189 protein-coding genes, 7 pseudogenes and 1 CRISPR repeat array (1 of these 197 running past the window's edge) are annotated in these 230,192 nt (G+C 68.7%); of the genes and pseudogenes, 79 read left to right on the top strand and 117 right to left on the bottom strand.

What is annotated here, in order from left to right; translation table 11 throughout:
- Positions 1-125: 125 nt before the first annotated feature.
- A pseudogene (locus DS837_RS15280) lies at positions 126-335 on the top strand (ATP-binding protein); the annotation flags it as partial.
- Between the two features lie 1,067 nt (positions 336-1,402).
- Here the strand turns inward: DS837_RS15280 and DS837_RS15285 are convergent.
- Both DS837_RS15285 and DS837_RS15290 read right to left on the bottom strand, forming a co-directional pair.
- Entirely contained in the window at positions 1,403-2,314 is a 912-nt protein-coding gene (locus tag DS837_RS15285; RefSeq protein ID WP_170295870.1) for a ParB/RepB/Spo0J family partition protein, read from the bottom strand.
- On the bottom strand, positions 2,304-3,578 hold the full coding sequence (locus DS837_RS15290; RefSeq protein ID WP_247889943.1) for an AAA family ATPase: 1,275 nt from the start codon (positions 3,576-3,578) through the stop codon (positions 2,304-2,306). Before DS837_RS15290 ends, DS837_RS15285 begins: the two co-directional genes overlap by 11 nt.
- A 322-nt stretch (positions 3,579-3,900) precedes the next feature.
- Between DS837_RS15290 and DS837_RS15295 the strand changes: the two genes are divergently transcribed.
- The 4 genes from DS837_RS15295 to cas2 all read left to right on the top strand — a co-directional run bounded on the left by DS837_RS15295 (position 3,901) and on the right by cas2 (position 11,740).
- Positions 3,901-6,960 (top strand): class I SAM-dependent DNA methyltransferase, encoded by a 3,060-nt coding sequence (locus DS837_RS15295; RefSeq protein ID WP_211102245.1) that lies wholly within the window; start codon positions 3,901-3,903, stop codon positions 6,958-6,960.
- Between the two features lie 244 nt (positions 6,961-7,204).
- Entirely contained in the window at positions 7,205-10,429 is a 3,225-nt protein-coding gene (cas9, locus tag DS837_RS15300) for a type II CRISPR RNA-guided endonuclease Cas9 (RefSeq protein WP_149165549.1), read from the top strand.
- Positions 10,426-11,376, top strand: coding sequence for a type II CRISPR-associated endonuclease Cas1 (cas1, locus tag DS837_RS15305; protein ID WP_149165550.1), 951 nt, complete (start codon positions 10,426-10,428; stop codon positions 11,374-11,376). Before cas9 ends, cas1 begins: the two co-directional genes overlap by 4 nt.
- A 64-nt stretch (positions 11,377-11,440) precedes the next feature.
- A complete protein-coding gene (gene cas2, locus DS837_RS15310) occupies positions 11,441-11,740 on the top strand; it encodes a CRISPR-associated endonuclease Cas2 (RefSeq protein ID WP_247889944.1) in 300 nt (99 codons plus the stop codon).
- 74 nt (positions 11,741-11,814) lie between these two features.
- Positions 11,815-12,312: direct repeats of the CRISPR family, unit length 36 nt; unit sequence AGTGTAGCCGATGGGAAACTGAGGTCCAGCCGCAAC.
- Between the two features lie 267 nt (positions 12,313-12,579).
- Here the strand turns inward: cas2 and DS837_RS15315 are convergent.
- The 5 genes from DS837_RS15315 to DS837_RS15335 all read right to left on the bottom strand — a co-directional run bounded on the left by DS837_RS15315 (position 12,580) and on the right by DS837_RS15335 (position 18,350).
- A complete protein-coding gene (locus DS837_RS15315; RefSeq protein WP_149165551.1) occupies positions 12,580-14,217 on the bottom strand; it encodes an aldehyde dehydrogenase (NADP(+)) in 1,638 nt (545 codons plus the stop codon).
- A 93-nt stretch (positions 14,218-14,310) separates the two neighbouring features.
- The gene (locus DS837_RS15320) at positions 14,311-15,813 is read right to left on the bottom strand and encodes a tripartite tricarboxylate transporter permease (RefSeq protein ID WP_149165552.1); all 1,503 of its coding nucleotides are present in this window, start codon (positions 15,811-15,813) and stop codon (positions 14,311-14,313) included.
- Entirely contained in the window at positions 15,807-16,292 is a 486-nt protein-coding gene (locus DS837_RS15325) for a tripartite tricarboxylate transporter TctB family protein (RefSeq protein ID WP_149165553.1), read from the bottom strand. Before DS837_RS15325 ends, DS837_RS15320 begins: the two co-directional genes overlap by 7 nt.
- A 55-nt stretch (positions 16,293-16,347) precedes the next feature.
- Positions 16,348-17,310, bottom strand: a complete 963-nt coding sequence (locus tag DS837_RS15330) for a tripartite tricarboxylate transporter substrate binding protein (protein ID WP_149165554.1) — start codon at positions 17,308-17,310, stop codon at positions 16,348-16,350.
- A gap of 50 nt (positions 17,311-17,360) precedes the next feature.
- Positions 17,361-18,350, bottom strand: coding sequence for a Bug family tripartite tricarboxylate transporter substrate binding protein (locus DS837_RS15335; RefSeq protein ID WP_149165555.1), 990 nt, complete (start codon positions 18,348-18,350; stop codon positions 17,361-17,363).
- 191 nt (positions 18,351-18,541) lie between these two features.
- On the opposite strand from DS837_RS15335, the gene DS837_RS15340 reads away from it, so the two are divergent.
- The 4 genes from DS837_RS15340 (at position 18,542) to DS837_RS15355 (ending at position 22,245) form a co-directional block, all read left to right on the top strand.
- Positions 18,542-19,456: a dihydrodipicolinate synthase family protein gene (locus DS837_RS15340; protein ID WP_149165556.1), complete on the top strand. Its 915-nt coding sequence runs from the start codon at positions 18,542-18,544 to the stop codon at positions 19,454-19,456.
- Between the two features lie 218 nt (positions 19,457-19,674).
- Complete coding sequence (locus tag DS837_RS15345; RefSeq protein ID WP_149165557.1) at positions 19,675-20,481, top strand: IclR family transcriptional regulator; 807 nt, start codon at positions 19,675-19,677, stop codon at positions 20,479-20,481.
- 148 nt (positions 20,482-20,629) lie between these two features.
- Entirely contained in the window at positions 20,630-21,628 is a 999-nt protein-coding gene (locus DS837_RS15350; RefSeq protein ID WP_149165558.1) for a dihydroxyacetone kinase subunit DhaK, read from the top strand.
- Positions 21,629-21,630: 2 nt separating this feature from the next.
- Positions 21,631-22,245, top strand: coding sequence for a DAK2 domain-containing protein (locus DS837_RS15355; protein ID WP_149165559.1), 615 nt, complete (start codon positions 21,631-21,633; stop codon positions 22,243-22,245).
- Positions 22,246-22,673: 428 nt separating this feature from the next.
- Here the strand turns inward: DS837_RS15355 and DS837_RS15360 are convergent, their stop codons facing one another.
- From DS837_RS15360 to DS837_RS15395, 8 genes are all read right to left on the bottom strand, one after another.
- Positions 22,674-23,837, bottom strand: a complete 1,164-nt coding sequence (locus DS837_RS15360; RefSeq protein WP_149165560.1) for an iron-containing alcohol dehydrogenase — start codon at positions 23,835-23,837, stop codon at positions 22,674-22,676.
- A 27-nt stretch (positions 23,838-23,864) separates the two neighbouring features.
- Positions 23,865-25,325 (bottom strand): aldehyde dehydrogenase family protein, encoded by a 1,461-nt coding sequence (locus DS837_RS15365; protein WP_149165561.1) that lies wholly within the window; start codon positions 25,323-25,325, stop codon positions 23,865-23,867.
- Positions 25,326-25,395: 70 nt separating this feature from the next.
- On the bottom strand, positions 25,396-26,121 hold the full coding sequence (locus DS837_RS15370; protein WP_149165562.1) for an ABC transporter ATP-binding protein: 726 nt from the start codon (positions 26,119-26,121) through the stop codon (positions 25,396-25,398).
- Positions 26,115-27,941, bottom strand: a complete 1,827-nt coding sequence (locus DS837_RS15375; protein ID WP_149165563.1) for a branched-chain amino acid ABC transporter ATP-binding protein/permease — start codon at positions 27,939-27,941, stop codon at positions 26,115-26,117. Before DS837_RS15375 ends, DS837_RS15370 begins: the two co-directional genes overlap by 7 nt.
- Entirely contained in the window at positions 27,938-28,834 is an 897-nt protein-coding gene (locus DS837_RS15380; protein WP_149165564.1) for a branched-chain amino acid ABC transporter permease, read from the bottom strand. The genes DS837_RS15375 and DS837_RS15380 overlap by 4 nt, the downstream gene beginning before the upstream one ends.
- 32 nt (positions 28,835-28,866) lie before the next feature.
- Positions 28,867-30,114: an ABC transporter substrate-binding protein gene (locus tag DS837_RS15385; protein WP_149165565.1), complete on the bottom strand. Its 1,248-nt coding sequence runs from the start codon at positions 30,112-30,114 to the stop codon at positions 28,867-28,869.
- Positions 30,111-30,455, bottom strand: coding sequence for an AtuA-related protein (locus DS837_RS15390; protein ID WP_149165566.1), 345 nt, complete (start codon positions 30,453-30,455; stop codon positions 30,111-30,113). Before DS837_RS15390 ends, DS837_RS15385 begins: the two co-directional genes overlap by 4 nt.
- Before the next feature lie 3 nt (positions 30,456-30,458).
- Complete coding sequence (locus DS837_RS15395; RefSeq protein WP_149165567.1) at positions 30,459-31,793, bottom strand: acyclic terpene utilization AtuA family protein; 1,335 nt, start codon at positions 31,791-31,793, stop codon at positions 30,459-30,461.
- A 252-nt stretch (positions 31,794-32,045) separates the two neighbouring features.
- Here DS837_RS15395 and DS837_RS15400 point away from each other — a divergent pair, with 252 nt between their 5' ends.
- From DS837_RS15400 to DS837_RS15410, 3 genes are all read left to right on the top strand, one after another.
- The gene (locus DS837_RS15400) at positions 32,046-32,960 is read left to right on the top strand and encodes a LysR family transcriptional regulator (protein ID WP_149165568.1); all 915 of its coding nucleotides are present in this window, start codon (positions 32,046-32,048) and stop codon (positions 32,958-32,960) included.
- A gap of 406 nt (positions 32,961-33,366) precedes the next feature.
- Complete coding sequence (locus tag DS837_RS15405; protein WP_149165569.1) at positions 33,367-34,362, top strand: AAA family ATPase; 996 nt, start codon at positions 33,367-33,369, stop codon at positions 34,360-34,362.
- Positions 34,352-35,200: a ParB/RepB/Spo0J family partition protein gene (locus DS837_RS15410; RefSeq protein WP_149165570.1), complete on the top strand. Its 849-nt coding sequence runs from the start codon at positions 34,352-34,354 to the stop codon at positions 35,198-35,200. Before DS837_RS15405 ends, DS837_RS15410 begins: the two co-directional genes overlap by 11 nt.
- 88 nt (positions 35,201-35,288) lie before the next feature.
- Here the strand turns inward: DS837_RS15410 and DS837_RS15415 are convergent, their stop codons facing one another.
- Positions 35,289-36,587, bottom strand: a complete 1,299-nt coding sequence (locus DS837_RS15415; RefSeq protein ID WP_149165571.1) for a plasmid replication protein — start codon at positions 36,585-36,587, stop codon at positions 35,289-35,291.
- 683 nt (positions 36,588-37,270) lie between these two features.
- Between DS837_RS15415 and DS837_RS15420 the strand changes: the two genes are divergently transcribed.
- Both DS837_RS15420 and DS837_RS15425 read left to right on the top strand, forming a co-directional pair.
- Positions 37,271-38,068: a helix-turn-helix domain-containing protein gene (locus tag DS837_RS15420; protein WP_149165572.1), complete on the top strand. Its 798-nt coding sequence runs from the start codon at positions 37,271-37,273 to the stop codon at positions 38,066-38,068.
- A 10-nt stretch (positions 38,069-38,078) separates the two neighbouring features.
- Positions 38,079-38,678 (top strand): hypothetical protein, encoded by a 600-nt coding sequence (locus tag DS837_RS15425; RefSeq protein ID WP_149165573.1) that lies wholly within the window; start codon positions 38,079-38,081, stop codon positions 38,676-38,678.
- Between the two features lie 179 nt (positions 38,679-38,857).
- Here DS837_RS15425 and DS837_RS15430 read toward each other — a convergent pair whose 3' ends face one another.
- The 5 genes from DS837_RS15430 to DS837_RS15450 all read right to left on the bottom strand — a co-directional run bounded on the left by DS837_RS15430 (position 38,858) and on the right by DS837_RS15450 (position 43,344).
- Positions 38,858-39,829 carry a carbon-nitrogen hydrolase family protein gene (locus tag DS837_RS15430; protein ID WP_149165574.1) on the bottom strand — a complete coding sequence of 324 codons (972 nt, stop codon included), beginning with the start codon at positions 39,827-39,829 and terminating at the stop codon, positions 38,858-38,860.
- Complete coding sequence (locus DS837_RS15435) at positions 39,826-40,560, bottom strand: flavin reductase family protein (protein WP_345772117.1); 735 nt, start codon at positions 40,558-40,560, stop codon at positions 39,826-39,828. The genes DS837_RS15430 and DS837_RS15435 overlap by 4 nt, the downstream gene beginning before the upstream one ends.
- A 71-nt stretch (positions 40,561-40,631) precedes the next feature.
- Positions 40,632-41,690, bottom strand: coding sequence for an ABC transporter substrate-binding protein (locus tag DS837_RS15440; protein ID WP_247889945.1), 1,059 nt, complete (start codon positions 41,688-41,690; stop codon positions 40,632-40,634).
- A complete protein-coding gene (locus tag DS837_RS15445) occupies positions 41,687-42,529 on the bottom strand; it encodes an ABC transporter ATP-binding protein (protein WP_149165576.1) in 843 nt (280 codons plus the stop codon). Before DS837_RS15445 ends, DS837_RS15440 begins: the two co-directional genes overlap by 4 nt.
- A gap of 17 nt (positions 42,530-42,546) precedes the next feature.
- Complete coding sequence (locus DS837_RS15450; protein WP_247889946.1) at positions 42,547-43,344, bottom strand: ABC transporter permease; 798 nt, start codon at positions 43,342-43,344, stop codon at positions 42,547-42,549.
- Between the two features lie 337 nt (positions 43,345-43,681).
- On the opposite strand from DS837_RS15450, the gene DS837_RS15455 reads away from it, so the two are divergent.
- From DS837_RS15455 to DS837_RS15475, 5 genes are all read left to right on the top strand, one after another.
- Positions 43,682-44,431, top strand: a complete 750-nt coding sequence (locus tag DS837_RS15455; RefSeq protein ID WP_211102248.1) for a TrmB family transcriptional regulator — start codon at positions 43,682-43,684, stop codon at positions 44,429-44,431.
- Between the two features lie 212 nt (positions 44,432-44,643).
- Positions 44,644-45,096 (top strand): c-type cytochrome, encoded by a 453-nt coding sequence (locus DS837_RS15460; RefSeq protein WP_114859234.1) that lies wholly within the window; start codon positions 44,644-44,646, stop codon positions 45,094-45,096.
- Between the two features lie 16 nt (positions 45,097-45,112).
- A complete protein-coding gene (locus DS837_RS15465) occupies positions 45,113-46,465 on the top strand; it encodes a cbb3-type cytochrome c oxidase subunit I (protein ID WP_149165579.1) in 1,353 nt (450 codons plus the stop codon).
- 76 nt (positions 46,466-46,541) lie between these two features.
- A complete protein-coding gene (locus DS837_RS15470) occupies positions 46,542-47,354 on the top strand; it encodes a CbbQ/NirQ/NorQ/GpvN family protein (RefSeq protein WP_149165580.1) in 813 nt (270 codons plus the stop codon).
- Positions 47,355-47,380: 26 nt separating this feature from the next.
- A complete protein-coding gene (locus DS837_RS15475) occupies positions 47,381-49,288 on the top strand; it encodes a nitric oxide reductase activation protein NorD (RefSeq protein ID WP_149165581.1) in 1,908 nt (635 codons plus the stop codon).
- Between the two features lie 4 nt (positions 49,289-49,292).
- Here the strand turns inward: DS837_RS15475 and DS837_RS15480 are convergent, their stop codons facing one another.
- On the bottom strand, positions 49,293-50,195 hold the full coding sequence (locus DS837_RS15480) for a ferritin-like domain-containing protein (RefSeq protein ID WP_149165582.1): 903 nt from the start codon (positions 50,193-50,195) through the stop codon (positions 49,293-49,295).
- Between the two features lie 228 nt (positions 50,196-50,423).
- Between DS837_RS15480 and DS837_RS15485 the strand changes: the two genes are divergently transcribed.
- The 10 genes from DS837_RS15485 (at position 50,424) to DS837_RS15530 (ending at position 61,471) form a co-directional block, all read left to right on the top strand.
- Complete coding sequence (locus DS837_RS15485; protein WP_247889947.1) at positions 50,424-52,691, top strand: NosR/NirI family protein; 2,268 nt, start codon at positions 50,424-50,426, stop codon at positions 52,689-52,691.
- Positions 52,692-52,743: 52 nt separating this feature from the next.
- Positions 52,744-54,687 (top strand): TAT-dependent nitrous-oxide reductase, encoded by a 1,944-nt coding sequence (nosZ, locus tag DS837_RS15490; RefSeq protein ID WP_149165584.1) that lies wholly within the window; start codon positions 52,744-52,746, stop codon positions 54,685-54,687.
- Between the two features lie 91 nt (positions 54,688-54,778).
- The gene (locus DS837_RS15495; protein ID WP_149165585.1) at positions 54,779-56,146 is read left to right on the top strand and encodes a nitrous oxide reductase family maturation protein NosD; all 1,368 of its coding nucleotides are present in this window, start codon (positions 54,779-54,781) and stop codon (positions 56,144-56,146) included.
- On the top strand, positions 56,143-57,012 hold the full coding sequence (locus tag DS837_RS15500) for an ABC transporter ATP-binding protein (protein WP_149165586.1): 870 nt from the start codon (positions 56,143-56,145) through the stop codon (positions 57,010-57,012). The genes DS837_RS15495 and DS837_RS15500 overlap by 4 nt, the downstream gene beginning before the upstream one ends.
- Positions 57,009-57,839, top strand: a complete 831-nt coding sequence (locus DS837_RS15505) for an ABC transporter permease (RefSeq protein WP_040137444.1) — start codon at positions 57,009-57,011, stop codon at positions 57,837-57,839. Before DS837_RS15500 ends, DS837_RS15505 begins: the two co-directional genes overlap by 4 nt.
- Positions 57,839-58,426 carry a nitrous oxide reductase accessory protein NosL gene (locus DS837_RS15510; RefSeq protein WP_149165587.1) on the top strand — a complete coding sequence of 196 codons (588 nt, stop codon included), beginning with the start codon at positions 57,839-57,841 and terminating at the stop codon, positions 58,424-58,426. Before DS837_RS15505 ends, DS837_RS15510 begins: the two co-directional genes overlap by 1 nt.
- A complete protein-coding gene (locus DS837_RS15515) occupies positions 58,423-59,409 on the top strand; it encodes an FAD:protein FMN transferase (protein WP_149165588.1) in 987 nt (328 codons plus the stop codon). Before DS837_RS15510 ends, DS837_RS15515 begins: the two co-directional genes overlap by 4 nt.
- 27 nt (positions 59,410-59,436) lie before the next feature.
- On the top strand, positions 59,437-59,649 hold the full coding sequence (locus tag DS837_RS15520) for a twin-arginine translocase TatA/TatE family subunit (RefSeq protein WP_149165589.1): 213 nt from the start codon (positions 59,437-59,439) through the stop codon (positions 59,647-59,649).
- 22 nt (positions 59,650-59,671) lie between these two features.
- The gene (locus tag DS837_RS15525; protein WP_149165590.1) at positions 59,672-60,382 is read left to right on the top strand and encodes a cyclic nucleotide-binding domain-containing protein; all 711 of its coding nucleotides are present in this window, start codon (positions 59,672-59,674) and stop codon (positions 60,380-60,382) included.
- 39 nt (positions 60,383-60,421) lie between these two features.
- On the top strand, positions 60,422-61,471 hold the full coding sequence (locus DS837_RS15530; RefSeq protein WP_247889948.1) for an NnrS family protein: 1,050 nt from the start codon (positions 60,422-60,424) through the stop codon (positions 61,469-61,471).
- A 172-nt stretch (positions 61,472-61,643) separates the two neighbouring features.
- On the opposite strand, the gene DS837_RS15535 is transcribed toward DS837_RS15530, so the two are convergent.
- The 5 genes from DS837_RS15535 to DS837_RS15555 form a co-directional block, all read right to left on the bottom strand.
- Positions 61,644-62,012: a c-type cytochrome gene (locus DS837_RS15535; protein ID WP_149165591.1), complete on the bottom strand. Its 369-nt coding sequence runs from the start codon at positions 62,010-62,012 to the stop codon at positions 61,644-61,646.
- Between the two features lie 83 nt (positions 62,013-62,095).
- Complete coding sequence (gene ubiV, locus DS837_RS15540; protein WP_149165592.1) at positions 62,096-63,004, bottom strand: ubiquinone anaerobic biosynthesis protein UbiV; 909 nt, start codon at positions 63,002-63,004, stop codon at positions 62,096-62,098.
- Positions 63,005-63,016: 12 nt separating this feature from the next.
- Complete coding sequence (gene ubiU, locus DS837_RS15545; RefSeq protein ID WP_149165593.1) at positions 63,017-64,015, bottom strand: ubiquinone anaerobic biosynthesis protein UbiU; 999 nt, start codon at positions 64,013-64,015, stop codon at positions 63,017-63,019.
- 4 nt (positions 64,016-64,019) lie between these two features.
- Positions 64,020-64,649 carry a ubiquinone anaerobic biosynthesis accessory factor UbiT gene (ubiT, locus tag DS837_RS15550; protein WP_247889949.1) on the bottom strand — a complete coding sequence of 210 codons (630 nt, stop codon included), beginning with the start codon at positions 64,647-64,649 and terminating at the stop codon, positions 64,020-64,022.
- Between the two features lie 149 nt (positions 64,650-64,798).
- Entirely contained in the window at positions 64,799-65,311 is a 513-nt protein-coding gene (locus DS837_RS15555; RefSeq protein ID WP_149165595.1) for a DUF2249 domain-containing protein, read from the bottom strand.
- A gap of 206 nt (positions 65,312-65,517) precedes the next feature.
- Between DS837_RS15555 and DS837_RS15560 the strand changes: the two genes are divergently transcribed.
- From DS837_RS15560 to DS837_RS15570, 3 genes and pseudogenes are all read left to right on the top strand, one after another.
- On the top strand, positions 65,518-66,258 hold the full coding sequence (locus tag DS837_RS15560) for a Crp/Fnr family transcriptional regulator (protein WP_149165596.1): 741 nt from the start codon (positions 65,518-65,520) through the stop codon (positions 66,256-66,258).
- Between the two features lie 71 nt (positions 66,259-66,329).
- The gene (locus DS837_RS15565) at positions 66,330-66,566 is read left to right on the top strand and encodes a DUF1858 domain-containing protein (RefSeq protein ID WP_149165597.1); all 237 of its coding nucleotides are present in this window, start codon (positions 66,330-66,332) and stop codon (positions 66,564-66,566) included.
- Positions 66,567-66,717: 151 nt separating this feature from the next.
- A pseudogene (locus DS837_RS15570) lies at positions 66,718-67,134 on the top strand (IS6 family transposase); the annotation flags it as partial.
- Positions 67,135-67,279: 145 nt separating this feature from the next.
- Here the strand turns inward: DS837_RS15570 and DS837_RS15575 are convergent.
- The 7 genes and pseudogenes from DS837_RS15575 to DS837_RS15610 form a co-directional block, all read right to left on the bottom strand.
- Positions 67,280-67,764 (bottom strand): annotated as a pseudogene (locus DS837_RS15575) (transposase); the annotation flags it as partial.
- A 165-nt stretch (positions 67,765-67,929) separates the two neighbouring features.
- On the bottom strand, positions 67,930-68,895 hold the full coding sequence (locus tag DS837_RS15580) for an MBL fold metallo-hydrolase (protein WP_149165599.1): 966 nt from the start codon (positions 68,893-68,895) through the stop codon (positions 67,930-67,932).
- Between the two features lie 92 nt (positions 68,896-68,987).
- On the bottom strand, positions 68,988-69,812 hold the full coding sequence (locus DS837_RS15585; RefSeq protein WP_149165600.1) for an alpha/beta fold hydrolase: 825 nt from the start codon (positions 69,810-69,812) through the stop codon (positions 68,988-68,990).
- A 257-nt stretch (positions 69,813-70,069) separates the two neighbouring features.
- The gene (locus DS837_RS15590; RefSeq protein WP_149165601.1) at positions 70,070-70,369 is read right to left on the bottom strand and encodes a tautomerase family protein; all 300 of its coding nucleotides are present in this window, start codon (positions 70,367-70,369) and stop codon (positions 70,070-70,072) included.
- A gap of 38 nt (positions 70,370-70,407) precedes the next feature.
- Positions 70,408-71,403: a zinc-dependent alcohol dehydrogenase family protein gene (locus DS837_RS15595; protein WP_247889950.1), complete on the bottom strand. Its 996-nt coding sequence runs from the start codon at positions 71,401-71,403 to the stop codon at positions 70,408-70,410.
- 152 nt (positions 71,404-71,555) lie between these two features.
- A complete protein-coding gene (locus DS837_RS15600) occupies positions 71,556-74,384 on the bottom strand; it encodes an ATP-binding protein (RefSeq protein WP_211102251.1) in 2,829 nt (942 codons plus the stop codon).
- Between the two features lie 635 nt (positions 74,385-75,019).
- Positions 75,020-75,724, bottom strand: a pseudogene (locus DS837_RS15610) (IS6 family transposase); the annotation flags it as partial.
- Between the two features lie 521 nt (positions 75,725-76,245).
- Here DS837_RS15610 and DS837_RS33325 point away from each other — a divergent pair.
- A pseudogene (locus DS837_RS33325) lies at positions 76,246-76,302 on the top strand (hypothetical protein); the annotation flags it as partial.
- A gap of 23 nt (positions 76,303-76,325) precedes the next feature.
- Here DS837_RS33325 and DS837_RS15620 read toward each other — a convergent pair.
- Positions 76,326-76,505: pseudogene (locus DS837_RS15620) on the bottom strand (ISKra4-like element ISAzba1 family transposase); the annotation flags it as partial.
- A gap of 232 nt (positions 76,506-76,737) precedes the next feature.
- Between DS837_RS15620 and DS837_RS15625 the strand changes: the two are divergent.
- Positions 76,738-80,583, top strand: a complete 3,846-nt coding sequence (locus DS837_RS15625) for an ATP-binding protein (RefSeq protein WP_170295873.1) — start codon at positions 76,738-76,740, stop codon at positions 80,581-80,583.
- Between the two features lie 5 nt (positions 80,584-80,588).
- Here the strand turns inward: DS837_RS15625 and DS837_RS15630 are convergent, their stop codons facing one another.
- Positions 80,589-82,304 (bottom strand): tetratricopeptide repeat protein, encoded by a 1,716-nt coding sequence (locus DS837_RS15630; RefSeq protein WP_211102253.1) that lies wholly within the window; start codon positions 82,302-82,304, stop codon positions 80,589-80,591.
- A gap of 255 nt (positions 82,305-82,559) precedes the next feature.
- Between DS837_RS15630 and DS837_RS15635 the strand changes: the two genes are divergently transcribed.
- From DS837_RS15635 to DS837_RS15645, 3 genes are all read left to right on the top strand, one after another.
- Positions 82,560-83,681, top strand: a complete 1,122-nt coding sequence (locus tag DS837_RS15635) for a class I SAM-dependent methyltransferase (protein WP_211102255.1) — start codon at positions 82,560-82,562, stop codon at positions 83,679-83,681.
- 46 nt (positions 83,682-83,727) lie between these two features.
- Positions 83,728-83,958, top strand: coding sequence for a DUF1127 domain-containing protein (locus DS837_RS15640; protein WP_170295874.1), 231 nt, complete (start codon positions 83,728-83,730; stop codon positions 83,956-83,958).
- A 152-nt stretch (positions 83,959-84,110) separates the two neighbouring features.
- Complete coding sequence (locus tag DS837_RS15645) at positions 84,111-84,806, top strand: IS6 family transposase (RefSeq protein ID WP_149165606.1); 696 nt, start codon at positions 84,111-84,113, stop codon at positions 84,804-84,806.
- A gap of 24 nt (positions 84,807-84,830) precedes the next feature.
- Here the strand turns inward: DS837_RS15645 and DS837_RS15650 are convergent, their stop codons facing one another.
- The 3 genes from DS837_RS15650 to DS837_RS15660 form a co-directional block, all read right to left on the bottom strand.
- On the bottom strand, positions 84,831-85,163 hold the full coding sequence (locus DS837_RS15650; protein ID WP_149165607.1) for a P-loop NTPase fold protein: 333 nt from the start codon (positions 85,161-85,163) through the stop codon (positions 84,831-84,833).
- Positions 85,164-85,250: 87 nt separating this feature from the next.
- Positions 85,251-85,667: a type II toxin-antitoxin system VapC family toxin gene (locus DS837_RS15655; RefSeq protein ID WP_149165608.1), complete on the bottom strand. Its 417-nt coding sequence runs from the start codon at positions 85,665-85,667 to the stop codon at positions 85,251-85,253.
- The gene (locus tag DS837_RS15660) at positions 85,667-85,948 is read right to left on the bottom strand and encodes a type II toxin-antitoxin system Phd/YefM family antitoxin (RefSeq protein WP_345772118.1); all 282 of its coding nucleotides are present in this window, start codon (positions 85,946-85,948) and stop codon (positions 85,667-85,669) included. Before DS837_RS15660 ends, DS837_RS15655 begins: the two co-directional genes overlap by 1 nt.
- 132 nt (positions 85,949-86,080) lie before the next feature.
- On the opposite strand from DS837_RS15660, the pseudogene DS837_RS15665 reads away from it, so the two are divergent.
- The 3 genes and pseudogenes from DS837_RS15665 to DS837_RS15675 all read left to right on the top strand — a co-directional run.
- Positions 86,081-86,570: pseudogene (locus DS837_RS15665) on the top strand (IS6 family transposase); the annotation flags it as partial.
- 467 nt (positions 86,571-87,037) lie between these two features.
- Positions 87,038-87,799: a hypothetical protein gene (locus tag DS837_RS15670; RefSeq protein WP_149165609.1), complete on the top strand. Its 762-nt coding sequence runs from the start codon at positions 87,038-87,040 to the stop codon at positions 87,797-87,799.
- Positions 87,693-88,466, top strand: a complete 774-nt coding sequence (locus tag DS837_RS15675) for a hypothetical protein (protein ID WP_149165610.1) — start codon at positions 87,693-87,695, stop codon at positions 88,464-88,466. Before DS837_RS15670 ends, DS837_RS15675 begins: the two co-directional genes overlap by 107 nt.
- Positions 88,467-88,507: 41 nt before the next feature.
- Here DS837_RS15675 and DS837_RS15680 read toward each other — a convergent pair whose 3' ends face one another.
- From DS837_RS15680 to DS837_RS15805, 25 genes are all read right to left on the bottom strand, one after another.
- The gene (locus tag DS837_RS15680) at positions 88,508-90,100 is read right to left on the bottom strand and encodes an alpha/beta hydrolase-fold protein (RefSeq protein ID WP_247889951.1); all 1,593 of its coding nucleotides are present in this window, start codon (positions 90,098-90,100) and stop codon (positions 88,508-88,510) included.
- A 14-nt stretch (positions 90,101-90,114) separates the two neighbouring features.
- Positions 90,115-97,281: a non-ribosomal peptide synthetase gene (locus tag DS837_RS15685; RefSeq protein WP_149165611.1), complete on the bottom strand. Its 7,167-nt coding sequence runs from the start codon at positions 97,279-97,281 to the stop codon at positions 90,115-90,117.
- A 32-nt stretch (positions 97,282-97,313) separates the two neighbouring features.
- Positions 97,314-97,520: an MbtH family protein gene (locus tag DS837_RS15690; RefSeq protein ID WP_109071752.1), complete on the bottom strand. Its 207-nt coding sequence runs from the start codon at positions 97,518-97,520 to the stop codon at positions 97,314-97,316.
- 25 nt (positions 97,521-97,545) lie between these two features.
- Positions 97,546-98,301 (bottom strand): 2,3-dihydro-2,3-dihydroxybenzoate dehydrogenase, encoded by a 756-nt coding sequence (dhbA, locus tag DS837_RS15695; protein ID WP_149165612.1) that lies wholly within the window; start codon positions 98,299-98,301, stop codon positions 97,546-97,548.
- Positions 98,298-99,173, bottom strand: a complete 876-nt coding sequence (locus tag DS837_RS15700) for an isochorismatase family protein (RefSeq protein ID WP_149165613.1) — start codon at positions 99,171-99,173, stop codon at positions 98,298-98,300. Before DS837_RS15700 ends, dhbA begins: the two co-directional genes overlap by 4 nt.
- Complete coding sequence (locus tag DS837_RS15705; protein WP_149165614.1) at positions 99,170-100,795, bottom strand: (2,3-dihydroxybenzoyl)adenylate synthase; 1,626 nt, start codon at positions 100,793-100,795, stop codon at positions 99,170-99,172. Before DS837_RS15705 ends, DS837_RS15700 begins: the two co-directional genes overlap by 4 nt.
- Positions 100,792-101,997, bottom strand: coding sequence for an isochorismate synthase (locus DS837_RS15710; RefSeq protein WP_149165615.1), 1,206 nt, complete (start codon positions 101,995-101,997; stop codon positions 100,792-100,794). Before DS837_RS15710 ends, DS837_RS15705 begins: the two co-directional genes overlap by 4 nt.
- 234 nt (positions 101,998-102,231) lie before the next feature.
- Positions 102,232-105,387, bottom strand: a complete 3,156-nt coding sequence (locus DS837_RS15720; protein WP_149165617.1) for an efflux RND transporter permease subunit — start codon at positions 105,385-105,387, stop codon at positions 102,232-102,234.
- Between the two features lie 230 nt (positions 105,388-105,617).
- Positions 105,618-106,718 carry an efflux RND transporter periplasmic adaptor subunit gene (locus DS837_RS15725; RefSeq protein ID WP_247889952.1) on the bottom strand — a complete coding sequence of 367 codons (1,101 nt, stop codon included), beginning with the start codon at positions 106,716-106,718 and terminating at the stop codon, positions 105,618-105,620.
- Positions 106,715-107,977, bottom strand: a complete 1,263-nt coding sequence (gene entS / locus DS837_RS15730) for an enterobactin transporter EntS (RefSeq protein ID WP_149165618.1) — start codon at positions 107,975-107,977, stop codon at positions 106,715-106,717. The genes DS837_RS15725 and entS overlap by 4 nt, the downstream gene beginning before the upstream one ends.
- 88 nt (positions 107,978-108,065) lie before the next feature.
- Complete coding sequence (locus tag DS837_RS15735) at positions 108,066-110,069, bottom strand: TonB-dependent receptor domain-containing protein (RefSeq protein ID WP_247889953.1); 2,004 nt, start codon at positions 110,067-110,069, stop codon at positions 108,066-108,068.
- A gap of 136 nt (positions 110,070-110,205) precedes the next feature.
- Positions 110,206-111,831 (bottom strand): PepSY-associated TM helix domain-containing protein, encoded by a 1,626-nt coding sequence (locus DS837_RS15740; RefSeq protein ID WP_149165619.1) that lies wholly within the window; start codon positions 111,829-111,831, stop codon positions 110,206-110,208.
- Positions 111,832-111,874: 43 nt separating this feature from the next.
- Positions 111,875-112,192 (bottom strand): hypothetical protein, encoded by a 318-nt coding sequence (locus DS837_RS15745; RefSeq protein ID WP_149165620.1) that lies wholly within the window; start codon positions 112,190-112,192, stop codon positions 111,875-111,877.
- Positions 112,193-112,195: 3 nt separating this feature from the next.
- Positions 112,196-112,501 (bottom strand): hypothetical protein, encoded by a 306-nt coding sequence (locus tag DS837_RS15750; RefSeq protein ID WP_247889954.1) that lies wholly within the window; start codon positions 112,499-112,501, stop codon positions 112,196-112,198.
- A gap of 183 nt (positions 112,502-112,684) precedes the next feature.
- Positions 112,685-113,104, bottom strand: coding sequence for a response regulator (locus DS837_RS15755; RefSeq protein WP_149165621.1), 420 nt, complete (start codon positions 113,102-113,104; stop codon positions 112,685-112,687).
- 16 nt (positions 113,105-113,120) lie between these two features.
- A complete protein-coding gene (locus DS837_RS15760) occupies positions 113,121-116,792 on the bottom strand; it encodes a hybrid sensor histidine kinase/response regulator (RefSeq protein ID WP_247889955.1) in 3,672 nt (1,223 codons plus the stop codon).
- Between the two features lie 13 nt (positions 116,793-116,805).
- Positions 116,806-118,440 (bottom strand): ABC transporter substrate-binding protein, encoded by a 1,635-nt coding sequence (locus tag DS837_RS15765; protein WP_247889956.1) that lies wholly within the window; start codon positions 118,438-118,440, stop codon positions 116,806-116,808.
- 487 nt (positions 118,441-118,927) lie between these two features.
- The gene (locus DS837_RS15770; protein WP_247889957.1) at positions 118,928-119,563 is read right to left on the bottom strand and encodes a TetR/AcrR family transcriptional regulator; all 636 of its coding nucleotides are present in this window, start codon (positions 119,561-119,563) and stop codon (positions 118,928-118,930) included.
- Between the two features lie 29 nt (positions 119,564-119,592).
- Positions 119,593-120,996 (bottom strand): MmgE/PrpD family protein, encoded by a 1,404-nt coding sequence (locus tag DS837_RS15775; protein ID WP_149165623.1) that lies wholly within the window; start codon positions 120,994-120,996, stop codon positions 119,593-119,595.
- Positions 120,993-122,507: an AMP-binding protein gene (locus DS837_RS15780; protein WP_149165624.1), complete on the bottom strand. Its 1,515-nt coding sequence runs from the start codon at positions 122,505-122,507 to the stop codon at positions 120,993-120,995. Before DS837_RS15780 ends, DS837_RS15775 begins: the two co-directional genes overlap by 4 nt.
- Before the next feature lie 49 nt (positions 122,508-122,556).
- Positions 122,557-123,729, bottom strand: coding sequence for an acyl-CoA dehydrogenase family protein (locus DS837_RS15785; protein ID WP_149165625.1), 1,173 nt, complete (start codon positions 123,727-123,729; stop codon positions 122,557-122,559).
- Positions 123,730-123,747: 18 nt separating this feature from the next.
- Positions 123,748-125,007: a dihydrolipoamide acetyltransferase family protein gene (locus DS837_RS15790; RefSeq protein WP_211102257.1), complete on the bottom strand. Its 1,260-nt coding sequence runs from the start codon at positions 125,005-125,007 to the stop codon at positions 123,748-123,750.
- Positions 125,008-125,009: 2 nt separating this feature from the next.
- The gene (locus DS837_RS15795) at positions 125,010-125,798 is read right to left on the bottom strand and encodes an enoyl-CoA hydratase/isomerase family protein (protein ID WP_149165627.1); all 789 of its coding nucleotides are present in this window, start codon (positions 125,796-125,798) and stop codon (positions 125,010-125,012) included.
- A 26-nt stretch (positions 125,799-125,824) separates the two neighbouring features.
- A complete protein-coding gene (locus tag DS837_RS15800; protein WP_149165628.1) occupies positions 125,825-126,799 on the bottom strand; it encodes an alpha-ketoacid dehydrogenase subunit beta in 975 nt (324 codons plus the stop codon).
- A gap of 6 nt (positions 126,800-126,805) precedes the next feature.
- Positions 126,806-127,834, bottom strand: coding sequence for a thiamine pyrophosphate-dependent dehydrogenase E1 component subunit alpha (locus DS837_RS15805; protein ID WP_149165629.1), 1,029 nt, complete (start codon positions 127,832-127,834; stop codon positions 126,806-126,808).
- 441 nt (positions 127,835-128,275) lie between these two features.
- Between DS837_RS15805 and DS837_RS15815 the strand changes: the two genes are divergently transcribed.
- The 17 genes from DS837_RS15815 (at position 128,276) to DS837_RS15900 (ending at position 145,966) form a co-directional block, all read left to right on the top strand.
- Positions 128,276-129,487 (top strand): ABC transporter substrate-binding protein, encoded by a 1,212-nt coding sequence (locus DS837_RS15815; protein WP_149165631.1) that lies wholly within the window; start codon positions 128,276-128,278, stop codon positions 129,485-129,487.
- 155 nt (positions 129,488-129,642) lie between these two features.
- Positions 129,643-130,545 (top strand): branched-chain amino acid ABC transporter permease, encoded by a 903-nt coding sequence (locus tag DS837_RS15825; protein WP_247889958.1) that lies wholly within the window; start codon positions 129,643-129,645, stop codon positions 130,543-130,545.
- 9 nt (positions 130,546-130,554) lie between these two features.
- Positions 130,555-132,354 carry a branched-chain amino acid ABC transporter ATP-binding protein/permease gene (locus DS837_RS15830; RefSeq protein WP_149165633.1) on the top strand — a complete coding sequence of 600 codons (1,800 nt, stop codon included), beginning with the start codon at positions 130,555-130,557 and terminating at the stop codon, positions 132,352-132,354.
- Positions 132,347-133,069: an ABC transporter ATP-binding protein gene (locus DS837_RS15835; protein WP_149165634.1), complete on the top strand. Its 723-nt coding sequence runs from the start codon at positions 132,347-132,349 to the stop codon at positions 133,067-133,069. Before DS837_RS15830 ends, DS837_RS15835 begins: the two co-directional genes overlap by 8 nt.
- 43 nt (positions 133,070-133,112) lie before the next feature.
- Positions 133,113-134,279: an iron-containing alcohol dehydrogenase gene (locus DS837_RS15840; protein WP_149165635.1), complete on the top strand. Its 1,167-nt coding sequence runs from the start codon at positions 133,113-133,115 to the stop codon at positions 134,277-134,279.
- 219 nt (positions 134,280-134,498) lie between these two features.
- The gene (locus DS837_RS15845) at positions 134,499-135,347 is read left to right on the top strand and encodes an IclR family transcriptional regulator (RefSeq protein ID WP_149165636.1); all 849 of its coding nucleotides are present in this window, start codon (positions 134,499-134,501) and stop codon (positions 135,345-135,347) included.
- A complete protein-coding gene (locus DS837_RS15850; protein WP_149165637.1) occupies positions 135,344-136,492 on the top strand; it encodes a thiolase family protein in 1,149 nt (382 codons plus the stop codon). Before DS837_RS15845 ends, DS837_RS15850 begins: the two co-directional genes overlap by 4 nt.
- 2 nt (positions 136,493-136,494) lie before the next feature.
- Positions 136,495-136,920 carry a Zn-ribbon domain-containing OB-fold protein gene (locus tag DS837_RS15855; protein ID WP_149165638.1) on the top strand — a complete coding sequence of 142 codons (426 nt, stop codon included), beginning with the start codon at positions 136,495-136,497 and terminating at the stop codon, positions 136,918-136,920.
- Positions 136,921-136,946: 26 nt separating this feature from the next.
- Complete coding sequence (locus tag DS837_RS15860) at positions 136,947-137,330, top strand: MaoC family dehydratase (RefSeq protein ID WP_149165639.1); 384 nt, start codon at positions 136,947-136,949, stop codon at positions 137,328-137,330.
- Between the two features lie 2 nt (positions 137,331-137,332).
- Positions 137,333-137,734: a MaoC family dehydratase gene (locus DS837_RS15865; RefSeq protein WP_149165640.1), complete on the top strand. Its 402-nt coding sequence runs from the start codon at positions 137,333-137,335 to the stop codon at positions 137,732-137,734.
- On the top strand, positions 137,731-138,477 hold the full coding sequence (locus tag DS837_RS15870; RefSeq protein WP_149165641.1) for an enoyl-CoA hydratase/isomerase family protein: 747 nt from the start codon (positions 137,731-137,733) through the stop codon (positions 138,475-138,477). Before DS837_RS15865 ends, DS837_RS15870 begins: the two co-directional genes overlap by 4 nt.
- A 75-nt stretch (positions 138,478-138,552) precedes the next feature.
- Positions 138,553-139,710 carry an ABC transporter substrate-binding protein gene (locus DS837_RS15875; RefSeq protein WP_149165642.1) on the top strand — a complete coding sequence of 386 codons (1,158 nt, stop codon included), beginning with the start codon at positions 138,553-138,555 and terminating at the stop codon, positions 139,708-139,710.
- Between the two features lie 191 nt (positions 139,711-139,901).
- Complete coding sequence (locus DS837_RS15880; protein WP_149165643.1) at positions 139,902-140,765, top strand: branched-chain amino acid ABC transporter permease; 864 nt, start codon at positions 139,902-139,904, stop codon at positions 140,763-140,765.
- A 16-nt stretch (positions 140,766-140,781) separates the two neighbouring features.
- Positions 140,782-142,485 carry a branched-chain amino acid ABC transporter ATP-binding protein/permease gene (locus DS837_RS15885; protein WP_149165644.1) on the top strand — a complete coding sequence of 568 codons (1,704 nt, stop codon included), beginning with the start codon at positions 140,782-140,784 and terminating at the stop codon, positions 142,483-142,485.
- Positions 142,482-143,216, top strand: coding sequence for an ABC transporter ATP-binding protein (locus tag DS837_RS15890; protein WP_149165645.1), 735 nt, complete (start codon positions 142,482-142,484; stop codon positions 143,214-143,216). The genes DS837_RS15885 and DS837_RS15890 overlap by 4 nt, the downstream gene beginning before the upstream one ends.
- A 27-nt stretch (positions 143,217-143,243) precedes the next feature.
- Positions 143,244-144,317, top strand: a complete 1,074-nt coding sequence (locus DS837_RS15895; RefSeq protein ID WP_149165646.1) for an SDR family oxidoreductase — start codon at positions 143,244-143,246, stop codon at positions 144,315-144,317.
- Positions 144,318-144,331: 14 nt separating this feature from the next.
- Positions 144,332-145,966, top strand: coding sequence for an AMP-binding protein (locus tag DS837_RS15900; RefSeq protein WP_247889959.1), 1,635 nt, complete (start codon positions 144,332-144,334; stop codon positions 145,964-145,966).
- Between the two features lie 20 nt (positions 145,967-145,986).
- Here DS837_RS15900 and eutC read toward each other — a convergent pair whose 3' ends face one another.
- The 7 genes from eutC to dctP all read right to left on the bottom strand — a co-directional run bounded on the left by eutC (position 145,987) and on the right by dctP (position 153,402).
- Positions 145,987-146,778: an ethanolamine ammonia-lyase subunit EutC gene (eutC, locus tag DS837_RS15905; RefSeq protein ID WP_149165648.1), complete on the bottom strand. Its 792-nt coding sequence runs from the start codon at positions 146,776-146,778 to the stop codon at positions 145,987-145,989.
- The gene (locus DS837_RS15910) at positions 146,775-148,178 is read right to left on the bottom strand and encodes an ethanolamine ammonia-lyase subunit EutB (RefSeq protein WP_149165649.1); all 1,404 of its coding nucleotides are present in this window, start codon (positions 148,176-148,178) and stop codon (positions 146,775-146,777) included. The genes eutC and DS837_RS15910 overlap by 4 nt, the downstream gene beginning before the upstream one ends.
- A 42-nt stretch (positions 148,179-148,220) precedes the next feature.
- Positions 148,221-149,462, bottom strand: coding sequence for an NAD(P)/FAD-dependent oxidoreductase (locus DS837_RS15915; protein ID WP_149165650.1), 1,242 nt, complete (start codon positions 149,460-149,462; stop codon positions 148,221-148,223).
- 47 nt (positions 149,463-149,509) lie between these two features.
- Entirely contained in the window at positions 149,510-150,493 is a 984-nt protein-coding gene (locus DS837_RS15920) for a dipeptidase (protein WP_149165651.1), read from the bottom strand.
- A gap of 66 nt (positions 150,494-150,559) precedes the next feature.
- A complete protein-coding gene (locus tag DS837_RS15925) occupies positions 150,560-151,849 on the bottom strand; it encodes a TRAP transporter large permease (RefSeq protein ID WP_149165652.1) in 1,290 nt (429 codons plus the stop codon).
- Positions 151,850-151,923: 74 nt separating this feature from the next.
- Positions 151,924-152,376, bottom strand: coding sequence for a TRAP transporter small permease (locus DS837_RS15930; protein WP_149165653.1), 453 nt, complete (start codon positions 152,374-152,376; stop codon positions 151,924-151,926).
- 60 nt (positions 152,377-152,436) lie between these two features.
- A complete protein-coding gene (gene dctP, locus DS837_RS15935; protein ID WP_170295875.1) occupies positions 152,437-153,402 on the bottom strand; it encodes a TRAP transporter substrate-binding protein DctP in 966 nt (321 codons plus the stop codon).
- A 263-nt stretch (positions 153,403-153,665) separates the two neighbouring features.
- Between dctP and DS837_RS15940 the strand changes: the two genes are divergently transcribed.
- Entirely contained in the window at positions 153,666-155,093 is a 1,428-nt protein-coding gene (locus DS837_RS15940) for an aminotransferase-like domain-containing protein (RefSeq protein WP_170295876.1), read from the top strand.
- 145 nt (positions 155,094-155,238) lie between these two features.
- Here the strand turns inward: DS837_RS15940 and DS837_RS15945 are convergent, their stop codons facing one another.
- Positions 155,239-156,195: a GlxA family transcriptional regulator gene (locus DS837_RS15945; protein ID WP_149165656.1), complete on the bottom strand. Its 957-nt coding sequence runs from the start codon at positions 156,193-156,195 to the stop codon at positions 155,239-155,241.
- 121 nt (positions 156,196-156,316) lie between these two features.
- Here DS837_RS15945 and DS837_RS15950 point away from each other — a divergent pair, with 121 nt between their 5' ends.
- A complete protein-coding gene (locus DS837_RS15950) occupies positions 156,317-157,126 on the top strand; it encodes an SDR family NAD(P)-dependent oxidoreductase (RefSeq protein WP_149165657.1) in 810 nt (269 codons plus the stop codon).
- A 58-nt stretch (positions 157,127-157,184) separates the two neighbouring features.
- On the opposite strand, the gene DS837_RS15955 is transcribed toward DS837_RS15950, so the two are convergent.
- The 6 genes from DS837_RS15955 to DS837_RS15980 all read right to left on the bottom strand — a co-directional run bounded on the left by DS837_RS15955 (position 157,185) and on the right by DS837_RS15980 (position 163,473).
- On the bottom strand, positions 157,185-157,859 hold the full coding sequence (locus DS837_RS15955) for a GntR family transcriptional regulator (RefSeq protein WP_149165658.1): 675 nt from the start codon (positions 157,857-157,859) through the stop codon (positions 157,185-157,187).
- A 119-nt stretch (positions 157,860-157,978) separates the two neighbouring features.
- Entirely contained in the window at positions 157,979-159,262 is a 1,284-nt protein-coding gene (locus tag DS837_RS15960) for a TRAP transporter large permease (protein WP_149165659.1), read from the bottom strand.
- Entirely contained in the window at positions 159,259-159,837 is a 579-nt protein-coding gene (locus DS837_RS15965; RefSeq protein WP_149165660.1) for a TRAP transporter small permease, read from the bottom strand. The genes DS837_RS15960 and DS837_RS15965 overlap by 4 nt, the downstream gene beginning before the upstream one ends.
- A gap of 32 nt (positions 159,838-159,869) precedes the next feature.
- Positions 159,870-161,051, bottom strand: coding sequence for a mandelate racemase/muconate lactonizing enzyme family protein (locus tag DS837_RS15970; protein ID WP_149165661.1), 1,182 nt, complete (start codon positions 161,049-161,051; stop codon positions 159,870-159,872).
- Between the two features lie 87 nt (positions 161,052-161,138).
- A complete protein-coding gene (locus tag DS837_RS15975; RefSeq protein ID WP_149165662.1) occupies positions 161,139-162,158 on the bottom strand; it encodes a TRAP transporter substrate-binding protein in 1,020 nt (339 codons plus the stop codon).
- 271 nt (positions 162,159-162,429) lie between these two features.
- Positions 162,430-163,473 carry a patatin-like phospholipase family protein gene (locus DS837_RS15980; protein ID WP_149165663.1) on the bottom strand — a complete coding sequence of 348 codons (1,044 nt, stop codon included), beginning with the start codon at positions 163,471-163,473 and terminating at the stop codon, positions 162,430-162,432.
- A gap of 407 nt (positions 163,474-163,880) precedes the next feature.
- Here DS837_RS15980 and DS837_RS15985 point away from each other — a divergent pair, with 407 nt between their 5' ends.
- The 4 genes from DS837_RS15985 to DS837_RS16000 all read left to right on the top strand — a co-directional run bounded on the left by DS837_RS15985 (position 163,881) and on the right by DS837_RS16000 (position 168,313).
- A complete protein-coding gene (locus DS837_RS15985) occupies positions 163,881-166,088 on the top strand; it encodes a heavy metal translocating P-type ATPase (RefSeq protein ID WP_211102259.1) in 2,208 nt (735 codons plus the stop codon).
- Positions 166,085-166,588: a signal peptidase II gene (gene lspA, locus DS837_RS15990; RefSeq protein ID WP_149165664.1), complete on the top strand. Its 504-nt coding sequence runs from the start codon at positions 166,085-166,087 to the stop codon at positions 166,586-166,588. Before DS837_RS15985 ends, lspA begins: the two co-directional genes overlap by 4 nt.
- 39 nt (positions 166,589-166,627) lie before the next feature.
- Positions 166,628-167,278: a DsbA family protein gene (locus DS837_RS15995; protein ID WP_149165665.1), complete on the top strand. Its 651-nt coding sequence runs from the start codon at positions 166,628-166,630 to the stop codon at positions 167,276-167,278.
- A 63-nt stretch (positions 167,279-167,341) separates the two neighbouring features.
- On the top strand, positions 167,342-168,313 hold the full coding sequence (locus DS837_RS16000) for a cation diffusion facilitator family transporter (RefSeq protein ID WP_247889960.1): 972 nt from the start codon (positions 167,342-167,344) through the stop codon (positions 168,311-168,313).
- A 5-nt stretch (positions 168,314-168,318) separates the two neighbouring features.
- Here DS837_RS16000 and DS837_RS16005 read toward each other — a convergent pair whose 3' ends face one another.
- The 7 genes from DS837_RS16005 to DS837_RS16035 all read right to left on the bottom strand — a co-directional run bounded on the left by DS837_RS16005 (position 168,319) and on the right by DS837_RS16035 (position 176,680).
- Positions 168,319-169,203, bottom strand: a complete 885-nt coding sequence (locus tag DS837_RS16005) for an IclR family transcriptional regulator (protein WP_170295877.1) — start codon at positions 169,201-169,203, stop codon at positions 168,319-168,321.
- Positions 169,204-169,288: 85 nt separating this feature from the next.
- Positions 169,289-170,209, bottom strand: a complete 921-nt coding sequence (locus DS837_RS16010; RefSeq protein WP_040136810.1) for a dihydrodipicolinate synthase family protein — start codon at positions 170,207-170,209, stop codon at positions 169,289-169,291.
- 49 nt (positions 170,210-170,258) lie between these two features.
- A complete protein-coding gene (locus DS837_RS16015; protein WP_149165667.1) occupies positions 170,259-172,043 on the bottom strand; it encodes an ABC transporter permease subunit in 1,785 nt (594 codons plus the stop codon).
- A gap of 1 nt (position 172,044) precedes the next feature.
- Positions 172,045-173,178, bottom strand: a complete 1,134-nt coding sequence (locus tag DS837_RS16020; RefSeq protein ID WP_149165668.1) for an ABC transporter ATP-binding protein — start codon at positions 173,176-173,178, stop codon at positions 172,045-172,047.
- 118 nt (positions 173,179-173,296) lie between these two features.
- Positions 173,297-174,379: an ABC transporter substrate-binding protein gene (locus DS837_RS16025; protein ID WP_149165669.1), complete on the bottom strand. Its 1,083-nt coding sequence runs from the start codon at positions 174,377-174,379 to the stop codon at positions 173,297-173,299.
- Positions 174,380-174,436: 57 nt separating this feature from the next.
- Positions 174,437-175,864, bottom strand: a complete 1,428-nt coding sequence (locus tag DS837_RS16030; protein WP_211102260.1) for an FAD-binding oxidoreductase — start codon at positions 175,862-175,864, stop codon at positions 174,437-174,439.
- Between the two features lie 213 nt (positions 175,865-176,077).
- The gene (locus DS837_RS16035; protein WP_149165671.1) at positions 176,078-176,680 is read right to left on the bottom strand and encodes a cysteine hydrolase family protein; all 603 of its coding nucleotides are present in this window, start codon (positions 176,678-176,680) and stop codon (positions 176,078-176,080) included.
- Between the two features lie 82 nt (positions 176,681-176,762).
- Here DS837_RS16035 and DS837_RS16040 point away from each other — a divergent pair, with 82 nt between their 5' ends.
- Positions 176,763-177,653 carry a LysR family transcriptional regulator gene (locus tag DS837_RS16040; protein WP_149165672.1) on the top strand — a complete coding sequence of 297 codons (891 nt, stop codon included), beginning with the start codon at positions 176,763-176,765 and terminating at the stop codon, positions 177,651-177,653.
- Between the two features lie 251 nt (positions 177,654-177,904).
- Positions 177,905-178,108, top strand: coding sequence for a hypothetical protein (locus DS837_RS16045; RefSeq protein WP_149165673.1), 204 nt, complete (start codon positions 177,905-177,907; stop codon positions 178,106-178,108).
- A gap of 154 nt (positions 178,109-178,262) precedes the next feature.
- On the opposite strand, the gene DS837_RS16050 is transcribed toward DS837_RS16045, so the two are convergent.
- The 5 genes from DS837_RS16050 to DS837_RS16070 all read right to left on the bottom strand — a co-directional run bounded on the left by DS837_RS16050 (position 178,263) and on the right by DS837_RS16070 (position 185,273).
- Positions 178,263-178,757: a hypothetical protein gene (locus DS837_RS16050; RefSeq protein ID WP_247889961.1), complete on the bottom strand. Its 495-nt coding sequence runs from the start codon at positions 178,755-178,757 to the stop codon at positions 178,263-178,265.
- Between the two features lie 262 nt (positions 178,758-179,019).
- Positions 179,020-180,141 (bottom strand): ABC transporter permease, encoded by a 1,122-nt coding sequence (locus tag DS837_RS16055; RefSeq protein ID WP_149165675.1) that lies wholly within the window; start codon positions 180,139-180,141, stop codon positions 179,020-179,022.
- Between the two features lie 3 nt (positions 180,142-180,144).
- Positions 180,145-182,895, bottom strand: coding sequence for a ribosome-associated ATPase/putative transporter RbbA (rbbA, locus tag DS837_RS16060; protein WP_149165676.1), 2,751 nt, complete (start codon positions 182,893-182,895; stop codon positions 180,145-180,147).
- On the bottom strand, positions 182,892-183,962 hold the full coding sequence (locus DS837_RS16065) for an HlyD family secretion protein (RefSeq protein WP_149165677.1): 1,071 nt from the start codon (positions 183,960-183,962) through the stop codon (positions 182,892-182,894). Before DS837_RS16065 ends, rbbA begins: the two co-directional genes overlap by 4 nt.
- A gap of 132 nt (positions 183,963-184,094) precedes the next feature.
- Positions 184,095-185,273 (bottom strand): ROK family transcriptional regulator, encoded by a 1,179-nt coding sequence (locus tag DS837_RS16070; protein ID WP_149165678.1) that lies wholly within the window; start codon positions 185,271-185,273, stop codon positions 184,095-184,097.
- A gap of 189 nt (positions 185,274-185,462) precedes the next feature.
- Here DS837_RS16070 and DS837_RS16075 point away from each other — a divergent pair, with 189 nt between their 5' ends.
- The 7 genes from DS837_RS16075 (at position 185,463) to xylB (ending at position 194,132) form a co-directional block, all read left to right on the top strand.
- Positions 185,463-187,022, top strand: a complete 1,560-nt coding sequence (locus tag DS837_RS16075; protein WP_149165679.1) for a sugar ABC transporter ATP-binding protein — start codon at positions 185,463-185,465, stop codon at positions 187,020-187,022.
- The gene (locus DS837_RS16080) at positions 187,000-188,004 is read left to right on the top strand and encodes an ABC transporter permease (protein ID WP_174436348.1); all 1,005 of its coding nucleotides are present in this window, start codon (positions 187,000-187,002) and stop codon (positions 188,002-188,004) included. Before DS837_RS16075 ends, DS837_RS16080 begins: the two co-directional genes overlap by 23 nt.
- A gap of 28 nt (positions 188,005-188,032) precedes the next feature.
- The gene (locus tag DS837_RS16085; protein WP_035681887.1) at positions 188,033-188,986 is read left to right on the top strand and encodes a substrate-binding domain-containing protein; all 954 of its coding nucleotides are present in this window, start codon (positions 188,033-188,035) and stop codon (positions 188,984-188,986) included.
- A 78-nt stretch (positions 188,987-189,064) separates the two neighbouring features.
- Positions 189,065-190,120: a sugar phosphate isomerase/epimerase family protein gene (locus DS837_RS16090; RefSeq protein ID WP_035681885.1), complete on the top strand. Its 1,056-nt coding sequence runs from the start codon at positions 189,065-189,067 to the stop codon at positions 190,118-190,120.
- Positions 190,121-190,133: 13 nt separating this feature from the next.
- On the top strand, positions 190,134-191,309 hold the full coding sequence (locus DS837_RS16095; protein ID WP_149165680.1) for a Gfo/Idh/MocA family protein: 1,176 nt from the start codon (positions 190,134-190,136) through the stop codon (positions 191,307-191,309).
- 11 nt (positions 191,310-191,320) lie between these two features.
- On the top strand, positions 191,321-192,628 hold the full coding sequence (gene xylA, locus DS837_RS16100; protein ID WP_149165681.1) for a xylose isomerase: 1,308 nt from the start codon (positions 191,321-191,323) through the stop codon (positions 192,626-192,628).
- A 28-nt stretch (positions 192,629-192,656) separates the two neighbouring features.
- Positions 192,657-194,132, top strand: a complete 1,476-nt coding sequence (gene xylB / locus DS837_RS16105) for a xylulokinase (protein ID WP_149165682.1) — start codon at positions 192,657-192,659, stop codon at positions 194,130-194,132.
- A gap of 58 nt (positions 194,133-194,190) precedes the next feature.
- Here xylB and DS837_RS16110 read toward each other — a convergent pair whose 3' ends face one another.
- Together DS837_RS16110 and DS837_RS16115 are read right to left on the bottom strand one after the other, a co-directional pair.
- Positions 194,191-195,081 carry a LysR family transcriptional regulator gene (locus DS837_RS16110; protein ID WP_149165683.1) on the bottom strand — a complete coding sequence of 297 codons (891 nt, stop codon included), beginning with the start codon at positions 195,079-195,081 and terminating at the stop codon, positions 194,191-194,193.
- Between the two features lie 564 nt (positions 195,082-195,645).
- Positions 195,646-196,308, bottom strand: coding sequence for an alternative oxidase (locus DS837_RS16115; RefSeq protein ID WP_149165684.1), 663 nt, complete (start codon positions 196,306-196,308; stop codon positions 195,646-195,648).
- 261 nt (positions 196,309-196,569) lie between these two features.
- On the opposite strand from DS837_RS16115, the gene DS837_RS16120 reads away from it, so the two are divergent.
- Positions 196,570-197,079: an Rrf2 family transcriptional regulator gene (locus tag DS837_RS16120; protein ID WP_276509454.1), complete on the top strand. Its 510-nt coding sequence runs from the start codon at positions 196,570-196,572 to the stop codon at positions 197,077-197,079.
- Between the two features lie 14 nt (positions 197,080-197,093).
- On the opposite strand, the gene hmpA is transcribed toward DS837_RS16120, so the two are convergent.
- Together hmpA and DS837_RS16130 are read right to left on the bottom strand one after the other, a co-directional pair.
- Entirely contained in the window at positions 197,094-198,299 is a 1,206-nt protein-coding gene (hmpA, locus tag DS837_RS16125) for an NO-inducible flavohemoprotein (RefSeq protein WP_149165685.1), read from the bottom strand.
- A 272-nt stretch (positions 198,300-198,571) separates the two neighbouring features.
- Positions 198,572-199,489, bottom strand: a complete 918-nt coding sequence (locus tag DS837_RS16130; protein ID WP_149165686.1) for a LysR family transcriptional regulator — start codon at positions 199,487-199,489, stop codon at positions 198,572-198,574.
- A gap of 97 nt (positions 199,490-199,586) precedes the next feature.
- Between DS837_RS16130 and DS837_RS16135 the strand changes: the two genes are divergently transcribed.
- Positions 199,587-200,336, top strand: a complete 750-nt coding sequence (locus DS837_RS16135; protein ID WP_149165687.1) for an SDR family NAD(P)-dependent oxidoreductase — start codon at positions 199,587-199,589, stop codon at positions 200,334-200,336.
- Between the two features lie 56 nt (positions 200,337-200,392).
- Here the strand turns inward: DS837_RS16135 and DS837_RS16140 are convergent, their stop codons facing one another.
- From DS837_RS16140 to DS837_RS16155, 4 genes are all read right to left on the bottom strand, one after another.
- Positions 200,393-200,512, bottom strand: coding sequence for an SDR family NAD(P)-dependent oxidoreductase (locus DS837_RS16140; protein WP_247889962.1), 120 nt, complete (start codon positions 200,510-200,512; stop codon positions 200,393-200,395).
- Between the two features lie 64 nt (positions 200,513-200,576).
- Positions 200,577-201,023: a cupin domain-containing protein gene (locus DS837_RS16145; protein ID WP_149165688.1), complete on the bottom strand. Its 447-nt coding sequence runs from the start codon at positions 201,021-201,023 to the stop codon at positions 200,577-200,579.
- Positions 201,024-201,051: 28 nt separating this feature from the next.
- A complete protein-coding gene (locus tag DS837_RS16150; RefSeq protein ID WP_149165689.1) occupies positions 201,052-201,804 on the bottom strand; it encodes an SDR family oxidoreductase in 753 nt (250 codons plus the stop codon).
- 28 nt (positions 201,805-201,832) lie between these two features.
- A complete protein-coding gene (locus tag DS837_RS16155; RefSeq protein ID WP_149165690.1) occupies positions 201,833-202,663 on the bottom strand; it encodes an alpha/beta fold hydrolase in 831 nt (276 codons plus the stop codon).
- Between the two features lie 183 nt (positions 202,664-202,846).
- Between DS837_RS16155 and DS837_RS16160 the strand changes: the two genes are divergently transcribed.
- Together DS837_RS16160 and DS837_RS16165 are read left to right on the top strand one after the other, a co-directional pair.
- The gene (locus DS837_RS16160; RefSeq protein ID WP_149165691.1) at positions 202,847-203,830 is read left to right on the top strand and encodes a GlxA family transcriptional regulator; all 984 of its coding nucleotides are present in this window, start codon (positions 202,847-202,849) and stop codon (positions 203,828-203,830) included.
- Positions 203,831-203,943: 113 nt separating this feature from the next.
- Positions 203,944-204,258 (top strand): hypothetical protein, encoded by a 315-nt coding sequence (locus DS837_RS16165; protein WP_149165692.1) that lies wholly within the window; start codon positions 203,944-203,946, stop codon positions 204,256-204,258.
- Here the strand turns inward: DS837_RS16165 and DS837_RS16170 are convergent.
- From DS837_RS16170 to DS837_RS16195, 6 genes are all read right to left on the bottom strand, one after another.
- Positions 204,233-205,819 carry an AMP-binding protein gene (locus DS837_RS16170; protein ID WP_149165693.1) on the bottom strand — a complete coding sequence of 529 codons (1,587 nt, stop codon included), beginning with the start codon at positions 205,817-205,819 and terminating at the stop codon, positions 204,233-204,235. The genes DS837_RS16165 and DS837_RS16170 overlap by 26 nt on opposite strands.
- Positions 205,820-205,879: 60 nt before the next feature.
- Positions 205,880-206,860: a quinone oxidoreductase family protein gene (locus tag DS837_RS16175; protein ID WP_211102262.1), complete on the bottom strand. Its 981-nt coding sequence runs from the start codon at positions 206,858-206,860 to the stop codon at positions 205,880-205,882.
- A gap of 31 nt (positions 206,861-206,891) precedes the next feature.
- On the bottom strand, positions 206,892-207,791 hold the full coding sequence (gene mmsB, locus DS837_RS16180; protein ID WP_149165694.1) for a 3-hydroxyisobutyrate dehydrogenase: 900 nt from the start codon (positions 207,789-207,791) through the stop codon (positions 206,892-206,894).
- A 30-nt stretch (positions 207,792-207,821) separates the two neighbouring features.
- Positions 207,822-209,021 (bottom strand): ABC transporter substrate-binding protein, encoded by a 1,200-nt coding sequence (locus tag DS837_RS16185; protein ID WP_149165695.1) that lies wholly within the window; start codon positions 209,019-209,021, stop codon positions 207,822-207,824.
- Between the two features lie 33 nt (positions 209,022-209,054).
- Positions 209,055-210,554, bottom strand: coding sequence for an aldehyde dehydrogenase family protein (locus DS837_RS16190; protein WP_149165696.1), 1,500 nt, complete (start codon positions 210,552-210,554; stop codon positions 209,055-209,057).
- An 80-nt stretch (positions 210,555-210,634) separates the two neighbouring features.
- Complete coding sequence (locus DS837_RS16195) at positions 210,635-211,429, bottom strand: enoyl-CoA hydratase/isomerase family protein (protein ID WP_149165697.1); 795 nt, start codon at positions 211,427-211,429, stop codon at positions 210,635-210,637.
- Between the two features lie 369 nt (positions 211,430-211,798).
- On the opposite strand from DS837_RS16195, the gene DS837_RS16200 reads away from it, so the two are divergent.
- Positions 211,799-212,470 (top strand): GntR family transcriptional regulator, encoded by a 672-nt coding sequence (locus DS837_RS16200; RefSeq protein WP_149165698.1) that lies wholly within the window; start codon positions 211,799-211,801, stop codon positions 212,468-212,470.
- An 88-nt stretch (positions 212,471-212,558) separates the two neighbouring features.
- A complete protein-coding gene (locus DS837_RS33330; RefSeq protein ID WP_149165699.1) occupies positions 212,559-212,744 on the top strand; it encodes a hypothetical protein in 186 nt (61 codons plus the stop codon).
- An 11-nt stretch (positions 212,745-212,755) separates the two neighbouring features.
- Here DS837_RS33330 and DS837_RS16210 read toward each other — a convergent pair whose 3' ends face one another.
- The 9 genes from DS837_RS16210 to DS837_RS16250 form a co-directional block, all read right to left on the bottom strand.
- A complete protein-coding gene (locus DS837_RS16210; RefSeq protein ID WP_149165700.1) occupies positions 212,756-212,941 on the bottom strand; it encodes a hypothetical protein in 186 nt (61 codons plus the stop codon).
- Complete coding sequence (locus DS837_RS16215; RefSeq protein ID WP_149165701.1) at positions 212,938-214,101, bottom strand: PepSY-associated TM helix domain-containing protein; 1,164 nt, start codon at positions 214,099-214,101, stop codon at positions 212,938-212,940. The genes DS837_RS16210 and DS837_RS16215 overlap by 4 nt, the downstream gene beginning before the upstream one ends.
- Positions 214,102-214,165: 64 nt before the next feature.
- On the bottom strand, positions 214,166-216,583 hold the full coding sequence (locus DS837_RS16220; RefSeq protein ID WP_247889963.1) for a TonB-dependent receptor: 2,418 nt from the start codon (positions 216,581-216,583) through the stop codon (positions 214,166-214,168).
- A gap of 236 nt (positions 216,584-216,819) precedes the next feature.
- A complete protein-coding gene (locus tag DS837_RS16225) occupies positions 216,820-217,797 on the bottom strand; it encodes a FecR family protein (RefSeq protein WP_247889964.1) in 978 nt (325 codons plus the stop codon).
- A 163-nt stretch (positions 217,798-217,960) separates the two neighbouring features.
- Complete coding sequence (locus DS837_RS16230) at positions 217,961-218,485, bottom strand: RNA polymerase sigma factor (RefSeq protein WP_149165703.1); 525 nt, start codon at positions 218,483-218,485, stop codon at positions 217,961-217,963.
- 207 nt (positions 218,486-218,692) lie between these two features.
- Positions 218,693-219,019 carry a DUF2149 domain-containing protein gene (locus DS837_RS16235; RefSeq protein ID WP_149165704.1) on the bottom strand — a complete coding sequence of 109 codons (327 nt, stop codon included), beginning with the start codon at positions 219,017-219,019 and terminating at the stop codon, positions 218,693-218,695.
- The gene (locus DS837_RS16240) at positions 219,019-219,507 is read right to left on the bottom strand and encodes a MotA/TolQ/ExbB proton channel family protein (protein WP_149165705.1); all 489 of its coding nucleotides are present in this window, start codon (positions 219,505-219,507) and stop codon (positions 219,019-219,021) included. Before DS837_RS16240 ends, DS837_RS16235 begins: the two co-directional genes overlap by 1 nt.
- The gene (gene cobN, locus DS837_RS16245) at positions 219,504-223,406 is read right to left on the bottom strand and encodes a cobaltochelatase subunit CobN (RefSeq protein ID WP_247889965.1); all 3,903 of its coding nucleotides are present in this window, start codon (positions 223,404-223,406) and stop codon (positions 219,504-219,506) included. Before cobN ends, DS837_RS16240 begins: the two co-directional genes overlap by 4 nt.
- A gap of 1 nt (position 223,407) precedes the next feature.
- A complete protein-coding gene (locus DS837_RS16250; protein ID WP_247889966.1) occupies positions 223,408-225,264 on the bottom strand; it encodes a TonB-dependent receptor domain-containing protein in 1,857 nt (618 codons plus the stop codon).
- Between the two features lie 689 nt (positions 225,265-225,953).
- On the opposite strand from DS837_RS16250, the gene DS837_RS16255 reads away from it, so the two are divergent.
- Entirely contained in the window at positions 225,954-226,976 is a 1,023-nt protein-coding gene (locus DS837_RS16255) for a TMEM43 family protein (protein WP_170295878.1), read from the top strand.
- 145 nt (positions 226,977-227,121) lie between these two features.
- Here DS837_RS16255 and DS837_RS16260 read toward each other — a convergent pair whose 3' ends face one another.
- The 4 genes from DS837_RS16260 to DS837_RS16275 form a co-directional block, all read right to left on the bottom strand.
- On the bottom strand, positions 227,122-227,376 hold the full coding sequence (locus tag DS837_RS16260) for a DUF4167 domain-containing protein (protein WP_149165708.1): 255 nt from the start codon (positions 227,374-227,376) through the stop codon (positions 227,122-227,124).
- Between the two features lie 62 nt (positions 227,377-227,438).
- Positions 227,439-227,747 (bottom strand): NAD-glutamate dehydrogenase, encoded by a 309-nt coding sequence (locus tag DS837_RS16265; RefSeq protein WP_149165709.1) that lies wholly within the window; start codon positions 227,745-227,747, stop codon positions 227,439-227,441.
- A gap of 140 nt (positions 227,748-227,887) precedes the next feature.
- Complete coding sequence (locus DS837_RS33090; RefSeq protein ID WP_149165710.1) at positions 227,888-229,960, bottom strand: 2Fe-2S iron-sulfur cluster-binding protein; 2,073 nt, start codon at positions 229,958-229,960, stop codon at positions 227,888-227,890.
- 57 nt (positions 229,961-230,017) lie between these two features.
- Positions 230,018-230,192: the 3' end of a glutathione S-transferase family protein gene (locus DS837_RS16275; RefSeq protein ID WP_149165711.1), read on the bottom strand. Its footprint extends 440 nt past the window's final position; the window shows 175 of its 615 coding nt (coding positions 441-615); its start codon lies beyond the right edge, outside the window; it ends in the stop codon at positions 230,018-230,020.

Here is a 230,192-nt window from a genome sequence, read left to right on the forward strand (position 1 = left end):
GAACCACACGCGGCTGTGGTCAGTGGGAGTGGCGCCTGAAAGAACGCTCAGCCACCGATGAAATGGCTCCGTCGAACGCCGTTGGAGGAAACCGACATGGAACAGAGCAGTTTGGATAACGATGTTCCAGACGCTACGAGAAGGGCTCGGTGGTGGTGACCTCCAACCTCACCTTCGGCAGTTGGGACCAAGCCTTCGCCGGTGACGCCGTGCTCACCGCCGCCATGCTCGACCGCCTGCTCCACCATGCCGCCCTCGTCCAGATCCAGGGCGACAGTTGGCGCCTCAAGGACAAGCGCAAGGCGGGGTTTGCCTCCAAGACCGAGGGAAAATGAACGGCGCTGCCGCGGGGTGGGGCGCCCCCCACCCCGCGGCGTTCTGGTGGGTCAGTTTTCGACCGATGACCAAAGGCCAAAGAGGGTCAGTTTTCAGCCGGCGTTGACAACCTCTTGATCTTGGCCCACAGGCGCTCGATGATGTTGCGGTTGTTGTAGATCCGGGCCGGAACAGCCGGGCGAGCGCCGAGATCCCAGACGTGTTGGCGCAGCGCATCTGATGCGTACCCGGGTTGGCAACGATCCCGGCGGGAACGTCGGGCAGGACCTCCAGCAGACCCGAGGCGAGCGGCAGTTCGTGGGCTTGCGCCGGTGCCAGGGCAAAGCCGAGCGTGCGTCCAGCGTCTCCACAATCATGCAGGCCTTCGTACCATAGCCGCCACGAGAGCGGCCAAGGCCCTCACGCAGGTCTCGCTGCGCCCCGGAAAACCCCCTTGCTGGGTGCACCCGCAACCTTGGGATGCGTCCGGATCGTGGTGCCACCCAGGAACGTCGTGCCGAGTGCGAGGTCGCGCTGTCGGCACATTTCGATCAACGGATGCAGAATCTCCCGTCCCGCGTCCGTCAGAACCTCGGTTCCATTTACCACTGTCATCCCACCCAGATGGACACAGGCATCAAGCGCTACCAGCGTCCTAGTAAGGCAGCAGCGCGCGGAACAGTGTCCAATTGGGTGCGTCAGCGTCCTCACCGGTAAGCCGCGGTGCCACTCGGGCCGCCACCGATAGAGTCGAGACGCGCATCGTTCCGCTGCTCGTCGGTTCACCGTAATGAAGACGGCAAAGAAGGCAATCGCCAACGCTAAAGCGGATTGAGATCCGCTTTGGACCGTGACGGCGGTCCCGGTCGCTCATGCGACCGGAGCCCGCCTCTCGCGGGAACAGAGTTCCCGCTGGCGGCAGGCGGATGCCATCGGCATCCGCTGAGAGCCGGCGAACGAGGCGATATGCGTCTGAAGCGAACAAAAGTTCGCTTTAAATGCGAGCATCAAGGCTGAGCTGTTCATCGAAAAGAAGGGAAGGGCGCCAACACGAGTGGCCTCTGGTGCGACGTCGCACCATCGCGTGTCACTCCGCCAAAAGAGTGTCGATGCGTTCGCGAAGCTCCCTCAGAACGCCTCGCTGATCATCATCCAGGGATGCTCCCTGCTCCCGGACGGCGTCGATGGCCTTGAAGGTCTTCCGGACGCTGGTCACCATGCGGCTCACGACAGGGGCCGAGGTTCGGGAAAGTCCACCGTCAGCTGCGCTCGCTCCCCCGCTGGCGCCCGCATCGACCGCAATCTCCTTCCGTGCGGACCGGAGAGCCACAACGGTGGCGCCGCCCTTGGCCATTTCCCACATCCGAAGCTGAAGCGTCGGATCGTCGGCGTCCACCATTTCAAACAGCGCGGATTTGCCGATGCTCCGGCGATGCGCCGGGTATTCCTCAAGGATCGGAGAGGGCAGGGCGAGGATGCCAAGCGTCCGCGTCACTTCGGTTTTCCCAAGTCCGCTGGCGGCGGCAAGCTGCTCATGCGTGTAGCCGTGCTGCTCCCGCAGTGCGGCAAGCCCGGCGGCGGTTTCCACGGCATCGAGATCCTCGCGTTGCAGGTTTTCGACCAGCGCCAGTTCAGCGCCGTTCCCATCCTTGACCAACAGCGCGTAAATCGTGCTTTTGCCCGCCAACCGGGAAGCCCGGACGCGCCGCTCCCCCCAGACCAGCGTATAACGTCCGCCCTCGCCCTTACGAACGCCAATGGGTTGCCGGACGCCAACGCGGTGGATGGACTCGGCGAGCGCCTGCAACGCCACCTCGTCGAAATGCCGGCGCGGTTGGTGCGGGTTCGGGTCGATCCTGTCGAGGTCCAGTTCCACGACCTCGGGGTGATCCGCGGACACCCGGAAACGCGGGTCGCTCGACACGGCTTCGGACGCGCCGGTCACGGCCTTCGTCAGCATCTTCGACTTCGTCGCTTGGGCAAGAAGCTTATTGGACATGGGCCGTCTCCTCACGCTTGGCGCGCAGCGCGATGAGCGCATCCGCGACTTCCTGATAACTTTGAGCGCCGGGCGCCGTGGGGATCGCCTCCAGGGTCGGGCGACCGGCCGCCGATCCTTGCGGATATTGGGTGGAAGAGGGAACCGGGGAGAAAATGCGGGTCTTGGCGCCGTACAGATCGTGCAGCTGCGCCAGGGTCAGCCGGTCCATGGAATGGCGCTCCGCGTACATGGTCGGCAGGATGCCCAGCACTTCCACGCCCGGATTCACGCGACGGCGCACCTTGGCCAGCGTGTTGTCGATCAGCATCGGCACGCCAAGCGCGGCCATCGGTTCCGTCTGGACGGGTACCAGCACATAGTCGGAGCAGTTCAGCGCGTTGATGGTGACCTGCCCCAGGTTCGGAGGGCAATCCACCACGATGGCGTCATAAGCGGTGTCGATGTCGCCCAGCTTCTCGCGCAAGGCAAGATTGCTGTTGGGGTCCCCCGCCATCTCTCCATCGGCCTGGGACAGGGTCAGGCTCGACGGCAGGAGGTCGAACAGCCCACCGCAGACCGCAACGATGGTCTTCTCGATCGGGCGGTCCTTCAACAGCACATGGTAAAGCGTCGCCCCGTCACGGTCGAGCGCGTAGGCGTCGACGCCCAGATGCATGGTCGCGTTCGCCTGCGCGTCGGCATCGATCAGCAGCACCCTCATCCCCGCTTTCGCCAGCAGGAAGGCGAGGTTGACGGCGGTCGTCGTCTTTCCGACGCCGCCTTTCTGATTGGCGACGGATATCTTCGTCGCGGTCCGCGGAGAGCCGGGTCCGCCACCGCCGACCGTTCCACTGGGAAGGCCCTTCGGTCCGGCGGTCATCTTGTCGCTGACAGATATCAACTGTGCGACGATCTGTGGAATCCGCTCGCTGCCATTCTCCCAGCGGCTGACCCTGTTTCGGTCGTAACGCCGACTGAGCTGGCCGTTCAGCCATTCCGCCATCTCTTGCTGGCCCATGGTCCGGCCTTCGCGGAACGCCCGCAGTTGCTCACCCTTGATGGATATTGAAATCACGGCATCAACCCGTTCTGGGACTATCGGGGCCAACTTGTCGGCACGTGACAAAATCGTCAACTCGTCACGGTGACGTTGTTGGTGATTGCCCGCGCTCAAGCATGAAGTGCGCCATAATAGCCACACCCTGGCTTTGCCGACGGCATGGCACCGGATGAGAAGGTGGCGGCCGAGCTTCGCCGAGACGCGGATAATCTGCGAGGGCATGTGTGCTGGAAAACGCGGCATTGCCACTCGCAAACTTAGCAAACTTATGAAAAGAAGGCAAAAAATACAGGAATCATACAAAGGCATTATTTTGCGCTATATTCAAATCTCTCTCATAACCTTGCCTGTAAAGATTCTATTAAGAGTTAAAGATCAGCATTCCTCCTGCGACAACAAAAAAGAATTCATTTTCATGCTTGACGACGCCATGCTACCTCGCATGACGGTGGAGGAGTTCGTTCGCAAATGGGAGCGATCCACACTGGGCGAGAGTCAGGGAGCACAACAACACTTTGTCGATCTTTGTCATGTCTTGGGGGAAATGGCTCCGGCCGATGCCGACCCGACCGCCACGGACTATTGCTTCGAAAAGGCCGCTGCCAAGACCGATGGGCGGCCCGGACGCGCCGATGTCTGGAAACGCGGCTGTTTCGCCTGGGAATACAAGGGACCCGGACGCAATCTGGAAACGGCCTACGCGCAGCTCCAGCGCTACGCGCCGGCGCTCGACAACCCGCCTCTGCTGATCGTCAGCGACATGGTCCGGATTCGGGTCCACACGAACTGGACAAACGCCGTCACGGAGAAGCACGAGATCGGCCTGACCGACCTGCGCGATCCCGACCGCCTGAACATCCTGAAATGGGCCTTTGCCGCTCCGGAACGGCTGCGGCCCGGACAGACGCGGGCCATGCTGACCGAGGAGGCGGCTGGGCGCTTCGCCGCCTTGGCCGCCCGGCTGGTAAGGCGCGGGCACGACCGCTGGACGGTGGCGCATTTCCTGATGCGGCTGGTCTTCTGCATGTTCGCGGAGAATGTCGGCCTGCTGGGCGAGCGGATGTTCACCCGGCTGCTGGACGCGGCGGCCCGCGAACCGACGGAGTTCGTTTCCCTGGCGGAGCAACTGTTCCGGTCCATGCGCCACGGTGGGCGGGTCGGGTTCGAGAAGGTCGAGTGGTTCAACGGCGGCCTGTTCAACGACGCCGACGCACTGCCCTTGGAGGCCGGCGACATCGCGATGGTGCGCGAGGCGGCGCGGTTGGACTGGTCGGACATCGACCCGACGATCCTGGGGACCCTGTTCGAACGCGGGCTGAGCCCCGAACGGCGCACGGCTCTGGCGCGCGCGGTGGTGCGCCGCGACCGCGACGGTCTCTCGCAAGGGGCGGTCGGCGTCCACTACACGCCGGAACCCACCATCTTGAAGCTGGTGGAGCCGGTGGTCAGCCGCCCCCTGCGCCGGGAATGGGCGGTGGCGCGCGACCGGATCGTCGCCGTTCTGGACAAGGCCAAGTCCGCCGCGCCCAGGGAACGCGAGCGCCTCCGCCGGCAGGCGAGGGCGCTGTACGACGGCTTTCTTGAGCGGCTGCACCGTTTCCGCGTGCTGGACCCAGCCTGCGGTTCCGGCAACTTCCTGTATCTGGCGTTGCGCGCGCTGAAGGACCTGGAGCACGAGGTGGTGGTCGAGGGCGAGGGATTCGGCTTTCCCCGCCAGCTGGAGTTGGATCTGAAAGGCAACGAACGGCCGAAGACCATCGGGCCGGAAGCGGTGCTGGGCATCGACGTCAACCCGCTGGGCGTCGAGCTGGCCCGCATCTCCGTCTGGATCGGCGCGATCCAGTGGATGCGCCGCCACGGCTACGACGTGCCGCGCAACCCGATTCTGCAAAGCCTGACGACCATCGAGCAGAAGGACGCGCTGATCGACCTGATCGGCGGCGAGACCCGCTGGCCCGACGCCGGGACCCTGGCCGCCGGCGAGGAGACGGGCGGGAAGGACGCGGAGCCGTACCGCGTGGTCATCCTCGGCAACCCGCCCTTCCTCGGTGACAAATCCATGCTGGGCGAACTGGGCGAGGACTATGTGACGCGCCTGCGCCGCCTGTTCGCCGGGCGGCTTTCCGGGAACGTGGACCTCGTGTGCTACTGGTTCGAGAAGGCCCGCGCCTGCCTGGAGGAGGGCAGGGTGGAGCGCGTCGGCTTCGTCGCCACCAACTCGATCCGCGGCGGGGCCAACCGCAGCGTGCTCGACCGCATCCGCGCGAGCGGCACCATCTTCGACGCCTGGTCGGACGAGCCCTGGCAGGTCGAGGACGGCGCGGCCGTCCGCGTGTCGCTGGTCTGTTTCGGCCCCAAGGGCATCGACGAGACGCCCCGGCTGGACGGGAAGGAGGTCCCGGAAATCTTCGCCGACCTGACCGGGGGAGGGGTGGACCTGACGACGGCACGGCCGTTGGCGGAGAATGGTGGGGTGTGTTTCGAAGGCATCAAAAAGTATGGATCGTTCGATGTTCCCGGCGCGACGGCCCGGGCTTGGCTGGCTGGGCCGTTGAACCCAAACGGACGTCCGAATTCCGATGTTCTTCGTCCTTGGCTGAACGCGATGGATCTGGTTCGGTGCTCTTCGGATACGTGGGTAATCGATTTCGACGGCTTGGACGAGTTGGAGTCCGCGCTTTATGAGGCGCCCTTCGAGCATGTGCTGCGTCATGTGCAGCCTGAACGGGCCAAGGACCGTAACGCGCGGACCCGGCAACTGTGGTGGCTGCACGAACGCTCCCGTCCGGAACTGCGCGCCAGCCTGTCAGGGCTTGTCCGGTGCATCGTCACGCCGGTGGTCGCCAAGCACAGAGTTTTCGTCTGGCAGCCGGCAGGCGTGCTGCCAGCCAATCTTTTGGACGTTATCGCGCGGGACGACGACACGACGTTCGGCATTCTGCACAGCCGTTTCCATGAACTTTGGGCATTGCGTTTGGGGACGAGTCTCGAAGACCGTCCGCGCTACACGCCGTCCACGACCTTCGAAACCTTCCCCTTTCCGAACGGTCTTACCCCCGACCGTCCGGCGTCGGCTTATGCCGACGATCCCCGTGCCAAGGCCATTGCGGCGGCCGCGGAGCGGCTGAACAAGTTGCGGGAGAACTGGCTGAACCCGCCCGACCTCGTGGTGGAGGTGGATGAGGTGGTGCCGGGGTACCCGAAACGCCGGCTGCCCCGAGACGAGCGCGCCGCCGCGATCCTGAAGATCCGCACGTTGACCAACCTCTACAACCAGCGCCCGGCGTGGCTCGTGCAGGCTCACGTCGCCCTCGACGCCACTGTGGCCGACGCCTACGGCTGGCCGGCCGATCTTTCGGACGAGAAGGTGCTGGAGCGCCTGCTCGCCCTCAACCACGCAAGGCCGGCGGCGAGCGGGAAAATGTCTCAGAAGGGGAGGGGCAAGCCGGTCGACCGGCGCCAGGGGCACTTCAAGCTGCCTATCGATGGAAGCCGGGCGAAGCAGACACCCTCCGTGGAAATCAATGCACCAGAGACGGAGGCCGACGCCGTTCGACTGGAGGAGCCGCAAGAGAGCCGGAGGAGGGGGCGGGCACGACGATGAGCACCCGAAACAAGAAGGGGCAGGCCGTGGCCTGCCCCGCATCTTGTGCCCGCCGGAGCGGGCTTGTTAACGGCTGGACCTCGGTTTCCCATCGGCTAAAACAGGTATCGTTTCCAGCTGCCGAGAGAGTAGCAGAACCCTTCATGCGGTCAAGAGCCATGATATGATCGACCATGAATGGTGTTCGATAAACCGACCATAGCCGAACACGCGCGTATTCCTTCTTGGGGAGCGGCCCGATCCCATGCAGCCCTATCGCCTGTCCCTTGACCTCGGCACCAATTCCCTTGGCTGGTGCGTGCTCGATCTCGACCATGACGGACAGCCGAAGGGCATCCGGCGCATGGGTGTCCGTATTTTCACCGATGGGCGCAACCCCCAGGACAAGAGTTCTCTCGCCGTGGCGCGGCGAATCGCGCGGCAGATGCGGCGGCGGCGCGACCGGACGCTGGTGCGGCGCAACCGGCTGATGGCGGCGCTGATCCGCTTCGGCCTGATGCCCGGCGACCGGGCGGCGCGCAAGGCGCTGGAGCGGCTCGATCCGCTCGACCTGCGCGCGCGCGGGCTGACCGAGCGGCTGGAGCCCCACGAGATCGGCCGGGCGCTGTTCCACATCAACCAGCGCCGGGGCTTCAAGGCGATGCGTGGCGCCGGCGACGAGGAGGAGGCGGGCAAGATCCGCACCGCCATCGGCAAGCTGGACATCCAGATGGCGGAGGCCGGCGCCCCGACCCTCGGCGCCTTCTTCGACTGGCTGCGCGCCAACGGGCGCAGCGTGCGCGCCCGGATGGTGGGGCGAGGCGCCAAGGCCGAATACCCCTTCTACCCGGCCCGCCCGATGCTGGAGGCGGAGTTCGACCGGCTGTGGGCGGCCCAGGCGCGTCACCACCCGGCCATGCTGACGGAGGACGCGCGCGCCACCCTGCGCCACCGCATCTTCCACCAGCGCCCGCTGAAGCCGCCGGCGGTCGGCAAATGCTCGCTGTTCCCCGACGACCCGCGCGCCCCGCGCGCTCTGCCCTCGGCGCAGCGGTTCCGGTTCCATACCGAACTTGCCAACCTGCGGATCATCGCGCCGGACCGCAGCGAACGGCCGCTGACCGTCGGGGAGCGCGACCTGATCCTGCGCGCGGCGAAGGCCAAGCCGACCCGGAAGACCATTACTTTCAAGGACATCCGCAAGGCGCTGAAGCTCGGTTCGGACGTGGAGTTCTCCCACGAATCCACCCGCCGGCCGGAACTGGCGACCGACGAAACCTCGGCCCTGCTGTCCGACAAGAAGCGCTTCGGCCCGCGCTGGGCGAGGCTGACCCTGGCCGAGCAGGACGAGTTGGTCGAGCGGCTGCTGTCGGAAACCGACGAGGGCGCGCTGATCGACTGGCTGGTCGCCCGCTGGGAGCTGGAGCCCGAGGCCGCCGCCCGCGTCGCCGACGCGCCTCTGCCCGACTTCCACCTGCGCATCGGCCGGAAGGCCCTGGCCGTCCTGTTGCCGGTGCTGGAGCGGGAGTCGCGGGACGGGCGCCCGATCCGTTACGACGAAGCCGTGCCGGTCGCCATCCCCGGCACCCACCATTCCGACCGCCGGCCGGGGGAGCGGCTCAACACGCTGCCCTATTACGGCGCGGTTCTGGAACGCCACGTCGCCTTCGGCACCGGCGACCCGCAGCATGGGGAGGAAAAGCGGCTCGGCCGGCTCGCCAACCCGACGGTGCACATCGGGCTGAACCAGGTTCGGCTGGTGGTGAACGGGCTGATTGAACGCTATGGCCGCCCGCACGAGATCGTCGTTGAACTGGCCCGTCCGCTGAAGCAGACCCAGGAGGCCCGCCGCCGCAACGAGAAGGAACAGGCGGAAAACCAGCGGAAGAACGACGACCGCAGGGCCCTGCTGCGCCGCGTCAACGCGCCGGTCAACGGCCGCAACCTGATGAAGCTGCGCCTGTGGGAAGAGCAGGGGAGCGGCATCAACCGCCGCTGCCCCTACACCGGCGAGACCATCGGGCTGGAGCTTCTGCTGTCGGAGAAGGTGGATATCGACCACATCCTGCCCTTCTCCCGCGGCCTGGACGACAGCGCCGCCAACAAGGTGGTCTGCCTGACCGCCGCCAACCGCGAGAAGGCGAACAGGACGCCGTACGAGCGCTGGCACACGGACGAGGCGCGCTGGTCGCGGATTCTCGGCTGCGTGGAGGACCTGCCGCCCAACAAGCGCTGGCGCTTCGCCGAGAACGCCATGAACCGCTGGGACGAGGAGGGCGGTTTCCTCGCCCGGCAGATCACCGACACGCAATACCTCGCGCGGCTGGCGCGGGAGTATCTGCGCCACGTCTGCCACCCCGACCGGGTGCGCGTCTCGCCGGGGCGACTGACCGCCCTGCTGCGCCGGCGCTGGGGCGTCGATTCCATCCTGCGCGACCACAACCGCGAGGGCGGCGATCCGCCGATGGACGCGACCCACGCCAAGAACCGCGACGACCACCGGCACCACGCGCTGGACGCGGCGGTGATCGGCTGCATCGACCAGGGCATGGTGCAGAAGGTGGCCCAGGCCGCTTCCCGCGCGGAGGACCGCGGGATCGACCGGCTGATGGACGATCTGGAGGACCCCTGGGACGGTTTCCGCGACGAGCTGGCCGCGCGGGTGCGCGGGCTGACCGTCTCGCACAAGCCGGAACACGGCACCGGCGGCCGCCTGCACGAGGACACCGCCTACGGCCCGACCACCGAGAAAGAGCGGGAGAAGGGCTTCAACCTCGTCTACCGCAAGCCGTTGGACGGCCTGACGGAGAAGGAGATCGCGCGCATCCGCGACCCCGACCTGTGCTGGGCCATGCAGGACCGCGTCGCCTTCCACAAGGCCGGCCCCGACCGGCTGGACGTCAAGCAGGCGGTGGCGAAGGCGGCGGAGGATCTGGCGGCGACCGCGCCCTGGACCGGCATCCGCCGCGCCCGCCTGCTCGCCAAGGAGGCCGACCCGATCTGGCTCAACGGGCCGGACGGCGGGCCTTACAAGGGCCTGATCGCCGGCGACGTGCACCACATCGACATTGTGGCCCTGCCCGACGGCCGCTGGTCCGGCCGCGCCGCGACCCTGTTCGAGGCGCACCGCGCCGCTCTGCCCGACGGCCGCGCGGCGCCCTATGTCCCGGCGGAGGGCGAGCGCTTCGTCATGCGCCTGCACAAGGGCGACCTCGTGACGCTGAAGCATGACGGGCGCCTGCGCATCATGCGCGTGGCGCGGCTGGAGCCCGCCAACAACCGCGTCCGCATGGCCGAGCATGTCGAGGCGGGCGAACTGGACAAGCGCCATGCCGACCCGGACGACCCGTTCCGCTGGCTGATCGTCGCTTTCAGCATGCTGCGCCAGCGCGAAGCGCGACGGGTGACGGTCGATCCGCTGGGCCGGGTGCGCGACCCCGGCTTCCCGAAATGGGCGGTGTTGCCGCCTGACCTGGAGACGGCCTCATGACCGGCCGCATCGTCGAGATCGCCGAGGACGGCCGGCACCTCTCGCTGTCGCGCGGCTTCCTGGTGGTGGAGTCGCGGGGCGCGGAGATCGGGCGGGTCCCGCTGGACGACATCGCCTCCGTGGTGGCGAACGCGCACGGGCTGACCTATTCCAACAACCTGCTTCTGGCCTTGTCCGAACGGGGCGTGCCGGTGGTGCTGTGCGGGCCGAACCATGTGCCGGCGGCCTTCCTTTGGCCGGTCGACGGCCACCATGTGCAGGCCCAACGCATGCGCGCCCAGCTCGACGTGTCGGTCCCGCAGACGAAAAGGCTGTGGCAGATCCTGGTACGCGCCAAGATCCGCCAGCAGGGCGCGGTGCTGGAGGCGAGGGGCGCGCCCTCCGGCGCCTTCGAGGCTCTGGCCCGCAAGGTGCGCTCCGGCGATCCCGACAACATCGAGGCGCAGGCCGCACGCCGCTACTGGCCGCTGCTGCTCGGCGACGACTTCCGGCGCGACTCGGATGCGGGCGGGGTAAACGGGTTGCTGAACTACGGCTATGCGATCCTGCGTTCCACCGTGGCGCGCGGGGTGATGGGGGCGGGGCTGCATCCCACACTGGGGCTGTTCCACCGCAACCGAGGCAACCCGCTGTGCCTGGTGGATGACCTGATGGAGCCGTTCCGCCCCTTTGTTGACCTTGCCGTGCTGCGGCTGACCGAGGCCGGGCATGAAGCGGTGACTCCGGAGGCCAAGCGCTTCCTGGCTCTCGTGCCCTCGCTCGACCTGCCAACGGCCGAGGGCACGACACCCCTGTCCACCGTGGTGATGCGGGCGGCGACATCACTGGCTCAGGCCTATGAGAGTGGGGAAGCCACACTCGATCTGCCGGCGGGTGAAGGGGGCAAGGCGTGGGCGCCGATGCCGCTGGAGTGGCCGGCGCCTCCGAAGGTGCCGCAACCGGCGTGACGGGGCAGGTTCACAGAGAGGCGATCAGGCGGCGTCGATGCTGAGCGGGTACCGGATCATGTGGATGATGGTTCTGTTCGACTTGCCGGTGCTGACTAAACGCGAGCGCAAGGCCGCCACGACCTTCCGCAAGTTCCTGCTCGACCAGGGTTTCGAGATGTCGCAGTTTTCCGTCTACCTGCGCCACTGCGTGGGCAAGGAGCAGGCGGAGGCGCTGACCCGGCGAATCGAGAAGGCCATTCCGCCCACCGGAAAGGTGCATATCGTCTTCATCACGGACAAGCAGTATGAAACCATCCTGTGCTTCGACGGCCGCGTACGTCAGCCATCCCGGAAGAATCCGGAGCAATATGTGCTGTTCTGACCCGCGCGAAGAGGGATTCCATATCGAAAAAGGGCGGGATAAGGCTGCCTTTTCAGTGCCTTATCCCGCCCCCAAGTGTAGCCGATGGGAAACTGAGGTCCAGCCGCAACTAGCCCTGGTCGACCGCCAGCACGTCGACGAGTGTAGCCGATGGGAAACTGAGGTCCAGCCGCAACTCCAGCCGGTTGCGCGTCCCACCGCCGACGAGTGTAGCCGATGGGAAACTGAGGTCCAGCCGCAACCATCCCACTGAGGGGCCTCACGGGTCAGGAAGTGTAGCCGATGGGAAACTGAGGTCCAGCCGCAACAGCCGGGCTCTGGTGGTCGAATGCCGGTCAAGTGTAGCCGATGGGAAACTGAGGTCCAGCCGCAACGACGCGGGCGCGCAGCGGCGGGTTGTAGTTAGTGTAGCCGATGGGAAACTGAGGTCCAGCCGCAACTGGTGGTGAGCGCGCCAGGAGGACGCTGAAAGTGTAGCCGATGGGAAACTGAGGTCCAGCCGCAACCGCCGCGGCGTCCATGCCGATCGTGATCGTAGTGTAGCCGATGAGAAGCCGAGGTCCAGCTGCAACGACACCGAAGCTGGCTGCTTGGCACCGTCAACTTGTTGGTAGCCGGGCGGAGCGAAGCCTGATTTGGCCGGGAGGCTGATGGCGCTCCGGTGATCACGCCGCCAGCGGCGCGCCGGCGACCTCGGCCCGGACCTGAATCTCAAAGACCTCCGGTTGCGGTGCAATCCACCGCAGCCGGGTGTCTCATTGAACCGTGCCACGCCCCGATGAACGCCCAACACTCAACCCGCCCCGCCGAGCACGAAATTCCGGACACTTCCGTGGCGATCACCGGGCCTCACCCTCGATCCTGCCGGCAGGCTCACAAACGGAGGCGTCCTTCCCGTCGGGTCCCTGAAGATCGCCGTCGATACGGCGCCACAGGTTCAGCGGGTTGCCATCCTGAACCGCCTCGGGCAGCAGCGCCGCCGGAACATCCTGGTAACAGACGGGCCGCAGGAAGCGGCGGATCGCCAGGGTCCCCACCGAGGTGGTGCGGCTGTCGGAGGTCGCCGGAAAGGGGCCGCCGTGGACGATGGCATGGCACACCTCGACCCCCGTCGGCCAGCCGTTGAACAGCACCCGTCCAGCCTTCCGCTCCAGTGTCGGGAAGAGGTGGCGGGCCACGTCGGCGTCCGCGCCGTCGGCGTGCACGGTCGCGGTGAGTTGGCCCTCCAGACGCTCGGCCACCGCACGCATCGTCGCCACCTCGGGGCAGCGGATCACCAGCGAGGCGGAGCCGAACACCTCCTCCTGCAAGCCCGGGTCGGACAGGAAGGCCCTGGCGTCGGTGGCGAACAGCGCCGCCTGGCACTGGTTCGGCCCGGCGCAGGCCTGCCCGCGCGCGACCGTCCGCACGTCCGAACGCGCCATCAGCCGGCGCACGCCGTCGTCATAGGCGGCGTGGATGCCCGGCGTCAGCATGGTGGCCGCCGCGCTCTCCCGCAGGGCTGCCGAGGCCGCCTCCAAAAAGCGGTCCAGGCCGGAGCCGTCCACCGCGAGGACGAGCCCCGGATTCGTGCAGAACTGACCGGCGCCCATGGTCAACGAAGCGGCAAACGCCTTGCCAAGCGTCTCCGCCCGCGTCTCCAACGCGGCGGGCAGCAGGAATATCGGGTTGATGCTGCTCATCTCGGCATAGACGGGGATGGGCTCACGCCGCGCCGCCGCGACGTTCATCAGCGCAACGCCGCCCCGGCGGGAGCCGGTGAAGCCCACGGCCTTGATGCGCCGGTCGGCGACCAGCGCGGTTCCGACCGCATGACCGGAATCGAACAGCATGGAGAACACGCCGTCCGGCAGGCGGCACTCGGCAACCGCAGCCTGAATGGCGCGCCCGACCAATTCCGATGTGCCGGGATGGGCGGGATGCGCCTTGACGACCACCGGGCAACCGGCGGCCAGCGCCGACGCGGTGTCGCCGCCGGCCACGGAAAAGGCCAGCGGGAAATTGCTGGCACCGAACACCGCCACGGGGCCCAGCGCGATGTGGCGCTGACGCAGGTCGGGCCGCGGCAGGGGGCTGCGGTCAGGCTGTGCCCGGTCGATGTGGGCGTCGAGCCAACCGCCCTCCCGCACCACTTGGGCGAACAGGCGCAACTGGCCGACCGTCCGGCCGCGCTCGCCCTCGATACGGGGACGCGGCAGGCCGCTCTCGGCCACGGCCCGCTCGACCAGCGCGTCGCCCAGATCGAGGATGTGCCGGGCCATGGTCTCAAGGAGGCGGGCGCGGGTTTCCAGCCCCGTTTCACGAAAGATGTCGAACGCCTCCCAGGCCAGAGCGCAGGCGCGCTCCACCTCATCCTCGCCGCCGCCGCCGAAGGCCGGCTCCATCTCGCGGCCGGTGGCGGGGTCGACGGCCCGGAAGGTGACGCCCTTGCCATACACGGCGGCGCCGCCGATCAGCATCTCGCCAGTCATCGTCATGGCACGTTCCTGTCAGGGGTTTCTTGAACTGCAGCGCGGAGGGCCCCCGAAGCCCTCCGCGCGTGGTCACGATGAGGAGCGGCCGCCGGTGCGTCACGTCAGGACGGGGCGCGCCTTGGCTGCGTCCACGAGCTTCAGGACGCCGGTCAGCGCCCAGGAGCCCAGGGTCACCACCGCGAGGGCGATGGCGAGCGGACGGTCGAAGAACACGGACAACTCTCCGCCGCTCTTCAGCATGGACGTCATGAAGGTCTGCTCGATCACCGGCCCGAGGATCAGGCCGAGCACTGCCGGAGCCATGGGAATGTCGTTGGCTTCCATGAAATAGCCGAGCAAACCGACGATGGCGATGATTCCGACCGCGAACAGCGTGTTCTCGACCGAAAAGGCCCCGACGATGCAGAAGAGCAGGATGATCGGTGTCAGATAGGACCTCGGCACCTTCAGGATCAGGCCGAAGGTGCGGATGCACAGGATGCCCAGCGGAATCATCAGAAGGTTCGCAACGAAGAAGATCGCGAAGATCGAGTAGATCGCCGTCGGGTTGTTGAGGAAGATGGTCGGGCCGGGGTTGAGGCCCTTCAGGAACATGACGCTGATCACGATGGCGGTGATCGCGTCTCCGGGGATTCCGAACACGGTCGCCGGGATGTAGGCTCCCCCCAGGCTGGCGTTGTTCGCCGCGCCGGCGGAGATGAGGCGTTCGACCTTCTGGTCGAGGGCGTTCGGATCCTTGCCCTTTTGCGACCGGCGGGTGACCGCATAGGAGATCCATGCGGCGATGTCCGCGCCGGCCCCCGGCAGAGCGCCGACGAGCGTTCCCAGCGTGCTTCCGCGCAGGACCTCGCGGCGGTGTCGCCACATCAGGCGGCCCATGCCGGCGCTGACCGAGCCGACCGCCAGCTGCGCCTGCCGTTCGCCGGTTGGCGGAAGCGTCACGGTGCGCAACAGCTCGGAGATCGCGAAGACGCCGATGAGCAGCGGAATCAGGCCGAGGCCGCCGAGCAGATTGGTGACGCCGAAGGTGAAGCGTGGAGTCCCGGAGACCGGATCCATGCCGATGGTCGACAGCCCCAGCCCGAACAGCAGGGCCGCCACCCCCTTGAGAAGCGACGAGCCGCCGACGAAGGTCGCGCAGCTGAGGCCCAGGACCGCGAGCCAGAAATATTCCACGCTGCTGAACTGAAGCGCCAACTCGGCCAGGTTCGGAGCCGCCAGGGTCAGAACCAGGGCGCTCAGCAGGCCCCCCAGGACCGAGGAGAACAGGCCGGCTCCGAGGGACAGCCCGGCCTTGCCTTCGCGCGTCAGGCTGTATGCGTCGTCGGTGTAGGCCGCCGACGCCGGCGTGCCCGGCATGCGCATGAGCGCACCCGGGATGTCGCCGGCAAAGATAGCCATGGCGGAGGACGTGATGATGGCCGCGATCGCCGGCACGGGTTCCATGAACATGACGACCGGCACCAGCAGGGCCGTGGCCATCAGCGCGGTAAGGCCGGGGATCGCCCCCAGCACCAGCCCGTAGATGGCCGAAGCGACGATCACCAGCAGCAGGTGGACGTCGAGCAGGACGCCGAGAACGTCCGTTAGGATCACCATAGCAGCCACCCCGAAATGTTCTGAAGCGGTCCCCACGGCAGGGGTACGTGGAGCACGGAGGCGAAGATCGCCGTCAGCACGACGGCGGTGACGGCTCCGGCCGGCACGCCGCGGCGCAGAGGCACACCGGATACGGCCAGCACGAGGACCATCACCAGGACGGCGGTGAGCAGGAAACCGGCCGCGTCGACGATCAGCACGTAGAGGGCGATCGCGGCGGGGATGGAGCAGAACCGCACCCATCCCTGCCGGGTCCGCGACCACTCCGGTCGGTGCCAGAGGGGTTCGGTGCGCAAGGTGCGGAGGCCGAGCAGCGCGATGACTCCTCCGACGAGGATCAGCCCCGAGCCGATGATCAGCGGGAAGAATCCGGGGCCAAACTTGAGATGGCGCGGCGGCTTCAGGTCGGCCGCGTACTCGATCATCAGGATGCCGATCGCGATGAAGAACAGGCCGACGAGGACGTCTTGAACTTTCATGGCGGATAGCCTCCACCGTCAGAAGGAATGCATGGTTTGCCCGGCCCCCCGCCGATCACTTGCCGTAACCGAGGGCGTCCATGACGCGGGCGGTGTCCTTCTCGTGGCGCAGCATCAGCTCCTCAAGCTGCTTGCCGTTCAGGTACTTGATCCCGAAATTCGCCTTCGCCATGGCGTCCTTGTAGGCCGTGCTCTGCGTCGCCTTGGCGACCGCGGCGTCCAGCTTCGCGACGACATCGGCCGGCATTCCGGCCGGACCGCCAAGGGCCCGCCACGTTCCGCCGTCGACGGCGGTGCCGATGGACTGCTTGGTGGTGGGCGCGTTGGGGAATCCGGGCACCGGCTCGGGGCTCAGAACGGCCAGGGGACGCACGCGGCCGGCCGACATCAGGGCGGACGCCTCGGGAAGGGAGGCGGTCTGGAAATCCACGCCGCCCGCCGCGAGTTCGATGAGGCCGGGTGCGGCGCCCTGGCCCGGCACCCATTTGATCGCGGCAACGTCGATCCCATAGTCGAGCATCATGCCGGCCACCGGGATGTCCCACACGCTGCCGCAGCCGCCGCTGCAGTGGACCTTGAAAGAGCCCGGGGAGGCCTTGATCGCCTCCAGAGCCGTCTTCAGATCGTTGAAGCGGGACCCGGAACCGACCAGAAGGGAGGAGGAATCACCGTTGAAGTTGGCGATCGGCGTGAAGTCCTTGGCCGTGAAGTCGGCTTGTCCCGTCGCCTTGTAGCCCGCATACGGGAAGAGAAGCCCGACGGTGTAGCCGTCGGGCGTGGCGTTCTTGATCGCCGTCAGGCCGACCACGCCGCCCCCCTGGCCCTGGTTGACGATGGTGATCGGCTGCCCAAGGATCTCCTTCAGTTCCCGTGCCAGGATGCGGGTCGTCGTATCGCCGCCGCCGCCGGCCGCCGCCGGAACGATGATGGTGACCGGGCGCTCGGGATATTCGGCCTGCGCCGTGCCGGCCAGCCCGGCGAAAGCCATCAGAACGGATGCAAGAACGCTGATACGCATGGATTTTCCTCCCATTGCCGTCCGACGCGCGCACGCCATCGGATCGATATCTACTTGTTGTACCCGACGGCGTTGATCGCGCGTGCAGTCTCCTGCTCGTGCTGCTCCATGAAGGCCTTCAGCTCGGTCCGTCCAAGCCAGGCCGCCCCGAACCGGCGCGCCTTCATCTCGTGCTGGAAGCGGTCGCTCTCGAACGCGTCCTTCACCGCGGATTCGATCCGCGCCACGAGCGCGGGGTCCATGCCAGGGGGGCCGGCCAGACCGCGCCAGGTGCCGCCACTGTACGGCTTCCCGACCTGTTCGCCGACGGTGGCGACGTCCGGGTAGCCCTCGATGCGCGTCTCGCTCATCACCGCGATGCTGCGGACCCGGCCCGCGTCGCGCAGCGCGTCGACCTCGGGAAGCGAGCACAGGACGACATCGACGCCGCCCGAAGCCAGTTCCTGCAGTCCGGCCGCCGATCCGGCGGCGGGAATCAGATTGAGCCGTTTGGCATCGACGCCCTGGTCGAGAAGCAGGGAAATGAAGGGGATGTCCCAACTGGCGTTGCACGTGCCGCCGCACGAGATGCGGAGCGAGCCGGGATCCGCCTTCAGCTTGGCCACGATGTCCGCCACGCTCTTCAGCGGGGAGTTCTGCGCAACGTGCACCGCCGCCGGATCGGCGTTGAACTGGGCGATCGGGGTGTAGCTCGCCGACGTGAAATCGGCCTGTCCCAGCAGCTTGTACTGGGCGAACGGGGCGATCTGGCCCAGCGTGTAGCCGTCGGGCTTGGCCGTCGTGTAGGTCGTCATCCCGACGACGCCCGATGCCTGAGGCTGGTTCACGACGTTGAAGGGGCGGCCGAGCTTGGCTTCGAGTTCCCGGGCGAGCAGGCGCATCGTGTAGTCGCTGCCGCCCCCGGCCCCGGCAATGACGATCAGCGTCACCGGCCGCTCGGGCCATTCGGCAAGGGCCGGAGCGGCCCCCGCAAGACACGTCAGCATGGCAACGGTGGCCGCCGTCCCGCGGCCGAGCCTGCCTATGGGCAGTCCCATCATGAGCGTCTCCTCCAAGACATGCCGCAGGGCGGTTCGGTGCCCTGCCTTTCTTGCCGTATCCCACGATACGGGATGTTCGTCAAGCGAACATCCCATCGTATCCAATTGGAATTGGCTTGTTGCGCGTTGACAGGCGATGGGCGCCGAATGTAAATACCGCATTGTGGGACACACAAGGAGGAAGCGTCCAAATGTCAACATCGCTGAGCGGCATCATCCCCCCCCTGGTCACGCCGTTCACGGCCGACGGGGAGATTGATGAGGCGGCGTTCCGCGCCCAGGTGCGGTTCATGCTGCAAAAGGGTGTCCACGGCGTCTGCGTCGGAGGAAGCACCGGCGAGGGGCACACCCTCTCGACCGAGGAACTGACGCGTCTCGTCGCCATTTCCTGCGAGGAGGTCGACGGCGCCGTCCCCGTCGTGGCGGGAATCATCGTCAACAGCACCCGCGACGCCATCGCTAAGGCCAGGGCCATGGCGCACCTGCCGGTGGCGGCCTTGCAGGTGACGCCCGTCCACTACGTCTTCAAACCCGACGAGGACGCGACGCTGGCGCATTTCCGCACGCTCGCGGGCGAGACGAAGGTGCCGATCGTCATCTACAACGTGGTGCCCTGGAACTACCTGTCGCCGTCGCTCCTGGTCCGCATCATGAAGGAGATCGACAGCGTCATCGGCGTCAAGCAGAGCGCGGGCGACCTCAAGCTGATGGCCGATCTGCTGAACGAGCAGGTGCCGGGCAAGCTCGTCTTCACGGCGGTCGACGCGCTTCTCTACCCGTCCTTCGCGCTGGGCGCCCACGGCACCATCGCGGCGAACCCGGCCGCGGTGCCCGGCGTGACCGTCGCGCTGTGGAATGCCGTGCAGGCCGGCGACCATCCGCGCGCGCTGGAAATCCACCGGAGTCTGCTGGCCTTCTGGAACACGATCAACGGCGACAACCTGCCTGGGTGCGTCAAGCATTCGCTCAGCCGGCAGGGGTGCGAGGTCGGCGTCCCGCGCCAGCCGATGCCCGCCGCCACCGAAGCGCAGAAGGCGCGCATCGATGCCGCCCTGCGCGAAGTGCTTCGTTACGAGGCCTCGCCGACAACGGCCGCGGCGGAATAACCGCGTCGGCCGAAGCCATGGAATGCCGGCCACCCTCGCAAGCGCGCTTGCGAGGGTGGCATCCCCTGGGAGGGACGATGAGCGCGTCGACACGACTTGACCCGGGAGGGCCGGTTGGCCGATCTTTGCTCCGCCTTGCGCCTGAAGCAGGCGGAGCCGGGCTCCACGACCATGCCCGGTACGCCTGTCCGGCAGGTGAGCAGAAGGGACAGGCATTCTTGAAGACGAACAACATCAAGTCAGCTGGAAAGATGCTCAGCGTCCTTGAATGTTTTTCCACCGTCGACCGCAGGCTGTCGCTTGCCGATGTGGCGCGCCGGACCAAGCTTCCGCGCAGCACGGCACACCGCCTTATTCTCACGCTCAAGGAAATCGGGTTCCTGGAACAGGACCACAGCCGCGACGAGTACCGGCTCGGCATCAAGCTCTTCGAGCTGGGATCGATCGTTCTGGCCAACATGGACGTGCACCGCGTGGCGAAGCCATACGTGGATGCGCTCAGCGCCCTGTCGCGGGAGTCCGTCCACCTGTGTGTCTTCGACGGCATGAAGATGGTCTTCATCGAGCGGGGAGCGGGGGGCCGATCCGGCCCGAACAACGCGACGACCACGATGGAGGCGTCGCCCTGCCATTGCACCGGTGTCGGCAAGGCGACCCTGGCTTTCCAATCCGACCTCGTCATCGACCGCGTCCTCGGGATGGGGCTTCCGGCCTACACACGCAACACCCTCACCGACCCCGACCGGCTGAGGGAGGACCTGGCATCGATCCGCAAGCGCGGATACGCCATCGACGACGGTGAGATCGACATCGGCGTGCGCTGCGTCGCCGCACCGATCCGCAACACCAGCGGGCATGTCTTCGCCGCGGTGAGCGTGAGCGGCCCCGCCACGCGCATGACGCACGAACGGGTGCAGAGCCTCGCTCCGGTCGTCATGAGCCACGCGGAATCGATTTCGTTCCAGCTGGGCTACAGCAACGGTGACGACGCCGCGGCGCCGGCGCCGGACACACCCATCACGTAACGGGCGGGACCGGGCCCCAGCGTCCGGTTCCAAGCCCCACAAGCCCGCATCCGACCAACAAACCTTTCCAGTCACCGAAGCGCCGGAGCGCTGCGGGCGGGGGGGGCTGCCATGGCGCGCGGACGCGGCGCAACGGGAGGAATCCATCGTGAAGAAGCTGATCAACGATCCTGCGCACTATGTGGACGAGATGCTCGACGGGCTGTGCGCAGCCCATCCGTCACTCATGCGGGACGGACCGGCGGGGCGGGTGATCCGCCGCGCCGACGGCGCCCGGGCGGGCAAGGTCGGCATCGTGACCGGCGGCGGATCCGGACACCTGCCCCTGTTCACCGGCTACGTCGGTCCGGGCCTCGTCGACGCCTGCTCGATCGGCAACGTCTTCGAGGGCCCGACCGTGGATTCCTGCATAGCTGCGATCAAGGCGGCGGACGGTGGGCGCGGTGTCCTGCGTCTGTACGGGAACTACGGTGGCGACCGCATGAACTTCGATATGGCGGGGGAGTTCCTGGAGGACGATGGCCTGGAACTGAGCACGGTGCTCGGCACCGACGACATCGCCAGCGCCGCTCCCGAAGAACGCAACAAGAGGCGCGGCGTCGCCGGCATCGTCTACGCCTACAAGATCGCTGGCGCCCGGGCCGATGAGGGCGCCTCGCTGGCCGAGGTGACCGCGGCGGCGGCGAAGGCCGTGGAGCGGACGCGGACCATCGGCTGCGCCCTTTCGTCCTGCCAGATCCCCGGCGCGGCGGAGCCGTCGTTCCGTATCGCCCCAAGCGAAATGGAAATGGGCATCGGCATCCACGGCGAGCCCGGAATCTGGCGCGACACGCTCAAGCCGGCGGATGCCGTCGCGGACGAGATGGTCGAACGCCTCCTGGCGGAACGTCCCGAAGGAGGCGGAAACCGGGTGTCGGTCCTGGTCAACAGCCTCGGCGCCACCCCCCTGGAAGAGCTCTTCATCCTGTACCGGCGCATCGCGGAACGGCTGGACAAGGCCGGGCTGGCGGTCGTCCAACCCCTGGTCGGGCCTTATGTGACCTCGATGGAAATGGCCGGCGTGTCGCTCAGCCTTTGCTTCCTCGACGATGAGCTGGAACGGCTTCTCGCCGCTCCGGCGTCCTGCCCCTTCTGGAAGGTTGGTTGACCATGGGCCTGACCGTCACGCACATTGCCGCCGGTGTCGCCCTCGCGCACGCGCGCATGACGACCCTTGAACAGGAACTCAATGTGGCCGACTCCAGGCTCGGCGATGGGGACACCGGCGGCATGTTGCGCCGGGTGCTGGATCTCATGGCCGAGCAGCGGATGGATGGGATTGACGATGTCGGGGTGAGCCTGGGCATCCTTGCCAAGGCTGCGGCCTCTGCCACGGGATCGAGCCTCGGCACCTTGCTCGCGACCGGGCTCCTGACGATGTCGAAGAGGACGAAGGGGCGGACCGAAATCCCCTGGAGCGAACTGGCCCCCCTTCTCGAACAGGCGCGCGATGCCGTCATGGCGCGAGGCGGCGCGAAGCTCGGGGACAAGACCGTGGTCGATGCGCTCGATGCGGTTTCCTCGGCCCTGGCCGGCACCGGGGATCAGGCTGCGATCCGCGCAAGAGCGGTCGCAGCCTGTGACGAGGCGCTCGTTCGCTTCCGGAATGAACCTTGCCGCATGGGACGTGCCCGCATGTATGCCGACAAGAGCATCGGCATGGATGATCCCGGCATGCTCGCCTTCGCGCGTCTCACCGAGAGTCTCTGTCGGCATGACGGGTAAGGCTCCGTCAGCTCCTTGATCCCGACAGTGGGCCCGCTCCGGATCGGTGGACAGTTCTGTTAAGCTCGCGCCGGAAGCGGAGAGGTGACGTGACGACTACCCGGCTCGGGTGCTCTGCGACACCCTCGGCGTGTCACCATCGGGCTGCTGTGCTTGGCGCACGCGACCCGGACGCGACCTGTTCGCCTGCATCCGAGGCTGCTGCGATCGCCAACGCCTGCGCTTGGCGACCGGCTGCATCACCCCGGAGCAGGCTGAGCTTCAGGCCGCACAACCCGGTGTCCATCCTTCCGGGGGCCGCCTAAGCGGGTTTCTCCAGATCGGGCCACAGCCCCGGGCTGGAGAAACCCGCGGACTCAAAGGTTTTGCAGAATTTCCGAGCCCGCCCATCCGTGGGCGGAGTTCGGAAATCCTGTTCAGTGTTCGGTTCAGAACGCCGTGCGGAACAATCCTTGGAAATCCTCCTCACTGGTGTGTCGCGGGTTCCAACGGTTGTAATCGGCCGCGTAGCTGCGCCGTGCCATCTCCTCCAGCCGGTCTTCGGTCACGCCGACATCGCGCAGGCGCGGTGGAATGCCGAGGTCGGCGCACAGCGTCCGCAGGCCGTCCACGGCGGCTTCCGCCGACTGGTCCCGGGTCAGGCCGGTGGTGTCCACCCCCAGGATTTCGGCGACCCGGGCCAGGCGCTCGGGCTTGGCCGGCACGTTGAAGGCCGCCGCGTAGGGCAGGCAGACCGCGTTGGCCAAGCCGTGCGGGACGGGGAACAGGGCGCCGACCGCCATCGCCATGCAATGCACGTTGCCGAGACCGGTGACGCCGAAGGACATCGCCGCCAGCGCCGACCCGCACAGCATGTCCAGCGCCGCCGGAACGTTGGTCCGGTCGGCGACGAAGGGGCGGATGCTGCCGGCGATCAGAGTCATCGCGTGCAGGTTCACGGCGTCGGAAAAGACCGTCGCCCGCTTGGACAGGTAGGATTCGAAGGCGTGCACGAAGGCATCGATCCCCGCGTGCGCGGCGACATGGGCCGGCATGGAGCCGACCGCGAGGGGATCGAGGATGGCGACCTGCGCCGGGCTGAAGGCCGCGTGGCGGATGGCCATCTTGGTCTTGCGCGCGGTGTCGGTGATGACGCAGGCACCCGACACCTCCGATCCGGTGCCGGCCGTGGTCGGTACGGCGATCAGCGGCAGCGGGCGGATCGCGAACTTCTCGATCCCCTCATAATCGGCGATCCGGCCGCCGTTGGTCATCAGGATGCCCACCGCCTTCGCCACGTCGATGGTGCTTCCCCCGCCGATGGCCAGCAGCGCCTGGGCGTCCTGCTCGCGGCAACGTTCGAAGGCGGCCTGCACCGTCCGGTCGCCCGGTTCCGGTTCGATGGCGGTGAAGACGGACAGGGCGACGCCGTTGCCGGTCAGAAGCGCCTCGATCCGGCGGAAGATCGCGCTGTCCGCCAGGGCCGGGTCGAGCAGGACGAACAGGCGCGCGGCGTTCCATTCGCGCAGGACGTCGGAAAGCTGCTCGTGCGCCCCGACTCCGAAGAGAATCTTCGTCGGGCAGGAAAACGATGAGACGGGGAAGGCGGACATGGCGAAGGCCTCGTGGTGCGGAAGGAGTCAGGAGCGGCGGGGCAGGGCGATGCGGGTGCAGATGTTCTTCACCTGCGTGTAGGACAGCAGCGCGTCGAGACCCTTCTCGCGCCCGAAGCCGGACTTGCGGTACCCGCCGAAGGGAAGCTCCACGCCGCCGCCGGCGCCGTAGCAGTTGATGAAGATCTGCCCCGCCTTGACGGTGCGGGCCAGCCAGTTGGTCGCGCCGACGTCGCGGCCCCAGATCCCGGCGACCAGCCCGTAGTCGGTCGCGTTGGCGAGCGCCGCCGCCTCCTCGACTTCGTCGAAGGGGAGGATGGTCAGAACCGGGCCGAAGATTTCCTCCCGATGGACGCGCATCTCCGGGCGCGCGCCGTCCAGCAGCGTCGGCGACACGAAGTTCCCCCGGCCGAGGTCGGCGCCGGGCAGGGGCATCCCGCCGGTGATGACCTCCGCCCCCTCCTCGCGGGCGATGCCGATGTAATCCAGCACCTTGCCTTGCTGGGCACGGCTGACCAGCGGGCCGATATCCGGATTTTGCAGGCCGGGGCCGACCTTCAGGTCGCGGCAGAGCGCCGCCAGCCGGTCGACCAGCTCGCGGTGCCGGGCGCGCTGCACCAGGACGCGCGACCCGGCCGAACAGGTCTGGCCCGAGTTGGGAAAGGCCGCTTTCAGAAGCACCGGCAGCGCGTCGTCGAGGTCGGCGTCGGCCAGCACGATGTTCGGCGACTTGCCGCCCAGCTCCAGCAGCACCGGGACGATGTTGTCCGCCGCCGTGCGCATCACCTGGGCGCCAGTCGCGACCGACCCGGTGAAGACGACCAGATTGACGCCGGGGTGCGCGGCGAGGGCGGAGCCGGCCTCCTGCCCCAGTCCCGGAACGACGTTCAGAACGCCGGGCGGCAGCCCTTCCTCGTGGCAGATGCGGGTCAGCTCCAGCACGCTGAGGCAGGCCAGTTCGGCGGGCTTCAGGACCACCGTGTTGCCGGTCGCCAGCGCCGGCGCCAGCCCGCGGGAGGCGATCTGCAGCGGGTAGTTCCAGGGGACGATCTGCGCCGTCACGCCCAGCGGCTCGCGCACCGTGAAGTCGGCGTAGTCGGGGCCGAGCGGGATGGAGCTGCCCAGCACCTTGTCGGCGACGCCGGCGTAATACTCGAAGAAACGCGCCGCGGCGACCGCGTCGGCCTGGGCCTGGGCCAGCGGCTTGCCGGTGTCCTGGCTTTCGAGGCGGGCGAGGCGGTCCTGCTCCTGCAGGATGCGGCGGGCGATGGCGTGGAGGACACGCCCGCGCTGCACCGGCACGCAGTCGGCCCAGCCCGGCAGCGCCGCTTGCGCCGCCCGCACGGCCTCGTCGATGTCCGACGCGCCACCGCGGGCAATGCGCGCGAGGACGGCGCCGTCGGCGGGATCGAGGATCTCCAGCGTCTCGCGCGAATGGGCCGGGCGCCATTGGCCGTCGATGAAGCAATCGTAGGAAGGCAGAGACATGGTGGGCATCCGAATCCGAGGTGGGGGCAGGGCAGCCGGTCAGGCGGCCGATTAGGAAGGGAGCCGCCGGTCAGGCGGCGTGGTGGGCGAGATCGCCGCCGAGATAGGCTTCGCGGATGCGGGGATCGCGGCGCAGCGTGGCGGCGGCGCCCTCCAGCACGATCGACCCGCCTTCCAGCACATAGGCGCGGTCGGCGATGGCCAGCGCCTGGTTGGCCATCTGCTCGACGAGCAGAATGGTCATGCCGTCCCGGCGCAGACCGACGAGCGTCCTGAAGATGTCGGCGGTGATGATGGGCGCGAGCCCGAGCGAGGGTTCGTCGAGGATCAACAGCTTGGGTTCCGTCATCAGGGCGCGGGCGATGGCGAGCATCTGCTGCTCGCCGCCGCTCAGCGTGCCGGCGATCTGGTCCCGCCGTTCCAACAGCCGGGGAAACAGCGCGTAGAAGCGGTCGATGTTGGCGGCGATCCGCTGTGGCTGACCGCGCAGCAGATGCCCACCGAGCAGCAGATTCTCGTGAACCGTCTGGTCGGTGAAGATCTGCCGCCCCTCCGGGGCCATGGCGACGCCCAGCGCGACGCGCTGCGGGGTGCTCAGCCCGTCGACCGGCCGGCCGTCGAAGGCCACCCGCCCCGCCGCCGGGACGAGGCCGGTGATGCCGCGCAGGAGGCTGCTCTTTCCGGCGCCGTTGGCGCCGATCAGGGCGACGATCTCGCCGGCCCCGACCCGGATGGACACCCCGCGCAAGGCGCGGATCGGCCCGTAGGAGACGCTCAGGTCGGCGACGGTCAGCATGGGCGCTCCTCCTTGTCAGCTTCCGGCTTGTCCGGGGCCAAACCGTCCTCGCGGCCCAGATAGGCCTCGATGACGCGGGGGTTGGTCTGGATGTCGCGGGGTGCGCCTTCGGCGATCACCACGCCCCGATCGAGGACGACGATCTCGTCGGAAATCCTCATCACCAAGCCCATGTCGTGCTCCACCATCAGCACCGCGACGCCGAGCTGGCCGATGCGCTTGATGAGCTGCCCAAGCTCGGCGGTCTCCCGTGGGTTCAGGCCGGCGGCAGGCTCGTCCAACAGCAGCAGGACCGGGTCTCCGGCCAGCGCGCGGGCCAGCTCGACGCGACGTTGCAGGCCGTAGGGCAGGCTGCCGGCCAGCGCCCCGGCGTGCTCGCCCAGGCCCACGAAGTCCAGGACGGCCTTCGCCTTGGCGACCGCATCCTCCTCCCGCCCGGTCACGCCGATCCGCGCATGGGCGCCGATCAGCACGTTGTCCAACACCGTCATGGAGCCGAACAGGCGCAGGTTCTGGAAAGTGCGGGCGATGCCGCGGGCGGCGCGGGCGTGGGCCGTGCCACGGGTGATGTCCTGTCCGGCCAGCCGGATGGTCCCGGAATCCGCGGTGATCACGCCGGTCAGGATGTTGATGAGGGTGCTCTTGCCGGCGCCGTTGGGACCGATCAGGGCGTGGATCCGGTGGGCGTGAAGCCGCAACCCGACCTTGTCCGCGGTCACCACGCCGCCGAACGCCTTGCTGACGCCGGTCACCTCCAGCAGGGGGCCGGCCAGCAGGGGGCCGGCGGACGGCGACGCCCGGCCGCGCTCCATCGCCGTCAGCGGGGGAGTTTCCACCCCATCCAGGACCGCCATCCGGCGGGGCAGGACGCGCGCGATCGCGCCGGCGACGCCCGTCGGCATCAGGTAGAGCGCGAACAGCAGCATCGCTCCGTAGATGAAGTGCTGCACCGACGGCCATTGCGCCAGGAACACCTCGGTCATCGTGAGGATCGCCGCGCCCGCGATGGGGCCATAGATGTTGCCGGCCCCGCCCAGCAGCACCAGCAGAAGGATGAAGACCGACAGGTGGAAGGTCACGAAGTCGGAATTGAAATACTGGTTCTGCTGCGCCACCAGCGCGCCGCCCAGCCCGCACAGCGCGGCGGCCAGCACGAAGGCGAGCGTCTTGTAGCGGTAGACCGAGATGCCCGCGCACTCCGCGGCGATCTCGTCGCTTTGCAGGGCCAGCAGCGCCCGGCCGAACCGCCCGTTCAGCAGATGGGACAAGGCGAGATGGACCGCCACGCCCAGGACGATCACCAGGACCACCCAGTGCTTCAGCGCGAAGGGCTCGTCGCCCAGCGCCAGCGGGGCGATGCCGTAGATGCCCTGGGCGCCGCCGAACAGGTCGGTCCATTCGGTCACCAGCTTCTCCACCACCAGCCCGAAGGCCAGCGTGACCAGGGCGAGGCTGGGTCCCTTCACCCGCAGCGAGGGCAGGGCGATCAGCACGCCCACCGCGGCGGCCACCAGCGGTGCGGCGGCCAGCGCCAGCGCCGGCGGAAGCTCCAGCCGGGTCGTCAGCAGGGCCACCGTGTAGGCCCCCGCCGCGAACAGTCCCGCCTGCCCGAGAGACTTCTGCCCGGCATAACCCGCCAGCACGTTCATGCCGGAGGCGCAGATGTAGTAAACGCCGGCCATGAAGGCGACGTAGAGGTAGAAATCGTTGCTCAGCGTCAGGGCGAGCGCCACCAGCGCCGCGCCGATGCCCAGGGCCGGGGCCGCCCGCAGCAGGGCGAAGCGGCGGGCCGCCGGCCGGAGTACGGAGGCCTCCATCATACCTTTTCCACCAGCTTCCGGCCGAACAGGCCGTTGGGCGCCATGGCCAGCACCAGGATGACCAGGAGAAAGACCATGATTTCCCGCCATTGCGCGCTCCACAGGGCCGTCAGGGACTCCACCAGACCGATCAGCAGGCCGCCGGCCATGCAGCCGCGCGGGTTGGTCAGGCCGCCGATGATCGCCGCGGAGAAGCCTTTCAGGGCGATGATGACCCCCATGAAGAGGGAGGCCGACAGGATCGGCGCGACCAGCACCCCGCTCAGCCCGGCCAGAGCCGAGCTGGCAAGGAAGGCCATCGCCATGACGCGGGGCACGTCGATGCCCATCAGCGCCGCGGCGTCGCGGTTCAGCGCCACCGCCCGCATGCAGCGGCCGATGGCCGTGCGCCGCATGGCGAGGTCGAACGCCCCCAGGATCGCGAAGGCGAGGACCAGCACCACCAGCTCCTGCGAGCGGAAGCCGGCCTCGCCGACGCGGAACACCTCGTCGCCGAAGGGGGCGGGCAGCATCCGCGCCCCCAGCCCCCACACCGACAGGGCGGCGCTTTGCAGGACGATGCCGAAGCCGATCGTGCTGACCACCCAGGACATGCCCGGCTTGCCGGCGAAGGGCCGGATCGCCGCCAGATAGAGCGGCAGGCCCAGCACCCCCATCACCAGCGCCGCGGCCACCGCCGCCAGCGCGTAGAGCCAGACATAACCGACCGCGTCGGCACCGAGCGCCGCGGTGAGCACCCCCACCGTTCCCAGCCCGACGAAGGCGCCGACCGACACGAAGTCACCCTGCGCGAAGTTCAGCGTCCGCGTGGTGGTGTAGGTCAGGTTGAAGCCGAGGGCGATCAGGGCGTAGACGCTGCCCAGCGTCAGCCCGCCGATGATGGCTTGCAGCATGGGTCACCCTCCGTGACGGTTCGCGGTCCGCGTCACTTCTTGAAGTCCGCCGGTTGCAGCCCGGCCAGCACCGGGTCGTTGAAATCGACGACCTTGCCGTCCTTCCAGCGCGACCAGTGATAGTCCGCCGCCGTCAGCCCCTCGTGCTGGGCTGTGGAGAAGGGCTTGTCGTAGGTCTTGACCATGCCGGCGACCGGCTTGTTCAGGGATTCCAGCGCGGCGCGCACCGCCTCGCCCTTGGTGTCGCCGGCCTGCTCGGCCGCCGCGGCCCACAGCAGAACGGTGTCGTAGGCCTGCGAGGCCGCCCAGAACATCGACGGATTGGCCAGCTTCGGCCCGATCCGCGCGAACAGCGATTCCGCCTCCGCCGACTTGCGCTCGCTGGAGGTGGTCAGGAAGACCGGCCATTCCATCAGCTTCGGCCCGGCGACCTCGGGGAAGCCGCTGAAGGACGCCGCCCAGGTGGTGAAGACCTTCGGGAAATAGTCCAGCTTCTCCATGCTGCGCACGAGATGCCCGAGCGGGGCCGCCTGCGCCCAGACCACCAGCGTGTCCGCCCCCGCCGCCTTGGCCTTGGACAGTTGCGAGGTCATGTCGGTGTCGCGGGCGTCGAACTTCTCGATGGACACCGGCTTCATGTCGTGCAGCGCCGCGATCTGCTCCAGATCCTTCAGCCCCGCCTGTCCGTAGCCGGTCGTCTCCACGAAGAAGCCGACCGCCTTCGCCTCGGGGTTCTTCTTCACGTAGGCCAGCAGGGCGGAGGCCTGCTCGCGGTCCACCATGGAGACGCGGAACAGGTAGTTGCCGCTCGACGGCCCCTCGGTGATGGCCGTGCTCGACGCGCTGGAAACCAGCACCGGCATGCGCTTCTGGTTGGCGATGTGCTTCCAGGCCAGGGCGTTGCCGGAATTGGTCGGGCCGAAGACGACCGAGACCTTCTCGCGGTCGATCAGGTCGGTCATGTTCTGGATGGCCTTGGGCGGCTGGCCCAGGTCGTCGCGGACCAGGAATTCCAGGGGGCGGCCCAGCACGCCGCCGCGCTTGTTGATGTCCTCGACCGCGGCGCCGATGCCGAGAACGCCGATCTGCCCCGATTCCGCCGACGGCGAGCCGGAGATGTCGCCGTTGTAGGCGATCTTGATCGGGTCGGCGGCCTGGGCCTGGACCGATGCGGTCATGAGGACGGCGGCGGCGGCTCCCAGGAGCGCCCTCAGACGCGGGCGCGCGGGCGCTGTGCCGGTGGGCGCCGTGTCGTTGGACGCTGTCTTCTTCTTGGTCATGGGCGTTCCCCTCCATATTGGTTGTTCTGCCGGTTGCGGTTCGGCAGTTCGAGATCGAGCAGGGCGGAACTCAGCGCCTTGCCGTGGGCATCCAGGGCGAGCGAGCGGGTAACCCCGCCGCCGAGCGCCCCGGTCAGCACGAAGTTGAGCGCCCCCAGGGTCGGCAGCTCGTAGCGGGTCACCGTTCCGGTCACGATTCCCTGGAAATGCGTGGCGACGCTCTGGGCCGTCAGATGCTCCGCCAGGAACGGGTAGTCGGTCTCGTCCAGCGCGATGACCGAGATGTTGGAAATGTTGCCCTTGTCGCCGGAGCGGGTGTGCGCAACGTCCCGAAGTTTCATGGCTTACGCCTCCAGCAGGGTGACCGAGGTACGCACGGCGCTTTCCGGCAGCAGGGCGGAGGCGACGGCGACGATCTCGCGCGCCGATTTCCAGGCGCCGCCGCCCCCCGCCGGGCCGTTGGTGTAGAGCGTTTCGACCTCGTTCCCGATCCGGGCCGCCTCGTCCAGGCTGGCGGTCCGCCCCACCACCCGCAGGCGGACTTCGTAGGGCGTGTGGCCGCGCGACAGCCGGTCGCCATGCAGCGCGTCGAGGCCGACCAGGTCGAACTGCAACTCCTCGGTCCGCACGCCGGTCAGGGCCAGCCGCTCGCGGACGATGTCCAGCGCGAGCCGCCCGCGCTCGACCGCTCCCGGTCCGGCGTAGGAGATCTGCCCCTCGCCGATGCAGCTGTCGATGTAGCCGATGGACAGCTTCAGAAGCCCGGTCCGCGCGGCGCCGCGCCCGCCACGGACGCGCACCCGGTCCGGCCCGTCGCCCTCGACGCGGGCGGCGGAGAAGTCGGCGACCACGTCCGGCTGGTAATAACGCGCCGGGTCGTGGATCTCGTAGAGAAGCTGTTCCTTCACGGTGGCCGGCGTGACGCACCCACCCGTGCCGGGCAGCTTGGTCACCTCCAGGGTGCCGTCCGCGTGGATTTCGCCGATGGGAAAGCCCAGTCGGGCCAGTTCCGGCACGTCCTTGACACCGGGGTCGGCGAAATAGCCGCCGGTCACCTGCCCGGCGCACTCCAGCAGATGCCCGGCCATGGTGCCGCGCCCCAGCGCGTCCCAATCGTCCATCCGCCAGCCGAATTCATGGACCATCGGACCGAGGAACAACGCCGGGTCGGCGGCCCGTCCAGTGATGACCACGTCGGCGCCGGCGGCCAACGCCTCGACGATGGGGCCGGCGCCGATGTAGGCGTTGGCCGAAATCACGCGGTCGCCGAGCCCGCGCAGGGTTCCGCCGTCCTCCAGAGCGACGTCGAGCTGCCGCGCGACCGCCAACACGTCGTCCCCGGTCACGGCGGCGATCCGCAGCCCGCCCAGCCCCAGGGAGCGGGCGACGGCCCGCGTCGCCTCGGCGGCGCCGAGCGGGTTGGCCGCTCCCATGTTGGTGATCAGCCGCACCCCGTTGCGCCGGCAGGCGCCGAGCACGGCGGTCATGCGGACCGTCAGCAGCGGGTCGTAGCCCCCGGCGGGGTCGCGTTGCCGCGCCTGCTGGGCCAGGGCGATCGTCCGCTCGGCAAGGCATTCGAAGACGAGGTAGTCGAGGCCGCCCCGTTCGGCGAGATCGATTGCCGGTTCGATGCGGTCGCCGGAATAGCCGGCGCCGGAACCGATCCTGATGCGGTGCATCGACGGCCCTCAGCGCGGCGAAGGGACGGCGTGGGACGCGGCGGCCCCCATGGCGGCGCCCATTGCGGTGCGGCCGCCGCCGGTGATTGAGGCTGGCATGGTCTCCCCCTTGCATTTTTATTCGTTCCGGTTTCCTCCGCTCCGGCGCGTCGCACCGACGGGCGGCTGAATTCCGCTGCATGCAAACCATCCTTGCCGAGATTGTTCGCGCGAACAATTGAATTGATTCAATGTCAGTAATAGAGTTGAGCTATGGATCTCAGTCTCCGCCAGATACGCGCCTTTCTCGCCGCCGCGCAGACCCGCAGTTTCACGCGGGCTGCGGAGTCGCTGCACGTCGCCCAGCCGACCCTGACGGTGCAGATCCGACGGCTGGAGGATGCCTTGGCGGTTAAGCTGTTCGACCGCAACACCCGGTCCGTCGAGTTGACCCGCATCGGCAGCGAACTGCTGCCGGTGTTCCAGCGCATGGTCCATGACCTGGACGCCGTGGTGGTCGACACGCATGAGATCGCCGCGATGCGGCGCGGGGTGGTGCGCGTGGCGGCGCTGCCGACCATCGCGGCGGGCGTGCTGCCCGACGCCATCCAGTCCTTCCGTGACCTTCATCCCGGCGTGACCTTCGTTTTGAAGGACGTCATCGCCAGCCGCGTGCTCGGGCTCGTCCGGTCGGAGGAGGTGGATCTCGGGATCACGGGAGGCGAAGCGAAGGGACAGGACATCGACACGGTGCTGGAAGTCCGCGACCGGATGCACATCGTCTTTCCACAGGGCCATGCCGTCGGCGATCTTCCGCGGGTGACCATCGAGACGCTGGCCGAGGTGCCGCTGGTGCTGATGGACCCGGCGACCAGCGTCCGCGAGATCGTCGACGAGGCATTCCTCTCCGCCGGGCGGATCGCCAAGCCGGTTTGCGAGGCGACCTATATGATGACGGCGATCGCCATGGTGCGGGCCGGGCTGGGCTTGACGATTCTGCCGGGCTCCGCGCGCGAGATCGCTGCCGAGCCGGTGCTGCGCTCGCGCCCCATCGATATGTTCGGCTTCTCCCGTCCCGTCAGGGTCATCCGCAAGGCGGGGCGCTCCCTTCCGCCGCTGGCCGAAGCGTTCCTCGATCACCTCTGCTGTGTTCTGAACGACTGCGGGACGTTTCACCGGGAGGGGTGAGCGGAGCTTACCCTGGAGCGATGGTTGTCCCGCACCGCTGAACGCGATTGCACCTTCCGGAGGCTGCAGCCGCCGGAATCGCCGTATCGGTCGCAGTTCCTTTCCTCATGGCCGTTTCGTTGGAATCTGTTGCGCGGATCACCCGTTGATGGAGTTGGTCGAACAGGGTGTCGCCCTTACGGCACCTAAGTTGGTTGCCTGGGTCGGGTCCAGTGCGTCAGCCCGAACGGCCCGTGTGCGTTAAGTTGACTTAAGCACGCAAAAAGTGCGCACGATCCTGTAGAGCGCAACTTTCTCCCAGAACACAAAATCGCCCTGTTGAGGCAATCTCGGGAAACTCCATTGACAATGTTGAGGATGCGACCAAGGATGCGGCCGGACAGTCGGACGGGAGACCCCACGAACCATGGCCGGAGAAAGCCTCAAAGGACTGCGCGAGGAACGCGGGTGGAGCCAGACCGAACTGGCGGCTTGGCTCAACGAGAGCCTCGGCCGCAAGTATGACCGGGCTCAGATCTCGCGCTGGGAAAGTGGATCGGAGCGGACACCGAAGACGGTCGTGGACGCTGTCGAGACCGAGCGCAGCACCGACCGGCCGCGCCATGCCACCGTCGTGATGTGCGGATCGGCGAAAGGGGGGGTGTCGAAGACGACGTCGGCTTTGTGCATCGCCTATTGTCTGCTCGCTCAAGGGTCGAAGGTCCTGCTGATCGATTGTGACAGCCAGGGCAGCGCCACCGTCCATCTCGGCTACTCGCCGGCCCAGATGGACCAGATGGAGGTTGAACGCCGGACCTTGTACTACGCCCTGGCGGACGACAAGCCCTTCACCGACTACATCATCCAAACCCCGGAACCGCGGCTCGACCTCCTTCCCGCCTTCATGAGCTTGGCCGACGCCGACGTCGAACTCGCCCTTGGGAAGCTGGCTCCCCTCCGGCAGCGTGTCGGCGAGGTCCGGAACCAGTACGACTTCATTGTTCTCGATACCGCTCCGAACCTGGGTGCCGTCACCGTCAGCGCGCTCGAGGCATCGGACCTTCTGCTGGTGCCGTGCCAGACCGAAGCATTGGCGCTCGTCGGCCTGCGAAACGTGCTGCACTCCCTGGAGAACCTGCGGCGGCGGCGCAATCCCGGGCTGCGCATGCTGGGCATCCTTCCGACGCTGTTCTCCGCCCGCCTGACCCAGGATCAGGCGACCCTGGAGGACTTGCGCCGGGGCTACGGCGACCGCTACCGCATCTTCGATCCCATTCCGAGAGCGACCGTGTTCGCGCAGGCCGCCGCATCCGGCGTGATCCCTCTCGCCGCCGTCAAGAGCATCCCCGGGCGCGCCGTCTTCGAAGAGATCGCCGCCGCCGCCCGCGCTGCCGCCAAGGAGCTGAAGGCCCATGTCGCGTAAGCTCGCCCGCCGCACCGACCTGACCGCATCGGCCGAGGTGACCGGACCGGCGCCGAAGGCGTTCGGCCTCTCCGACGACTTCCCCTCGGTGCTCGAACTGGACATCGACCGCATCGACCGCCGCGCGCACCAACCGCGCGCCGTGCAGGACGATGCCTCCCTTGCCGAACTGCGGCAGTCCATCGAGCGGCACGGCCTGATGTATCCGATCCTGGTGACCCCCGGGGGCGGCAACGGCTACGCCCTGATCGGCGGCGGACGGCGTTTGCGGGCTTTCGAGTTGCTGGGCCGCACCACGATCTTCGCGCGTGTGCTGTCGGGGGACCCCGACGAGTTGGCCCTGGTCGACAATCTGCAACGCAAATCCCTGAACGCGGTCGAGACGGCCCGCTCGCTCGACGGCCTTCGCAACAAGCACGGTTACACCCAGGAAAAGCTGGCCGAGGTGGTTGGCAAAACCCCTGCGGCGATTTCACGGGCGCTCGGCATCCTCTCCCTGCCGCAGGATGTGCTCGACGAGTATATGGTCCTCGTCGATCGCGTCCCGCAGACCACGCTGGAGGAAGTCGCCGCCGCGCCCAGTGAAGAGGGGCGGCGCAAGCTGTGGAGACTCGCCAGAAGGGGCGCAACGGCGAAGGCGATCACCGAACAGCGGCAGGAGATGAAGCGCAAGGAGCCGGATGGTCTTTTGCTTAGAAGACGCGCGGCCGGAGCCGCGGTCCGCGGTTTGATACAAATGGTCGCCAAGCTTGAGGAGAACCGTGAAGGCATGGGCCCCGCCGAGCGGTCCGCGCTTGAAGCGATTCAGCAGAAGCTGGCGGCCCTCCTCGCCGATTGAGTCGGCTCAACGCACCGCAGGTCCCTTGTCGGCGGGATCCGGCCCGCTTCAGCGGACGGGCGGGCAGGGGAGGGCAGGTCTCCCCAGCTTACTCCACGATGTCCAGCAGAGGCATCTGTCCGTCGCCCCCCTTCGGCAGGGCCGCCCGACGGCGACGGCGGCTTTGGTTGGCCACGTCGGAGGTGACCGGAACGAAACGCTTGGGGCGGCCGCTCTCATCGAGATCGTCGTTGTTGACCACCAGGGTGAGTTCGCGTTCGTTGACGGCGCGCTCCGCCACCGCGCGGCGGATCTGGTCGAGGAAGGATTGGGAGGGATAAAGGTTGTACTCGACGTCGACGTACTTCCGCCCCTCCTTGACCTCCTCGATCTCGATGCGGTCGAGAGCCCCGATCTGCGTATCGGCAAGCGCCTTGACGACGTCGTGAATCCGCAGCCGCATGTCGCGGAACCGCGACCACTCCGACATTCCGGAGTCGCGGATGATGTCGCGGGCGGTGATGCTGACGACCGACTGCGAGGGGTCCTGCCGCAGCGTCTCCGCGATGCGCTTGAACAGCCAGCGCGAGAACGGGTTGCGGATCTTCATCAGGGCTTCGTAGGAGATCGAGTGCCAGTCGACCCGGCGGATCGCCTCGCGGAGCATCATGTTGAACTGGACGAAGGTCTCCGCGTCGCTGCTCTCGTCATCGAGGATCGAGGCGTCGTCGGTGTCGTCCGTCTCGCTGGGACGCTGCCGCAACCCGAGGCCGGCGAAGATGCCGGAGTCCATCATGACCTTGCGGCGGCCACGGCGCTCGATCTGGACCGTGCAGCGCCGCATGATCATCAGCGCTTCCTTGATCTCCGGAATGCTGAGGGTGTGCCGGACGGAGCGAAGCTCCTGCCAGACCTCGTAGAGGGAGAAGCGCAGGATCGCCTCGCCGTTGTCCACCGACAGGCGCGCCGGGTCCGAGGCCAGCTTGCGGATCACGTCCTCGATGATCTGTTCGCGCTCACCCGGATAGGCGTCGATCTCCTCCACCAGCTGAGCTCCGCTGGCGTCGCGGACGAAACGGCCGTCCTTGCCCTTCACCCGGCGCTGGATGCGTGCCGGAACGACCGTGAGGTGGTAGATCTGGTCGGCGAAGGAGAACTGCCGGTGGATCATCGGCAGGCGGTCATCCTGAGCCGCCGGGTCGCGGGGTTCCAAGCTGTGCGCCGCCTGCCCGTTGGCCTTCGATTCAGGGCTGTCGAAAATGTACTTCGGGGCCAGATCGTACAGAGAGACCATGTTGACGCTGTGGCGCCGGCCCGTGGTGGCGTCGATGTGTTCGAACAGCGTGCCCTGGACGGTCTGCCCCTGGGTCTCCATACGGCGCTGCTTGACGACGATCTGCCCCGACATCTGGTGCCTCTCCGAATTCCTGAACACCAAGCCTATGTCTCTTCCGCCGTCCGACGCAACGACATCGCACGTGGAACCATAGGTGACAGGCGCGCATCCAGTAGGTGGCAGGCGCGCTTCCTGTAGGCAACGGGCGCGCAGGCGGTAGGTCGCAGGCGCGTTTGCCGAACGACAGGCCGGAGCGGGGCCGAATCGGTCATGTCTTCACTCCCCTGCGGAGACGGCTTGACACCACGATTCGCCGCCGGGCCGGCTCCAGGGTGTCACCGACACGTGAGCGCGCCTGAGACCTACCGAATGGTCCGGGCCGTCGAACGCGCCTGAAACCTAGAGAATCCAGCGAATCGGAGCGCGCCTGCGCCCTATCCGGGGCTCTCGAAACGCGCCTGGAACCTAGAGGATGGGCTGCCCACAAGGCGTCATCGACGCGCCGATAGGTCTCAGGCGCGTTTCAAGGTCCCCGAGTCGCGGCGGTAACCGCGCCTGACACCTTCATATGCGCGTCTGCGGCCTGCCGATGCCGCGCCTGACACCTCCGCAATTGCGCCTGACACCTACCACAAACGCGCCCGCCACCTGTCGATAGGTGACGGGCGCGCTTTGGAGACTCCGAAGCATCCGGGGAATCCTGTCCCGCAAGAACGCCGGCCCATGCCGGTTCCATGACCTCGCGGGAGCGCCGCATGACCACCACGACCGAGACCAACAGCCGCTGGGGCAAGATTCCCGCCTGGTGGCTCGACCACCCCGACCTCGACGCGGACGGATTCGCCGTGCTCGCGGCGCTTGCCACCTTCGCCAACGAGAACGGCGTCTGCTGGCCGTCGCAATCGACCCTGGCGGCGAAACTGAAACGTTCGCGCCCAACCATCAACCGCATCCTCCAGCGTCTTCACGACATCGGTTTGGTCACCATCGAGCACCGTCGCGGCCGCGATGGCTCACGGCTGTCCTGCCTGTACCAACTGCGCGTCGCCCAGAACGAGGAGGCCGTCGCCCCGACCGTCATCATCCAGGCGGCGCGCCCTGTTTCGGCCGGCGACAGGGATGACTCGCCGGCGAACGCCCCCTGTCCAGCACCGAGTCAGGAACACCATCATCCTGAACAGAATCCGGACTCGCTCGCTTCGGGCGGGCGCGGACCGGTGTGTGAGGTGCCTGCGGATTGGATGCCCAACACCGACGATCTCGCCTGGGCCCGGAGCCGCTTCGGCACGGTCGATCTCAGCCGGCATGTCGAGGGGTTTGTCCTGCGCTGCCAAGCTCACGGCTACCGGTACCGCGACATTTCCGCCGCTTGGCGGGCGTGGCTGACCCAGGACGCGGCGGCCGGCAAAGCGCCGACGGTGAAAGCCGCCGGGTCTGTCGGGGGTATCGTCACCGGCGCCAGCCAAAGCGTCGCCGAGCAGCGGGTCAATGCCTGGATGACCGTCGCCGCAAGGCTCAAGGGCGCCCAGCCCGTCGCCCGTCCCCGTTTCTGAGGAGCTGTCGATGTCCGTCGCGATGATGCCGCTGCCCGAGTGGTCCCCGCTGCCCTTCGACCCGGCGATGGCCCCGGCCGAACGTTGCCGGTGTTTGGTCGCCGCCTTTCCGGACGCGTTGCGCGAGGTCCTGGCCACCGGCACCCTGGAACACCGCCCGCGCTTCGGCGAGAATGGGTTCGAGGGGCTTCAGGAAAGCTGGTCGCCACCAGCGTCCCTTTCGGCCCGGCAGGTCGCCATGGCGCAGCGGGTGCTGAGGGACCTGGAAAGTTCCATCCTTGCGCCGGCCGAGCCCGACCATCTGCTCGGTCGCGTGCTGGCCTTGCTGTCCCACTTCCCGGCCAAGGGGCTGACGCCCGACGTCGAGCAGCTGGTCGCCATGGACTGGGTCGAGGACTTGGGCGAGTTTCCGGCCTGGGCCATCGACGACGCGGCGCGCGCATGGCGCCGGACGAGGAAGTGGAGGCCAAGCATCGCCGAGATGCGCGCGCTGTGCGAGGAGGCCTGCGCGAAGGAGCGCGTCTTGGCACAGCGTCTCCGGCGGATCGTTCAGACGCTACGGGCCTCGAACGCCGGGCATGGGCTGGCGGAGATCCGCCGGTTTCCATAAGCCCCGGTTTGCATAAGCCTGTGTGGGGTTTGCTGAAAGATCATCCGATCCCGCACGGGTCGGCATCGCCGTCTCCCAGCCGGAGCGGCGATGCCGAAACGCACGGAATGGACAATCGCGTCCGTATCCTCACCACGTCAGCGTGGCGTGCCGGTCGAACACGCACGCCCATTCATCAATCAAGCCGCCTCGTCGGCCATCTCGTTGTGGTCGGCAGAGATGCGGTCGCGCACCGTGGCGACCGGCGCGCGCGGGGTCTCGTCGACGCGCATGCTGAACAGGTCCGGCCGCGCGTAATGGCCCACCGGATCGAAATCGAGCTTGGCGCCGACCAAATCCTCGACGTCCACCTCGGCGGTCAGGATGCCCTCCGCGTCGACCAGCGGGCCGGCGAGGATCTCGCCGAGCGGCCCGACGATGACCGAGCGGCCGTGCATCATCCACTCGTCCGGCCCAGCGTCGATGCGGCTGGCGTAGTCCTCCGGGAAGTCGGAGCGGCGCATCACCTGGCAGGCGCCGATCACGAAGCAGCGCCCCTCCATGGCGACGTGGCGCATGGTGGCGATCCAGCTTTCGCGGTCGTCCGCCGTCGGGGCCGCCCAGAGCTGGACGCCCTTGGCGTAGTATGCCGCGCGCATCAGCGGCATGTAATGCTCCCAGCAGATGGCCCCGCCGACACGGCCGAACGGCGTGTCCATGACGGTGAGGGTCGAGCCGTCGCCGAACCCCCAGACCAGCCGCTCCGACCCGGTCGGCATCACCTTGCGGTGCTTGCCCATCCGGCCGTCCGGCGCCAGGTAGAGCACCGTGCAGTAGAGCGTCCCGCCGTCGCGCTCGATGACGCCGACGACCGCGTGGATGCCGTGCCGCGCGCAGGCAGCCGACAGCGTCTCGGTTTCCGGTCCCGGCACCGTGATCGCGCCGCGGACGTAGCGGGCGAAGTCGGCGCGTCCCTCCGGCGTGCGCCGGCCGATCGAGCAGCCGAAATCGAGCCCTTTCGGATAGCCGCCGATGAAGGCTTCCGGGAAGACGGCGAGCGACGCGCCGGTGGACGCCGCCTCGGCGATCAGGTCGACCGTGCGGGCGGTCGCCGCGGCGGCGTCGAACGGCACCGTCGCCGCCTGCACCGCGGCCACTTTAACCTTGGTCATGCTTGTCGTTCCTTGCAGTGTGTTTCGGTGGGTTGAGGCGCGGTGTCGGCCCAGACCGGCCTCACCAGATCGAAGACGTCGCGGGTGCGCAGATAGGCCGAGGGGCCATGCATGCGGGCGACGAGGTCGAGCGCCTCGTGGTCGATGCGGGGGCGTTCGGGGTTGCCGGTCAGGACGCGCGTCGCGACATGGGCGTGCAGCACCTCGCCCACGAACAGCCATTGTCCGGGACCGCTTTCGAACTCGTGGATCAGACGGCATTCGAAGGCGACCGGCGATGCGGCGATGCGCGGTGGCCGGACCGCGACGCTCGGCAGGGTGGCGAGCCCGGCGAGCCGGGTCTCGTCCACCTCGGGCGGCGCCTCGACGCAGGTGAGGTTCATCGCCTCGGCGAGGGCGAAGGGGACGAGGTTGATCACGAACTCGCGCGTCGCCCGGATGTTGACCGCAGTGTCCTTCGGCCGGTCCGGGCGCGCGAGCACGCCGAGACAGACCACCGGCCGGTCGGAGCCGAAGACGTTGAAGAAGGAGTAGGGGGCCGCGTTCACCCGGCCCTCGGCCGAGCGGGTGACCGCCCAGGCGATCGGCCGCGGCAGGACCGCAGCGGTCAGAAGGCGGTAGCGGTCGGGTGCCGGCAGGGTGGCGAAGTCGAAATGGCGCATGGCGGGGCAGGGGGCGTCGGTGGCGTGGTCGGTCGCCGGCCGGGCCGCGTCGTCAAGTCGTAGGGTCATGAGGTCTCCTTCGGCGCGGCCCGGCACGGCCGCCGCCCCGTCCTGCGCGATGCGTCGGGATCGCCGGCCGCTCAGCCGACGATCTTGACCGTTTTCGGATCGAAGTTTTGGGTGGTGAAGGCGGCGTCGACCTTGCCGGCGATGGACGTGTCGACGAACTTCGAGACGTCCGGCAGGCGCGGCAGAAGCTTCGCCTCGACGCCCCATTCGGCGAGCAGGTTCAGCTTTTTGATCTGCTCCGCCGACAGCGCCGCCTTGATGTCGGTGGGCGCCTTGGCGTTCCAGGCGGGATCGTAGCCCGACGCCTTTTCCAGCACGGCCTCAGGGATGTTCTTCGCCGGCTCCAACGAGCGGAACCAGCCGTTGACGAGGTCGTGGTTCTGGCTGGCGAAATACAGCGCCTGGGAATTGGCGAGCAGGAAGCGCTCCGCCACCTCGGGCCGGTCCTTGAAGAAGCGGTTGTTCGCGGTCAGCACGATGACCGGGGTCAGGTTCTCCGAGATCACCTGGGCGAAGCCCGCGTTCTCGAAGAAGCTCACGAACGGGTCGTAGGTGAAGAAGGCGTCGATCCGCTGCGCGCCCACCGCGTCGGCCAGTTCCGCCGGCCCGACATTGACGAAGGTCATGTCGCGTCCGGGGGTGAGGCCGGCCTTGGTCATCGCCTCCTGGGCGTTCTGGAAGGCGGTGATGCCGAAGGTGCCGTAGACCTGCTTGCCCTTCAGCCCGGCGACGTCGGTGATCCCCGACTTCTTGGTCACCAGCACCGCCGAGCGGAAGCGCGCCTGCGAGGCGATGGTGGTGACCGGCGCCCCGACCGCCATGGTGGTGACGGCGGCGAAGTCGGACAGCGTGCCGACATCGGCCGCGTTCGACACGATCGCCTCGTTCACCGCCGGCGAGGCGTTGAGCTGGATCATGTTCATCCGCAGGCCGTTGCGGGCCGCGATGTCCGTGCGCATCAGCACATGGGCGATCTGCGCCGACACGGTGGTGGTGTTGAACCAGCCCATCTTGACGACGTCCGCGCCCTGCGCGCGGAGGATCGCCGGCTTGGCGAGGGTTGCGGCGGCGGCGATGCCGGCGGCCAGTTGGCCGAAACGACGGCGCGAGAGAGTGGAGGTCACGTTCATTCCCCTTTTTGCCATTCGGGTTTCAGGGTCTCCCACAGGTCGTTGACCGTGGAGACGAACCAGGGATCGGAGCGCATCTCGGCCGTGCGGGGCCGCGGCAGCGGCACGGCGACCTCCTCGCGCACCCGGCCGGGCCGCGGGCTCATCACCACCACGCGGTCGGCCAGGAACACCGCTTCGTCGATGCCGTGGGTGACGAAGATCACTGTCTTGCCGGCCTCGGACGAAATGCGGGCGATCTCCTCCTGCAGCAGCACGCGGGTCTGCGCGTCCAGCGCGCCGAACGGCTCGTCCATCAGCAGGATGTCGGGGTCCGGGGCGAGCGCGCGGGCGATGGCCGCCCGCTGCTTCATGCCGCCGGAGATCTGGTGCGGGTACTTCTCCTCGAAGCCGGTCAGCCGGACCATGTCGATCAGCGAGCGGGCGATCTCGGCGCGCTGCTTCTTCGCCATGCCCTTGGCCTTCAGGCCGAACTCCACATTCTGCTGCACGGTCATCCAGCCGAACAGCGCGTAATCCTGGAAGACGACCGTCCGCGACGGGTCCGGCTTCACGATGGCGCGCCCGTTCTGCAGGAGCGTCCCGCTCGACGCCGACTGGAAGCCGGCGACGATGCCGAGCAGGGTCGACTTGCCGCAGCCCGAGGGGCCGAGCAGCGAGATGAACTCGCCGCGGCGGATGCGCAGATCGACCCCGTCGAGGGCGACGACCATGTTGTCGGACGAGGTCCCGCCATAGACCTTGCCCAGATTCCGGATGTCGATCTGGATGTCGGCCGGCTGGGCCTGCGGCGCGCCGTGCGGCGGGGCGGGGGGCTTGAGTGCGGTGTTGGCGGCCATGTTCCTTCGCCTCCTGCTCAATTGCGCTCGGAAGGCGCCCAGGCGTTCACCCGACGCTCGATCCGTTCGAGGACGGCGGACATGGCGAAGCCGACGAGACCGATGGCCACCATGCCCGCAACGACGTTGTTGATCTGGAACAGCATGCGCGACTGCTGGATCAGATAGCCGAGGCCGGTCTGCGCCGCGATCAGCTCGGCGGTCACCACGCACATCCAGCCCACGCCCAGCGCGATCCGCAGCCCCGGCAGGATGATCGGCAGGGATGCCGGGATCAGCACGTCGGTGAAGAGCTGCCAGGGCGTCGCGCCGAGGCAGAGCGCCGCGTTCATCTGGTTGCGGTCGAGGCCCCGCACCGCCGTGTAGGTGGCGACGAAGGCCGGGAAGACGGCGCCGAGGAAGACCAGGAAGTAGGATGCGGCGTCGCCGAGCCCGAACCACAGGATGGTGATCGGAATCCAGGCGAGCGGGGGAATGGGGCGAAGCGCCTCGACCACCGGCCGCACGAAGTCCGCGACGCTGCGCCACCAGCCGCACATCAGCCCGAGCGCCATGCCGACGACACAGGCGAGCGCGAAGCCGACCGCCACCCGCTGCAGGCTGGCGCCGAGATGGACCCACAGCGAGCCGTCGAGCGCCATGTCCCAGAGCGCGCCTGCCACCGCCACCGGCGACGGCAGAAGGAAGGCGTCGATGACGCCGAGCGAGGTCAGCGCCTGCCAGACGGCGAAGAAGGCCGTGAGGCCCAGCGCCGCCCGGAAGGACCGGTCCGTCAGAATGCGAGGGGTCGCGGCGCGGCGCGGCGCCCTCTGCATGAAAGGCGGTGCCGCCGCATGCGCTTTTGAATTCGCTTCCATCACCTTCCCTCGTTCCACCGTTCGGCGCCGCCTCGCGGGACGTCAACGTCCTTGGACGACGACAAAACGATGACAGTGTCGGAAAAATCCGTCAATTTGAAAAATACGAATGAATGGTGTTTGACAGGCCTAAACTTGCCGTTTTAACGGGCATTTGGCGGAGGGAAAGCCCATTTTATCGCCTCAGTGCCACAGTTGTGCCGCCGGATGCCGAGATTTTATCGGCAAAAACCGACGATGGACGGGTGGCGCGGAATCGGGCATGTTGCGACGCGATTCAAAAGGGAGCACGTGGGTGAATCTTGAGGAGAAGCTGTCCCGGATCGGCATATCGGGGACGCTCTACAAGCTCTATCTGACGACGATCCGCCTTGGCGGCGGCTCCGTCACGGAAGTGGCCGCGGGCGCCGGCATGGCCCGCACCACGGCGCACGACGCTCTCGCCAAGCTGGAGGCGGAAGGGCTCGTCCGCTTCGTCGATCACGGCAAGCGCCGCTTCGTGGTCGCCCAGGACCCGGGCATCCTGCTGGAGCGCAGCGAGGCCCGGCGGCAGATGCTCGAGGACGTGATGCCGGTGCTGCGGTCGATGTACCATCACGAGAACGGCCAGCCGAACGTCCGCTTCCACCCCGGTCCCGAAGGCATCCGCACCGTCCTGTGGGAGACGCTGAGCGGCGAGGAGAAGGAGTTGCGCGCCACCCTTTCCATGCGGGAACTGATGGTCGAGCCGGGGCTGGAGGAGATGGAGCGTTACCTGAAGGAGCGGGCACGGCGCGGCATCTGGCTGCGGGTGATCCGCTCGGAGGAGCGCGACATCGCGCCGATCTGGCCGTCGAGCCAGGAGGAGCGGCGCGAACTGCGCTACGCGCCCGCCACCTACAACCTTGCGATGACCTGCTTCATCCACGGCAGCAAGGTTTCGGTCATCTCGTCGGCCCGCGAGAGCTACGGCCTGATCCTCGACAGCGCCGATTTCGCGGCCTTCCAGGCGTCCATGTTCGACGCCATGTGGAGCCTGAGCACGCCGGCGCCGACCATTCCCTGAGCGCGCCGGCCGCGGGAAGCGCCGGGTTGACCCGGCGCCCGCTTTTTCGCACAGCCCTCAAATCCGGCCTCAAATCCGGACGACGACCGTCCACTTGACCGCCGTCAAGGATAGTCGCACCAAATCGGTCAACTTTCTCCGTCATGGCGCACGGCCAACGCTGCTCAAGGCCCCTCCGTTCCACGAAGGCCTGACCCAGGAGAATCGAACGCATGACGGAACGCTTCACGAAAGCGGCCGCCCGAAACATCTTTTACGGCGGATCGCTCTTCTTCTTCGCCGCCTTCGTCTCGCTGACGGCGGCAAGTCACATCTATGTCGTCAACACCGGCACCGACAGCAAGGGGCTGACCGACAGCGTCGCCCGCGGCAAGCATGTGTGGGAGAAGAACTCCTGCATCAATTGCCACACGCTGCTGGGCGAGGGCGCCTATTTCGCGCCGGAACTGGGCAACGTCTGGATCCGCTACGGCGGCGACAAGGACGCGGAGGGCGCGCGCGCCGCGTTGGCCGGCTGGATGGCCGCCCAGCCCAGCGGCATCGAGGGCCGCCGCCAGATGCCGCAGTTCAACCTGACGGAGCAGGAGGTCAACGACCTCGCCGCCTTCCTGGAGTGGACCAGCCGCATCAACACCCAGAACTGGCCGCCCAAGATCTCCGGCTGACGAAGGACGAAAGGCCATGAAATACCAATCGCAAAAGGTCGCGCTGCCCTACTTCTACGGCGCGCTGGCCCTGTTCGGCGTTCAGCTCCTGGTCGGCCTGCTGGCTGGCACGGTCTATGTGCTGCCCAACGTCCTGTCGGAACTGCTTCCCTTCAACATACTGCGGATGATCCACACGAACGCGCTGATCGTGTGGCTGCTGATGGGCTTCTTCGGCGCCGCCTACTACCTGATCCCGGAAGAGGCGGAGCGCGAGCTGCACAGCCCGAAGCTGGCCTACATCCAGTTCGGCCTGTTCATGTTCGGCGCGCTGGCCGCCGTCGTCGGCTACGTCTTCCGCATCCACGAGGGGCGCGAGTTCCTGGAACAGCCGACGTGGATCAAGGTCGCCATCGTCGTCGTCGCGCTGATGTTCCTCTACAACATCTCCATGACGGTGCTGAAGGGCCGGCGCACGGTCATCACCAACATCCTGGTGATGGGGCTGTGGGGCATCGCGATCTTCTTCCTGTTCTCCTTCTACAACCCGACCAACCTCGCGCTGGACAAGATGTACTGGTGGTACGTCGTCCATCTCTGGGTCGAGGGTGTGTGGGAACTGGTGATGGCCTCCATCCTCGCCTTCCTGATGATCAAGATGACCGGTGTCGACCGCGAGATCGTCGAGAAGTGGCTCTACGCCATCGTCGGCCTCGCCCTCTTCTCCGGCCTGCTGGGCACCGGCCACCATTACTACTGGATCGGCACGCCGGGCTACTGGCAGTGGATCGGCTCGCTGTTCTCGACGCTTGAGGTCGCCCCCTTCTTCTTCATGGTCGTCTTCGCGGTGAAGATGGTGCTGAAGGGCGGGCGCGATCACCCGAACAAGGCCGCCCTGCTGTGGTCGGTCGGCTGCGCGGTGACGGCCTTCTTCGGGGCGGGCGTCTGGGGCTTCCTGCACACGCTGTCCTGGGTCAACTACTACACCCACGGCACGCAGGTGACGGCGGCGCACGGGCATCTGGCCTTCTTCGGCGCCTATGTGATGATCAACCTCGCCATCTTCAGCTACGCCATGCCGCATCTGCGCGGCGTCGCGCCCTACCACCAGACCCTCAACAAGGCCAGCTTCTGGCTGATGACCGGCGGCATGACGGTGATGACCTTCGCCCTGACCTTCGCCGGGGTCGTGCAGGTCCACCTGCAGCGCGTGATGGGCATGGACTACATGACCGTCCAGGCGGAGATCGCCCCCTTCTACTGGGTGCGTCTGGCCGCCGGTGCGGCGGTGTTCATCGGCGCCGTCCTCTACCTCTACGCTCTGCTCGGGCCGGTGCCCGCGTCCCGGAAGACCACCGGGATCGGCGCTGCCGTGCAGCCCGCCGAGTAATCAGGACCTTCCCCTCCTCCGCACGCCGGGGGAGGGGGCCTTCCTTTTTCCGCCTTCCGTTTCCGAGGAGACGCCCATGACCCGCAGCGCCCTGAAGGCCGTCGCGGACGACCTCGACATCCCCTACTACAAGGCCGTCGGCGACGAGTGCGAGCTGTTCGAGCACGCCTTCCGCCACCGCCTGCCGCTGCTGCTGAAGGGGCCGACGGGCTGCGGCAAGACGCGCTTCGTCTCGCACATGGCGGCCCGGCTGGGTCGTCCCCTCTACACCGTGTCCTGCCACGACGACCTAACCGCCGCCGACCTGACCGGGCGTTACCTGCTGAAAGGCGGCGACACGGTGTGGGCGGACGGCCCGCTGACCCGCGCCGTGCGCGAAGGCGCCGTCTGCTACCTCGACGAGGTGGTGGAGGCGCGCAAGGACGTGACCGTCGTGCTCCACCCGCTGACCGACGACCGCCGCCTGCTGCCGCTCGACCGCACGGGCGAACTGCTGGAAGCGCCGGACGACTTCATGCTGGTGGTGTCCTACAACCCCGGCTACCAGAACGTCCTGAAGACCCTGAAGCCCAGCACGCGCCAGCGCTTCCTCGCCATCGAATTCGACTTCCCGGCGCCGGAGGACGAGGCCGTCATCGTCGCCCGCGAGAGCGGCCTGCCGGAGGCGCGCGTCGCCCCGCTGGTCCGTCTGGCCGGCGCGCTGCGCGCCCTGAAGGGCCAGGATCTCGAGGAGGGCGTCTCCACCCGCCTGCTGGTCTATTGCGCCACGCTGATCCGCTCCGGCGTGAAGCCCGAGCGGGCCATCCGCACCGCGCTGATCGAGCCGCTGACCGACGACGCCGACGTGCGGCAGGCGCTGCTGCGCGTCGCCGACATCGCCCTGGGCTAAGGGCAACTGGGGTAAGGGAAACGGACATGCTGTCGCTGCTCGAGCCTGAGGAGTTCATCGGCCGCCACTGGCACCGTCTGGTCGGCGGCCGGTCGAGCCTGCCGCACCATCCCGATGCCGCGGTGACGCTGGAGGCGATCCGGCCCCGGCTGGCGGTGTTCTTCCGCGGGCTGGGCGGCGACCGGGGCGTGCGGCTGGCCGCCGCGGGAAGGGCGTCCTCCAGCCACCGGCTGTCGGTTCTGGAGCGCATCGGCCTCGGCACCGAACGGCTGGAGCGGCCGGCGCTGGACGGCGACGTGCTGCAGTTGCCCGCCATGCTCGACGTGTTCCCCGACGCGGCGCTGAACGAGCGGCTCTACGAATGGCTGGCCGCGTACTTTGCGCACGCCGAGGCCGATGGCGAGGCCCCCGCTGACCCGCTGCGGGCCGATCTGCGGGCGCTGCGGCAGGCCCACGCGACCACCGCGCGGGTTCTCGCGCGCTGGCCGGGTTTGACCCGCCTGCACGGTGAGCTGTGCACGGCGCTGATCGCCGTGCGGCCCAAGCGCTCCCTGCCGAAGGACGAGGCGATGGTGGAGGCGGCGGTGCTGGCTCTGCTGGGCGTTGGCGACGGCGGCGCGGCGCTGGACGGGACGGTTCCGCTGGACCGCTTCACCGCCCCGGCCGGCTACAAGCCCTTCCTGCCGGTGCCGCTGTGGGGCGAGGTTTCGGGTCCCGCTCCGTCCGGCGCGGCAGCGATTCCCGATGCCACGGCCGAGGACGGGGCGGCCCCCTCCTCTGAAAGCGATGGCCAGCGCCGCAAGGCGACGCGGCGCGACAGCGATCAGGTGCAGCGCGAGGACCCGCTGATCCTGAACCGCTTCGAGAAGATTTTCGGTCTGGCGGAGATGATGAACATCCCCCGCCCGGTCGATGACGACGACGAGGACGCCGCCCGCCAGGCCGCCGACGACATGGAGGAGATCGCGCTCGCCCAGCACCAGCGCAAGCCCTCGACCCGGTTGAAACTCGATCTCGATCTGGCGCCCGCCGCCGTGGACGCGGCGGCGCTGACGGCGGTGCTGACCTATCCGGAATGGGACCATCGCCGCCGCGCCTATCATCCCGCCCATTGCCGCGTCGTCGCCGAACCGGCGCCGGAGGACGGCGAGGACTGGGTGCCCGACGAGGCCGCCCAGCGCCGCATCCGGCAGGTGCGCCGCCAGTTCGAGGCGCTGCGCCCGAAGCGCATGGTCTTCACCGGCCAGCCGGACGGCGACGACCTCGACCTCACCGCGCTGGTGCGCCGTTGCGCCGACCAGCGCGCGGGCGGGGCAGGCAGCGACCGCGTCTATCAGGCGGCGCGCAACGCGGCGCGCGATCTGGCGGTGGCGGTTCTGGTCGACACTTCGCTGTCCACCGACGGCTGGGTGGACGGGCACCGCGTGCTGGATGTCGAGAAGGAGGCCCTGCTGGCCCTGTCCAACGGGCTGAACGCCTGCGGCGACCCGCACGCGATCTTCGCCTTCACCTCGAAAAAGCGCGACTGGGTGCGGGTGCAGACGGTCAAGGAGTTCGACGAGCCGCTGAACGCCCGTGTGCAGCGCCGCGTCCAGGCGCTGAAGCCCGGCCATTACACCCGCATGGGGGCGGCTCTGCGCCACACCGCCGCGCGTCTGGCGGAGCGGCCCAACCGCCACCGCCTGCTGATCCTCTTGTCGGACGGCAAGCCCAACGACGTGGACCATTACGAAGGGCGCTACGGCATCGAGGACACCCGCGTGGCCATCCAGGAGGCCCGCCGCCAGGGCATCGCCCTGTTCGGCATCACCGTGGACGCCGAGGCGCGCGACTATTTCCCCTACCTGTTCGGTCGGGGCGGCTACGCGATCTTCCCGCAGGTCACGCACCTGACCAAGGCCCTGCCGGCGCTGTACCGGCAGGTGGTGGGGTAGAGCCTTACCCCTTCGCGTCGATCCGCTCCGCCAATTGCGCGAGGTGTCCCACCACCGCCTCCTGAAGGCGCAGGGATTCGGTCAGGACCAGCTCGTCGGTCGCCTGGGCCGCCACGTCGCCGAAGGCTTCGGCGAGCCGCTCGGAGGCGGCGACCGCCGCGCGCAGGCAGGCGGGCGCGGTGTCGGGAACGGCGGCCTGCGCCGCCGCCGCGTCGGAGCCGGACGGGATCAGCGACCGCTCCTCTTCGGCGATGCGGCTCAGCAGCGCGGCACCGTCACCGTTGCCCAGGGCGAGCAGGCGCACCGCCAGCGCGCCGTGCTCGGCGGCGGTGGCGGACAGCAGGGCGACGGCCAGCCGTTCCAGCTCCGCCGGTGTGTCCGCGCGGGCAGGCTTGCGGTCCGCCCAACCCCGTTCGCGGCGGAAGGCCTTGCGGCGCTCGCGGCGGAGCAGGGCGGCGTGGCGAAGTTCCTCGCGAGCCAGCGACTCGGCGTGGGTGCGGACCGGCTCGTCCGGCGTGTTGGCAACAATGTAGCTGTAGAAGGCGAAGGCGCGCTGCTCGTTGACCACCGCCAGCGACAGCGCCTGATAAGGCGTCAGCCGCGTGCGCTCGGTCAGCTCCTCCCAGGAGGCGGCAAGCTCCGGCGGCAGGCGCCAGAGGAATGCCGGCGCGTCGGGGGCGGGGCGGCCGAGGCTGTGCGCCCAGCCACCCACCGCCTGCACATGGTCCTGCTCCTCCGCGATCAGGGCGCGGAAGGTGGCGGCGGTGTCGGTCTCGCCGCGCCGGTCCATCAGGGCCGCCAACTGCGTGTAGCGGCGCACCGCCTCCTGTTCCAGCGCCAGGGCGATGCCCAGAAGATCGTCCAGCGAGCGGACCCCGCCCTGAGGCTCGTGGCGCAGCAGCGGCATGGCTTCACCTCAATTTCAAAATACAGTTTGCCTAAAATACAATCCTGCGTCCCGCACGGTCATAAGGAGCGGAATGCCGGGAGGAGGATAGTCCGGACTCATTTTATCCGAATTGACGCCGGTCAAGAACATGGTTCCGAACGTGTGGTCTCATAGCCGCGTCAAAGGGGCCTGCGGCCTCTTGATCAAGATCAAGACATCAGGGCAAGGGAAATGGTTGCAGATTTCTTGCGGAGGACACGCGCACTGGCGGCTGGGCTGCTGATTCTGCTGGCCGGGTTCGGCACGGCGGACGCGGCCGAAGCGCTGCTGGCGCGGTATCTCGGCACGGTGCAGCCGGGCGATCTCGCAGCCGGGGCGGACCGTTTCGGCGCCCCCCTGCCGAACGCGCCGCTGGTTCCCGTCTACAAGGGCGACGCGCTGGTCGGCCACGCCTTCCTGACCTCCGACTTCGTGAACACGACCGGCTATTCGGGCCGTCCGATCCATGTGATGGTCGGGCTGGCGCCGGACGGCACAGTGACCGGAGCGAAGCTGGTCGACCATCACGAGCCCATCGTCCTGATCGGCATCCCGCCCGCCAAGGTCAACGCCTTCATCGACGGCTACGTCGGCAAGAACGTGCTGACCCTGGCCTCGCAGAGCGCGTCCAGTCCCCCGGTGGACATCGTGTCCGGCGCCACCGTGACGGTGATGGTGATCGGCGATTCGATCATCCGTTCCGGCAAGAAGGTCCTGCAGGCGCTGGGCGCGCCGGGAGCGGCCGAGGCCGCGCCGACCGTGACCCGCAGCCTCGACCTGTCCAAGACGGGAATCGAAGACTGGGCCACGCTGGTCGGCGACGGCTCCGTGCGCCGCCTGACGTTGACGGTGGGCGAGGTCAACGCCGCCTTCGAGCGCACCGGCAAGGCCGAAGCCGCCGCCCGTCCCGAAGCCGGCGATCCGAACGACACGTTTATCGACCTCTATGCGGCGCTCGCCACCATTCCCACCGTCGGCCGCTCCCTGCTGGGCGACGCGGAGTACGAGGCGCTGGTGCAGCGGCTGAAGCCGGGCCAGCACGCCATCGTCGTGGCCGGGCAGGGGCGCTATTCCTTCAAGGGCTCGGGCTATGTGCGCGGCGGCATCTTCGACCGTTTCGAGCTGGTCCAGCATGAGGGCGCCATCCGCTTCCGCGACCGCCTGCACAAGCGCCTGGGTTCCCTGGGTGCGGCGGGCGCGCCGGACTTCCCCGAGATCGGCCTGTTCGTCATCCCCGAAGGGTCCGGATTCAATCCCGCCGATCCCTGGCGCCTGCAGCTGCTGGTGCAGCGTGCGACCGCGGCGCTCGACAAGGCGTTCGTCACCTTCGACCTCGGCTACCAGCCGCCGGAGAAGTTCCTGAAGGCCGAGCCGGTGGCCGCTCCCGCAGCCGCAGCGCCGCCCTCCGGGGCGCCGTCTTCCGGAGTGCCGATGCCCGCCGCCCTGGCGGACCCGGACGCGGCCGACGAGATCCCGCTGTGGCGGCGCATCTGGGAGAACCGGCTGTTCGACGTCGCCGTGCTGGCGAGCGCGATCCTGCTGCTGACCGGTATCTTCTTCTTCCAGGACCAGCTCGTGAAGCGCCCGGCCCTCTACGAGCGGGTGCGCACCGGGTTCCTCGTCTTCACGCTGGTCTGGCTCGGCTGGTACGCGACGGCGCAGCTGTCGGTGGTCAACGTGCTGACCTTCGCCAACGCGCTGCGCACCGACTTCCGCTGGGACTATTTCCTGATGGACCCGCTGGTGTTCATCCTGTGGTTCTCGGTCGCCGCGTCGCTGCTGTTCTGGGGCCGGGGCGCCTTCTGCGGCTGGCTGTGCCCGTTCGGCGCGTTGCAGGAGCTGGCCTCCAAGGCCGCGAAGAAGCTGGGCGTGCGCCAGATCGCGGTGCCCTTCGGGCTGCACCAGAGGCTGTGGCCGATCAAGTACATGATCTTCCTGCTTCTGTTCGGCCTGTCGCTGACCTCGCTGGCGACGGCGGAGAAGGCGGCGGAGATCGAGCCGTTCAAGACTGCGATCATCCTGCATTTCGTCCGCGACTGGTGGTTCGTCCTGTTCGCCGTGGCCCTGATCGCCGCCGGCCTGTTCATCGAGCGCTTCTTCTGCCGCTACCTGTGCCCGCTGGGCGCGGCACTGGCCATCCCCGGCCGGATGCGGATGTTCGACTGGCTGCGCCGCTACAAGGAATGCGGCAACCCGTGCCGGCGCTGCGCCAACGAGTGCCCGGTCCAGGCGATCCACCCCGACGGCTCGATCAACCCCAACGAATGCATCCAGTGCCTCCACTGCCAGGTGCTCTACCACCACGACCGCAAATGCCCGGTCATGATCCAGAAGCGCCTGAAGCGGGAGCGCCGCGACGCTTCCCAATCCACCGGCCAATCCACCGGCACGGTTGCCGAGGCCAAGCCCCGCGCCGCCGTGCTGACCACCGATCCCGCCACCGGGCACCTGTCCGCCCGGCCGGAAGGACTTTGACCCACCAGGTCGAAACAAGAGCCCCGCAAGGGGACATCGAAGGAGTTCACCCATGTCGGAAACTAAGGCGTCGAACATCAAGGTTGAGCGGACGGGCGTGAACCGCCGCGATCTTCTCGGGGGCACCGCCAAGGCGGCGGCGCTGGCCGGAATCGCCGGCGCGGTGGCCGGCGGCACGGCGGGCGGCGCGCTGTTCGGCGCCGGCCCGGCCGCGGCCGCGGGTGCGAGCAACCAGAAGTACGAGGTCAAGCCGGGCGATCTCGACGAATACTACGTCTTCCATTCCGGCGGCCAGTCGGGCGAGCTGCGCATCCTCGGCCTGCCCAGCATGCGCGAGCTGCACCGCATCCCGGTCTTCAACCGTTGCAGCGCGTCGGGCTGGGGCCAGACCAACGAGAGCCGGAAGATCCTGACCGAGGGTCTGACCGAGGAGAACCGGAAGTATCTGGCCAACCACGGCGGCACCTGGCTGAACGGCGACCTGCACCACCCGCACATGTCCTTCACCGATGGCACCTACGACGGGCGCTACATCTTCGTGAACGACAAGGCGAACACCCGCGTCGCCCGCATCCGCTGCGACATCATGAAGGTCGATAAGATCATCGACATTCCGAACGTCTCGGCGATCCACGGCCTGCGCCTGCAGAAGTACCCGCGCACCGGCTACGTCTTCGCGAACGCCGAGCAGCTCGTGCCGATGCCGAACGACGGCAAGAACCTCGACCCGAAGAACTACCGGACGCACTTCTCCGCCATCGACGGCGACAGCATGAAGGTGTCGTGGCAGGTCCGGGTGGACGGCAACCTCGACAACACCGAGGCGGACTACCAAGGCAAATACGCCTTCTCGACCTGCTACAACTCCGAAAGCGGCGTGACCACCGCGGAGATGACGGCGAACGAGCAGGACTGGATCGTCATCTTCAACATCAAGCGCATCGAAGAGGCGGTGAAGGCCGGCAAGGTCGAGGTGATGCACGGCGTCCCGGTGGTCGATGGCCGCCACGGTTCGCCCTTCACCCGCTACGTGCCGATCCCCAACAGCCCGCACGGCATCAACGCGGCGCCGGACGGCATCCACGTCACCATCAACGGCAAGCTGTCGCCGACGGTGTCGGTGATGGACGTCCGCCTGCTCGACGACCTGTTCGACGACAAGATCAAGCCGCGGGACGTCATCGTGGCAGAGCCGCAGCTCGGACTCGGGCCTCTGCACACCGCCTATGACGGGCGCGGCAACGGCTACACCACGCTGTTCCTCGACAGCCAGATCGTGAAGTGGAACATCGACAAGGCCAAGCGCGCCTACAAGGGCGAGAAGGTCGATCCGATCGTCCAGAAGCTGGACGTGCACTACCAGCCGGGCCACACCCACTCCTCCATGGGCCAGACCAAGGAGGCCGATGGCAAGTGGCTGGTCGTGCTGAACAAGTTCTCCAAGGACCGCTTCCTCAACGTCGGCCCGTCCAAGCCGGAGAACGACCAGCTCATCGACATCTCGGGCGACGAGATGAAGCTGGTGCACGACGGCCCGACCTACGCCGAGCCGCACGACACGCTGATCGTCCACCGCTCCAAGCTGAACCCGAAGAGCGTCTTCACCCGCGACGACCCGATGTGGGAGGAGGCCCGGCAGCAGGCCAAGAAGGACGGCGTGGTCCTGGAGGACGATGCCAAGGTCATCCGCGAGGGCAACAAGGTCCGCGTCTACATGTGGCAGCGCGCTCCGGCCTACGGGCTTGAGGAGTTCACGGTCAAGCAGGGCGACGAGGTGACGATCTACCTCACCAACATGGACGATGTGGACGATCTGGCCCACGGCTTCACCCTGTCGAACCATGGCATCGCGATGGAGATCGGGCCGCAGCAGACCAGTTCGGTCACCTTCATCGCCGAGCGTCCGGGCGTGCACTGGTACTATTGCCAGTGGTTCTGCCATGCCCTGCACATGGAGATGGGCGGCCGCATGATCGTCGAGCCGCGCGCGACCTGAGGCACCGTTTGCCCCCTCCCTGACTCTCCCCCGCTGAGCGGGGGAGGGCCGGGGTGGGGGCAACACGCCGCAAAACCATCAAGGCAAGCCAATGCCCCACCACTCCCCACTCCCCCTCTTCGCCGCGGCGCTCGTCTTCGCCGCCGGGACGGCCTTCGCCGCCACGGTGACGGTGGCGCCGGGCGGGCTGGCGGACGCGCTCGCCGCGGCGTTGCCCGGCGACACGCTCGTCCTCGCCCCCGGCACGCACCCCGGCCCGGTCGTGGTCCGCAAGCCGGTGACGCTGCTCGGCGAGCCGGGCGCCGTCATCGACGGGGGAGGGGCGGGGAACGCCGTGACGGTGTTCGCTTCCGACGTGACCGTGCGCGGCATCGAGGTCCGCAATTCCGGCCTCAGCCTGTCCGAGCAGAACACCGGAATCTTCCTGGGCAAGGAGGCGCACCGCGGGGTGATCGAGGGCAACCGGCTGCGCGACAACCTGATCGGCATCTATGTCTGGGGCGCCCATGACGTGATGGTCCGGCGCAACGACGTCATCGGGCGCACCGACCTGCGCCTGTCCGAACGCGGCAACGGCATCCAGCTGTGGAACGCGCCGGGCACGCAGGTGGTGGACAACAATGTCCAGGACGGGCGCGACGGCATCTTCACCACGACGTCCAAGAAGAACCTGTTCGCCCGCAACCGGTTCGAGCGGGTGCGCTTCGCCGTCCATTACATGTACACGAACGACTCCGAGGTGTCGGACAACGTCTCGGTCGGCAACCATGTCGGCTACGCGATCATGTATTCCAACAACCTCGTGATCCGGAACAACCGCTCGCAGGGCGACCGGGAGCATGGGCTGCTGCTGAACTACGCCAACAGCGCGCTCATCGAGGGCAACGTGATCGACGGTCCCCTGTCGCCCGAACAGGCGGCGCCGGTGGAGGTGGTGGCCGACAAGGACATGCCGGTGGCGACCGACGGGCCGGTGGAGGGCCAGCGCACCGGCACCTGGAAATGCGTCTTCATCTACAACGCCAACAAGAACCGCTTCACCGGCAACCGGTTCGAGGGCTGCGAGATCGGCGTGCACTTCACCGCCGGGTCGGAGCGCAACACGCTGACCGGCAACGCCTTCATCGGCAACCGCACCCAGGTCAAGTATGTCGGGACCCGTCACCTCGACTGGTCGGAGAAGGGGCGCGGCAACTACTGGTCCGACAACGCGGCCTTCGACCTGAACGGTGACGGCGTCGCCGACGAGGCCTACCGTCCCAACGACGTCGTCGACCGCGTGATGTGGGCCTATCCGGCGGCGAAGCTGCTGATGAACAGCCCCGGCGTGCAGGTGATCCGCTGGGCGCAGAAGCAGTTCCCGGCGCTGCACCCCGGCGGCGTGATCGACAGCGCCCCTCTGATGAGCCCGCCGCCGTCTCCGGCGCTGCGCCAAACGGCGGAAAGGAACGCCCAATGACCGACACACCGACCATCCGTGTGGAGGGGGTCTCCAAGCGCTACGGCGACGCCTTCGCCGTGCGCGAGGTGGATCTGGACCTCGCCGCCGGAGAATGCGTGGCCATGGTCGGCCACAACGGCGCCGGCAAGAGCTCGCTGATCAAGCTGATGCTCGGGCTGACCACGCCGACCGCCGGCAGCGTCCGCGTGCTGGGCGGCGACCCGGCGAGCGCCTCCGCCTCCCACATCCGCCGGCAGGTCGGCTTCCTGCCGGAAAGCGTCGCCTTCCATCCGAGCATGACCGGGCGCGAGACGCTGGACTTCTACGCCCGGCTGAAGCGGGTTCCGCGCGACGACAACGACGCGCTGTTCGACCGGGTGGGGCTGGAGCCCGCCGCCGTGAAGCGCCGCGTCGGCACCTATTCGAAGGGCATGCGGCAGCGGCTGGCGCTGGCCCAGGCGCTGCTCGGCGGGCCGAGGGTGCTGTTCCTCGACGAGCCGACGACCGGCCTCGACCCGGCGCTGCGCCAGAGCTTTTATGAGATTGTGCGGGACCTGCGCGACGCCGGCACCACCGTCCTGCTGTGCAGCCACGCCCTGACCGAGCTGGAGGGGCAGGCCGACCGCGTCGTGGTGATGAACCGCGGGCGCAAGGTCGCCGACGGCTCGCTCGCCACGCTGCGCGGGCTGGCCCAGCTGCCGGTGCGCATCCGTCTGACCCTGCCCTCCGGCGAGGTCGTGGAGACCGCCTGCGCCAACGACGACAAGGTGGCGACGCTCCGCCAGATCGCCTGCGAAGGGCCGGAGCTTGCCGACATCGAGGTCGTCCAGCCGAGCTTGGACGAGATGTACGCCCACTTCCTGCGCCGGGAGGCTGCGGAATGAACACGCTTCTGACGATTGCCGCCAAGGAGGTGCGCGACGGCCTGCGCAACCGCTGGGTCGTCGCCACCACGCTGCTGATGGCGGCGCTGGCTCTGACGCTGAGCTTCCTGGGGGCCGCCCCGACCGGCACGGTCGGCGTCGGCCGGGTGGAGGTGACCATCGTCAGCCTGTCCAGCCTGACCATCTTCCTGCTGCCGCTGATCGCGCTGCTGCTGTCCTTCGACGCGGTGGTGGGCGAGATCGACCGCGGCACCATGACGCTGCTGCTGTCCTATCCGGTGGCGCGCTGGCAGGTGCTGATCGGCAAGTTCCTCGGCCACGCCGCGATCATCGCCTTCGCCACCGTGCTGGGCTACGGCGCCGCCGGTGTGGCGCTGGCGATGAGCGGGACCGAGATCGGGCCGGAGAGCTGGCGCGCCTTCGCCGCCATGATCGGGTCGAGCGTCCTGCTGGGTGCGGCCTTCACAGCCATGGGCTACCTCGCCTCCACGCTGGTCCGCGACCGCGGCACCGCGGCGGGCATCGCCGTGGCGATCTGGCTGGTGCTGGTCCTGCTCTACGACATGGCGCTGCTGGGGCTGCTGGTGGCCGACGGCGGCAAGACGGTGAACGCCGGCCTGCTGAACGGGCTGCTGCTCGCCAACCCGGCGGACGCCTTCCGCCTCTTCAACCTGACCGGCTTCAAGAGCGTCAGCCAGTTCGCCGGCACCGCCGGGCTGGCCGCGCAGGTGCAGGTGTCGGCTTCCGTCCTGCTGGCCGTGCTGGCCGGCTGGGTCGCCGCACCGCTGGCGCTGGCCGCCGTCCTCTTTTCCAGAAGGCAGATCTGATGAACACCTCCCTGAGAGCCACGCTGCTGGCGGCCTGCCTGCTGCTGCCGCTGTCCGCCTGCCAGCAGCAGAAGGCGGAGACCGCTCCGCCGCCGCCCGTCGCCATCACCGCCGACGCGATCGGCCATTACTGCGGCATGAACCTCGCCGACCATCCCGGCCCGAAGGGGCAAATCCTGGTCGGTGGGCGGGATCGCCCGGTCTGGCTGTCCTCGGTCCGCGACACCTTCGCCTTCACCATGCTGCCGGAGGAGGCGAAGGACGTCCGCGCCATCTACGTCACCGACGTCGCCCAGGCCGCCGATCCGCGCAAGCCCGACCTGACCGTCTGGATCGAGGCGCGCAAGGCCTGGTACGTGGTGGGCAGCCGCCAGCGCGGCGGCATGGGCGAGGCCGAGCCCTTCCCCTTCGGCGACGAGGCCGCCGCCCGCCGCTTCGCCGCCGACAACGGCGGCGCGATCAAGCGCTTCGCCGAGGTGACCGAGGACGAGATCCTCCACCCCACGCTTCCCTCCGAACAGACCGCCGCGGACGAAGGTGTGGGGCATGGCGGCGGCCACGGCGCCGGACACGGAGGCACGCCATGACCACCCGCCGCCGCTTTCTCGGCATCGCCGCGGTGGCCGCCGGGCTGGCGCTGCTGCCGGGCGGCCTCCGGGCGGCGGGCGTGCCAGTGCGGACGTGGCGCGGCGTCGCGCTGGGGGCGGATTCCGTCATCCAGCTGGCGCACCCGGACCCCGCCGAGGCCGATCGCCTGATCGCCCTATGCCTGGAGGAGGTCGCGCGGCTGGAGCGGGTCTTCAGCCTCTACCGGACGGATTCCGCGCTGGTCCGCCTGAACCGGGACGGCGTTCTCGACGCGCCGCCCGCCGATCTGGTGCGGCTGCTGTCCGAAGCCGCGGCCTTCAGCCGCCGCACCGACGGCGCCTTCGACCCGACGGTGCAGCCGCTGTGGCAGCTCTACGCCGGCCATTTCGCCCGCCCCGGCGCCGATCCCGCCGGCCCGCCGGCGGCCGTCCTTCGCGCGGCCAGGGAGTTGGTCGATCACCGCAAGCTCCGCATCGAACCGGGCCGCGTTTCCTTCGCCGGGCGCGGCATGGCGGTGACGCTGAACGGCATCGCCCAGGGCTACGTCACCGACCGCGTGTCCGAACGGCTGCGGGCGGAGGGCATGACCGATGTGCTGGTCGATCTGGGCGAGATCCGCGCGCTCGGCCATCACCCCTCGGGCCGCCCCTGGTCGGTCGGCCTCGCCGATCCGCTCGTGGAAGGCCGCAACGCCGGCACGCTTGAGATCGCGGACCGGGCGGTGGCGACGTCGGGCGGCTACGGCACGCCCTTCGACCCCGCCGGGCGCTTCACCCACCTGTTCGACCCGGCGACGGGCGGCTGCGCGCGGGAGTGGCTGGCGGTCACCGTGCTCGCCCCCGACGCCACCACCGCCGATGCCCTGTCCACCGCCCTGTCGGTCGCGCCGGAAGCGCGGGCCGCCGTCCTCCTCGACCGCTTTCCGGGCACCGCCGCCCGCCTCACCCGCCGCGACGGCAGCGTCCTCGCGTTGCGCGCCTGACCGTCCTTCACCCAGGAGACCATCGTCATGGGAAGTTTCAGCCTGATGCATTGGGCCATCGTCCTGCTGCTCGTCCTGCTGCTGTTCGGGGCGGGCAAGCTGCCCAAGGTCATGGGCGACCTCGCCAAGGGCGTGAAGTCCTTCAAGACCGGCCTGAAGGACGACGAGTCCGACGCCGCCCCCGTCCTGGTCACCCCGGTTCACGGTGGGGCGTCGCGCAAGCCCGCCTCCGAAGCCTGACCGCGACACCAGAGCCGGGACGATGAGACAGGGCGCCCTGACGCTGATGCGCGACCTCCCGCTGTTCGAGGGGGTCGCCGACGAGACCTTGGAGGCGCTGACCTACGGGGCGCTGCTCCAGTGGTTCCCGCGCGAGACACGGCTGTTCGCGGAAGGCGAGATCCCCGACTTCCTGCACATCCTCGTCGAGGGCACGGCGATGCTGGCCGGCTGCGACGAGGTGGGGCAGGAAACGGTGATCGACATCGTGCGCCCCGGCGATTGCTTCGTGCCGGCGGCGGTGCTGGCCGATGCGCCGTACCTGATGTCGGCGCGGACGCTGGAATCGTCCCGGATTCTCATGCTGGCCGCTCCCGTCCTGCGCGCGCAGGTCGCCCGCGACCACGCGCTGGCGCTGCGGGTGATGAGCACGCTGGTCGGGCAGTGCCGCGGTCTGGTGCGCGAGGTCAAGAATCTCAAGCTGCGCACGACGACCCAGCGGCTCGCCGCCTTCATCCTGTCGCAGGTCGATCCGTCGCCTCAGGACGAGGCGGAGGACGGCGCGACCTTCGAATTGCCGGTCAGCAAGCGCGTGCTGGCCAGCCGCCTTGGCATGACGCCGGAACAGCTGTCGCGCACCTTCACCAAACTCTCCCCGCACCAGTTGCACGTCACCGGCAACACCGTCCGGGTGCGGTCGGTCGAACAATTGCGGCGGCACTGCAACGTCGGACCCAACGGCCGTCACCCATGATCCAGCCTTGAGGATCCGGCCCAGGCGGAGCGGGGCCTGATGGTGCCGTTCCGTCCCTTCTTCCTGCTGGCCGCCCTGGACGCGCTGCTGGCGGTGGGGCTGTGGGTGCCGGTCCTGCTGGGGTGGGACGTGTCCGGCGCGATCGCCGACCCGATGGGGTGGCACGGGCGGGCGCTGCTGTTCGGCACGCTGCCGGCGATGATGGCGGGATTCCTGCGCACCGCCCTGCCGCGCTGGACCGGGCGCTCCCTGGTCGGCGCGCGCCTCTGGCCGTTCCTCGTACCGCTCTGGCTGGCGGGACGGGCGCTGTCGCCCTGGGTGGCCACCGCGCACGCGCCGTTCCTCGCCGCGCTGGCCCTTCTCGTGACCGCACAGATCGCCGCCGCGCGGGATCGGCGCAACGCCGTCGTCGCGGCCCTGGTCGGCGCGCTGGCCGGGGCGGCGTTGTGCGACGCCGTCCCGTCCGCCTTGGCGCTGTCGCTCGGGCTGGTCATGGTGCTGGGCGGGCGCATCGCGCCGAGCCTGACCGCCACCCATCTGGGGCTGTCCAGCAAGGCAGGGCTGTTCACCGGGCGTCCCTGGTTCGAGCGTGCCGCCGCCCTGGCCGCCGCCGGTGCGCTGGCCGGCTGGCTGGTCGAACCAAGTTCGGGAGCGACGGCCGCCGCAAGCCTTCTCGCCGCGCTCACGCAGACGGTCCGGCTGCTGCAATGGCGGGGCTGGCGGACGCTCGACCGGCCATCGGTCCTCGCCGTGCACACCGCCTACGCCTGCGTCCCGCTGGGTTTCGCCGCCGTGGCGGCGTCGCCCGGCATGGCGGTCCATCTCTGGACGGTCGGGGCGCTCGGGCTGATGGGCTTCGCGGTGATGTCGAGCATGATCCGCAAGCACGCCGGCAACGCCTTCGCGCGGTCGGCGGTGGTGACGGGCTGCTACGCGCTCACCGCGCTCGCCGTTGCCTTGCGGGCGGTTGCCGTGGCGGCGGGAGAGGATGGCCCGCTGTGGCTGCTGGCCGCGGCCGGCGCCTGGAGCGCGGCGGCGATTCTGTTCCTGGCCGCCTTCGGCCATTTTCTCGTCCGCGGCCGCCCTTGAGCGGAAAAAAGCCCACCGGCGAAGAACCGATGGGCTTGGAGGGGGCAGAAAAACGGGAGGGTACTCGTCCAGCGGGGACGCAATCGATCAACGATTGTGCGGTTACCCTAGCGGCCGGATGCTCTCCCATCCTTGACGGCGGTCAAGCCGCCAAGGAAAACGGACGATTTCGTCAGCTGTTCTTTTTCAGGAAGGCGATCAAGTCCTTGCGGGCCTGCTCGTTCTTCACGCCGGCGAAGGCCATCTTGTTGCCGGGGACGGCGCCCTTGGGGTCCGCCAGATAGGCGTCGAGCGTCGCCTCGTCCCACGCCCCGGCGTTCTTCATCGCGTCGGAATACTTGTAGGCGTCGACGGCACCGGCCTTGCGGCCGACGACGCCGTGCAGGTTTGGGCCGACGCGGTTCGGGCCGCCGGCCTCGATGGTGTGGCAGGCCTTGCACTGGTTGAACACCTTCGCGCCGGCATCGGCGTCCTGCGCGGCGGCAAGGCCGGGGGACGACGCGACCAGCCCGAAGGCGAGCAGGGCAAACATGCGCTTCATAGGGGTTTCCTCTTTAAGCGGACTCAAAAGTCAGCCGGGCCGCGCGGGGGCGACGGTCCGACGGACATCGGATGGCGGGCGCGTCAGGCGGCCGGAGCGTCGGCGTAGGCCGCACCCGCCATGTTGTGGAAGAAGCCGTTCTCCAGCGGGACGGCGGTCATGCCGCGCAGCTCCGCCATCACATCCTGTCCGCTGCGCTCGCCGTCCAGAACGGCGCGGAAGGCCTTGGCGACGGCGACCATGTCGAGGTCCTGCGGCGACAGGCGGAAGCGCTGGATGCCCATCGCCCGCAGCCGGTCGATCTCCGCCGCCAGCGCCAGATAGCCATGCGACAGCGTCTGCGTGCCGTTGACCGACAGGAAGGGCTGGCCGTCGACGGTGCTGACCGGCATGCCGTCCGGGTCGTTGGCGCAGACGAACTGGCAGCCGTCCTTGTGCAGCGCGTGCGCCCGCGCGTGGTAGCAGCGGGCGGAGATGGCGAGCGGCGCGCGCCCGAACACCTGCACCTCCATGGACAGGCCGAGCGCCGTCCCCGTCTTCGCCATCATGGCGACGGAGGCGGCGGGAAGCTCCGCCGGCAGTGACACCGCGACCGCGCCGCGCCCGGCCAGCCAGGCCAGGGTCGCCTCGTTGTAGCTGTTGATGAAGGGGCCGACGGCGTGACGGCGTCCCTCCAGCAGGGCCAGCGCGCCCATGTCGTTGGCCTCCACCGGCAGCGGGTCGCAGTCCAGCAGATCGCGCATCGCGGCGCGCTCGCGGTCGCTGCCCACCAGGATCGGGCTGGCGAGCCAGACCTCCTTGCCGGCGGCGGCCAGACGGGCGATCACCTCGTCCATGACCGGGGCGAGGAAGGGCGCGCGCTTGGAGCAGACGATCTCGCCGACGACGACGGCGTCGACCGGCGCCTCGTCGGCGATGCGGGCGTAGAAATCGCGCCAGCGCTCCGCCGGCCAGTTGAACAGGACGGGGCCAAGGGTCAGGGTGGGTTTCATGAACGCAACTCCTCAGCGCCACGCGCGGGTGTAGGCGCCGGTGGTCTGGGCCCCGCCCTCGACCATGGCCTCCAGGTCGAGCGCCGGCACGGGCAGCCCCCGTTCGAAGGCGTCCAGCGCCCGGCGGTAGGCGCCGACCACGGCGGCGATGTAGGCCTTGCCGCGCTGGCGGCCTTCGATCTTCAGGGCGCAGACCTTGGCGGCCTTCAGCTCCGGCAGCAGGGCGAGCGCGTTGAGGCTGGTCGGCTCCTCGAACAGGTAGGCCGGATCGCGGGAGGTGCCGCCACCGGGCACGAAGCGGCCTTTGCACAGCGTCGGGTAGCCCGCCGGCTCCCCGGCGCCGAAGACGTTGATGGTGAAGCCGCCGAGGCGGGAGGCCAGCGCCTCGCCGCGCGGCTCGTAGCGGACATGGCTGGCCGGGGAGCAGACGCCCTGCTTGTTGGGCGACAGCCCGGTCGCGTAGGAGGACAGCGAGCAGCGCCCCTCCGCCATCGGGCAGAGGCCGCCGAAGACGAAGACCTCCGTCTCCACGTCGACCTCGGCGTTCAGCCGGGCGATTTCCGGCACGGTCAGCACGCGGGGCAGCACGACCCGCCGCACGCCGAAGGCCTCGCGGTAGAGCCGGATCGCCTCGGCGTTGGCGGCGGAGGCCTGGACGGACAGATGAAGCCGCAGGTCGGGGTGGTGCTTCGCCGCGTAGTCGAGCAGGCCGAGGTCGGCGAGGATGACCGCGTCCGCCTTCAGCCGCGCGGCATCGTCCACCGCGCGCTGCCAGGGGGCGAGGTTGCCGGCCTGGGGGTAGGTGTTGATGGCGACGAAGACCTGGACCGACCGCGCATGGGCGTAGGCGATAGCCTCGGCCAGCTCCGGCCGCGAGAAGTTCAGGCCGGGGAAGTTGCGCGCGTTGGTCTCGTCGCGGAAGCCCAGATAGACGGCGTCGGCGCCCGCGTCCACGGCGGCGCGCAGCGCGGCGGGGTTGCCCGCCGGGCAGATCAGTTCGAAGGACCCCATGCCGTCACGCTCCCTGCTGCGGACCGGCGAATCGCCGTTCCAGCATGGCCATGCCCCAGCGCACCGGCGGCGGGGCGAAGCGGCGCGCCGTGGCGAGCAGGTCGAGCGCCCGCCCGGCGTTGCGCCGCGCCACGGGCAGGGCGTGCCGCAGCGGACCGGCCGCAGCGGCGACGTCGCCGAACAGGTCCATCTCCTCGCCGTCCAGCGTGTTGCGGAGCGCCAGGATCAGGGCGGTGTCGCCCTCGATCGACAATTCGCGGCGGAAGAACAGCGCGTCGCCATCGATGCGCCCTTCCAGCAGGTCGAGAAGCCGCGCGCAGGGGCCGCGCACTGTGGCCTCCGCCTCGGCGGTGCGGTCGCAGACCCGCAGAGCGAGGCCGGGGCCGACGCGGAGCAGCAGGGCGGCGGGCGCGTCCACGGGGTCGATCAGCAGGCGGGCGTCGGGCAGCTCGCCGAGGGCGGTGAAGGCGCGCGGGTGGCGCGCCTCCAGAATCCGCAGGAGCCGGTCGAACAGCAGGCCGCCGGCCCGGTCGCCGAGCCGCCGCGCGAACCCCAGCCCGGCCCGCGTCAGTTGGACTTCGACGTCGCGGGCACGGGTGTCCGGGACCATCTCCTGGGCCTTATCCTGAGCCATAAAGCCGGGATCGCGCATACGCCTGTCTCCTTCCCTTCGGAATGGTCGTGTGGCGGGCGGAGCCCGCCGGGCTTCGGCAATACAGCCCGGTGGTCATACCATCCTTGATGACGGTCAAGCCCAAGGTCCCGAACGGCCGCCTGGGGCGATCAGCCGCACATGCCGCCGCAGCAGGAGCCGGAACGCCGGGCGACCAGACGCTCGTAGGACAGGTGCAACTGCCCGGCCGGCGGGATGACCCCCTGCATCAGGTCGAGCACCTGCTCCGCGCTGGTGCCCGGCGGGCAGTCGGTGATCTCGCAGACCAGCCCGCCGTCCGCCACGCCGAGCGGCGTCTCGGCGGCGACCGCGCTCGCCTGCCCGCCGCGCCCGATGCGCACCCGCAGGGAGGTCGCCGGGGCGGTGCCGGAGTCCGGCCGTCCGATGCGCACCCGCCAACGCTCCGGCCCGCGTTCGAGATAGGTCCAGCTCACCGCATCGCCGAACAGCGCCTGGACCTGGAGATAGAGCGGGCGCGGGTCATGATTGTTGACCAGCACGAAGCCCCGGCCCGGCGCCAGATCCTGCGTGGCCTGGAGGATCAGCGGGTGGCGCTGGTGAGGCGGAATGGACTGGACGTCGATGACCGGCTCGGCCGCGGTGGACTGTTCGGCGATCTGCATGGGGGAGGTCCGAAGGGTTGGGAGGTGTCGGCAATCCTAAAGGACTGGTCCGATCGGCTCTTTGTTCCAGGACAAACTGAGTCCTTGGTCTTGGTTGGAGCGCAGGCGGGTTGCGGCGCGGCGCGCGGGCGGTCATCTTGGAAGGCAACTTTTCCGTGACGCCTTCCCGCAGGGGTGGTCGGGCACGGCCTTTTGAGGATGGTCCGATGACGCCGCTTGCCCCCGATCCCGCCAGTCTGCGTGGCCTGCGGCTGTTTTCCAGTCTGGACGCGGCGGCCCTGGCCGAGATCGTCCGGTCCGCCCACACCCGGCGGATCGAGAAGGGAACCACCATCTTCTCCCAGGGCGACCGGGCGGCGCTCTGCCACGCGCTGATCGACGGGCGGGTCAAGATTGTCCAGACCGGGGCCGACGGGCAGCAGCTGGTGGTCCGCTACATCGGCGCCGGGGAGATGTTCGGCACGGCGGCGGTGTTCTCGGGCGGCATCTATCCCGCCGACGCGCTCGCCATGGTCGATTGCGTCGGCGTCCACTGGACCGCCGCCACGATGGGCGAGCTGATGGAGCGCTACCCCCGCATCGCGCTGAACGCCCTGGACATCGTCGGCCGCCGCCTGCAGGAGGTGCAGACCCGCCTGCGCGAGCTGTCCACCGAGCGGGTGGAGCGGCGGGTCGCCCATGCGCTTCTGCGCTTGGTCCGTCAGGCGGGCCGCCGGGTCGGGAACGGCGTCGAGATCGACTTTCCGCTGTCCCGCCAGGACATCGCGGAGATGACCGGGACCACGCTGCACACGGTGAGCCGCATCCTCAGCGGTTGGGAAGGGCAGGGAATCGTCGAGGGCGGACGCCAGCAGGTGACGATTCGCCAGCCGCACGCCCTGGTCGCCATCGCCGAGGATCTGCCCAAGCCGGCGAAACCGGAAGAGACTTCGAAGCCGGAGAAATAGGCGGGGCTGAACCTCCCTTCCGTTTGCGCGGGCGCAAAGAGACGCGCGCGCCGGTGCGCTAGGGTGCCGGGATGATCGCTCCGCAATCACCTTGCGCCACCGCGGCCTTGCCCTCGTCCTCCGACCTCGTCGAGGACGTGCTGGAGCGCTGGCCGTCGACCATCCCCGTGTTCCTCAAGCATCGGATGGCCTGTCCGGGCTGCCCCATGGCGCGTTTCCAGACGATCGCCGAGGTGGCGGACGACTATGGCCTCGACACCGACGTTTTGCTCAATGAGTTCGCGCGGGCCATCGCGGCGGCCGGCTGAAGCCGATCACGGCCGGTCCCTCGTCACCGGTGGGTCAGCAGCCTCCGCCCATGGATCAGCGCGAACATCAGGAAGGCAGCGACCCATAGGGCGCCCGGGCGTTGTCACGGGTCCGGTGGCGGCGCGCCGATCGCGGCATTATCTTGCTCGGATGCCGCCGCTCTCGTATGCCCGCCATCAGTTCCCGACCGCGATCATCCAACACGCGATCTGGCTGCACCTGCGGTTCACACTGAGTTATCGCGATGTCGAGGAGTTGCTGGCCGAACGGGGTGTCGATGTGTCCTACGAATCCGTCCGGCGCTGGGTTTTGAAGTTCGGGCCGGCCATTGCCGGCAATCTGCGGCGCCTCCGACCCAAGCCCAGCCCGCGCTGGCATCTGGATGAGATGGTGATCAGGGTCAGTGGAAAGCTGATGCATCTGTGGCAGGCGGTCGATGATGAAGGCGAGGTGCTGGAGATGCTCGTCCAGCGCCGGCGCGACAAGGCTGCAGCCCTGAAGTTGATGCGCAAGCTGCTGAAGAAGCACGGCTTCGCTCCCACCGAGGTGACCACCGATGACCTGAGACCGAAGTTTTCTCCAGTCATGGGCAGAGTCTCTGTGAGTTGTGATGCCCCAAGCGGGCAGTGATGGCAAGCCGGGCCGGGGAATGCCCCCGCTCGGCTTGCGCCGCCGCGACGATGACGATCTCAGCGGGCGTGGCGTCGCCGAGACCTTCGCGGGCCAGCAGCAGATGCAGCCGGCGATAGCCGAAGCGACGCCGCTGGCGCGACAACTCGCGCAGCCGTTCCCGAACGGCGGCATCATCCGGATGCCGGGAACGGTAACGCACCGTCGAGCGATCCACTTCCAGCACAAGGCACGCCCGCCGCTCGCTCACGCCGTGGCGGGCACGGACATGGGCAACGGCCCTCCGCACGGCGGCGGGCGTCACCATTTTTTTGCGGCGACGTCCTTCAGGATGGCGTTGTCGAGCATGGCCTCGGCCAGCAACTTCTTCAACCGGGCGTTCTCATCCTCAAGCGTCTTCAGACGCCGGGCCTCAGAGACCTCCAACCCGCCGTACTTGGCCTTCCAGGTGTAGAACGTCGCCTCGCTGATCCCATGTCGGCGGCACAAGTCCGCCGTCTTCTGTCAGGCCTCCTGCTCCTTCAGGATGCCGATGATCTGCTCCTCGCTGAACCGGCTGCCTCTCATCTGTCCGTCTCCCCTCGATGACGGACTCTACCCATTCCTGGAGGAATTTTCCGGTCTCAGGTCACTTAATCCGTTGGATCGTCGGCGGATCCGCACTCCGAAGGCGTGGGAAACCTGGGCGAGGAACGCACCGGTATGGGATTGGCGGATGGCCGGAGGTTCCTGCTAGACGCCCGCGTAGACAAGCCGCGTAAAGAAGCCTGGGTCGATGACGAAATTGCCCCACTTGGCGTCAAAGGATGCCGTCGGCTTGGCCGCAACCGCTTCGTCCCGCGAGCGCCCCTGGCGCTTCAGCGCGGCGACGTTCTCGCGGACGCTAACGAGCATGTCGCGGAATTCCTGCAACTCAGCACGGTTGCTCACCGGATTTCCGTGGCCTGGAATGATGATCGTCTTGCCGGTGGACGCGGCCAAGTTCGCATCCGAGGCGGCGATCATCCCGTCGATGCTGCCGCCCGTCGAATAATCGATGAACGGATATATCCCATTCCAGTAGGTGTCGCCGACATGGAGAACGTCTGCCTCGCCGAACATTACCAAGATGTCGCCGTCGGTATGCGCCGGACCGTAATGTTTCATGGCGAGCGACTGCCCGTTCAGCTTGAGCGAATGCTCTTTAGAAAAGACGTGTTTCGGCACGCCGCTTTGCTCCAGCGGAACGAAATTGTAATCCCAGTCCTCCACCCGCTGCACCTGCGACAGGTATTTTCGGGTGTTCTCATGCGCGATGATTTTCGCTCCACCCTCGCCGATCCAGGCGTTGCCGTCCGCGTGATCGAAATGCCAGTGGGTGTTGATGAGATGGGTCACGGGCTCCGAGGAGAGCGCGGAGAGCGCCTGCGTCATCTGGGGGCGGGACACGCTGATGCCCGCGTCGACCATGACGAGGCCGTCCTTGCCGGCCAAGACCGCGACGTTGCCGCCGGAGCCTTCGAGGATGGTGATGTCGTTCCTCAGTTTGTGGGTGGCGATCACGGACTTGGCAGCGCTGTCCTTGATGAGGCTCACTAGGCCGCGCGCCTCGGCATAAGCCTCGCGTGGGCTCATCCAGCCTCCTGTGGCGGCGAAACTCGCCGCGCCCATGCAGCAAAGGCAAAATCCGCGGCGAGAGAGCATGTGTTCGGATGTCATGACAGACCTTTCCGCAGCCGGAGTCGGTGAGCCGACAGCTGTCGAAACTGATTTGAAAGGTTGAGGGCAGGCATCTCGGCCTGCCCGGGCCGTCACGATCGGATGAAGGCCAGAAGGTCGGCGTTGATCACGTCAGCGTGGGTGGTGAACATCCCGTGCGGATAACCGTCGTAGACCTTGAGCGTCCCGTTCTTGAGCAGCTTGACGGAGAGTTCGGCGGAGTCCGCGATGGGCACCACTTGGTCGTCGCTGCCATGCATCACCAAGACCGGAACGTCGATGACCCGCAGGTCATCGGTAAAATCGGTCTCCGAGAAGACCTTGATGCACTCATAGTGCGCGTTCGCTCCGCCCATCATGCCCTGACGCCACCAATTGCGGACCGTGCCTTCGGAGATGACCGCGCCGGGGCGGTTGAAGCCGTAGAACGGGCCGCTCGCGATATCGAGGTAGAGCTGCGCCCGGTTGGCCACCAGAGCCGCGCGGTAGCCGTCGAAGACCTCGATGGGAAGCCCTCCGGGATTCGTTGCGGACTTGACCATCACGGGCGGAATGGCGGAGATGAGGACCGCTTTGGCGACCCGGCCTTTGCCATGCCGGGCGACATACCTGGTGACCTCTCCGCCGCCCGTGGAATGGCCGATGTGAATCGCATCGCGGAGGTCGAGCGCTTCGGCGAGCGCGGCGACGTCGGCCGCGTACGTGTCCATGTCGTTGCCGCCCGAGGTCTGGCTGGAGCGGCCGTGGCCCCTCCGGTCGTGGGCGATGACCCGGAAACCCTTTCCGATGAAGTACAGCATCTGGTTGTCCCAGTCGTCGCTGCTCAGTGGCCACCCGTGGTGGAACACGATCGGCTGCCCGGCGCCCCAGTCCTTGTAGAAAATCTGGGCGCCGTCTTTCGTCTTGATGCTGCTCATGGTCTCACTCCCATCTGCACTGGTTGCGCTGGTTGAATGCGGCGACGCCGCGGCGGCCAAGGATTCCAGGGGCAACGTCGTGACGAGGACGGCGGCCGTGCCAATCAACACGTCCCGTCTGGTCGCGCTGGGTGTTGGAATCGCTTCTTTCGCATTCATGTCTCTTCCCTCTGTCGGGCGGACACGGTTCCACCAGCAACCGGCGGGCCTAAGTCAGACGGTGCGCTTTGGCCGCCGTGTTGGAGAGTGCGAGGTGGTCAGCCCAAGACTGGAACTGCCGCCGCCCACTCCTTCCGGGTTGTGGGCGTACCGTCGATCATTTCGACGACGTCCTTGGATTTCGAAAGCGTCGTCATCAACGACTTCGGCCCTTCGAACGGCCTGCCGCCGATATGCCAACCATCGGTATGAAGTTCCTCGATGAGGACCCATACCACCTCGCGGAAGGCCTCCGAGCCCTCGAACTTCACCATGACATCGGTCAAGGCCTTGGCCATGGCGTGCTTCTCTTCCGGCGTGAACACGCCGTCGACCAGTTTCACGTTGACGAATGGCATGACGTTTTCCCTTTCTTGAGGGGAGCAACGGGGCTGCTCTATTCGGCGATGTCGATAACGATCTTGCCGTTGGCGGTGCGCTTCTCGATTTCGCCGTACGCTTCCGCGACAGTCTCGAAACTGAAGCGGCGGGGGTCGACGAGAGGGGTGATCTTCCCGGCTTCCGCAAGCCGCTTGGCCTCTCGCAGGATCGCCCCGTGATGGGCTCGGCCTTTGCCGGTCAGCATCGGCAACAGCGTGAAGACACCCGAATAGCTCGCGGCGCGGAACGACAGGGGAGCAAGTGAATGCGTGCCCCATCCGAGGCAGCTCACCACATGGCCAAAGCGCCGAACAACGTTGAACGCGGTATCAAGCGCCACCCCCCCCACCGTGTCATAGACAACATCGAAGCCGTGGCCGCCGGTGTGATCGCCAACATACTCCTGAGGAGTTGTCTGCTCACGGTCGATTGCCGTTGCGCCCAGGCGCTCGATGATGTCCCCCTTCGCAGCTTTGTCGACCGCAAAGACCTCGGCTCCAAAAGCCGAGGCGATCTGGATCGCCATCTCCCCGACGCCACCAGCACCCAGAACAAGCACCTTTTGGCGGGCTTGGACCTGAGCCCGGTCGACCAACCCTTCCCACGCCGTGATGAAAACAAGGGGGAGCGCGGCCGCCTCGCGCATGCTGAGATTGGATGGCTTCGGCGCGAGAAGGTCGGCATCAACCGCAGCAAACTGCGCCAGCGAGCCTTGATGACCGCCCACACCTCCGGCCAATCCATACACGTCGTCTCCGACGGCAAACCGGCTCTCGCCGGCACCGAGGGCCTCGATGGTCCCGGCAAGGTCCATTCCCAGAATGGCGGGAAAAGGATGTTTCGCGTGCGCCGCGTTGCCGTTTCGGATTTTAAGATCCAGTGGGTTGACGCTGCTCGACTTTATCCGAACCAGGACTTCGCCTGCCCGGGGCTGTGGGCGAGCGATGCTGGCCCGAGTGAAGGGTGCGTTGGGCCCACGCAGGACGAGCGCATTCATTACAGCGGTGGTCATGTTCGATCCCCCTCAGCCGCACCTCTGTCATTCATTGCCGAATGGTCGGCACACGAAGACGATGACCGAAGCAGCCGAAGAGTATCCAGTGAATCGTCGTGAATTCCCGTGCGGCATGCCAAGAGATGACGGAGCGGAATTTCAGTCGATTCTTATGAAAATTCGGCGAGAAGTGCCTTCGCAGTTCTCAGATCGGCCGTCTCAAAGCCTTCAGTGAAACGGCGGTATACCTTCGCCAAAGAGCGGTGCGCCTTCGCAACCTCCCCACGTTCACGCAGCAAACGGGACATGCTCATGCTCGTTCGAAGTTCCCACGCCAACGCATCCTGCCGTCGTGCGAATTTGACGGACTGTAGAAAACATTGCTCGGCCGAGCTGGAACCAGTGCCGTCTTGCAGCAGGATCTCACCTTTCACGCGCAAGAGTTCCGCAACGCACCAAAGCTCTTCCGTCTCCTCGCTATGCCGGATGGCGGCGTCGACAAGGGCGAATCCTTCCGCGCTCTGTCCCGTGGACGCCAAACCTTCGGCCAGGAACCCAAGGAATCGGACGTTGTAGAGCGTGAACAGTCTTCCCTTTTGGAGTTCCTCCAGCGCCGTGCGCAGAAGTGGGATGCCTCGATTTCCATGACCCTGCTTGATCAGGAGTGCGCCTTTCCAGCAGCGACCGAACACTTCCCAGGGTCCGAGCGCGTTCGTGGCCGCCAAGTCGATCATGGATGTGATTGCGAGGTCCGCGGCCGCCATATCGCCAACGTGAACCCAGACAGGACAAGCCCATCGCGCCAGTGCCTCGCACAGCGAAATCGCATGGCCCGATGCGCGGGCGGCGTCGACAGCATTCTTCGCGGCCTGGACCGCTTGATCCGGGAAGCCCTGTATCCAAAGGAGTTGGGCAGGCTGAACGCGGGCGGTCACTGATTGCCCAAATCGGAAGCGAACCGAACTGGTTGAGATGGCTTCCGGAGCGGAAATATCGTGAGCAAGCATGCGATCCGCGTGGGTGCGAGCGCCCTTGCAATCTCCCATGCAAAAGAGCGTCATGCTCATCATTCGATCGCCAATGAAGCGATCGAGCCCATTGTCCGCCAGTTTCATGAACTGCTGCGCGATGCCAAGTGATTCCCGGTACTCACCCATACCGACCCGGCAAAGCCACAGGCCCCAGAGCGCTTCCGATTGAGCGTCAACATCGTGAAGATCTTCGGCCATTTCCAGAGCTTTGGCGAATGCTGCCGGTGCTTGCAGCGCGAACCCCACCTTGAAAGCTTGTGACAGGCCGAGCGCTCTGTAGAGCTGCATGACCTGGCGCGCCTGCGCATCCCGCTCTGGTCCCGGGCCGATGCTCAGCAAGGCACGTTTAACGCATTTCAGACATTCGTCGACCGCTGAGAGCTGATACCACAGTGGGATGGCGGCCACGGTTACGGCAAGTCCGACCGCAGGATCCCCCTTGGGTGAGTAGGCCCAATCCAGCACCACGCGCACGTTGTTGATATGGCGGCTGTACCGCGCCAGCCACTCATCGGCGGGAATCAATTCGATTTCGCCGTGCGAGTGTTCGAGGACACGACACAGATGGTTGGACAGGCGCAGTATGATGCCATTGAATTCGCTGCGTTGCGAAAGTTTGGCCAACGCGTAGGCGCGGGTTGTGTCGAGCAGTCGGTACTGTGCGATCTTCTGGTGAACGTCGACAACGACAAGAGACTTCGAGATCAGATTGGACAGATGAAGAGGAAGATCGGTGTCGAGATCACTGTCCCCAGTCATGATGGCGGCAATGGCCTCCAGCGTAAACTCACCCGCGAACACGCCCAGACGGCGCAGAAGCGTTTGCTCCGGGGCCGACAGCGCTTCGTAACTCCAATCGATCGTGGCCTCCAGGGTTTGATGCCTGGGAAGAGCGGTGCGTCTGCCGCCTGCCAGCAGCCGGAAGCGATCGTTCAGGAGTTCTGCCACGCCTCGCGTGCCAAAGGCCCCAACCCGCCCTGCCGCCAGTTCGATGGCCAGGGGGATGCCATCGAGTTGGCGGCAGATATCGGCAACGAGAGGCGCCTCACCGTCGTCAAACTCAAATCCGCTGCCGCGGGATATGGCGTGATCAACGAACAGTTGGACGGCCGGGGAGGTCAGTGCCTCTCCTGCGGTCAATCCAGCAGACATCGGAGGCAGGTCCAGGGGTGGCAGCCGATAGACGCTCTCGCCCTCCGCCCGCAAGCCTTCACGGCTCGTCGCGAGAATATGGATCTCCGATGTCTGTCGGAGCAGCGCTTCCGCCAGCCGTGCCGTCGCGTCGACAACCAACTCGCAGCTGTCGAAGACAAGCAGCATCCGCCGCTCACGCAGATGCGCGATGACGCCGGAAAGAGGGTCCTTGGAACTGTCGGCTAAGCCGAGTGTGGCGGCCAGCACGCCTGAAACGAGTTGGTCGTTCGCCAGTGGGGCCAGATCGAGAAAGCACACGCCGTGCTTATACGAGGACAGAAGTTGTTCAGCGACGGCGACACCGAGTGTGGTCTTGCCAATACCGCCTGGTCCCACGATGGTTGTAAGACGGTACCGTTGAAAGCGGCCTCGCACAGCCTTGATGGCGTCTTCCCGCCCGATTGGCGATCTCAGGAGCCGTGGAAGGTTGTTCTGGGCGCTCGCCGCCTCGGGTCCGTCTGCGAGGATTAAGGATGAGATCGGCGCCACGAAGCGGTAGCCGCGACCCGGAACGGCCACTATGAAATGGGCTGCGCCCCCGGAGTCGCCAAGAGCCTTGCGAAGCAAAGCGATCTGCGCCCTGAGGTTCGACTCTTCGACGATGGTGTTCGGCCACGCGCGCGTGACCAGCTCGTCCTTCGTGACCAACTCCCCAGCCCGATCGGCCAAAGCAATCAGAATGTCGAGTGCGCGCGAACCTAGAGCAACCGGCTTGTTGTCCTTGAACAGGAGATGCCGGTCTGGATGAAGGCGAAAAGCACCGAACGTGATCACAGTTCCGGCCGCAGTCTCCGTTCGGAATGGGGCTTGAACCATGTTGCGACCTAGCTCCGGTTAGCAAGAATGCGCCATGACGCTGTTGCACTGAGGTCACGAGAGCTGTTGCCGACAGTGCGGCGTACCCAAACATTGGAGACAGACGAGGTCGAGCATGCGGTTCTGGAACAGGACGGCGCCATCAATCCCGGTCTGCCGGCGGTCGTTGGTATGGAACCCTAGAAGACCTCGACGACGTGTTTGTAGCGGCTGAAGCAGGCCTCCACTAGCGTGCGCAGGTGGTAGCCGAACATCGCTTGCCACACCATGCGACCGCCTGCGGCGACGGCCTCCGGATGCCTCGACGCCGCCGGGCGGCGCGTCGCCACTGCCCCTTGACAGGACATCGACATGACGGCTGACATCCGGGCCACCCCGACGGAGCGCCGCCTATGAGCGCTCTTCGAGCGCTACCTCAGCGTCTGGGTGGCGCCGTCCATCGTCACAGGCATCGCCTTCGGCCATCTGGCACCCGGGCTGTTCCAGACCATCGCCGCCGAGATGGCCCAGGTCAACCTGCCGGTGGCGGTGCTGATCTGGTTGATAATGATGCCGATGCCGAGGAAATGCACGGCGTCGGCGAGCACACCGGGTCCAAGATTGAAGGCGCGTTCGACGAGGCGCGCCTCGCCCCGCATGTCGCGGGTGATGTTGAAGCTGGACGCTTGGCCTTTGCGGAGCGCCCGCATCACCTCAAAGCCCTTGATCGTCGCGTAGGCCGTCTTCAGGGTCTTGAAGCCCCGCACCGGGCGGATCAACTGCTTCAGCTTGCCATGGTCGGCTTCCACCACGTTGTTCAGATATTTGACCTGGCGGTGCTCGGTCGGCTCGGGACATTTGCCCTCAGCCTTCAATTCCGCCAAGGCCGGCCCATAAGTTGGCGCCTTGTCGGTGTTGATGACCGTCGGCGTCTCCCACTCCTTCAAGCCGTACAACGCCTTGGACAGGAAGCGCTTGGCAGCGGCGGTGTTCCGCACGGGAGAGAGGTGGAAGTCGATGGTGTTGCCATGCTTGTCGACGGCTCGGTACAGGCAGGCCCACTTGCCGTCCACCTTGACGTAGGTCTCGTCGACCCGCCAGTTGCTCGACCGCGGACAGCGCCACTGCCAGCGTAGCCGCTTCTCGACCTCCGGTGCATACTTCTGCACCCAGCGGAAAATGGTCGAGTGATCAACCGAAGCGCCGCGCTCGGCCATCATCTGCTCAAGGTCGCGGTAGCTGATGCCGTACCGGCAGTACCAGCGTACCGCCCAGAGCACGATCTCACCCTCAAAGTGGCGTCCCTTGAAGTCCGACACGGCTTGGCTCCCTCCAACGTCCAGCCATTCCGCCGCGTGACCGCCAACTTTGCAACAGAACCGCTTGGACCGTGTTTTGGCTTGAGGAGAGGAGGCACCATGAAGTCTCACCGGCCCGCACCCCGGACCTTGTCACCATTCGCCCGCCCTGATGGGACCTGCCTTGGCCGCCCTCCGGCGGAGGACGATGAGGAGACCGTCCCCGCCGCGCCGGCGGAACCCGAGGACGCAGCCATCCTGCCTACCGAACCGATGAACCCGGCTTGACCCAAAGCGGGGCTTCTGTGCAGGGGTTGAAGGTGCGCCTCATACCGTCCGGGCAGGATGGGCTTTTTTGGACCAGGCCAAGGGGGCCGCGGGCAGGTCCATGACCGATTTGGTTTCATCGGGTAAGTGGGACGAGCGTCCCATCCATTCGGCCGACCGGCACGCCAGCATCCAAAGAGACGATCCCCGGCAGCATCCGTTTACAGGGCGCAGGTCGCCGGCTTCGGGTTCGACCATAAGCTGGGGAATGAACCATGCTGTTTCGCGATGTCGGCAAAGATGTGATCGCCATCCCGCAGCCGAGCCATGCCTGGCTGTCGGGCCAACTGCTCCGCGCCTGGGGCAATGCGGTAACCAGGACACGCTGCACGCCGGCCAGGGCTGCCTTGCTCTCGGCCGAGCTCAGCCCGAGCGTCGCCGCCTGACCGACTGCGGAGCGCTCACCCGCGGAGATCACGTGCCGCGTCACCGCGCCGTCCTCACCCGTCACCTCCACCATGACCCGCCACTTCATCGCACACCCGTTTCGCTGCCTGCCGGACGCGCCGTATCATCCTCCCCCAGGTTTGCGACGGTCTCCAACGGTGGACATATGCGGAATTGGTCTGGCGGCACACATCGTTTGGTGGCAGCCTGTGTCATGTCGGCCTCGCCATGGACCATTTCAGTGTGGAGTCGCCATGGACGCCTGGAGGTTGTCCCTCCTCGGCGGGTTCGAATTGCGAACGGTTGCGGGCTCGTCGGTCGTGCTCACCACCAGAAAGGCGATGGCCCTGCTGGTGCACCTCGCCCTGCGCCCCGATCACGCCCAATCCCGCGACAAACTTGCCGCCCTGTTTTGGGAAGACAGCCCGGGCATCCAGGCCCGCAGCAGCTTGCGTCAGGTGATCGCGGCCTTGCGCCGGCTGCCCGCAGAGGGTGGCCCGCCGCTGTTGCTGGCCGAAGGCGACATGGTGGCGCTCGCCTCAGGCTGCGTCGAAACCGACGTTGCCGCGTTCGAACAAGCGGTGGCGAAGGGGATGGCTACCGGTTCGGTGGAAGCGCAGGATCTCGCTCTGGAGCTTTATCGGGGAGACCTCTTCGATGGCGTTGCGTTGCGCGCGCCGACCTTTGATGACTGGCTGATGGCCGAACGACAGCGCCTGCGCGAACTGGCGCTCTCCACGATGACCCGACGGCTCGATGCCGCGTTGGAGGCCGGCACGACGGAAGCCGGTGTCCGCACGGCGTTGCGCATCTTGGCGCTCGATCCGTTGCAGGAGCCAGCCCACCGGGCGCTGATGCAGCTCTATGCCCGCCAGGGACGCCACGCTGCGGCGCTGAAGCAGTATCAGACCTGCCGCAGCCTGCTGGAGCGCGAGCTGGGCGTCCTGCCCGAACCGGGAACCGAACGCGTGTTCCGTGAGGTTCTCGACCGCCGGCGCGCCCGCGATGGCTCCGCCCCCGCTGCGCCATCTGCGCTGGACACGTCCCCGTCCGCGATGTCCCCATCCGGAAACGAGGAGCCGGGCACACCCACCGTTTTACCGGAGCCCCTTCCACCGGAGCCGCCGCCCGCCGCGTCCGGTCCCGCCGTTAAGCCCGAATTGCGGTACGCGGCCATCCTGTGCATCGGCCTGACCGGTGTGGAGGAGGCCGGCGCCTCGCTCGATCCAGAGGACGCGCACACCCTCTCCACAGGGTTGTTCGACCGCATCGACCGGATCGCCAGGGATTATGGCGGACAGACGGTGCGCCATGGCGGCGATACGGCCCTGGCGGCCTTCGGTATCCGGCGTGCGTTCGGCGACGATCCGTGGCGCGCGGCGCGCGCAGCGCTGGACATCCAGACGGAACTGGGGCGTGCGGCGAAGGGGATGGGCGTGCGGGCCGGCGTCGCCTGCGGTCTGGTCGTGGTGGATGGCGCACGCGGCGGGACCGTCACCGGCAAGGCCATGCACGACGCCACGCGTCTGGCGGCGCGCGCCGCCTCCGGAGAAACATTGCTGTGTGACGGGATGCGCGGCGCCCTTGGCGACCGTGTGGACGTAGAGCCGGTGTCGGACGGAGAGGAAGCCATCACCTGGCGTCTGCGCGGACTGCACGGCGGCGTGGGGCCGGCCCGTCATCCCTTCATCGGGCGGCAGGCGGAACTGCGCCAGTTCCGGGCGGCACTCGACGGGTGCCGCGAGAGCGGCAGCGGCATGACCATCCACCTTCGCGGCGATCCCGGTATCGGGAAAAGCCGCCTTGTCGGCGAATTCCAGCGGATCGCCGCCGAGGCGGGGTTCCGCAGTGCCGTCGGCGTTGTGATCGAGGTTGGCGTCGGCCGCGGGCAAGACGCGCTGCGGGCGTTGGTGCGCAGCCTTGCCGGACCGCCAGCCGATATCGACCGGCTGTTCGACGACCGGCTGTCCGATGGGGGGCTGTTGCCGGCGGATGCCCGCCTGCATCTTTATCCAATCGTGGACCGACCGCTGCCGCCGAACCTCCAGGCAGTGTACGAGGCGCTGGACCACCCCACGCGCGATCGTGGCCGGCGCAAAGCCTTCGCCGCGTTGGTGCGCGCCCGGAGCACCGCACAGCCCCTGCTTCTCGTGGTCGAGGACGTGCACTGGGCCGACGCACAGACCCTGTCCTATCTCGCCATGCTGGCGGCGGAGGTTGCGGAATGCCGCGCCATGCTGGTGATCTCCACCCGTGTTCAGGGCGATCCGCTCGGCGCCGAATGGCGGGCCGCCATCGGTGGGGCTCCGGTGCTGACCCTCGACCTCGCGCCCTTGCGCCGGGACGAGGCCGTGACCCTCGCCAGCACCTACGCCAACGCGGGGGCACGGCGCGTGCTGCGCTGCGTGGAGCGGGCGGAGGGCAATCCGTTGTTCCTCGACCAACTGCTGCGCAGCCAGAGCGATGGGGAGGACGTACCCGGAACCATCCACGGGATCGTGTTGGCGCGGACCGACGCGCTTGCCCCGCTCGACCGGCAGGCCTTGCAGGCGGCCTCGATCCTGGGACCGCAATTCACGCTCGATGCGCTGCGACACCTGATCGAGAAGCCTGACTTCAGCGTGGCCGCGCTGCTCGGCCAGGCGCTGATCCGCCCGGATGGGGAGTCGTTCCTGTTCGCCCACGCCCTGGTGCAGGAGGCGGTGTATGGAGCGCTCCTGCGCTCGCGGCGGCGCGACCTGCACCGGCGCGCCGCCGCTTGGTACGCCGCCCGCGACCCGGTGCGCCATGCCGAGCACCTCGACCGGGCGGACGACTCCACGGCCGTCGCGGCCTATGCTCGCGCTGCGGAACTGTGCGCCGCCGATTTCCGGTTCGAGCGTGCGGTCGGCCTCGCCGAGCGCGGGCTCGCCCTAGCCGGGACGCGCGCGGAACGCTTCGCGCTGGCCTATCTGCGGGCCGAGCTGCTCGACGCGCTGGGCGAAGCCCCGGCGGCGGTGGAGGCGTTCGCCGCCGCACGGGACCTCGCGAACGATGATGCCGAACGCTGCCGGGCCTTGCTCGGCTTGGCGGCCGGCAAGCGGGTGACGGAGGACCTGGACGGCGCCATGGCGGCGCTGGCCGATGCCGAAGCGGTGGCGGTGCGCGCCGGACTGACCGGCGAACGGGCGCGGGTCCACCACCTGCGCGGCAACCTCTGCTTTCCGCGCGGCGATCTGGACGGCTGCCTGCGCGAGCATCGGGCGGCGCTCGACTGGGCGCGGCAGGCCCGAGCGGTGGACCCCCGGGCGGCGGAGCTGGAGATCGCCGCGCTGGGCGGGCTGGGCGACGCTCATTACGCCCATGGCCGCATGGTGACCGCGCGCGAGCATTTCGAGCGCTGCGTCGCACTCGCCCGCGAGCATGATCTGCCGCGTGTCGAGGTGTCGAATCTCTACATGGTTGCGATCACGCGCCTCTATCTCAACGACCCGCGCGGCGCGGTGGAGGATGCCCGCGCCGGCGCCCGTGCGGCCCACGACATCGGCCATCGCCGGGCCGAAATGCTGTCGCATCTCGTCGCTTACGAGATCCTGTTCGAATTGGGTGATGCGGCCTCCGGTCGCGACCATCTCGCCCGCGCCCGGTCACTGACGCAACAACTCGGTGCGCTGCGCTTCGAAGCGGAGCATCTGGCGTTCGAGGCGAAGCTGGAACGCCTGGCCGGCCGTCGTTCCGACGCCTGCGCCCTGCTGCACCGGGCGCTTGACCTCGCCCGCGAAACCGGGCTCGGCTATATGGGGCCGTCGATCCTGTCGGAATTGGCCCTGTGCTGCGACGATCCGGCCGCCCGGCGCGCGCGGCTTGACGAGGGGGAAGCGTTGCTGGCCTGCGGAAGCGTCGGGCACAACCATTTGCAGTTCTACCGGGACGCCATCGACACGGCGCTGGATCTGCACGACTGGCCCTTGGCGGAGCGCTACGCCCAAGCCTTGGAAAACTACGCGGCCGCCGAGCCGTTGCCCTGGTGCACGCTGTTCGCTGCGCGCGGCCAGGCGCTGGCCCGCTGGGGCCGGGGACTGCACGACGAGGCGACCCGGCGCAGCCTCATCGACGCGCTGGAGGAGTGCCGCCGGGTCGGCTTCGTCCACCCGATCCAGCGCGTGCAGGACGCGCTGACCGCCTGATGCGCCTACAGCCGGTTCAGCGCCAGTTGGCTGCGATCGCCAGCCCATGAGCGGGCGAGGCGCTCGGCGGTCTGCTCGGCTTCGGCGGTGCGGCCTTGCGCCCTCAGCGCCTCGGTCAGACCATAGAGCGCCCAGCCGTTGTGCGGGGTCTTCGTCAGGCTGGCGCGGAAGGCGCGTTCCGCCTCCTCCGCCTGCCCGGTCTGAAGCAGGACGGCACCCAGAGACTGCCGCACCGGATAATACCAGTAGGGCGGCTCCATGTAGGACAGCGTGTCCTCGATGGTTGCGGCCTCGCGGAATTCCTTGAGGGCGGTTTCCAGGTCACCGCGCGCCTGCGCAGTGCGTGCCAGCACCACATGGCGGGACAGCGTGGCGATGCGGTCCGCCGGAATGCCGGCCGCGTCCAGGCCAGTGAAATCGGTGGTGCGGACGATGGCGTCGATGGCTTCCGTCTCGCGCGCCGCCTCGGCGCCGTTGCCCGCCGCCGCCTGGGCCACCCCGCGGGCGTAGTGCCACAGGGCCTTGACGTAGGGAAGCTCGTCGCCGGGATCGGGCAGCGCAAGGACGACGGCCGGCGCGCTGTACTGGGCGTGCGCGAAATAGGGCGCGGCCTTGATCGGCTGGACCCACGGGATCGTCCGCGCCGCCTCCTCAGTGACGGTCCTGGCAAGCTTGTCGGCGGAGGCGACCACGGTCGGTCCGTCGCCGGCCATCTGCGCCGACACCATCAGGAAATGAATGTTGTGGGGATAATAGGCGCCGGGATAGAGGCCGGCGGCCTTCACCCTCGCCAAGTAGGCTTCGTCCGCGGCCACCGCGCCGCGGTTGGCCTCCAGCGAGTCCTTGTAGCGGCCGACCCGGTAGTAGATGTGCGAGGGCATGTGCACGATGTGCCCCGCCGCCGGCATCAGCCGGCCGAGGCGGTCGGCGTGGGGCTCCGCCCGCTCGGGCCGGTCGGACGCTTCGACCATGTGGATGTAGTAGTGGATCGCACCGGGATGCTTCGGATCGGACGCCAGCACCCGTTCCAGCCTCGCGACGATGTCCGCCGTGCGCCCCTTCGGTGTGCGGCCGGCGTCCGCCCAGTAATCCCAGGGCGTCAAATTCATCATCGCCTCGGCCGTCAGGACGGCGATCTGCGCATCCTCGGGAAACCGCCTTGCGACCTCGGCCATCGCGTCGGCGTAGGCCGCGTCGAGCGCCTTGCGATCGGCCGGCGCACCCTCCGCGTAGCGGCGGGCGAGGGCGTCGATCAGAGCACGCTCCCGGTCCGTGGCGTGGGCGGCGTGGGCCTGCGCCTGCCGCAGGGCCTCCAGGGCCGGCGCGTTGGCATCCGGCTCCATCGGCCAGTTGATGTTGGGGCCGAGCACCAGCGCCTCGCCCCAGAAACACATGGCGCAGGCGGGATCGAGACTCTGCGCCTTGCGGAAGGCGCGTCTCGCCTCCCCATGATTGAAGGCGTAGGACAGGCGGAGCCCCTGGTCGAAAAAGGCCTGGGCCTGCGGGCTGGCGGTGGTGACGGACCATGAGAGCGTCCCGAGACCGTCGAGCAGGTCCACCGAAGCGTCCAGCGGGCCGGTCGCTCCGGTCCCCATCTCGGTAAAGGGCTTCACTTCCGTTTTGAGCGGGCGGTGCATCGAATGGTCTTGTGCGCTCGCCGGACACGCCATGGCGAGCACGGCGACGGCGAGGAACGTGGAAGGGTACGGAATGCGGGCCACGGCGTGTTCTCCCTGCTGTTCCGGCGGGAACGATAGGCCCCAACGCTAGCCTCCGGCTTGTCAGCCGCCCGTCATGCGGAGCGTGAAAGCGGCGTGAAAACCGCCGGGGCAAGGGGAAAAGACGAAATCGGGCCATGGCGTGAGGGTCCGCTGTGCGAATTCACGCACGATTCACGCGCCTGATGACGGGCGGCAGACGGGCGAGGGGGCATGGTGCGGCCACGACATTCCCCGCATCCGGAAAGGAACGCCCCGATGACCGCCATGACCTCCGCCATGACCTCTCATGACAGCACCGCCACCGTGACCGACAGCTTCGACCAGGGCCGGGCCGACGCCTTCGCGGAACGGCTGATTGGCGTGCTGAACGGCGGCGCCATGGCGCTGATGACCTCGATCGGCCATCGCACCGGCCTGTTCGACCGGATGGCGCTGCTGCCGCCGTCCACCAGCGGAGAGATCGCGCAAGCCGCCGGACTCAATGAGCGCTATGTTCGCGAATGGCTGGGCGCCATGGTGACGGGCGGCTTCGTCGCCCTCGACCCCGACACCGGCCGCTACGCCCTGCCCATGGAGCATGCGGCCTCGCTGACGCGGTCCAGCCCGTTGGGCAACGTTGCGGTCTATGCGCAGTACATCCCTCTGCTCGGCTCGGTCGAGGACCGCATCGTGGAGTGCTTCCACAAGGGTGGCGGGGTGCCGTACGAGGCCTTCGCCCGCTTCCATGAGGTGATGGCCGAGGACAGCGGGCAGACCGTGCTGGGGGCGCTGATCGACCAGATTTTGCCCCTGGCTCCGGAGATCGTGGGGCGGCTGGAATCCGGCATCGACGTGCTGGACGTCGGCTGCGGCAGCGGCCGGGCGCTGAACCTGCTGGCCCGGACATTCCCGAACAGCCGCTTCACCGGATACGACCTGTCGGTGGAAGCCATCCGGCGCGGGCGCACGGAGTCCATTCAGCACGGGACGGGCAACATCCGCTTCGCCCAGGCCGATCTGACGCATCTGGACGAGGTGGCGCGCTACGACCTGATCACCGCCTTCGACGCCATCCACGACCAGAAGGAGCCGGGAACCGTGTTGAGCGCCATCGCCCGTGCGTTGCGGCCCGGCGGCACCTTCCTGATGCAGGACATCCACGCCTCGTGCCACCACCACAACAACATCGACCATCCCATCGGACCGCTGCTCTACACCGTGTCCTGCATGCATTGCATGACCGTGTCACTGGCCCAGGACGGTGCTGGGTTCGGGGCGATGTGGGGGCGGGAAACGGCCGTCGCGATGCTGCGCGAACGCGGTTTCACGGACGTCACGGTGCAACAGCTGCCGCATGATCTGCAGAACGATTATTACGTCTGCCGGCGCGAGCCCTGATTGGCCGGCAAGCCGGGCCAGCAACTATTCAGAACAGGAGACAACCATGTCGTCCACATCCATTCATGCGGTGCTGCGCGCTGATCGCAACACCGTTGGGTTTGCCGCGTGGCGTTGCGTGGCTGACGTTCTTCTCGTGCGCCTTGGGGAAGGGCACCGGATGCGCCGGACAATGGCCTCTCTCCAGGAGATCGATGACTGGACTCTGAAGGACATCGGCGTCAATCGGTGCGAAATCACGTGCTTGGCCCAGCAGGGGCTCGGTGGGCGACGATAAGTGGAAGGCAATCCGCGCGGAGACCGTCGCAAACCTGGGGGGAGGATGATACGGCGCGTCCGGCAGGCAGCGAACCGGGTGTGCGATGAAGTGGCGGGGGCGTTGTCACGGGAACGGTGGCAGCGCGCCAGTCGCGGCATTATCTTGCTCGGATGCTGCCGCTCTCGTATGCCCGCCATCAGTTCCCGCCCCCGTTCATCCGGCACGCGATCTGGCTCAATCTCCGGTTCACGCTGAGTTACCGGGATGTCGAGGAGCTGTTGGCCGAACGCGGCGTGGAGGTGTCCTACGAGACCGTCCGCCGCTGGGTTCTGAAGTTTGGGCCGGCCATCGCTTGCAACCTGCGGCGGCTGCGTCCCAAGCCCAGCCCACGCTGGCACCTGGATGAAATGGCCGTACGGATCGACGGCCAGCTGATGCATCTGTGGCGGGCCGTCGATGATGAGGGTGAAGTTCTGGAGTTGCTCATCCAGCGCCGCCGGGACAAAGCCGCGGCTGGTAAGTTGATGCGCAAGCCGCTCAGAAAGCAGGGATTTGTGCCCACGCAGGTGACGACCGACCAGTTGCGCTCCTACGGAGCCGCTTTTCGGGAGTTGGGCTTGAGCGCCCGTCATGAGCAAGGCCGGCGCAAGAACAATCGCGCCGAAGTCTCGCATCAGCCAGTCCGGCGACGAGAGCGCAAGATACAGCGCTTCAATTCACCGGGCTCCGCCCAGCGTTTCGCCTCCCTGCACGCCGCCGTCTACAACACCTTCTTCCTCCAGCGCCATCTGATCTCCCGCCGCACTCTGCGCTCCTTTCGGGCGCAGGCCATCGCCGACTGGCAGGCCACAACCGCCGCAGTGTGAGCAAAGCTGCGAATTCGGGGGGGTCTACACGCCGGCTCGGTTCCCGTGACAATGCCTCTTCCTGTCTTCAGGCAGGTGCTGGCGGGCCAAGGCGGTGATCTCGGCGGCCAACGCCAGGGAGGCGTCAGGCTGGTGGTCGTTGGCGAAAGCATCGAAGACGATCACCGGCACCTTGCGCTGACGCAACAGGCCGGCCCACTGTCTGGCGAAGGGTGATTTGCCGCTTCCCCAAGGACCGTCGAGCGCGATCACCAGCGGTTCATCGATGCGCTGCACGAGATTGGCAAAGTTCTCACCGAAGGGCTGAAGGCCAAAAAAGATCGCTTTTGGCGAATCCGTCGAGGTCGGCGATGTCAAGGGGCTTGGGCGTAAAACGCATGAAGCTGTCTTCCTCGCGTGGCGCTGCTTTTTGGGGCCGGCGGCTTCTGGAAAGGCGGAAGGGTGTCAGCTGTTGCTCCAGGGGTTGAGCAACGGAACACCCATTGGCTCGAAATCACGCACGTTGCGGGTCACCACAGTCAAGCGATGAACGAGCGCGGTGGCCGCGATCAGGCTGTCGCCCTGTGGCCGTGGGTCAGGAACGTGGAGCGCCGCGCAGCGCTGCGCCACCTCTGCATCCACTGGCAGTATGCGGCCTCTAAAGGCCGGCATTACCTGGGTGTCGATCCAACTGCGCAGCACCGCCCCTTGCGCGGCGTCCCTGCGGCCGACCTGGCCGGCACCCAGCTCGATCTCGAACAGGGTGATGGCCGAGATCAACAGGTCGGCCGGCGGCACGCCGCCCGCCCAGGCGAGAAGGCCAGGGTTGGCCCGCGCCGGCCGCCGCAGCTCGGAAATGGCGTTGGTGTTGAGCAGGAACATCAGTCCAGCACCGCCGGCCGGGCGATGTCGCCGATGCGTGGCGGCTCGAAGTCGAAATCGGCCCCGGCGTCGTCCTGGCGCAGCATCTCGACGATGGAGCCACCCTGTTCACCCGACAAGCGCTGATAGGTGTCGTAGCGCAGAAGTACGAAGGCCGGTTCGCCGCGATCCGTGACGATCACCGGGCCATCCTCGGCTGCTCGCTTCGCTTCGCTTGGGTTTTGATTGAACTCTCTGCTGGACATCATTCGGCCCATGCCATGCACCCCATCCACTACCATGATAGTACAATACTACATTAAGACGACTCGCGCTACACGAAATGTAGGCACAAGCCTACAAGGCGGCATTGTCTGGATCAGCTGGACGTGCGGCAAGCGGTAGGTGGCGCCGGGCGGGCGCCACGGCGGGGCGACAAGTGGCACCTCGACGAGGTTGTCCTGACCATCGGCGGCCGCAACCATTACCTCTGGCGGGCGGTCGATCAGGATGGCTCCGTTCTCGACGTGCTGGTTCAGAGCCGGCGCGACACCAAGGCGGCCAAACGCTTGCTGCGCAAGCTGCTGAAAACACAGGGCCGGGCGCTGCGCGTGCTGGTGACCGACAAGCTGAAGTCCTACGCCGCCGCCAAGCGGGAACTGGGGATGGGCGGGGAGCACCGCCAGCATAAGGGGCTGAACAACCGGGCGGAGAACTCCCATCACCCCACCCGGCGGCGCGAACGGCAGCGAAAGCGATTCAAAGACCCTGCCCAGGTCCAGCGTTTCCTGTCCATCCACGATCCGATTGCCAAACCTCTTCCAACTCCGCCGCAACCACCGCCCCGCCGCCGACTATCGGAAGGCTCGCACCCAGGCATTCCAGATCTGGGCCGCAGTCGCCGGCGCGCAGCTGGCAGCGTAACTCCGTCTCCCTTTGCGACTTCGCGACCTGCAACATGCAGAGCGCATCGTTCGAGGACGAGATCGAGGCGGTGAACGCGCGGTTCCAGCTCTTCTCCAGCGACGCCGGCATGAGCGCGCCGCTCGTCACCGCCGACAATGTCCCGGCGTCGCTGGCAACTTACGTCTTCCTCGCCTTCTTCGAGTATCTGCTGAACAGTGGAGCGGGCGAGGCCGAAAGCCTCACCGCCACCGTGTCACTCGACGAGATCACGGCGGACCAGTGGAACGCGCTCGCCTTCGATCAGACCGCCGGCGGCCTAACGGTCAGCTTCCGCGGCGGGGTGCAGCTGTCCGCGACGGGTCAGGCCGGACAGGTCCTCGGACGGCTATGTCGACTGCGCGGAGGCCCCCGGAGACTGCGGGCTGCTGCGCACCAACCTGTCGACACAGAGCGAACCTCCTTCGCCCGACGCGGCGTTCGCGGCCATGAGCATCGATGCGGACGAGGACGATGCCAATCTGACCGACGCCACATCGGCCGATGCCGAGGGTGCGCTGAACATTCTTCTGGCCTTCGCCCAGACCAACACGGCCGGCTATTTCCTGTCGCTTGCCGCTGCCGACCCGACGCTGGCCACGCTTTCCCGGACGAACGGCACGGTCAACGTGGCGCTGCTCGCCAGCCGTGGTGCGGCGTTCAAGGCAGGGGAGGCGACCTCGGCGCCGACGACGGCCATGCCACCGCAGGAGATCGTCGTCACACTGACCCTCAAGCGGATCGACAACCTCGATTCCGCGGACACCGCACGGCTGCCGGGAATCGCCGTCGCCCCGGCCCCAGCGACCGCCGACCTTTCAAACGGCCTGGACCGTTTCGCAAGCGCCTTCCAGGCCGTCTTCCCCGCCCTGCTGCTGGCCAGCGGAACCGGTTCGTCCAACAGCGGCCAGCTGTGGACGGTGGCCGCCAGCCTGCTTCAGCCGACCATCTCCGGCAAGGCGACCGACTTCGCGCCGGCGCCGCTTTACACCAGCTTGCAATCCGGAGCCGTCGCGGTGCCGGTCTACGGGGATTTCGGCGGCGACAGCTGGGCGAGCGTCATGACCGCCTACAATAAGCGCCGACGATCCCGGCGGCCTCTGGATGATGACGGTCACGGTCGTGGGCGCCCTACCGGACGGGAGCACGTTGTCCGCCGTGCCGCTGACCGTCGACGGCACGGCACAGCCCGAGACCATGATCGTCGCTGACGATCCGCTCACCGTCACCTACCAGCCCGCCGATTGCCAGGCGCCGGTGATGGTCGAGTTGTCGCTGTCGGGGCTCGACCTGCGGCTCCGCCACAACGGCTGCGCCACGGTGGTTGTCGAGCGCAATGCCGACCTGATGCCCAACGCCGGATGGACGGTGTCGTCAGACTTCATCCTGACAACGACCCCCGCGACGTTCCCGCAACCGGTGACGCCCCTGGTTGACGGGCCGGGCAAGGGGTACGACATCGCCACAGTCGTCGCCGAACCGGAGTCGCCGACCCTGGCCAACTGGTTGAGCGCGCTGCTGAGTGAGGTTGTCGGAACCGCCGCGCAGCCGAGGATATCCGCCACGCTCGGCTTCCGCTTCGCGCAGTACAGCGGAACGGACTCTGCCGGCACCGCACGGACCGTCTACGCCGTGCAGCCGGTGACGGTCAGCCGGACGGTCGTCCTCGGGGATGATGACGGTGCGGACGTGAGCCTCGATGGCTGCGCAACGGCGCTCGCCGATGCTTTCACGGCCTGGGCGAACGCCAAGACCGTGCCAACGGCCACCGGCGAGTTCCTTATCACACTCTGTTTGTTCTCGGTGGGCAGAACCGCGGGAACGGCGTTGCTCCAGCTTCCGAACCGTCACCTCGCCCTCGGGGAGGTGACGGTTTGAATCCGCCCTCCATCCCCGCTCGCGGCACCGGGGCCGTTGCGTCAGCGCCCGAACAGCGCTAACAGCCCGTCGCCCAGCGCACCGCGCCAAGCGAAATGATCGTGCCCGGCGGCATAGTCGCGGTAGACGACGTCGTAGCCCTTGGCCTCCAACACGTCCCGCAGGTGGCGGGAGCTTTCGAGGATGCCGATCTCGCCGTCGCTGCCGCTCTCGAACAGGCCGGCGCTGAGGAAAAAACGCACCGGACGACGATCGCGCGACGCCACCAGACCGGCCACGTGTTCCGGGCGGTCCGGCGGCGCGTCGGCCGGATGCCACCAGAAGGAGCCGGACAGGGAAAGCGCGTTTCCGAACCGATCCGGGTGGGCCAGCGCGGCAGACACCGCCGCCAGCCCGCCATAGCTGGACCCGGCCAGAACCGTGAGATCGGGCCGGGGCCGGACGCCCATACGATCGCTCAACCAGGGAAGAAGCTCGTCGGCGAGCATCGCGGCGAAGGCCGGATTGGCCGGCAGCTCGCGCTCCCGCGCCTCGGTGGTGGGGTTGGCGATGAAGACGGCGACGATCGGCGGCAGGCGGCCATCGCCTGTCAATCGGTCGAGCATCGTTGGAACCGGCGCGCGACGGTCGAGATAGTCCGGACCGTCGAACAGCAACAGCAGGACCGTATCCTTCCCTGCCGGGTCGACGCCGGGCGGTGCATAGACCACGACATCGCGCGTGTTGCCGAGGATGCGGCTGGCGAACCGTTCGCCGATGAGGCGTCCCGCCGGCTCGGTCCAGCCGCCCTCCAAACCAGGCTGGGGCGGGGCGCCGGGCAGTTCCACCAGGGAAACCTGATTGTAGGGATCGGGCGCGTCCATCGGCCAGGGACGGCGGTTCAGCGGATCGGCCTGAAGCTGCGCCAGGATCGCCATCCGGCATTCGCGGCAGGTTCCGCGGAAGTCCGGCACGTCCGGCGCGATCTGATAGGACAGGCGGGTGGAGGCGGGGACGACGAAGCTCTTGAACCAGACGTCGCTGTCGCCGAGGCGTTCGAGGGTCTCGTGCCGGGAGGTCGGGCCGCCCAGCAGGCGCACGTTGTGGCGCGCGCCCCGCGCCAGGAAGGTCAACATGACCCGGTCCGATCCCGGCGGGCCCATCGACGGTTCCACCAACGGCGTGCCGCGCCGGGCGATGTCCCGCCAGAAGGCGTCGGTCCCGCCGCCACGCTTCACCGTTTCCGCCAGGGCGGCGATGGTCGGACTCAGATATCCCTGAAGGACGGGATGCTGGTCCGCCACGGCGATGCGGCGGGTCAGCGCCAGCCGATAGCCGCCGGTCCCGCGCAGCGTGACCCGCAGCGCCGCCATGCCGGGCTTGGCGACGAAACGGAAGACCTCCCGCCCCGCCGTTCCGTTCAGGAGCAGCCGGACGGGGTGCCCTTCCTGGTCGATCAGCCGCAGCTCCGCCGCGTCCGTTCCCGAATCGAGCACGCCTTCCACATAGTCGCCGTCGTCGAGGTCCAAGGAATGGACGGCGCTGGGCTCCGTGCCGGACACGGGAACGTCGAGAACCAACGGGGAGCCGTCCGGCGCCCCGGCGCAGGCGTTCAGAACCATGATCACCATTCCCATGATCATCAGGCGCTTCATGCGCCCTTCCTTTCTCATCCGCCCACCGCGGCGCGGACCGGTTCCGCATCAGCCGCCGCCGCTCCGATCACCCGGTCGAGCAGGGGGCCGACGATCCGCAGGGACGCCGGGGCGATGATGTCCTCGTGCGAGCAGTGGGACAGGCGGTGGACGGAGAGGCGTCCGGTCCGGCCCGCCCAGCTTCCCTCGGGGTCGATGTCCGGAGGGATCGACTTCTCCGCGACGAACAGCGTCAATTCACCGTCGTAAACGGGGGTTCGGGCCTTCGAGAGAACCCGGATGGCGTCCTTGTAGTTGCCGAAGATGTGGCCGAACATCTCCACCTTCTCCCGCCGCAGAGCCTCGTCCATCACGTCGGCCAGAGCGTCGTTGAGGAATTGTTCCTGCTCCCGCTCGGCCGCCTGATCGGCGTCGGTGCGGCCGAGTCCGCTCCAGTCGTGCGCCTCCGCCGGATAGGTGTCGAGCAGGCCGAGGAAATCCACCCGCTCCCCCAGCCGCCGCAGCCGCACCGCCAGGCCGTAGGCGACCGTGCCGCCCAGAGAATAGCCCAGCAGATGGTAGGGACCCTGCGGCTGCACCTCGCGCAGGATGGCGAGCTGGCGGTCGCACAGCTCGTCGAGGTCGGCGCTGAGCGCCAGCGGGCCGTTGGGGCGCGGCGATTGCAACCCGACGATGGGTCGGTCCCCGCTTAGGTAACGCGACAGGACGCTGTATTGCCAGGACAGGCCAGACCCCGGATAGAGGCAGATCAGCGGCGGGCCCGACCCGTCGCGCAGGCGGATCACCGGCGCGAAACCGAGATTCTCCGGCTCGTCCCGCTCGCCCGTTTCGGCCAACAGGGCGGCCAGCCGGGCGACGGTGGGGGCGACCATGATCTGGCTGACCGCCACCGGCTGGCCCAGGTCGCGGCGGATGCGCGCGGCCAGCCGCATCGCCAGAAGGGAATGGCCGCCGATGGCGAAGAAATCGTCGTCCGCACCGATCCGCTCCATGTCCAGCAGTTCAGCGAAGAGGACCGCCAGACGGCTTTCCAGCCCCGGCGCCGGGGCGCGGCCCGACGAGGCCGCCTGGGCGCCTACCGCGGGCAGGGGCAGGGCCTTGCGATCAAGCTTGCCGTTCGGCGACAGGGGCAGGGCGGCCAGCGTCACATAGGCGGCGGGCAGCATGTGCGGCGGCAGCGTGTCCCGCAGAGCGGCGCGGATGGCCGCCTCGTCCAGAGCGTGGCCCGCCGCCGGGACGAGATGGGCGATGAGCTGGCGCTGGTCCATGCCCGGCTCGGAGCGGCCTCCGCCCAGCGCCACAGCGGTCACCACCGCTTGGGCCACGCCGGGCAGGGCGGCCAGCGCGCTTTCGATCTCGCCCAGCTCGATGCGCTGGCCGCGGATCTTCACCTGATGGTCGGTGCGGCCCAGATACTCGACCGAGCCGTTCGGCAGCCAGCGGGCGAGGTCGCCGGTGCGGTACATGCGCCGCCCGTGATCGAAGGGATCGGCGACGAAGCGCGACGCGGTCAGGCCGGGGCGCCCGAGATAGCCGATGGCGAGCTGGTCGCCGCACAGATACAGCTCCCCCACCGCGCCCGGCGGGACAGGGCGCAGGGCGTGGTCGAGGATGCGGAGCTGCGTGTTCCACACCGGCCGGCCGATGGGAACGCCGCCGTCCCCCTCGATCCAGGCCCCGGAGGCCGGGCAATAGGTGACGTCCACCGCCGCCTCGGTCGGGCCGTAGAGGTTGTGCAACTCCGCGCCGAAGCGGTCGCCGAAGGCGCGCGACAGGCCCCGCCCCAGCGCCTCGCCGCTGCAGAAGACGCGGGTCAGGCTGGCGCAGACCGGAGCATCGGGACTGTGGCTTTCGATCACGCTGTCCGTGAACAGGGCCAGCATCGACGGCACGAAATGGATCGTGGTGATGCGGTGATCCTCTATCAGCCGGACCAGAGCCGCCGGGTCGCGGTGGGCCTCGGGCGGCGCCATGACCAGCCGCGCCCCGACCAGGAAGGACCAGAAGAATTCCCACACCGACACGTCGAAGCCGCAGGGCGTCTTTTGCAGGATCGCGTCGTCCGGCCCCAAAGGATACTCGTTCTGCATCCACAGGATGCGGTTGACGATGGCGCCGTGCGACACCGCCACGCCTTTGGGCCGTCCGGTGGTGCCGCTGGTGAAAATGACGTAGGCCGGGTGCTCCGGCATCAGCCCGTCAGAAAGGACAGGTGTTTCATCCCCCGCCCCGCCGTCCTTATCGACGGACAGCACCGGCACCGCGTCGCCGAACAGCGGGCGCGAGGCCGCGTCGGTCATCAGGACGCGCGGGCGGGCGTCGGACAGCATGAAGGCCAGCCGCTCCACGGGATAGCCGAGGTCGAGCGGCAGATAGGCCGCTCCCGCCTCGATGACCGCCAGGATCGACAGGCTGAGGGACGCGGAGCGCGGCACGCCCACCGCCACCACGTCGCCAGGACGCACGCCCAGAGCGCGCAGCCGCTTGGCCAGAGCGGTTACCCGCCCTCGAACGTCGCGGAAGGTCAGGCTTTCCCGCTCGTCGACCAGGGCGAAGGCGTCAGGCGTGCGCGCCGCCTGCGCGACGAGGAGGTCGCGCAGCGTGGTCCGGGGCACCGCCCGCGCGGTGGCGTTCACCGCGGCGAGGTGCCGCCGCTCCCCCTCCGTCAAGGTCGGCAGGGCGGCCACGGGCGTCTCGGGATGGCGGACCAGCGTGGTCAGCAAGCCGCGGACCCGCTCCGCCAGCGCCCTCGCGTCGGGGACCGCGCCGCGGTTCTCGACCAGCAGGGTCAGTTCCCGGCCCGGCAGCACCAGCAGGGCCAGCGGGTAGTGGCTGTAGCCGCGGTTGTGGACGCCGGCGACGCGGACGCCGTCGAGGTCGAGGGACTCGCAACCGCTGTCCGGATAGTTCTCCACGACCAGCAGCGTGTCGAACAGCGTGGCGCCACCCGCCATCGCCTGAAGCTCCGACAGGCCTAGGCCGTCGTGTTCCATCAAGGCGATGTGGCGCTCCTGGATGGCCGGAAGCTGTTCCCACAGCGGTCGCGCCGGGTCCAGCGCCACCCGCACCGGCAGGGTGTTCAGGAACAGGCCGACCTGCTCCCCGACGCCCGGAACGGCACTGGAACGACCGGAGACCGGCGTGCCGAACAGCACGTCGTCACGCCCCGCCAGATTGCCGAGAACCAATCCCCACACCGCCTGCATCAGAGCGTTGAGGGTCAGCCCCTCCGCCCGCAGCCGGGAGAGGAGGGCGTCGGTCAGCTCCGCCGGCAGAGCCAGTTCCGACTCCTCCATTGGTGCGTCACCGCCGGACCGGGCCGGGTCGAACAGGACGGTCGGGGTAGCCCCGGCCAGCGCCGCGCCCCAGGCGTCCCGGCTTGCGGACAAATCACGGGCCAGCAGGCCGTGAACCACCGCCGGATAGCCGACGGCCAGGGGCGTCAGCGCGTCGGGACCCTGCGCATAGGCCGTCAGCAGGTCGCGCAGCAGCAGCGGCGTGGACCAGCCGTCCACCACCAGATGATGCACGGCGATCAGCAGCCGATGACGGTCCGGCGCGGTGCGGACGAGGATAGCCTTCACCAGACCCAGGAAACGGTCGGTCGGGTTGGCGCGCTCCGCCGCCGCGGCCTCGATGCGGGCCAGCTCCGCGGCGCGGGTTTCCGGGATCATGCCCGACAGGTCGTGGCGCTCGAAGGGCCACAGCCCGGCGCCGCCGTCCGGCAGGGCGGGGATGACCAGCAGCGGCTCGCCGCGCCCGTCATGGTCGAACAGCCCGGCAAGCTGCGGGTGGCGGCGCAGCACCGCGTCGAAGGCCCGCCCCAGCCGCTCCGCGTCCAGCGGCCCGTCGAGGTCGAGCGCGGTGAAGGCGTTGTAGGCGCTGGCCTTTCCGCCCAACTGGCTCTGGAACAGCATGCCCTTCTGCAAGGGCAGCAGCGGCACTACCGCGGCGACCGGGCCGTGACGGGCCTCCAGCGCCGTCGGATCGATACCCTGTTGCTCGGTCGCGGTCCGGCTTTCCGGAGCCAGCGTCTTCAGGGCGAGCGCCATGCGCCGCGGGTCGCGCCCGGCGAAGACGTCGCGGGGGCGCAGCTCGAACCCGTGGGCGCGCAGGGCGCTGCCCAGCGCGATGGCGCTGATGCTGTCGCCGCCCAGCGCGAAGAAATCGGCGTCGGCGCCGACCGACGGCAGTTGCAGCACCGTCGCCATGGCGCGGCAGAGCAGCGCCTCCGCCGGGGTGGCGGGAGCCGTGCCGCCGGTCTCCGCCGCCGGGGCGGGCAGACGGGCGCGGTCCACCTTGCCGTTGACGGTCAACGGGAAGGCGTCCAGCACCACCAGCGCCGAGGGCACCATGTAGTCCGGCAACCGCTCGCGCAGCCCATGCAGCAGCTCACGGGACGTCCGCTCCGATCCTTCGGCCAGGGTGCAATAGGCGATCAGCCGGTGGCTGCCGTTCACTGCCTCCGCCGCCACCAGCGCGCCCGACACGCCGGGCAGGCGGTGAAGGGCGGCCTCCACCTCCGGGATCTCGATGCGGTAGCCGCGCACCTTGATCTGGTGGTCGGCGCGCCCGATGAAGTCGATCTGCCCATCGCCGGTCCAGCGCACCAGATCGCCGGTCCGGTAGAGCCGTCCGCCGGACCCGAAGGGATCGGCGACGAAGCGCTGGGCGGTCAGTCCCGGACGGCCCACATAGCCCGCCGCCAGACCGGCGCCGCCGATGTACAGCTCGCCCACGGCGCCCACCGGAACCGGGCGCAGCCGGGTGTCCAGCACATGGACCCGCACATTGCCGACCGGACGCCCGACCACCGGCCGCTCCGCCACCGTGACGGGCGCGCGCAGCGTGTCCACCGTGTTCTCGGTCGGGCCGTAGAGATTCACCGCCATCAGATCGGCATGGCCGCGGAGCTCCGCCCACAGGGTGGGGGAGGCCGCCTCGCCGCCGATCAGGATCAGCGTCGGGTGATGGTGTCCCGGCTCCATCAGGCCGCAGGCGAGCATCTGCGCGCAGAAGGAGGGCGGCAGGTCCATGGCGTCGATGCGCCGGCTGCGCACCTCCTGCACCAGCGCGTGGGCGTCGCGCCGCATCTCCTCGTCGAAGACGTGAAGCTCCTGCCCCAGCAGCATCCAGAAGATTTGCAGCCACGAAGAGTCGAAGGCGAAGGAATGGGTGTGCGCGGCCCTGAGGGCGCGCGACCCGTGGCGCCGCCGGACGGCCTCCAGCGCCGGTCCGTAGACCGTCGCCGTGTGGGACAGCAACAGGTTCAGAAGCGCGCCGTGGGTGTTCATCACTCCTTTCGGGCGCCCCGTGGAGCCGGAGGTGAAAATGATGGTCGCGACATGACCGGGCGTCAGAGGCGCCTTGCGCTCCGCCGCCGCGACGGGGCCGCCGGGCAGGGCGGCACAGGCGGCCAGCAGGTCGGCATCGTCCAGGCACAGAGTCTCCAGCCCGGCGGGCAACCGCCCGGCCACCGGGGCCCAGGTCAGAGCGCAGCGCGGCCCGGCGTCCTCGCACATCATCGCCAACCGCTCGGTGGGGTAGTCGAGGTCCAGCGGCAGATGGGTGCCGCCGCTCGCCAGAACGGCCAGCATGGCGACCACCGCGTCGGCGGAGCGCGGAATCGCCACCGCCACCACGTCGCCGGGACCGACGCCGCGCGCGATCAACAGCCGTGCCAGCCGCGACACCGCGCCCGACAGCTCCGCGAAGGTGATGCGGGTGTCGCCGAACACCAGCGCCGTGGCCTCCGGCGTCTCGGCGGACTGGCGGTCCAGGACCTCCACCAGGGTCGCCGGGCGCTCCGGGGCGGCGAAGACCGGACCGGCGGACCATACGGCGATGGCCGCCTCCTCGTCGGCGTCCATCACCGGCAGGCCGTCCAGCGGAGTGCCGGCCACCGCGGCGTCGAGCAGCCGGACCAGGCGCCGGGCATGGCGGGCCAGTTCAGCGGCGTCGTAGCGGGTGCGGTCGGCGCGCAGCTCCAACGCGATGCTGCCGCCGCGGGTCATCAGGCCGAACTCGAAGTCGTCCACCGGACCCGTCGCCAAATGGTGGGTGATCGCCTCGACACCCGCGAAGTCCAGGTCGTAATCGAACAGGCGGTAATTGACCACCGGGCCGTAGAGCGCCTTTCCCGACCCGACCTGCCCCAGGTCGCGGGGGATGCGCTCCGCGTCGTAGCGCTGGTGCCGGCGCGCCTCCCGCAGCGCGGACCGCACCCGCCCGGCGGCCTCGGCCAGCGTGCCGGCCCCGGTCAGGTTGATGCGCACCGGCAGCACGTTGACCACCGGCGCCATGGCGTGGACGGCGGCGGAGCCCATGCGCCGCATGAAGGGCACGCCCACCACCGGACGGGGATCGCCGGACAGCCGGTGCAGATAGACGGCGATGCCGGCCATCGCCAGATCGGCGACCGACACGCCGCAAGTCTCCGCCAGTCCGGCGAGCGCGCGGGCCAGAGGGCCGGGCAGGGCGGCGGCGTGGGCCACCACCTCCGACGTCGCCTGCTGCTCGGTCGGCTTGGCGCCTTGGACCGAGAGAGTCAGCGGCGCCGGAAAGTCCCGGCACAGCCCGCTCCAATAAGCGCGGTCGCGTGCCAAGGCGTCGGACTCGAGATAGGCCGCTTCCTCCTCCGCCACCGCGGAGACGGAGACGAAGGGACAAGGAGCCGGCGCTCGCCCTTCGACAGCCGCGCCGTACAAATCCGCGATGCGCCGTGTCAGCGCGTTGAAGCTGTAACCGTCCAGCATGATGTGGTGGTAGCGCTGGTACCAGATCCAGCGCGGTGTTCCATCCGCCCCGGTGACGTCGAACAGGATCTGGCGGCACAGCGGGCGGTCGCCGTCGGCGGGCAGGTTTCCGGCCAGATCGTCGGCCATGACAGCGCGCGCCGCCTCTTCCGGGTCGGAAACGCTGGTCAAATCGATGCGCTCCGGCTCCGTCGCCGCATCGCCGCCGCCCAGAATCTGGACAACGCGGCCATCCCTTTCGGCGAAGCGTGCGGTCACCGTGTCGGCCTCCGCCAGCCCGTCGCGGATGGCCCGCGACAGGCGCGCGGCGTCGATGGCGCCGTTCAGCTCGATGGCGTGGGCGATGACGTAGGCGTTCTTCCGGGCCGCGACCTGATCCGCCAGCCAGATGCCCAGTTGCGTGCCCAGCAGGGGGATGATGCGCATGGCCCTGTCCTCATGAGTGCTTTGAAAAGCCGTCAGGCGGCGGCGGGGGTGAGGTCGGTCCAGGCGGCCTCGATGTGGTCGAGGCAGGCGGCGCGCCCGGCGGGGCCGAAGACGGCGGTCCAGCCCTCCGGCACCGCGGCGAAGCACGGCCACAGGCTGAACTGGCCGGCATCGTTCGCCAGCGCCAGAAAGTCGTGGCGCTCGTCGTCGAAGGGGTTCACATACTGGTCGTTGGTCATCGGTTAGGTTCCTGAGATGAAAAGGCTAGCGCCCCAGCGTCGCCCCGCCGTCCACCAGCAGGTCGGCCAGCGTGATGTGGCCGGCGGCGGGGGAGGCGAGGAAGACCACCGTCTCCGCCACGTCGCGCGGCGTGGCGAGCTTGCCGAGCGGGATGCCGAGCTTGTGCTGGCCGGGATTGCCCTGGATGGTCTTCGCCGCCCCGTCCGGCCCGTTCCACAGCGCGCGCTGCATCGGCGTGTCGGTGGAACCGGGGGAAACGACGTTGCAGCGCACGCCGAAGGGTGCGAGTTCGAGCCCCACCGTCATGGTCAGGCTGGTCAGCGCGGCCTTCGATGCGCCATAGGCGGCCATGCCGATCCGCGGCACATGGGCGGCGTTGGACGACACGCTGACGATGGCGCCGCCGCCCCCGCTGCTTTTGAAGGCCGGGATCACCGCCCGCATCATGTGGAAGGGACCGGCCACGTTGACGGCGAAGCTGTCGCTCCAGTCGGCGTCGCTCATCGTCTCCACCGGTCCCATGCGCAGGATGCCGGCGACGTTGGCCAGGACGTCGATCCGCGTGCCCTCGGCGAACAGCGCCCGGCAAGTTCCGGCCACCGCGTCTGCGTCGGCGATGTCCAGAGTCACGGCGCGGTAGGGCCGCTCCCCACCGTCGTGCCAGAGGCGGTCGAAGGCGACGACGATGGCGCCGCGGGCGTGGAGCAGGTCGGCCACGGCCCGCCCGATCCCTTGCCCCGCGCCGGTCACCCAGGCGGTCCGGCCCGCAAAGTCCGTCATGCCGCCACGCGCCCGGAAGCGGCCAGCCGGGGCTCGATCAGCGCCCACCAGCCGTTGATGCTCGGCTGCGCGGCCAGTTCGGCGAAGCCGACCTCCACTCCCACGGCCTTCCAGCGGTCCACCATCTGCATCACCGCGATGGAATCCAGACCGAAATCCATCAGATTGTCGTCGTCCCCCGGTGCCTCGTCGAGCGAGGCCAACAGGATGCGCCGCAGCCCCTCCTTGCTCAGCACCGCCGCGGGGGCGGCCAGCAGGCTGTCGGAATGGATCGTCCGCCCGGCGTTGCGCGCGACGTAGCGCAGCGCCATCATGTGATCCTCGCGCGAGAAGTCGGCGATGGCGTCGGCGATCAGGAAGGGCTTGATGCCGCGCATGAAGGCGTCCAGCGCCGTCTGCATCACGCCGATGTGCGCGTAGATCCCGCAGATCAGGAGCTGGTCGCGCCCCGCCTCCGCCATCATCTCGGCCAGCGGGGCGCGGAAGAAGGCGCTGTAGCGCCATTTGGTCAGCACCCGGTCGTCGGCGTCCGGAGCCAGCGGGGCGACGATGCCCGCCAGATCCGGCTCGGCCGTCAGGCCCGGCCCCCACATATCGTTCAGCAGGCCGCGGTCGGCGTCGGTCTGCACCGGCGGCTGGGCCGTGTAGACGACCGGCACGCCCAGCGCCTTCAGATGGCGCTTCAGCCGGACGATCCGGTCGATGCAGCTGACAATGGCCGGGTTCGCCGCGCCGTAGAAGCCGACGAAATAGTCCTGCATGTCGTGGATCAGCAGGACCGCACGGGCGGGGTCGACGCTCCAGGACACCTTGTCCTGCGGCAGGTCCGCCGCGGTGGGCAGGGCGTAGGGGGCGATGGATCGGATGGTCATGATGCGGTCGTTTCCATGAGAACGTTGTCTTGGCGCGCCCGCTCGCGCAGGGTCTGCTTGTCGACCTTGCCGACGGCGGTCTTGGGCAGGTCCCGGACGAAAACGAAGCGGTCGGGCAGCTTGAAGTCGGCCAGCCCCTGGCCGCGCAGGAAGCGGCGCAGCTCCGACGGCTTGGTGCCGGGCGGGGCGATCACGAAGGCGCAGGACCGCTCGCCCATCAGCGCGTCGGGTATGGCGACGACCGCGGCGTGGCCCACCGCGGGGTGGCCGGCCAGCAGGTCTTCGACCTCCTGCGCGTCGATCTTCTCGCCGCCGCGGTTGATCTGGTCCTTGTTGCGCCCGCAGACGACGAGGTTGCCGCCCGGCGCCAGGCTGACCAGATCGCCGCTGCAATAGAACCCCTCGGCGTCGAAGACGCGGGCGTTGTGCGCGTCGGCCTTGTAATAGCCGCGGAAGGTGTAGGGGCCGCGGGTCCATAGCTCCCCCACCGCACCGGGCGGGACCGGGTGGCCGGCGGCGTCGAGGATGCGGATTTCGTCGTCGGGGCTCATCGGGCGGCCCTGGGTGTTGACCACCGTCCAGGGATCGTCGTCGAGCCGCGTGTAGTTCACCAGCCCTTCCGCCATCCCGAAGACCTGCTGGAGACGGCAGCCCAGCCGCTCCGGCACCCGTTCGGCGACGGCGGGGCTGAGCTTGGCGCCGCCGACCTGGACGACCTCCAGGCTGGAGAGGTCCTCGGCGCCGTCGGCGGCCTCCAGCCAGACCGACAGCATCGGCGGGACCAGCGCCACCCAGGTGACGCGGTGGCGCGCGATCAGCGGGAAGCAGGTCGCGGGGCTGGGGTCGCCGGCCATCACCACCGTTCCGCCGGCGTGGAACACGCCGAGCGCGCCGGGCGAGCTGAGCGTGAAGTTGTGCGGCGCCGGGAGGGCGCAGAGGAAGCGGCAGGACCCGTCCAGCCCGCAGATCTCGACGCTGCGGCGGACGCTGTAGAGATAGTCGTCGTGGGTGCGCGGGATCAGCTTCGGCGTACCGGTGCTGCCGCCGGACAGCTGGAAGAAGGCCACGCCGGACGGATCGGCGGCAGGGGCTGCCCCGGGCGCGTCCTCCGCCAGCGCACCGCCGTCGGCCCAGGCGAAGCCGCCGATCCCGTCGTCCGCCGGAGCGCCGAGCAGGAGCAGCCGCTCCGGCCCGACCGTTTGCCCCATCAAGGCGGCCAGGGACGGGTCCCCCGCCGACAGCACGGCCAGGGCCGGCTCGATCTGGCGCGCGTAGGCGGTCAGCTCATAGACGCCATGGCTGTTCAGCGCGTTGACCGGCACCACCCCGCAGCGCAGCAGGGCGAAGAAGACCAGATAGAACTCCGCGCGGTTGGGCAGCCGGACCAGCGCGGTGTCGCCGGGCCGCAGGCCACGGGCGCGGAAGGCCGCGGCCAGACGGACAGACAGGCACTGCAGGTCGGCGTAGCGGAACCGGCGCTCCCCGCAGAGGATCGCGGTGGTCTCCGCCGCCGCACCCCGGTGGCGGTCGATCACGTCGGTCAGCGGGTCGCCGGTCCAGTAGCCCTTGGCGCGGTAGCGCTCCGCGAACGCGGCGGGCCAAGGCGTGAAGGGAATGGTCACGACGCCAGCTCCACCGGAAGGTCGGTGTTGGATGGCCGGGCGGACGCGACGCCGAACAGGTTCAGCATGGTGATCAGCTTGGCCGCCGTTTCCTCCCACTCCGCCGCCGGATCAGAGTCGGCGACGACGCCGGCTCCAGCATAGAGCCGCAGATGCCGGCCCTGGACCAGCCCGCAGCGGATGGAAAGGGCCCATTCGCCGTTGCCCCGGCTGTCCATCCAGCCGACCATGCCGCCGTACCAGTTGCGGGCGTAGCCCTCCAGCCGGTCGATGGCGTCGCGGGCGAGGTCGGTCGGCGTGCCGCAGATCGCCGGCGTCGGGTGCAGCGCGTGGGCGAGCCGCAGCGACGACACCGCGGGATCGGCCAATTCACCGGTCAGTTCGGTGGACAGATGCAGCATGGTCGGGGTGCGGATCACGCTGGGCGCGTCTGGCACCGACAGTTGGCTGCAATGGCCGGCGAGCGCCGCGCGCACCGCCTCGACGACGTAGCGGTGTTCCGTCCGGTCCTTCGTGGAGGTGAGCAGGGCGGCGGTGCGCTGGCGCTCCACCTCGGCGGATGGGCTGCGCGGGGCGGAACCGGCCAGCGGGTTGCTGGCCACGGTCCGCCCGGTCTTGCGGATCAGCAGCTCCGGGCTCGCCCCCACCAGCGTCTGCCCATAGGCGACCGGTGCCGCGAAGACGTAGGCTCCGGGATTCTGCCGCAGCAGGGCGCGCAGCAGGCGGCCCGGCGCGAAGGCCTCGCGCGCTTCCACGTCGAGCGGGCGCGACAGAACGACCTTTTTCAAAGCGGTGTCGCGGAACAGGTCGATGGCCTGGGCCACCGCCGCTTCGAAGGCGCTGCGTCCCACGGTTTCTTCGATGGCGTTCAGTGCGACGGGGTCGGGGTCGGCGGCCATGCGGCCGGCGTCCTCGTAATCGCAGTGCTCGGGGATGAACAGGCGGGCGTGCTGGCGTCCATCGAAGGGAACGGCGCCGACCAGGATGGGATTCTCGACACCCTGGGCCTTGCGGCGGCGGAAGGCGCGGTCCAGCGCCTCCTCCCACCGGCCATCGGCGAAGCTGCGGTCGTCGAGCGCGACGTCCAACCGCTCGTCCACGCCGTAGGCTTTCAGGACGCGGCCACGCGAGGCGAAGGCAAAATCCGGGTCGGAACGGCCGCCGAGCGGCCGCTCCCCGGCGGGCAGGGGTAGAACGTCCATGGAAACACGAGCCTCCACTGTCCATCCGCCAGCGCGGACGACGTTGACTTGGTCGGAAAAAGCGCGCCGTTGACGGTCCGTGTGGGCGCGGGAATCATCACCGGCGTTCTGCCGGAGCCATGAGCGGCGTCCGCATACATAGAAATGCGAATGATTCTCATTCGCAATATAGGGATATGTCCGATCCCGCGCAAGCGCTTTCTGCAACCGCCGCGGGATTTCTTTCCCTCGGAATTAATCGCCCGCTTCCGCCATCCTCCGGTCGTGCGTCCTGGCGCCCAGACGGTCGGACAGGCGGAAGACCAGGGACAGCACGACGGGCAGGACCGTCACCGTCACCAGGCTGGAGATCAGCAGGCCGCACAGCACGACCAGCCCCAGCCCGCGGTACAGCTCCGTCCCGGCGCTGGACACCGCGACCATCGGAATCAGGCCGGCGACGGTCGTCACTGTGGTGATCAGAATGGGGCGCATCCGGCTCTGCAAGGCGTCGGCGATGGCCTCCGCGCCGGACATGCCGTGCGTCCGGCGGTTCACGGCGGCCTGCTCGACGATCAGGATGGGGTTGTTCACCACCGTCCCGACCAGCACCAGGAAGCCCATCATGGTCAGCACGTCGAAGGGCTGGGTCGTGCCGAAGCCTCCGGGCAGGCCGGCGGCGAGGTTGTAGAGCCACAGCCCGACAAGCCCGCCGCCGATCCCCGTGGGCACCACCGCCATGATGATCAGCGGATAGCCCCAGTGCGAGAAGACGGCGACCAGAACCAGATAGGTGATGGCGAGCGCCAGCAGGAACCCGCCAGCCAGGGCGGAGCGCAGCTCGTCCAGCGACCCGCCGGCCCCGGTGATGCGCGTGCTCATCCCCTCGGGAATCACGCCCTCGGCGCGCAGCCGGTCCACCAGATCGCTCCGCACCGCGGCGATGCCGGATTCCAGCGCCACCGACCGCGGCGGGATGATGGTCAGGGTGACCGTCCGGAACCCGTCGATCCGCGCGATGCTGGAGGCCCCCACGGTTTCCCGCAGCTCGGCGAGGCTGGACAGCGGCACCGGTGCGCCGCGGCCGGTGTGGAGCACCAGATCGGCGAAGCCCTGGCGGTCGCGGCCCAGGCCGCCGTTCACCCGCAGATAGATGTCCAGCGTCTCGTCGTTCAGCAGATACTCGTCGGCGAAGGCGCCGTCCGAATAGGCGCGCAGCGTGTAGCCCAGTTCGGCCAGCCCGATGCCCATCTCGCCCGCGCGCTCCCAGTTCGGGTGCAGTTCCAGGAAGGGCTGCGACATGGCCAGGGTGGGCGGGGAGGGGTCACTGTTGACCTGCCCGTCGGGGAACAGATCGCCCGCGCGGTCGAGCACCGTCAGCGCCGTGGCGTAGAGCGTGGTCAGGTCGCCGCCGCTCAGCTCCAGCCGGATGGCGCGGGCGCCGCCGCTGTTGCCGGAAAAGATCGACCCGCGCGCGGCGAAGCCGCGCATCCCGGGAATCGCCCGCATCCGCTTGGTGACGTTGGCGATCAGCGCGTCGGTGTCGGCGGGGTTGATCGGCTCCGTCACGAAACGGATGAAGCCGGGGCGGATGAAGCTCAGATTGACGCGCAGCGGCGGAATGCCGGTCTCGGCGTCGGTGTCCGCGGCACCCACCTGACGGCTCAGCAGCGGGTCGATCTGCCGCCAGACCTCCTGCATCGACTCCATGCTGTAGCCGGGCGGGGCGGCCATGAAGCTGAAGACGGTCGCCTCCTCGCCCTCCGGCAGATATTCGGCGGGCGGCACCATGGCGAGCATGACGGCCACCATGGCCGCGGCGGAGACGGCGAGGATCGCCAGCTCCCGCCGGGCGCTGTGCAGCATCCAGCGCACCGCCACACCCAGCATGCCTTCCTTCTCCGGCCCGCGCGAGGCGGCGGCGGACGCCACCGACCAGCGCCCGGCGACGACGGGAACCAGAACCAGGGCGGCGACCATCGACATGACGACGGCGCCGGTGATGGCGATGGCGATGTCGGAATAGAGCTGCCCGGCCTCCGCCGTGATGAACAGCACCGGCAGGAAGACCAGGACGGTGGTGAGGGTCGAGGACAGGATCGCCGGCCACACCTCGGCGATGCCGTCCTCGGTCGCGGCGGCCTTCGACTTGCCCATGCGCAGGTGGCGGGCGATGGCGTCCAGTGCGACCACGCTGTTGTCCAGCGTCATGCCGATGGCGAAGGCGACGCCGGACAGCGAGATGACGTTGATGCTGCGCCCGGCGGCGGCCAGGACCAGCAGGGTGGCCAGCGTGCAGACCGGCATGCTGGCCGCCGCCGCCGCGGTCGCCGGGATGGAGCGCAGGAACAGCAGGAGCACCACCGCGGCCAGGACGCTGCCGGCGATCAGGTTGCTCAGCACGTTGTCGATGGACCGCTCCATGTAGCGCACGTCCTCCGACAGCAGCCGCATGGACAGACCGCGCTCCTTCAGGGCGTGGCGGTTCAGTTCCTCCACAGCCTTGGTCACCGCCTCCTTGACGGCGATGACGTTGGCGCCGGCCCGCTTGCCGATGGTGACGAGCAGGGTGGGGCGCCCGTCGGCGAAGGCGACGCTGCGCGCCTCCTGGGTCGCCATAGTCACCGATCCGACGTCGCGCAGGCGGATCGCCGTGCCGTTCTCGCGCGCGACGATCAGGTCGGCCAGATCCTCCAGGTCGGAGAAGCGCCCGATGGTGCGCAGAAAGTAGCGGCGCTTGCCGAAGTCGCGGTCGCCGCCGGAGACGTCGCGGTTGCGCGCCCGCACGGCGTCGCGCACCGTTCCCACATTCAGGTTGCGGGCGGACAGCTTCAGCGGGTCGAGCAGGATGTGGATTTCCTGCGTGGCCCCACCGATCACCTCGGCCTTCGCCACGCCGGCCACTCGCTCCAGCCGCGGGCGCAGGACGTTCTCGATCCAGTTGGTCTCGCGCTGGATGGACTCCGCGTCGGTGGCGCCGTCCAGCCGCTCGACGCCGAAGAACAGGAAGGGCTCCGCCGTCGCGGATTCGGCGACGATGCGCGGGCGGTCCACCGTCTCCGGATAGTCGGTGACCTGCGACAGCGCGTTGTCGATGTGGATCAGCGCCTCGTCAACGGAGGTGCCGGCGGGGAACTCCAGCTCCACCTGACCGCCGCCGAACTCGGCGCTGGAGGACAGGCGGACGAGGCCGGGGATGGCGCGCAGGTATTTCTCCTGCTCGATCAGGATGTCCTGCTCGACATCCTGCGGGGTGGCGCCGGGCCAGTTGGTGTCCACCATGATCCGGCGCGGGCTGATGTCGGGGATCATCTGCACCGGAATGCGGAAGACCGACACCGCGCCCAGCAGGCACAGGATCAGGACCGACACCAAAGCGGCCAGCGGGTTGCGCAGGATCAGGCGGGTCATCGCGACTCCGGATAGGAACGTGAACGGTCCCTCTCCCGCCCCGGGAGAGGGAAGGGGCCCGCGCGGAGCGCGGGAAGGGTGAGGGTGCCGCCAAGGATCGGCGCCTTGATCCTCGCAGGACCCTCACCCGGCCCTTCGGGCCACCCTCTCCCGGGGCTCTCGGCGGCCAAAGGCCGCCTGACGCCGTCAGCGCCCGCATGCGGGCGCGAGAGGCGGGAGAGGGGTTTTTCTCACCCCACCATGTCCGGGACGACCGGCTGGTCGGGGCGCAGACCCTCGTTGCCCTGGACGACCACCAGATCGTCGGGACGAAGCTCGGGGCTGAGGACCTCCACATGGTCGCCGGAATGGCGGCCCGTGCGCACCGCCACCGGGCGGGCCACCGCCCCGTCGTCGCCGCGCTGCACCACCCAGACGCGGGCGCTGCCGTCGGGATGGCGCTGCACCGCGTCCGCCGGGACCTGGAGCGCGATCTCCGCCGTTCCCGGCGCCGGGCCGAGCGCGACGCCGACGCGCGCCGACATGCCGGGCATCAGCCGCCCCTCGGGGTTGGGAAGCGCGATGTGGACGCGGAAGCTGCGGCTGACCGGATCGGCGGCGGGCACCACCCGCTCGACCGCCGCGGCGACGCCGGCCCCCTCCGGCGCGTCGGCGACCAGAACGGTGACCGGCGTGCCGGCTTCAATCCGCCCGTGCTGGCGCTCCGGCACATCGACGACGACGCGCAGCGGGTCGGTGGCGGCGAGCTGGAGCACCGAGCCGCCGGACCCCACCCATTGCCCGCGTTCGGTGCGCCGTTCGGTCACCACCCCGGCGAAGGGCGCGGTCAGCGCGTGACGCGCCACCTGCTCCCGCTGGATGGCGACGGCGGCGCGGAGTTGGCGGACCTTGGCCTCCTCTATGGCGGCCTGGGCGAGTTGCGTGCGGAAGCGGGACTGCGAGACGCTTTGCACGCCGGCCAGCGCCTCCGCCTCGCGGGCCAGCCGTAGGGCGTCGCGCTGGAGGTGTTCGGCTTCGGCCAGCGAATGCTCCAGCCGCTCCAGTTCCAGCCGGGCGACGGTGTCGTCCAGCCGCAGCAGCGGTTGCCCGGCCTCCACCCGGTCGCCGGCCTCGACCAGCAGAGCGTCGACCCGGCCCTCGACCTGGGCGGACAGGGCGCTGCTCTGCGGCGACACCAGCGTGCCGGGGAGATGCAATGTCTGGCGGACGGGGGCGGCGACCACCGCCGTCACCTTCACCCGCGTCTGGGCGGCGGCGGGAAGCGCGGCGGCGAGCAGGGCGGCGGTCAGCAGGATCGGCATGGCGCGCGCCATCATCCGGTTTCTCATCATCCGGTTCCCTCCAGGGCGGGGTCGCTCATCGGCGCTCCGCGCATCGTGGTGGCGGTGGCGGTCACGGCGGCGGCGAGCGCCAAGGCGCCCAGGCCCAGCGCCAGGATTCCGACGGCGGGGCTCAGCAGCGTCGCCAGCAGGCCCATGCCGATGGTGCCGGCGCTGTCGCCGAACACGTCCTGGGCGGTCCACAAGCTGTTGACGCGGCCCAGCAGCCGGTCGGGCGTGTGGCCCTGGACCATGCTGTATTCCAGGAGAGAGGCGATGGAGGTGGCGTAGCCGAACAGCACCAGCACGGGCAGCGCCACATAGAAACCATTGGGAAGGCTTCCGGCGGCCCCGATCGCGGCGACGCAGGCGAAGGCGCCCATGCAGGCGCCGCCCATCACCAGACCCGGCCGCTCCAGCCGCGCGGCCCAGCCGCTGAGCGCGGCGCCCAGCGTCGCCCCGATGGGAACGGCGCTGTACATCAGCCCGGTCTCGAAAGCGCCGCCGCCGAACACCTCCTCGACCAGAGCCGGGAAGAGGATGCGGATGGAGGTGACGACCGTGGTCAGGCAGCCGAGAGCGACCACGCTCAGAATGACTTTGTGGCCGAACAGGAAGGCGAAGGCCTGCCCCATGGCGCGCAGCGGGTTCTCCCCGGCCTCGCCCTGCGGCATCATCCGGGGCAGGCCGAGCAGGGTCAGGACGGTCAGGCCGGTGCCGAGCGCCGTCAGCAGATAGACCCAGCCGACGCCCAGCCCGGCGATCAGCAGGCCGCCCAGCGCTGGCGACAGGATGGTGGCGACGCGCATCGACAGCATGCCCAGCGCGCGGGCCTGCACCAGATTGGCGCGCCCGACGAGATGGGGCATCGCCGCCAGCAGGGCGTTGACGCCGATGGCTCCGAAGAAGCCGTCCCAGAAGGACAGGGCGTAGATCGCCGGAAGGGACGGGGAGGGCAGCGCCGCGTTGGCGGCCAGCCCGAGGAAGCCCAGGCCGCAGACGCTGCGGGCGACCAGGATCAGCCGGCGGCGGTCCGTCCGGTCGGCCAGCACGCCGCCCAGCAGCAGGCCCAGGAACATGCCGACGCCGTCGCAGGCGGCGGCCATCCCGACCTGAAGGCTCGACCCGGTGAGGGCGTAGACCTGGAGCGGCACCGCCACCGACAGCAGGCCGAGCGCCATCAGCGAAATCGTCCGGGCGATCAGCACGCGGCGGAAATCGGGGTTGCTCTTCAGGAGGCTGACATCGACGAAAAGGTTCGACAGGGTCATGGGCGGGGCCTTTCCGGCATCGCCGAAGGCGTCTTTGAAAAGCGGACGCGCCCGCCCCCGGAGCAAACCGGGGACGGGCGGCGGCGGATCAGAAGCGGTAGTTGGCGGAGACGTAGTAGTTGCGTCCCACCTCCACCGACGTGAAGTTGACGTTCTTCTCGCTGAGGATGACGTCGGTGATGTTCTTGACGCCGGCCCCGACGGTCAGCGCCTCGGTGACGTCGGCGCTGACGCCCCAGTTCAGCAGGGTGTAGCCGGGCATCTTGCTGGTGCCCTGGAGCTGCGGGCCGGTGTAGCTGGTCGACACCGACGTGCTGATGTTTTCCAGCGCCTGCCACGTCAGGGAGGCGTTGATCTTGTGGCGCGGACGGTAGTCCAGCTCCGCACCGTTGCTCTGCTCGGTGTAGAGGTAGGTGTAATTGCCCGCCAGCAGCAGCTTCGGCGTCAGGCTGACGGAGCCCGTCACCTCGACGCCCGAGATGTCGACGTTGTTGATGTTGCTCCAATTGCGGGCGACGGCCACCGGATCGTAGACCGCCTGGATCATGTCCTTGACCTTGTTGTGGAACAGCACGACGCTGCCGTCCCAGCGGTCATAGCGGGTTTCCAGGCCGATCTCGTAGTTGGTGCTGGTCTCCGGTTCGAGGTCCGGGTTGCCCGACAGGAAGCAGCGGCCGCCGCAACTCACGATCCGGTATTCGCGGCTGAGCTGGTAGGCGTCCGGCGCCTTGTAGCCCTGGCTGACGCCGGCCTTCAGCGACAACGCGTCGGTCAGCGCGTAGACGACGTTGGCGCGGCTGGTGAAGTTGCCGCCGAAGATCTCGTGGTGGTCGTAGCGCGTGCCGACCGTCAGGGTCAGCCCGTCGATCAGCCCGATCTGGTCCTGGAGATAGACCGCCTTCTGCCCGATTTCCGACTTGCCGGACTGCAGGAAGGTGTTGGGGTCCTCCACCGTCTGCTTGCGGTATTCCGCGCCCGCGGTCAGCCGGTTGAAGCCGAGCTGGAAGTTGGAGCGGCCGTGCAGGAACAGGTTCTTCTCCTTCAGGTGCCGCTGCTGCGGCGCGTTGAAGGAGGAGTTGAAATCGTCGATGCGGCCGTCTTCGTAGTTGGCCTCCACCAGCGTGTCGCCCCAGCCCCAGTTGCCGCGGTGGGCGGCGCCGAAGGTGTTCCGGACGATCTCCTGCTTCTGGGAGGAGAGCCAGCGGTCGTAGTAGCCGCGCGGCCGGTTGTCGCGGTTCAGGCCGTAATTGGCCTCCAGCGTCTGGTTCTCCGTAACGTCCCAGGCAAGCGTGGTCAGCAGGTTCGCCAGGTTCTTCTTTTCCAGGACCGGAACCACGCCGTTGTAGCGGGAGTCGTCGTACCAAGCCTGCCGGTTGAAATACTCGGCGGAGACGGAGGCCGAGACCTTGTCCACGATCGGGCCGGCGGCGTAGAGGCCGGTGCGGTACTGGGTGCCGCCACGGCCCGGCTCGACGACGCGGTAGTCGCCGTTGATCTCGCCCGACCACTTGTCGGTCGGCTTCTTGGTGATGATGTTGACCACGCCGCCGATGGCGTCCGATCCGTAGAGCGCCGACAACGGGCCGCGCACCACCTCCACCCGCTCGATGGCCGACATCGGGATCGAGTGGTAGTCGAAGTCGCCGCCGCGCCACAGCGCGTCGGAGGTGGAGACGCGGCGTCCGTTCACCAGCACCAGCGAGTAGTTCTGGCCCATGCCGCGGATCACCACCTCGTCGCGGCCGGTGGCGTCGGTGCGGTCGTTGACGCCCACCGAACGGCCCAGGACTTCCGGCAGGCCGGAGGAGGCGACGCCCTCCTTCTTCAGATCCTCCGAGGTGATGACGGTGGTGAAGGCGGGAGCGGTCAGCGTGCTTTGTGCCGTGCCGGTTGCCGTCACCGTCACCGGCCCCAGCGTCTGGACGGCGGCGGGCGACCCTTCCGAGGCGGACTGCTGGGCCAGCGCCGGCGTTCCCCCCGCCAGCGCGGCCACCAGAGCCGCACCCACCATGGTTGCGGACTTCACCGCAGCCACCGGACGGCCGGCCGCCGTCCCTTCCTCTGCACACGCCCCCGATGTGCGATTGGTCATACTCATATCCCCTGATTAGACAGTCACGTAGTTGCTAATGCGACTCATTCTCAACTACCCCTTCCGATTGTTAGTGCATATCCCTTTTCGCCGCAAGGGCTATGACTCGGCGAAGTTGTTTTTTAGGTGGATCCGATCATTCCGCCGGGTGGGCCAGCGGCTGGATGCCCACCTCCGATTCCGAGCGCTCATGCGGGGCCGCCCAAACGCTGTCCCGCGGGCCGGTCTGGGCGCGCCGCTCCGCGCCACGCGCCATGGCGGCGAAGGCCAGGGCGCCGGCCACCGCCACCAGATCGATCCCGATGAGCCCGTCCGACAGCCAAAGACCCGGCATGACGAGGCCGAGCAGCGAGGTCGCCGGGATGGCGGCAGTAGCCGCCGCGCTGGCCCACAGAAGTTCCACACCCGCGCGGGACGCCCCGCGCAGAAACGCCCAGGCGCAGGCACCCAGAAAGACCGCGTAGTAGATGCCCCAATGCCAGGCGTGCAGGTCGTCCACCAGCCCGCTCAGCCACTTCCCGGCGGCGATGGTCAGCGACAGGCCGGCCACGCAGCCCAGGCACACCCCGACTGTTCCGGCGGCCAGCAGGCGGGTGGCGCGGCTCTGCTCGACCGGGCCTCTCGCCTGCCGCTCCGTCCGCCGCCGCGACTCGATCCACAGCAGGTTGCCGGTGTAGAACAGCGCCGCTCCGGCCAGCCCGAGCAGGAAGTAGGACCAGCGCACGATGCCGCCGCCGAAGGTCCCGAAATGCAGCGCGAAGAAGGCGGAGACGGTGGCCGACCATCCGTTCTGATGGCCCGGCATGTATTGGGTGTCGATGATCCGGCCGTCCACCGCTCCCATCAGCACGAAGCCCTCCCGCCGCACGAGGTAGCGCGGGTCATGGCCCCAGACGCGCACGGTGGCGGCCCCGGTGCCGGCGTCGTGATACTCCAGGCTGACCGGCTGGAAGCCGGGGGCGAGGCTGTGGACGCGCGTCAGGAACTCCTTGGGCGGCAGCATGCCTGCCGGGCCCATGTCCTTCGACACCGTGCGGAACGGGCTGCTGGCCGCCGCCACGGCGCGCATCTGCCCGCCATAGACCACGCGGTCCAGCGTGTCGTAGATGTGGTCGTGCAGCCCGAACACCACCGCCGACAGGGCGATGACGAGGTGGAAGGGCAGGCTGATCAGCCCCAGCACGTTGTGGGCGTCCAGCCACATCCGCTTCACGTTCCGGGTGACGCGCAGGATCAGGAAATCCTTGACCAGCGACGGCAGCAGGATGATCACACCGGACACCAGCGCCACCACATAGAGCGCGCTGGCGATGCCGGTCACCATGGTGCCGATGTCCAGATCGCCCGGAATGCCCACGGTGCGGTGCAGGAAATCCACCAGCAGCCCGATGCCCGACGGGTTGAGCTGCTCCACCGCCACGCTCCCGTCCGGCGCCAGGGTGGCGGCCCAGGGGGCGGGGTCGAAGCGTTCCTCCGTCCAGGTCAGGCGCAGCGGCGCTTCTCCGGCCAGGGCCGGTTCCACCGCCAGGGTGAAGTCCCGCACCTCCGGCCGCAGGGCGCGCGCGGCGGCGACCAGATCCTCCGCCCGGTCGAGCGTCGCCGGGGTCACCGCCACCGGTGGCGTGATCCAACGTTCCAGCGGTTCCTTGAACATGGTCAGGGCGCCGGCATAGAAGCAGACGAACAGGATCAGTCCGGTCAGGATGCCGGTCCAGGTGTGAACCTGACGGTAGAGGCGCACGACGTCGGTGCGGATGGCCATGGCTCGGCTCGCGGCTGTGAGGGCGGGACGGGTGGACGGAGGCTCAGTGCAGCAGCGGGCCGCGCGCGGCGAGCAGCGCCGTGTGGGCCAGGATGTTGGCGCAGCCCAGCCACAGCCAGGCCTGACGCCCGCTGCGGAACAGGAAGCAGGCGCTGGCCACTCCCAGCCAGATCGGAACGACGAGCCACATGATGAATTGCAGCTTGTTCACCGCGGCCGGCCCGCCGGGGCCGATCCAGGCGAACAGTCCCGACAGGGCGATGGCCAGCGAGAAGCCCAGGACCACTCCGGCCAGACTCTTGCTCCACCAGTCAGGACGGATCGGCGCCTGCGTGTTGCGGGTGGAGGATGCGTCGGCCATCGCTCAGCCCTCCCGGCGCGCGAGCATGGCTCCGCGGGCGGCGGCGGCGAACGGCAGGATGGTGAGGACCAGCATCGCAACGGTGAGGCAGGTGAACAGTGCGGTCACCGGATGCATCACCACCGACCACAGCAGCCACCCTTCCAGCAGAGCGAGCGTCCCGATCATGCGGCTGCGGCGACCGGCCAGTGGGCGGGTCAGCCATTGCTGGCGCGGTGCCGAAAGGTAGAGTCCGGCGATTCCGGCCACGGTCGCGGCCAATGCCAGCCCGTGGAAGGCGGCTTCCGCCATCGATGCGTTTCCAATCATGGCGCGCCAATCCGATTTGGTGGATAAGGGCTATGTTCTGCCAATCAGGGATTGAAATTGCAAGTGATTCCTATTTGCATTAAAAATCACCGCCGCGATCGGCTGTGGGCGCACGCTCCATCGTTTCCAGAAGATTCCCGAGGCCGGCTTCAGGGCGTTTGCGACGGCGGGTTCAGGCTGTCTTCAGGTCAGCCATTGCGTCATTCCGACGTTGCTGGACACCACCGCGTCGATGCTGTCGCGCAGCTTGGCGAGGCTGATCGGTTTGACCAGATAGCCGTTGACGTTGTGCTCCTTGGCGAAGCGCACGGTGCTGAGGTCGGAGTCGCCGGTCAGGAAGATCACCGGGGTCTTGTCCACGTCCTTCACCTTGATCCCCCGCACGCCCTGGAGGAACTGCTTGCCGTTCATCGGCGCCATGTGGATGTCGCAGAAGACGATGTCCGGGCGCGTGCGCACCACCTCCATCAGCCCGTCCTTGCCGTTGGAGGATTCCGAGATCGAGCGGACGCCGATCTCCTTCAGCACCTTGCGGATCAGGCCACGGGTGAAGTTGTCGTCCTCGACGATCAGGATGCTCAGCTTCGAGTAATCTACCGCCATAGTGGGCTGCCCTTGTTCAAGACGTCGGTGCGGGACTGTGCGACGCCCGCATCGCGGCGGTCGCGGTGATCAACTCGTCCAGGGTGGCGTCCAGCATGCCGGCGAGAAGCGCGGCGGTCTCCGCGTCCCCGGCGTCCAGCAGGTCCTGGGTGTCGGCGGCCAGCCGGCCCAGCCGGGCCGCCCCGATCGACAGGGCCGCCCCCTTCAGCGTGTGGACCGCGTCGCGGGCTTCCCCAGCGGCTCCGGCCTCCAGCGCGGTCACGGCGGCCTGGATCAGTCCCGGCGCCATGCTTAGGAAATCGCCGAGGAAGACCATGGCGTCCGGGTCGTCGCTGCCGAAATTCTGGCCCAGTTGGCCGAGGTCGAAGATCTGCGGGTCGATGTCGGCGTCCGCCCAGCTCGGCGCGGAGAGCGCTTCGGCCACGGCCGTCGGCTCCGGCTTGGCGGGCGTGCGGCGGGCCGGCAGGCGCAGCGAGCGGGCCTGCGGCAGGAAGCGGTCCAGCGTTTCGGCCAGCAGCCGGGATTCGATGGGCTTCGTCAGATAGCCGTCCATTCCCGCGTCCAGACAGCGCTGCTGCGTGCCCGGCAGGGCATCGGCGGTCAGCGCGACGATGGGCAGCCGGGTCACGGCACCGGCGCCCAACGCCTCCGCCAATTCCCGTTCGCGGGCGCGGATGGCGTGGGTCAGGCCGAAGCCGTCCATCTCCGGCATGTGGAAGTCGGTCAGCAGCAGGCCATAGCGGCCGTGCTGCAGCATCTCCAGCGCGCGGGCACCGTTGTCGGCCATTTCGATGGCGTAACCGCGCTTGCTCAGCATGCGGCGGATCACCGTCTGGTTGATCGGGTTGTCCTCCGCGACCAGGATCAGCGCCCCGGCCGCGACGGCGGTCTCGATGGGCGGCGGTTCCCAGCCGGCGGCGTCATGCTCCCGCGGCTCCGACCGCCGTTCCAGGCTGGCCCGACCCAGCGCCGCCGCGATGGCCAGCCAGACCCGCCGCCGCCGCAAAGGCAGATTGACGGCGCACAGCAGCCCGATGCGGTCGGCTTCCGACATGGTGGAGGCCAGCGCCCGCGGCACGGCCAGGATGACCGCGGGGACCGGACCGTCGGCAAAGGCGGGGGACTGCACGATGGCGCGGCAACAAGCGATGGCGGCTTCGGACTGGATCCCGCCATTGACCAGCACCACCAGACGCCCGGCCTCGTTGCCTGGGTCGGAACCCGCCGGCCCAGCCTGGGTTTCGGTCACCGCTTCGAGGCCGTCGTTCAGATCGTACCAGCCCAGCGGGACGATGCCGGCGGCAGCCAGGATGCCTTGCAGCGCCCGGCGACCGTCGCCGTCGAAGCCGACAGCCACCACGCGGGCGTCGTTGACCGCCACCGCCGGGGCTGCCGGCGTTCGGGGCTGCGGGCAGTCGGCGGTCGGGGCGGCCACCGCGAAGGGCAGCTCGAACCAGAAGGTGGAACCCTCGCCGAACACCGAGTCCACCCCGATGCCGCCCCCCATCATGGTGCACAGCTTGTGGCAGATTGTCAGCCCCAGCCCGGTGCCGCCGAAGCGGCGGGAGGTCGAGCTGTCGGCCTGCTGGAAGGGCTGGAACAGCTTGGCCCGCTGCTCCTCGGTCAGGCCGATCCCGCTGTCGGTCACGGCGAAGCGCAGCATCACCCCGCCATTCCCCGCCGGGAGCGGTTCGGCGCTGACCGTCACGGCGACGCTGCCCTTCTCGGTGAATTTGACGGCGTTGCCCATCAGGTTGATGAGGATCTGGCGCACGCGCGTCGGATCGCCGGTCAGCCGGTCGGGAACGCCCGGCCCGACGTCGACGGAGAGTTGAAGCCCCTTTTCCTCGATGCGCCCGGCCACCAGTTCCGCCGACTCCTCGACCACCTCCAGGGGGGAGAAGGGGAGGGATTCGATCTCCATCTTCCCCGCCTCGATCTTGGAGAAGTCGAGGATGTCGTTGATGATGATGAGAAGCGCCTGGGCCGACGACCGGATGACGCCCAGCATGCCGTGCTGTTCCTCGGTCAGGTCGGTCTGGTCGAGCATCTCGGCCATCGCCGTCACGCCGTTCATCGGCGTGCGGATCTCGTGGCTCATCACCGCCAGGAAGGAGGACTTCGCCCGCGTCGCCTCCTCCGCCTGGTTCTTGGCCTCGTGCAGGGCGGTTTCCCGCTGGGCGATCTCGGTGACGAAATGCTGCACCGAGCGGGCCATCGCCCCGACCTCGTCCCGGCGTCCGGTGTCCACGATGGCGCCGGTCAGCGGGTTCCCGGCGAGATGGACCATCTGCCTTTGCAGGCGGTCCAGCGGGCGGGTGATCGAGCGGGCGGCATAGAAGGCTCCGGCGATCGCCAGCAGCAGGCCGGCGGTGGCCCCGAGCACGAGGGCGGACCGCAGGAAGGCCCCGATGGTTTCGGCGTTGCTGCGGAACGTGTCGTTCAGCGCGCTGGCGCCCGACGCCATTTCCTTCGCGTCCGCGTCCATCTGGGCGATCATCAGGTCCTGAACGCTCAGCCCCTCGCGCACCTTGTCCAGGCTTTCCCGCCATCCGGCCACGGCGGACATCATGCCGCCGCGGACCAGCGGAGGCAGCGCGATCCGCTCGATCTGCTCCTCCACCGCCGCGCCGTCCGCGATCAGCGCGATGGTCGCACCGATGTCCCGGTGGCTCACCGCGTCGGCGGTGGCGTGCGCCAGCTTCAGCACGGCGATGGTCACGCCTTGCGCCTGCTGTTCGGTCTCGTTGGCCGACACGGCGTGGGCGGTGAGTTCGGTGACCTCGTTCAGGGTGGCGGCGTAGGCCGTGCCGTAAACGTTCAGGATCTGGTCGATGCGCTTTTCCAGTTCCTGCGCGCCGTCCCGGATGTCGCCGCCGTCCATCAACGCGCTGGACACCTGCGAGACCGCCGCGACGATGCGTTTTTGCCCACGGCCCCCGCGCCCTTCCGCGGCGGCGGCCCGCTCCAGCGCCTCCTCCAGCGCGTCCGCGCTGTTGCTCAGGCGCAGCATCAGCACGCCGGTGTCGTGCGCGCCGGCATTGCCGGGTGTGGCGCCGCCGCCTTGAGTCTGGCCGTGTTCCCGAGACAGCCGGGCCGCCTCGTGCCGCCACAGCCCGGCCAACGCGGCGTAGATGCTGCGGGCGTTGTCCAGCACGTCACGGTGCAGGCTCAGGCGGCGGTCGGAGTCCGCCACCGTCTCGGCGTAGCCGAGGTTGGCGAGGTTCTGGCGCTGGCGGGCGGCGTCGGTGATGTCGATCAGCCGGGCCGCCTGCTGGGCCATGGCGCCGATCAGGGCGTCGTTCTGCTCCGTGACCGCCTTCAGCTCCTCCATCTGCGTGGCGTAGCGGTCCAGAATCCGTCGCGTCTCGCTGACGGCGCTTTCCAGCGCATCGTCCTCGGTGGCGTCGGCCAGGGCGTCCAACTGGCGGCGCGCCGCGCCGGTGTGGGCGTCGAAACGGACGGCCTGGGCCGCCCGCCGGCTGGCCGCGGTGTTCAGATAGTCGGAGCGCGCCGCCTCCGCCCCCAGCAGTTCGCGGTAGATCGTCCCGGCGGTGACCACCGAGCCGTTGGCGCGGTCGGACTGCTGCAGCAGGAACCAAGCGACGATGGCGATCGCCGCCGCCACCAGCACCGGCATGCCGCCGACCGCGGCGATCCGCTGGGCGATGTTGGTGCGGATCGTCACCGCGCGCCGCCGCTCACTGTGCGAGATCGACGCGGTGGAACAGGTGCAGGCCGAAGGGATTCATCCGATAGCCCGTCACCTCCTCGCGCAGCACCATGAACACCATGGAATGGGCCAGCGGCAGCCACGGAGCCTGGTCTTTGAAGATCTCCTGAGCCCGATGATACAGGGCGGTGCGCTTGGTGACGTCGGTGGTCTGCTTGGCCTCGATGATGGCGTCGTCGAAGGAACGGTCGCACCATTTGCCCATGTTGCCGCCGCCCTTGCGGGCCCCCTCGCAGCTCAGCAGCGTGTAGAGGAAATTGTCCGGGTCGCTGTTGTCACCGGTCCAGCCGATCATGCCCAGCTGGTGGTCGCCGTTCATCAGCCGCTTCATGTAGACCGACCAGTCGTCGGTCACCATGGTCGCCTTGACGCCGACCTGGGCCAGATCGTTGGCCATCATTTCCGCCGCCCGCTTGCCGGCGGGCATATAGGGCCGGGCCACCGGCATGTGCCACAGCTCGATCTCGAAGCCGTTGGCGTAGCCGGCATCGGCCAGGAGCTGGCTGGCGCCCTTGGGGTCGTAGGGGATGTCCGCGATGGCGTCGTTGTAGCCCCAGCTCGTCGGCGGCAGCGGATTCTTCGCTGTACGACCGGTGTCGCCGTAGAGCGCGTCCACCAACGTTTCCTTGTCGATGGCCATGCTGAGCGCCCGACGCACCCGCACGTCGTCCAGCGGCTTCCGTTCCACGTTGAAGGTGAGGAAGGCGACGTTGTAGCCCTCCTGCCGCAGCAGGGTCAGCGACGGGCTGTTGCGGATCTTCGGCAGGTCGGTCAGGTTGGGATAGGGCATGACGTGGCATTCGCCGGCCTGCAGCCGGTTCAGCCGGACCGTGGCGTTGGGGGTGATGGCGAAGACCAGATTGTCCAGCGGCGGCCGCCCGGCCCAGTGCCCCTCGAACGCTTTGTACTGGAGCAGATTGTCCTTCTGATAGGAAAGGAGCTGGAAGGCGCCGGTTCCCACCGGCTCCAGGTCGAACAGCTCCGGCGTGCCGCGCTTGACCATGGTGTCGGCGTATTCCGCCGAGGTGACGGCGGCGAAGACCATCGACAGGTTGGCCAGGAAGGGCGCCTGCGGCCGGTTCAGCGTGAAGCGCACCGTCAGGTCGTCCACCGCCTCGATCGACTTCAGGATCGAGCCCATGGAAAGGTCGTTGAAGTAGTTGTAGGCCCCGTTTCCGACCGAATGATACGGGTGGTCCTTGTGCCATTGCCGATAGAAGCTGAACAACACGTCGGCGGAGGTCAGCGTGCGCGTCGGCGTGTAGCCGGGCGTGTCGTGGAAGCGCACGCCGGGGCGCAGCTTGAAGGTGTAGACGGTGCCGTCCGGCGAGATGGTCCAGGATTCCGCGAGCGCGGGCACGATGCTCTTCGATTCCGCGTCGAAGCGCACCAGCGTGTCGTAGGCGTGCAGGATCGCGTCGAAACTGGTGTTGGTGCGGGCCAGCGCTGGGGCCAGATTGTCCGGATTGCCTTCCGAGCAGAAGACCAGCGTCGATGCCGCCTCGGCCTTCTGCTGCGCTCCGTCGCCCGCCAGAGCCGCCGCCGCGATCAGGAGTGCTCCGCCCAGCCGGGCCACCCCATTCTTCAACACATCCGCCTTCACTCCGCCGTCCTCCCTCAACCGACTCTCTGCCCGAGCCCCCAATTGGTCTGCGGAGATTAAAGCCAAACGGCGCCTACTTGCAATTGACGATATCTTTCAAAAGACAATCAATGAGTTTCTTTGGGGAAACATGGCGTCTTCAACGAAATTTTTTATAACGACCGGAGTGAGTCGATGGGGATTGATGGAAAAAACACATTTCGGGGTTGTATCGAGAGATTTGGCGGGGAGCGGACAGGGAGGCGGCGCCGCCATCGTTGTGCGACGGATCGGAACACACGACCGGACCACGTCCAGAGCGGCGTCATCGTCCCGGGCTGTTTTGGCGACGAAATGATGCACGGGTTGGTGGGGGGCACCGACCCGGCCCGCCGAGTTCCATGACGCCTTTCTGATTGGAGCATGGATCCCGTTCACAGCTGTCTGGAAACGTCTCCATGTGATTGGCGACAATCCCCACTTCGTCATCCCCGCGAAGACGCATTCTTCACGGGATGTCCGGCTCTTTGGTCAGAAGACCCTTCGAGAGAAGCTGAAGATACATTTGAACGGCCTCTTCCGGCAGATTGACGACGCCGTCCTCATCGGTGTAGCGCAGGGCGAGATAGCCCCGCGTGGCGATCAGCATGTACACCAGCGGCTCCAACGCCTCGTCGCCGAGGTTGGCGATCTCGCCGTTCTTGCGGGCGCTGCGCAGGAAGCGCATGTAGCCGCCGGTGATGTTGTGGAAGTGCTGGCGGTGGGCCTTGGGCGCGAAAATCTCCGCCTCGTTCAGGATGCGCAGGAAATAGGGCATGCGCTTGAGGAAGGAGAAGAAGGCCCGGAACGATTGTTCCTCCTTCTCCAGAAAGGTCCTGGCACCACTGGCCTGCTGGCGGATGTGGGCCAGCATCTTGGCGCCCAGCACCGGAAGCAACTCGTCGAAGATTTCCTGCCGCGAGGAGAAGTAGTTGTAGAAGGTGCCCTGCGCCAGGTTCGCCCGCTGGGTGATGCGGGTGATCGAGGCGTCGATGTAGCCGTGTTCCCCCACCACCTCGGCGGCGGCCTGGAACAGGGCGTCGCGGACCTCTTCCGACCGCTGCACCCGCGTCTTCTTTCCCGCCGTCCGCCCCATCGCCGCCATCGCCTGCAATCTCCCTCACCGCCCCGGATTTAGCCGTTCCCCACGCCTTTGACGAGAAAAACCGACGCCTGATGCGGGTGATCGGGAAGCCGCCCGAACGCTCCCAGCACGTCGCCGATCGCCGCGTCGGGCAGGGCGCGGGCGAAACGCTCGATCCGGTCGTAGGCGTCGGCGGGTACCCCGGTTTCGTCCCCGATGCGGCGGACCAGCGCGCTCACCGCCTCCCAGGGCAGTGAGAAGTCGTCGGTTGTCATGTCCTGGCGGCGGGTCAGCGCCGTGCCGTCCTCCAGCACCACCTCGATGGCGCAGCACAGCCGCCGCACGCCCTCCTCGGGGACGAGATCGACCCGTTCGACCAGGGTGTTGACCGCGCCGTCGTCGTAGCGGGTCATCGTCTCCATGGTCGGCACGCCGCGCAGCAGGGTCAGCGCGATGCAGAAGGGGATGCTCATCAGCGTGCCGGAGATGCTGGCGAACGGCCCCTTCGAATCCATGCCGGCATAGCCGGTCTCGAACGGGTTCATGCGCACGGTCACCGACCGAATGGCCCTGCCCGCCACCTCGCCGCGCAGGGCGAGCGCCGCGGTGACCGGGGTCTGGTTGAAGGCGCAGACCGGGTAGGGCTTGAAGGTGACGCGGTGGATCGACCAGTCGCGCCCCAGCCGCGCCGCCAGCTCCACCGGATCGCAGCCGGTGCGGGTAAAGGCGCGGACGAAGCCGGTGCGGCCCTCGAAGGCGCGGGGGGCGGAGACGGAGCCCGCCGCCGCCAATCGTGCCGCCGTCAGGCCGTTCACCGCGGCGACGCCGACCTGATAACGCCACTCGTCGGTGCCGTCGTCGAAGGATTGCAGGATACCGCCGGTGAAGGACGCGGCGTTGGCGAGCGCCGCCGCGATGCGCTCCTCCGGCAGGCCGAGCAGGTACGCCGCCCCGGCGGCGGCGGCCAATGTGCCGTAGAGCGGTGAGGCGCGCAGGCCGGCGGGCGTGGTCAGCGGCGAGAAAGCGTTCTCCAGCAGCCCGCCCGCCTCGTAGCCGGCGACCAGGGCGGGCAGCAGCCGTTCCACCGGGCCGTCCCCGGCTTCGACCAGCGCGGTCAGCAGCGGGATCAGCACGGCGCCGATGTGGGCGGCGCCGCAGGTGTCCTCCTGCGCCCGGCCATGGAACAGGGGGGAGCCTGCCAGCGCCGCGCCGGGAACGCTGGTCCGTCGTCCATCCCCCAGCATGGTGACGCCGCCGGAATGTTCCCCATGCAGGGCCAGCGCCGCCGTCCGCGCCACCGGGGCGTAGGGCGTGCCGTGGCCGCCGAGCGCGATGCCGTAGCCGTTCAGCAGGCAGACCCGTGCCTTCTCCACCACGTCGGGCGGCAGGCTGTCCAGGGTGAGGCCGGCGACGAAGCGGGCGATGGCCGCCGCCAAGGTTTCGGAAGCGGTCATGGGGTGTCCTCCTCGCTGGTCGGAATCAGCTCGTCGCGCAGCACGCGCTTCAGCACCTTGCCGGACGGGTTGCGCGGCAGCGCCTCGCGCAGCAGCAGGCGCTTGGGGATCTTGAAGCCGGCGAGGTGCCGGCGGCAGTGCTGCTCCAGCGTCTCGGCGTCGAGGCTCTCGCCCTCCTTCAGCACCACGACCGCCGCCGGCACCTCGCCCCAGCGCTCGTCGGGGACGGCGATGACGGCGACCTCGACGACCTGGGGCAGCAGGAAGACGACCCGTTCGATCTCCGAGGAGGCGATGTTCTCGCCGCCGCTGATGATCATGTCCTTCTTGCGGTCGGTCAGGAACAGGAAGCCGTCGGCGTCGAGATAGCCGACGTCGCCGGTGCGGAACCAGTCGCCGTAGAAGCTGCGCGCCGTCTTCTCCGGGTCTTTCCAATAGCCTTTGGTGACCTTCGGTCCGCGCAGGCAGATCTCGCCGATTTCCCCGGCGGGCAGGGAGGTGCCGGCATCGTCGCGGATGTCGATCTCCACATGGGCGAGCGCCCGGCCCGTCGAGCCGATCTTCTCGATCTCCTGCCCGGCCTCCATCAGCGTGTCGCCCGAACAGCTCTCGGTCAGGCCGTAGCCATCGATGTAGCGGGCGTTGGCGAACAGGCCGGTGAAGTCGCGGATGCGCTGTTCCGGCGTGCGCTCGCCGCCGCCGATCGCCCATTTCAGGCTGGAGACGTCGTAGCGCCCGCGTTCCGGATGGGACAGGATGCGCCCGACCATCACCGGGGCGAACCAGGCGCCGGTCAGTTGCTCGCGCTCGATGGCGGCCAGCGCCGTGTCCGGGTCGAAGTCGCGCAGCAGGCAGATCGTCCCACCCAGCCACAACACCGCGAGGCCCGGCAGGTCGAAGGCGCCGACATGGTACAGCGGCCCGACCGCCAGCAACCGGTCCTCCGCCGTCAGCCCCAGCGCCGTCACATGGTCCATGCATTTCCAGTAGAAGTTCTCGTAGGAATGCATGACCCCCTTGGGGTGGTCGGTGGTGCCCGACGTGTACATCAGCCGGAACAGGTCCTGCGTCCCGCGCACCCGCATCGGCGGCACCGGCCCCTCGGTGCCGGCCAGCGTCCGCCCGTCCGCCTGCGCCGCCGCGTCGACCAGGACGGCGTTCGGTTCGCCCTCCACCGCCGCGGCCAGCTCGGCGTCGGCGAAGACCAGCATCGCCCCGGCGTTGCCGGTGATGAAGGCGACCTCGGGGGCGGCCAGCCGGTAGTTGATCGGCAGGAACACCGCGCCGATGTGGCTGGCGGCGAAGGCGATCTCCAGGAAGGCGGCGCTGTTCTTCATCACCACCGCCACCACGTCGCCCTCGCGCACGCCGCGCCGGTGGAGGAAGGCGGCCATCCGCCCGATGCGGTCGAGGAAATCGGCGTAGCTGATGCGCTGGTCGCCGTAGACCAGCGCCAGCCGGTCGGGCGTGCGCAGCGCGTGGAACCGGATGAAGGCGCTCAGATTGACCACGGGTGTCCCCTCCCTCGGGATGTGCGTCCGGCTTATCCGCCGGCTTCGCTCAGTAGGATTTCGGCATGCCGAGATCGTGCATGGCGATGAAGTTCAACACCATCTCTTCCGACACCGGGGCGAAGCGGAACAGCCTTGCGTCGCGCCACAGCCGCTCGACGTGATACTCCTTGGCGTAGCCCATGCCGCCCATCGCCTGCATCGACCGCTCAATGGCGTGGGACGCCGCCTGCGCCGCGATCAGCTTGGCGATGTTGGCCTCGCTGCCGTAGGGCAAGCCCGTGTCGCAGAGAGACGCCGCCTTCAAATTCATCAGCCGGGCGCATTGCAGCTCGGCGTGGGCCTGGGCGAGCGGGAACTGGACGCCCTGGTAGGCGGCCACCGGCTTGTCGCCGAACACCTTGCGGTCCTTGGCGTAGTCCACCGCCAGCCGGATGGCGAGGCTGCCGGCGCCGACCAGTCCGGCGGTGGTGACGATGCGCTCGGTGTTCAGCACGTCGAGAAGCTGGTGCCAGCCGCCGTCGAGCGTGCCGATCAGCTCGTCCGGCTCGATCCGGACGTCGTCGAAGTAGACGGTGCTGGAGGCCAGCGTGTTGGTGCCGACCTTCTCGATCGGCTGATGGCTGAGCCCTTCGCGGTCCACGTCGATCAGGAACAGGCTGATGCCGGCGGTGCGGCGGCCCGCCTCCTCCAGCCGGGTGGTGCGGGCGACCACCAGCATCTTCTGCGCGTCGGGAACGCCGGTGATCCAGATCTTCTGGCCCTTCAGCCGCCAACCCTGGCCGTCGGCGTGGGCGAAGCTGCGGATCTCCAGGCTGTTGGAGCCGGCGTTCGGCTCGGTCAGCGCCATGCAGAAATTCAGCTTGCCCTGGATCAGGGCGGGCAGCATGGCGTCCTTCTGCGCCTTGGTGCCGAATTTCGCCAGCGCCACGCCGCCGAAGATCGGGTTGATCATGAAAAGCTGGGCCAGCGTCGCGCCGCCGCCCGCCGCCGACAGCGCCTCCACCACCAGCGCCATGTCGAGCATGCCGAGGCCGGAGCCGCCATATTCCTCGGGCAGGGAAACGCCGCCGAGGCCGGATTCGCAGATGCCGGCCCAGGCCTCGGTCGGGAAGCTCTTCTTCGCGTCCTGCTCGCGCCAATAGTCGGGACCGAACTCGGCACCGACGCGCGACGCCGTCTCGATCATCAGGCGCTGTTCTTCGGAAAGCTGGAAGTCCATGGGGAATCGTTCCTTGGGTCAGGCGGCGCGAAGCAGGCGCAACGGCCGCTCCAGCCCGGCGATGATGCGGTTGAGGAAGGTCAGGGCGGTCACCCCGTCGAACAGCCGGTGGTCCGCCGACAGGACGAGGCCGAGTTCGCGCTTCAGCACCGGGGCTCCCGCCTCGTCGGGACGGAAGACGGAGCGGACGCTGCCGACGCCGAGGATGCTCGACTGGCCGGGGTTGATGATCGAGGTCATGTAGGTGACGTTGTGCATGCCGGCGTTGGACACGGTGACGGCGCCGCCCTGGAAGTCCTCCTCCGTCAGGCGTCCGTCACGTGCGCGGCGGGTCAGGGACGCGGCCTCTGCCGCCAGCCGGTCGAGCGGCAGGGTCGCCGCCCCGCGCAGCACCGGGGCGACCAGCCCGCGCGGCGTGTCCACCGCCATGCCGATGTCGCCGCGGCCAAGGGCGAGGATCGCGCCGCCGGCAGGCTCGTCGTCCCACACCCGGTCCATCTCCGGCATGGCGGCGAGCGCCCGACCGACGGCGGCCAGCACCAGATGGGTCATCGAAATCCGGGGAAGTCCGGACTCGGTGTCGGCGTTCAGCCGGTCGCGCAGGGCGGCCAGCTCCGTCACCTCGGCCTCCGCGGCGAGGTAGAAGTGCGGCACGTCGCGCTTGGCGGCGGTCAGGCGGCGGGCGACGGTCGCCTGCAGGGTGGTGGGCTTCGACCGGTCCCCGGCGGGTGTCTCGATCTTTGGCGCCTGGGGTGCGGGTTGGGGCGCCGGTTGAGGCGCCGGCTGGGGTATTGGCCGCGTTTGCGCCGCCGCCTCGACATCGGCCACCTTGATGCGGCCACGCGGGCCGCTGCCGGTCACCGCCGCGAGATCGACACCGAGACCTTCGGCGCGGCGCCGGGCGAGCGGCGTCGACAGGATGCGCTCCCCATTGGCGCGGACGGGGGCGGGCAGGGGACGGGTGCTTGCGGGGACGGCAATCGGGGCGGCCTTCGCGGCGGGCGCCTCCGCCGGTTGCGGAGCGGGGGCGGCCCCCGCGCCGTCGGCGGACCAGCGGGCGATCGGGGTGCCGACGGCCACCGTCTCGCCGGCCGGGATGGTCGTCTCGATCAGCACGCCGTCGCTGTCGGCTTCGACCTCCGAGGCGATCTTGTCGGTTTCGACAACGAGCAGCACGTCGCCGCTGCGGAAGGGCTGGCCGGGAGACACCCGCCATTCGGCGAGCACCCCCTCGGTCATCGTCAGCCCCAGCTTGGGCATCACCAGTTCGCGGACCATGGTCATTGTCCCGTGAAGGCGGCCTTGCGCTTCTCCAGGAAGGCGCGGCAGCCCTCGTGCGCGTCCCGGCTGTCGAGCACCAGCCCGATCATCGCCTGCTCGTAGGCCAGCGAGGCGCCGAGCGGCATCTCCGCGCCATGGCGCAGCGTGCGCTTGGTCAGCTTCAGGATCAGCGGCGACTTGGCGGCGATCTTGTGGGCGGTGGCCATCGCCTCGGCCATCAGTTCGGCCTTCGGCACGGCGCGGTTGACCAGTCCCCAGGCGACGGCCTCCGCGGCGGTGAACTGGTCGCCGGTGAAGACCAGCTCGCGCGCCCGGCAAGGCGGGATCTGGCGCAGGATGCGCTGGGTGCCGCCGGCGCCGGGGAACAGGCCGAGGTTGATTTCCGGCAGGCCGAACTTCGCGGTGTCGGCGGCGATGCGGATGTCGAGCGACAGCACCAGCTCGGTCCCGCCGCCGAGCGCCCAGCCGTTGACGGCGGCGACGGTCGGCTTGTCGCAGGTCTCGAACCGGCGGAACACCCGGTGCACGACCTCCGCGAAGTCGAGATAGTGGGCGAGGCCCTGGCGGCTGTCGAGATCGGCGATGTCGCCGCCGGCCACAAAGGCGCGCTCGCCGGCCCCGGTGACGACGATCACATGGACGCCGTCGTCGGCCTCCAACTCGCCCAGCGCCCGTTCCAACTCCAGCAGGGTCGGCACGTCGAGCGCGTTGAGCGTCGCCGGGCGGTTGATGGTGATCAGGCCCACGGCGCCGTCGCGGCTGGTGAGGATGGGGCTTTCGTCCGTCATGGTGTTTGTCCTCCCGTGGGTCGGTATCAGGCGAGCGTGCTCTTGACCGCCGCGACGATCCGGTCGGCGTCGGGCAGATAGGCCGCTTCGAGGGTCTTGGCGAAGGCGATGGGCATGAAGGGCGCGCCGACCCGCAGCACCGGGGCGTCGAGGTCGTCGAAGGCGTCCGCGGCGATGCGCGCGGCGATCTCCGCCCCGACGCCGAAAGCCTGCACCGCCTCGTGCGCGATCACCACCCGGTGGGTCTTGGCGACGGAGGTAAAGACGGCCTCCTCGTCCCAGGGCTGAATCCAGCGCAGGTCGATGATTTCCGCCTCGATGCCCTCGGCGGCCAGCCGGTCAGCGGCGGCGCGGGCGGCGTAGAGGGTGGCGCCGTAGGTGACGATGGTGGCGTCGCGCCCCGCCCGGTCGATGCGCGCCTTGCCGACCTCGCGCGGGGCGTTCACGTCGATGTCGCCCTGAAGCGCGTAGAGCGCCTTGTTCTCGACGACGACGACCGGGTCCGGCGCCTCGATGGCGGCGCGCAGCAGGCTGTAGGCGTCGGCGACGGTGGCCGGGCAGACGACGCGCAGGCCGGGAATATGGGCGAACCACGCCTCCAGGCACTGTGAATGCTGCGGCCCGGCGTTCAGCCCGCCGCCGTGCGGCGTGCGCAGCACCATCGGCACGCTGCACTGTCCGCCGAACATGAAGCGGGCCTTGGCGGCCTGGTTGACCACGGCGTCCATGGCCAGCGTCACGAAATCCATGAACATGATCTCGACCACCGGCTTCATGCCGGTCAGCGCGGCTCCGACGGCGGCGCCGACCAGGGAAGCTTCGGAGATCGGCGTGTCGCGCACCCGCTCCGGCCCGTGGGCATCGAGCAGGCCGCGGGTCGCCTTGAACGGTCCCCCGGCGGCGGCCACGTCCTCGCCCATGAGCATCACGGCGGGGTCGGCGGCCATCGCGTCGTTGAGGGCCTGGGCGACGGCGTTCACATAGCGCAAAGGCTTCGGCATCGGAGGTCAGGCCCCGGCGGTGAGGGTGGCGGTCGGCGTGTAGACGTCGCGGAAGGCGGCGTCCACGTCGGGCAGGGCGTCGGCGCGGGCGGCCTCCAGCGCCTCCCGGATCTCGGCGTCCACCGAGTCGACCAGGGCGGCGAGCGCCGACTCCTCGACCCCGGCGGCGAGCAGCGCCTCGGCGGAGCGGCGCAGCGGGTCGTTCTGCGGCAGGCCGGCGATCTCGTCGGCGTTGCGGTAGCGCTGCGGATCGCCCTCGAAATGGCCGTGCCAGCGGGTGGTCAGGCATTCCAGGATGCGCGGGCCACCGCCGTTGCGGGCGGCGTCCACCACCTCCGCGGCGGTCTCGGCCACGGCGGCGACGTCGTTGCCGTCCACCCGGCGGTGCGGCACGCCGAAGGCGGCGCCCAGCTTGTCCAGCGTCGCGGCGAACTGGGTGGAGGTCGGCGAGAATTCCGACCAGCCGTTGTTCTCGCAGACGAAGACCATCGGCAGCTTCCACAGCGCCGCCATGTTCAGGCACTCGTGCAGGGCGCCCTCGGCCATGGCGCCGTCGCCGAAGAAGGCGACCGCCACGCCGCCGGTGCGCCGCGTCTGGTGGGCGAGCGCGCTTCCGGTGGCGAGCGGCAGCCCGGCCCCGACGATGCCGTTGGCCCCCAGCACGCCCAGCGACAGGTCGGCGACGTGCATGGAGCCGCCGCGCCCGCCGCAGATGCCGCCGGCCCGCCCCATGATCTCCTTGAAGAAGAGGTCGAGCCTCACGCCGCGGGCCAGCACGTGGCCGTGGCCGCGGTGGGTGGTGGCGAAGCTGTCCTGCGGCCCCAGCGCGCCGACGACGCCCGCGGCCACCGCCTCCTGCCCGACGCTGAGATGGATGAAACCGGGGATCTCGCCGTCGGCGAACAGCCGGGACAGGGTGGTTTCGGTCGCCCGGATCGTCTGCATGGTGCGGTGGAGCGCTAGCCGCCGGTCGGTTGGGGTCGTGGTGGCCGGGGCCGGTGGAGTGGGGTCTGCCTGCGCGGCGGATGACGGCATGGGTGCCTCCCTTCGCAATTCTTCCGCGCCCTGCCGGTGTGTGGGAAAGCGCGGTGCGGAGTCGATGCTCCGTTGGTCGACCAAACAATGAACGATGATTCATGTTTCAGTCAAGCGGTCTGTTTGCCCCTATTCCCGCTCCCTCCTGCTGGGTGGGGCGACGACATCTGGTGCCCCTCTCCCGCCCCGGGAGAGGGAAGGGGCCCGCGCCCAGCGCGGGAAGGGTGAGGGTGGCGCCGCCAATAAGGTCTTTGATCCTTGTGCTACCCTCACTCGCCCGCTTCCGCGGGCACCCTCTCCCGGGGCGGGAGAGGGGACAGCCTCAAATACACCGTTGCGCGGAAAGTTGGCGCGCGTTACATTCTCGATGAAAAATGACTCATGGTTCATTCAAATAGGCGAGCTCGCAGGCTCCGCCGCATAAGGGAGGAAAAAAGCGCCATGCACCGTCGTTCCGTCATCCGCCTGCTCGGGGCTGCCGTCACGCTGACCTCGGCCATCGCCCTGTCCGCCGGGTCCGCCGCCGCGCAGGACACCATCAAGATCGGCATGACCTCGGCCCTGACCGGCCCCTACAACGAGTATGGCGAGGGTGGGCGGCGCGGCGTTGAACTCGCCATTGAGAAGTGGAACGCCAAGGGCGGCATCAACGGCAAGAAGGTCGAGCTGGCGATGCTGCTCGACGACCAGCTTGTGCCCGACCGCGCGGTGCAGAACATGCGCCGGCTGCTCGACAACAAGGAGCTGGTCGCCATCATCGGCCCGGCGGGCAGTGGCCCGACGCTGGCGGTGATCGAGATGGCCGCCGCCGACGGCCGTCCCTACATGAACCCGGTGGCGCAGACCCCGACCGTCACCTACCCGGACGGCGGCAAGCCGCGTCCGAACGTCTTCTCCTTCGCGTTGCAGAACGACGTCGAATCGACGGTGCTCGGCCGCTACGTCGCCAAGCAGTTCAAGAAGCCGGGGCTGGTTCACGAGAGCACGGCCTATGGCGTGTCCGGCGCCGACATGATCGCCAAGGAGCTGAAGGCGGCGGGCGGTGCCGTCGTGGCGACGGAAACCTACAACCAGCGTGCGCAGGACGTGACGGCGCAGATCGCCCGCCTCCAGCGGGCCGGGGCCGATGTGGTGGTTTGCGTCGGGCTGGGCGCCGATCTGGCGGTGATCCGCCGCACCATGGCGCGGCTGAACTTCAACGTGCCATTGGTCGCCTCCAACGGCGCCCTGTCGATCCCCTATCAGGAGGCCGCCGGTGATCTGGTGACCGGCACGCGCGGCTCGATGGTCTACGTCTTCGGCGAGGAGACGCTGAACCCGGCGGCCCAGGGCTTCGCCGACGCCTACAAGGCCAAGTACGGCACCGACCGCTGGTGGGGCAACGACCCGCAGCGCCCTCAGATCTTCATGTCGCTGTCGGTCAGCAACGCCTACGACGCCGCCGACGTGCTGTTCGAGGGCATCAAGCGCGCCAACTCCACCGATCCCAAGGCCATTGCGACGGCTATCGAGGGAATCCAGGGCCTGCGCGGGGTGAACGCCACCTATTCCTTCTCCGCCACCAAGCACCACGCCATCGCGCCGGAGGATGTCGCGATCTTCGAGTATGTGAAGACCGGCGACAAGATCGGGCTGACGATCGTCAAGAACTGACGGGGTTCCCTCTCCCGTCCCGGGAGAGGGAAGGGGCCCGCCGCGAAGCGGTGGGAAGGGTGAGGGGTGATCGGGACATGGAGTCCGTACCACGCCCGAGGCCCCTCACCCTCCCCACTTCGTGGGTCCCCTCCCTCTCCCGGGGCGGGAGAGGGATGAGAAAGGACGACGCCATGCATTTCGTGCTGCAACTCGTTTTCGCCGGCGTCTGCGTCGGCGCGGTCTACGCGCTCATCGCCATGGGGCTGTCGCTGACCTTCTGGACCACGCGGACGCTGAATTTTGGCCAGGGCTCGCTGCTGATGACCGCCTCGGTGGCGACGGTGGCGATGCTGGCGGCCGGGATGCCCGCCGTCATCGCCGTGCCGCTCGGCATCCTGCTGGCCGGCGGGCTGATGGTGGTGGCGGAGCGGATCGCCATCCGCCCGCTGCTGAAATCCGGCGACAGCATGGGCTGGGTGGTCTCCACGCTGGGGCTCGGCATCTTCCTCCAGGGCTTCGTCTCCACCGTCTTCGGGTCGCAGGCCATCGCCTTCCCGTCGCTGGTCTTCGACAGCCTGGATTCGGTGGACATCGCCGGGGTCCAGGTCTCGTCGCAGTATCTCGCCGTTCTCGGCCTGTCGCTCACCCTGATGGTGGCGATGGAGCTGTTCCTGCGCCGCTCCGCCTGGGGCCGCGCGGTGCGGGCGGTGTCGCACGACGCCGACGCGGCGGCGCTGGCCGGCATCCCGGTGCGCCGGGTGATCGTGCTGTCCTTCGTCGCCAGCGGCGTGCTGGCCGGCATCGCCGGGGTGATGGTGGCGCAGATCACCGGCACCGTCGATCCCAGCTTCGGCTTCAACCTGATGGTGCTGGGCTTCGTCGCCGCGGTCTTCGGCGGCATGGGCAACACCGCGGGCGCCCTGGTCGGCGGCATCGCTCTCGGTGTCATCGAGAAGCTGGTCGGCGGCTACGTCTCCACCGCCGCCGAACACGGCATGGCCTTCGCCATCCTGATGGTGATCCTCGCCATCCGCCCGCAGGGTCTGTTCGGCCGCAAGGAATTCACGAAAGTGTAAGGGCCAGCGATGCGGAATCTCCTCTCCTTCCTCACCCGGACCCCGGTGGTCGCGGCCCTGCTGGTGGCGCTCGGCGTCGCGGCGGAGTTCGTCAGCGGCTCCACCGTGCAGATCTGGTCGTTCCTTCTCGTCAACGTCCTGCTGGCCCAGAGCATCAACCTGCTGACCGGCGTCGCGGGTCAGATCTCGCTGGGGCACGCCGGCTTCCTCGGCATCGGCGCCTACGGCTCCGCCCTGCTGATGAAGAATTTCGGGCTTCCGCTGCCGCTGACCCTGCTGGCCGGGGCGGCGATGGGGGCCGCGAGCGGCTGGCTGCTGTCCTTCGCCGCCGGGCGGGTGCGCGAGTTCTACCTCGCCATGATGACGCTCGGCTTCGGCATGATCTTCTACGAGGTCGTGCGCGAGTGGACCTCGGTCACCGGCGGCATGATGGGGCTGAGCGGCGTGCCGTCGCCCGGACTGCGCACGCTGACCCTGTTCGGCTGGTCCGTCGGCCCGGTCGCCTATTTCCAGATCATGCTGGCGGTGGTGGCAGGGGTGGTGTGGCTGCTGCGGAACTTCGTCACCAGCCCCTTCGGCCGCGCCTTCTTCGCCATCCATGTCAGCGAGGTCGCCGCCGGCAGCATCGGCGTGCCGCGCGCCCGCACCAAGCGGAACGCCTATATGCTCAGCGCCGCTCTGGCCGGTCTGGCGGGGGGGTTCTACGCCCATCTCGTCGGCTATCTCGGGCCGGAGACCTTCGGCCTGCACCGCTCGGTGGAGGTGCTGGTGATGGCGGTGGTCGGTGGGCTGGGCACGTTGGCTGGCCCGGTGCTGGGCGCCGTCGTCTTCACCTACCTGCCGGAGAAGCTCCAGATCTTCGCCGAGTACCAGTTCATGGTCTACGGCCTGATCCTGCTGCTGTCCTTCGTCCTGCTGCCGCGCGGGCTGGCCGGGCTGCTGCTGCCGCGCCCGCGCTTCGCCAAGGACGTGACGCCGCTGCAGGCCCCGCCGCCCGCCGCGCCGAAAGCGTCGTCGGGACGCGGACCGCTGCTGAGCGCGGAAGGGGTTTCCATCAGCTTCCTCGGGCTGCGGGCGCTCGACAACGCCTCGGTGACGTTGGGGGCGGGGGAGATCCTCGGTCTCGTCGGGCCGAACGGCTCGGGCAAGAGCACGCTGGTCAACATCATCAGCGGCATCTATCGCCCGAGCGACGGGCGCGTGACCTTCGACGGCGCCGCCATCACCGGCCTTCTCGACCACGCTGTGGCGCGGCGGGGGGCCCTGCGCACCTTCCAGGACCCGCGGCTCGTCCCCGCCTTCACGGTGCGCGAGAACGTGCTGCTCGGCGGGCACCGGCTCTACCGGCAGAATCCGTTGGCGGCGGCGCTGAACCTGCCGGGCGCCCTGCGCGAGGACGCCGCGATGCTGGGCCGCGCCGACGCCATCATCGCCATGGCCGGCCTGTCGCATCTGGCCGACACGCCGGTGCGCGACCTGCCCTACGGCGACCAGCGGATGACCGAGCTGTCGCGCGTCATCCTGGCCGACCCGCGCCTCGTCATGCTCGACGAGCCGGCGGCGGGCCTGTCGGAGGTCGAACTGCAACGGCTGGGCGGGTTGGTCCGCCATTTGAAGGAGCGGGGTGTCGGCGTGATCCTGATCGAGCATCACATGGATTTCCTCAACGAGCTGGTCGACCGCGTGGTCGTGCTGGACAGCGGGCGGGTCATCTATCAGGGCGGCATGGCCGGCATGTACCGCGACCCGGCGGTGGTCGCCGCCTATCTCGGCACCGAAACCCATCCGGGGGAGGCCATCCATGCCTGACGCCACGGGTCTTGAAATCCACGGGCTGGAGGTCCGCTACGGCCCGGTCGAGGCGGTGCGCGGCGTCTCGCTGCGGGCCGAGCCGGGGACCATCACCGCCATCCTGGGCGCCAACGGGGCCGGCAAGTCCTCGCTGATGAAGGCGGTGTCCGGCCTGGTGCCGGCTGCGGCGGGGCGCATCACGCTGGACGGCGACGACATCACGCGGCTTTCCCCGCACGAGCGGGCGCGCCGCGGCCTGTCGCACGCGCTGGAAGGACGCCGGCTGTTCCACCGCATGACGGTGGAGGAGAATCTGAAGGTCGCCTGGGACTTCCGCAACCGCGGCGGCAGCTTCCGCGCGGTGGCCGACCGCGTCTACGAGCAGTTCCCCATGCTGGCGCCACGGCGGCAGACCCCGGCGGGGATGCTGTCGGGCGGTCAGCAGCAGATGGTCATCCTGTCGGCGGCGCTGATCCACGAGCCGCGCTATCTGCTGCTCGACGAGCCGTCGCTGGGGCTGGCGCCGGTGATCGTGCAGCAGATCTTCGGCTTCATCGAGTCCGTCTGCCGCGAGCGGGGCACCACCATCCTGCTGTGCGAGCAGGTGGCGGCCATCGCCCTGCGCGTCGCCCATTCCGGCTGCGTGCTGCGGCGGGGCCAAGTGGTGCGCGGCGGTCCGGCGGCGGAGCTGGCGGCCGATCCGGCGCTGTCGGCTGCCTATCTGGGCGGGTAAGCTCGCGCCGCGTGCCGCCAATCGCCAACGGGAGGAAACCACCATGCAGTCGGGTGTCTACGAGTTCCTGGCGCAGGACCGCGTCATCTACGGCCGCCCGGCGGCGGAGGCGGTGGCGGAAACCGTCGCCAAGCTGGGCAGCAAGCGACCGCTGATCGTGGCGAGCCGGACGCTGAGCCAAGCCACGGGCGTCGTCGCCGCCATTCGCGACGCGCTGGGCGACGCCTGCGCCGGAGTCTTCGACTCCTGCGTCGAGCATGTGCCGCGCGCCTCCGTCCTGGCGCTGGCCGCGGAGGTGCGGCGGCTGGAGCCGGACCTGATCGTCACGGTCGGCGGCGGCACGCCCATGGACACGGTGAAGGTCGCCCTGGTGGCGCTCGCCGAGGGCATCACCGACACCGCCGGATTCGACGCCGTGCGCATCCGCGTCTCCGAGGACGGGACCCGCATCGTCCCGCCGGTGAAGGACCCGCCGCTGCGCCAGATCATCGTGCCGACCACCCTGTCGGGCGCCGAATTCTCCAACCTGGGCGGCGCCACCGACCCGGCGCGGCAGGTCAAGGACCTCTACACCGGGCGGCACATCGGCGGGCAGGTGGTCATCCTCGACCCCGCCGTGACCGTCCACACGCCGGAGCGGCTGTGGCTGTCCACCGGCATCCGCGCCGTCGACCACGCGGTGGAGACGGTCTGTTCCCGCAAGCCCCAGCCCTTCACCGACGCGACCTGCCTGCACGGGCTGGCGATGCTGGCGCGCTCCCTCCCCGCCAACCGAGAGAGGCCGGACGATCTCGACGCGCGGCTGGAATGCCAGCTCGGCGTCTGGCTGGCCTCGACCGGGCTGGGCCGGGTGGAGTGGGGCGCCAGCCACGGCATCGGCCACCAGCTCGGCGCCGTCGCCAACGTGCCGCACGGCCATTGCTCCTGCGTCATGCTGCCCAGCGTGCTGCGCTGGAACCACCCGGTGAACGCCGACCGCCAACGGCTGGTGTCGCAGGCGCTGGGGCGGGAGGACGGGGACGCGGCCGTGGCGGTGGCCGATCTGGTGCGCGCCCTGGGGCAGCCCGACAGTCTGCGGGCGGTCGGCGTGACGCGCGACCATTTCGCCGCCATCGCCGCCGGGGCCATGCAGAACATGATGGTCCGCAGCAACCCGCGCCCGGTCACCGGAGAGGACGACGTCCGGGAGATCCTCGAACTGGCTTGGTGATCCGCAGGTTATCAGGCACGGAACGGCACGAACGGCCCCGCCCCTCCCGGCGGGGCCGTTTTGCGTTCGGGGTGTGGAGGGGTTGAGCCGTGCATAATGACTATGGGGGTATGCATTCAAAACATTCCCGAAAACAGACAATTCGTTTGACGAACAATATTTGCACGCTCACAATCTTCATAGAAAATAAAATTCTCAATAGAGAACGGAGAGCGCGCTATGCTCACCGACGACCAGGACCGGGAATCCTTCACTCTTTCGACGACGTTCAACGCCGGCAAGCCCGTCGGCGCGGTGGTCAGCGCCTTTGCGATCCTGCGCCATCTGGCGGCGCAGGACGGGGCGGTGTCGAGCGCGCAGGTCGCCCGCGCGCTCGGCCTCAACCCGAGCACCTGCTTCAACATCCTGAAGACCCTGGCCGCCGAGCGGGTGGTCCAGTTCGAGGAGGTCGGCAAGGCCTACCGGCTGGGCGCCGGGCTGCTGGAGCTGGCGGGCAGCGCGCTCGATCAGGTCGGCTACACCCGGCTGCTCCATCCGGAGCTGGAACGGCTGGCCGCCGCGTGGCAGACGCCGATGACGGCGTGGCTGCGGGTCAGCGACCACCGCGTCATGCTGGTGGATCAGGCGGTGTCCAGCTCGGCCATCCAGATCCACATGCGGATCGGCCACCGGCTGCCGCTGCTGGTCGGCGCGCTCGGCCGCTGCATGGCGGCGCACGCCGGCCTGCCGGTGGAGGAGATGCGCCGCCAGTACGCCGCCGTCCGTCAGGACAACCCGCCGCCCTTCGAGCAATTCCTGGCCGAGGTGGAGGAGGCGCGGGCCGCCGGCTACGCGGTGGACCGCGACGGCTTCACGCGCGGCGTGACGACAGTGTCCAGCCCGATCCTCGACGCCGAGGGCCGTCCCTTCCTGGCCCTGTCCGCGGTCGGGCTGACCGCGCAGTTCTCCGACGAGCGGGCCGCGGCCATGGCCGCCGACCTGCGCGACACCACGCGGCGCATCGGGCGGCTGCTCGCCGGGCCGGGCCGGGCCGCCGCCCCCCTTTCCCCACGGGAGACCACGCGATGACCCCGGTGATCTCCGGAGCCGCCGACACCGCCGTCGGGCGGCTGGACGGCAGCGGTTGCATGGCGCTCCACGCCGAGGCGGCCTCCACGGCGCTGGCGGACGCCGGCCTGCGGGCCGACGAGGTGGACGGCGTGCTCTGCGCCTATTCGCTGGCCGAGCCGCATCTGATGCTGTCGTCGGTCTTCAACGAGTATTTCGGCATCGCGCCGTCCTACAGCGCCGCCGTCCAGGCCGGCGGGGCGACCGCCTGCGCGCTGGTGATGCAGGCGGCGGCGCTGGTGCGGGCGGGCATCTGCCGCAATGTCCTGGCCGTCTGCGCCGACAACCGGCTGACCGGGCTGGGGCGCAGCGGCGCCGTCGCCGCGCTGGCCGAGGTCGGGCACCCGCAGTTCGAGCGTCCCTATGGCATGTCGATCCCGGCGGCCTACGCGCTGGTCGCCCGGCGCTGCATGTTCGAGCGCGGCGTCACGGCGGAGCATCTCGCCGCCATCTCCGTCACCCAGCGCGGCCACGCGCGCCGCCACCCCAAGGCCCAGGCCCGCGACCCGCTGACCATGGAGCAGGCGCTGTCCGCCCGCATGATCGCCGACCCGCTGCGGCTGTTCGACTGCTGCCTCGTCTCCGACGGTGGCGCCGCCCTGGTGATCAGCGCCGCCGACGCGGCGGCCGACCATGCGGACCGCGCGGTGTCGATCCTCGGCTACGGCCAGATGAACACGCACGAGCACGCCTTCGCCATGCCGTCGCTGACCGATTTCGGTTGCCGGCAGTCGGCGGCGCAGGCCTTCGCCATGGCCGGGATGACCCCGGCGGACATCGACGTGGCCGAGATCTACGACAGCTTCACCATCACCCTGCTGGCCGAGCTGGAATCCATCGGCTTCTTCCCGAAGGGGGAGGCCGGTCCGGCGATCCTCGACGGCGCGCTGGAGCTGGATGGAGTCCTGCCCTGCAACACCCACGGCGGGCTGCTGTCCTATGGCCATTCGGGGGCGGCGGGCGGCATGTTCCACATCGTCGAGGCGGTGCGGCAGTTGCGCGGCGAGGCCGAGGCCCGGCAGGTCGCGGGGGCGGAAACCGCTTTCGTCCACGGCGACGGCGGCATCCTGTCCGCCCATTGCTCGCTGATCCTGGGGAGGGCCTGACGATGTCCGCGACCGATCCATCCCCCATGAAGCCCGCTCCGCTGGTCACCGCCGACACCCGCGCCTTCTGGGACGCCTGCGCGGAGGGGGTGCTGACCTTTCAGCGCTGCGCCGCCTGTGGCCACGTCCAATTTCCGCCGCGGCCCTTTTGCACCGCCTGCCGGGCCGAGGGACCGGTGACGGAGCGGTCCACGGGGCTGGGCACCATCCACAGCTTCACCATCGTCCACCGGGCGCCGACCGCGGCCTTCAAAGCGGACACGCCCTACGTCCTGGCGCTGGTCGATTTCGACGAGGGCTTCCGCCTGATGGTCAATCTGCGCGGATGCCCGCCGTCGGACGCCCGCATCGGCCTGCGCGTCCGCGTCCTGTTCGAGCCGTTGGCCGGCGGCGGCGCGCTGCCGCAGGTCCGGCTCCTGGTGGAGTGAACCCAACCCTTCGGGAGGGACCATCCATGCATTTGTTCGACACGCTCCGGGAGGGCGCCGCCTTCGGTGCCGAGGAGCTTCACCTGTCCGACGCGCTGATGGAGCGCTGGACCAGCCTCTACCCCGACGACCCGCCGGACGGGCGGATGCCCGCGGGGATGATCGCGGTGGCCACCATGCGGGCCTATTCCAGCCTCGTCGTGCCGCGCCCGCCGGGAAACATCCACGGCTCCCAGCGTTACGAGATGCTGCGCCGCCCGACGGTCGGGGAGCGGCTGACCACCCGCATCGCCTGCGCCGGAAAGGAGCTGAAGCGCGACCGCCGCTGGGTCCATTTCGACACCGAGACGGTGGGGGAGGACGGCACTCCCTGTTTCCGTGGCCGCATGACCATCCTGTGGGCGGCCTGACCATGGCGGACGGGACGACCACCATCGACCGCCTGACCCCGGTCACCAAGCGGATCGACCGCGCGGCGATCCGGCTCTACGCCGAGCTGACCGACGACTTCAACCCGATCCACGTCGATCCCGATTTCGCGGCGAAGACGCCGATGAAGGGCATCATCGCCCACGGCCTGCTGTCGGTGAACCTGCTCTGGCAGTCGGTCCGCCGCAGCCTGGGCGAGGCGGCGGTGTCCGACACGACGCTCGACATCCGCTTCCTGCGCCCGGTGCGCGAAGACGACGTGGTGACCGCGGGCGGCCAGCGCCGCGCCGATGGCGACGGCTACGACGTCTGGATCGACAACCAGCATGGGGAAACGGTGATCGCCGGACGCATCCGGCACAGGGCGGGGAGGGCGGCGTCATGACCGACACCCTGCTGGTCCGCGACGACGGCGACCTGCGGCGCATCACCCTGAACCGGCCCGAGAAGATCAACGCGCTCGACACCGCGACCTTGCTGGCATTGGCCGAGGCCGTGAACGGGGCTCCCGCCGCCGGGGCGGTGCTGGTGGCGATCGGCGGCGCCGGGCCGCGCGGCTTCTGCGCCGGTGGCGACGTCGCCGAGATGAGCCGCGGCGCTGACGCCTTCGCCGCCCAGGAGGAGGCGCTGCGGGCGGCGATGCAGGCGCTGCACGGCTCGGCGGTGCCGGTCGTCAGCGTGGTCCACGGCCGAACGCTGGGCGCCGGCTGCATCGTGGCGTGTCTCAGCGACCTCGTTCTGGGGGCCGACGATGTGCAGTTCGGCTTTCCGGAGATGCGTTTCGGCCTCTATCCGGCCTTCGTCCATGCCGCCCTGACGGAACGGCTGCCGGCGGCGCTGGCCTTCCAGATCCTGGCGGGGGGTCGGATGATGGACGCCGCGCAGGCCTACGGTTTCGGCTTCCTGACCGAGATCCTGCCCGCCGAGGGTTTTGCCGAGGCGGCGGAGGCGCGCATCGCCTACTACCGCGACCGGCTGGACGCCCTGGCCGCCGGACGGCGCATCCTGCGCCTGGAGAACCGCCCGTCGATGGCGGAGAAGACCGAGCGGCTGGCCCCGCTGCTGGCCGAGAACCACGCGGCGCCGTCCGTCCGGCGGCTGCTGTCCGGACTGTCCTTCGCCCGCTGAGTTCTTTCGAAACGGCAACGAGTCCCGTCAACGGGACCGCGTCACCCCCGAACAACGGATTCCTGGGAGGGAACGATGTCGAAACGCACCCTGTTCGCCGCGCTCGTGTTGAGCAGCGCCCTGTCCACAGCCGCCCTGTCCACCACCGCCCTGGCCGCCGACCCGGCGGTCTACAAGATCGGCGGCATCTTCGCCATGACCGGCGCCTCGCCCCATTACGGCAAGGTGATGAGCGCCGGGGCGCAGCTCGCCGTGGACGAGATCAACGCCCAGGGCGGTATCGACGGCATCAAGCTGCAGTTGGTCATCGAGGACCACAAGAGCGGCAGCGCCCAGGCCGCGGTCGCCGGCATGAACCGGCTGATCGACGTCGAGGGAGTGAAGGCGGTGCTGCCCTCCTTCTCCACGGTGACGCTGGCCACCATGCCCATCGGCGACCAGAAGAAGGTGATGATGATCAATGGCGGCGGGGTCAGCGCCCAGACGGTCGGCACCTCCCCCTACATGTTCAACATCCGCTCCATGGCGTCGGATCTGGCCGCCGGCATCGCCCACCGCGCGGCCGAGCAGGGGGCCAAGAAGCTCGCCCAGATCGCCATCAAGTCGGAGTTCGGCGACGCCACCATCGCCGCCACCACCAAGGCGTGGGAGGGCATGGGGCTGAAGATGGTCGCCGCCGAGCAGTTCCAGGCCGACGCCGCCAACATCGACACCCAGGTCGCCAAGCTGCGCGCCTCCCAGCCCGACGCCATCGCCAACTGGCCGACCACGCCGCAGGCCGGGCTGGCGGTGAAGCGGATGCGCGAGCTGGGCATGAAGCAGCCGGTCTACTGCATGGAATGGACCGCCGAGGACACCAAGGTCGCCGGCAAGCACGCCGAGGGGGTGGAGGTCGTCACCGACTACTTCGCCGCCACCGACGAGAATCCCTGGTCCAAGCGATTCGCCGACGCCTACAAGGCGAAGTTCGGCGAGATGCCCGACTTCTATGCCGCCAACTACTACGAGGGCGTCTACGTCATCGCCGAGCTGATCCGGCGGGCGAAGGCCAAGGGCGGCGATTACTACAGCGGCGAGCGTCTGGTGCAGGCGCTGTGGGAGAATCCGACCTTCGACAGCGTCTACGGCAAGACGCTGACCTTCCGCAAGAACGGCGTGGCGCAGAAGCCGGTGGCGGTGTTCCGCCTGGAGAACGGGCAACAGACATTCGTGAAGTTCACCTCGGGGGAATGATCGCCGATCCGAAGCAATGTCCCTCTCCCACCCCGGGAGGGGGAGGGGACCCATGCGGAGCATGGGGAGGGTGAGGGTGCATCGGAACATGGAGTGCCTACCGAGCCCGATCACCCCTCACCCTTCCCGCCGACGCGGGCCCCTTCCCTCTCCCGGGGCGGGAGAGGGAAAAAAATCAGGAGCGCCATTCCATGGACTTGCTCATCCAACTGACCCTGAACGGTCTGTTCAACGGCGCGCATTTCGCCCTGCTGGCGATGGGCTTCGCGTTGATCTTCGGGACGACCGGCGTCGTGCATTTCGCCTACGGGCCGGTCTACGCGGTCGGCGCCTACACCATCTGGGCGCTGGCGGCGCTGGTCGGGCTGCCCTTCTGGGCGGCGGTGCTGCTGGGCGTCGCCTTCACCGCGGCGCTCGGCGTCGGGTGCTACCTGTTCATCTACCGCCCGTTCGAGATCAGCGGCAGCCCGCCCTTCGTCGTTCTGGTCGCCTCGCTCGGCCTGTTCATCGTCATGAAGAACCTGATCGGCATCGTCTTCGGCACCGGGGTCAAGACGGTCGACAGCGTCGCCTACGACGTGCATTTCGTCGGCAACGCCTTCTTCACCACGGTGCAGCTGGGGCAGGTGGCGGCGGCGCTGCTGGTCGGCTGCGGCATCGCGCTGTTCCTGCGGGCCAGCCGCTACGGCAAGGCCATCCGCGCCATGGCCGACAACCGCGAGATGGCCACCGTCATCGGCATCGACACCACGCGGCTGTCCATCCTGGTCTTCGCGCTGGGCTCCGCGGTGTCGGCGGTGGCCGGTGCGCTGGTCCTGCTGCGCGACGGGCTGAACCCCAACATGGGCTTCGGCGCGGTGTTCGTCGCCTTCGTCGCGGTGATCGTCGGCGGGGTGGGGTCGCTGCGCGGGGCGGTCATCGCCGCCTTCCTGCTGGCCTTCGTGCAGAGCCTGGGCATGTGGCAGATTCCCACCGAATGGCAGAACACCATCGTCTTCGTGGTGCTGTTCGGGTTCCTGCTCGCCCGCCCCTCCGGCATCGTCCGCCGGGCGTGAGGAGAGGGACACAGCCATGGAATATCTCGCCCACATCCTCGTCATGGTCTGCCTGTACGGCATCCTGGCGACCTCCTTCAACCTGCTGATCGGCTTCGGCGGCATCTTCGCCCTGGCGCACGCCACCTTCTACGCCAGCGGCGCCTACGCCGCCGGCATCCTGGCGACGAAGCTCGGGATCGGCTTTCCCCTCACCCTGCTGGCCGGCACGGTGGTCACCGCCGCCATTGGCCTGCTGGTCGCCTTTCCCGCCATGCGGGTGGGCAGCCACTATCTGGTCGTCATCACGCTGGCGTTGCAGGCCATCACCATCGACGTGCTGATGAACAGCAAGCCGCTGACCGGTGGGCCGGACGGCATCCCCGGCATCCCCCCGGTGTCGCTGTTCGGCACGGCGCTGACCAGCCCGGTAACCTTCCTGCCGCTGGCCGCGGTGATGGCGGCGCTGTGCTGCGCAATTGCCTGGAGGCTCGGCGCCTCGCCGTTCGGACGCTCCCTGCGCGCCATGCGGGAGAACGAGGCGGCGGCCCAGGCGGTCGGCAAGAACCTCGTCCGGATGAAGCTGGTGGTTTTTGCGATGTCGGCGGGGCTGGCCTCGGTCGCCGGTTCGCTGGTCGCCCACTACATCGCCTTCGTCAATCCGGAATCCTTCACCATCGAGGAGACCATCCTCATCCTCGCCATGGTGATCCTGGGCGGCATGGGCAATTTGTGGGGCTCGCTGGCCGGAGCGGCGATCCTGGTGCTGTTGCCGGAGGGGCTGAAGTTCGTCCATGTGCCGGGCGACATCGCCGACATGGTGCGGCAGGTGATCTACGGCGTCGTGCTGATCGTCATCCTGCGGCTGCGTCCGGAGGGACTGTTCCCCGAGACGGTGTTCCGCACGCCGACCGGGGCCGCGCGCTCCAGCGTTCCCGCCAACGGCCCGCTGACGGGTGCGCTGGAGCGCGCGAGCGGCACGCCGGGCGAGGTGGTGGTCTCCGCGACCTCGCTGTCCAAGCATTTCGGCGGCATCCAGGCGGTGAAGGACCTGACCATCGACCTGAAGCGCGGCGAGATCGTCGGGCTGATCGGCCCCAACGGCGCCGGCAAGACGACCGCCTTCAACCTGCTGTCGGGCTTCCTGCGCCCGACCGGCGGCACCATCCTCTACCGCGGTCGCGACGTGACGACACTGAAGCCGCACGAGGTGGTGGCCGCCGGGCTGGCCCGCTCCTTCCAGGACCTGAAGCTCTTCACCAAGCTGACGGTCGTGGAGAACATCCTGGTCTCGCTGCCCGCGCAGCCGGGCGACCGCCCGCTCGATGTCTACTTCCGCCCCGGCCTGGTCCGCCGGGCCGACCGCGAGAACGTCGCCCGCGCGCTGGAGATCGCCTCCTTCGTCGGATTGCTCGCCAAGGCCGACGAGACCGCCGCCAACCTGTCCTACGCCGAGGAGAAGCTGCTGGTCATCGCCCGGCTGCTGGCGACCGGGGCCGACGTGCTGCTGCTCGACGAGCCGCTGTCGGGGCTGGACACCGTGACGGTGGAGCGCATCTGCGGGGTGATCCGCGACCTCGCCCGCGCCAACAAGGCGGTCTGCATCATCGAGCACAATCTGGAGGTCATCCGCGGTGTCTGCGACGAGATCGTCTTCATCGACGAGGGCCGCGTGCTGACCAAGGGCCCGCCCGACACGCTGATGCGCGACCGCGAACTGGCCGAGAGGTATTTCGGATGACCGAGATTCACACCATGCCGATCGCCGAACCCGTCCTGGAGGTGCGCGGCCTCAGCGCCGGCTACGGCAAGCGGGCGGTGGTCCACGACATGGACCTGACGGTGCGGGCCGGCGAAATCCGCGTGCTGCTGGGCCACAACGGGGCCGGCAAGACGACGCTGGTGCGCTCCGTCTTCGGGCTGCTGCGGCCGACGTCCGGGACCGTCCGCTACCGGGGGGAGGACATCACCCGGCGGCGCTGCGCCGACAACGTGAAGGCCGGCATCGCTCTGGTTCCGCAGGGGCACGGCATCTTCCGCAGCCTGACCGTGCGCGAGAATCTGGAACTCGGCGCCTACACGGCCCACGACCCGGCGGAGATCCGGGTGAATCGCGACGCGGTGATGGACCTGTTCCCGATCCTGCGCGAACGCGCCGGCCAGATCGCCGGCACCATGTCGGGCGGGCAGCAGCAGATGCTGGCGATGGGCATGGCGCTGATGCACCGGCCCGACGTGATGATCCTCGACGAACCATCGATCGGCCTCGCCCCCAACCTCGTCCAGCGCGTCATGGAGGCCATCGCAGAGGTCAACCGGGCGCTGCGCATGGCCGTGCTGATGGTCGAGCAGAACGTCGTCCACGCCCTGCCCATCGCGCAGAGCGTCACCGTGCTGCGCACCGGCCGCAAGATTTACGAGGGCCCGCCCGAGCCGCTGGGCGACCGCCAATACCTGATGACCCTTTTCTGAAGAAATCCGCACAGAAGGATCGTGTTCATGGCCCGTCAGAAGATGCTGATCGTGGGTGCGCTGGGGACCGTCGGCCGCCCGATGCTGGAGCATTTCGAAGCCTCCCCGGAATGGGACGTCTGCGGCGTGTCGCGCCGCACCCCGGATTTCGAGACCACCGCCGAATGGGCCGCCGTCGATCTGCGCGACCCTGACGACTGCCGCAAGCTGCGCGAGATCAAGGGCGTCACCAACATCTGCTACACCGCCGTCTATGAAAAGCCCGACGTGACGCGCGGCTGGTCGGAATGGGACCATGTGGAGACCAACCTCGCCATGCTGAAGAACGTGGTGGAGAATGTCGAGGCGGTGTCGCCCAACCTGCGCCACATCACGCTGTTGCAGGGCACCAAGGCGTACGGCGGCCATCTCGGCCCCTTCCGCCAGCCGGCGCGGGAGAGCGATCCGCGCTACATGCGCCCGAACTTCTACTACGACCAGCAGGACTGGATCAGCGAACGCCAGCAGGGCAAGGAATGGAGCTGGAGCGTGCTGCGCCCGCAGATCGTCTGCGGCCTCGCGGTCGGCAGCCCGCTGAACATCATCACCGCCATCGGTGTCTTCGCCGCGGTGTCGCGCGAATACGGCCTGCCGCTGCGCTTCCCCGGCGGGGCGTCGCGCATCGGCGAGGCGACCGACGCCCGGCTGATCGCCAAGGCCGCCGAATGGGCCGGCACCAGCCCGCAATGCGCCAACCAGGTCTTCAACATCGCCAACGGCGACGTCTATGTCTGGGAGAACGTGTTCCCCAAGGTGGCGGAGCTGTTCCGCATGGAGCTGGAGCCGGCGCAACCCTTCTCGCTGGCCCGCATCATGCCGCAGAACGAGCCGATCTGGGACCGCGTGGTCGCCAAGCACGGTCTCAAGCCCTACAAATACACCGAGGTCGTGCCATCCTGGCAGTTCGCCGACTTCCTGTTCGGCTACGGCCAGCGCCCCAACCCGCACCACATGAGCACGATCAAGGCGCGCAAGCTGGGCTTCCACGACTGCGTGGACAGCGAGGAGATGTTCGTCGATCTCCTCCAGGAACTCCAGAAGCGCCGCATCCTGCCGGAATGAGAGAGGCCCGCCGCATGACCATCACGCGCAAGATCCACGGCGTTCCGGTGCAGTGGGAAACCCTGCCGGCGCTGGTCGCCGCCCGCGCGGCGCAGCACGGGGACGCCCCGCGGCTGACCGTCGCCGGGCGGGCGATGAGCTACCGGGAACTGGACGGGGAGTCCAGCCGGGTGGCCGCCAACCTGCACCGGCTGGGGGTGCGCCGGGGCGACCGGGTCGCCTGCTTCCTGCGCAACGCGCCGGAGCATCTGCTGACCTGGGTCGCCGCCGGCAAGCTGGGGGCGATCTGGGTGCCGCTGAACGCCGGTCTGGTGGGGGAGGATCTCGTCCACACCCTGACCAACGCCACGCCCGCCGTGCTGGTGGTGGACGGGGAGCTGGCGGAGCGGGTGGAGGCGGTCGCGGACCGGCTGCCGCCGATGCGCGTCTATGCGGTGGAGGATGGCGACGGGGAAACCGGCGGTCGCTTCCGGCCCTTCGCCGACCTGCTGGAGCCGGGTCATCCGCTGCCGCTGATGGAGGTGTCCGGCGGCGATCCGGCGGTCATCATCTACACCGGCGGCACCACCGGCCTGCCCAAGGGCGCGCTTCTGCCGCATTTCGCCTGGATCGCGGCGGGGATGCGCTACGTCGAGGCGTTCGAGACACGGCCGGACGACGTCCATTACTCGATCCTGACGCTGTTCCACGTCGGCGGGCTGATGCTGGGCGTGATGGGGCCGATGGTCGCCGACATTCCCACGGTGATCGACCGCCGCTTCAGCGGCAGCAACTTCTGGGCGCGGGCGCGGGAAACCGGGGCGACCATCGTCGATCTGATCGGCACCATGATCACCGTGCTGACCGAACAGCCGGAGAGCCCGGCGGATCGCCATCACAGGGTGCGCGTCTCTCTGGGAGTGACGGGCCAGATTCCGCCCGCCGTGGCTGAGCGCTTCGTCGAGCGGTTCGGCATCGGCTTCGTCAACGTCTATTCGCTGACCGAGACCGGCGGCGTGCTGATCGTCAACAATCCGATGGGCTCGCCGAAGCCGCGCGCCAACGGCCTGACCCATGGCTGGGCGGAGGTGACCATCCTGGACGAGGACGACCAGCCGGTGCCGCCGGGCGTCACCGGCCAGATCGCGCTGCGCCCCCGCTACCCGCACATCTTCATGTCAGGCTACTTCAACGCGCCGGAGCGCACACTGGAATGCCTGTCGAACCTGTGGCTGCACACCGGCGACCTCGGCCATCTGGACGCGGACGGCTATCTGCACTTCACGGGCCGTCAGGCCCACTGGCTGCGCCGCCGCGGCGAGAACGTCTCGGCCTATGAGGTGGAAAGCGTGCTCAGCCAGTGTCCGGGCGTGCGCGAGGTCGTGGTGGTCGGCACGCCGTCCGAGAAGGGGGAGGAGGAGGTGAAGGCCTTCGTCATCCGCGAACCGGGCAGCGGCGTGGAGCCGGCCGCCATCGCCGCGTGGTGCGAGGGCCGCATGGCCGCCTTCAAAATTCCGCGCTTCATCGCTTTCGTGGAGAGCTTCCCCCGCTCCGTGACGAAGCGCGAAGTGGAACGTCACAAGTTGCGCGCGATGCCGAACGATGGAATCTGGGACCGCGAGGCGCTGCCCTCGCGACCACGTCCTGTCGTCAACGGGGTGGCGGGCTAGGCGCACGGGGCGGGACCACTCTATTCACGGCGCTGACCAATGGCGGCGGCAAGCGCGACGCCGCTGACCCGTGATTGGCAAATGCCTTGAACCAGAGTGGCGATGCTCGCGACGGCCCGCTCCGGGTCCAACCCGCCCAGCCGGATGTTGGACACGCAGTTGCGGGCCGAATCCGGGGTGCCGGGCCGCGGCGCCCAGGTGACGTAGCAGCCGAGGGAGTCGGCCGCCGAGAGCCCCGGACGCTCGCCGACCAGCACGATCACCAGAGCCAGCCCCAACGCTTCGCCGATGGCGTCCCCGATGGCGACCCTGCCTTGCTCCACCAACGCCACCGGCGCCACATCCAATCCCTGGTCACGCAACGCCTGCCCAAGGCCGAGGACGACCGGGGCGGCGTTGACGTCGATCGCCATAGCCGACAACCCATCGGCCACCACGATGCCCACGCGCGACCTCCCGCCCGCGCCTTCCGGCACCGCCAGCCCGCGCAACCGTCCGGCGTCCTCATCGGCGAGGCGGCGGCCCAGGTCGGGGCGGCGCAGATAGACGGCCCGGTCGGGGGCGGCGCTGCGCAGCCGGACGACCGGCATCCCGGCGGATTCCAGCCGGCTGCCCAGCCCGTCCAGATCGGGGATTGCCCACACGGCGTCGCGGGCACGGGCATGGTCCTGCAGGAAATCCAGATGCGCCCGCGTCGGCAGCGAGGTGCCCGCCCGGCCCAGCGCCACCCGCGCGTCGGTGAAGCGGCGCAACGGGTGGATGTCTCCTGGAGCCGGCACAAGGCTCGGCGTCTTGCCGTCGCGTTCGGTCATCGCGGTGCCTCCAGGGTGGCGAGCGACCGGACCGCCTCCAGCAGCGGCGTCTCCATCGGGACGGGCCGCCAAGTGTTCCGGTCGTCCAGCAGCCCGACCCGGCGCGCCCAGGCCTCGAACTCCGGGGCGGGCGGGCGGCCGGTCAGGCGGCGGACCGTCAGCGCGTCGTGGTGCGACAGGCTCTGGTAGTTCAGCATGATGTCGTCGGAGCCGGGCACCGTGATGACGAAGGTGACGCCCGCCAGGGTCAGAACCGCGAACAGCGTGTCCATATCGTCCTGATCGGCCTCGGCGTGGTTGGTGTAGCAGACGTCCACCCCCATCGGCAGGCCCATCAGCTTGCCGCAGAAATGGTCCTCCAGCCCGGCCCGGATGATCTGCTTGCCGTCGTAGAGGTATTCCGGCCCGATGAAGCCGACCACGGTGTTGACCAGCAGCGGCTGGAAGGCGCGGGCGACGGCGTAGGCGCGGACCTCCATGGTCTGCTGATCGACGCCGTGATGGGCGTCGGCGGACAGGGCGGCGCCCTGGCCCGTTTCGAAATACATGACATTGCCGCCGACCGTCCCGCGGCCCAGCGAGCGGGCGGCCTCGTGCGCCTCGCGCAGCATGGCCAGGGAAACGCCGAAGCCGCGGTTGGCCTTCTCCGATCCGGCGATGGACTGGAACACCAGATCGACCGGCGCCCCGCCCTCGATCGCCCGGATGGCCGTGGTGACGTGGCCCAGGCAGCAGGTCTGCGTCGGGATGTCCAGCCGGACGCGCAACTCGTCCAACAGCCGGACGACGCGGCTGTAATCCTCCACGCTGTCGGTGACCGGGTTGACGCCGAGCACCGCGTCGCCGCTGCCCATCAACAGCCCGTCGAGCAGGCTGGCGGCGATGCCGCGGCTGTCGTCGGTCGGGTGGTTGGGCTGCAGGCGCGTGGACAGCCGCCCGGCCAGCCCCAGGCTGTTGCGGAAGGCCACGGGGTTCTCGCATTTGGCCGCCACCATCATCAGGTCCTGAGCCCGCATGATCTTCGACACGCCCGCCACCATCTCCGGCGTCAGGCCGGCGGCCAGAGCGGCCAGGCCGTCGCGGTCGGCGGCGTCCGACAGCAGCCAGTCCCGGAATTCCCCGACGGTCAGCGACGCGACGGGGCCGAGCGCCGCCGCGTCCCGCTGGTCGTGGATCAGGCGGGTGACCTCGTCCTCCTCATAGGGCACGAGGTCGGTAGCCAGGAAATCCCGGAGCGGAATGTCGGCCAGGACGCGCTGGGCGGCGTGGCGCTCCAGCGCGCTGTCGGCGGCCAGCCCGGCCAACTGGTCCCCCGACCGGGCGGGCGAGGCCTTGGCCAGCACGTCGCGCAGATGGGGGAAGCTCCAGCGGGTGCCGCCGAGCGCGGTGGTGTAGGGCATACGGACTCTCCGGTGCAGGGAGAACGGCGAATGGGAGACGGTTCAGAAGCGGCGGGGATCGATCGCCGTCAGGTCGAGCGGCGGCGCGCGCCCGGCCACCAAATCAGCGACCACCATGCCGCTCAGCCCGCCGAGGGTCAGCCCGACATGCTGGTGGCCGAAGGCGTAGACCACCCGTTCGCTGGCCCGCGACCGGCCGAGCACCGGCAGCCCGTCGGGGAAGGTCGGGCGGAAGCCCAGCCAGTCGTCGGTCTGGCGGACGCCCGGTTCCTTCAGGGCCGGCAAAGCATCGCGGGCCGAGCGCGCCAGCAGCCCCGTCAGGCCGGACGCCTTGCGGGGATCGAGCCCGGCCAGTTCGACCGTGCCCGCCACCCTCAGCCCCTGGGCCATGGGGGTCATGTAGAGCCCGCGCTCGGCCCAGCCGCAGGGCCGCCCGATCGGGTCGATCACCCCGCCGAAGGTGACGTGGTAACCGCGTTCGGTGTCCAGCGGCAGCCGGTCGCCGCAATCGGCGGCCAGCGGTCGGGAATGGATGCCGGCGGCCACCACGGCATGGTCGAAACGCTCATCGCCGTCCGGTGTGACGAGGACGACGCCGGAACCGCCGGGGGCCAGCCGCGTGACGGCGCGGGCCTCGGTCCTCAGGCCGCGCCCGGCCAGCCAGCCGTGCAGCGCGGTGAGGAAGCCCGCCGGGTCGCTCAGATGCCAGCTTCCGGGGAACAGCACGCCGTGGGCGAAGATCGGCGCCAGTGCCGGTTCCAGCCCCCGGATGGCCGAAGCGTCCAGAACCTCGCAGGCGACGCCAGCCTCGCGGCGCAGCCTCAGGGAGTCCGCGCTGTTCCGGAAGGAGCGCTCGCTGGAATAGAGATAGAGGCATTCGCGGCGGCGGATCCGGTCCTCCAGCCCGGCGTCGCGGATCAGGTCGGCGTAGCCCTCGTAGGCGCGGCCAAGAAGCTGTCCCAAAGCCTTTGCCGCCGCCTCGTAGCGCGCCGGGGTGGAGTGCCAGAGGAAGCGCGCCAGCCACGGCGTGAGCCGCGGCAGGTAGGAGGCACGCAGCCGGAAGGGACTGTCGGCGGCCAGCAGGTAGCGGTGGAAATCCCGGAAGACCGACGGGTTGTTCACCGGGATGCAGGCGTAGTTGGCGAAGGTTCCAGCGTTGCCGTAGGAGGCGCCGCCCGCCGGTCCCGCGGGATCGAACAGCGTGACGGCGTGCCCGTCCCGCATCAGCCAGTAGGCCGAGGACAGACCGACGAAACCGGCACCGATGACGGCGACTGTGGCCATGGCGGGGGCGCTCCTTCAGCGTGGATCAGGCGTAACGGACCGGCAGCTCACCAGACGTCGCGCAGCAGCCGCAGCCAGTTGCCGCCCATGACCCGCTCGATCTTGCCGGACGACCAACCCTTGCGGACCATGGCGGCGGTCAGGTTGGGATAGTCCTCGATGCGCTCGATGCCCTTGGGGAAGACCAGATCGCCGAAGGTGGTCAGGCGGCGCCCGTTGCCCTTGTCGTGCATCACCCATTCCTGGAAGGACCAGGGCTGGCCCTGCGACATGTCGGTGCCGATGCCGACATGCTCCTCGCCGCAGACGCCGACCATGTGCTCCACCACGTCGATGAAGTCGTCGATGGTGGAGGCGGTGCCCTTGGGCAGGAAGGGCGGGAAGATGGTGACGCCGACATAGCCGCCGCGCTGCGCCACGCTGCGCAGGGTCTCGTCGGACTTGTTGCGCGGATGGTCCTTCAGGGCGCGCGGGCAGCAGTGGGTGTAGGCCACCGGCTTCACCGACGCCTCGATGGCTTCGGTCGCCGTCCGTTCCGACACGTGGGACAGATCGACCAGGATGCCCAGCCGGTTCATCTCCGCCACCACGTCGCGCCCGAAGCCGGTCAGCCCGGCGTCCTTGCCCTCGTAGCAGCCGGCCCCGACGAGGTTCTGCGTGTTGTAGGTGAGCTGGATGATCTTCACGCCCAGCTCGGCGTAGAGTTCGAGATAGTCGATGTTGTCGTCGATGCCCGACGTGTTCTGCCAGCCCAGGATGATGCCGACCTTGCCGTCCGCCTTGGCCTGGCGGATGTCCTCGACGCTGCGGATCTGGGTGATGATGTCGCCATGCTCGCGGAACATGCGCTTCCAGTGGCCCACGTTCTTCATGGTGTCCTGGAAGCCTTCCCAGACGCTGCAGGTGCAGTTGGCGGCGGTGATGCCCGCCGTCCGCATCGCTTCGAAAATCTCGCGGTCGAAGTTGCAGACGAGGAGGGAATCCGTGACGATCAGGTCCTCGTGACGGATGTCGGCGATGCTGTCAGGCATGATGGCCTCGGATGTGATTGCGGATGGGAGGCGCGCGCCGGGGCGCGCCACGTCGGATGAAGAGGTTTAATAGAAGAGGTTCGGCAGGCCGGTGACGATGCCGGGGACGAGGGTGAAGAGCGCGATGGACACCAGCATCAGCAGCCAGTAGGGGATGGCCTCCCATGCCGCCTCGGTGATGTTGACCGCGCCCTTGGTCAGCGACACCAGCACGAACAGGTTGATGCCGACCGGCGGGGTGATCATCCCGATCTCGATCAGGATGGTGACGACGATGCCGTACCAGACCGGATCGAAGCCGACGTTCATCATCAGCGGGAAGGTCAGCGGCAGGGTCATCAGCATGATCGAGATGCCGTCGAACAGGCAGCCGAGGACCAGATAGAGCAGGACGATGCCGAGCAGCAGCTCGTACTTGCCGATGGCCATCGCACCCATGGTCTGGGCGAGCTGGGCGGGCAGCCCCAGGATGCTGATGGCCTGCGACAGGATGGACGCCCCCAGGAAGATCAGCGCGATGGCGCCGAAACCGCGCACCGCCGCGATCAGCGCGTGCAGCAGCCCCTTCATCGTCAGCTCGCCGACGGTGAAGCCGAGCACGATGGCCGCGACCACCCCCAGGGACGCCGCCTCGGTCGGGGTGGCGATGCCCATGTAGATGGTCCCCAGCACCGCGAACATCAGGATGGCCAACGGCCAGAGATCGACCAGCGACCGCAGGATGACCGCCAGCGACACCGCTTCGCGGTCGTCGGGCAGCCAGTCGGGCGAAAGCCGGGCACGGACGGCGACCAGCCCCATGAACATCGCCGCCAGCAGGAAGCCGGGGATCAAGCCCGCCAGGAACAGCTTGCCGATCGACACGTCCATGGTGGCGCCGTAGATGATCAGGATCAGGCTGGGCGGGATGATGATCCCCAGCGTGCCCGAGGCGGCCAGGATCCCGACCACGCTCTTCGCCGGGTAGCCGCGCTTGATGAGCTGCGGATAGGCGACCGACCCGACGGCGGCGGCGGTGGCGAGGCTGGTGCCGCTGACCGCGCCGAACAGCGTGCCGACCGCGACGTTGGTGTGCATCAGGCCGCCGGGCACCCGGCGGAACAGCGGCGACACCCCCGAGTAAATGCGGGCGCCGAGCCCGCTGGCCAGCAGGACCTCGCCCAGCACGATGAAGGCCGGGACGGCGCTGAGGGTGAAGCTGTTGAAGGCGTTCCAGCCGGCGGTGATGCCCAGTTGCAGAGCGCCGCCGACGAACAGTTCGAGGATCAGAAAGCCGGTCAGCCCCAGCGCCACGCCGATCGGAAACCCGGCGAGGAGCATGACGGCCAGACTCACGCCCATGACGAGCCATACCATGTCGCTCACTCCAAATTTTTAAATGCTGGCCAAACCCTTGATGCCGCCCGCTCGGGCGCGGGCAGGGCTGCGGCTCAGGCGCGCCCCAGCAGGCGCAGGACGCGCAGGAGGATCATCGACAGCGCCATCACCGGGATGCCGAACATCCAGGGAGCCACCGGCAGGGCGGCGTTCTCGGAGCGGGCGGAGATCTGCCAGGAAAAGGCGGCGAACTTGTAGCCTTCGACCAGAATGATGACGAAGAACAGGATGGTCGCCACGTCGCCGGCCAGCCGGCAGATGCGCTGCAAAGTGGGAGACAGCCGGCTGGTCACGATCTGCACCGTGATGTGTTCACGGTCGAGGTCGGAGGTGACGATCGAGATGAAGCTGGAGGTCGCAAACAGGAGCCCGACGAACTCGTCGGAGAAATCGAGGGGAACCCCGAGAACATAGCGATTCAGCGTCGCGACGATCACCAGCGCGATGAAGCAGGCGATGATGCCGGCTCCGATGTTCTTCAACAAATTCGATATGGAATTGTCCATGCCATTCCCCTCTTGTCCATGTGCGGCACGCCGCCGACCAGCCGGCGGCGTGCCGACCGGCTATTTCACGGCGTCGAGGATGGCGTTCATGTTGGCGACGGCCTTCGGCCCGACCTGCTCGGACATCTCCTTCCAGGTCGTGCGGGCGGCCGTGATGAAGGCCGCCTGATCGGCGTCGGAGAAGGGCTCCAGCATCTTGCCGCCGGCGTCGGCCAGCTTCTTCAGCCCGGCCTCTTCCCGCTCGCCCTTGGTGAACTCGTCGTTGGTGTAGGCTAGAACGTCGGCGGCGGCGGCGCGCAGCGCCTCCTGCTGGGCGGGCGACAGGGACTGGAAGCGCTTGGTCGAGATCAGCAGGTTGATCGGCACCCCGGCGTGCGGCTGCAGATAGGCGGCGTAGGGCGTCACCTCCTGGAGCGAAATGGTGGTGGCGATGCTGCCCATGTAGGTGGCGCAATCGACGACGCCGGTCTGCAGGGCGACGTACATGTCGTTCTGCCCGATGATCTGCGCGGCGATGCCCAGCTTCTTGAAGGTTTCGACCTGATGGCGGCCCCACACGCGGATCTTCTTGGACTTCAGATCCTCAAGGCTGCGGACCGGAGTCTTGCAGAAGACATGGACGCCGCGCTCGGGAACCTGGACGGCGCCCAGCGTGGTGATGCCCCACTTCTCGAACACCGGCGCGTAGATGGCCTGGATGGCCGGCACGGCCTTGAGCTGGTCGTCCACCGCCTCGATGGAGCCCTGGACGTAGGCGACGGCGAGTTCCGGCTCGTCGCGCGCCACGTACTCGGGATACAGCGCCGACATGTCCACCGCGCCCGACGGCAGGACACGCAGGATGTCGGCGTCCTTGATGCCAAGGGACCCGCCATGGAAGACCTGGATCTTCAGATCGCCTTTGGAATGCTCCTCAACCTTCTTCGAGAAATAGTTCAGGTATTCGGCGACGGGGCGGCTTTCGACCCAGACGGAGTGCAGCCGGAGGGTGGTTTCCGCCGCGGCCGGAAGGGCGGACAAGGCCATGCCAGCCGCCAGAAGCGCAGTGCATGCCGATTTGCAGAAACGCATATCACCCTCCTTGATGAGCATCCAATGTGAGAGGCTGTCCTACAGCCGTATGTAAGCCTGTCATACTGTACGGCGTACAGTCAATGTCCGTATTGCAAAAAATTGCCGATACCGCCATACACTTGATGCGACCACGCGCGGCAATGTATGGTGAGGCCCGAACATCGACGCCCCTGCGCTCAGGCGACAGGGGGCGATAAGCCATCATGGGAAGGACAATGGCACTGAACAGCCGCGACCGGCGGAGCGGCGTCGATGCGCGCGCGCTCGCAACGCTGAAGGCCACGATGGCCGAACTCGACCGCGACAGCCCGATCTACGTGCGCATCGCCACCGCCCTGACGGCGCAGGTCGCCAGCGGGCAACTGTCCCCCGGACAGCCGCTGCCGTCGCACCGCGAACTGGCGCGCTCCCTGGACGTCAACCTGACGACCATCACCAAGGCCTTCAACCTGTTGAAGAAGCGCGGCGTGATCTCGGCGGAGGCGGGACGGGGCACGGCGGTGCGCGGACGGGACCTGAACCACGCCGCCCCGTCCTACGATCAGCCGCGCCTGCCCCCGGCCATCGACCTGTCGGTCCACAAGCTGAACGTGCCGGGCTATCAGGAGTTCATCGGCAGCCTCCTGCGCAAGATCGCCAGCCACCCCGACGATCTTGCGCGGCTGCAGGAGTATCATTCGGCCTTCGGGAGCAACCACAACCGCCGTCTGGCGGTGGAGTGGCTGCTGTCCTGGGGGGTCAGCGCCACGCCCAACCAAGTCGCGGTGACCGCCGGCGCCCAGCACGCGATCCTGGTGGTTCTGGCCAGCGTGCTGACCGCCGGCGATTCGATCCTGGTGCCGCGTCTGGTCTATCAGGGCGTGAAGGCCGCCGCCCAGGTGCTGGGGCTCGGCCTGATCCCCGTCGACACGGACGAGCACGGGATGATTCCCGACAGCCTCGCCCGGCTGGTCGGCAACCCGCGGGTCAAGGCCATCTTCCTGGTGCCGACGCTGGCCAACCCGACCACCGTCACCATGCCTCTGGACCGGCGTCAGGCCATCGTGGACATCGCCCGCCGCAACTCCCTGCTGATCGTCGAGGACGACCTGTTCCGGCCGCTGGCCTCGAACCGGCTTCCCAGCCTGTGGTCACTCTATCCGGAAGGGTGTTTCCACATCTCGTCCCTGTCCAAGGTGATCGCCCCCGGCAACCGCTGCGGGTTCGTGGCCTTTCCGGAACGGTACGGGGCGGCGATCGCCTCGGCGCTTCGCGGCAGCATCTGGATGACCGACGTGATCTCGCTCACGCTGGTGCAGAGCCTGCTGGAGCAGAAGAAGCACCTGGAGTTCGTCGGCACGCTGCGCCAGCAGCTGACGACGCGCCACAGCCTGGCGCTGAACCATTTCGGCGGCGCTCTGGCGAAGAGCGATCCGGAAAGCCTGTTCCTGTGGCTGGATCTCGACTCGGCCCAAGATTCCACGGCCGTTGCGGAAACACTCTATGAGCGGGGTATCGGCGTGGTGTCGTCGGATGTCTTCATGATCGGCAAGACCAAGCCGAGCAACGGCATCCGCATCTACAAAGGCTCGGCCCGCAGCGACACCGAATGGGACATCGCCCTCTCCCTGATCGCGACGCTGTTGCGCAAACCGGAGCAATGAGCCGATCGACGCTGTAGGGGGCGGCCATCCGGGCAGCGGTGCGCGTCCGACCCACTGACGGGGCGGGCAATCCGGACGCCACGAGGCTGCGGACCATGATGCCCGTCGGGGATCGCACTGCGGCTTCCGGCCGATCCGATGCCGGTCAAGTGGGCGCCCCGGTGGATCGCGCCTCCAGCCTTGCGGCTCGCCGCATCGCTTGGGGCGGCTGGCCGAAGGCGCGCAGAAAGGCGCGCCGCATGCGCTCCGGATCGGCGAAGCCGCTCTCGCGGGCGACGATCTCGACCGGATGCCGCGTCTGCTCCAGCATCAGCCGCGCGCTTTCCAGCCGCAACTGCTCCACCGCCTTGGCCGGGGACTGCCCGGTCTCGGTGCGGAAGGCGCGGCTGAACTGGCGCGGGCTCAAGGCGGCGGCTCCCGCCAGTTCCTCCACAGACAGCGGATTCTTCAGGTTCTGCCGCGCGTAGGTCAGCGCCGCCTCGATGCGGTCGGACTTCGCCGCCATCTCCAGCAGTTCCGAATGCTGGGTCTGGCCGCCGCCGCGGCGATGGTACATCACCAGCTTGCGGGCGACCGACCGTGCGATGTCGCTGCCGAGGTCCTTCTCCACCATCGCCAGAGCCAGATCGACGCCCGCCGTCATGCCGGCGGAACTCCAGACCGGCCCGTCGATGATGAAGATGCGGTCCTCCTCGACCCGGATGGCCGGAAACCGCGTCCCCAACTCGCGCGCCAGCAGCCAATGGGTGGTGGCGCGCCGCCCGTTCAGCACACCGGATTCGGCGAGCACGAACGCGCCGGTGCAGATCGCGCCCAGGCGCCGCACGGCGGGCAGACGGCCGGCGATCCAGGCGCGCAGCCCGTCGCTCGGCCGGGGCACCTCCACACCGCCGCCCACCAGCACCGTGTCGAAATCCTGTCCGGCAAAGGACACGCTGTCCACCGCCATCCCGGTGGAACTGCGCACCGCCCCTCCATGCTCCGAGACGGTGACCAGTTCATAGATCTGTTCGCCCGCACAGATGTTGGCGAACTCGAACACCGAACCCGCGGCCAGGCTCATCATCTGGAAGCCCGGGTAGATGACGAAACCGATGCGCATGGTGGATTCCCCTCGCGTCCTGAAACGAGGGATATACGACATTCAGGTCAAGCGCCAGACGTTCTAAACATGGCCTCACGCCGGGCGGCAATGACGCGGCCCGCAGACAGGACACAGACCCATGAGCCTTTCTCCTCTCGGCACCGCGCTCGTCACCGGCGCGTCCTCCGGCATCGGCGCGGTCTACGCCAACCGCCTGGCCGACCGTGGCCACGACCTGATCCTGGTGGCCCGCAACCGCGGTAAGCTCGCCGGTCTCGCGGCGCGGATCGCCGACCGCACCGGCCGCTCCGTCGAGGTCTTCGCCGCCGATCTGGGCGACAAGACCGACCGGCGCGCGGTGGAGAACATGCTGGCGTCCGACGCCAGCATCACCATGCTGGTCAACAATGCCGGGGTCGGCGCGACGGCCCCGCTGCTCTCGGCCGACGTCGATGCCATGGAGCGGATGATCGACCTCGACGTGACGGCGCTGATGCGGCTGACCTACGCGGCCGCGCCGGCCTTCGTGGCGCGCGGACGCGGCACCATCGTCAACATCGCCTCCATCGTGGCGATCGGGCCGGAAATCCTCAACGGCGTCTATGGCGGGGCCAAGGCCTTCGTCCTGGCGCTGACCCAATCGCTGCACCACGAGCTGGCGGACAAGGGCTTGCGGGTCCAGGCGGTTCTGCCCGGCGCCACGGCCACCGATTTCTGGGGCACCGCCGGCACGCCGGTGGAGCATCTGCCAGGCGAAATCGTCATGCCCGCCGACGCCATGGTCGATGCGGCGCTGGCCGGGCTCGACGCGGGCGAACTGGTGACCATCCCGGCCCTGCCGGATGCCGCCCAGTGGCACGCCTATGAGGCCGCCCGTCAGGCGATGCTGCCCAACCTCTCCCGCAGCGAACCCGCCGCGCGCTACCACGTGGCACCGTTCTCCGCCTGAACCTCCGCCGCCGCGATGCGGTGCTGGGGTTCGGCGCGGCGGGCATCGGCGCCACCGCCTATGCGCGGTCCTCCATGGCCTTCAAGGTGCGGTCGCGGGTGGCGATCAGGTGGTCGCGCATCGCCGCCGCCGCCGCCTCGGCGTCCTTGGCGCGCAGCGCCTTGCAGATGGCTATGTGCTCCTCCAGCGAGGGGTCGAAGGCGTTCGGCACCTTTTCGATCACCGCGTTCCGGCACCAGGCCACCGAATCCCGCAGCGTCGCCATGATGCGGGCCAGCCGCTGGTTGGGGCAGTGGGCCAGCACGAAGTCGTGGATGACCTCGTCCACCTCCTGCAGGCGGGCCTGCCGTTCCTCCTCCGGGCCGGGACGGCCGGCGGCGATGTAGGCTTCGGTCATCGCCTCCACCTCCGCCTCCGGGGCGTGGGGGGTGGCCAGCTCCGTCACCAGCGGCTCCAGGGCGATGCGGAGCTGGAACACCTCCATCAGGGCGTTGCGGTCGATTTCCGCCACGAAGATGCCGCGCCGCGGGTAGATGTGGACCAGCCCGTCCGCCTCCAGCCGCTTGGCGGCGTCGCGCAGCGGCGTGATGCTGATGTTCCACAGCGCCTTGTACTGGTCCAGCATCAGCCGCGACCCCGGCGCCAGCCGGCCGGAGATGATCTCGCTCCGCAGCCGGTCGGTGACCTGCTCGCCGATGGAGGCCGTGTCGAGGGGACCGTTGCCGTCCAGCATGGATGACCGTTCCTCAGTGAATCGCCGCAGACGGAGGCGCCGCGTCAAGTCCGACATTTTAGCACCGCGCTTCCCCCGCCTTCAAACCCGGCTTCAAATCCTTGGGGCATCGGAGTCCGTCACCGCGCCGTGAACCAGGCCAGCGGCGCCATCACCAGCTCCGGGAACAGCACCAGCAGGAACAGCACGGCGGTCTGCGCCAGCAGGAACGGGCCGACGCCCTTCATCAGGTTCGACATCGACATGCGCCCGACGCCGCAGACCACGTTCAGAACCGTGCCGACCGGCGGGGTGATCAGGCCGATGGCGTTGTTCATGATGAAGAGGACACCGAAATAGACCGGGTCGATGCCCGCCTGGCGGATGATCGGCATCAGCACGGGGACCATCAGCAGGATGGTCGGCGCGAAGTCCAGCGCGGTGCCGACGATCAGAACGATGACCATCAGCGCGATCATCAGCAGAAGCCGGTTGTCCATTACCGGAGCCAACAGCTCGGCGAGCTGGGCCGGGATGTTGGACGCGGTGATCAGCCAGGCGGAGATGCCCGCCGCCGCCACCAGGAACATCACCACCGCCGTCGTCTTCGCCGCGGACAGCATCAGCCCATAGAGGTCGGCGATCTTCAGCTCGCGGTAGATGACCAGCCCGACGAACATGGCGTAGACCGCGGCGACCACCGCCGCCTCGGTCGGCGTGAAGACGCCGGTCTTCAACCCGCCGATGATGACCACCGGAAGCAGCATCGCCCAGAAGGCGTCGGCGGTCAGCCGCAGCCGCTCGCGCAGCGGCACCTTGGGGGGCGTGGTCAGGATCTCGCGCCGGGCCAGCCACCACCAGGTGATCAGCAGCGCCACGCCCATCATGATTCCCGGCACGATGCCGGCGAGGAACAGCTTGGTGATGGAGACCTGCCCGGCGACGCCGTACAGGATCATGCCGATCGACGGCGGGATGATCGGCGCGATGATGCCGCCCGCCGCGATCAGCCCGCCGGAGCGGTGGATGTCGTAGCCCGCCTGCCGCATCATCGGCAGCAGGATGGAGGCGAGCGCCGCCGTGTCCGCCACCGCCGAGCCGGACAGTGAGGCCATGAGGATCGCCGCGAACACGGCGACGAAGCCCAGCCCGCCGCGCAGGTGGCCGACCCAGGCCATCGCCATGGCGATGATGCGCCGCGACATGCCGCCGGCGTTCATGAACTCGCCGGCCAGCATGAAGAAGGGCACGGCCAGCAGCGGAAAGCTGTTGGCGCCGTCCCACATGTTCTGCACGACGATCTGGGAGTCGAGCATCCCCATGAAGGCCATCAAAGCGAGGCCGGAGACGATCAGCGCGAAGGCGACGGGCAGCCCCAGGGCCATCGCGCCCAGCAGACTGCCGACGAAGATGAAGATGGTCACGGCGCCGTTTCCTTCAGCGTGTTTGGGCTTGCGAGCGGACCTGGGCCTTTCAGCCGATTCGGGTCCACCTCGCCCATGCCCTCCTCCTCGACCTGGATCAGCTCGTCGTCGCCGACCTTGCCGAGCGCCAGCCGGACGAGGTTCACGATGCACATCAGCCCGATCACCCCGCCGGTCAGGTAGGTGACGCCGAAGACCCAGATCATCGACAGGCCGGTCACCGGGGCGTGGTTCGTCGCGTTCAGATCGTGCTGGAGCAGCGTGCCCTGGACGATGACCGCGCAGCAGATCAGCATGATGACCTGATTGATCGCCCAGCAGACCCTCTTGCCGGCGCGCGGCAGCAGGCGGACCAGGGCGTCGACGCCGAAATGCGCGCCCTCACGGAAGCCGATCACGGCGCCGATGAAGGTCATCCACACGAACAGGAAGCGGGGAAGCTCCTCCGACACGTCGATGCCGCTGTTGAAGACGGCGCGCAGCACGACGTTGCCGAACACCATGACCAGCATCGCGGCGATGCACACCACCAGGATGCCGTCGAGGATTCGGAAGAAGAGGGTGCCGTTCCACATCACGGATCTCCGGCGGGGCGTCTCCAACCCGGTCACGCGCTGCGCGACCGCACGGTGTAGCGGGCGAGCTGGTCGGGATCGACCTCCACGCCCAGGCCCGGCCCACCGGGCACGGCGAGGCACCCGTCCGCCAGCGTGAAGTTGTCGATCAGCAGATCGTCGCGCAGCGGGTTGTGGGTGCGGTCGAACTCCACCATCGGCTCGTTCTGCAGCGGCACGCCGAGCGCCGTGTAGGGAACCAGCGGCGCCGTCGCCAACGCCTGGAGCGCTGCGGCCAGGGCGATGCCGGACCCCCAGATGTGCGGAACGGTCATCACGCCGTGGGCGGTGGTCAGCGCCAGGATCTTCTGCCATTCGGTGAAGCCGCCGGCGCAGCACAGGTCCGGCTGGGCGATGTCGATGCAGCCCCCGGCCACCAATTCCCGGAAGCCGTAGCGGGTGTATTCGCACTCGCCGCCCGCGATGGGCACGTCGATGGAATCGCGCACGCGGCGGTAGCCCTCGCGGTCCTCCGGCGGCACCGGCTCCTCGAACCAGCGGACGTCGAACTGTTCCAACGCCCGCCCGATCCTGACGGCGCCCGCCGTGTTGTAGGCGTGGTTGGCGTCGACCATGATCAGGGTGTCCGGCCCCAGCACGTCGCGCACCAGCGCCACCCGCTCGATGTCCTGGGCGATCGGCAGCAGGCCGATCTTGATCTTGATCGCCGGCAGCCCGGCCTCGCGGTAGCGCTGCGCCTCCTCGGCCAGTGCCGCCATCATGCGCGGCGTGTCGCGGAAATAGTCCGGGTAGTAGCAGCCGGTGCCGTAGGCCGCGACCTTGTCGCGGAAGGCGCCGCCCATCAGCGCGTGCACCGGCCGGTTCAGCGACTTGCCCCACAGGTCCCACAGCGCGATGTCGATGGCGCTCAGCGCCTCGATGTAGGTGCCCTTCTGGCCGAAGTCGCGGCAGAAGGAATAGAGATCCTCGAAGACGCGCACCGGCTGGTCGGCGCTTCGGCCGATCAGCCGGGGAGCCAGCACGTCGATGATGCAGCTTTCCGGCGGCTCCGCCGGGCCGTACTGCCCGCCCTCGCCCCAGCCGACCAGACCGTCGTCGGTGGTGATGCGGACCAGCAGGCTGTTGCGCTCCGGGAAAGCCGCCTGGGAGGAATAGAAGGTCTTCGCGTTCAGCGGAGTCTTCAGGATGAACGTGTCGATCTTTTTGATGAGCATCGGGGTTCCCATGGGGAGATCGGGCGTCGGACGGGCGCATGGCCCCACGGGCGGACTCACGGCCGCCCGTGGGCCAGGGGGGATGCGTTACGGGTTGGCCTTGCGGAGCTGGTCGAGTTCGGACTGCAGCAGGGTCATCGTGTCGGTGCCGATGGTCGCGGCGTGCTTCTCGTAGACCGGCGCCACCTTCTGAAGCATGCGCTTGCGCTCCTCGGCGGACAGCTCGTTGACCTGCATGCCGAGTTCCTTCAGGCGGGCGAGCGACGTCTCCGACTGCTCGCGATTCACCCGGCGCTCCTCGGTGCGGGCCACCGCGGCGCAGGACTGGAGCACGTCACGCTCGGCGGAGGACAGGTCGTCCCAGATCTTCTTGGAGAACAGGATCACCGCCGGCGTGTAGGCGTGGTTGGTGACCGACAGGTACTTCTGCGCCTCGTAGAACTTGCCGGTCTCGATGTTGGCGTAGGGGTTCTCCTGCCCGTCGACCGCGCGGGTCTCCAGCGCCGTGAACAGCTCGCTGAAGGCCATCGGGACGGCGTTGGCGCCCAGCGTGGAGAAGGTGTCCATGAACACCGGATTCTGCATCACGCGGATCTTGGTGCCGCCCAGATCCTCCCATTTCTGGATGGGCCGACGGGAGTTGGTCAGATTGCGGAACCCGTTCTCCCAATAAGCCAGATTGACCAGCCCGACACCCAGGAGCTTCTCGGACAGCTGCTGGCCGACGGCGCCGTCGAGGATGCGGTCGGCCTCCTTCTCGTTCTCGAACAGGAAGGGCAGGTCGAAGACGCCCATGGCCGGCACCAGCGAGGCGAGCGGCGAGGTGGAGGCCACCACCATGTCCAGCGAGCCGCCGCGCACATGCTGCACGGCTTGCACATCGCTGCCCAGCGAGGCGTTCCAGAAGCTCTGGATCTTCATCTTCCCGCCGGACTTCTCGGCCGCGCAGGCGGTCAGCGCCGAAACCCCGCTGGCGAAGGGGTGATCCTGCGCGACGGCGGCCGAGAGGCGCATGGCGCGCTCCGCGGTCTGCGCCTTGGCCGGGACACCGGCGAACAGCGCCGCCACGGCGACCGTCAGGACGATGGAGAGTTTATCGACGTTCATAGGGGCGCTCCTCCGATCCGCATTTTCCAGGGCACCGGTTCTGTGCCGGTCCCGAAAGGTTGATGACGCGCACAATGCCTGATGCATCAGGCATTAGCAAGGTCGTTCGCATGCGAAATCGAACCGCTGGATTACCGGCGGTGGGCGTGATCGGTGCGGCGGCACGAACAAGGCAACGTACGAAGAGCGGGAGCGCCGATGTGGTGTGAGGATGATCAAGGCAGGAGGAGGTCGGCGTCCTCCTGTGGCACGGTGCCGTTCCGTTCCGGCGTCAGGGCGCCGCACCATCCTCCGCCGCGGCGAGCGCCGCCTTCCAGGCCACGGCGGCGTACCGGAAGCGGTGAGCATCCTGACTGGCGCCGTCCAGCAGGGCCAAGCCGCTGTCCATGTCCCGCCGTCCGGCGGCCCAGCGGTCCGCGATGGACGATGGCGAGAAATCGAATCCCTTGGCCGCAAGCTCGTGGCTCGCCGCCTGATAGGCCATGTGGATCAGCGTGGCGGAGGCTCCCATCGGTTCGATCCTCTCGCGCAGTTCGAACTCCCGCCGCAGCGCCTGCACGCTCCGGCGGGCGTGGCTGGCGAACAGCAGGTCGTTGGTGCGCTCCAGGACGGCGTCCAGCGAGGCGGGGCGGGCGCTGCGCAGGCTGAAAAGCTCGACCGCGAAGCAGACCATGTCCCGGTCGAGCGGTTCGGTGAAGGGCAGATCGAGCGGCAGATTGTTGGTGTAGCCGGGATCGCAGAACAGGCGGCCACCGATCTCCATCGGCGGAAAGGCCGGGGTGATGGCGGCGCTCGCCATGATGTGCTCGGGCCGGATCTCGTCCCGGCTGTTGTCGAAATAAACCTCGTCTCCGGTTTCGATGTCGACGCAGCCGGCGGAAAAGCGGACCTCGGCGCGGTTGAGCAGGTCGAAGTCGATCAGGCGCTCAAGAGTGTCCCGCAACGGCGACTGATCGTAGAGCGCCACGTCGTTGGGCACCCAGGGGAGCACCGACCACAAGCCGGGGAAGCGGTGCCGGAAGATGCTCGGCCGTCCGAAGAGCGTGGCCATGACGGCATGGGCGCCGTTGTAGACCTGCCGGGCTTTGGCAGGGCTGTGGGGCAGCAGCCCGGAGGTGTGGAGGGTCGCCTCCCGCCAGAACTGGTGAAGGCGTTCGAGGCGCCGCTCGGGAGGATTCCCGGCCAGGATCGCTCCGGTGATCGCGCCGATGGAGGCGCCGATGATCCAGTCCGGCTGAACGCCGCGGCTGTGCAAGTGTTCGTAGGCTCCGGCGTGGTAGGCGCCGAGCGCGTTGCCGCCGCCCAGCACGAGCACGATCCGAGGGCGTTCATGGGACGGGCGGGATGACAGAGCGTCGACGGCATTCGGTCCTGAACCGGAAACCGCGGATCGAGACATCGGCATCATCCTTCCGTTGGCCGTTCGCATTCATCGGCATCTCGCACTTGCGAAATGGCCGCTCCGACAACGTCCAGCAAGCCCTGAGCCTCTTTCCCTTCGGGATTTCATGGAATGAGCCGCGCCGGGTTTGCCGGCGACTGGCCCGCGTGCTTGAGGATTGGCGCGGTCCCGCCGTCAGAGCGCCGATGGACAAATCCTGCTTCAGCAACCTGAAAAACCCTCTTGACCCTGTAGTGACTCCAGGGTTCAGGATGGCGCACGACAGGCCGCCGCGTGTTCGTCCCCACCGCGGCCCCTCATATCGCCGGTCGGAGTGGATCATGCAGGACGAGACGATGGAGGCCGCTCCGCCAGTCACCGGGCAGGCCTTGCGCTACAAGGTGGCGGGGATGGATTGCCCGAGTTGCGTCGGCAAGATCGAAACCGCGTTGCGGCGTCTGCCGGGGGCGTCCGGAGTCGGGCTCAACCACCATTCGCAGATTTTGCGGCTGACGCTGGACGAGGCGGCGACGCCGCGCGCGACGGTCGAGGCGACGATCCGCGGGCTTGGGTTCGGGGTGGAGCCCGCCGACACGATCCATGTCGCCGAAAGCGGTGCGGCGTTCGACACCGCCATCGGGACGGAACCGCCCTGGTGGCAGACCGGCCGGGGCCGGATCGTCATCCTGATCGGACTGCTGGTCGGGGGCGGCTCCCTGTTGTCCTGGCTGGCGCCGGCCGTGGCGGATTATGCGCCGATGCCCGCCGCGCTGGTCGGGCTGGCCGTTTTCGGGCGCCGCGCCGTCCGGCTCGCCCGCTCCGGCTCGCCCTTCAGCATCGAGATGCTGATGTCGGTGGCGACCCTGGGCGCGCTCGTCATCGGGGAGACGGAGGAGGCCGCGGTGGTCGTCCTTCTCTTCGCCATCGGCGAGCTGCTGGAGGGTGTCGCCGCCGGAACCGCCCGGTCGGGCATCCGGGCGCTGTCGGCGCTGGTCCCGCGGACCGCGCTGCTGATCGAGGGGGAGAGCGCCCGCGCGGTGCCGGTGGAGCGGCTGGAGGTCGGGCAGCTCGTTCTTGTCCGGCCCGGCGACCGCGTGTCCGCCGACGGCGTGGTGGAGGAGGGCGAGTCCGACATCGACGAATCCCCGGTGACCGGCGAGTCCGTGCCGGTCGCCAAATCCGTGGGCTCCCCGGTCTTCGCCGGCGGCATCAATGCCACCGGGGTCCTGCGCGTCCGCGTCACCCGCAAGGCGTCGGACAACACCATCGCCCGCATCGTCCAACTCGTCGAAGAGGCGCAGGCCGCCAAGTCTCCCACCGCGCGCTGGATCGAGCGGTTCAGCGCCCGCTACACGCCCGCCGTCATCGCGGTGTCGGTCCTGACCGTCCTGGTGCCGCCGCTCGGCTTCGGCGGGGACTGGCACAGCTGGATCTACCGCGGTCTGGCGCTGCTGCTGATCGGCTGTCCCTGCGCGCTGGTCCTGTCCACCCCGGCCGCCATCGCTTCCGGGATCGCCGCGGGCGCCCGGCGCGGTCTGCTCATCAAGGGTAGCGCCGCGCTGGAGGCGATCGGCAAGGTGCGGACCATCGCCTTCGACAAGACCGGCACGCTGACCCTGGGGCAGCCGCGCGTCACCGACATCGTTCCGCTCGACGGGACCGAGCGCACGCTGCTCGGCCTCGCCGCCACCGTCGAGAACGGCTCCGCCCACCCGCTGGCCCGCGCCATCCTGGAGCGCGCGGCGGCGGATGGCGTGCCGCTGCGCCCGGCCCGCGACCGCAAGGCCGTTCCGGGGCGGGCGGTGCAGGCCGTGGTCGGCGGGCGCCTGATCGAGGTTGGTTCCCCCCGTCACGCCGTCGAGCGGGGCAGCGCCGGAGCCTTGCCCGCCGACACCGTCGCCGCCTTCGAGGAGGAGGGCAAGACGGTCGCCGCAGTCCTGGCGGACGGACGGCCCATCGGCCTTCTGGCGCTCCGCGACGAGCCGCGGCCCGACGCCGCCCAGGGGATCGCCGCCCTGCGCGGGCTTGGCGTGCGCAGCGTCATGCTGACCGGCGACAACCGCCGCACCGGTCAGGCGGTCGCCCGGACGCTGGGCCTTGAGGTCGAGGCCGAACTGCTGCCGGAGGACAAGCTGCGCGCGATCGCCGGCCTGAAGGGGCAGGGGACGGTCGCGATGATCGGCGACGGCATCAACGACGGCCCGGCCCTCGCCGCCGCCGACGTCGGCATCGCCATGGGCGGCGGCACCGACGTCGCGCTGGAGACCGCCGACGCCGCCCTGCTGGGCAACCGGGTCGAAGGGGTGGCCGAACTGGTCACCTTGTCGCGGGCGACTTTGGCGAACATTCATCAGAACGTCGCCTTCGCCCTCGGCCTGAAGGCGGTTTTCCTGGTGACGACCCTGTTCGGCATCACCGACCTGTGGCTGGCCATCCTGGCGGACACCGGGGCCACCATCATCGTCACGCTCAACGCGCTGCGCCTGCTTCGCCGCAAGGGCGGACACCTCCCGGCTTCGCAGCCGGTCTTTGGAAGGAAGGAATCATGAAGACGACATGGACGGCTCCGTCCGCCGGCCTGAGACTGGCGGGTGCCATCGGCGCCATCGTTCTGGTCCTCGACCAGTTCACCAAATGGGCGGCGCTGGAGCATCTCCTGGCGCCGCCGCGGCTGATCGAGGTGGCGCCCTTCCTGAATCTGGTGCTCGGTTTCAACACCGGCGTCAGCTTCGGGCTTCTGGAGAACGACAGCGCCTACGGACCCTGGCTGCTTTCCGGGGCCGCGCTGCTCGTCGTCGCGGTTCTGGTGGTGTGGGCGGCCCGCTCGGACAGCCGCGCCGAGGCGGCGAGCTTCGGCGCGATCGCGGGCGGTGCGGTGGGCAACGTTATGGATCGCCTGCGCCAGGGCGCCGTCACCGACTTCATCGACCTCCATGCCTTCGGGTGGCACTGGCCGACCTTCAACGTCGCCGACATCGGGATCACCGGCGGCGTCGGGCTGCTGCTGGTCTCCGGGCTGTGGCCGCGACAGACCGGCAAGCAGTCCTGAGCGCAAGCTTCACTGGTGGACATCGAGGAGAAAACGACAATGACCGCCCATCCATTCAACCGCCGCCAAGCGGTGGCGCTGCTCGGCGCCATCGGCCTGTTGGGCGGCGCGCCCATGGCCCTGGCGCAATCCCCGGCCACCGCACCAGCTCCGGCGGTCCCCGCGACGGCGACGACTCCGCGCGTCCTGGGCAGCCCCGACGCTCCGGTGGAGGTCGTCGAATACGCGTCCCTCACCTGCCACCACTGCGCCACCTTCCACAACGAGGTGTTGCCCCAGGTGAAGAAGGAGCTGATCGACACCGGCAAGATCCGCATCGTCTACCGGGATTTCCCGCTGGACCGGGCGGCTCTCGATGCCGCCGTCCTGGCCCGCTGCGTGCCGCCCGGACGGTACTTCGCCATCCTGCCGGTGCTGTTCGCCAAGCAGGACGACTGGTCCCACGCCAAGGACCCGCGCGAAAGCCTGACCCGCTACGGCCTGCTGGCCGGCTTGCCGAAGGAGACCTACCAGGCGTGCCTGGACGATCAGGTCCTCGGCGACGCCATCCTCCAGTCGCGCCTGGACGGTGCGGAGAAGCACCAGATCGATTCGACCCCGTCCTTCGTGATCGACGGCAAGACGCACAAGGGGGTGCTGAGCTACGAGGCGTTCCTGAACGTCGTGCGGCCGCTCCTCCCGCCCTCCTGATGACCCGGCGCACCGCCCGCTTCAACGGTTCCACGGACTGACACACGGCATCGGACTGAACACATGGCACATCATCACGGTCATGGTCACGATCAGGGGCACGATCACACGCACGGCCACGGCCACGGGCATGGCGAAGCGGGCCACAGCCACGACATGCCGACGGTGACCGAACGCAGCGAGCGCAAGGTCTTCTGGGTGATGCTGCTGACCGGCGGCTTCATGCTGGCCGAGGTGGTGGGCGGCATCGTTTCCGGCTCGCTGGCGCTGCTCGCCGACGCCGGGCACATGCTGACCGACTTCGCGGCGCTGGCGCTCGCCTGGTTCGCCTTTCGCCTCGGCCGTCGTCCGGCCGACCCGCTGCGCTCCTACGGCTACCACCGCTTCCAGGTGGTGGCCGCCTACACCAACGGGATCAGCCTGTTCGCCATCGCGCTGTGGATCGTCGTCGAGGCGGTGGGACGCCTCTTCGATCCGGTCGAGGTGATGGGACCCCAGATGCTGGTCATCGCCACGCTGGGGCTGCTGGTCAACATCCTCGCCTTCTGGATCCTGAGCCGTGGCGGGAACGGGAACCTCAACGTCCGCGGGGCCGCCGTCCATGTTCTCGGCGACCTTCTCGGCTCGGTCGGCGCCATCGCCGCCGCTCTGATCATCCTGTGGACCGGCTGGATGCCGATCGACCCGATCCTGTCGGTGGTGGTCGCCCTGCTCATCCTGCGCAGCGCCTGGAGGATCACCAAGGAGGCCGGGCACATCCTCCTCGAAGGCACCCCGCCGGGCATCGACGCGGCCAGCGTCGGCGCCGCCCTGGGCGAGGTCGCCGGGGTGTCGGACGTCCACCATGTCCATGTCTGGTCGCTCAACACGGAGCGTCTCCTGCTGACCCTGCACGCGGTCGTCGAGGACGGCGCCGACCGGAACCGGGTGCTGCGCGACGTCAACCGGGTTCTGGAGGAACGGTTCGGCATCCGGCACGCCACGGTGCAGCTGGAGCACGGCGGCTGCGCCCACGCCGACCAGGGGCATCGGTAACGCGGCTACCGCGGATAGCCGGCGAACTTGTTGACGGAGATCGAGGTCGCCGCCACCTGCACGTGCCGGGCGAGTTCCTGCTCGGCCGTCTCCGGCGTCCAGCGGGTGGTGGGGACGGAGATGTTCAGGCCGGCGACCGCGTGCCCATGCTCGTCGGTGATGGCGGCGGCGACCGAGATGTCGCCCATCACCGTCTCGTTGGTCACCACGGCGTAGCCTTTTTCCGCCGCCTCCTGCACGCGGGCGCGCAGCCGGCCGGGGTCGTTCACGGTGAAGGGGGTGAGCGGGCGAAGGTCGGTGCGGGCCAGGATTTCCTCCCGCTCCTCCTCCGAGAGGCGCGACAGGATGGCGGTGCCCGAGGCGGTGAAGTAGGCGGGCAGCCGGCTGCCGACCATGATGTCGATGTTCACCAGATGCCGGCCGGGAAAACGGGCGACGAAGACGATCTCGTGGCCGTCCAGCTCCTGAAGGTTGGCGGTCTCGCCGACGCTGCGGCTGATGTCCAGCAGGTAGGGTGACGCCTTCTCGATCAGTTCGTTCGCCCGCAGGTAGTTGTAGGAGAATTGCAGCAGCTTCGGGCTGAGCGCGTAGTTGCGCGTGCCGTGGACGCGCCGCAGATAGCCCAGCGTCTCCAGCGTGTAGACCAGGCGCTGGGCGGCGCTGCGGTCCAGCCCCGCCGCCCTGGCGATCTCGGACAGCGGCATCTGCCGGTGCGGGCCGTCGAAGGCGTGCAGGATCTGGAAGGTCTTTTCGGTCGAGCCGACGAACAGCGACGACGCGCGCGGGTCGGCCTTCGGCTTCACGGCCGGCGCGGTGTCGGTCTGTTGGGCGTCGCCGCCCGCCGTGCCGTCCGCCATGCCGCCCGTCCTGGTGGTCTTTCCGGCCTTCATGGGTGCTCGTCCTCGCGTCGTCGGCATGGTTCGCCTACGCATAGCATCCGGCGCGCCGGATGCCACGCGCAAGCGTTGCCACCGGTCAGGCCACCGCGGCCGCCGGCAGCCCTTCATAGGTGGTCAGAAGGCGCGACAGTTCGCTTTTCAGCGCCTCGCGCAGCTCCGGCCGCGGCTCGCGCAGCGGCGGCAGCATCGCCGGGGCGTTCACGCCGATGAGGCCCATCACCGACTTCATCGGGCCGGGGTTGGTCTCGGCGAAGGCGAGGTTCATCATCGGGATGAGGGTGCGGTGGACCTCCAGCGCCTCGGCGGTCTTGCCGGACGAGGCGAGGTCGAAGACCAGGCGCCAGGCGCGCGGCAGAAGGTTGGCCGTGACCACGATGCCGCCCTTGGCCCCGGCGGCCACATGCAGCGGGAACAGCGTGTCCTCGCCGCTCAGCATGGCGAAGGACGGGTCCAGTCCGGCCATCGTGCGCAGGAAGTGGTACATATCGGTGTTGCAGGCCTTCATGCCGACGATCCGCTCGTGGCGCGACAGCTCGTGCAGGACCTCCGGATCGACGGCGATGCGGGTGCGGTAGGGGATCTCGTAGATCAGGATCGGCACCGGCGACTCGTCGGCGTAGCGCAGGAAGTAGTCGCGGATGCCGGCCTGGGTCGGGTTGGTGTAGTAGGGCGTCAGGACCAGCAGGCCGTCCACGCCGGCCGCCGCGAAGTCGCGGCCCGCGGCCAGGGCGTCGTGATAGCCGGTGTCGAGGACGCCGGCGATGACCGGCTTCTTGCCCGCCATCGCCTCGACCGTCAGCGCGGCGAAGCGGTTGCGCTCGGCGCGCGCCAGCGCGCCGTACTCGCCGGTGCCGCCCAGCGGAACCACCCCGTCGATCCCCTGGCGGTTCAGCCAGGAGAACAGCGCCTTCGAGGCCGCCACGTCGATGGTGCCGTCGGCGGTCACCGGCGTCGGGGTGGCGGGCAGAATGCCGCGGAGTTTGGTGGCGTCGAGCATGATGTATCCTTGGAAGTGCGAAGAGGTGGAGCGTCGGTTCCGGTGCGGATCAGGAGGCCAGGCTGCGCCGGCGCAGCCGGTCCGCGGCGTAGATCAGCACCGCGACGAAGACGAGGAGACCGGTCGACACCGCCGCGATGACGGGGGAGACCTGCAGCGTCACCTCGTCCCAGAACTGCTTGGGCAGGGTGGCGCTGAGACCGCCCGACGAGAACAGCGAGATGGTCAGCTCGTCGAAGGAGGTGGCGAAGGCGAACAGGAAGGACGACAGCATGCCGGCCCCCAGGATCGGGAAGGTGACGTGGCGCAGCGCGGCCAGCGGGCGGGCGCCCAGGCTCTGCGCCGCGAGGTCGAGCCGGGTGTCGTAGTTGCGCAGCACCGCCGTCATCGTCATCACCACATAGGGGACGGCGACGACCGTGTGGCCGATCACCAGACCCAGGATGGTGCCGACCAGTCCCATCTGGGCGAACAGGTAGAACATGCCGACGGCGATGATCATGCGCGGCACGATCACCGGCGACAGGATGAAGGCCAGCATCGCGCCCTTGCCCCGCATGCGGCTGCGCACCATCAGGAAGGCCGCCGGCACGCCGATCGCCATCGACAGCAGGCCGGTGCCGAAGGCCACCACCAGCGAACGGGTCAGCGCCTGCATCCACAGCGGCGACTGGAACAGCTGCTCGTACCATTGCAGCGAGAAGCCGGTGGGCGGCCAGGCCAGACCGGCCTCGCCGAAGGACAGCGGGACCATCAGGAAGGCCGGCAGGCTGATCAGCACCAGCATCGTCCACACCAGCGTCCGCAGGCCGGCGGACGGCATCTCGCCGGTGCCGCGCGGGCGGCGGCGCGGGAAGAGGCCGATGAGCGCATCGCTCGCCGCACCCAGCAGACCGAGCACCCGGCCGCCCAGCCGCCGCATGGCGGTGTCGCGGTTGTGCGCGGCCCCGGCGGTCTCGCCGGTCAGCGTCGCGAAGCCGAAGACGCGGTCGTAGAGCACGAACACCGCCAGCACCACCGTCAGCAGCAGCACCGAGATGGCGCCGGCGAGGCCCCAGTTCAGCGTCTGCTGGATCTGGTCGATGATGAGCTGGGTGATCATCGTCTCGCGCCGCCCGCCGAGCAGGGCCGGCACGATGAAGAAGCCGATGGCCGTCACGAAGACCATGATCGCCGCGGCGGCGACGCCGGGCAGCGACAGCGGGAAGTAGACGGTCCAGAAGGCGGTGCCGGGGCGCGCGCCGAGCGTGCTGGCGGCGCGCGGCAGGGTGCGGTCGATGTTCTCCATCACCGCCAGCATGGTCATCACCGCCAGCGGCAGCATGGCGTGCACCATGCCGACCAGAACCGAGCCGAAGCCGTAGAGCAGGTCAATCGGCCGGTCGATGATGCCCAGCGACATCAGCGTGCCGTTGATGACGCCGTTGCGGCCGAGGATGATGACCCAGGCGAAGGCGCGCACCAGGAAGCTGGTCCAGAAGGCCAGCAGCACCCAGAAGATCAGGCGGCTCTTCGCCGGCCCCTTGGTGACGGAGATCAGGTAGGCGATGGGGTAGGCCCCGGCCACCGCGACCAGCGTCGTCGCCAGCGAGATCTTCAGCGTGATCCACAGCACGGTGACGTAGAGGCTGGACGAGAAGAGCTGCTGGTAGGGCGCCAGCGTGAAGCCCTGGCCGTTGTAGACGCTGAGCGCCAGGAGCTGGCCGACCGGGAAGACCAGGAAGACGGTGAGGAGCAGGACGATGGGGGCGCCCATCAGCACCGGCTTGCGCCAGGCCGGCGGGGCGCCGCGCCGTGGAGCGGCGTGGGTCATGGTCATGATCTGGTCGCTCATGTCAGGCCGCCTTGGCCGTGGTTGCGGGCATGGCGGCCGGGCCGCGGTCCGCGATCACCACGGCGTCGCGGCTGTCCCAGGACAGCCCCAGCACGTCGTCGATGCGGATCGCCTCGGCCTCGTTGCGGGTGGCGAAGGCGGCGACCAGCGGCGGCAGGGCGTCGTCGAGCGGCTGCATGTAGACCTTGGTCAGGCTGCCGGTGACCATCACGTCGGACACCCGGCCCATCACGCCCGAAGCACTGTTGTCCGACGGACGGGCGATGGTCAGGTTCTGCGGGCGCACCATCACCCGCACCGGGGTGCCCGGCGGCAGGTCCTGGCCGTTGGCCAGCGCGCGGCCCGGAATACCGGTGCTGCCAAGCCGGATCTCCGCCTCGTCGCCCATCCGCGGCCCCAGCGAGGCCGGCAGCAGGTTGGACTCGCCGAGGAAGTCGGCGACGAACAGCGTGCGCGGGCGGAAATAGAGGTCGGCCGGCGTGCCCAGCTGCTCGATGCGGCCGGCGTTCATCAGGCAGATGCGATCGGACATCGTCATCGCCTCTTCCTGGTCGTGGGTGACGTAGACGACCGTGGTGCCCAGCTCGCGGTGCAGATGCTTGATCTCGAGCTGCATGTGCTCGCGCAGCTTTTTGTCGAGGGCGCCCAGCGGCTCGTCCATCAGGATGATCGACGGCTTGTAGACCATGCAGCGGGCCAGCGCGACGCGCTGCTGCTGGCCGCCCGACAGCTCGCGCGGGTAGCGCCCGGCGATGTGCGGCAGATGGACCATCTCCAGCGCCTCGCGGGCGCGCTTCTTCGCCTCGGCTTCCGGGATCTTCCGCATCCTCAGCGGGAAGGCGATGTTCTCGGCGATCGTCATGTGCGGGAACAGGGCGTAGTTCTGGAAGACCACGCCGATGTCGCGCTCGTAGGGTGGGGCGTAGGTCACGTCCTGCGCGCCGATGCGCACGATTCCTTCGTCGGGCGGAACCAGCCCGGCGAGCAGACTGAGCAGCGTCGTCTTGCCCGAGCCCGACGGGCCGAGCAGGGTCAGGAATTCACCGTCGGCGACCACGAGATCCGTGGGGGCGAGCGCCACGAAATCGCCGTAGCGCTTGGCGAGGCCCTGGACGGTTAGGCTGGACGACGACATGGCAGGTCTCCTCGCGTCGAAAAGAAAGTGGGGAAAAATGCGGGAGCCCCGCGACCGGTCCCGTCCTGCGGGCGGGTCCGGTCGCGGGTCCTCAGTCGGGACGTGACGTCCCGTCGCCTCAGCTCAGCAGCCAGGCGTTGTAGCGCTCGAGCGCCTTCTGCTGGTTGTCCAGCCAGAACTGCGCGTTGATCTTGACGCCCTTCTCGATGTTCGCCGGGAAGGTCGGGCAGTTGGGGGCGACCGCCGGATCGATGTGCTTGAAGGCGTCGGGCATGGTGACGCCGGCCGGGAAGTACTTCACCAGCTCGGCCTGCCGCTTCGGGTCGCAGGTGAACTTGATGAACTGGCGGCAGGCGTCGGCGTTCGGGGTGCCGGCCAGGATGGCCCAGTTGTCGAGGCCCCAGATGTTCTGGTCCCAGACGATGCCGACCGGAGCGCCGGCGGCGATCGCCGCCTGCGGGCGCGACACCCAGGTCGGGACGAGATCGACCTCGCCGGAGATCAGCATCTGCTCGACCTGCGCGCCGCTGGTCCAGAAGATCGGAATGTCCTTCTTGATTCGGTCCAGCGCCTTGAAGGCGCGGTCGAAGTCGCAGGGATAGACCTCGCCGGTGGGCACGCCGTCGGCCATCAGCGCCTGCTCGATGGTGTCGAAGGGATGCTTGCGCAGGGCGCGGCGGCCGGAGACTCCGGCGACGTCGTAGAAATCCTTCCAGGAGGCCGGCGCCTTGCGGCCCTTGAAGGCGTCGGTGCGGTAGGCCAGCACGGTGGTGTAGACGTTGGTGCCGACGCCGTACTCCGACATGTACTGCTTGGGAATGCCGGCGACCGCCGGATCGTTCTCCAGCCCGTGCTTCTCCAGCATCGGCTTGTCGCCGCTCGTCAGCATGAGGATGGCCGGTTCGCTGATCTTGGCCATGTCCCAGGTGTAGGACTTCGCCTCGACCATCGAGCGGATCTGGGCGGTCGGCTCGGCGTTGGCCTGGACGCCGACGACCTCGATGCCGGTCGCCGCGGTGAAGGGCTTGTAGAAGACCTCGCCGTAGGCCTTGGTGTAGATGCCGCCGTCGTCGCGCACGACGATGCGCTTGTTCTGCGCGCGGGCCGGGCTCCAGATCGCCGGCATGGCGAGCGCCGCGGTGCCGGCGGCGCCGGCTTTCAGCAGGGTGCGGCGGGACCAGCCGGATTGACGTGTGCTCATGTCGGAACTCCTCAGGATGGGCCGGGACGGCGGATGGGCGGGGGAGGATGGAAAAAATCAGCCGGGCGGCAGGAGCCGTCCGGGATTGAGGATGTTCTGCGGGTCGAGCGCCCGCTTGACGGCGCGCATCAGCGCCAGCTCCGCCGGCGGCTTGTAGCGGGCCATCTCGGCGAGCTGGACGCGGCCGACCCCGTGCTCGGCGCTGAAGGTGCCCTTGAGCCGGGCGGCCTCGTCGTTGACGGCGTGGCGCAGCGCGGCGGCGAGCGCGTCGCGGTCGCCCGATCCGGCGGCCTCCCAGGCGTCGAAGGTGAAGAAGGGGATGAAATGGACGTTGCCGTCGCCGAGATGGGCGACCACGATCACCGGCAGATCGGGCACCAGGGCGCGCACCGCCGCGGTCGCCGACGCGATGAAGGCGGGCACCGCCGACAGCGGCACCGCGCAGTCGGTGGTCAGGCCGACGCCGGCCTTCTTGTTGGCCTCCGACACGCTGTGGCGGATCTCCCACATGGCGTGGCGCTGCGCCTCGCTGGAGGCCAGCGCGGCGTCGCTCAGCAGGCCGTCGGCGAAGGCGTCCTCCAGGATCGCCTGCAGTTCGTCGTCGAGCGCCTCGCCGGAGCCGTTGTCCGACAGCTCGATCAGGACGTGCCAGTCGGCCGCGCTCTCGATCGGGCTGCGGCGGCCGGGGACGTTGCCGATCACGAGGTCGAGCTGCAGGCGGTTGATCATCTCGAAGGCGGACAGCCGGGCCGCGCTGCGCGCCTGGACGCGGGTCAGCAGGGTCAGAGCGTCCTCCGGCGACGCCATGCCGACCCAGGCCACCGCGTGGCGCGTCGGCAGTGGGTGCAGCTTCAGCGTCGCCGCGGTGATGATGCCGAGGGTGCCTTCCGAACCGATGAACAGGTGCTTCAGGTCGTAGCCGGTGTTGTTCTTGCGCAGGCCGTAGAGGCCCGACCAGACGGTGCCGTCGGCCAGCACGACCTCCAGCCCCAGCACGTTCTCGCGGGTGTTGCCGTAGCGCAGGACCGACGTGCCGCCGGCGTTGGTGGCGATGGTGCCGCCGATCTGGCAGGAGCCCTCGGCGCCCAGGCTGACCGGGTAGAGCCGGCCGGCCGCGGCGGCGGCCTCCTGCACGGTGGCGAGGACGCAGCCGGCCTCGACCTCCATGGTGTTGTTCACCGGGTCGATGGCGCGGACCGCGCGCATGCGGGTGAGGCTGAGGATGACCGGGGCGGGTCCCGTTTCCGACGGAACGGCGCCGCCGCACAGGCTGGTGTTGCCGCCCTGCGGCAGGACCGGCACGCCGTGTTTGGTGCAGCAGCGCACCACGTCGGCCACCTGTTCGGCGTTGGCGGGGCGCGCGAGGCAGAGCGCCGGGCCGCGGTAGCGCCCGCGCCAATCCTCGGTCACGGCGTCCAGATCGGCGGGGTCGGTCAGGACGGCGTCGGCGCCGATCAGGCTCGTCAGTTCAGCGATCACGTCCACCCGCGATCTCCTTGATCTATCCATTATTCAATCGCAATGCGATTGCATCAACTGGAATATGATAACTTGAGTTTTGTACTCCAACAAACCTCTTTTTGCGGAGCGTGCGAATTTTCGGCGCGCGGAAGCGTCGGTGCCGGGCACTGTCCGGTGCGGAGTGATGGGTGGATGGTCCTTTCACCGTCTCGAAATGGCGGTGAGCCGATGCGGTCTTTACGCCCAGGCCCGGCTGTCCCTGACCACCACGGCGAAGCGGTCGGCTAGGGCGGCGAGGTTGGCGCGGTGAAGAACGTCGGCCGGGATCACGCCGCCGGCCCCGTCGGGAAGGTCGCGGGTGGCGCTGGCCGTGTCCACGACCGTGGTCCGCCAGCCGAGGTCGAGGGCGGCGCGCACCGTGCTGCTGACGCACATGTGGGTCTGGAAGCCGGCGACGATCAACTCCTTGCGGCCGGTGGCGCGGATGAGGGCGTCGAGGTCGGTCCCGGCGAAGGCGTTGGGCCGGTGCTTCGCCACCACCGTCTCGCCGTCCAGCGGGCTCAGCGGGGCGACGATGCCGGACAGCGGGCTTTCCGGGTTGAACAGGGGGCCACCCGGCTTGCCGTGGTGGACGACATGGAAGACCGGGAGGCCGGCCTTGCGCGCCCGCTCCAGCAGACGCGCGGCCTCGGCCACCGCGGCTTCCATCCCGACCAGGGGAAGGGCGCCCTCGGTGTATTCGCGTTGGGCGTCGATCAGCACCAGCGCCGCGGAGTCGAGGGGGCTCGGCGTGGCAGGGGCTCCGGCGAGGGCGAGAAGGGTCTTCGGGGTGGCGCTCATGGCGAATGCGGCTCCGGATGAGAGGGTGCGGCGCCCACAGTGCTCTGTGTATTTTTGGACGGAAATTCGATAGGTTTGCACGATGACTGTTCATAAGCAGACAGCCACCCTGAACTGGGACGATCTGCGGGTTTTCCTGGAACTGGCCCGCACCGGCAGTTTGTCGGCGGCGGCGCGCGCGTTGCGGATCAGCCACGCGACGGTCGGACGCCGGGTCGCTGCGTTGGAAGAGGGGTTGGGCTGCGGCCTGGTGGAACGGCGGGCCGACGGCTACAGCCTGACCTTGGACGGGGAAGCGGTCTTCGCGCTGGCCGACGGGATGGACGAGCGGGCGCTGGCCATTCTGCGTCAGGTCTCGAGCCGCGGCGGGCGGGAGGCCGGACTGACCGGCACCGTCCGGCTGACCACCACCCAGGCGCTGGCCGACCGTTTCCTGATGCCGCGGCTGGGGCCGTTCCGCGCCCGCCACCCTGGAATCGACCTGGAGGTGACGGTGGACAACCGCTCGCTCAGCCTCGCGCGGCGGGAAGCCGACATCGCCATCCGGCTCGCCCGCCCGCAGCGCGGCGACCTGATCGCGCGGCGGCTCGCCGCCATCCGTTATGGCCTGTTCGCGGTGGTGGGGGCGCCCGACGCGATGATTGGCTACGACGAGGCGCTGGCCGACCTGCCGGAAGCGGTCTGGCTGGCCCGCCACACGGCCGGCCGCCGCGTCGCCCTCCGTTCCAACAGCTTGCAGACCCAGCTTGCGGCGGCGAAGGCGGGTTTCGGAGTGGCCCTGCTGCCGTTCTGGCTGGTGGCGGGGGAGCCGAACTTGCGGCCGGTACCCTGCGCGGCGCCGCCGCTGGAGCGCGAGGCGTGGCTGGTGCTGCACCCGGATTTGCGGGATGTGCCAAGGATCCGGGCGTTGATTGAGCATCTGGTCGCGCTGTTCGCCGCGGAGTTCGCCGCCGACCGCTTGGCAATGGGCTGAGGGGCCGCGAACATTCAGCGGATCGAGTTCTGAGCGCTGTCCAGGATCAGCCGGCCGCCGGTGCGAGGCAAGGCAGGGGGTTTTTTCTCGGCAAAATGCCAGCCAGGGGCGACGCGCGCTCTTGACGTCGAGCAAAAAACCTATTTTCCTATATGAAATTATTTTTTGTACAAATGAAGAATGTTGTTGGCGGGGCCGCATCCGTTTGAACGCCGCGCCTCGTCTTTTCCTTTTTGAACAGGAAACTCGGCATGAAGGCTTCGGATGACCTCCAATGGATGTTGATCGCGTCGCTCAGCCCGTCTTGCGCTCTGCCCTTGCCACTTCCGCATGACATTCTGGACGGTGCGCCGGACCAGACGTGCAGGGATGATTTGCCGCTCAGTCACCGGCTGGCTCTGGGGGCAGGCGTCGCAATGGCGATCCTGCCGGTTTTGCTGGCCACCTTCGCCTGACCTGCCGCCATGCCCGCCGACGTCCGGCGCGTCATCCGTGGTGGGGCGGACGTTGCGTAAACTTCAATGTTCGGTGGACTCCAACATTCGGGTGACACTCGGTGCGGCTCAGCAGTGGAGCGAGGCTTCGCCGTCCGTCGTGGGGGAGGGGGCGTCAAACGCTGGACGCCGTCCAGGCGGTGCCGCCGTGCTGGGCGGGGCGCTGGCCCCCGGTTGCCACTGCGCGGCTGACGACCTCGCCGTCGAGATTGACGAAATACTTCGCGGTGCGCACGAGTTGCTCGGGCGTGAGGCCGTTGGCCCTCAGTTCCTCCCACATCCTCGCCATCTCGTGCTCCGGCCGGCCGAGGTAGGTATCGGTGATGCGATCCATCAGCTTCTGCTGGTCGGCCGTCACGTATGGCATGTAGCCACGGTCGTTGACAGGCAAGGCCATCTGAAACGCCGGCGGGTCCATCGTCCGGTTCCGCACGACCGTATCCCGCTGCCGTTTGTAGGCATCCAGCTCCGTCTGCATTCGGGCGATCTCCTCGCGCTCGGCCGGATCGGCCGATGCCGGCGCGGCCGTGGGGGCCGCCGCGTCGGAAGCGCGTGTCGGCAGCAGGTCCGAGAAGCTGGGCGAGTCCGCGGATTGCCCGGCACCCGACATCCTACTCCGATCCGAGACGACCGGATGGCCGGCGGACACGGAATGACCAAGGACTTGCACGTTCCCCCTCCACTGCGGTTTGCGGCATTCGCCACATGCCAGTGGGAAGAGCAAAGGTTGTGCCATGTCTGTGCCGCGCCGATGGCGCCGTCCCCGGCGCCCATGACGCCGAAAAGCGCGCCTTTTGCTTGGCAAGCTCTGCCCATGGGCACAAATTGCCCGACCCGCCGGGGGCGCCCGGCGGCGGCTCATGACATCTGGCTCATGACATCTGGTTGATGGCCTTGCGGAAGCGCGCCAGCGACAGGCTGAACAGGATCACGCCGATCCCGATCAGCGCCAGGAACTGCGGCCAGACCACGTCGAGGCCGGCGCCGCGGTAGAGGATGGCCTGGGCCAGCGTGACGAAGTGCGTCGTCGGGGCGGCGAGCATCACGTCCTGAACGAGGGCGGGCATGCTTTCGCGCGGCGTCATGCCTCCCGACAGCATCTGCAGCGGCACCATCACCAGGATCATCAGCATGCCGAACTGCGGCATGCTGCGGGCCACCGTCCCCAGGAAGACGCCCATCGACGTGGTGGCGAACAGGTGCAGGGCGGCGCCGGCGAGGAACAGGGCGACGGAGCCGCCGATGGGAACCGCCAGCAGCCCCTGGACGACGAAGACCAGCGAGACGGCGCAGGCGACGAGCACGACCAGGGCCATCGACCAGATCTTGCCGACCATGATCTCGACGGGCGTGACCGGCATCACCAGCAGATGTTCGATGGTGCCGTGCTCGCGCTCCCGGATCAGGGCGGCGCCGGTCAGGATGATCGACAGCATCGTGACCTGGTTGATGACCTCGATCACCGATCCGAACCAGCCCTTGTTCATCCCGGGATTGAAGCGGACGCGCAGGGCGAGATCGACCGGAAGGGCCTGCTCACCCCGGTAGCGTTGCACGAACGCGTTGACCTCCCCGCTGACGATCTGCTGGACGTAACCGCTCCCGGAAAAGGCCTGGGTCATCCGCGTCGCATCGACGTTGAGCTGGATCGCCGGCCGGCGCCCGGCGAGGACATCGCGTTGGAAGTCGGGTGGAATGTCGAGCGCGAAGGTGTCGAGCCCGGCATCCATGCGGGCGTCCATCTCGGCGGGCGTGATCAGCACCGGCGGCAGGAAATAGGGCGGGTAGAAGGCCCCGACGATGCGGGCCGACAGGGGCGAGCGGTCCTCGTCGACGATGGCGATCGCCGCCTTGTTCAGCGTCTCCGGGATGGCGGTCGCCGCCGTGTAGATGGCGAGGGTGAAGGAATAGACGATGAGGACCAGCAGCATCGGGTCGCGGGCGAGGCTGCGCAGTTCCTTGATGCCGAGGTTCAGGACGTTGGACACCTGCATCGCTCAGGTCTCCTGCTTCTTCAGCAGCAGCGCGCTCGCGCCGATCAGCACCGGCACGGCGATCAGCAGCGCGACGAAGGCGGCGTGCAGGTCCCCGAAGCCCAGGGCCTTGGAGAAGACGCCCCGCGCGATGGTCAGAAAGTGAGTGGTCGGGTAGACCTCCCCGATGAGCGCCGCGGCGCCCCCGAGGGACGAGACCGGATCAATCATGCCGGAATACTGGGTGGCCGGAATCAGCGTCGCGATGGCGGTGCCGAAGACGGCGGCGATCTGGCTGCGCATGAAGCTGGACATCAGGAGACCCATGGCGGTCGCCGAAAAGCTGTAAAGCAGGGCGCCGGTGGCGAGGGCCAGCACGTTCCCGGTCAACGGCACGCCGAAGGCGGTGACCGCCAGCGCCGCCATCAGAAGGACGTTGAGCATGGCCAGCCCGACATAGGGCAGTTGCTTGCCGAGCAGGAACTCCAGCTTGGTGACCGGCGTGACGTAGAGGTTGATGATCGAGCCGAGTTCCTTCTCCCGCACGACGCTGAGTGCGGCCAGCATCGCCGGGATCAGCAGCAGCAGGATCGGGATGACCGCCGGCACGATGGCCTTCAGGCTCTCGACATCCGGGTTGTAGCGGAAACGGGTCTCGATGGTGGCGAGGCTGGGCGTCTGGTTCCGCGAGGCCAGCCACTGGCTGTGCATGCCCTGCACGTACCCGTTGACCGTCTCGGCCCGCGTCGGCATGGCGCCGTCGATCCACGCCCCGATCTGGACCGGACGCCCACGGGCGACATCGCGCCCGAAGCCCGGCGGGATTTCCAGCGCCAGGGAGAGGTCGCCCGCCCGCATGCGCCGGTCGAGATCCGCGTAGTCGATGATCGGCGCCCGTTCGACGAAGTAGCGGGAGCCCGCGAGGTTGAGCGTGTAGTCGCGGCTCACCGTCGTCTGGTCCCGGTCCAGGACCGCGAAGGACAGGTCCTCGACATCCATGTTGATGCCGTAGCCCATGATGACCATCAGCAAAAGGCTGCCGACCAGGGCCAGCGTCGCCCGGATGGGATCGCGCCGCAGCTCCAGCGCCTCCAGACGCGTGTAGCTGAGCATCCGCCGCGGGTTGAAGACGCGGCCTTCCGCGCGTTCGCCGGGAGGGTTGGCGGCGGGAGGCGGGACCTGTCGGCGATCGTCGGGCGCCGCCGCGTCGCCTCCCTGACGCTCCGCCACGGCCTCCTCCAGATAGTCGATGAAGGCCTCCTCAAGCGTCGCGGCGCCGCGCTTCGCGACGAGCGCCGCCGGCGTGTCGCTGACCAGCACGCGGCCGGCGTGCATCAGCGAGATGCGGTCGCAGCGTTCGGCCTCGTTCATGAAATGCGTCGAGATGAAGATCGTCACCCGGTCCCGGCGCGCCAGCCCGATCATGATCTCCCAGAACGCGTCGCGCGCGATGGGATCGACGCCCGACGTCGGCTCGTCCAGGATCAGCAGGGCGGGCTCGTGGACCATCGCGACGGCGAGGGAGAGGCGCTGGCGCTGGCCGAGCGGCAGCTGGTCCGGCAACGCCTCCATCGCGTCGGCGAGGCCGAAGCGCTCCGCCACCGCCGCGACCCGGCTGGGTAAGACGTCTTCGGGCACCTGGAACAGGCGGGCGTGCAGTTCCAGGTTCTGCCGGATCGTCAGCTCCGAATAGAGCGAGAAGGCTTGCGACATGTAGCCGACGCGCCGCCGGGTCTCGATGTTGCGGGCGTCCACCGGTTGCCCGAACAGCCGGGCCTCACCCTCGCTCGGCTGGAGCAGGCCGGTCAGCATCTTCATGGTCGTCGTCTTGCCGCAGCCGTTGGAGCCAAGGAAGCCGAAAATCTCGCCGCGCGGGATGCGGAAGCTGACATGGTCGACCGCCACGAAGTCGCCGAAGCGCATGGTCAGGCCCTTCGCCTCGATGGCGATGTCGCTTCCGTCCTCCGGCCGCGGCACGATCGCGACAGCCTTGTGCCCGTGGCGCTTTTCCTCGGGCATCAGCGCGACGAAGGCCCCCTCCAGCGTCGCGGTCCCGGTGCGGTCCAGCAGTTCCCGCGGGCTGCCGGTCGCCAGCACGCGCCCTTCGTCCATGGCGACGAGCCAGTCGAAGCGCGCCGCCTCCTCCATGTAGGCGGTGGCCACCACCACGCTCATGCCGGGACGGTCCGCCCGGATGCGGTCGATCAGCTCCCAGAACTGCCGCCGCGAGAGCGGGTCGACGCCGGTGGTCGGCTCGTCGAGGATCAGCAGGTCCGGGTCGTGGATGAGCGCGCAGCACAGGCCGAGCTTCTGCTTCATGCCGCCGGACAGCTTGCCGGCGGGCCGGTCAGGGAACGGCGCCAGACCGGTGCTCCGCGTCAGGTCGGCGATGCGGTGCCGGCGCTCGGCCCGGCCCTGGCCGAACAGCCGTCCAAAGAAATCGAGATTCTCGGCGATCGACAGCGTCGGGTAGAGATTCTTGCCGAGGCCCTGCGGCATGTAGGCGATGCGGGGGCACACGGCGCGGCGGTGGCGCGCCGCGGCCATGCTGCCGCCCAGCACCTCGACCGTCCCCTCCTGCAAGGCGCGCGCGCCCGACATCAGCGACAGCAGGCTCGACTTGCCGACCCCGTCGGGGCCGATCAGGCCGGTGACACGCCCCGCCGGGACGTCCAGGCTGACCCCGTCGATGGCCCGGACCTTTCCGTACACCAGACGGACGTCCCGCAGATGCGCGACGGGTGATGCGGCGGACCGGTCGGCGGTGTCGCTCATGGCACGAGGTTTTGCAGGTTGGCCGGCCATTCTGTGTCCGGCTCGATCCGCACATAGGCCACCCCCGGCAATCCGGTCTTCACATCACGAATGTATTTCTTGAGCAGCGGAGGGGGGATTTGGGCCTTGATCCGGAACATCAGCTTCTGGCGTTCGCTGGCCGTTTCCACCGTCTTCGGCGTGAATTGGGCGACGTCGGCCACGAAGGTGGCCTTGGCGGGGATGACGTATTGCGGGAAGGCGTCGAGCGCGATCCGCACGTCCGTGCCGATCCTCACCCGCCCGGCAACCTCCGTCGGCAGGAAGAAGGTCATGTAGACGTCGCTGAGATCGACCATGTTCAGCACCCGTCCGCCGGCGCCGAGCACCTCGCCCGGCTGCGCCACCCGGAACTGCACCCGTCCGTCGCGCGGCGAGCGGAGGGTGCTGTCCCGGATGTCGGCCTGGATGCGCTCGATGGTGGCCGCGGCGGCGTCGACCGCCGCCCTGGCGTTGACGACCTGGGCCTCGGCCGTGGCGATGGCGGCGTCGGCTGCGGCGACCTGCGCCTTTGCCGCGCTGACGGCGGCGTTCGCGCTTTCGAAGCGGGCGCGGTCGGTGTCGAGAACCTGCCGCGACGTCGTGCCGCGCGCTTCCAGTTCCTCGGATCGGGCGAGCTGCTTCTGGGCGACGTCCCGCTCGGCCTCGCGCTGGGCGACCAGGGAGAGCGCCGACTGGCGCTCGGCCTGGCGCTGGAGCACTTGATGGCGGGCGGTCTCGACACCGATGACCGCCTGCTGCTTCTGGGCCTCGGCCTGCTTGGCCTGGGCCTGGAGCACGTCGGTGTCCATCCGGGCGAGCACTTGGCCGGCGGTGACGAAATCGCCCTCATCGACCAGGATGTCCTCGACCCGCCCGGCGGTTTTCGTGGCGATGTCGATCTCGACCGCCTCGATCCGGCCGTTGCCGCTGGCCAGACCGGCGGGCAGTCCTTTGGGCTGCACAAACAGCCACACCCCGTACAGGATCACGACGACGGACAGCGCGGCTGCGGCTTTGAGCAGCCACCGGCTTGGCTTCCTCATCATCCACCAATCCATTCGCTTGCAGGCAACGCCGTCAAGGCCATCCAGCCTATCAGACCGTCGGCGCGGCGCCACCGGCTTTTTCAGCTTGAAGTGGAAGGCTTTATTGCCGCACCGGCGCGATCGCGCACGGCCTTACAGGATGGGTCCCGGCACCGAGAGGAAGCCATCCATGGCCAGGGCGATTCCCCCCATGGGCACAGCGTCCGGGCCGAGCGGCGAGACGAGAAGCCGCAGGTCGCGGCGCAGCGGTTCCAGCGCATGCTCGTCGAGGGCGGCGTTCAGCGTCGGAAGGATGAACTCCGCGACGATCGACAGGTTGCCGCCCAGCACCACCAAGCCGGGATTCGTCAGGTTGACCATATGGGAGAGCGCCATTCCCAGATGCGAACCGGCCGCCTCCAGCAAAGTCCGCACCACCGGATCGCCGTCGCGCGCCGCGGCGGCGGCGGCCCACAGGTCGGGCAGGGCGCGCCGCCGCTCGCCGGCCTGGGCGAGGATCGAGGTTTCGGAGACGTAGGTTTCCAGGCAGCCCCGCTTGCCGCACCCGCAGGGGCGGCCACCCGGTACGACGGTCAGGTGGCCGATCTCCCCGGCGAAGCCCTGCGCGCCGCGGTACAGCCGCCCGCCGAGGAACAGCCCGCCGCCGACGCCCGAATGGCCGGTCAGGTAGACGAAATCCTCCACCCCCCGGCAGGCACCGAACAGCCGCTCGGCCATGGCGGCGGCCTTGGTGTCGTTGTCGACATGGACCGGCGCGCCCAGCGCCTCCTCCAGCAGCGGGCGGATCGGCGTGTCGCGCCAGCCCAGATTGGGCGCCAGCACGAGCCGGCCCTCACGGTCCATCAGCGCCGGAATGCCGATGCCGATGCCGCGCAACGGCGGCGGTGCCGCTCCGCCCTCCGGCCGGCTCGCCGCCACGACTGCGTCGATCCCCTCGTGCAGTTGGCGCAGCGCCGCGGTGAGGTCGGTGCTGCCGGGGATCTGCGACTGCTCCACCACCGTGCCGGCCAGCGTGGTGGAGACGATGCGGATCGTTCCCGGCTCCAGCCGGGCGCCCACCAGCAGCCCGGCCGACGGGGCGATGCCAAGCGCGGTTTCCGGACGCCCGATGCGGCGCGCGCGCGGCGCCTCGCTCCGCTCGACCAGCCCCTCCTCGATCATCTGCGCCACAATGGCCGAGGTCGTCGCCTTGTCCAGGCCGGTGAGCCGGCTGAGGTCGCGCTGCGCGCAGCTCGGGTTCTCGCGCAGCGCGTGGAAGACGCGGACCATGTTGAGGCGGCGGATCGCGGCCGAGTTGACCCTTGGCAGCATGCGGATTCCTGTCTCGCGCGTCTGGCGGCAATCGTTGGGCGCCGGGCGGGGCATACACCGAAAAGGTGGGGGATGTCGCCCCGACATGGCTTGACGCGGGCTGATTCGAATCATACGCTCCCATTTGTTAGACCGTCTATCTAATTCGCGGCCACACGAGAAGCCGCAATCCAGGGAGGGGGCGACCCCATGGCCGAGCCGCTTTTGGCAGCGTTCGGCGTCACGAAGAGCTTTGGGCCCGTCGAGGTCCTCCATGGCGTGGAGTTCACCGTCCAGCGCGGTGAGGTGCACGCCCTGGTCGGCGAGAACGGGGCCGGCAAATCGACGCTGATGAAGATCCTGTCCGGCTTTCACCAGCCGACATCGGGCGCCGTGCGCGTGGATGGGCGACCCATGAGCTTTTCCGGCATCGGCGCCGCCGAGGCGGCGGGCGTCGTGCTGATCCACCAGGAATTCAACCTCGCCGAACACCTGACGGTCGAGGAGAACATCTTTCTCGGGCGCGAGCTGCGGCGCGGCCCCTTTCTCGACAAGCGCGCCATGCGCGAGCGGTCCCGCGCCGTCCTGGCGGAGCTGGAATGCCCGGTGGACCCGCGCGTGCGGGTGCGGGACCTCGCCGTGTCGGAGCGGCAAATGGTCGAGATCGCCAAGGCGATGTCGCGCGAGGTCCGCGTCCTCATCATGGACGAGCCCACGGCGGTGCTGACCGGCACTGAGTCCGCTGTGCTGTTCGGCCTGATCCGCCGGCTGCGCGACCAGGGGGTGGGGATCGTCTACACCTCCCACAAGCTGGACGAGGTGCGGGCCATCACCGACCGGGTGACCGTTCTGCGCGACGGCCACCACATCGCCACCCGCCCGACCGCCGAACTGACGGAGGATGGCATCGCCCAGCTCATGGTCGGGCGGGCGATCAGCGACCTGTTTCCGGCCAAGACGCCGCCGGCGCCGGACGCGCCTGCGGTGCTGGAGGCGCGGGGGATCGACGTTCCCGGCTGGGTGCGGGGTGCCGGGTTCGACCTGCGCCGCGGCGAGATCCTGGGCTTCGCCGGGCTGATCGGCGCCGGGCGGACGGAACTGGCCGAGGGGCTGCTCGGCCTGCGACGTCGCACCGCCGGCACGCTCTTCCGCAACGGGGAGCCGCTGCGCGTCCGCCGCCTGGAGAACGCGGTGGCGGCCGGGATCGCCTACCTGACCGAGGACCGCAAGGGCAAGGGCCTGCTGCTCGCCAAGGGATTGCAGCCGAACCTGACGCTGCTGGCGCTCGACCGCTACGGCCGCGTCTTCGTGGACGAGCGGCGGGAGGCGGCGGCGCTGGAGCGCGCGGTGACGGAGTTCGACATCCGCGTCCGGACGCTGGACGTGCCGGTCGGCAGCCTGAGCGGCGGCAACCAGCAGAAGCTGCTGCTCGCCAAGACCATGCAGGTCGATCCGGACATCCTGATCGTCGACGAGCCGACGCGCGGCATCGACATCGGGACCAAGCAGCAGATCTACCGGTTCCTGCACGAGTTCGCCCGCCGGGGAGGGTCGGTGATCCTCATCTCCTCGGAAATGCCCGAGATCATCGGGCTGTCGCACCGGGTGGTGGTCATGCGCTCCGGCGTGGTGACCGGCATCCTGGAAGGTGATGAGATCGAGGAGGGCGAGATCGTCCGCTACGCCACCGGCCTGAAGGGGCGCGCATCACCCAGTTCATCAAGCCGTCCATCACAAGGAGACGCGCATGACGCCGTCGGTCATGCCTGAGGCCGCGCGGAAGCCCTCCTCCGGCTTCGATCTGAAACTCTACGGGCCGTTCCTGGCGCTGGCCGCGCTGATCGTGCTGGGCACCATCGTCAACCCGGTGTTCCTCAGCCCCGGCAACATCGGCAACGTGCTGACCCGCACCGCCTTCATCGGCATCATCGCGGTCGGGGCCACCTTCGTCATCACCGCCGGCGGGATCGACCTGTCGGTCGGCTCGCTGGCCGCCTTCGCGTCGGGCGTCATGATCGTGGTGATGAACGCGCTGGTCGGCTCCATGGGGGCCGGGCTGCCGGTCATCCTGGTCGGCGTCCTGGTGGCGCTGGGGCTCGGGCTGGCGGCGGGGCTGGTCAACGGGCTGCTGGTGACCAAGGGCCGGATGGAGGCGTTCATTGTCACGCTGGGGACGATGGGCATCTTCCGATCCCTGGTCACCTACATCGCCGATGGCGGCACGCTGTCGCTGAACTCGGAGATCCGCACGATCTACCGGCCCGTCTATTACGGCGGCGTCTTCGGGATCTCCTACCCGATCCTGGCCTTCGCGGTGGTGGCGCTGATCGGCGCGCTGATCATGTACCGCACGCGCTTCGGCCGCTACTGCGCCGCCATCGGCTCCAGCGAGGACGTGGCGCGCTATTCGGCGATCAACGTGGACCGGGTCAAGCTGCTGGCCTTCGTGCTGCAGGGCATCTGCGTCGCCATCGCTGTGGTGATCTACGTGCCGCGGCTGGGTTCGGCCTCGGCCACCACCGGCCTGCTGTGGGAGCTGGAGGCCATCGCCGCCGTCATCATCGGCGGCACCATGCTGAAGGGCGGCTACGGCCGCATCTGGGGCACGGTGGTGGGCGCCGTCATGCTCACGCTGATCGACAACATCCTCAACCTGACCGGCGCCGTCAGCGTCTACCTGAACGGCACCATCCAGGGGGTGATCATCATCGTCGCGGTGCTCCTGCAACGGGGGACCGTGGCGCGTCGCTGACAGAAAGACAAACAGGGAGGAATCGACCATGACGTTCCGTTTCGGTCTGGCCGCGGCGCTGGCCGCGGGCCTGATGGTGGCGCCGGTCGCCGGCTGGGCGCAGCAGAAGATCAAGATGGGCGTGTCCATCCCCGCCGCGACTCATGGCTGGGCCGGCGGCCTCAACTGGCACGCCCAGCAGGCCGAGAAGCGGCTGGAGAAGCAGTACCCGAACCTCGACGTGGTGATCGTCACCGCCCGCGACGTCGGCCGGCAGGCCAACGACCTGGAGGATCTGGTCTCGGTGCAGCGGATCGACGCGCTGGTCATCCTGCCCTTCGAATCCGCGCCGATGACCGACCCGGTGCGCGCCGTCAAGCAGGCCGGCAAGTTCGTGACGGTGGTGGACCGCGGCCTGACCGACCCGTCCATCCAGGACCTCTACGTCGCCGGCAACAACCCGCAGATGGGCGAGGTCTCCGCCCGGTTCATGAAGGAGAAGATGGGCGGCAAGGGCGACATCGTGGTGCTGCGCGGCATCCCGACCGTGATCGACAACCAGCGCGTCGACGCCTTCATGAAGGAGATCGAGGGCACCCAGATCAAGGTGCTGGGGATGCAGTACGCCAATTGGAACCGCGATGACGGCTTCAAGGTGATGCAGGACTTCCTGTCCCGCTTCCCGAAGATCGACGCGGTGTGGGCGCAGGACGACGACATCGCGCTGGGCGTCATCGAGGCCGTCAAGCAGGCCGGCCGCGAGAAGGAGATGTTCATCCTGGGCGGCGCCGGCATGAAGGACATGATCAAGCGCGTCATGGACAAGGACGTGCTGGTTCCCGCCGACGTCCTCTACCCGCCCGCGATGATCGCCGAGGCCATGGAGATCACCGCCAAGCATCTGGTGGAGAAGGCGCCGATCCAGAAGGAATACATAATCGAGGCGACGCTGGTGACCCCGGAGAACGCCGCGAAATACTACTACCCGGACTCGCCGTTCTAAGAACCTCTGCCCCCTCCCTGGCCCTCCCCCGCCTTCGGCGGTGGAGGGGACACCGACACACTCATGGGGAGACCCATCATGAAGACGATCAAGGGGCCGGCGATCTTCCTCGCGCAGTTCGCGGGGGACGCGGCGCCGTTCGACAGCCTTCCGGCCATCGGCGCCTGGGCCGCCGGGCTGGGCTTCAAGGGCGTGCAGATCCCGTCCTGGGACGGCCGCCTGTTCGACCTCGCGCGGGCCGCGGAGAGCAAGGGCTACTGCGACGAGGTGAAGGGCGTGCTGGCCGAAGCCGGCGTGCAGATCACCGAGCTGTCCACCCATCTTCAGGGACAGCTCGTCGCCGTGCACCCGGCCTATGACGAGGCGTTCGACGGCTTCGCGGCGCCGGAGGTGCGCGGCAACCCGAAGGCCCGCCAGGAATGGGCGGTCAACCAGCTGCTGATGGCGGCCAAGGCCTCGGCCAACCTGGGGCTGACGGCGCACGTCACCTTCTCCGGCGCGCTGGCCTGGCCCTACGTCTACCCCTGGCCGCAGCGGCCGGCGGGGCTGATCGAAACGGCCTTCGACGAGCTGGCGCGGCGCTGGCGGCCGATCCTCGACGCCTTCGACGCGGCGGGGGTGGACCTCTGCTACGAGATCCATCCCGGCGAGGACCTGTTCGACGGGGCCACCTTCGAGATGTTCCTGGAGCGCGTCGGCAACCACCCGCGCTGCAACATCCTCTACGACCCCAGCCACTTCGTTCTGCAGCAGCTCGACTATCTCGGCTACATCGACGTCTATCACGAGCGGATCAAGATGTTCCACGTCAAGGACGCGGAGTTCAACCCGTCCCCGCGCCAGGGCGTCTATTCCGGCTACCAGCCCTGGATCGGCCGGGCCGGGCGCTTCCGCTCGCTGGGCGACGGGCAGGTCGATTTCGGCGGCATCTTCTCCAAGCTGACCCAGTACGGCTTCGACGGTTGGGCGGTGCTGGAGTGGGAATGCGCCATGAAGCACCCCGAGCAGGGGGCCGCCGAAGGCGCGCAATTCATCGACGCGCACATCATCCGAGTGACCGAGAAGGCCTTCGACGACTTCGCCGGGGCCGGCACTGATGAGGCAGCCAACCGGCGCATGCTCGGCATCGGCTGAGCGGGAGGGAAGCATGACCATCGAAGGGAAGACGGCCTCCGGGCCGAACCGCCGGCTGCGCCTGGGCATGGTCGGCGGCGGGCGCGGCGCCTTCATCGGGGCGGTCCACCGCATCGCCGCGCGCCTCGACGACCGCTACGAGCTGCGGGCCGGGGCGCTGTCCTCCGATCCGGAGCGCTGCCAAGCCAGCGGCGCCGACCTGTTCCTGCCGCCGGAGCGCTGCTACGCCAGCTTCGCGGAGATGGCGCGGGCCGAGGCGGCGCGCGACGACGGCATCGACGTGGTCAGCATCGTCACGCCCAACCACCTGCACCACGACGCCGCCAAAGCGTTTCTGGAGGCGGGCATCCACGTCATTTGCGACAAGCCGCTGACCACCACGGTGGAGGACGCGGAGGATCTGGCGGCGGCGGTGGAGCGCAGCGGCCTCGTCTTCGCGCTGACCCACAACTACACCGGCTACCCGATGGTGCGGCAGGCCCGCGCCATGGTGGCGGCCGGTGACCTGGGCGCCCTCCGCGTCGTTCAGGTCGAATACCCGCAGGACTGGCTGAGCACCCGGCTGGAGGAGAGCGGGCAGAAGCAGGCGGAATGGCGGACCGACCCGGCGCGCAGCGGCATCGCCGGCTGCGTCGGCGACATCGGCACTCACGCCTTCCAGCTGGCCGAGTTCGTCACCGGCCTGCGCTGCACGCGGGTCGCCGCCGACCTGACCGCCTTCGTGGAGGGGCGCCGGCTCGACGACAACGCGCACATGATGCTGCGCTTCGGCAACGGCGCGCGCGGCATGCTGTGGGCGAGCCAGGTGGCGCCCGGCCACGAGAACGGGCTGCGCCTGCGAGTCTACGGCGACAAGGGCGGGCTGGAGTGGTTCCAGGAGCAGCCGAACCATCTGCGCTTCAGCCCGCTCGGCGAGCCGCCGCGCACCATCACCCGCGGCGGCCCCGGATCGGACGGGGCGGCGGCGCACGCCACGCGCATCCCGTCGGGCCATCCCGAAGGCTATCTGGAAGGCTTCGCCCAGATCTACCGCGACGCCGCCGACCTGATCGTCGCCCGCATGGGCGGTGCCGCCGCCGGTGCACCGGCCGCCCTCGTCCCCACCGTCCGGGACGGCGTGCGCGGCGTGCGCTTCATCCACGCCGCCGTGGAATCGAGCCGCCGGGATGCCGCCTGGGTCGAGCTTTGAAAGGATTTGTCATGACCGAAGCCTTTTTCACCGGCGTCGAGCGCATCCGCTACGAAGGGCCGGACAGCGACACCCCGCTCGCCTACCGCTGGTACGACCCCGACCGCATGGTCCTGGGCCGGCGCATGGCCGATCACCTGCGCGTCGCCGTCTGCTATTGGCACAGCTTCTGCTGGCCCGGCTCCGACCCCTTCGGCGGCGGCACGCTGGACCGGCCCTGGATGGGCGGCGGCGATCCGGTGGCGTTGGCCGAGGCGAAGATGGACGTGGCGTTCGAGCTGTTCGAAAAGCTCGGCGCGCCCTTCTTCACCTTCCACGACCGCGACGTGGCGCCCGAAATGGGCTCCCTGCGGGAAACCCAGGCGACCTTCGCCCGCCTGACCGAGCGGTTGCAGGGCTGCATCGAGCGCAGCGGCGTCCAACTGCTGTGGGGCACCGCCAACCTGTTCTCGCACCCGCGCTACATGGCCGGGGCGGCGACCAACCCCGACCCGGAGGTCTTCGCCTGCGCCACGGCCCAGGTGCGCGACGCGCTGGAGGCGACGCACCGGCTGGGCGGCGTCAACTACGTGCTGTGGGGCGGGCGCGAGGGCTACGACACGCTGCTCAACACCGACATGGGGCGCGAGCTGGACCAGCTCGGCCGCTTCCTGACGATGGTGGTCGAGCACAAGCACAAGATCGGCTTCACCGGCACCATCCTGATCGAACCCAAACCCATGGAGCCGACCAAGCACCAGTACGACCACGACGTGGCGACGGTCTACGGCTTCCTGAAGCGCTACGGGCTGGAGCGGGAGGTCGCCGTCAACATCGAGGTCAACCACGCCACGCTGGCCGGCCACAGCTTCGAGCACGAGGTGGCGGCGGCGCTGGCGCTGGGTGTCTTCGGCTCCATCGACATGAACCGGGGCGACCCGCAGAACGGCTGGGACACCGACCAGTTCCCCAACGACCATGTGGAGCTGGCGCTGCCCATGGCGCGCATCCTGGAGGCCGGCGGCTTCGCCAATGGCGGCTTCAACTTCGACGCCAAGATCCGGCGCCAGAGCATCGCGCCGGACGACCTGCTGCACGCCCATGTCGGCGGCATCGACACGCTGGCCCGCGCGCTGCTGGCCGGGGCGCGCCTCGTCGAGGACGGCCGGCTGCACCGCCTGCGCGCGGAGCGCTACGCCGGCTGGAGCGGCGATCTCGGCCAAAAGCTCCTCGGCGGGCTGGATCTGGCCGGGGCGGCGGACGCCGGACTCGACCTCGACCCTCGGCCGCGCTCGGGCCGGCAGGAGATGCTGGAGAATCTGGTGAACCGCCTCGTCTGAGGCCGCGGACTGATTGGGGGAAGGGTCCATGTATCTCGGCATCGACCTGGGGACGTCCGGCGTCAAGGCGGTGCTGGTCGACGCGGCGCAACGTCTCGTCGGCCAGTCCACCGCGCCGTTGGAGGTCAGCCGCCCGCACCCGCTGTGGTCGGAGCAGGACCCGGAGGACTGGTGGGGCGCCACCGGGCGCGCCGTCGCCGGCCTGCGCGCCGCCCATTCCGACGCGATGGCAGCGGTGCGGGGGATCGGGCTGTCGGGGCAGATGCATGGGGCGACCCTGCTCGACAAAGGCGACCGCGTGCTGCGCCCGGCCATCCTGTGGAACGACGGGCGCAGCGGCGCCGAATGCGCGGAGTTGGAGCGCCGCGCCCCCAACCTGCGCGCCATCGCCGGCAACCGCGCCATGCCCGGCTTCACCGCGCCCAAGCTGTTGTGGGTCGCGGCGCACGAGCCGGAGCGGTTCAAGGAGGTCGCCAAGGTGCTGCTGCCCAAGGACTGGCTGCGCCTGCGCATGACCGGCGAGCACGCCTCGGACCTGTCGGATTCCGCCGGCACGCTGTGGCTGGACGTCGGCCGGCGCGCGTGGTCGGACGAGCTGTTGGCCGCCACGGGGCTCGGCGAGGCGCACATGCCGCGGCTGTACGAAGGGTGCCAGCCCACCGGCGCGCTGCGGGCGGAGGTTGCCGCCGACTGGGGCGTCCCGCCGGGAACCGTGGTGGCGGCCGGGGCCGGCGACAACGCGGCCGGCGCTGTGGGGGTCGGGGTGGTGGCGCCGGGCAGCGCCTTCCTGTCGCTGGGCACCTCGGGCGTGCTGTTCGTCAGCGGCGACCGCTTTGCGCCCAACCCCGAGCGCGGGGTGCACGCCTTCTGCCACGCCCTGCCCAACCGCTGGCACCAGATGTCGGTGATGCTGAGCGCGGCGAGTTGCCTGTCCTTCGCCGCGCGCCTGACCGGCGCCGAGGACGAGGCGGCGCTGCTGCGCGAGGCCGAGGCATACGGCGGCGACCCCGGCGCCCTGGTCTTCCTGCCCTACCTGTCGGGGGAGCGCACGCCGCACAACGATCCGCACGCCAAGGGCGTCTTCTTCGGCCTGACCCACGACACCGACCGCGGGGCAGTCGCCCGCGCGGTGCTGGAGGGGGTGGCCTTCGCCTTCGCCGACGGGCTGGAGGCCCTGGAGGAGGCTGGCGGGCGCGTCGAGCGGTTCCTGGTGATCGGCGGCGGCGCGCGCAGTGCCCTGTGGGGCCGCATCCTGGCGAGCGCGCTTGGCCGGCCGCTCGACTACCCGGCGGGGGGCGAGGTCGGCCCGGCCTTCGGGGCGGCCCGTCTGGCGCGCCTCGCGGTGACGGGCGAGGAGCCGGACACCGTGTGCCAGCCCTTGGAGATCCGCCACACGGTGGAGCCGGACCCGGCCCTGGCCGCCGCCCTGGCGCCGCGCCGCCGCCTGTTCCGCCGCCTCTACGGCGATCTGAAAGCGGCCTTCCGCGAGGCGGACGGGGCGTGACCCACGCACATGCGGGTGTCTTCCCGCCAATTTTCGAAGGGCGAGCCTTCTCCGGGGCCTAATTGAGGAAGCGGTTTTCGCGCAGGCGGGCCACGGCGAGGTCCACGAAGGCCCTCACCTTGGCCGGCGCGTGGCGCCCCTCGGGGTGGAGGACGTGGATGGGCAAAGGCGGCTCCTCATGGTCGGCGAGCACGATCCGAAGCTCCCCGGCCAGCAGCGCCGGGCCGATCTGGTAATGAAGAACCCGGGTGAGGCCCCAACCCGCCTTGGCGGTCGCGATCACCGCCTCGTTGGTGTTGCATTGCAGGATCGGATCGATGGTCACCCGCTGATCCCGGGCGAACCGCCACTCCGGCGATGCCCAGGCACCGGTCGACACGGCGATGCGGTGATGCTTGAGGTCGGCCGGTGTCGCCGGGACGCCGTGGCGCTCGAAATAGGCCGGGGCGCCGCAGACCACGCGCCGGACCGTGCCGACCCGGATGGCCGTGAACCCGGAATCCGGAAGGTGCCCGATGCGCACCGCGACATCGATGCCTTCCTCCACGATGTTCACCGGACGATCGACGAAGAAGGTTTGCGCCCGCATGCCTGGATAGCGATCCAGATACTCGGTCACGATCGGCAGCACATGCATCGGCCCGAACAGAGCGGAGGCGGTGACGGCGAGCGTCCCCGTCGGGGTGGCGTAGACGCCGCCCGCGGCGGCCTCCGCCTCCGTGATGTCCGACAGGATGCGGCGGCAGTCTTCAAGGTAACGCGCCCCGGCTTCGGTCACCTTGACCGAGCGCGTGGTGCGGACGAACAGGCGGGCGCCGATCAGATCCTCAAGGGCCGCCACGGCACGCGTCACCGCGGGCGCGCTCAGATGCAGGTGGCGGGCGGTTTCGGCGAAGCTTTCCGTTTCCGCGACCTTCACGAAAATCCGCATCGCCTGCAGCCGGTCCATGTGCCCCCCTGTTTCGTGCCACTGCGGGAGTCCCGTCGAGACCCCGGGGACGACGCGGAAGTCCCGCTTCACGGCGCCCCCTTAAGGGGTAATTACACGAAAGAGCCCAAATTGTCCGGGATATGAGAACGCGGCATTCTCGGCGCCCAGCGCGTCATGCGGGCGATCCTCCCGCACATGCGGACCGGTCGCAGGGCCTTGTCGTCTGGCTCGTGAGCAGGGCTGCGGCGGGGGTGCCGCGCCCTATCTGGCGGTCCACTGTTCCATCGCGGCGGGGCTCGACGCGATCGCGGCCCAGTCCGCGCGCGAATTGGCGCGCTGGGGCATCGAGACCTCCATCGTCATGCCTGGGCTCTTCGGCGAACTGACCAATCCCTTCCGGGACGCCCTCCGGCCGGATGGCACCGTGCGGGTCGTCGAGTGCGAGGCGGGACCGAACCGCGGCCTGGGCGACGCTGTCCGGAGCGCCGGCCGGCAACCCGCATCGAAAGATGACGTCCCCGGTGTGTGCGATGGGGTGCGTGCGATGGGGTGCGGCGTTCATGGTGAACGGCTCCATCCCGGTCAAGCAACCTTGCGCGGCTCGTCGCGGCGGTCCGGGTCGGCGGACGGCTGACCCGCCAGCGTGTCGGCGAAGCCGTGGTTCACGTCGCGATGGTTGGCCTCGTCGTTGCGGACGGCGAGCACGACATCGCGCAAGGTCGCGGTTTCCGGAAGCTTCCAATAATCGATGGCGAGGCGCGGGGCCGGCGGGTTCGCGTGCCGGCCGGTGTCGATCTCGGCGAGATAGCCGGTGTAGCTGACCACCGCTTCCTCTTCGAAATAGCCGACCACGCGATGGGCCGTCTTCGGCGAAACCAGGTACAGCAGGAAGAAGGCGTTGTAGAAGGCACCCTGGGTCAGCAGGATCAGGACGCGTTCCAGCCAGTTCGGTTTCGCCACCTCGATGAAGGTCATGAGGTGCATGCGTTCGTTCTCCGCCTCGTCGAGCAGGGTGTGAATCAGGCCCTGGTCGTGCTGCATGCGGCGCAGGCAGCGCAGATGCTGCAGCGTTGCGCCGACCATGCCCGGAACCGCCGCCACCGTTTCCAGCACGATGGCGCGATGCCCGTAGCGTTTGGCGAAGAAGGTGTCGGCGACAAAACGCAACGCCTTGGTGAATCCCAGAGCGACGTGGTCGCCGAAGTCCTGAGGCCGGTGGTGCAGAGTCAGGCTGTGCAAGGTCATGATACATTCTCCTGCGCGACTGTGGGCTCGGGGTCGGCTCCGGAGCAGGACGGCTGAGGCGCCGGTACCGATCGGAATGGGGTTGTATCTCGTGCTTTAAGATGCAAAATTGATGAATGTTTTTCCAGGGGCGGAATGCCGCACCCCGCGCGGCTTCGACCGCTGAATTCTCCTTGACGGAGCTGGATTCCTTCCTATCCGGACAGACCGGATCGGCCGATTGCAAGCTCCGGGCCGCAAGGCTATATTGATGCAATCCCCATGCAGGTTTGGTTGGCAATGCGCTTGTCGAGCTATACGGATTATGCGCTGCGCGTGCTCATGTACCTGGCCGTGCGACAGGAGGGGCTGCCGACCATCAGCGACATCGCACAGGTGTACGGCATTTCAAAGAACCACCTGATGAAGGTCGTGCATGACCTTGGACGGGGTGGGTACGTCGAAACCGTGAGGGGCCGGAACGGTGGGCTGCGCCTGGGCCGTCCGGCCGAGCAGATCCGGATCGGTGACGTCATCCGCTACACCGAGGAGGACATGGCCATTGTCGACTGCATGGGCGCGCTGCAGGCCTCGCCCATCTGCCGGCTGAGTCCGGCCTGCAACCTGCGCACCGCCTTGCACGAGGCGCTGCAGGCGTTCCTGGCTGTCCTTGACGACTACACTCTGGCCGACATCGTCCGCCATCGCCGCAGCATGGCGTCTCTGCTCGGCCTGCCGCAGCCGCCCCTCCCCCATACCGCGGCACGGGGGGAGGCGGAGCCGGAGTCCTGACCGGGAGAGGCCGCTCAAGCGGCCTCGAGATCCTCCGCGGGTCCGAAGAATTCGTAATGCACCCGGGGGCGTGGCACGCCGGCGCGGTCAAGGCCGCCGACGAAGGCCTTCAGGAAGGGCTTCGGGCCGCACAGATAGAAATCGGCGTCTTGGAACGGCGTGTTCGTCCGCAGCCAATCGATCGTGATGAAGCCGGCTGCGTCATGGGAGACGCCCAACCGATCCCCAGGCAGCGGATCGCTGTAGAAGGTTGACGCCGTGATGCCGGCCCGTGACGCCGACAGTTCGCGGATATGCCGGTCCATCGCATGGGTGGCGCTGTTCATGGTGCCATGGACGTAATGCGCTTCCATCGCGGTCGGAGCGGTGGCGATCGCCTCGAGCATGCTCACCATGGGCGTCAGCCCGACGCCGCCGCTCAGCAGGACGACCGGCCGTTCCGGCTGTTCGGGCAGGAAGAAGTCGCCGGCGGGCGGGGACACCTTCAGCGCGGTTCCTTCCCGGGCATGGTCGTGCAGCCAATTGGAACCGGCGCCGCGGGGCTCTCGCTTCACGGAGATGCGATAGCCGAGGGTGTCAGGACCGGCGGAGATGCTGTAGTTCCGGCGCAGCGGCGCACGTCCCGGCACGGGAAGAAGGAATGTCAGATATTGCCCAGGCCGGTGCCGGATCACCGGGCCGCCGTCGCTCGGCGACAAATGGAAGGAGGTGATCGTCTCGCTTTCCCTGACCCGCCGTGTGACGACGAAGTCCCGCCAGCCGCTCCACCCTCCGCTCTCATTGGCAAGGGCGTCGTAGATCCGCCCCTCCCGTCCCATCAGGATGTGGGCCAGATGCCAATACGCTTCTCCCCACGCATCCAGCACCTCCTCCGTCGCGGCGGTGCCCAGCACCTCGCGGATCGCTCCGAGGAGGGCGGCTGCGACATGAGGATAATGCTCCGGAAGGATCTGCAGCCCGACGTGCTTTTGCGCGATGCGCTCGACCATGGGCGTCAAGGCGCCGAGATTGTCGATGTTGCGGGCATAGGCGAGGATGGCATTGGCGAGCGCCTTGGTTTGCGCGCCTTCCTCGCCTTGATGCGACTGGTTGAACAGCGCGGCGACCTCAGGGTCGCGAAACAGGATTTGATACATCGTCCGTGTAACGACAGTGCCATGCTCGGCGAGGGCGGGAACGGTGGCCTTGACGATGGCGACGGTCTGCTGAGTGAGAGGCATTGGCGAATGGGCTCCTGGGTTGGCGGGGGCAATTGTCCCGCTCGAATTGTGGCGGCGAGGAGGTTCGCGCCAGATTAAACATTCATCTTAGATGAATGTATTGGCGCCGTTTAAGATGCAACAAAAATATATGTTTTAGCGTCGGAATTCCGCTCACCCGGGGGGAGCCGGCTCCACTGGCGTAGCGCCTCCCCGACGGTGCATCGGCGCGCGCTGCTGACCTTCCGGTCATCTCGGTGAGGGCATCGGATTCCGATGAACCCGGAGAGAAATCACGCCGGGCCGGTTTGGCGCGCACCGTTGGCCTCGAGCGCGGCAATCCGCGCAAAGGCGAAGTCGATGAACAGCCGGACGCGCAAGGGCGCGTGACGCGCGAAGGCGTGCAGCGCCTGAACCGGCACGCCGGGCAGTGGCGCCTCCGCCAGCACCACCTTCAGCTTCCCCGTCTCCAGCTCATCCTGCACCGCCACGCGCATGACCTGTGCGATGCCGACGCCGGCCAGCGCCGCGCCGCGGAGGCCCGCGCTGCTGTCGGTATCGAGCACGCTCTCTGGCAGGAAGGAGCTTCCGTCGGCGAAGGTGATCGGAAAGGCGCGGCCGGCGACCGTGTAGCGGACATGAGTGTGCGTGCGGAGCGCCGCGACGGTCCGCGGGACGCCGCGTGCCGCCAGATAGGCTGGAGAGGCAACGAGGACCATCGGTAACGCCCCCAACCGCCGCGAGATCAATTCGGTGTCGGCAAGGACGCCGGCGCGCAATGCGACGTCATAGCCTTCGCGGATCAGGTCGACATGCCGGTCCGTCAGACTGACGTCGAGCTTCAGCCCAGGATTTCGTCCGAGAACCTCGCGTGCCAGCGGTTCCATCAGAGCCGCGCCGAGATCGGCAGGCATCGTCACGCGCAGCAGGCCCTGGGCGGTGCGTCCAGGCTGGAGAATGTCCCCAGCGTCTTCGATGGCACTCAGAAGCGGCGCAACTCGTTCCGCGTAGGCGGCAGCCTCGGCGGTCAGTGCGAGGTTGCGAGTGGAGCGATGGAACAGCCGTGCGCCGAACTGCCGCTCCAGTCTGGCAACACTCTTCGAAACGGCCGACGGGGTGGTGCCGAGCCGGCGGGCGGCACCGGTGAAGGATCCGGTTTCCGCTGTGCGCAGGAAGGCCAGCAAGTCGTGGGTGCGGTCGGGAACGGGCATTCGAGACGATCCGGAACAGGTGCTTGTCCGCACACGAGACTAATTCCAGCCAGCCGCGGCGGCCAGATACCCGGTGTTCTTCATAGTGGAGGGTTCCATGGGTAAGCTTGCAGGCAAAATCGCCGTCGTCACCGGCGGCAACAGCGGCATCGGCCTCGCCGCAGCCACGATCTTCGCGGCCGAAGGTGCCAGAGTCGTGATTACCGGCCGCCGTAGGGAGGCTGTGGAGCGGGCCGCCGCCACGCTCGGGCAGGACGCGGTCGGTCTGGTCGGCGACGTGGCCGATCTCGCCGCGCATGACCGGCTGGTCTCGGTGGTGCGGGAGAGGTTCGGCGCGATCGACATCTACATGGCCAACGCCGGCGTCAACGTCATCGCACCTTCGGCGGCGGTGACGGAAGCGGACTATGATGCCCAGTTCACCACCAACACGCGCGGCGTGTTCTTCGGGGTCACCAAGGCGCTGCCCCTGATGCGCGACGGTGGAGCCATCATCCTGACCGGCTCGATCGCGAGCGGGAAGGCGCTGGACGGGCATGCGGTCTATGCCGGCAGCAAGGCGGCGCTGGGCGCCTTCGCGCGGAGTTGGGCGCTTGAACTCCGCAACCGGCGCATCCGTGTCAATGTGCTGAGCCCCGGTCCCGTGGACACGCCGATTCTGGACAAGCTCGGCATACAGCCGGACGACCGGCCATCCTTCGAGCAGGATCTGGCGCGATCGATTCCGCTTGGCCGCCTCGGGCGTCCTGAGGAACTGGCGCGGGCCGCCCTGTTCCTCGCCAGCGACGACGGCGGCTTCGTGACCGGCATCGACTTGCGCGTCGACGGCGGGATGACGCTGCTTTAGGACCGGCTGCCGAATGGGCTCGTGTGAGGCGGTGGTGTGCCGCCCCGGATTTGTGGTCAGGTCCATGGCGGAGCGTTCATGGTGGCGACGACGTTCCAGCCGCGGGCGGCGAACAGACGGGCGGTCGCTTCGCCGAAGCCCCTCGAACAGCCGGTGATGAACACGGTGCGGGTCATGGGGTTCTCCCTCGTCGGGAGCGCCCGCTGTCGGGGCGCTCCGTTGGGTCCGTTCGGCCAGCCGTCACTGCCGGTCGGGAGTGGTCAGTTCGGTTTCCGCCGTATCGACGACGAAGACCGCGAGGAGCTTGGCCGGCTGGCTGTCGCTGGCGTTGGCGCTGACATTGTGGTGGTCACCCGGCAGCTCGGTGAAATTTTCGCCGGCCTGGAAGGTTCTGACCGGGCCGCCGTTGATCTGGCTGCGCACCGCCCCCTCCAGCACGGTGGCGTAGATGAGCGCCGATTTCGCGTGGGTGTGGGACGGCGAGGAGCCGCCCGGGCCGTATTCGACCAGCACGCCCCGGATGCTCTTGCCGGGGACGTCCGGCAGTGCGTGCTCGTAGACCTGCGTGACCTTGGCGTTCCGGCTTCCCGGCAGGTCGGCCAGGGTGATGGACGTCGGCAGTGCGGCGAGGGCCAGGGCCGCGGTGGAGAGCAGGACGCGCGTCGGCGCGCCGGCATGGCGAGTCATGGGGATCCTCCGGATGGGTGGTGCAGGATCAGCGGCGCGGCGACCGGCGGAGCCAGGCGTCCAGACCGATGCGACCGATGCGGGCCTCGCCGGTTGGAACCAGGGACAGCTCCCCGACGCGACCGCCGAAGTAACGGGCCTCCGGGTCGCCGACCACCCCGCGGCCGTCGCCGACCGCCGCCATGTAGCGGCCGACGATCGCCGGGAACGGCGCGCGGTCCGGGCCGGCGATGTCGATGACGCCGTTGCGCGGCGCATCGAGCGCCGTCTCGGCAAGTATGGCCACCACGTCGTCGGCGGCGATCGGCTGGAAGAGACCGGCGGCCAGCCGCACCGTGTCGCCGTCCGCGTGGCTGGCGGTGATCGCCCCGAGGAACTCCATGAACTGGGTGGCGCGGACGATGGAGTGGGGAATGCCGGAGGCGGCGACCAGACGTTCCTGCTCCACCTTGGCCCGGAAATAGCCGTTGTCGGGCATCCGGTCGGTGTTGACGATGGACAGGACAACATGATGCCCGACACCGGCGGCGGCCTCCGCCGCGAGCAGGTTGCGGCCGGACGTCTGGAAGAAGTCCATCACCGCCCGATCCTCGAAGGAGGGCGCGTTGGCGACGTCGATCACCACCGCAGCGGCGGCGAGGGCGTCGGCGAGGCCGGCGCCGGTGATGGTGTCGACCCCCGTGCTGGGCGACGCGGCGACCACCGCGTGGCCGCGGTCGCGCAGAAGGGCGGCGAGCTTGGAACCGATCAGACCGGTTCCGCCGATGACGACGATCTTCATGGGATGCACCTCGGATCGGGGGCGGGCGTCAGCCGACGATGAAGGACAGGAGGTCGGGATTCACCACGTCGGCATGGGTCGTGCACATCCCGTGCGGGAAGCGCTCGTAGACCTTGAGCGTGCCGGCCTTGAGCAGCTTGACCGACAGCAGCGCGGAGTCGGCGATGGGCACGATCTGGTCGTCGTCGCCGTGCATGACCAGCGTCGGCACCTCGATGGCCTTGAGGTCTTCCGTGAAGTCGGTTTCCGAGAATGCCTTGACCCCGTCATACTGGGCCTTGGCGCCGCCCATCATGGCCTGCCGCCACCAGTTCCGAATGACGCCCTGCGGCACCGCCGCACCGGGCCGGTTGAAGCCGTAGAAGGGGCCGCTCGGGATGTCGAGGTAGAACTGCGCCCGGTTCGCGGCGATCTGGCGGCGGAAATCGTCGAACACCGCGATCGGCAGACCGCCGGGATTGGCCGCGGTCTTCACCATGACAGGCGGCACCGCCCCGACGAGGACGAGCTTGGCGACGCGCCCCCGACCATGGCGGGCAACGTAACGGGTCGCCTCGCCGCCGCCGGTGGAGTGGCCGATGTGGATGGTGTCGCGCAGGTCGAGATGCTCGACGACCGCCGCGACGTCGGCCGCGTAATGGTCCATGTCGTGGCCCTCGCCGACCTGGGCGGAGCGCCCGTGGCCGCGGCGGTCATGGGCGATCACGCGATAACCTTTGTCCGCGAAGAACAGCATCTGGCTGTCCCAGTCGTCGGCGCTGAGCGGCCAGCCGTGATGGAAGACGATGGGCTGCCCGGTGCGGGATCCCCAATCCTTGTAGAAGATCGAAACGCCGTCCTTGGTGGTGATGGTGCTCATAGTTGGACTCCGGTCAAGGGAAGAGGGGGACGTCGCCCCCGGCGCGGTCCGGGCGGCCGCCGGTGGGATGGGCAGCGCGGCCAGGAAGGTTGGTCATGGAACGCTCCGTTGAGCACTGAGGTTGACCGAAGGCTATCGCGCGCCGATGATGGCGGAAAGGTCATCATTCCCGGGATTTCGGACATGGCCCGTCACGTGCGTTTCCTGGTCCATCCGGGCTTCGTGCTGCTTGATCTCGGAGGGCCGCTCGACGCCTTTTCCTTCGCCAACCGGCTGTGCGGGGAGCACTACCGGCTCTCCGTCGCGTCGATGGGCGGCGGGGCGGTGCGCAGCTCCTGCGGGCTTGAGGTCATCACCGAACCGTTGCCGGAGGTCGGCACCGACACCCCGGCGGACACGCTGATCGTGGTCGGCGCGCCGGAACCCCCGGACGAGCCATGGGTGGACGATCTTGCGGCGGCCATCGCCGCGGCGGCGCCCCACACCCGTAGGCTTGCCAGCGTCTGCACGGGGGCCTTCATCCTCGCCGCGAGCGGCGTCCTGGATGGGCGGCTGGTGACCACCCATTGGTTCTATGCGCCGCGGCTCCAGGCGCGTTACCCGAACCTGCGGGTGGATGGCGACCGCATCTACACCTGTGACGGCGGGGTCTGGACATCGGCGGGCATATCGGCGGGGATCGACATGACGCTCGCCCTGATCGAGGAGGATTTGGGCCGGGAGGCGGCGCGTTCCCTCGCCCGCATGCTCGTCGTCTATTACCGGCGCCCCGGCGGCCAGTACCAGTATTCCTCCCTGCTCGATTTCGATCCGGGGTCCGACCGCATCCGCCGGACGTTGAGTTTCGCGCGCGAGAACCTGGCGGCGGATCTCTCGGTGGAGCGGCTGGCCGACGTCGCGCATCTCAGCGTGCGGCAGTTCGGCCGGGCCTTCACCTCCTCCACCGGCATGACACCGGCCAAGGCCGTCGAGCGGATGCGGGTGGAAGCGGCGCGGACGATGGTGGAGGACGGCCGGCAAACCTTCGAGGAGATCGCCCGCCTCGTCGGTTTCATCGACCCGGACCGGATGTGCCAGGGCTTCCTCCGAGTCCTCGGCCAAACCCCGCAGGAACTGCGGCGCCTGTTCCGGCAGCCGGCGCCGGACGGCTCACGCCCGGCACGGTAACGGCTCAGGGAGGTTGAGGCCCTGCTCAGGTTCTCCGACAGGTGCCACAGCCGCGCGGCCCGCGCGTCGTCGGTCGCCCAGGAAGGGACGCCCGCCCACCCAGTCTCCCCGGCATGAACCGTGGTGACGTCGCAATCCTCGCGGTCGCAATCCTCGCGGCCGCAATCCTCGCGGCCGCAATCCTCGTGATCGTCGCCGCCGAGGCCGTCGAACTGCGGGCTGGTCGCACACCAGACGCTGATGGCTGCCCATTTGGCGACCGTCGTCATGCCGCGGGACGGGTCGATGCGCGGACGACCGTCCTCGTCGAGAGCGTTGAAGCCGGCGATCTCCGCTGGGGTCAGGTGGCGGCCGAGTTCGGTGAGGCGTTCGGTGAGGATCTGCCCCGGATGCACCGACACCTCAACCGGTTGCGTCTCGTTTTCTGAACACGTCCTTTTTTCTGAACACGTCCTTGTGCAGCGAACTGAGTTCGTTCTTCAAAATCTTTCCCATGGCATTCCGGGGCAGGGCATCCTGGACGATCACGGCCTTGGGCAGCTTGTATCCGGCGAGTTCGTGCGCGGCCCGTGCGAGAATGGAGGCCGGATCGAGCGACTCGCAACCCGGTTGGCGTTCGACGGCGGCCACCACGCCCTCGCCGAAGTCGGGGTGGGGAACGCCGAAGACCGCGGTCTCGCTCACCCCGTCGATGCGGTTGAGCACGATCTCGACCTCGCGCGGATAAACATTGTAGCCGCCGGAAATGATGATCTCCTTCGCGCGGCTGACCAGCGTAAGCCGGCCATCCGGGGCGGCGCGTGCCAGATCCCCCGTCATGAAGAAGCCGTCCGGCCGGAATTCCGCCGCTGTTTTTTCCGGCATCCGCCAATAGCCCTTGAACACGTTCGGACCGCGCAGTTCGAGACCGCCGACCGTGCCCGCAGGCTGCGGCTGTCCGGCGGCGTCCACAACCCGGACCTCCAGCCCCGGCAGGGGGTAGCCGACCGTGCCGGGCAGACGCTCGCCGTCGAGGGGATTGGAGGCAATGATCGTGGTTTCCGTCATGCCGTAGCGTTCGAGAATCCGATGCCCCGTGCGGGCCTCGAACGCCTCGAAGATTTCCCGTGACAGAGGAGCCGAACCGCAGGTGAACAGGCGCATGCTCCCGCACCGCTCCCTGGTGAGCCGCGGGTCGGCCAGGAGGCGCGTGTAGAGCGTCGGGACACCCATGAACACGGTGCTGTGGGGCAGATGCTCGATCGCGGCGTCGGCCGTGAATTTGGGAAGGAAAACAGAGGACGCGCCCGCATACAGCATCGAGTTCAAGGCGATGAACAGGCCGTGTGCGTGGAAAATGGGCAGCGCATGCAACAGCACATCGGCTTCGGAGATGCCCCAAAGGGCGTCCAGCGTGCGGGTGCCGAAGGCCAGATTGCCGTGGGAGATCATGGCGCCCTTGGGGCGCCCCGTCGTTCCGGAGGTGTAGAGGATCGCCGCCACTTCGTCGGGGCCCACATCGGCGACACGCTCCCAGGGCGGGCGGCCGCGGCACGCCGCCGTCACGGTTCCTTCGCCGTTCGGATCGAGCGTGAAGGTTCGGCACCCGGCCGGCGGCACCAGATCGCCGACGACCGGAGTCTGCCCGACGAACACCGTGGGTTCCGCGTCGTCGAGAAAGTAGCGCAGTTCGGCCAGCGTGTAGGCCGTGTTGAGCGGCAGGTAGACCGCCCCGAGTTGCAGGACGGCGAGATAAAGGCACACCGCCTCCGGCGACTTCGCCACCTGCACGGCGACCCGGTTTCCCGGACCGACGCCGGCCTCGTGAAGGACGTGCGCCATGCGTCCGGCGGTCCGCCACAGGTCCGCGTAGGTCCATGTCCGCCCCGTGTCGGTTTGCCCCGTATCGGTTCGCCCCGTATCGGTTCGCCCCGTATCGGTTCGCAGGGCCACCCGCGCATCGGACGGCGCTCCGGGTTTCAAAAGCAGGTTGTAAAGATTGTGCGTCATTCCGGTGTTCCTGTCGCCGCGATGCGGGCCATGTGATTCCGAGGCGAAGGACGGTTCGCGTCAGGGAATGAGCACGATCGATCCCGTCGTGCGGCGGGCTTCCAGGTCGCGGTGCACCGATGCGGCCTCGGTCAGCGGCGCCCGATGGGCGATGCCGACCTGGACCCGGCCCGAGGCCAGGGCCTCGAACAGCCCGCCGGCCAGCGTCTCGATGTCGTCGCGGCTGCGGGTGACCGTGGCCAGGGTCGGCTTGGCGAGGAAGATCGAGCCCTTTTGCGCCAACACGCTGATATCCAAGGGCGCCACCGGGCCGCTCGCCTGCCCGAAGCTGACCATCAGGCCGAAGGGCTTCAGACAGTCCAGCGACGCCATGAAGGTGTCCTGCCCGACGGAATCATAGACCACGTCGACACCGCGACCGCCGGTGATGTCGCGGACGCGCGCGGCGACATCCTCCTCGCGGTAGAGGATGACGTGATCGCAGCCGGCGCCCCGGGCGACGGCCGCCTTTTCCGGCGAGCCGACCGTGCCGATCACCGTCGCGCCCAGAGCGTGCGCCCACTGGCACAGCATCTGGCCGACGCCGCCCGCCGCGGCGTGCACGAGAAGGGTTTCCCCCGCCTTGACCGGGTGGACGCGGTGCAGCAGATATTGCGCCGTCGTCCCCTTGACCATCGCGGCGGCGGCCACCTCGTCCGACACCGTGTCCGGCAACTTCACCAGGCGGTGCGTGGGAACGATGCGCCGCTCGGCGTAGGCGCCGAGCAGCATCCAGTAGGCGACGCGGTCGCCGGGCGCCACATCGGTGACGCCGGGGCCGACTGCCTCGACGACGCCGGCGCCCTCCACACCCAGCACGGCCGGGCGTGGGATCGCGTACTGCCCGGAGAGGGCCGAGCGGTGATAGGTGTCGATGAGGTTGACGCCGATCGCCGTGTGGCGGACCAGAGCCTCCCCCGGGCCGGGCGGCGGCACGGCCACCTCCTCCCAGACCAGGGCTTCGGGACCACCGGGCTGGTGGACGCGGATCGCATGAACCATGATCGGTTTCCCTTTCACGCCGATGTCAGCTTCACATTGATGTCAGCCGTCCGGTGATCAGGGCGTAGACGGCGCTGAAATCCTTGTTTCCGTGCCCATGCTCCACAAGCATCTGGTAGAGCGCGGCGGCGCTGCCGGCGAGCGGCGTGGCGGCGCCGCTGGTGCCGGCCGCGTCCTGGGACAGGCGCATGTCCTTCAGCATCATCGCCGCCGCGAAGCCGGGCTGGTAGTCGCGGTTGGCCGGCGACGCCGGCACCGGCCCCGGTACCGGGCAATAGCTCTGCAAGGCCCAGCAATTGCCCGAGGACACGGTCATGACGTCGTAGACCGTCTGGTGGTCGAGCCCGAGCTTCTCGGCCAGGGCGAACACCTCGCTGATGGCGACCATGCTCATGCCGGCCATCATGTTGTTGCAGATCTTCAGGGCCACGCCGTTCCCGGATGCGCCGACATGGAAGATCTTGGGTCCCATGGCGGCCAGCACCGGGCGGGCACGCTCGAAGCCCTCGGCGGTGCCGCCGACCATGAAGGTCAGGGTCCCGGCCTGCGCCGCCGGAACCGCGCCGGACACCGGGGCGTCCACCATGACGAAACCGGCCTCGGCCGCCGCCGTGCTGACCGCCCGCGCGCTCTCCACGTCGATGGTGGAGCAGTCGATCAGCATCGTGCCCGGACGGGCGTGCGCCAGCACGCCGCCCTCACCCTCAAACGCGGCTCGCACATGCTTTCCCGTCGGGATCATGCTGATGACGGTGTCGGCGTCGGCCAGCGCCTCGGCCAGCGTGGCCGCCGCTCGGCCGCCGGCGGCGGCGTAGGCGTCGCGCGCCGCGGTCACGACGTCGTAGCCGACGACGTCGTGACCGGCCTTGGTCAGGTTGTCGCACATGGGACGGCCCATGTTGCCGAGTCCGATGAAAGCAATCCGCGCCATGATGTTCCTCCGGAAGAATCTCTCAGTGGGTCACTTCTTGACCAGGGAGCACTTGCTTTCGCTCAAGGGAATCGCTGCCTGATCGCCGGGGATGGTGCGCTGAACCTTGTAGTAATCCCAGGGTCCCTTGGACTCGGCCGGAGTCTTGACCTCGATCAGGTACATGTCGCGGATGACCCGGCCGTCCTCACGGACCTTGCCGCCCTTGGTGATGAGGTCGTCGACGGGAAGCTCCCGCATCTTGGCGGCGACCACGGTGCCGTCGTCGGTGCCGGCCGCCTGCATCGCCTTCAGGTAATGCGTCACCGCCGAGTACACGCCGGCCTGGACCATGTTGGGCTTGCGCTTCATGCGCGCCTCGAAGCGCTCGCCCAGCTTGCGGCTGCCCTCGTCGCGGTCCCAGTAATAGGCTGTGGTCGCGATCAGGCCCTTGGCGTTTTCCAGACCGAGCGCGTGCACGTCGCTGATCAGCACGGCCAACCCGACGAGCTTCTGGCCGCTGCTGGTGATGCCGAACTCGGCGGCCTGCTTGACCGCGTTGGTGGTGTCCGTCCCGCCGTTGGCGAGCCCGATGATCGCGGCCTTGGACGCCTGCGCCTGGAGAAGGAAGGACGAGAAATCGGCGTTGCCGAGCGGGTGCCTGACCTGCCCCAGCACCTTGCCCCCGTTCTCCTTGACCGTCCTGTCGATGTCAGCGGACATCTGATGGCCGAAGGCGTAATCGGCGGTCAGCATGAACCAGTCCTTGCCGCCGTCCTGGACGACGGCACGGGCGGTTCCGACCGCCTGGGAATAGGTGTCCCACATCCAGTGGAAGCCGTTGGGCGAGCAGTCCTCGTTGGTGAGGCGCGTCGTCCCCGGACCGGTGGCCAGGGTGATCTTCCCGCGTTCCCGGGCGAGGTTCTGGACCCCGATGGCGATGGCCGAATTGGTCAGGTCGGCGATGGCATGGACGCCCTGGGTGTCGAACCATTCGCGGGCCTTTGCCAGCCCGATGTCGGGCTTGTTCTGGTGGTCCGCCGACAGGATCTCGATCTTCTTGCCCAGAACCTGGCCGCCGAAATCCTCGACGGCCAGCCGTGCCGCCTCGACCGAGCCGGCGCCGCCGAATTCGCTGTACAGGCCCGACTGGTCGTTCAGAACGCCGATCCGGATGACCTCGGCGGCCTGGGCCGCTCCCGCCGCCAACGTCGTCGTGGCCAGAAGAGCGGCGATAAAGGACGTGCGCATTCTTGTTTCCTCCCTTTTATGGTAAGTTCTTGATCAGTCCATGTTGATGATGACCGTCTTCTTGTGCGTGAAGTGATCGAGCATCGCTTCGAGGGATGCTTCTTTTCCAAGGCCGGACTGTTTGAAGCCGCCGTAGGACAGACCCGGCTGGACCACGAGGTTCTGGTTGACCTGCACGAAGCCGGCCTGGAGCCGCCGGGTCGCGTCGAGGGCGGTGCGCAGGTCGCGCGTCCAGATGGTCGCGGCGAGGCCGAAATCGCTGTCGTTGGCCATCGCCAGCGCGTCCTCGTAGTCGCGGAAGGCGATCACGCAGGTGACCGGTCCGAAGATTTCCTCGCGGGCCAGCCGGTGATCGTTGGCAAGGCCGGTGAAGAGGACGGGCTGCACGAACAGGCCACGGGCCAACCGCTCGTCCGTCGGCAGGGCCGAGCAACGGTGGGCCACCGCACCCGCCATTGCCTCGCCGAGCGCGATGTAGGACTGCACCCGGTCGAATTGCTGCGGGGAGATGATGGTGCCGATGTCCGTCGCCTCGTCCAGCGGGTCGCCCATGGTCATGGCGTCGACCTTCGCCTTCAGCTTGTCGACGAAGGCGTCGTGAAGGCTCTCGTGGACGAAGATGCGCGAGGAGGCGGTGCAGCTCTGGCCTTGCCGCGTGAAGCGCATGCCCGCCACGGCGCCGTCGATGGCCTTGTCGAGATCGGCGTCGCCCATCACGATCATCGGGCTTTTGCCGCCCAATTCGAGGGTGACGGGGATCAGCTTGTCGGCTGCCAGATGCGAGATGATCTTTCCCGTCTCCACCGAACCGGTGAAGGTCACTTTGCCGACCCCCGGATGGGTGACCAGGGGCGCGCCGCATCCGGGGCCGTCACCCGACAGGATGTTGAGGACACCCGCCGGCAGCAGCTGGTTCATGACCTGGATGACGCGCAGGGCCGCGAGGGGCGCCTCCTCGGCGGATTTGACGATGACCGCGTTTCCGGCGACCAGCGCCGGCGCGATCTTGAGCGCCATCAGGTACAGCGGCACGTTCCACGGAATGATGGCGCCGACGACGCCGATCGGTTCGCGCTGGGTGAAGGTCAGCATCTTCGGGTGGAACGGAACGGTTTCGCCCTTCAGCTCGGACGCGAGTCCGCCGTAGAAGGTCAGGGTGTCCGCCACCAGCGACGCCTCGACCCGGCTTTCGGTGCGAATGGCCTTGCCCGTCTCCAGGGCGAGCAGGCGCCCGATCTCCTCGGCATGGCCGACCAGACGGCGCCCGCATTCGACCAGCAACCGGCCCCGCTCGCGCGCCGGAAGGCGAGCCCAGGCGCCTTGCGCCGCGACCGCCGCGCGGACGGCGGCGTCGACGTCCCGCTCGCCGCCCTCCGCCGCCGTGGCGATCACGTCGCCCGTCGCGGGGTTCACGACGTCGAAGGTCTTTCCCGTGGCCGCCGGCCGGAGTTCGCCGCCGATCAGCAGCAAACCCGACAGTTCGCGCGCGAGGGCATGGGGGGTCGTGTTCAGAACCAGGTTCTGGTCGGTCATGGACGGTCTCTTTTCGAGATGGGGGCTGGTCGAGATGGAAGCTGGTGTGCCGATCCGGCGCGCGCCGGGGGCGGAGGCGGTCAGGACGCCCGGCGCTGCGACCAGACCTTCAGGGCATTGGCGAACTCGTCGGATCGCAGGCTCGCGGCGAAGGCCGCTTCCGCCGCCCGATCGTCCAGTTCGCCGCGGGCGAGGTCGTTGAGCGCGCGCTTCATGCCGGCGATGGCCTGCGGCGCGCAGGCCGCGATGCGTCCGGCCAGCTCGTCCACGGCGGCCGGGAGGTCGTCGGGAGCGACGACCCGGTCCAGGAAACCGATGCTCAGCAGGTCATCGCCGGTGATCGTTTCCGCCGTGAGGAACAAGCGCTTGGCCGCGTTGAGGCCGAGCCGCGACACGTAGCGGCGAAGGCCGCTGGGGTAGAATTGTATGCCAAGCTGCCCGGCCGGCATGCGCATACGCATCCCGGTCACGCCGATGCGGAAGTCGCAGGCGAGCGCCAGATCGGTGGAGCCGCCATAGACGCTGCCGTTGAGGGCGCAGATCGTCGGAACACGGACCGCTTCAACGCGGTCGCACAACCGCGCGAAGGCATTCTCCCCGTCCTGGCCGTCCGCCCCGCCGCGCTGGGACGACTGGGCCGCGCTCAGGTCGTACCCGGACGAGAAACTCGGCCCCGTCGCGGTCAGCACCAGCACGCGAACGGAAGGGTTCGCTTCGGCGGCCGCGATTTCCTCTTGCAGAATGGCGATGTCCGCCACGTCGATCCGATTGTGCTGAAGCGGGCGGTTGAGCCGGATGGTGCCCACCGCGTCCTTCACGGTCAGTTGGGGGGCTGTCGCCGGCCCGTCAGATTGACCCCGTGGCGTCCCGTTCATCGTTTCCTCCCAGGCGCCGTCATTGGCGACGGCGCGGCCCTGCGGATACCGCCTTCGTTTTTCTAAAGAACCATGAACGAGATTATGCATACCAGAGAGCGGTAATGGAATGCAACATGGAAAGTTTGGCACGCTTATGGTTTGCCGACCCAGCAATGGGCGGCGTCGGTTCCGGTCGTATCTTTGCGCGTTAGTGGGCGCTGAAAACCTTCGCCGGGCGAGGGTGCGCTGCGGTCTGCCATGGCCTGACTTCTCCGCCGGTTGCGGCTCTTCGGTCGACCAAAATCGAGTTTTGGCATACCATCACATTGACGTCGACCGGGGCACGCGATACTGTTGGCCGCTCCCGATTTGCCAACGGATCATGCCATGCAGGCGGAAAAGCCAAGCCGCGTAACGGAAATGCGGCAGGTGCTCGAACAGGAAATTCTGGGCGGGATCATCGCGCCCGGCGAGCGCCTGGACGAACGAGCTTTGGCGGAACGGTTCGGCGTGTCACGGACGCCGGTGCGCGAGGTGTTGTCCCAGCTCGGTTCGAGCGGCCTGGTCACGATAAAGCCGGGAGCCGGCGCCTCCGTGTTGCGGATGTCCGCCAAGCAGCTCGTCGGCATGATGGAGGTTCTGGTCGAACTGGAATCCCTGGCCGCCAGCCTTGCCGCCCGCCGCATGGGAATCGCCGGGCGCAAGCGTCTTCTGGAAGTGCACGAAGCGAGCCGCACCGCCGCCGAGGCCGGCGACATCGAGGCCTACGACAATCTCAATCGCGAACTCCATGAGTTGATCTACGCCGGAAGCCGGAACGAGCATCTGGAGCATCAGGCGAAACTCATTCGCAGTCGCTTGCGCATCTACCGCCAGTATCCGTTCCAGCACACCGCGCGTCCTATGAAGTCCTACACGGAACACGACCTTTTCGTGAAGGCGATCCTGGAAGGGGATGGCGAGGCCGCGCGCCGGCACATGCACGACCACATGACCACGGGCGGAAGCATTTGGGTCGATATGGTGGTCTCCATGCCGCCCGTCGGTGACCATGAGTAGCGGCGTTGTCCTTTGAACTTATTTGCTGCGCAAATTGGCGAGACGGCGGAGTCCACTGCGGGGCGGTGGTGATCGGGCGAGCTTGCGGATGCGCAAGCTGCTGAAGAAGCACGGCATTGCCCCGACGCAGGTCACCACCGACCGGCTGCGCTCCTATGGAGCCGCGTTCCGGGAACCGGGTTCAAGCGTCCACCACGAGCAAGGCCGCCGACAGAACGATCGAGTCGAGGTCTCGCACCATCTGATCTCGCGCGCGTCGGCTTGGTTCCCGTGACGAGGCCGCTCTCAGCGGTTGCGGTTGCGCCAGGACCAGACCGCGGCGAGCACGGGGACCGACAGTGCTGCCCAGGACACGGCGTCCACGACGCCGTCATCCAGCAGGGCGGCGATCAGCCCGACGGCGGTGACAAGCGCGATCGCCACGGGAATGCCGAAGACCGCCAGCGGTCGGAAGGGAGTGCGCGGCGTCATTCCGCAGCCTCCCCGGCGGTGGCGCGCAGGCCGGGGCCTGCGGCGGCATGATCCTGGGCACGGCGAGCCTGGACAAGGCGGCGGCGGGCGATCCACAAATACAGGCCGCTGCCGAGGATGACGATGGTCAGCAGGTCCAGCACCGCCCATAGGATCTTCATCGGCAGCCCGCCGTAGTCGCCGAAATGCAGCGGCTGCGACAACCGCAGCGCCAGCATGTACCAGGGCATGGAGCGCATGTCGGTGAAGGCCCCCGTCTCCGCGTCGATCAGGGCGGGGGTCAGGATGCGGTTGGTGGCTGGCGTGGCTCCCTTCAGCCACACCGCGTAATGGTGGTTGCTGGAAAAGCGCACGCCGGGAAAGGCGACGAATTGCGGCCGCATGCCGGGGGCGGCCTCCATGGCGGTGCGGACCGCCGCGTCGACCGAGGCGAAGCGCTCCGGAACCGGCTTGCCCTCGTAGGGGGCGATCATCGCCGCAAGCTCGTTGGCGCGCCAATAGGCGACCAGCGGCACGGACAAGGTGTTGATGACGCCGGTCAATCCGACCACCACCACCCACATCAGCGTGACGATGCCCAGCATGTTGTGCAGGTCGAGCCATTTCAGCCGCCTGCCGCGTCCGGCCCGCACCGTGCCGAAGGACAGCTTGCGCATAAAGGGGGCATAGATCACGACCCCTGACAGGGTGGCCAGGAACAGCAAAAAGCCCATGAAGCCGAGGAACAGCTCGCCGGGCAGCCCCGCGAACAGGTCCACATGCAGGCGCAGCATCACATGCATGAACCCGTCGTCATCGTTCAGGTCAGCCAGGATCCGCGTGGTGCGCAGGTCGATGGCGGAGATGTGCATCTGCGACACCGGAGGGCGGGCCCCTGGGCCGGTGGTGACGTTCACCACCGGCCGGTCCACATCGAAGCTGAGGAACAACGGGCGCTCGCCGGGGTAGGTCGCCAGCGCCGAGGCCACCGCCTCGTCCAGCGATTTCAAGGGCGTGTCGGCCGGCATGGGCGGGAGGGTGTCCTCGGCCGTCAGCGCCTCGATCTCGTCATGGAAGATCAGCGGCAGGCCGGTCAGGCACAGCAGCAGCATGAAGATCGTGCAGATCAGGCTGGTCCATTTGTGGATCAGAGTCCAGATCCGGATGGTTCGGTTGGTCATTGGGGCCCCCTCATGCCGCCGTCATCGCTTCGCCGGTCGGAAATCCGCCCTCAGAAATCCGCCCTTAGAAATCCACCGACACCGACAGCTTGGCCGTCAGCGGGCTGCCCTGGCTCAGGTAGCCGCCGGAGGCCGAGGCCCAATAGGCCTTGTCGGTCACGTTCTCGACCGCCGCCCGGATGGTGACCGGACGGTTCTGGACGTCGGCGATCATCCGCGCGCCGACGTCGAAGCGGGTCCAGCTGGGAATCTTCAGCGTGTTGGCGGTGTTGACATACTGCGACCCGGTGTGGATCACGCGCCCGGTCAGCGTCACGGTGGGGAAGGACGCGGGGAGGAAGGGCAGGTCCCATTCGACGTTGGCGTTGAACTGGTGGCGCGGCACGCCGACGGCGTCCTTGCCCTCGGTCGCGGCGCTGCCGGTGTCGCTCAGCTCCGGATCGATGAAGGTGGCGCCGCCCAGCAGCCGGACGCCCTGCACAGGTTCGCCGTACAGCATCAGTTCGATGCCGCGGTTGCGCTGTTCGCCGGACACGCTGTAGACGCGGGTGAACGGGTCGGTGACGCCGCTGGGCTGGGTGGTCTGGAACAGCGACAGCGAGCCGCCGAAGCTGCCGAAATCCAGCTTGCCGCCGACCTCGTACTGGACCGACCGGTAGGGCTCGAAGATCTCTCCGGAATTGGCCGCGGTGGATGGGGCGGTCGGCCCCTGCGCCAGCCCCTCGATCCGGTTGGCGTAGAGCGACAGCTGCTCGACCGGCTTCACCACCAACCCGACCACCGGCGTCAGCGCCGACTGGTCGTAATCGGAGGTGCGGGCGCCGTTGGCCCGGTTGTAGCCGCGCACCTGGATGTTCTGCTGGCGCAGGCCGGCGGTGACCATCACCCGGTCGTTCAGGATCGACACCGTGTCCGACGCGTAGACGCTGCGCAGCACCGACTCGCTGACCTTCGGCAAATTGCCGACCATGCCGCTGGCCGAGGTCGTCGCCGGGCGCGGGAAGCCGACCATGTTGTAGAGGTTGATGGTGGAGGTCGTGCCGAATTCGAAGCCGTTGTTGTTGGTCGTCCGCAGCGCGGAGGCGCCGGCGTTCAGCTGGTGCCGGAGCGGGCCGGTCTGCAGATCGGCGCGGATGCCGCCCTGGCCGGTGACGGTGTCGTCCTCGCGCGGCACGGTCAGGCGCCGGACCGTGCCGGTGCCGTCGGGCCGCGTGATGGTGGGGGAGGCATAGTCGCCGTCCTCGCGCATGCTGCGCAGGCCGAAGGCGCCGTAGGCGGTCAGGTTGGGCAGCAGGTCGTATTCGGCGCGGATCTGGCCGAAGGTGTCGCGCATCCGCGAATAGCTCCAGGGCTGCGCGTAATTCTGCGAGGCCGACGGCACCGCCGGGACGAAGCCACCGACATAGACCACGGGGCGGCCCTGCTCCACCCGCTGGGTCTGGGTGCCGACGTCGAGCGTCACGCGGGCGCGCTCGCCGCGGTAATCCAGCGCCAGGGAGCCGAGCGTCAGCGTCCGCTCCTCGTCGTCGATGGCGGTGTCACCGCCGCGGACCGCGGCGTTGGCGCGCACGCCGAACTGGTTGGCGTCGCCGAACCGGCGGCCGACATCGGCCGACAGGCCCAACCGGCTGTCCATGGCGTAGCTGGCGGTCAGCCGGCTCAGTGGTTCGTCCTCCGCCCGCTTGGGCACGAGGTTCACGCCGCCGCCGATGCCGGACCCGCTGGGGGCCGCGCCATTGAGGAAGGCGTTGGCGCCCTTCAGCACCTCCACCCGTTCGAACATGTTGGTGGCGACGATCTGGCGCGGAGCGGTGCCGTAGAGGCCGTCCACCGACAGATCCTCCCCCGTCAGCTGGAAGCCGCGGATGACGAAGCTCTCGGAGAAATTGCCGTAGCCGAGACTGCTGCGCACCGCCGGGTCGTTGGCCAGGACGTCGGCGATGGTGTCCGCCTGCTGGTTGCGGATGGTTTCGGCGGTGTAGCTGGTGATGGAGAACGGAACGTCCATCGCGTCCTGGTTGCCCAGCGCGCCGATGCGCCCGCCGCGCGCCACCTGTCCGCCGGCATAGGCCGGGGGCAGGGCGCCGGGGCCGGTGGCGCCCCGGCTTCCCTCGACCTGCAGCGGGTCGAGCAGGACGGCGTCGCCGGCGGCCACGCGCTCGACCGTCACGGTGTCGGTGTTGAGGAAGCGGGCGGCCAATCCGGTGCCGGACAGCAGGCGGTTCAGCCCCTCGCGCGCGGTCATCGATCCGCTGACGCCGGGAGAAGTGACGCCCTGGGTCACCGCGCTGGCGGTCAGCACCTGGATGCGCGTGGCGGTGGAGAAGGCGGCAAGCGCCCCGTCCACCGACTGCGGCGCGATGGCGAAGGTCACCGGGCCGGCCGGGATCGCCTCCTGGATCGACTGCACCATGGCCGCGGCGACGCCGGACAGCGGGAGGCCCGGCACGATCAGCATCGTCGTCGCCAGGAGCCGCCCCATGAACCGGGCTTTGAACCGGCCCGGGAGCCTGCGGCCCAGCCGGCCATCCTGGACGCCGTCCCGGCGCCCGTTCGTCACACCCGTCGCTTCACACGTCACCGATGTCATCGCTCGCCTCTGTCGTCCGGTGAGAGAGAGCACCGCTTTTGCGATTGCGTCTCATTCTCTTCCTTCCCGGACATGACGACGGGCGCGCGGAGAACCCTGGGAAGTTTTTTAGGTCCCGCCGATTTTTTTCAGCGGAGCAGGGTCAAGTAGGGGGTGATGCGCGTGGCGCGCACGCCGAGACCGCGCTCCAGCGCGTCGATCACGGCATCCGGCCGGTCGAGCGCAAAGACGCCGGACACGACGCGCTCCGCCGCCTCGTCGTTCAGCAGGACCACCCGGCCCGGCCACTGCCGGTTCAGAGCCGCGATCACGGAGGCGAGCGACTGCTGGCGGAAGACGATCTGACCCTGGCGCCACGCGAAGGCGACGGCGGTGTCCACCGCCCGTGGCCCGGTCAGGCCGTCGGCATCGGCCTCCGCGCTCTCGCCGGGGTGCAGGCGGACGCCGTCCGGCCAGGGGGCGTTGCCGTCGGCGTTCCGATGGGCGACGACCTCCACCAGCCCTTCGCCCACGGTGACCGTCGTGCGCTCGTTCTCGCGCCGGACGCTGAACTGGGTTCCCAGCACACGGGCGGCACCGGCCCCGCCATCGACGACGAAGGGATGGTCGGGATCGCGCGTGACGTTGAACCACGCCTCACCGCGCAGAATCCGCACGCGCCTCTCGCCCTCTCGGTAATCGAGCGCCAGCGCGGTGCCGCCATTCATGTCGACCGTGGAGCCGTCCGGCAGCGTCAAGCTCCGGCGCTGCCCGGTCGCGGTCACCTGATCCGCGACGGCGTTCTGATACAGCGTCGGTCCGTGCCAGACGCCGAGGCCGCCGACCACCAGCAGGATCGTCAGCGCCGCGGCAAGGCGCCGGATGCCGGCCGCCGCGGGGTGGCGGGGCGGGGCGCTGCGGGACTCGGCATAGGCGGCGCGGGCGGGTTCCCTCAGGTCGTGAAGGAGGGTCTGCAGGTCGGCCCAGGCGCGGGAGTGAGCCGGACTGCGGGCCAGCCAGTCGGCAAAAGCGGCGCGCTCCGCCGGCCGGACGTCGTCGGATTGCAGGCGGAAGTGCCACGCGTTGGCTTCCGAGAACAGCCGGTCCTCGTCTGGTCCGCCTTCCATCGGTCTGCCTTCCGCCGGCTCGCTGCGCTGTCCGTCCAGATGATCCATCGCGTCCCGCTGAGCGCTCCCGTGGTCACGTGTTTGGGTTGTCTCGTGTTTGGATAGACGGTCGAAGGCGGCCGATCCCTCAAAGAAAATGACCGGCCGGGACCTTCCCGGCGCATCATCGTGGCGGACGCCGCTTCATCCGCGCGCGGCACTGCTCCAGCGCCGTGCGCAGATGGTACTCCACCGTGCGGGGGGAGATGCCAAGCCGCTCGCCGATGGCACGGTAGGACAAGCCCTCGACATGGTAGAGAAGGAAGACGTCCCGAGTCTTGGGCGGCAGGGAGTCGATGGCGCCGCGCAGCCGGGCCATGGTCTGGTTCCGCTCCACCACCGCATCGGCCGCGGGGCCGGAGGAGGGCAGGTCCTCGTCGGGCGGACCGGCCTCACGCAGGCGCTGGCGCTTGGCGGCCCGGCAATGGTCCAGCGCGACGCGGTCGGCCACCACATACAGCAGCCCGGCCGGATTCTGGATTGCCTCGCCATCGGGCAGACGGGCCAGCCGCAGGAAGGCGTCCTGCGCGAGATCGCCCGCGGTTTGCGGGTCGCCGGTCCGCCGCGCGATGGCACGCTCCACGCGCAGTCGATGCGCATCGAACAACTCCGCGATCTTGCGCGCCCAGGCGCCCATGGAGCCCGTCATTGGGCGCCCCGGGAACGGGTGTCGTCGGGCAGCGGTGGGCGGAGGGTGTCGGGCACAGACGCGCGGAATGACGGATGCGAGGATACCGGCGCCCGTGGGGCCATCGCCTGGAAGGCCGGTCACACCGGTATAGCCGCATTGAGCTCATAATGCGAACTATTCTTATTATCAAAGAATGCCCCTCGGTTGGTGTTGCCAGCACCCCGGTCACGGCGTACCGGAAGCAGCTGTTTCGGGAACATAGATCAGTCGCCCGTCCGGCAGGCGGTAGGTCGTTCCGGCAAGGACTCCCCGGCCTTCCCCAATGGTGCCGGTCGATTCGTAGCGGGTCAGCTCCCGCCCGTCCTTCACCGTGATGCGCATGTCGGATTCGCCGGGATTCTCCACCACGACGGCTTTGGTCGACGAGAAGGGGTTGAGCGGGTTGCGCACGATGACAATCATCAGGATGCCGATGACCACCAGGAACAGGTCGATCAAGTTCACCACCGACAGGATCGGATCGTCGGCGTCGTCATGGTCGAGAAAGCGCATCAGCCGGCCCCCCCGGCGTCGGCCAGGGACCGCTCCACCGCCCGCAGATCCTCCAGCAGCCAGCGGCGGCGGAAGGTCAGGATGAAGAAGGCGATGCTGGCCGCCACCAGCGCCAGGATCACCGCGGAGAAGGCCACCGTCAGGTTCTCGCCGATGCCCTGGGCGTCGTTGCGGGTCAGGGCCAGCAGAGCCGGCCCCATGGGGATCATCGTCGCCACCAGCCCCAGCATCGGCGCGCTGCGGGCCACCACCCGCAGCCACTCCAGCCGCTTCATGATCCACAGCTCCAGATCGTCGCTGCCGCATCCCGTGCGGTGCCGGTGGGCGATCAGCGGCGAGCGGTGCACCCCGCGGCGGCGTTGCCACGCCTCCACCGCGAAGGCCCCCAGCGCCGTCAGGCTGTAGGCCAGCGACGCCAGGATCAGCAGCAGGACGGGCAGCAGGAACAGGCGGGCGATGTCGTAGAGCCCACTTTCTAGAATGGTCATGATGAAGTCCTCAAAGAAGTGAGCCGTCGGTTGGCGCCGGCCTGCCGGGCGGCTCCGCCCAGAATGAAGAGGATGAGCAGGCTAAGACCGGCCAAAGCACGCCACGCCGCGGGATCGGCCCCGCGGTCCGCTGGAACCGGGGTCATCACCGTCCCCCGCACAGCTTCGGAAACGGCTTCGGACGGGGTGGCTTCCGCGGATGGGGAGGGGGCGGATGGTTCCACCGCCGGGGCGTAGCCGGCGGCCATGGCCTTCATGAAGGCGGCGGTGGCCGGTGCCCCGGCACTCGCACCGTGGTCGCGCGCCAGCACCTGCCAGCGTTCGGCCAGTTCGCGGCGCGTCCGGTCGTCGGCGTCCCAATAGCCTTTCCGGATCGCTTCGGCCATCCGCTCGATCACCTGCGCCTGGGCCATGGGGTTGTGCCGTTCGAACCAGCCGTCTAGCCCGAGGTTCCGGCGGTCCCGGATGTAGGTGTCGTGGACCGCCTGCCATTGGTCGGCCCGCACCGTCTCCGGCGCCGTCACCTGCCAGCCCCACAGGTTGTTGACCGTCTTCACGATCTCCGTGGTGCCGGCGTAGCCCTCCGCCTGCATGGCGCCGATCCAATGCGGGTTGAGGGAGCGCGACCGCAATTCGTCGGCCAGGAAGCGGGCGGCCCCGGTGATGCGCCCCTGCGCCTCCCGCAGATCGGCGATGTAGAGCGAGGGGCTGTCGCCGTCGAGGCGCCGCACCGCCAGCGCCAGCCCGCCGAGATACTCGAAGGGATGGTCGGTGGACAGCACGCCGTGCAGCCGCGACGAGCGGGCGAGCACCGCCGCCTGAACGCCGCGCAACGTCTCGGCGAAGAGGTTTCCATCCTCCGTCGGCAGCCGCACACCCCATTCCCGCGCGCCATAGGCGTATTGCAGCCGGTCGAGGAACGCGTCGGCCAGCGCGGCGTCCTGCGTCCAGTGTGTGGAATCGAGCACCGCATCGGTCAGTCCGCTGCCGTAATCCCCCGGCTCGTTGCCGAACAGCCGCAGCGCGGCCAACTCCTGCGCCCGTTCCGGTGCGACGCCCTGCGCGATCAGGCTCCGCGCCGTCTCCGCGCTGTGGCGCGCCACGGCGTTGCCCGGCTCGTCCAGCCGGGCCAAGCGGTCGATGGCTCCGGCCAGCAGGCGCATGAAACCGTCGAACTGGTCCCGGTAGACGCTGGTCACCTGGAGAACCACGTCGATGCGCGGGCGCCCAAGTTCTGCCGCCGGCACGATGTCCAGCGCGGTGACCCGGCCCCCGCCGTCCCACACCGGGCGCAGGCCCAGCGCGTGGAGCACCTGGCTTTCCAACACGCCCAGATGGCGCATCGCCTCCGACGACCACAGCGAGACGGCGATCTTCTCCGGCACCGCCCCGTCATGCTCGGCCCGGTAGGCGTCGATCAGCTTGGCCAGCGCGTCGGCCCCCGCCTCGTAGGCCGCGCGGGTGGGGATTTTGTCCGGCTCGAAGGCCGCGATGTTGCGCCCGCTCGGCACATCGGGATTGCGCACCGGATCGCCGCCGGGTCCCGGCCGGACGAAGCCGCCCGACAGCCCGGCGAGCAGAGCCTCCACCTCCTGCGGGTCGGCCAGATGACGGTCGAGGGCGGCGGCCCGCTCCAGCAGAGCGCGCAGCTCCGGATCGGCGACCGTGTCCAGCGCCATCTCCTCGCGCAGATGGCGGTGCAGCAGGCGGTAAGGCTCCGTCTCCTTGAGGGTGTCGAACGTGCCGGCAAAGACCTCCCGAGGGTCGAGGCCGAGACGGCGGTAGAAGGGTTTGCCCAGCTGCTGCATGACCGTGGCGAGGCGGTGCTCGGGGGCGGCCGGATCCCCAAAGCTGTGGAGTCCCAGCGGCATGGCGTGGCGGGCCAGTTCGTGCAGATGGTCATGGAGCGCCGCCAGGAAGTTGTCGAAATCCGCGCTCATGCGCTCGGCATCCCACCCGAGATCGCGGGCGATGCCGGCCTCCACCGCTGCCGTCCGGATCCGTTCGGCGGTGCGGTCACGGGTGGCGCCTCCGTCGAGCTGGCCATGCTCATGGACCAGCGCGTGGAGGTCGCGCAGTTCGTCATACAGCCCGGCGGGGGCGAAGGCCGGGGTCTGGTGGCTGACGGTGACGGCGCGGCCCCGCCGCCTGGCCTGGATCGCTTCGCCGATGTTGTCCTGAATGTAGGGATAAAAGACCGGCAGGGAGCCGACCGCCAGGATCGGGAAATCATGGGCCCACAGGCCGCGTTCCTTGCCCGGCGTCCATTCCTGGGTGCCGTGGGTGCCGAAATGGATCAGCGCATGGGCCGCCAGCGCCTGCCGCACATACAGGTAGACGGCGAGGTAATAGTGGTCCGGCGGCATCTTGGCATCGTGATAGGCGTGGCCGGGCGTTCCGCCGCGCGGCGGCTGGGGCAGCAGGGTCAGCTTGCCCAGACGCAGGCGCGGAACCACGAAGCGCGCCTCGCCGTCGATGGTGCGGACCGCCCAATGCTCCTCGGGCCGGCCCCAGCGGTCGGTGACGCTGTCGCGGACCGTCTCCGGCAGGGCGGCGAACCACGCGGCGTAGCGGGCGACCGGGAAAGCCTCGGCCAGCCCGGCGGCCAACAACTGGTCAAGCGTCTCGGGCCGGTACAAGCCGCCGAGCATCGCCTGCCCCGCCTCGATCAGCCGGGCCTCTTCGGTCGGCGGCACGTCGTAGCCGGCGGCGGCGAGCGCGCCGGTCAGCCGTTCCAGGCTGCGCGGCACGTTCAGGTTCGAGGCCGACAGGTTCTTCTCGCCCGGTGGATAGTTCCACACCATCACCGCCAGGTTCTTGTCGGCGTTGGCCGTGCGGCGCAGGGCGGCGAGCGCCGCCACCTTGTCGAGCAGGGCCGCCACCTGTTCGGCGATGGGCACGGGTTCTCCCCTCTCCACGGCTTCGATCACCAGCGGATCGCTCATCCCCCAGCCTTCCGGCACCGCCAGGAACGGCGCCACCAGCTGGGACGGAACGCCGCCTGGCGCGCGGCGCCAGTCCTCCGGCCCGCCGTCGCGATAGCCGAGGGTCTGCAGCACGGGAATGCCCAGGCTCTCGAACTCGGCCCGACGGGCGGGACCATTCTGCATGTGATGCAGGTTGACCAGCAGCGCGGCACCCGCCGGCCGCAGAAGAGACTGCAGCGCCTGCGGATCGGTGGCGTCGAACCAGATCGCCAGCGGAGCCAACCCACGGGACTCGGCTCCCGCCACCAGGGCGTCGATGACCCCGGTCTGCATCGCCGACAGGCTGCCGGCGTGAAAGGCGAAGGCGACGCGCGGCGCGTCGGCTGGCCAGCGGTCCGCGCCCCAGGCGAGATAGTCCCCGACGTGTGAAAAAAGCCGTGCCGCCGCCGGATGATAGACGCCGCTCTTCGGCAAGGGCTCCGCCGGGGCCAGGGCCTCAATGTTTCCACCCGCCCGCCATTCCCGGATGTAGGCGGCCATGCGGCGCAGATTGATCTCGCCGCCGTTGGCGTAATAGGCGAGCAGGCGCCGCGCGTGCTCCGGGGCCACACCTCCGAAGGCGGGAGGGCCGCCTCCGACCTGGAGCCAGGGCACGCTGGCATCGTCCAGCGCCGTCCCCAGCGCCTGTCGCACCACGGCGAGATCGCCTGGACGCGGTGTGTCGAGGATGACGAGGTCGGCGCCGGCCAGCCACGCCGCCGGCTCGCCCGTTGCGGTCTCGACGCGCAGGCTGTCCAGCGTCACCCCGTTCTCGTCGGCGAAGCGGGCGAGGCGCTCCAGCTTGCCGGGCAGCACGAAGCTGTTGGTGACGACCCGGACCGTCGGGCGCGGTGCAGCCTCCGCCGCCCGTGTCACCGCCATCCCGGCGGCGCACAGGCACAGGACCACGATCAATCGTGAAAGGAGCGTCATGTCAGAAGCTGTGGTTCAGGCCGACCCAGTAGAGCCGCCCCTCTTCCGCATAGGGGAAGAGCGGGGACTTTTCGGCCAGCCGCTGGTCGGTGAGGTTCTGAATGCCGCCACGCAACACCACGCTGTCGGTCAGCTCCTGGCTGAGGTCGAGCGACAGCAGCGTGTAGGCCGGCAGGCGCGTCGCCGCGCCCGAGGAGGGATAGAGCGCCTGTCGACCGACATACTCGGTGCGCAGCCGCGCGGTGAAGCGTTCGACCGGGCTCCAGGCCAGCGTGACGTTGGCACGGTGCCGGGGTCGTTCACTCAACTCCAGACCCGTGCCGCGGTCCTCGCTGTCGAGGAAGGTGTAGTTGGCGTCGAGGCGCAGATTCGCCGGCAGGTCGATTCCGCCCTCCAGCTCCATTCCCCGGATGCGGGCCTCGTTGATGTTCTGATAGGTGCGGATTTCCCGGCCGCGGATGCCGCAAAAGCGGGTGCAGGCGGTTTCGATCAGATTCTCCAGGTCGTTCTGGAACAGGGTGGCGCGAAGCGACCAGGATTCGGCCCGGTACTCCGCTCCCAACTCGTAGGCGGTGCTGGTTTCCGGCTCCAGGGCCGGGTTGCCGACCACGGTGAAGCGACCGGCGGCGGCGGCGGCCTGATATTGCGGCGAGAGCTGCTTCAGCGTCGGCGCCTTGAAGCCCTTGCCGACGCCGCCCTTCACGGTCAGCGCGTCGGTCAGGTGATGGACCATATAGGCGCGCGGGCTGTGCTGCCAGCCGAACGCCTCGTGATGGTCGGCGCGGTCGCCCAGCACCAGCGACGAGTCGGCGCCCAAACTGATCTCGTCCTGGAGGAACAGGGCGTGATGGATCGCTTCCGCCGAGCCGGCGCGGTTGATCGTGCTGTCGGTCAGGCGCTCGCGGTGCCATTCGCCGCCCAGCGTCACGCGGTTCCAGGACAGCACCGGCACGCTGACGTGTCCATCGACGATGTCGTCGGTGAGCGTCTGCGGATCGGTCGGCACGCCGGCCGAGCGTCGGCTTGTGCGGTCGAGCGTGGATCGGTAGGCGCGCAGGCTGGTGTTGCCCCAGGTCCAGTCACCCTGATGCGCCAGTGAGAGATGGCGGCGGTCGATCGTGTCGGTCGTGGTGTAGATCGACGCGGCGGTGGCACCGGATTGGACGGTGTAATCCCTGGTCTCGTGCCCCTGCCCGTAGGCCAAGTCGATCCGCTGCGCCTCGTCGGGCGTCCAGGTCAGGGCGGCGCTGCCGGTGGCGGCGCGCCGCCTCTCCAGCTCGGTCAGACGCGGATCGGCCAGGGCGCGGGTCGGCTCGCGGCCCTGGCTCCGGCCGGTGACGCTCAGGCCAAGCACGCCCGGCACCAGCGGTCCGCCGGCATAGGCGCCCATCTGCCCGCTGTCGCCGCCCGTCCCGGCCATCAGCCCGCCCTGGGCGGACAGGCTGCCATGCCAGGCATCGGTGGCGCGGCGTGTGATGACGTTGACGACACCACCCAGAGCCTCCGACCCGTAGAGCGACGACATCGGCCCGCGCACCACCTCGATGCGCTCGATGGCTTCCGGCGGCACCCAGTTGAGGTCGTAGTCGGCATGCGCGATGGCGTTGCCGGCGGTGTTCACACGCTTGCCATCCATCAGGATCAGCGTGTGTTCGTCCGGCATGCCACGGATGGAGATGCCACGGCGGTTCAGACCGATGCCGCCGACCATGATGCCGGGCGTGTCGCGCAGGGCGTCCGCCAGATCCTGCACCGGGCGCTGCAGAAGTTCATCGCCGGTGATGACGGTGATGGTCGCCGGGGCGTCGGCCAGCGAGCGTTCGGTGGTCGTCGCGCTGACCACGACCGGTTCCAGCACGACCGGACCATCCGCCGACGCTCCGGCGGCGCACAGCAGGGCCGGCGATGCGGCGAGAAGGCAAGAGAATACCGTTCCCGCCCGAGGGCGGGCGCGGCTGGCACGGCAGTTCATGTTATCCCCCAAAAGTCCCCCTGGCGTGGGAACTCATCACGCCAACTAAGTTATGTTATAACATAACATATCTCTTTCGCGTCAACCCCCCTCTGTTCCGTGAACGCAACCGCATGTTCTCAGGCGTCGTCGTTACGGCGGCGGCCCACAGGCGATGACGATATCGCCGCTGGATAAGAGCTGTTGGCCGAACGCGGCATCGAGGCGTCCTAAAAGACGGGCCGGCGTTGGGTGATGAGGCTCGGGCCGGCCATTGCCGACGGGGTCAATTACCGTGACAGTGCCCAAGGAGCGCCTCGATATTGGCGTTCTCATCGCATTGCTGCTTGGCAGCAAGGGCACGTTCCACTTGCCTGAAGTCAAGTCGCGGCCCGGCTCGGCGGGGTAAGGTTCGGCCCGTGCCCACTGAGGGGGAGGTGCCGAAGACTACGAACTCCTTGCCGATGCGGTCATCCATTCGCCGGAATGGTCGGCACGCGGTCGACGATCGCAGTCATCGCACCCGCTGTTCTCCGCTTTCCCACAACCCGAACATTGTCGGGGCTGGACCTGCCATGATCACAAGAACGGACGCCATGACCGACACCGTCGCATCCGCGAAGCCGAGCGTGCCCTGGAGGCAGCGGACGGTTCTGTTCATGATGGCGTCGGTGACGTTCCTCTTCCTGAGTTTTCTGCTCGTCAGCGCCTACGCCTGGTTCCATACCGACGCTGCGGTGCGGGTGGCCCATGTGGGCGAGCTTCGGTCGCTGCTCGCCAGCCCCGAGCCCGCCAAGCCCGGTCCGGATCTGGCCGGGCGCGTCGTCTACGTCCGGGGAACCGCAACGGCTGGAAAGCCGATCACCGACAGCAGCACGGGCGTTACCTTCGAAAACTCGCTGATCATCCAGAGGATCGTGGAGCGGTACCGCGGTGGCCGGAAGGCAGGCTGGAGCCCTGAGGAGACGCAGTTCATGCCGTCGTCCGGCGCGCGTCTTGACGGCTGGGCGTTGACAGACCCGCTTCTGGCCGCAACGCCCTCGGCACTGGAACCCCTGCGCCCGAGCGAGGATTACCGGTTGCCCGCGGGCATGGTGCTCTCTGTCAGCGATCCCCATGGGGCTTATCAACCAAGCGGCAGCGCACGGGATTTCGACCCGGTGTCTCATCCGACGGCCAACGACCGGCGACTCATGTACCGGACTTTGCGGGAGGGGGCCTTGAGCGTGATCGCTGTGGCCGACCGGAGTGGTCGCGGACTGGTGCCGCTTCGCATCGACGGGGACGACGTGGCGCTCGTGGCGAATGGAAGCGTCGATGCCGCGACCATGGTCGAGGATGTGCTGAAGAACGCCAACGCGGCGCGTGCCGAAACGATGCTCTTGGCTCTTGCCGCCGGTTGGGTGTTGTTCCTGATCCCGGCGTTCTGGGCGCCGGTGCGGCGCTGGACCGCTCTGATCATTGTCCCCTTGGGCGGCATCCTCGTGACACTCGCCGCCGCATCGGTCGCGGCCGTGCCGGGTGGCGTGGCCGGCAGCTTTCTCGCTGGGCAAGCCGTTGCGCTCGGGTATGTGCTGCTGATCGGATTGGCTGCCCGGGGGCGTGGCACCTTGGCTTGACCCGGTCGGAGGGGGCTTCGCAGCACACTGTGCCTAGCCGCCGACGAACCCCTCAAGCGGGGCCGTGCTCGACTGCACAGGGCCATTCGGCCTGAGCCACGCCGCCACGGCCCGAGGACACCGCCAGCGGTGGATCAGCGGAGTCTCAGGGATCGTTGCGACCGTGGGCCACACGAAACCAGTGCTCCGCGTGTTGACGACAGGTTTCGGCTTCGACGGAATCGCCGGATCGCTCGGCGTCGTCGGCGCGGGCGAGCCACTGGACATGCTTTTGCTGAGCGGAACCATTGACCTTCTGGTGCGGTCGCGCCGGGGCTCCCTGCACGGATTGCCGTTGGGCCGCTTTGCCGAACCGTGGCTGCCGACGGGCGCGATCGCCCGACGGATTGTCGAAAGGCATGAACGTTGATCCTCATGTGGTCGGCGGGCCGCGATCAGGAGCGAAGGATGATTTCCGGACGCTCAATCCCGGCATTCCTTTGTCACGTCGGAAAAAGCTCGGAAAGCTTCGGTCACATCATTCATGACCTGCGGGAAGAACGCAACGCGGCCGGCAAGCGGGCCTTCATTGATTGGCGTGGGGTGGGGAAGCGGGCGCGACAAAGGGGGCGGTTTGCCGGGGTCCCTCTCGTCGGCACGGGGAGGCTCGTAGAAATGTAGGGCGAGCTGACCATCGGGTTCGGCGGCGTAGGGCAGGCCGGGCTCGGTCCGGCGTTCCGCACCGGGAAGGACATACTGATCGCCTTGGGCGGTCCTTTCCGTCAACGGCATCCAAGACACCCATTAACCGGTTGAAGCCTCGTTCAACCTATCAGATTTCAGCCAATCCGCTCCAGCGAATACGGCAGGTTGCCGGGCCTTCGAAGTGGCAGGCAACTCCGGGAAGCGGCTGAACGAAAGGCCGTGTGCGGTCAGAGCGCGAACTGGATGCGGTCGTCCTCGTCCGTCTCCGCTTCGGCGGGGACGGCGCAGCACAGCAGCACCTCGTCGGCGGCGACCGCCGCGCTCGGCTCCTTGACGTAGGTCACCGCACCCTTGAGCAGCTTGGTGCGGCAGGTTCCGCAGGTGCCTTCGCGGCAACTGAAGGCGGGATCGAGGCCGCGCGCCTCGGCGAGGTCGAGCAGCGTGCCGGAGCCGGGTGTCCAGCGCGCCTCCTTGAGCGTGTTCATGAAGGCGATCGGCACCGGCTTGGTCGAGGGCGGCCGACGCGCCGGTGTCACGGCGGCTTCCGTGGCCTCACCCGTCCGCTTCAGAGAGGACGGCCCGAACGCTTCGGCGTGAATCCGGCCGTCGGCGATGTTGTAGCCGCGCAGGCCGTCGTAGAGCGCCTGTGTGAAGGCGGGCGGCCCGCAAAGGTAGAAGTCGTAATCGTTGAAGCCGAGGATTCGCGTCAGCAGCGCCATGTCGATGCGGCCCACGGCGTCGTAATCGACTCCCGGCGCGGCATCGCCGGGATCGCTGAGGACGCGGACGAGCCGGACGGCGCCGTTCGCCGCCGTGACGAGATCGGCGATTTCCCGGTCGAAGGGACGCTCCGGTCTGGAGCGCGCGGCGTGGACCAGGATCGTCGGGCGGATTCGCTGCGTGCGCAGCCCCTCATAGACCACATGGCGCAGCATGGCGAGCAGGGGCGTGATGCCGACGCCGCCGGCCAGCAGCACGGCCGGCCGCGTCGCACGGGCGTCGATGATGAAGCCGCCCGCCGGCCCGCGCGCCTCGATGACGTCGCCGACCCGGACATGGTCGTGCAGGTGCCGTGACACCAGGCCCTCGCGCTTGACGCTGATCCGGTAGATCCCGTCGGACGGGGCGACGGACAGCGTGTAGGTCCGGACGACCGGTTTGTCGGCGCCCGCCGGCGTGACGCGGATGGGCAGATGCTGTCCGGCCAGATGCGGCAGGAGTCCCGCGCCGTCGTTCGGCCGCAGATGGAAGGAGCGGATGGTGGCGCTTTCCTCGACGATACCCGTCACCGTCATCGGCCGCCAGCGCGTCGCCAACTCCTCCGCGCGCAGCCGGTCGGCGGCTTGGCGCCAGTCGCCCGTTATCAGGGAGCTGGGCGACCAGCCGTCCGCCCGCAGCGTCCAGCGCAAGGCCAGGGCGCCGGGCCGGCGGACGACCTTGCGCACCTTGAAGGTCCACAGCCGCTCGGCGCCCTGGAAGGCGGCGATCTCCGGCGACTCCAGGACCACCGCGGCGTCGCCGGTCATCTGCAGCAGGTCGCCGCTGGCGAAATCGACGAAGAGCAGCCCCGCCTTCCCGTTGAGCAGGATGTTGCCGAGCGTGGCGAAGAAGAGGTTGCCGTCGAAATCCGGAATGGTGAGGGTGCCGTCCTCGGCCACGCGGACGAACCCGGCCTTGCCGCCACGATGCGACACGTCGACCTGACGATGATTTCCGCGATCGGCGTAGGAGGCGACGAAGAAGGCGTCGGCCGCCGCGATCACCGTCCGCGCCGCCGGATCGAGGGCCGTCAGTTCCTCGACGGCGCCGGCGAAGGGCTGGGCGGGGTCGCGGGCCAGCGTGGCATCGCGCAGCTGGATGTAGCGGGGGCAGTTGCCGAAGCTCTGGTCGACCGCGACGCGGAAGCCCGCGGGCGTCGTCGAGACGACGCCGTTCATGCGGTTGCGCCGCCGCGTGTGCATCTCAATGCCGAGGAGGCCGACCGGCTCGCCATCGGCCATGCCGGCCCCCGCGGGGTCACGGGCAGCCGGGCGTGCGGCGATGTCGAGAAGGGTCGGGGACGGCGAGGACATGAAGCCGGGCCGGCCCTCCAGCACGGTGGCCCAGGCATCGCCGCCCGGGTCGGCGCTGCCGATCACGAGGAACGGGAGCTGGGCGTAGAAGTCGCGGTGCTGGTCGGGCATGAAGTCGCGGACGACCCGCTGTCCGACCATCGCCATCCGCTCGGCGACGCCGACCTTCTCCTGCAGGAACGTCTCGCCCTCATGCCACGTCGGCAGCGACTTCGTGGTCTCGCCCATGTCCCGTCTCCTCCGTGAAAGAAGCGGGCGCGCCGGTGCGCGCGCCCTGGCAGCGCGTCATGCGGCGGTGAGCCCCGCCGGCGTCTGGGCGAAGGGGACGAAGCCCGGCAGCGCCTCGACCCGGCGGAGGAAGGCGTTGACGGCCGGATAACCCGACAGATCGACGTTGCCTTCCGGGGCGCGGGCGACGTAGCTGTAGATGGCGACGTCGGCGATGGTCGGCCGGTCGCCG

Origin of the sequence: Azospirillum brasilense, assembly GCF_008365405.1 — a bacterium.
GTDB classification, from domain to species: Bacteria; Pseudomonadota; Alphaproteobacteria; order Azospirillales; family Azospirillaceae; genus Azospirillum; species Azospirillum brasilense_D.

Excerpts from the sequence above, each read along its gene's own strand:
- DS837_RS15395 (WP_149165567.1), bottom strand. The coding sequence starts at position 31,793 with ATGCACCGCATCAGGATCGGTTCCGGCGCCGGCTATTCCGGCGACCGC.
- DS837_RS15950 (WP_149165657.1), top strand. The coding sequence starts at position 156,317 with ATGAGCCTTTCTCCTCTCGGCACCGCGCTCGTCACCGGCGCGTCCTCC.
- DS837_RS16155 (WP_149165690.1), bottom strand. The coding sequence starts at position 202,663 with ATGAGCACCATCACCACCAAGGACGGCGTTTCGATCTTCTACAAGGAT.
- DS837_RS15475 (WP_149165581.1), top strand. The coding sequence starts at position 47,381 with ATGCTGTCGCTGCTCGAGCCTGAGGAGTTCATCGGCCGCCACTGGCAC.
- DS837_RS15850 (WP_149165637.1), top strand. The coding sequence starts at position 135,344 with ATGACCCCGGTGATCTCCGGAGCCGCCGACACCGCCGTCGGGCGGCTG.
- DS837_RS16035 (WP_149165671.1), bottom strand. The coding sequence starts at position 176,680 with ATGAGCGCCACCCCGAAGACCCTTCTCGCCCTCGCCGGAGCCCCTGCC.
- DS837_RS16040 (WP_149165672.1), top strand. The coding sequence starts at position 176,763 with ATGACTGTTCATAAGCAGACAGCCACCCTGAACTGGGACGATCTGCGG.
- DS837_RS15685 (WP_149165611.1), bottom strand. The coding sequence starts at position 97,281 with ATGCGCATCATCCCCCTGCTGGGCACGCAACTGGGCATCTGGCTGGCG.
- DS837_RS16090 (WP_035681885.1), top strand. The coding sequence starts at position 189,065 with ATGAAGACGATCAAGGGGCCGGCGATCTTCCTCGCGCAGTTCGCGGGG.
- DS837_RS15755 (WP_149165621.1), bottom strand. The coding sequence starts at position 113,104 with ATGGCGGTAGATTACTCGAAGCTGAGCATCCTGATCGTCGAGGACGAC.
- DS837_RS16020 (WP_149165668.1), bottom strand. The coding sequence starts at position 173,178 with ATGTCGTCGTCCAGCCTAACCGTCCAGGGCCTCGCCAAGCGCTACGGC.
- cobN (WP_247889965.1), bottom strand. The coding sequence starts at position 223,406 with ATGACGCTCCTTTCACGATTGATCGTGGTCCTGTGCCTGTGCGCCGCC.
- DS837_RS16055 (WP_149165675.1), bottom strand. The coding sequence starts at position 180,141 with ATGCAGGTGTCCAACGTCCTGAACCTCGGCATCAAGGAACTGCGCAGC.
- cas2 (WP_247889944.1), top strand. The coding sequence starts at position 11,441 with ATGATGGTTCTGTTCGACTTGCCGGTGCTGACTAAACGCGAGCGCAAG.
- DS837_RS15595 (WP_247889950.1), bottom strand. The coding sequence starts at position 71,403 with ATGACCACCGCTGTAATGAATGCGCTCGTCCTGCGTGGGCCCAACGCA.
- DS837_RS16045 (WP_149165673.1), top strand. The coding sequence starts at position 177,905 with ATGAAGGCTTCGGATGACCTCCAATGGATGTTGATCGCGTCGCTCAGC.
- DS837_RS16190 (WP_149165696.1), bottom strand. The coding sequence starts at position 210,554 with ATGACCGACCAGAACCTGGTTCTGAACACGACCCCCCATGCCCTCGCG.
- DS837_RS15955 (WP_149165658.1), bottom strand. The coding sequence starts at position 157,859 with ATGCTGGACGGCAACGGTCCCCTCGACACGGCCTCCATCGGCGAGCAG.
- DS837_RS15945 (WP_149165656.1), bottom strand. The coding sequence starts at position 156,195 with ATGCGCATCGGTTTCGTCATCTACCCGGGCTTCCAGATGATGAGCCTG.
- DS837_RS16145 (WP_149165688.1), bottom strand. The coding sequence starts at position 201,023 with ATGACTCGCCATGCCGGCGCGCCGACGCGCGTCCTGCTCTCCACCGCG.
- DS837_RS15895 (WP_149165646.1), top strand. The coding sequence starts at position 143,244 with ATGGCCCGTCAGAAGATGCTGATCGTGGGTGCGCTGGGGACCGTCGGC.
- DS837_RS15690 (WP_109071752.1), bottom strand. The coding sequence starts at position 97,520 with ATGACCAACGACCAGTATGTGAACCCCTTCGACGACGAGCGCCACGAC.
- DS837_RS15885 (WP_149165644.1), top strand. The coding sequence starts at position 140,782 with ATGGAATATCTCGCCCACATCCTCGTCATGGTCTGCCTGTACGGCATC.
- DS837_RS16175 (WP_211102262.1), bottom strand. The coding sequence starts at position 206,860 with ATGGTTCATGCGATCCGCGTCCACCAGCCCGGTGGTCCCGAAGCCCTG.
- ubiU (WP_149165593.1), bottom strand. The coding sequence starts at position 64,015 with ATGGGGTCCTTCGAACTGATCTGCCCGGCGGGCAACCCCGCCGCGCTG.
- DS837_RS15710 (WP_149165615.1), bottom strand. The coding sequence starts at position 101,997 with ATGGACGTTCTACCCCTGCCCGCCGGGGAGCGGCCGCTCGGCGGCCGT.
- DS837_RS15365 (WP_149165561.1), bottom strand. The coding sequence starts at position 25,325 with ATGTCTCTGCCTTCCTACGATTGCTTCATCGACGGCCAATGGCGCCCG.
- DS837_RS15645 (WP_149165606.1), top strand. The coding sequence starts at position 84,111 with ATGCTGCCGCTCTCGTATGCCCGCCATCAGTTCCCGCCCCCGTTCATC.
- DS837_RS16215 (WP_149165701.1), bottom strand. The coding sequence starts at position 214,101 with ATGACCAACCGAACCATCCGGATCTGGACTCTGATCCACAAATGGACC.
- ubiV (WP_149165592.1), bottom strand. The coding sequence starts at position 63,004 with ATGAAACCCACCCTGACCCTTGGCCCCGTCCTGTTCAACTGGCCGGCG.
- DS837_RS15285 (WP_170295870.1), bottom strand. The coding sequence starts at position 2,314 with ATGTCCAATAAGCTTCTTGCCCAAGCGACGAAGTCGAAGATGCTGACG.
- DS837_RS15845 (WP_149165636.1), top strand. The coding sequence starts at position 134,499 with ATGCTCACCGACGACCAGGACCGGGAATCCTTCACTCTTTCGACGACG.
- dctP (WP_170295875.1), bottom strand. The coding sequence starts at position 153,402 with ATGGCCTTGTCCGCCCTTCCGGCCGCGGCGGAAACCACCCTCCGGCTG.
- DS837_RS15340 (WP_149165556.1), top strand. The coding sequence starts at position 18,542 with ATGTCAACATCGCTGAGCGGCATCATCCCCCCCCTGGTCACGCCGTTC.
- DS837_RS15560 (WP_149165596.1), top strand. The coding sequence starts at position 65,518 with ATGACGCCGCTTGCCCCCGATCCCGCCAGTCTGCGTGGCCTGCGGCTG.
- entS (WP_149165618.1), bottom strand. The coding sequence starts at position 107,977 with ATGACCCTGTCGAACCTTTTCGTCGATGTCAGCCTCCTGAAGAGCAAC.
- DS837_RS16070 (WP_149165678.1), bottom strand. The coding sequence starts at position 185,273 with ATGCTGCCAAGGGTCAACTCGGCCGCGATCCGCCGCCTCAACATGGTC.
- DS837_RS15640 (WP_170295874.1), top strand. The coding sequence starts at position 83,728 with ATGTCGTCCACATCCATTCATGCGGTGCTGCGCGCTGATCGCAACACC.
- cas9 (WP_149165549.1), top strand. The coding sequence starts at position 7,205 with ATGCAGCCCTATCGCCTGTCCCTTGACCTCGGCACCAATTCCCTTGGC.
- DS837_RS15505 (WP_040137444.1), top strand. The coding sequence starts at position 57,009 with ATGAACACGCTTCTGACGATTGCCGCCAAGGAGGTGCGCGACGGCCTG.
- DS837_RS15410 (WP_149165570.1), top strand. The coding sequence starts at position 34,352 with ATGTCGCGTAAGCTCGCCCGCCGCACCGACCTGACCGCATCGGCCGAG.
- DS837_RS15445 (WP_149165576.1), bottom strand. The coding sequence starts at position 42,529 with ATGGCCGCCAACACCGCACTCAAGCCCCCCGCCCCGCCGCACGGCGCG.
- DS837_RS15320 (WP_149165552.1), bottom strand. The coding sequence starts at position 15,813 with ATGGTGATCCTAACGGACGTTCTCGGCGTCCTGCTCGACGTCCACCTG.
- rbbA (WP_149165676.1), bottom strand. The coding sequence starts at position 182,895 with ATGAGCGACACCGCCGACCGGTCCGCCGCATCACCCGTCGCGCATCTG.
- cas1 (WP_149165550.1), top strand. The coding sequence starts at position 10,426 with ATGACCGGCCGCATCGTCGAGATCGCCGAGGACGGCCGGCACCTCTCG.
- DS837_RS15865 (WP_149165640.1), top strand. The coding sequence starts at position 137,333 with ATGGCGGACGGGACGACCACCATCGACCGCCTGACCCCGGTCACCAAG.
- DS837_RS15900 (WP_247889959.1), top strand. The coding sequence starts at position 144,332 with ATGACCATCACGCGCAAGATCCACGGCGTTCCGGTGCAGTGGGAAACC.
- DS837_RS15585 (WP_149165600.1), bottom strand. The coding sequence starts at position 69,812 with ATGAGCAGCATCAAGACGAAAGACGGCGCCCAGATTTTCTACAAGGAC.
- DS837_RS16075 (WP_149165679.1), top strand. The coding sequence starts at position 185,463 with ATGGCCGAGCCGCTTTTGGCAGCGTTCGGCGTCACGAAGAGCTTTGGG.
- DS837_RS15420 (WP_149165572.1), top strand. The coding sequence starts at position 37,271 with ATGACCACCACGACCGAGACCAACAGCCGCTGGGGCAAGATTCCCGCC.
- DS837_RS16085 (WP_035681887.1), top strand. The coding sequence starts at position 188,033 with ATGACGTTCCGTTTCGGTCTGGCCGCGGCGCTGGCCGCGGGCCTGATG.
- DS837_RS15855 (WP_149165638.1), top strand. The coding sequence starts at position 136,495 with ATGTCCGCGACCGATCCATCCCCCATGAAGCCCGCTCCGCTGGTCACC.
- DS837_RS15465 (WP_149165579.1), top strand. The coding sequence starts at position 45,113 with ATGAAATACCAATCGCAAAAGGTCGCGCTGCCCTACTTCTACGGCGCG.
- DS837_RS15915 (WP_149165650.1), bottom strand. The coding sequence starts at position 149,462 with ATGGCCACAGTCGCCGTCATCGGTGCCGGTTTCGTCGGTCTGTCCTCG.
- DS837_RS15380 (WP_149165564.1), bottom strand. The coding sequence starts at position 28,834 with ATGCTGCAAGCCATCATCGGCGGGCTGACGCTGGGCAGCGTCTACGCC.
- DS837_RS15775 (WP_149165623.1), bottom strand. The coding sequence starts at position 120,996 with ATGACCGCTTCCGAAACCTTGGCGGCGGCCATCGCCCGCTTCGTCGCC.
- DS837_RS15500 (WP_149165586.1), top strand. The coding sequence starts at position 56,143 with ATGACCGACACACCGACCATCCGTGTGGAGGGGGTCTCCAAGCGCTAC.
- DS837_RS16265 (WP_149165709.1), bottom strand. The coding sequence starts at position 227,747 with ATGCCGTTGACGGAAAGGACCGCCCAAGGCGATCAGTATGTCCTTCCC.
- DS837_RS16165 (WP_149165692.1), top strand. The coding sequence starts at position 203,944 with ATGAACCGTGGTGACGTCGCAATCCTCGCGGTCGCAATCCTCGCGGCC.
- dhbA (WP_149165612.1), bottom strand. The coding sequence starts at position 98,301 with ATGACGGACTTTGCGGGCCGGACCGCCTGGGTGACCGGCGCGGGGCAA.
- DS837_RS15835 (WP_149165634.1), top strand. The coding sequence starts at position 132,347 with ATGCCTGACGCCACGGGTCTTGAAATCCACGGGCTGGAGGTCCGCTAC.
- DS837_RS15925 (WP_149165652.1), bottom strand. The coding sequence starts at position 151,849 with ATGGTATGGCTCGTCATGGGCGTGAGTCTGGCCGTCATGCTCCTCGCC.
- DS837_RS16130 (WP_149165686.1), bottom strand. The coding sequence starts at position 199,489 with ATGCCCGTTCCCGACCGCACCCACGACTTGCTGGCCTTCCTGCGCACA.
- DS837_RS16065 (WP_149165677.1), bottom strand. The coding sequence starts at position 183,962 with ATGATGAGGAAGCCAAGCCGGTGGCTGCTCAAAGCCGCAGCCGCGCTG.
- DS837_RS15385 (WP_149165565.1), bottom strand. The coding sequence starts at position 30,114 with ATGACCAAGAAGAAGACAGCGTCCAACGACACGGCGCCCACCGGCACA.
- DS837_RS15580 (WP_149165599.1), bottom strand. The coding sequence starts at position 68,895 with ATGACATCCGAACACATGCTCTCTCGCCGCGGATTTTGCCTTTGCTGC.
- DS837_RS15800 (WP_149165628.1), bottom strand. The coding sequence starts at position 126,799 with ATGCCGAAGCCTTTGCGCTATGTGAACGCCGTCGCCCAGGCCCTCAAC.
- DS837_RS15750 (WP_247889954.1), bottom strand. The coding sequence starts at position 112,501 with ATGATTGGAAACGCATCGATGGCGGAAGCCGCCTTCCACGGGCTGGCA.
- mmsB (WP_149165694.1), bottom strand. The coding sequence starts at position 207,791 with ATGGCGCGGATTGCTTTCATCGGACTCGGCAACATGGGCCGTCCCATG.
- DS837_RS16110 (WP_149165683.1), bottom strand. The coding sequence starts at position 195,081 with ATGGACCGGCTGCAGGCGATGCGGATTTTCGTGAAGGTCGCGGAAACG.
- DS837_RS15790 (WP_211102257.1), bottom strand. The coding sequence starts at position 125,007 with ATGGTCCGCGAACTGGTGATGCCCAAGCTGGGGCTGACGATGACCGAG.
- DS837_RS15360 (WP_149165560.1), bottom strand. The coding sequence starts at position 23,837 with ATGTCCGCCTTCCCCGTCTCATCGTTTTCCTGCCCGACGAAGATTCTC.
- DS837_RS15405 (WP_149165569.1), top strand. The coding sequence starts at position 33,367 with ATGGCCGGAGAAAGCCTCAAAGGACTGCGCGAGGAACGCGGGTGGAGC.
- DS837_RS15740 (WP_149165619.1), bottom strand. The coding sequence starts at position 111,831 with ATGGCCATCCGCACCGACGTCGTGCGCCTCTACCGTCAGGTTCACACC.
- DS837_RS15910 (WP_149165649.1), bottom strand. The coding sequence starts at position 148,178 with ATGCCCTACACCACCGCGCTCGGCGGCACCCGCTGGAGCTTCCCCCAT.
- DS837_RS15875 (WP_149165642.1), top strand. The coding sequence starts at position 138,553 with ATGTCGAAACGCACCCTGTTCGCCGCGCTCGTGTTGAGCAGCGCCCTG.
- DS837_RS15290 (WP_247889943.1), bottom strand. The coding sequence starts at position 3,578 with ATGCCCTCGCAGATTATCCGCGTCTCGGCGAAGCTCGGCCGCCACCTT.
- DS837_RS15460 (WP_114859234.1), top strand. The coding sequence starts at position 44,644 with ATGACGGAACGCTTCACGAAAGCGGCCGCCCGAAACATCTTTTACGGC.
- DS837_RS15735 (WP_247889953.1), bottom strand. The coding sequence starts at position 110,069 with ATGACCAATCGCACATCGGGGGCGTGTGCAGAGGAAGGGACGGCGGCC.
- DS837_RS15830 (WP_149165633.1), top strand. The coding sequence starts at position 130,555 with ATGCGGAATCTCCTCTCCTTCCTCACCCGGACCCCGGTGGTCGCGGCC.
- DS837_RS16015 (WP_149165667.1), bottom strand. The coding sequence starts at position 172,043 with ATGAGCGACCAGATCATGACCATGACCCACGCCGCTCCACGGCGCGGC.
- DS837_RS16160 (WP_149165691.1), top strand. The coding sequence starts at position 202,847 with ATGGCCCGTCACGTGCGTTTCCTGGTCCATCCGGGCTTCGTGCTGCTT.
- DS837_RS33330 (WP_149165699.1), top strand. The coding sequence starts at position 212,559 with ATGCGCAAGCTGCTGAAGAAGCACGGCATTGCCCCGACGCAGGTCACC.
- DS837_RS16235 (WP_149165704.1), bottom strand. The coding sequence starts at position 219,019 with ATGCGCTTTCTCGACCATGACGACGCCGACGATCCGATCCTGTCGGTG.
- DS837_RS15520 (WP_149165589.1), top strand. The coding sequence starts at position 59,437 with ATGGGAAGTTTCAGCCTGATGCATTGGGCCATCGTCCTGCTGCTCGTC.
- DS837_RS16225 (WP_247889964.1), bottom strand. The coding sequence starts at position 217,797 with ATGGAAGGCGGACCAGACGAGGACCGGCTGTTCTCGGAAGCCAACGCG.
- DS837_RS15655 (WP_149165608.1), bottom strand. The coding sequence starts at position 85,667 with ATGTTCCTGCTCAACACCAACGCCATTTCCGAGCTGCGGCGGCCGGCG.
- DS837_RS16025 (WP_149165669.1), bottom strand. The coding sequence starts at position 174,379 with ATGAGCACACGTCAATCCGGCTGGTCCCGCCGCACCCTGCTGAAAGCC.
- DS837_RS15805 (WP_149165629.1), bottom strand. The coding sequence starts at position 127,834 with ATGCCGTCATCCGCCGCGCAGGCAGACCCCACTCCACCGGCCCCGGCC.
- DS837_RS15725 (WP_247889952.1), bottom strand. The coding sequence starts at position 106,718 with ATGATGAGAAACCGGATGATGGCGCGCGCCATGCCGATCCTGCTGACC.
- DS837_RS15530 (WP_247889948.1), top strand. The coding sequence starts at position 60,422 with ATGGTGCCGTTCCGTCCCTTCTTCCTGCTGGCCGCCCTGGACGCGCTG.
- DS837_RS15375 (WP_149165563.1), bottom strand. The coding sequence starts at position 27,941 with ATGATGGAGGCCTCCGTACTCCGGCCGGCGGCCCGCCGCTTCGCCCTG.
- DS837_RS15325 (WP_149165553.1), bottom strand. The coding sequence starts at position 16,292 with ATGAAAGTTCAAGACGTCCTCGTCGGCCTGTTCTTCATCGCGATCGGC.
- DS837_RS15965 (WP_149165660.1), bottom strand. The coding sequence starts at position 159,837 with ATGTGGAACGGCACCCTCTTCTTCCGAATCCTCGACGGCATCCTGGTG.
- DS837_RS16115 (WP_149165684.1), bottom strand. The coding sequence starts at position 196,308 with ATGACCTTGCACAGCCTGACTCTGCACCACCGGCCTCAGGACTTCGGC.
- DS837_RS15555 (WP_149165595.1), bottom strand. The coding sequence starts at position 65,311 with ATGCAGATCGCCGAACAGTCCACCGCGGCCGAGCCGGTCATCGACGTC.
- DS837_RS15635 (WP_211102255.1), top strand. The coding sequence starts at position 82,560 with ATGACCGCCATGACCTCCGCCATGACCTCTCATGACAGCACCGCCACC.
- DS837_RS15795 (WP_149165627.1), bottom strand. The coding sequence starts at position 125,798 with ATGACGGACGAAAGCCCCATCCTCACCAGCCGCGACGGCGCCGTGGGC.
- DS837_RS15470 (WP_149165580.1), top strand. The coding sequence starts at position 46,542 with ATGACCCGCAGCGCCCTGAAGGCCGTCGCGGACGACCTCGACATCCCC.
- DS837_RS16200 (WP_149165698.1), top strand. The coding sequence starts at position 211,799 with ATGCAGGCGGAAAAGCCAAGCCGCGTAACGGAAATGCGGCAGGTGCTC.
- DS837_RS15390 (WP_149165566.1), bottom strand. The coding sequence starts at position 30,455 with ATGAAACTTCGGGACGTTGCGCACACCCGCTCCGGCGACAAGGGCAAC.
- lspA (WP_149165664.1), top strand. The coding sequence starts at position 166,085 with ATGAAGACGACATGGACGGCTCCGTCCGCCGGCCTGAGACTGGCGGGT.
- DS837_RS15425 (WP_149165573.1), top strand. The coding sequence starts at position 38,079 with ATGTCCGTCGCGATGATGCCGCTGCCCGAGTGGTCCCCGCTGCCCTTC.
- DS837_RS15515 (WP_149165588.1), top strand. The coding sequence starts at position 58,423 with ATGACCACCCGCCGCCGCTTTCTCGGCATCGCCGCGGTGGCCGCCGGG.
- DS837_RS15435 (WP_345772117.1), bottom strand. The coding sequence starts at position 40,560 with ATGACCCTACGACTTGACGACGCGGCCCGGCCGGCGACCGACCACGCC.
- DS837_RS15680 (WP_247889951.1), bottom strand. The coding sequence starts at position 90,100 with ATGAAGCGCCTGATGATCATGGGAATGGTGATCATGGTTCTGAACGCC.
- DS837_RS16260 (WP_149165708.1), bottom strand. The coding sequence starts at position 227,376 with ATGCCTTTCGACAATCCGTCGGGCGATCGCGCCCGTCGGCAGCCACGG.
- DS837_RS15860 (WP_149165639.1), top strand. The coding sequence starts at position 136,947 with ATGCATTTGTTCGACACGCTCCGGGAGGGCGCCGCCTTCGGTGCCGAG.
- DS837_RS15510 (WP_149165587.1), top strand. The coding sequence starts at position 57,839 with ATGAACACCTCCCTGAGAGCCACGCTGCTGGCGGCCTGCCTGCTGCTG.
- xylB (WP_149165682.1), top strand. The coding sequence starts at position 192,657 with ATGTATCTCGGCATCGACCTGGGGACGTCCGGCGTCAAGGCGGTGCTG.
- DS837_RS15770 (WP_247889957.1), bottom strand. The coding sequence starts at position 119,563 with ATGGCGGCGATGGGGCGGACGGCGGGAAAGAAGACGCGGGTGCAGCGG.
- DS837_RS15720 (WP_149165617.1), bottom strand. The coding sequence starts at position 105,387 with ATGACCCGCCTGATCCTGCGCAACCCGCTGGCCGCTTTGGTGTCGGTC.
- DS837_RS16120 (WP_276509454.1), top strand. The coding sequence starts at position 196,570 with ATGCAGGTTTGGTTGGCAATGCGCTTGTCGAGCTATACGGATTATGCG.
- DS837_RS16230 (WP_149165703.1), bottom strand. The coding sequence starts at position 218,485 with ATGACGGGCTCCATGGGCGCCTGGGCGCGCAAGATCGCGGAGTTGTTC.
- DS837_RS15400 (WP_149165568.1), top strand. The coding sequence starts at position 32,046 with ATGGATCTCAGTCTCCGCCAGATACGCGCCTTTCTCGCCGCCGCGCAG.
- DS837_RS16170 (WP_149165693.1), bottom strand. The coding sequence starts at position 205,819 with ATGACGCACAATCTTTACAACCTGCTTTTGAAACCCGGAGCGCCGTCC.
- DS837_RS16005 (WP_170295877.1), bottom strand. The coding sequence starts at position 169,203 with ATGAAGGCCGGAAAGACCACCAGGACGGGCGGCATGGCGGACGGCACG.
- DS837_RS15825 (WP_247889958.1), top strand. The coding sequence starts at position 129,643 with ATGAGAAAGGACGACGCCATGCATTTCGTGCTGCAACTCGTTTTCGCC.
- DS837_RS16010 (WP_040136810.1), bottom strand. The coding sequence starts at position 170,209 with ATGCTCGACGCCACCAAACTCCGCGGCATTCTGCCCGCCACCCCGACG.
- DS837_RS15430 (WP_149165574.1), bottom strand. The coding sequence starts at position 39,829 with ATGACCAAGGTTAAAGTGGCCGCGGTGCAGGCGGCGACGGTGCCGTTC.
- DS837_RS16185 (WP_149165695.1), bottom strand. The coding sequence starts at position 209,021 with ATGCGCACGTCCTTTATCGCCGCTCTTCTGGCCACGACGACGTTGGCG.
- DS837_RS15565 (WP_149165597.1), top strand. The coding sequence starts at position 66,330 with ATGATCGCTCCGCAATCACCTTGCGCCACCGCGGCCTTGCCCTCGTCC.
- DS837_RS15970 (WP_149165661.1), bottom strand. The coding sequence starts at position 161,051 with ATGCTCATCAAAAAGATCGACACGTTCATCCTGAAGACTCCGCTGAAC.
- nosZ (WP_149165584.1), top strand. The coding sequence starts at position 52,744 with ATGTCGGAAACTAAGGCGTCGAACATCAAGGTTGAGCGGACGGGCGTG.
- DS837_RS15870 (WP_149165641.1), top strand. The coding sequence starts at position 137,731 with ATGACCGACACCCTGCTGGTCCGCGACGACGGCGACCTGCGGCGCATC.
- DS837_RS15370 (WP_149165562.1), bottom strand. The coding sequence starts at position 26,121 with ATGCTGACCGTCGCCGACCTGAGCGTCTCCTACGGGCCGATCCGCGCC.
- DS837_RS15745 (WP_149165620.1), bottom strand. The coding sequence starts at position 112,192 with ATGGCCGACGCATCCTCCACCCGCAACACGCAGGCGCCGATCCGTCCT.
- DS837_RS15495 (WP_149165585.1), top strand. The coding sequence starts at position 54,779 with ATGCCCCACCACTCCCCACTCCCCCTCTTCGCCGCGGCGCTCGTCTTC.
- DS837_RS16095 (WP_149165680.1), top strand. The coding sequence starts at position 190,134 with ATGACCATCGAAGGGAAGACGGCCTCCGGGCCGAACCGCCGGCTGCGC.
- DS837_RS16050 (WP_247889961.1), bottom strand. The coding sequence starts at position 178,757 with ATGTCGGGTGCCGGGCAATCCGCGGACTCGCCCAGCTTCTCGGACCTG.
- DS837_RS15660 (WP_345772118.1), bottom strand. The coding sequence starts at position 85,948 with ATGGTAGTGGATGGGGTGCATGGCATGGGCCGAATGATGTCCAGCAGA.
- DS837_RS15525 (WP_149165590.1), top strand. The coding sequence starts at position 59,672 with ATGAGACAGGGCGCCCTGACGCTGATGCGCGACCTCCCGCTGTTCGAG.
- DS837_RS15295 (WP_211102245.1), top strand. The coding sequence starts at position 3,901 with ATGGCTCCGGCCGATGCCGACCCGACCGCCACGGACTATTGCTTCGAA.
- eutC (WP_149165648.1), bottom strand. The coding sequence starts at position 146,778 with ATGACCGAACGCGACGGCAAGACGCCGAGCCTTGTGCCGGCTCCAGGA.
- DS837_RS15590 (WP_149165601.1), bottom strand. The coding sequence starts at position 70,369 with ATGCCATTCGTCAACGTGAAACTGGTCGACGGCGTGTTCACGCCGGAA.
- xylA (WP_149165681.1), top strand. The coding sequence starts at position 191,321 with ATGACCGAAGCCTTTTTCACCGGCGTCGAGCGCATCCGCTACGAAGGG.
- DS837_RS16195 (WP_149165697.1), bottom strand. The coding sequence starts at position 211,429 with ATGAACGGGACGCCACGGGGTCAATCTGACGGGCCGGCGACAGCCCCC.
- DS837_RS15355 (WP_149165559.1), top strand. The coding sequence starts at position 21,631 with ATGGGCCTGACCGTCACGCACATTGCCGCCGGTGTCGCCCTCGCGCAC.
- DS837_RS15675 (WP_149165610.1), top strand. The coding sequence starts at position 87,693 with ATGATGACGGTCACGGTCGTGGGCGCCCTACCGGACGGGAGCACGTTG.
- ubiT (WP_247889949.1), bottom strand. The coding sequence starts at position 64,649 with ATGGCTCAGGATAAGGCCCAGGAGATGGTCCCGGACACCCGTGCCCGC.
- DS837_RS15840 (WP_149165635.1), top strand. The coding sequence starts at position 133,113 with ATGCAGTCGGGTGTCTACGAGTTCCTGGCGCAGGACCGCGTCATCTAC.
- DS837_RS15890 (WP_149165645.1), top strand. The coding sequence starts at position 142,482 with ATGACCGAGATTCACACCATGCCGATCGCCGAACCCGTCCTGGAGGTG.
- DS837_RS15670 (WP_149165609.1), top strand. The coding sequence starts at position 87,038 with ATGAGCATCGATGCGGACGAGGACGATGCCAATCTGACCGACGCCACA.
- DS837_RS15535 (WP_149165591.1), bottom strand. The coding sequence starts at position 62,012 with ATGAAGCGCATGTTTGCCCTGCTCGCCTTCGGGCTGGTCGCGTCGTCC.
- DS837_RS15450 (WP_247889946.1), bottom strand. The coding sequence starts at position 43,344 with ATGCAGAGGGCGCCGCGCCGCGCCGCGACCCCTCGCATTCTGACGGAC.
- DS837_RS16140 (WP_247889962.1), bottom strand. The coding sequence starts at position 200,512 with ATGACCCGCACCGTGTTCATCACCGGCTGTTCGAGGGGCTTCGGCGAA.
- DS837_RS15880 (WP_149165643.1), top strand. The coding sequence starts at position 139,902 with ATGGACTTGCTCATCCAACTGACCCTGAACGGTCTGTTCAACGGCGCG.
- hmpA (WP_149165685.1), bottom strand. The coding sequence starts at position 198,299 with ATGCCTCTCACTCAGCAGACCGTCGCCATCGTCAAGGCCACCGTTCCC.
- DS837_RS15975 (WP_149165662.1), bottom strand. The coding sequence starts at position 162,158 with ATGAACGTCGATAAACTCTCCATCGTCCTGACGGTCGCCGTGGCGGCG.
- DS837_RS15995 (WP_149165665.1), top strand. The coding sequence starts at position 166,628 with ATGACCGCCCATCCATTCAACCGCCGCCAAGCGGTGGCGCTGCTCGGC.
- DS837_RS16150 (WP_149165689.1), bottom strand. The coding sequence starts at position 201,804 with ATGAAGATCGTCGTCATCGGCGGAACCGGTCTGATCGGTTCCAAGCTC.
- DS837_RS15940 (WP_170295876.1), top strand. The coding sequence starts at position 153,666 with ATGGCACTGAACAGCCGCGACCGGCGGAGCGGCGTCGATGCGCGCGCG.
- DS837_RS16240 (WP_149165705.1), bottom strand. The coding sequence starts at position 219,507 with ATGACCATTCTAGAAAGTGGGCTCTACGACATCGCCCGCCTGTTCCTG.
- DS837_RS15700 (WP_149165613.1), bottom strand. The coding sequence starts at position 99,173 with ATGACCATCCGATCCATCGCCCCCTACGCCCTGCCCACCGCGGCGGAC.
- DS837_RS15415 (WP_149165571.1), bottom strand. The coding sequence starts at position 36,587 with ATGTCGGGGCAGATCGTCGTCAAGCAGCGCCGTATGGAGACCCAGGGG.
- DS837_RS16000 (WP_247889960.1), top strand. The coding sequence starts at position 167,342 with ATGGCACATCATCACGGTCATGGTCACGATCAGGGGCACGATCACACG.
- DS837_RS15920 (WP_149165651.1), bottom strand. The coding sequence starts at position 150,493 with ATGCCTGACAGCATCGCCGACATCCGTCACGAGGACCTGATCGTCACG.
- DS837_RS33090 (WP_149165710.1), bottom strand. The coding sequence starts at position 229,960 with ATGGGCGAGACCACGAAGTCGCTGCCGACGTGGCATGAGGGCGAGACG.
- DS837_RS15985 (WP_211102259.1), top strand. The coding sequence starts at position 163,881 with ATGCAGGACGAGACGATGGAGGCCGCTCCGCCAGTCACCGGGCAGGCC.
- DS837_RS16210 (WP_149165700.1), bottom strand. The coding sequence starts at position 212,941 with ATGACGCCGCGCACTCCCTTCCGACCGCTGGCGGTCTTCGGCATTCCC.
- DS837_RS15315 (WP_149165551.1), bottom strand. The coding sequence starts at position 14,217 with ATGACGATGACTGGCGAGATGCTGATCGGCGGCGCCGCCGTGTATGGC.
- DS837_RS16220 (WP_247889963.1), bottom strand. The coding sequence starts at position 216,583 with ATGGGGCGGCTCCTGGCGACGACGATGCTGATCGTGCCGGGCCTCCCG.
- DS837_RS15440 (WP_247889945.1), bottom strand. The coding sequence starts at position 41,690 with ATGAACGTGACCTCCACTCTCTCGCGCCGTCGTTTCGGCCAACTGGCC.
- DS837_RS16080 (WP_174436348.1), top strand. The coding sequence starts at position 187,000 with ATGACGCCGTCGGTCATGCCTGAGGCCGCGCGGAAGCCCTCCTCCGGC.
- DS837_RS16135 (WP_149165687.1), top strand. The coding sequence starts at position 199,587 with ATGGGTAAGCTTGCAGGCAAAATCGCCGTCGTCACCGGCGGCAACAGC.
- DS837_RS15785 (WP_149165625.1), bottom strand. The coding sequence starts at position 123,729 with ATGGACTTCCAGCTTTCCGAAGAACAGCGCCTGATGATCGAGACGGCG.
- DS837_RS16255 (WP_170295878.1), top strand. The coding sequence starts at position 225,954 with ATGACCGACACCGTCGCATCCGCGAAGCCGAGCGTGCCCTGGAGGCAG.
- DS837_RS15815 (WP_149165631.1), top strand. The coding sequence starts at position 128,276 with ATGCACCGTCGTTCCGTCATCCGCCTGCTCGGGGCTGCCGTCACGCTG.
- DS837_RS15480 (WP_149165582.1), bottom strand. The coding sequence starts at position 50,195 with ATGCCGCTGCTGCGCCACGAGCCTCAGGGCGGGGTCCGCTCGCTGGAC.
- DS837_RS15930 (WP_149165653.1), bottom strand. The coding sequence starts at position 152,376 with ATGGACAATTCCATATCGAATTTGTTGAAGAACATCGGAGCCGGCATC.
- DS837_RS15335 (WP_149165555.1), bottom strand. The coding sequence starts at position 18,350 with ATGATGGGACTGCCCATAGGCAGGCTCGGCCGCGGGACGGCGGCCACC.
- DS837_RS15330 (WP_149165554.1), bottom strand. The coding sequence starts at position 17,310 with ATGCGTATCAGCGTTCTTGCATCCGTTCTGATGGCTTTCGCCGGGCTG.